At 72.4% G+C, this 230,686-nt stretch carries 194 protein-coding genes, 1 tRNA gene and 5 pseudogenes (1 of these 200 cut by a window edge); 129 read left to right on the top strand and 71 right to left on the bottom strand.

Features of this window, described 5'->3' with window-relative positions; all coding sequences use genetic code 11:
* The 3 genes from AC507J_RS03345 to AC507J_RS03335 all read right to left on the bottom strand — a co-directional run.
* Positions 1–192 carry the beginning of an NUDIX hydrolase gene (locus tag AC507J_RS03345; protein ID WP_496287552.1) on the bottom strand. The gene continues 351 nt to the left of window position 1, outside the view, so the window shows 192 of its 543 coding nt (coding positions 1–192); the start codon lies at positions 190–192; its stop codon lies beyond the left edge, outside the window.
* Positions 193–244: 52 nt separating this feature from the next.
* The gene (locus tag AC507J_RS03340) at positions 245–2,035 is read right to left on the bottom strand and encodes a RelA/SpoT family protein (RefSeq protein WP_496287642.1); all 1,791 of its coding nucleotides are present in this window, start codon (positions 2,033–2,035) and stop codon (positions 245–247) included.
* A 128-nt stretch (positions 2,036–2,163) separates the two neighbouring features.
* Positions 2,164–3,918, bottom strand: a complete 1,755-nt coding sequence (locus tag AC507J_RS03335) for a DEDD exonuclease domain-containing protein (RefSeq protein WP_496287551.1) — start codon at positions 3,916–3,918, stop codon at positions 2,164–2,166.
* 127 nt (positions 3,919–4,045) lie between these two features.
* Between AC507J_RS03335 and AC507J_RS03330 the strand changes: the two genes are divergently transcribed.
* From AC507J_RS03330 to AC507J_RS03320, 3 genes are all read left to right on the top strand, one after another.
* Positions 4,046–5,560, top strand: a complete 1,515-nt coding sequence (locus tag AC507J_RS03330) for an NYN domain-containing protein (RefSeq protein ID WP_496287550.1) — start codon at positions 4,046–4,048, stop codon at positions 5,558–5,560.
* Positions 5,561–5,720: 160 nt separating this feature from the next.
* Positions 5,721–6,977 carry a M48 family metallopeptidase gene (locus tag AC507J_RS03325; RefSeq protein ID WP_496287549.1) on the top strand — a complete coding sequence of 419 codons (1,257 nt, stop codon included), beginning with the start codon at positions 5,721–5,723 and terminating at the stop codon, positions 6,975–6,977.
* Entirely contained in the window at positions 6,977–8,101 is a 1,125-nt protein-coding gene (locus AC507J_RS03320) for a glycosyltransferase family 4 protein (RefSeq protein WP_496287548.1), read from the top strand. Before AC507J_RS03325 ends, AC507J_RS03320 begins: the two co-directional genes overlap by 1 nt.
* A 42-nt stretch (positions 8,102–8,143) precedes the next feature.
* Here the strand turns inward: AC507J_RS03320 and AC507J_RS03315 are convergent, their stop codons facing one another.
* From AC507J_RS03315 to AC507J_RS03295, 5 genes are all read right to left on the bottom strand, one after another.
* On the bottom strand, positions 8,144–9,811 hold the full coding sequence (locus AC507J_RS03315) for a putative bifunctional diguanylate cyclase/phosphodiesterase (RefSeq protein ID WP_496287641.1): 1,668 nt from the start codon (positions 9,809–9,811) through the stop codon (positions 8,144–8,146).
* A gap of 76 nt (positions 9,812–9,887) precedes the next feature.
* On the bottom strand, positions 9,888–10,697 hold the full coding sequence (locus AC507J_RS03310; protein WP_496287547.1) for an SAM-dependent methyltransferase: 810 nt from the start codon (positions 10,695–10,697) through the stop codon (positions 9,888–9,890).
* A 172-nt stretch (positions 10,698–10,869) separates the two neighbouring features.
* A complete protein-coding gene (locus AC507J_RS03305) occupies positions 10,870–11,538 on the bottom strand; it encodes a response regulator transcription factor (protein ID WP_007072219.1) in 669 nt (222 codons plus the stop codon).
* A 7-nt stretch (positions 11,539–11,545) separates the two neighbouring features.
* Positions 11,546–13,243 (bottom strand): sensor histidine kinase, encoded by a 1,698-nt coding sequence (locus AC507J_RS03300; RefSeq protein WP_496287546.1) that lies wholly within the window; start codon positions 13,241–13,243, stop codon positions 11,546–11,548.
* 14 nt (positions 13,244–13,257) lie between these two features.
* Entirely contained in the window at positions 13,258–15,057 is a 1,800-nt protein-coding gene (locus AC507J_RS03295) for an AMP-dependent synthetase/ligase (protein WP_496287545.1), read from the bottom strand.
* A 142-nt stretch (positions 15,058–15,199) separates the two neighbouring features.
* Between AC507J_RS03295 and AC507J_RS03290 the strand changes: the two genes are divergently transcribed.
* The 6 genes and pseudogenes from AC507J_RS03290 to AC507J_RS03265 all read left to right on the top strand — a co-directional run bounded on the left by AC507J_RS03290 (position 15,200) and on the right by AC507J_RS03265 (position 20,294).
* Positions 15,200–15,655 (top strand): SRPBCC family protein, encoded by a 456-nt coding sequence (locus tag AC507J_RS03290; RefSeq protein ID WP_496287544.1) that lies wholly within the window; start codon positions 15,200–15,202, stop codon positions 15,653–15,655.
* Positions 15,656–15,695: 40 nt separating this feature from the next.
* A pseudogene (locus AC507J_RS03285) lies at positions 15,696–16,205 on the top strand (hypothetical protein); the annotation flags it as partial.
* A gap of 104 nt (positions 16,206–16,309) precedes the next feature.
* Positions 16,310–17,257, top strand: a complete 948-nt coding sequence (locus AC507J_RS03280) for an ROK family glucokinase (RefSeq protein ID WP_496287543.1) — start codon at positions 16,310–16,312, stop codon at positions 17,255–17,257.
* Entirely contained in the window at positions 17,258–17,962 is a 705-nt protein-coding gene (locus tag AC507J_RS03275) for an endonuclease/exonuclease/phosphatase family protein (protein ID WP_496287542.1), read from the top strand. It begins immediately after the preceding gene.
* 92 nt (positions 17,963–18,054) lie between these two features.
* Entirely contained in the window at positions 18,055–19,470 is a 1,416-nt protein-coding gene (locus AC507J_RS03270; RefSeq protein ID WP_496287541.1) for a flavin-containing monooxygenase, read from the top strand.
* Positions 19,467–20,294: an alpha/beta hydrolase gene (locus tag AC507J_RS03265; protein ID WP_496287540.1), complete on the top strand. Its 828-nt coding sequence runs from the start codon at positions 19,467–19,469 to the stop codon at positions 20,292–20,294. Before AC507J_RS03270 ends, AC507J_RS03265 begins: the two co-directional genes overlap by 4 nt.
* A 43-nt stretch (positions 20,295–20,337) precedes the next feature.
* On the opposite strand, the gene AC507J_RS03260 is transcribed toward AC507J_RS03265, so the two are convergent.
* The 3 genes from AC507J_RS03260 to AC507J_RS03250 all read right to left on the bottom strand — a co-directional run bounded on the left by AC507J_RS03260 (position 20,338) and on the right by AC507J_RS03250 (position 26,524).
* Entirely contained in the window at positions 20,338–21,753 is a 1,416-nt protein-coding gene (locus tag AC507J_RS03260) for an alpha,alpha-trehalose-phosphate synthase (UDP-forming) (protein WP_496287539.1), read from the bottom strand.
* Between the two features lie 176 nt (positions 21,754–21,929).
* Entirely contained in the window at positions 21,930–22,775 is an 846-nt protein-coding gene (locus tag AC507J_RS03255) for a DUF308 domain-containing protein (RefSeq protein WP_496287538.1), read from the bottom strand.
* Between the two features lie 206 nt (positions 22,776–22,981).
* The gene (locus AC507J_RS03250) at positions 22,982–26,524 is read right to left on the bottom strand and encodes an AAA family ATPase (RefSeq protein WP_496287537.1); all 3,543 of its coding nucleotides are present in this window, start codon (positions 26,522–26,524) and stop codon (positions 22,982–22,984) included.
* 178 nt (positions 26,525–26,702) lie between these two features.
* Here AC507J_RS03250 and AC507J_RS03245 point away from each other — a divergent pair, with 178 nt between their 5' ends.
* Positions 26,703–26,915 (top strand): hypothetical protein, encoded by a 213-nt coding sequence (locus AC507J_RS03245; protein WP_496287536.1) that lies wholly within the window; start codon positions 26,703–26,705, stop codon positions 26,913–26,915.
* Positions 26,916–26,970: 55 nt separating this feature from the next.
* Here the strand turns inward: AC507J_RS03245 and AC507J_RS03240 are convergent, their stop codons facing one another.
* Positions 26,971–27,663, bottom strand: coding sequence for a Crp/Fnr family transcriptional regulator (locus AC507J_RS03240; protein ID WP_496287535.1), 693 nt, complete (start codon positions 27,661–27,663; stop codon positions 26,971–26,973).
* A gap of 261 nt (positions 27,664–27,924) precedes the next feature.
* Between AC507J_RS03240 and AC507J_RS03235 the strand changes: the two genes are divergently transcribed.
* The 6 genes from AC507J_RS03235 (at position 27,925) to AC507J_RS03210 (ending at position 32,105) form a co-directional block, all read left to right on the top strand.
* Complete coding sequence (locus AC507J_RS03235) at positions 27,925–28,422, top strand: polyadenylate-specific 3'-exoribonuclease AS (RefSeq protein WP_496287534.1); 498 nt, start codon at positions 27,925–27,927, stop codon at positions 28,420–28,422.
* A 67-nt stretch (positions 28,423–28,489) separates the two neighbouring features.
* Positions 28,490–28,906: a pyridoxamine 5'-phosphate oxidase family protein gene (locus tag AC507J_RS03230; RefSeq protein WP_496287533.1), complete on the top strand. Its 417-nt coding sequence runs from the start codon at positions 28,490–28,492 to the stop codon at positions 28,904–28,906.
* A gap of 238 nt (positions 28,907–29,144) precedes the next feature.
* Positions 29,145–30,173, top strand: a complete 1,029-nt coding sequence (locus AC507J_RS03225; RefSeq protein ID WP_496287532.1) for a 6-phosphofructokinase — start codon at positions 29,145–29,147, stop codon at positions 30,171–30,173.
* A 133-nt stretch (positions 30,174–30,306) separates the two neighbouring features.
* A complete protein-coding gene (gene proC, locus AC507J_RS03220) occupies positions 30,307–31,125 on the top strand; it encodes a pyrroline-5-carboxylate reductase (protein ID WP_496287531.1) in 819 nt (272 codons plus the stop codon).
* Between the two features lie 26 nt (positions 31,126–31,151).
* Positions 31,152–31,502 carry a DUF2203 domain-containing protein gene (locus AC507J_RS03215; protein WP_496287530.1) on the top strand — a complete coding sequence of 117 codons (351 nt, stop codon included), beginning with the start codon at positions 31,152–31,154 and terminating at the stop codon, positions 31,500–31,502.
* Positions 31,503–31,535: 33 nt separating this feature from the next.
* Positions 31,536–32,105, top strand: coding sequence for a GNAT family N-acetyltransferase (locus tag AC507J_RS03210; RefSeq protein ID WP_496287529.1), 570 nt, complete (start codon positions 31,536–31,538; stop codon positions 32,103–32,105).
* A gap of 7 nt (positions 32,106–32,112) precedes the next feature.
* On the opposite strand, the gene AC507J_RS03205 is transcribed toward AC507J_RS03210, so the two are convergent.
* From AC507J_RS03205 to AC507J_RS03185, 5 genes are all read right to left on the bottom strand, one after another.
* On the bottom strand, positions 32,113–32,913 hold the full coding sequence (locus AC507J_RS03205) for an NADPH-dependent F420 reductase (RefSeq protein ID WP_496287640.1): 801 nt from the start codon (positions 32,911–32,913) through the stop codon (positions 32,113–32,115).
* Positions 32,913–33,404 carry a glutathione peroxidase gene (locus AC507J_RS03200; protein ID WP_496287528.1) on the bottom strand — a complete coding sequence of 164 codons (492 nt, stop codon included), beginning with the start codon at positions 33,402–33,404 and terminating at the stop codon, positions 32,913–32,915. The genes AC507J_RS03205 and AC507J_RS03200 overlap by 1 nt, the downstream gene beginning before the upstream one ends.
* Positions 33,405–33,486: 82 nt before the next feature.
* Complete coding sequence (locus tag AC507J_RS03195) at positions 33,487–34,398, bottom strand: glycine betaine ABC transporter substrate-binding protein (RefSeq protein ID WP_496287527.1); 912 nt, start codon at positions 34,396–34,398, stop codon at positions 33,487–33,489.
* Positions 34,399–34,499: 101 nt separating this feature from the next.
* Positions 34,500–35,387, bottom strand: a complete 888-nt coding sequence (locus AC507J_RS03190; RefSeq protein WP_496287526.1) for an ABC transporter permease — start codon at positions 35,385–35,387, stop codon at positions 34,500–34,502.
* Entirely contained in the window at positions 35,384–36,763 is a 1,380-nt protein-coding gene (locus AC507J_RS03185) for a quaternary amine ABC transporter ATP-binding protein (protein ID WP_496287525.1), read from the bottom strand. Before AC507J_RS03185 ends, AC507J_RS03190 begins: the two co-directional genes overlap by 4 nt.
* A 637-nt stretch (positions 36,764–37,400) precedes the next feature.
* On the opposite strand from AC507J_RS03185, the gene AC507J_RS03180 reads away from it, so the two are divergent.
* The 4 genes from AC507J_RS03180 (at position 37,401) to AC507J_RS03165 (ending at position 42,297) form a co-directional block, all read left to right on the top strand.
* On the top strand, positions 37,401–39,020 hold the full coding sequence (locus tag AC507J_RS03180; RefSeq protein ID WP_496287524.1) for a glycosyl hydrolase family 18 protein: 1,620 nt from the start codon (positions 37,401–37,403) through the stop codon (positions 39,018–39,020).
* A gap of 207 nt (positions 39,021–39,227) precedes the next feature.
* Entirely contained in the window at positions 39,228–39,713 is a 486-nt protein-coding gene (locus AC507J_RS03175) for a hypothetical protein (RefSeq protein ID WP_496287523.1), read from the top strand.
* A gap of 96 nt (positions 39,714–39,809) precedes the next feature.
* On the top strand, positions 39,810–41,216 hold the full coding sequence (locus AC507J_RS03170; protein WP_496287522.1) for a class II 3-deoxy-7-phosphoheptulonate synthase: 1,407 nt from the start codon (positions 39,810–39,812) through the stop codon (positions 41,214–41,216).
* A 49-nt stretch (positions 41,217–41,265) separates the two neighbouring features.
* Positions 41,266–42,297, top strand: a complete 1,032-nt coding sequence (locus tag AC507J_RS03165) for a threonine aldolase family protein (protein WP_496287521.1) — start codon at positions 41,266–41,268, stop codon at positions 42,295–42,297.
* A 139-nt stretch (positions 42,298–42,436) separates the two neighbouring features.
* Here the strand turns inward: AC507J_RS03165 and AC507J_RS03160 are convergent, their stop codons facing one another.
* On the bottom strand, positions 42,437–43,315 hold the full coding sequence (locus tag AC507J_RS03160) for a deoxyribonuclease IV (protein WP_496287520.1): 879 nt from the start codon (positions 43,313–43,315) through the stop codon (positions 42,437–42,439).
* Positions 43,315–45,309 carry a Stk1 family PASTA domain-containing Ser/Thr kinase gene (gene pknB / locus AC507J_RS03155; protein WP_496287519.1) on the bottom strand — a complete coding sequence of 665 codons (1,995 nt, stop codon included), beginning with the start codon at positions 45,307–45,309 and terminating at the stop codon, positions 43,315–43,317. The genes AC507J_RS03160 and pknB overlap by 1 nt, the downstream gene beginning before the upstream one ends.
* A gap of 166 nt (positions 45,310–45,475) precedes the next feature.
* On the opposite strand from pknB, the gene AC507J_RS03150 reads away from it, so the two are divergent.
* Positions 45,476–45,844, top strand: a complete 369-nt coding sequence (locus AC507J_RS03150) for an Rv2175c family DNA-binding protein (RefSeq protein WP_496287518.1) — start codon at positions 45,476–45,478, stop codon at positions 45,842–45,844.
* Positions 45,845–45,914: 70 nt separating this feature from the next.
* On the opposite strand, the gene AC507J_RS03145 is transcribed toward AC507J_RS03150, so the two are convergent.
* On the bottom strand, positions 45,915–46,997 hold the full coding sequence (locus AC507J_RS03145) for a polyprenyl synthetase family protein (RefSeq protein ID WP_496287517.1): 1,083 nt from the start codon (positions 46,995–46,997) through the stop codon (positions 45,915–45,917).
* Between the two features lie 161 nt (positions 46,998–47,158).
* On the opposite strand from AC507J_RS03145, the gene metF reads away from it, so the two are divergent.
* Both metF and AC507J_RS03135 read left to right on the top strand, forming a co-directional pair.
* Entirely contained in the window at positions 47,159–48,076 is a 918-nt protein-coding gene (gene metF, locus AC507J_RS03140; protein ID WP_496287516.1) for a methylenetetrahydrofolate reductase [NAD(P)H], read from the top strand.
* Positions 48,077–48,119: 43 nt separating this feature from the next.
* Positions 48,120–48,809, top strand: coding sequence for a CDP-alcohol phosphatidyltransferase family protein (locus tag AC507J_RS03135; protein WP_496287515.1), 690 nt, complete (start codon positions 48,120–48,122; stop codon positions 48,807–48,809).
* A 68-nt stretch (positions 48,810–48,877) separates the two neighbouring features.
* Here the strand turns inward: AC507J_RS03135 and AC507J_RS03130 are convergent, their stop codons facing one another.
* The 6 genes from AC507J_RS03130 to AC507J_RS03105 are packed head-to-tail and all read right to left on the bottom strand — an operon-like array spanning position 48,878 to position 54,101.
* On the bottom strand, positions 48,878–50,365 hold the full coding sequence (locus tag AC507J_RS03130) for a phytoene desaturase family protein (RefSeq protein WP_496287514.1): 1,488 nt from the start codon (positions 50,363–50,365) through the stop codon (positions 48,878–48,880).
* 11 nt (positions 50,366–50,376) lie between these two features.
* Positions 50,377–51,507, bottom strand: a complete 1,131-nt coding sequence (locus tag AC507J_RS03125) for a glycosyltransferase family 2 protein (protein ID WP_496287513.1) — start codon at positions 51,505–51,507, stop codon at positions 50,377–50,379.
* Positions 51,504–52,319: a carotenoid biosynthesis protein gene (locus AC507J_RS03120; protein WP_496287512.1), complete on the bottom strand. Its 816-nt coding sequence runs from the start codon at positions 52,317–52,319 to the stop codon at positions 51,504–51,506. The genes AC507J_RS03125 and AC507J_RS03120 overlap by 4 nt, the downstream gene beginning before the upstream one ends.
* Complete coding sequence (locus tag AC507J_RS03115) at positions 52,316–52,879, bottom strand: GNAT family N-acetyltransferase (protein WP_496287511.1); 564 nt, start codon at positions 52,877–52,879, stop codon at positions 52,316–52,318. Before AC507J_RS03115 ends, AC507J_RS03120 begins: the two co-directional genes overlap by 4 nt.
* Positions 52,876–53,616 carry a monooxygenase gene (locus tag AC507J_RS03110; RefSeq protein WP_496287510.1) on the bottom strand — a complete coding sequence of 247 codons (741 nt, stop codon included), beginning with the start codon at positions 53,614–53,616 and terminating at the stop codon, positions 52,876–52,878. Before AC507J_RS03110 ends, AC507J_RS03115 begins: the two co-directional genes overlap by 4 nt.
* Entirely contained in the window at positions 53,613–54,101 is a 489-nt protein-coding gene (locus AC507J_RS03105; RefSeq protein ID WP_496287639.1) for a YbaK/EbsC family protein, read from the bottom strand. Before AC507J_RS03105 ends, AC507J_RS03110 begins: the two co-directional genes overlap by 4 nt.
* A gap of 483 nt (positions 54,102–54,584) precedes the next feature.
* On the opposite strand from AC507J_RS03105, the gene AC507J_RS03100 reads away from it, so the two are divergent.
* The 8 genes from AC507J_RS03100 to AC507J_RS03065 all read left to right on the top strand — a co-directional run bounded on the left by AC507J_RS03100 (position 54,585) and on the right by AC507J_RS03065 (position 65,167).
* Complete coding sequence (locus AC507J_RS03100) at positions 54,585–55,034, top strand: SAV_6107 family HEPN domain-containing protein (RefSeq protein WP_496287509.1); 450 nt, start codon at positions 54,585–54,587, stop codon at positions 55,032–55,034.
* A 168-nt stretch (positions 55,035–55,202) separates the two neighbouring features.
* Positions 55,203–55,937 (top strand): DnaE2-dependent mutagenesis accessory factor ImuA', encoded by a 735-nt coding sequence (gene imuA', locus AC507J_RS03095; RefSeq protein ID WP_496287508.1) that lies wholly within the window; start codon positions 55,203–55,205, stop codon positions 55,935–55,937.
* 61 nt (positions 55,938–55,998) lie between these two features.
* On the top strand, positions 55,999–57,807 hold the full coding sequence (locus AC507J_RS03090; RefSeq protein ID WP_496287507.1) for a DNA polymerase Y family protein: 1,809 nt from the start codon (positions 55,999–56,001) through the stop codon (positions 57,805–57,807).
* A gap of 84 nt (positions 57,808–57,891) precedes the next feature.
* Positions 57,892–61,296: an error-prone DNA polymerase gene (locus tag AC507J_RS03085; RefSeq protein ID WP_496287506.1), complete on the top strand. Its 3,405-nt coding sequence runs from the start codon at positions 57,892–57,894 to the stop codon at positions 61,294–61,296.
* Between the two features lie 47 nt (positions 61,297–61,343).
* Entirely contained in the window at positions 61,344–62,111 is a 768-nt protein-coding gene (locus AC507J_RS03080) for a methyltransferase domain-containing protein (protein ID WP_496287505.1), read from the top strand.
* Positions 62,108–63,358 (top strand): alkaline phosphatase family protein, encoded by a 1,251-nt coding sequence (locus AC507J_RS03075; RefSeq protein WP_496287504.1) that lies wholly within the window; start codon positions 62,108–62,110, stop codon positions 63,356–63,358. The genes AC507J_RS03080 and AC507J_RS03075 overlap by 4 nt, the downstream gene beginning before the upstream one ends.
* A 38-nt stretch (positions 63,359–63,396) precedes the next feature.
* Positions 63,397–64,656, top strand: a complete 1,260-nt coding sequence (locus AC507J_RS03070) for a DNA polymerase IV (RefSeq protein ID WP_496287503.1) — start codon at positions 63,397–63,399, stop codon at positions 64,654–64,656.
* 115 nt (positions 64,657–64,771) lie between these two features.
* Entirely contained in the window at positions 64,772–65,167 is a 396-nt protein-coding gene (locus AC507J_RS03065; protein WP_496287502.1) for an SCO2097 family morphological protein, read from the top strand.
* A 66-nt stretch (positions 65,168–65,233) separates the two neighbouring features.
* Here the strand turns inward: AC507J_RS03065 and AC507J_RS03060 are convergent, their stop codons facing one another.
* From AC507J_RS03060 to AC507J_RS03050, 3 genes are read right to left on the bottom strand one after another with little or no spacing between them, the layout of a single operon-like run.
* Positions 65,234–67,708, bottom strand: coding sequence for a transglutaminase TgpA family protein (locus AC507J_RS03060; RefSeq protein WP_496287501.1), 2,475 nt, complete (start codon positions 67,706–67,708; stop codon positions 65,234–65,236).
* A gap of 16 nt (positions 67,709–67,724) precedes the next feature.
* Positions 67,725–69,017, bottom strand: a complete 1,293-nt coding sequence (locus tag AC507J_RS03055) for a DUF58 domain-containing protein (protein WP_496287500.1) — start codon at positions 69,015–69,017, stop codon at positions 67,725–67,727.
* A gap of 1 nt (position 69,018) precedes the next feature.
* Entirely contained in the window at positions 69,019–70,071 is a 1,053-nt protein-coding gene (locus tag AC507J_RS03050; RefSeq protein WP_496287499.1) for an AAA family ATPase, read from the bottom strand.
* A 313-nt stretch (positions 70,072–70,384) separates the two neighbouring features.
* Between AC507J_RS03050 and mbhE the strand changes: the two genes are divergently transcribed.
* The 7 genes and pseudogenes from mbhE (at position 70,385) to leuS (ending at position 79,395) form a co-directional block, all read left to right on the top strand.
* Positions 70,385–73,165 (top strand): hydrogen gas-evolving membrane-bound hydrogenase subunit E, encoded by a 2,781-nt coding sequence (mbhE, locus tag AC507J_RS03045; RefSeq protein ID WP_496287498.1) that lies wholly within the window; start codon positions 70,385–70,387, stop codon positions 73,163–73,165.
* A pseudogene (locus AC507J_RS03040) lies at positions 73,162–73,467 on the top strand (sodium:proton antiporter); the annotation flags it as partial. The gene mbhE and the pseudogene AC507J_RS03040, both read left to right, overlap by 4 nt.
* Before the next feature lie 176 nt (positions 73,468–73,643).
* Positions 73,644–75,110 carry a proton-conducting transporter transmembrane domain-containing protein gene (locus tag AC507J_RS03035; RefSeq protein ID WP_496287497.1) on the top strand — a complete coding sequence of 489 codons (1,467 nt, stop codon included), beginning with the start codon at positions 73,644–73,646 and terminating at the stop codon, positions 75,108–75,110.
* Positions 75,107–75,592 (top strand): Na+/H+ antiporter subunit E, encoded by a 486-nt coding sequence (locus AC507J_RS03030; RefSeq protein WP_496287496.1) that lies wholly within the window; start codon positions 75,107–75,109, stop codon positions 75,590–75,592. The genes AC507J_RS03035 and AC507J_RS03030 overlap by 4 nt, the downstream gene beginning before the upstream one ends.
* Positions 75,589–75,846 carry an MrpF/PhaF family protein gene (locus AC507J_RS03025; RefSeq protein ID WP_496287495.1) on the top strand — a complete coding sequence of 86 codons (258 nt, stop codon included), beginning with the start codon at positions 75,589–75,591 and terminating at the stop codon, positions 75,844–75,846. Before AC507J_RS03030 ends, AC507J_RS03025 begins: the two co-directional genes overlap by 4 nt.
* A pseudogene (gene mnhG, locus AC507J_RS03020) lies at positions 75,843–76,187 on the top strand (monovalent cation/H(+) antiporter subunit G); the annotation flags it as partial. The gene AC507J_RS03025 and the pseudogene mnhG, both read left to right, overlap by 4 nt.
* A gap of 373 nt (positions 76,188–76,560) precedes the next feature.
* Positions 76,561–79,395 (top strand): leucine--tRNA ligase, encoded by a 2,835-nt coding sequence (gene leuS, locus AC507J_RS03015; RefSeq protein WP_496287494.1) that lies wholly within the window; start codon positions 76,561–76,563, stop codon positions 79,393–79,395.
* Positions 79,396–79,554: 159 nt separating this feature from the next.
* Here the strand turns inward: leuS and AC507J_RS03010 are convergent, their stop codons facing one another.
* Together AC507J_RS03010 and AC507J_RS03005 are read right to left on the bottom strand one after the other, a co-directional pair.
* Positions 79,555–80,397, bottom strand: coding sequence for a hypothetical protein (locus tag AC507J_RS03010; protein ID WP_496287493.1), 843 nt, complete (start codon positions 80,395–80,397; stop codon positions 79,555–79,557).
* The gene (locus AC507J_RS03005) at positions 80,394–81,305 is read right to left on the bottom strand and encodes an ABC transporter ATP-binding protein (protein ID WP_496287492.1); all 912 of its coding nucleotides are present in this window, start codon (positions 81,303–81,305) and stop codon (positions 80,394–80,396) included. The genes AC507J_RS03010 and AC507J_RS03005 overlap by 4 nt, the downstream gene beginning before the upstream one ends.
* Before the next feature lie 132 nt (positions 81,306–81,437).
* Here AC507J_RS03005 and AC507J_RS03000 point away from each other — a divergent pair, with 132 nt between their 5' ends.
* Positions 81,438–82,667 carry a sensor histidine kinase gene (locus AC507J_RS03000; RefSeq protein ID WP_496287491.1) on the top strand — a complete coding sequence of 410 codons (1,230 nt, stop codon included), beginning with the start codon at positions 81,438–81,440 and terminating at the stop codon, positions 82,665–82,667.
* Positions 82,664–83,332 carry a response regulator gene (locus AC507J_RS02995; RefSeq protein ID WP_496287490.1) on the top strand — a complete coding sequence of 223 codons (669 nt, stop codon included), beginning with the start codon at positions 82,664–82,666 and terminating at the stop codon, positions 83,330–83,332. The genes AC507J_RS03000 and AC507J_RS02995 overlap by 4 nt, the downstream gene beginning before the upstream one ends.
* A gap of 395 nt (positions 83,333–83,727) precedes the next feature.
* Here AC507J_RS02995 and AC507J_RS02990 read toward each other — a convergent pair whose 3' ends face one another.
* Positions 83,728–83,913: a hypothetical protein gene (locus tag AC507J_RS02990; protein ID WP_496287489.1), complete on the bottom strand. Its 186-nt coding sequence runs from the start codon at positions 83,911–83,913 to the stop codon at positions 83,728–83,730.
* Positions 83,914–84,174: 261 nt separating this feature from the next.
* Here AC507J_RS02990 and AC507J_RS02985 point away from each other — a divergent pair, with 261 nt between their 5' ends.
* A complete protein-coding gene (locus tag AC507J_RS02985; RefSeq protein ID WP_496287488.1) occupies positions 84,175–84,414 on the top strand; it encodes a winged helix-turn-helix domain-containing protein in 240 nt (79 codons plus the stop codon).
* Between the two features lie 103 nt (positions 84,415–84,517).
* Here AC507J_RS02985 and AC507J_RS02980 read toward each other — a convergent pair whose 3' ends face one another.
* From AC507J_RS02980 to AC507J_RS02970, 3 genes are read right to left on the bottom strand one after another with little or no spacing between them, the layout of a single operon-like run.
* Positions 84,518–85,219, bottom strand: coding sequence for a TVP38/TMEM64 family protein (locus AC507J_RS02980; protein WP_496287487.1), 702 nt, complete (start codon positions 85,217–85,219; stop codon positions 84,518–84,520).
* The gene (locus AC507J_RS02975; protein WP_496287486.1) at positions 85,216–85,938 is read right to left on the bottom strand and encodes a type 1 glutamine amidotransferase; all 723 of its coding nucleotides are present in this window, start codon (positions 85,936–85,938) and stop codon (positions 85,216–85,218) included. Before AC507J_RS02975 ends, AC507J_RS02980 begins: the two co-directional genes overlap by 4 nt.
* Positions 85,928–87,175, bottom strand: a complete 1,248-nt coding sequence (locus AC507J_RS02970) for a MurT ligase domain-containing protein (RefSeq protein WP_496287638.1) — start codon at positions 87,173–87,175, stop codon at positions 85,928–85,930. Before AC507J_RS02970 ends, AC507J_RS02975 begins: the two co-directional genes overlap by 11 nt.
* A 356-nt stretch (positions 87,176–87,531) precedes the next feature.
* Between AC507J_RS02970 and mraZ the strand changes: the two genes are divergently transcribed.
* The 24 genes and pseudogenes from mraZ (at position 87,532) to AC507J_RS02850 (ending at position 112,968) form a co-directional block, all read left to right on the top strand.
* Positions 87,532–87,963 (top strand): division/cell wall cluster transcriptional repressor MraZ, encoded by a 432-nt coding sequence (gene mraZ, locus AC507J_RS02965; protein ID WP_117227058.1) that lies wholly within the window; start codon positions 87,532–87,534, stop codon positions 87,961–87,963.
* Between the two features lie 210 nt (positions 87,964–88,173).
* A complete protein-coding gene (gene rsmH, locus AC507J_RS02960; protein ID WP_496287485.1) occupies positions 88,174–89,277 on the top strand; it encodes a 16S rRNA (cytosine(1402)-N(4))-methyltransferase RsmH in 1,104 nt (367 codons plus the stop codon).
* Positions 89,274–89,879: a cell division protein FtsL gene (gene ftsL, locus AC507J_RS02955; protein WP_496287484.1), complete on the top strand. Its 606-nt coding sequence runs from the start codon at positions 89,274–89,276 to the stop codon at positions 89,877–89,879. Before rsmH ends, ftsL begins: the two co-directional genes overlap by 4 nt.
* A 3-nt stretch (positions 89,880–89,882) precedes the next feature.
* Positions 89,883–92,096, top strand: a complete 2,214-nt coding sequence (locus AC507J_RS02950; protein ID WP_496287483.1) for a peptidoglycan D,D-transpeptidase FtsI family protein — start codon at positions 89,883–89,885, stop codon at positions 92,094–92,096.
* A gap of 161 nt (positions 92,097–92,257) precedes the next feature.
* Positions 92,258–93,757: pseudogene (locus AC507J_RS02945) on the top strand (UDP-N-acetylmuramoyl-L-alanyl-D-glutamate--2,6-diaminopimelate ligase); the annotation flags it as partial.
* Positions 93,758–93,924: 167 nt separating this feature from the next.
* Positions 93,925–95,349 (top strand): UDP-N-acetylmuramoyl-tripeptide--D-alanyl-D-alanine ligase, encoded by a 1,425-nt coding sequence (locus tag AC507J_RS02940; protein ID WP_496287482.1) that lies wholly within the window; start codon positions 93,925–93,927, stop codon positions 95,347–95,349.
* Positions 95,346–96,479 (top strand): phospho-N-acetylmuramoyl-pentapeptide-transferase, encoded by a 1,134-nt coding sequence (mraY, locus tag AC507J_RS02935; RefSeq protein WP_496287481.1) that lies wholly within the window; start codon positions 95,346–95,348, stop codon positions 96,477–96,479. The genes AC507J_RS02940 and mraY overlap by 4 nt, the downstream gene beginning before the upstream one ends.
* A 400-nt stretch (positions 96,480–96,879) precedes the next feature.
* The gene (locus AC507J_RS02930) at positions 96,880–98,289 is read left to right on the top strand and encodes an FtsW/RodA/SpoVE family cell cycle protein (protein WP_496287637.1); all 1,410 of its coding nucleotides are present in this window, start codon (positions 96,880–96,882) and stop codon (positions 98,287–98,289) included.
* The gene (murG, locus tag AC507J_RS02925; RefSeq protein WP_496287480.1) at positions 98,289–99,395 is read left to right on the top strand and encodes an undecaprenyldiphospho-muramoylpentapeptide beta-N-acetylglucosaminyltransferase; all 1,107 of its coding nucleotides are present in this window, start codon (positions 98,289–98,291) and stop codon (positions 99,393–99,395) included. Before AC507J_RS02930 ends, murG begins: the two co-directional genes overlap by 1 nt.
* Complete coding sequence (murC, locus tag AC507J_RS02920; protein ID WP_496287479.1) at positions 99,392–100,924, top strand: UDP-N-acetylmuramate--L-alanine ligase; 1,533 nt, start codon at positions 99,392–99,394, stop codon at positions 100,922–100,924. The genes murG and murC overlap by 4 nt, the downstream gene beginning before the upstream one ends.
* The gene (locus tag AC507J_RS02915) at positions 100,921–101,736 is read left to right on the top strand and encodes a cell division protein FtsQ/DivIB (protein WP_496287478.1); all 816 of its coding nucleotides are present in this window, start codon (positions 100,921–100,923) and stop codon (positions 101,734–101,736) included. Before murC ends, AC507J_RS02915 begins: the two co-directional genes overlap by 4 nt.
* A 248-nt stretch (positions 101,737–101,984) precedes the next feature.
* Complete coding sequence (gene ftsZ, locus AC507J_RS02910; RefSeq protein ID WP_496287477.1) at positions 101,985–103,100, top strand: cell division protein FtsZ; 1,116 nt, start codon at positions 101,985–101,987, stop codon at positions 103,098–103,100.
* 9 nt (positions 103,101–103,109) lie between these two features.
* Positions 103,110–103,856, top strand: coding sequence for a YggS family pyridoxal phosphate-dependent enzyme (locus AC507J_RS02905; RefSeq protein WP_496287476.1), 747 nt, complete (start codon positions 103,110–103,112; stop codon positions 103,854–103,856).
* A 197-nt stretch (positions 103,857–104,053) separates the two neighbouring features.
* Entirely contained in the window at positions 104,054–104,761 is a 708-nt protein-coding gene (locus tag AC507J_RS02900; RefSeq protein ID WP_496287475.1) for a cell division protein SepF, read from the top strand.
* A gap of 29 nt (positions 104,762–104,790) precedes the next feature.
* Positions 104,791–105,096, top strand: coding sequence for a YggT family protein (locus AC507J_RS02895; protein WP_111212523.1), 306 nt, complete (start codon positions 104,791–104,793; stop codon positions 105,094–105,096).
* Positions 105,097–105,140: 44 nt separating this feature from the next.
* A complete protein-coding gene (locus tag AC507J_RS02890) occupies positions 105,141–105,941 on the top strand; it encodes a DivIVA domain-containing protein (RefSeq protein WP_341716891.1) in 801 nt (266 codons plus the stop codon).
* A gap of 77 nt (positions 105,942–106,018) precedes the next feature.
* Entirely contained in the window at positions 106,019–106,564 is a 546-nt protein-coding gene (locus tag AC507J_RS02885) for a hypothetical protein (RefSeq protein WP_496287474.1), read from the top strand.
* A gap of 10 nt (positions 106,565–106,574) precedes the next feature.
* Positions 106,575–106,877 carry a DUF167 domain-containing protein gene (locus tag AC507J_RS02880; RefSeq protein WP_496287473.1) on the top strand — a complete coding sequence of 101 codons (303 nt, stop codon included), beginning with the start codon at positions 106,575–106,577 and terminating at the stop codon, positions 106,875–106,877.
* A gap of 327 nt (positions 106,878–107,204) precedes the next feature.
* Positions 107,205–107,624: a TraR/DksA family transcriptional regulator gene (locus tag AC507J_RS02875; protein ID WP_189043518.1), complete on the top strand. Its 420-nt coding sequence runs from the start codon at positions 107,205–107,207 to the stop codon at positions 107,622–107,624.
* A gap of 67 nt (positions 107,625–107,691) precedes the next feature.
* Positions 107,692–108,342, top strand: coding sequence for a signal peptidase II (locus AC507J_RS02870; protein WP_496287472.1), 651 nt, complete (start codon positions 107,692–107,694; stop codon positions 108,340–108,342).
* Positions 108,339–109,283, top strand: a complete 945-nt coding sequence (locus AC507J_RS02865; protein WP_496287471.1) for an RluA family pseudouridine synthase — start codon at positions 108,339–108,341, stop codon at positions 109,281–109,283. The genes AC507J_RS02870 and AC507J_RS02865 overlap by 4 nt, the downstream gene beginning before the upstream one ends.
* Positions 109,284–109,318: 35 nt before the next feature.
* Positions 109,319–110,359, top strand: coding sequence for a hypothetical protein (locus AC507J_RS02860; RefSeq protein ID WP_496287470.1), 1,041 nt, complete (start codon positions 109,319–109,321; stop codon positions 110,357–110,359).
* Between the two features lie 96 nt (positions 110,360–110,455).
* Positions 110,456–111,943 carry a MinD/ParA family ATP-binding protein gene (locus tag AC507J_RS02855; RefSeq protein WP_496287469.1) on the top strand — a complete coding sequence of 496 codons (1,488 nt, stop codon included), beginning with the start codon at positions 110,456–110,458 and terminating at the stop codon, positions 111,941–111,943.
* A 95-nt stretch (positions 111,944–112,038) separates the two neighbouring features.
* Positions 112,039–112,968 (top strand): DUF2567 domain-containing protein, encoded by a 930-nt coding sequence (locus AC507J_RS02850; RefSeq protein ID WP_496287636.1) that lies wholly within the window; start codon positions 112,039–112,041, stop codon positions 112,966–112,968.
* On the opposite strand, the gene AC507J_RS02845 is transcribed toward AC507J_RS02850, so the two are convergent.
* Positions 112,880–113,581, bottom strand: coding sequence for an LON peptidase substrate-binding domain-containing protein (locus AC507J_RS02845; protein WP_496287468.1), 702 nt, complete (start codon positions 113,579–113,581; stop codon positions 112,880–112,882). The two genes, AC507J_RS02850 and AC507J_RS02845, sit on opposite strands and share 89 nt — an antisense overlap.
* Before the next feature lie 107 nt (positions 113,582–113,688).
* Here AC507J_RS02845 and hisD point away from each other — a divergent pair, with 107 nt between their 5' ends.
* From hisD to hisF, 8 genes are read left to right on the top strand one after another with little or no spacing between them, the layout of a single operon-like run.
* Positions 113,689–115,023 (top strand): histidinol dehydrogenase, encoded by a 1,335-nt coding sequence (hisD, locus tag AC507J_RS02840; protein ID WP_496287467.1) that lies wholly within the window; start codon positions 113,689–113,691, stop codon positions 115,021–115,023.
* A gap of 45 nt (positions 115,024–115,068) precedes the next feature.
* A complete protein-coding gene (locus AC507J_RS02835) occupies positions 115,069–116,187 on the top strand; it encodes a histidinol-phosphate transaminase (RefSeq protein ID WP_496287466.1) in 1,119 nt (372 codons plus the stop codon).
* The gene (gene hisB, locus AC507J_RS02830) at positions 116,184–116,795 is read left to right on the top strand and encodes an imidazoleglycerol-phosphate dehydratase HisB (RefSeq protein WP_496287465.1); all 612 of its coding nucleotides are present in this window, start codon (positions 116,184–116,186) and stop codon (positions 116,793–116,795) included. Before AC507J_RS02835 ends, hisB begins: the two co-directional genes overlap by 4 nt.
* Positions 116,795–116,968 carry a CG2302 family histidine operon protein gene (locus AC507J_RS02825; RefSeq protein ID WP_496287464.1) on the top strand — a complete coding sequence of 58 codons (174 nt, stop codon included), beginning with the start codon at positions 116,795–116,797 and terminating at the stop codon, positions 116,966–116,968. The genes hisB and AC507J_RS02825 overlap by 1 nt, the downstream gene beginning before the upstream one ends.
* Positions 116,965–117,618, top strand: a complete 654-nt coding sequence (gene hisH / locus AC507J_RS02820) for an imidazole glycerol phosphate synthase subunit HisH (RefSeq protein WP_496287463.1) — start codon at positions 116,965–116,967, stop codon at positions 117,616–117,618. The genes AC507J_RS02825 and hisH overlap by 4 nt, the downstream gene beginning before the upstream one ends.
* A gap of 30 nt (positions 117,619–117,648) precedes the next feature.
* A complete protein-coding gene (locus tag AC507J_RS02815) occupies positions 117,649–117,969 on the top strand; it encodes a hypothetical protein (protein ID WP_496287462.1) in 321 nt (106 codons plus the stop codon).
* Between the two features lie 18 nt (positions 117,970–117,987).
* Positions 117,988–118,713 (top strand): bifunctional 1-(5-phosphoribosyl)-5-((5-phosphoribosylamino)methylideneamino)imidazole-4-carboxamide isomerase/phosphoribosylanthranilate isomerase PriA, encoded by a 726-nt coding sequence (gene priA / locus AC507J_RS02810; RefSeq protein WP_496287461.1) that lies wholly within the window; start codon positions 117,988–117,990, stop codon positions 118,711–118,713.
* A 28-nt stretch (positions 118,714–118,741) separates the two neighbouring features.
* On the top strand, positions 118,742–119,509 hold the full coding sequence (hisF, locus tag AC507J_RS02805) for an imidazole glycerol phosphate synthase subunit HisF (protein WP_496287460.1): 768 nt from the start codon (positions 118,742–118,744) through the stop codon (positions 119,507–119,509).
* Between the two features lie 9 nt (positions 119,510–119,518).
* Here hisF and AC507J_RS02800 read toward each other — a convergent pair whose 3' ends face one another.
* Positions 119,519–119,980 (bottom strand): hypothetical protein, encoded by a 462-nt coding sequence (locus AC507J_RS02800; protein ID WP_496287459.1) that lies wholly within the window; start codon positions 119,978–119,980, stop codon positions 119,519–119,521.
* Positions 119,981–120,130: 150 nt separating this feature from the next.
* Positions 120,131–120,784, bottom strand: coding sequence for a membrane protein YczE (yczE, locus tag AC507J_RS02795; protein WP_496287458.1), 654 nt, complete (start codon positions 120,782–120,784; stop codon positions 120,131–120,133).
* A gap of 60 nt (positions 120,785–120,844) precedes the next feature.
* Here yczE and yczR point away from each other — a divergent pair, with 60 nt between their 5' ends.
* Positions 120,845–122,302, top strand: a complete 1,458-nt coding sequence (yczR, locus tag AC507J_RS02790) for a MocR-like transcription factor YczR (RefSeq protein ID WP_496287457.1) — start codon at positions 120,845–120,847, stop codon at positions 122,300–122,302.
* Positions 122,303–122,515: 213 nt separating this feature from the next.
* On the opposite strand, the gene AC507J_RS02785 is transcribed toward yczR, so the two are convergent.
* From AC507J_RS02785 to AC507J_RS02775, 3 genes are all read right to left on the bottom strand, one after another.
* The gene (locus tag AC507J_RS02785) at positions 122,516–124,339 is read right to left on the bottom strand and encodes an AMP-dependent synthetase/ligase (protein WP_496287456.1); all 1,824 of its coding nucleotides are present in this window, start codon (positions 124,337–124,339) and stop codon (positions 122,516–122,518) included.
* A 136-nt stretch (positions 124,340–124,475) separates the two neighbouring features.
* Complete coding sequence (locus AC507J_RS02780) at positions 124,476–125,414, bottom strand: terpene synthase family protein (RefSeq protein WP_496287455.1); 939 nt, start codon at positions 125,412–125,414, stop codon at positions 124,476–124,478.
* A 121-nt stretch (positions 125,415–125,535) separates the two neighbouring features.
* Positions 125,536–126,165, bottom strand: coding sequence for a TIGR03085 family metal-binding protein (locus tag AC507J_RS02775; protein ID WP_496287454.1), 630 nt, complete (start codon positions 126,163–126,165; stop codon positions 125,536–125,538).
* 193 nt (positions 126,166–126,358) lie between these two features.
* On the opposite strand from AC507J_RS02775, the gene AC507J_RS02770 reads away from it, so the two are divergent.
* Positions 126,359–128,227, top strand: coding sequence for an ABC transporter ATP-binding protein (locus AC507J_RS02770; RefSeq protein ID WP_496287453.1), 1,869 nt, complete (start codon positions 126,359–126,361; stop codon positions 128,225–128,227).
* Positions 128,228–128,406: 179 nt separating this feature from the next.
* On the top strand, positions 128,407–130,191 hold the full coding sequence (locus tag AC507J_RS02765; protein WP_496287635.1) for an ABC transporter ATP-binding protein: 1,785 nt from the start codon (positions 128,407–128,409) through the stop codon (positions 130,189–130,191).
* 79 nt (positions 130,192–130,270) lie between these two features.
* Here the strand turns inward: AC507J_RS02765 and AC507J_RS02760 are convergent, their stop codons facing one another.
* From AC507J_RS02760 to AC507J_RS02750, 3 genes are all read right to left on the bottom strand, one after another.
* Complete coding sequence (locus AC507J_RS02760) at positions 130,271–130,885, bottom strand: TetR/AcrR family transcriptional regulator (RefSeq protein ID WP_496287452.1); 615 nt, start codon at positions 130,883–130,885, stop codon at positions 130,271–130,273.
* Positions 130,886–130,946: 61 nt separating this feature from the next.
* Complete coding sequence (locus AC507J_RS02755; RefSeq protein ID WP_496287451.1) at positions 130,947–131,702, bottom strand: ABC transporter permease; 756 nt, start codon at positions 131,700–131,702, stop codon at positions 130,947–130,949.
* Positions 131,699–132,454 (bottom strand): ABC transporter ATP-binding protein, encoded by a 756-nt coding sequence (locus AC507J_RS02750; RefSeq protein WP_496287450.1) that lies wholly within the window; start codon positions 132,452–132,454, stop codon positions 131,699–131,701. The genes AC507J_RS02755 and AC507J_RS02750 overlap by 4 nt, the downstream gene beginning before the upstream one ends.
* Positions 132,455–132,563: 109 nt before the next feature.
* Between AC507J_RS02750 and AC507J_RS02745 the strand changes: the two genes are divergently transcribed.
* The 5 genes and pseudogenes from AC507J_RS02745 (at position 132,564) to AC507J_RS02725 (ending at position 136,481) form a co-directional block, all read left to right on the top strand.
* Positions 132,564–132,950, top strand: a complete 387-nt coding sequence (locus tag AC507J_RS02745) for a MerR family transcriptional regulator (protein WP_496287449.1) — start codon at positions 132,564–132,566, stop codon at positions 132,948–132,950.
* Positions 132,951–133,048: 98 nt separating this feature from the next.
* Positions 133,049–133,729, top strand: a pseudogene (locus AC507J_RS02740) (phosphoribosyl-AMP cyclohydrolase); the annotation flags it as partial.
* 186 nt (positions 133,730–133,915) lie between these two features.
* The gene (gene hisI / locus AC507J_RS02735) at positions 133,916–134,344 is read left to right on the top strand and encodes a phosphoribosyl-AMP cyclohydrolase (protein ID WP_496287634.1); all 429 of its coding nucleotides are present in this window, start codon (positions 133,916–133,918) and stop codon (positions 134,342–134,344) included.
* Complete coding sequence (locus AC507J_RS02730) at positions 134,341–135,894, top strand: anthranilate synthase component I (RefSeq protein ID WP_496287448.1); 1,554 nt, start codon at positions 134,341–134,343, stop codon at positions 135,892–135,894. The genes hisI and AC507J_RS02730 overlap by 4 nt, the downstream gene beginning before the upstream one ends.
* Entirely contained in the window at positions 135,891–136,481 is a 591-nt protein-coding gene (locus AC507J_RS02725; protein ID WP_496287447.1) for a Trp biosynthesis-associated membrane protein, read from the top strand. The genes AC507J_RS02730 and AC507J_RS02725 overlap by 4 nt, the downstream gene beginning before the upstream one ends.
* On the opposite strand, the gene AC507J_RS02720 is transcribed toward AC507J_RS02725, so the two are convergent.
* A complete protein-coding gene (locus tag AC507J_RS02720) occupies positions 136,474–136,725 on the bottom strand; it encodes a hypothetical protein (RefSeq protein WP_496287446.1) in 252 nt (83 codons plus the stop codon). The two genes, AC507J_RS02725 and AC507J_RS02720, sit on opposite strands and share 8 nt — an antisense overlap.
* Before the next feature lie 442 nt (positions 136,726–137,167).
* On the opposite strand from AC507J_RS02720, the gene trpC reads away from it, so the two are divergent.
* From trpC to AC507J_RS02695, 5 genes are all read left to right on the top strand, one after another.
* A complete protein-coding gene (trpC, locus tag AC507J_RS02715; RefSeq protein WP_496287633.1) occupies positions 137,168–137,971 on the top strand; it encodes an indole-3-glycerol phosphate synthase TrpC in 804 nt (267 codons plus the stop codon).
* Positions 137,972–138,006: 35 nt separating this feature from the next.
* Positions 138,007–139,242, top strand: a complete 1,236-nt coding sequence (gene trpB / locus AC507J_RS02710; RefSeq protein ID WP_496287445.1) for a tryptophan synthase subunit beta — start codon at positions 138,007–138,009, stop codon at positions 139,240–139,242.
* A 43-nt stretch (positions 139,243–139,285) separates the two neighbouring features.
* On the top strand, positions 139,286–140,089 hold the full coding sequence (trpA, locus tag AC507J_RS02705) for a tryptophan synthase subunit alpha (RefSeq protein WP_496287444.1): 804 nt from the start codon (positions 139,286–139,288) through the stop codon (positions 140,087–140,089).
* 177 nt (positions 140,090–140,266) lie between these two features.
* On the top strand, positions 140,267–141,484 hold the full coding sequence (gene lgt, locus AC507J_RS02700; RefSeq protein ID WP_496287443.1) for a prolipoprotein diacylglyceryl transferase: 1,218 nt from the start codon (positions 140,267–140,269) through the stop codon (positions 141,482–141,484).
* 13 nt (positions 141,485–141,497) lie between these two features.
* The gene (locus tag AC507J_RS02695; protein WP_496287442.1) at positions 141,498–142,682 is read left to right on the top strand and encodes an FAD-dependent oxidoreductase; all 1,185 of its coding nucleotides are present in this window, start codon (positions 141,498–141,500) and stop codon (positions 142,680–142,682) included.
* Positions 142,683–142,692: 10 nt separating this feature from the next.
* On the opposite strand, the gene AC507J_RS02690 is transcribed toward AC507J_RS02695, so the two are convergent.
* Complete coding sequence (locus AC507J_RS02690) at positions 142,693–143,520, bottom strand: GNAT family N-acetyltransferase (protein ID WP_496287441.1); 828 nt, start codon at positions 143,518–143,520, stop codon at positions 142,693–142,695.
* Positions 143,521–143,667: 147 nt separating this feature from the next.
* Between AC507J_RS02690 and gltB the strand changes: the two genes are divergently transcribed.
* The 6 genes from gltB (at position 143,668) to AC507J_RS02660 (ending at position 157,328) form a co-directional block, all read left to right on the top strand.
* Positions 143,668–148,434 (top strand): glutamate synthase large subunit, encoded by a 4,767-nt coding sequence (gltB, locus tag AC507J_RS02685; RefSeq protein ID WP_496287440.1) that lies wholly within the window; start codon positions 143,668–143,670, stop codon positions 148,432–148,434.
* The gene (locus AC507J_RS02680; RefSeq protein ID WP_496287439.1) at positions 148,427–149,926 is read left to right on the top strand and encodes a glutamate synthase subunit beta; all 1,500 of its coding nucleotides are present in this window, start codon (positions 148,427–148,429) and stop codon (positions 149,924–149,926) included. Before gltB ends, AC507J_RS02680 begins: the two co-directional genes overlap by 8 nt.
* A gap of 216 nt (positions 149,927–150,142) precedes the next feature.
* Complete coding sequence (locus AC507J_RS02675; protein WP_496287438.1) at positions 150,143–150,943, top strand: SGNH/GDSL hydrolase family protein; 801 nt, start codon at positions 150,143–150,145, stop codon at positions 150,941–150,943.
* Between the two features lie 144 nt (positions 150,944–151,087).
* Positions 151,088–153,763 carry a type 1 periplasmic-binding domain-containing protein gene (locus AC507J_RS02670; RefSeq protein ID WP_496287437.1) on the top strand — a complete coding sequence of 892 codons (2,676 nt, stop codon included), beginning with the start codon at positions 151,088–151,090 and terminating at the stop codon, positions 153,761–153,763.
* A 107-nt stretch (positions 153,764–153,870) separates the two neighbouring features.
* A complete protein-coding gene (locus AC507J_RS02665; protein WP_496287436.1) occupies positions 153,871–156,423 on the top strand; it encodes an FtsK/SpoIIIE domain-containing protein in 2,553 nt (850 codons plus the stop codon).
* A 2-nt stretch (positions 156,424–156,425) separates the two neighbouring features.
* Positions 156,426–157,328, top strand: a complete 903-nt coding sequence (locus AC507J_RS02660; protein ID WP_496287435.1) for a hypothetical protein — start codon at positions 156,426–156,428, stop codon at positions 157,326–157,328.
* 494 nt (positions 157,329–157,822) lie between these two features.
* Here the strand turns inward: AC507J_RS02660 and AC507J_RS02655 are convergent, their stop codons facing one another.
* On the bottom strand, positions 157,823–158,494 hold the full coding sequence (locus AC507J_RS02655) for a hypothetical protein (RefSeq protein ID WP_496287434.1): 672 nt from the start codon (positions 158,492–158,494) through the stop codon (positions 157,823–157,825).
* Positions 158,491–158,961 carry a hypothetical protein gene (locus tag AC507J_RS02650; protein ID WP_496287433.1) on the bottom strand — a complete coding sequence of 157 codons (471 nt, stop codon included), beginning with the start codon at positions 158,959–158,961 and terminating at the stop codon, positions 158,491–158,493. The genes AC507J_RS02655 and AC507J_RS02650 overlap by 4 nt, the downstream gene beginning before the upstream one ends.
* 265 nt (positions 158,962–159,226) lie before the next feature.
* On the opposite strand from AC507J_RS02650, the gene AC507J_RS02645 reads away from it, so the two are divergent.
* The 7 genes from AC507J_RS02645 to AC507J_RS02615 all read left to right on the top strand — a co-directional run bounded on the left by AC507J_RS02645 (position 159,227) and on the right by AC507J_RS02615 (position 167,771).
* Positions 159,227–159,445, top strand: coding sequence for a GntR family transcriptional regulator (locus tag AC507J_RS02645; RefSeq protein ID WP_496287432.1), 219 nt, complete (start codon positions 159,227–159,229; stop codon positions 159,443–159,445).
* 190 nt (positions 159,446–159,635) lie between these two features.
* Positions 159,636–159,899, top strand: coding sequence for a DUF6244 family protein (locus tag AC507J_RS02640; protein WP_496287431.1), 264 nt, complete (start codon positions 159,636–159,638; stop codon positions 159,897–159,899).
* Positions 159,900–160,224: 325 nt separating this feature from the next.
* A complete protein-coding gene (locus tag AC507J_RS02635; RefSeq protein WP_496287430.1) occupies positions 160,225–160,674 on the top strand; it encodes a hypothetical protein in 450 nt (149 codons plus the stop codon).
* On the top strand, positions 160,671–161,123 hold the full coding sequence (locus AC507J_RS02630) for a hypothetical protein (protein WP_496287429.1): 453 nt from the start codon (positions 160,671–160,673) through the stop codon (positions 161,121–161,123). Before AC507J_RS02635 ends, AC507J_RS02630 begins: the two co-directional genes overlap by 4 nt.
* A 132-nt stretch (positions 161,124–161,255) precedes the next feature.
* Positions 161,256–164,690 (top strand): DEAD/DEAH box helicase family protein, encoded by a 3,435-nt coding sequence (locus AC507J_RS02625; protein WP_496287428.1) that lies wholly within the window; start codon positions 161,256–161,258, stop codon positions 164,688–164,690.
* Positions 164,687–166,183, top strand: a complete 1,497-nt coding sequence (locus tag AC507J_RS02620; protein WP_496287427.1) for a restriction endonuclease subunit S — start codon at positions 164,687–164,689, stop codon at positions 166,181–166,183. The genes AC507J_RS02625 and AC507J_RS02620 overlap by 4 nt, the downstream gene beginning before the upstream one ends.
* A 52-nt stretch (positions 166,184–166,235) precedes the next feature.
* Positions 166,236–167,771, top strand: coding sequence for a type I restriction-modification system subunit M (locus AC507J_RS02615; protein WP_496287426.1), 1,536 nt, complete (start codon positions 166,236–166,238; stop codon positions 167,769–167,771).
* Between the two features lie 417 nt (positions 167,772–168,188).
* Here AC507J_RS02615 and AC507J_RS02610 read toward each other — a convergent pair whose 3' ends face one another.
* Positions 168,189–169,385: a M14 family zinc carboxypeptidase gene (locus tag AC507J_RS02610; protein WP_496287425.1), complete on the bottom strand. Its 1,197-nt coding sequence runs from the start codon at positions 169,383–169,385 to the stop codon at positions 168,189–168,191.
* 306 nt (positions 169,386–169,691) lie between these two features.
* Positions 169,692–170,240 (bottom strand): hypothetical protein, encoded by a 549-nt coding sequence (locus AC507J_RS02605; RefSeq protein WP_496287424.1) that lies wholly within the window; start codon positions 170,238–170,240, stop codon positions 169,692–169,694.
* A 171-nt stretch (positions 170,241–170,411) separates the two neighbouring features.
* Here AC507J_RS02605 and AC507J_RS02600 point away from each other — a divergent pair, with 171 nt between their 5' ends.
* From AC507J_RS02600 to AC507J_RS02575, 6 genes are all read left to right on the top strand, one after another.
* Complete coding sequence (locus AC507J_RS02600) at positions 170,412–171,212, top strand: TerC family protein (RefSeq protein ID WP_496287423.1); 801 nt, start codon at positions 170,412–170,414, stop codon at positions 171,210–171,212.
* Positions 171,213–171,479: 267 nt separating this feature from the next.
* The gene (locus AC507J_RS02595) at positions 171,480–172,451 is read left to right on the top strand and encodes an esterase/lipase family protein (RefSeq protein WP_496287422.1); all 972 of its coding nucleotides are present in this window, start codon (positions 171,480–171,482) and stop codon (positions 172,449–172,451) included.
* A 349-nt stretch (positions 172,452–172,800) separates the two neighbouring features.
* On the top strand, positions 172,801–174,249 hold the full coding sequence (gene pyk, locus AC507J_RS02590) for a pyruvate kinase (protein WP_496287421.1): 1,449 nt from the start codon (positions 172,801–172,803) through the stop codon (positions 174,247–174,249).
* Positions 174,246–175,127, top strand: coding sequence for an acyl-CoA thioesterase (locus tag AC507J_RS02585; protein ID WP_496287420.1), 882 nt, complete (start codon positions 174,246–174,248; stop codon positions 175,125–175,127). Before pyk ends, AC507J_RS02585 begins: the two co-directional genes overlap by 4 nt.
* Positions 175,128–175,211: 84 nt before the next feature.
* Positions 175,212–175,673, top strand: coding sequence for an RrF2 family transcriptional regulator (locus AC507J_RS02580; RefSeq protein WP_496287419.1), 462 nt, complete (start codon positions 175,212–175,214; stop codon positions 175,671–175,673).
* A gap of 246 nt (positions 175,674–175,919) precedes the next feature.
* Positions 175,920–176,918 carry a sulfite exporter TauE/SafE family protein gene (locus AC507J_RS02575; RefSeq protein ID WP_496287418.1) on the top strand — a complete coding sequence of 333 codons (999 nt, stop codon included), beginning with the start codon at positions 175,920–175,922 and terminating at the stop codon, positions 176,916–176,918.
* Positions 176,919–176,925: 7 nt separating this feature from the next.
* On the opposite strand, the gene AC507J_RS02570 is transcribed toward AC507J_RS02575, so the two are convergent.
* Complete coding sequence (locus AC507J_RS02570; RefSeq protein WP_496287417.1) at positions 176,926–178,350, bottom strand: pyridoxal-dependent decarboxylase; 1,425 nt, start codon at positions 178,348–178,350, stop codon at positions 176,926–176,928.
* A gap of 258 nt (positions 178,351–178,608) precedes the next feature.
* Between AC507J_RS02570 and AC507J_RS02565 the strand changes: the two genes are divergently transcribed.
* Positions 178,609–180,873 (top strand): rhamnogalacturonan lyase family protein, encoded by a 2,265-nt coding sequence (locus AC507J_RS02565; RefSeq protein WP_496287416.1) that lies wholly within the window; start codon positions 178,609–178,611, stop codon positions 180,871–180,873.
* Positions 180,874–181,197: 324 nt separating this feature from the next.
* On the opposite strand, the gene AC507J_RS02560 is transcribed toward AC507J_RS02565, so the two are convergent.
* Entirely contained in the window at positions 181,198–182,223 is a 1,026-nt protein-coding gene (locus tag AC507J_RS02560) for an LLM class flavin-dependent oxidoreductase (protein ID WP_496287415.1), read from the bottom strand.
* Between the two features lie 55 nt (positions 182,224–182,278).
* Entirely contained in the window at positions 182,279–182,758 is a 480-nt protein-coding gene (locus AC507J_RS02555; protein WP_496287414.1) for an Lrp/AsnC family transcriptional regulator, read from the bottom strand.
* Between the two features lie 102 nt (positions 182,759–182,860).
* On the opposite strand from AC507J_RS02555, the gene AC507J_RS02550 reads away from it, so the two are divergent.
* A complete protein-coding gene (locus tag AC507J_RS02550) occupies positions 182,861–184,018 on the top strand; it encodes a trans-sulfuration enzyme family protein (RefSeq protein WP_496287413.1) in 1,158 nt (385 codons plus the stop codon).
* A gap of 82 nt (positions 184,019–184,100) precedes the next feature.
* Here the strand turns inward: AC507J_RS02550 and AC507J_RS02545 are convergent, their stop codons facing one another.
* Complete coding sequence (locus AC507J_RS02545) at positions 184,101–184,400, bottom strand: hypothetical protein (RefSeq protein WP_496287412.1); 300 nt, start codon at positions 184,398–184,400, stop codon at positions 184,101–184,103.
* Between the two features lie 47 nt (positions 184,401–184,447).
* Positions 184,448–184,530: transfer RNA gene (locus AC507J_RS02540), tRNA-Leu, on the bottom strand.
* Between the two features lie 81 nt (positions 184,531–184,611).
* Between AC507J_RS02540 and AC507J_RS02535 the strand changes: the two genes are divergently transcribed.
* From AC507J_RS02535 to AC507J_RS02490, 10 genes are all read left to right on the top strand, one after another.
* Complete coding sequence (locus tag AC507J_RS02535; protein WP_496287411.1) at positions 184,612–185,232, top strand: ANTAR domain-containing response regulator; 621 nt, start codon at positions 184,612–184,614, stop codon at positions 185,230–185,232.
* A gap of 49 nt (positions 185,233–185,281) precedes the next feature.
* Positions 185,282–186,439, top strand: a complete 1,158-nt coding sequence (locus tag AC507J_RS02530; protein WP_496287410.1) for a hypothetical protein — start codon at positions 185,282–185,284, stop codon at positions 186,437–186,439.
* Between the two features lie 273 nt (positions 186,440–186,712).
* Positions 186,713–187,879, top strand: a complete 1,167-nt coding sequence (locus AC507J_RS02525) for a branched-chain amino acid ABC transporter substrate-binding protein (protein WP_496287409.1) — start codon at positions 186,713–186,715, stop codon at positions 187,877–187,879.
* Positions 187,880–187,985: 106 nt separating this feature from the next.
* Positions 187,986–188,936: a branched-chain amino acid ABC transporter permease gene (locus tag AC507J_RS02520; protein ID WP_496287632.1), complete on the top strand. Its 951-nt coding sequence runs from the start codon at positions 187,986–187,988 to the stop codon at positions 188,934–188,936.
* On the top strand, positions 188,933–190,042 hold the full coding sequence (locus AC507J_RS02515; RefSeq protein ID WP_496287408.1) for a branched-chain amino acid ABC transporter permease: 1,110 nt from the start codon (positions 188,933–188,935) through the stop codon (positions 190,040–190,042). Before AC507J_RS02520 ends, AC507J_RS02515 begins: the two co-directional genes overlap by 4 nt.
* Positions 190,043–190,046: 4 nt before the next feature.
* Positions 190,047–190,886 (top strand): ABC transporter ATP-binding protein, encoded by an 840-nt coding sequence (locus AC507J_RS02510; protein WP_496287631.1) that lies wholly within the window; start codon positions 190,047–190,049, stop codon positions 190,884–190,886.
* Complete coding sequence (locus tag AC507J_RS02505; protein ID WP_496287407.1) at positions 190,870–191,586, top strand: ABC transporter ATP-binding protein; 717 nt, start codon at positions 190,870–190,872, stop codon at positions 191,584–191,586. Before AC507J_RS02510 ends, AC507J_RS02505 begins: the two co-directional genes overlap by 17 nt.
* A 33-nt stretch (positions 191,587–191,619) precedes the next feature.
* Positions 191,620–192,534 carry an ABC transporter substrate-binding protein gene (locus AC507J_RS02500; RefSeq protein ID WP_496287406.1) on the top strand — a complete coding sequence of 305 codons (915 nt, stop codon included), beginning with the start codon at positions 191,620–191,622 and terminating at the stop codon, positions 192,532–192,534.
* Between the two features lies 1 nt (position 192,535).
* Positions 192,536–193,516: an amino acid ABC transporter permease gene (locus AC507J_RS02495; RefSeq protein ID WP_496287405.1), complete on the top strand. Its 981-nt coding sequence runs from the start codon at positions 192,536–192,538 to the stop codon at positions 193,514–193,516.
* Complete coding sequence (locus tag AC507J_RS02490) at positions 193,513–194,322, top strand: amino acid ABC transporter ATP-binding protein (RefSeq protein ID WP_496287404.1); 810 nt, start codon at positions 193,513–193,515, stop codon at positions 194,320–194,322. Before AC507J_RS02495 ends, AC507J_RS02490 begins: the two co-directional genes overlap by 4 nt.
* Positions 194,323–194,436: 114 nt before the next feature.
* On the opposite strand, the gene AC507J_RS02485 is transcribed toward AC507J_RS02490, so the two are convergent.
* Complete coding sequence (locus tag AC507J_RS02485; protein ID WP_496287403.1) at positions 194,437–197,187, bottom strand: AfsR/SARP family transcriptional regulator; 2,751 nt, start codon at positions 197,185–197,187, stop codon at positions 194,437–194,439.
* A gap of 350 nt (positions 197,188–197,537) precedes the next feature.
* Between AC507J_RS02485 and polA the strand changes: the two genes are divergently transcribed.
* Positions 197,538–200,237 carry a DNA polymerase I gene (gene polA / locus AC507J_RS02480; RefSeq protein ID WP_496287402.1) on the top strand — a complete coding sequence of 900 codons (2,700 nt, stop codon included), beginning with the start codon at positions 197,538–197,540 and terminating at the stop codon, positions 200,235–200,237.
* 18 nt (positions 200,238–200,255) lie between these two features.
* On the opposite strand, the gene AC507J_RS02475 is transcribed toward polA, so the two are convergent.
* Positions 200,256–200,627, bottom strand: a complete 372-nt coding sequence (locus AC507J_RS02475) for a MerR family transcriptional regulator (RefSeq protein WP_496287401.1) — start codon at positions 200,625–200,627, stop codon at positions 200,256–200,258.
* A gap of 182 nt (positions 200,628–200,809) precedes the next feature.
* Positions 200,810–201,559 (bottom strand): SDR family NAD(P)-dependent oxidoreductase, encoded by a 750-nt coding sequence (locus tag AC507J_RS02470; protein WP_496287400.1) that lies wholly within the window; start codon positions 201,557–201,559, stop codon positions 200,810–200,812.
* A gap of 187 nt (positions 201,560–201,746) precedes the next feature.
* Between AC507J_RS02470 and AC507J_RS02465 the strand changes: the two genes are divergently transcribed.
* Positions 201,747–202,631, top strand: a complete 885-nt coding sequence (locus tag AC507J_RS02465) for an NAD(P)-dependent oxidoreductase (RefSeq protein WP_496287399.1) — start codon at positions 201,747–201,749, stop codon at positions 202,629–202,631.
* Between the two features lie 34 nt (positions 202,632–202,665).
* On the opposite strand, the gene AC507J_RS02460 is transcribed toward AC507J_RS02465, so the two are convergent.
* From AC507J_RS02460 to AC507J_RS02450, 3 genes are all read right to left on the bottom strand, one after another.
* Entirely contained in the window at positions 202,666–203,094 is a 429-nt protein-coding gene (locus tag AC507J_RS02460) for a DUF3140 domain-containing protein (protein ID WP_496287398.1), read from the bottom strand.
* Positions 203,081–203,299, bottom strand: coding sequence for a hypervirulence associated TUDOR domain-containing protein (locus tag AC507J_RS02455; protein ID WP_496287397.1), 219 nt, complete (start codon positions 203,297–203,299; stop codon positions 203,081–203,083). Before AC507J_RS02455 ends, AC507J_RS02460 begins: the two co-directional genes overlap by 14 nt.
* Positions 203,300–203,575: 276 nt before the next feature.
* Positions 203,576–204,382: a class I SAM-dependent methyltransferase gene (locus tag AC507J_RS02450; RefSeq protein WP_496287396.1), complete on the bottom strand. Its 807-nt coding sequence runs from the start codon at positions 204,380–204,382 to the stop codon at positions 203,576–203,578.
* A 348-nt stretch (positions 204,383–204,730) separates the two neighbouring features.
* Here AC507J_RS02450 and rpsA point away from each other — a divergent pair, with 348 nt between their 5' ends.
* Both rpsA and coaE read left to right on the top strand, forming a co-directional pair.
* Positions 204,731–206,218 carry a 30S ribosomal protein S1 gene (rpsA, locus tag AC507J_RS02445; RefSeq protein WP_117227135.1) on the top strand — a complete coding sequence of 496 codons (1,488 nt, stop codon included), beginning with the start codon at positions 204,731–204,733 and terminating at the stop codon, positions 206,216–206,218.
* Positions 206,219–206,460: 242 nt separating this feature from the next.
* Positions 206,461–207,642, top strand: a complete 1,182-nt coding sequence (coaE, locus tag AC507J_RS02440; protein ID WP_496287395.1) for a dephospho-CoA kinase — start codon at positions 206,461–206,463, stop codon at positions 207,640–207,642.
* A 10-nt stretch (positions 207,643–207,652) separates the two neighbouring features.
* On the opposite strand, the gene AC507J_RS02435 is transcribed toward coaE, so the two are convergent.
* Positions 207,653–209,515 (bottom strand): hypothetical protein, encoded by a 1,863-nt coding sequence (locus AC507J_RS02435; RefSeq protein ID WP_496287394.1) that lies wholly within the window; start codon positions 209,513–209,515, stop codon positions 207,653–207,655.
* Between the two features lie 320 nt (positions 209,516–209,835).
* Here AC507J_RS02435 and uvrB point away from each other — a divergent pair, with 320 nt between their 5' ends.
* Both uvrB and AC507J_RS02425 read left to right on the top strand, forming a co-directional pair.
* On the top strand, positions 209,836–211,944 hold the full coding sequence (uvrB, locus tag AC507J_RS02430; protein ID WP_496287393.1) for an excinuclease ABC subunit UvrB: 2,109 nt from the start codon (positions 209,836–209,838) through the stop codon (positions 211,942–211,944).
* Between the two features lie 112 nt (positions 211,945–212,056).
* Positions 212,057–212,911: a helix-turn-helix domain-containing protein gene (locus tag AC507J_RS02425; protein ID WP_496287392.1), complete on the top strand. Its 855-nt coding sequence runs from the start codon at positions 212,057–212,059 to the stop codon at positions 212,909–212,911.
* Between the two features lie 138 nt (positions 212,912–213,049).
* Here the strand turns inward: AC507J_RS02425 and AC507J_RS02420 are convergent, their stop codons facing one another.
* Positions 213,050–213,343, bottom strand: coding sequence for an antibiotic biosynthesis monooxygenase family protein (locus AC507J_RS02420; RefSeq protein WP_496287391.1), 294 nt, complete (start codon positions 213,341–213,343; stop codon positions 213,050–213,052).
* A 293-nt stretch (positions 213,344–213,636) separates the two neighbouring features.
* Here AC507J_RS02420 and AC507J_RS02415 point away from each other — a divergent pair, with 293 nt between their 5' ends.
* Positions 213,637–214,635, top strand: a complete 999-nt coding sequence (locus tag AC507J_RS02415; RefSeq protein ID WP_496287390.1) for a TerC family protein — start codon at positions 213,637–213,639, stop codon at positions 214,633–214,635.
* A 45-nt stretch (positions 214,636–214,680) separates the two neighbouring features.
* Here AC507J_RS02415 and AC507J_RS02410 read toward each other — a convergent pair whose 3' ends face one another.
* Both AC507J_RS02410 and typA read right to left on the bottom strand, forming a co-directional pair.
* Positions 214,681–215,526, bottom strand: coding sequence for a serine hydrolase (locus AC507J_RS02410; RefSeq protein WP_496287389.1), 846 nt, complete (start codon positions 215,524–215,526; stop codon positions 214,681–214,683).
* Positions 215,527–215,609: 83 nt separating this feature from the next.
* Positions 215,610–217,478 carry a translational GTPase TypA gene (gene typA / locus AC507J_RS02405; protein ID WP_496287388.1) on the bottom strand — a complete coding sequence of 623 codons (1,869 nt, stop codon included), beginning with the start codon at positions 217,476–217,478 and terminating at the stop codon, positions 215,610–215,612.
* Between the two features lie 144 nt (positions 217,479–217,622).
* Between typA and AC507J_RS02400 the strand changes: the two genes are divergently transcribed.
* Positions 217,623–218,519 carry a transglycosylase SLT domain-containing protein gene (locus AC507J_RS02400; RefSeq protein WP_496287387.1) on the top strand — a complete coding sequence of 299 codons (897 nt, stop codon included), beginning with the start codon at positions 217,623–217,625 and terminating at the stop codon, positions 218,517–218,519.
* Here AC507J_RS02400 and AC507J_RS02395 read toward each other — a convergent pair.
* A complete protein-coding gene (locus AC507J_RS02395) occupies positions 218,513–220,618 on the bottom strand; it encodes an MMPL family transporter (RefSeq protein WP_496287386.1) in 2,106 nt (701 codons plus the stop codon). The two genes, AC507J_RS02400 and AC507J_RS02395, sit on opposite strands and share 7 nt — an antisense overlap.
* A gap of 176 nt (positions 220,619–220,794) precedes the next feature.
* Here AC507J_RS02395 and AC507J_RS02390 point away from each other — a divergent pair, with 176 nt between their 5' ends.
* Entirely contained in the window at positions 220,795–221,352 is a 558-nt protein-coding gene (locus AC507J_RS02390; protein WP_496287385.1) for a MarR family winged helix-turn-helix transcriptional regulator, read from the top strand.
* Positions 221,279–223,030 carry a CocE/NonD family hydrolase gene (locus AC507J_RS02385; RefSeq protein WP_496287384.1) on the top strand — a complete coding sequence of 584 codons (1,752 nt, stop codon included), beginning with the start codon at positions 221,279–221,281 and terminating at the stop codon, positions 223,028–223,030. The genes AC507J_RS02390 and AC507J_RS02385 overlap by 74 nt, the downstream gene beginning before the upstream one ends.
* A gap of 128 nt (positions 223,031–223,158) precedes the next feature.
* Here AC507J_RS02385 and AC507J_RS02380 read toward each other — a convergent pair whose 3' ends face one another.
* Positions 223,159–223,362 carry a cold-shock protein gene (locus AC507J_RS02380; RefSeq protein WP_496287383.1) on the bottom strand — a complete coding sequence of 68 codons (204 nt, stop codon included), beginning with the start codon at positions 223,360–223,362 and terminating at the stop codon, positions 223,159–223,161.
* A gap of 244 nt (positions 223,363–223,606) precedes the next feature.
* Between AC507J_RS02380 and AC507J_RS02375 the strand changes: the two genes are divergently transcribed.
* On the top strand, positions 223,607–224,215 hold the full coding sequence (locus AC507J_RS02375; protein ID WP_496287382.1) for a DedA family protein: 609 nt from the start codon (positions 223,607–223,609) through the stop codon (positions 224,213–224,215).
* 49 nt (positions 224,216–224,264) lie between these two features.
* Here AC507J_RS02375 and AC507J_RS02370 read toward each other — a convergent pair whose 3' ends face one another.
* The 3 genes from AC507J_RS02370 to AC507J_RS02360 all read right to left on the bottom strand — a co-directional run bounded on the left by AC507J_RS02370 (position 224,265) and on the right by AC507J_RS02360 (position 228,228).
* Positions 224,265–226,691: a N,N-dimethylformamidase beta subunit family domain-containing protein gene (locus tag AC507J_RS02370; RefSeq protein ID WP_496287381.1), complete on the bottom strand. Its 2,427-nt coding sequence runs from the start codon at positions 226,689–226,691 to the stop codon at positions 224,265–224,267.
* Between the two features lie 161 nt (positions 226,692–226,852).
* Entirely contained in the window at positions 226,853–227,506 is a 654-nt protein-coding gene (locus AC507J_RS02365) for an MBL fold metallo-hydrolase (RefSeq protein ID WP_496287380.1), read from the bottom strand.
* Between the two features lie 5 nt (positions 227,507–227,511).
* Positions 227,512–228,228 carry a maleylpyruvate isomerase family mycothiol-dependent enzyme gene (locus AC507J_RS02360; RefSeq protein ID WP_496287379.1) on the bottom strand — a complete coding sequence of 239 codons (717 nt, stop codon included), beginning with the start codon at positions 228,226–228,228 and terminating at the stop codon, positions 227,512–227,514.
* Between the two features lie 168 nt (positions 228,229–228,396).
* Between AC507J_RS02360 and rsgA the strand changes: the two genes are divergently transcribed.
* Positions 228,397–229,404 carry a ribosome small subunit-dependent GTPase A gene (gene rsgA, locus AC507J_RS02355; protein ID WP_496287378.1) on the top strand — a complete coding sequence of 336 codons (1,008 nt, stop codon included), beginning with the start codon at positions 228,397–228,399 and terminating at the stop codon, positions 229,402–229,404.
* A 160-nt stretch (positions 229,405–229,564) separates the two neighbouring features.
* Here rsgA and AC507J_RS02350 read toward each other — a convergent pair whose 3' ends face one another.
* On the bottom strand, positions 229,565–230,593 hold the full coding sequence (locus AC507J_RS02350) for a serine hydrolase (protein ID WP_496287377.1): 1,029 nt from the start codon (positions 230,591–230,593) through the stop codon (positions 229,565–229,567).
* Positions 230,594–230,686: the final 93 nt, after the last annotated feature.

The raw sequence follows: 230,686 nt of genomic DNA, 5'->3' as shown, positions 1-230,686 counted from the left end.
ACGACCGGGCGGCTGGCGCAGCAGCAGCAGCCGGCCCGGCCCGGCCGCCTCGCTGTCCCGGAGCAGGGTGACGGCGCCGACGATGTACTTCGGCACGGCCATCCGCACCAGCCGACGCCGCACCGGCAGCGGCAACCGGTAGAAGACCTGGTACGCGACGGCGCGGCCGGTGCGGCGCGGGCGGAGGATCATGGCTCAAGGCTAGTGGTCGCGCGCCCCGGTCGCGGCCGGGGACCACGCCGGATCACTGCCGATGGTCGACCAGGTCGATGAGCTGGCGTACCACGGCGTCCGGTTCGATCACCCGGTCGAAGACCGCGACCAGCAGGGTCTCCAGGTCGGGGTAGCCGAGTTCCTCCGACAGTCGCAGCAGCGGCAGGTCGCTGGCCAGCCCGCGGTTGTGCTGCCGCAGCGCCAGCCCGATGGTGGCCCGGCCGAGCCGGACCTTGTCGCTAATCGAGATGCCCGGTTCACTGTGGTCGGCGAACCACCTGTTGATCTGCATCTGCGCGTGCGGGGACTTGACGAAGCCCAGCCATTCCCGGCGCGGGCCGCGCGGGGCGACCTCGGCGTCGAGGCTGCTCTCCTCGTCGGTCTCGGTGAAGATCTCCACCACGTCGCCCTCGTCCAGCTCGGAGGAGAGCGGGACCAGCCGGCCGTTGATCCGGGCCGCGAGACATCGGTCGCCCCGGTCGGCACCCAGCTCGTACGCCAGGTCGACCGGGGTGGCGCCGGCCGGCAGGACGATCTGCCGGCCCTCGGCGACCACCTGGATCTGCGCCTCGGACAGGTCGCAGCGCAGCGACTGGAGGAACTGCGCCGGGTCGGCGGCGTCCTGCTCCCAGTCCAGCACCCGGCGTAGCCAGTCGAGCTGCCCGGCGCGGACTGCGGCCGCCCCGCCCGAGCGGGGAAAGCGGAAGTCGGCGGCCACGCCGTACTCGGCCGAGCGGTGCATCTCGACGGTGCGGATCAGCACCTCCACCGTGCGGTTGCGCGGCCCGCAGACGCTCGTGTGCAGGGACCGGTAGAGGTTGTTCTTCGGCGAGGCGATGAAGTCCTTGAACCGGCCGGGCACCGGGCGCCAGAGGCCGTGTACCGCGCCGAGCGCCGCGTAACAGTCGGTGGCCGGGCCATCCACCACCACCGTGATCCGGGGCAGGTCGTACGGCACGGTGTGGCCGCCGGCCACCGTGTCCTTCCAGATCGAGTAGAGGTGCCGGGGGCGGGGCGCCACCTCGGCGTCGACCCGGCTGCGGCGCAGCGCCACCCTGGTCTGCGCCACCACGTCGGCGAGGTAGGCGTCCCAGCCCGGGCGGTCGTGCACGTGCCGGGCGATGCGGGCGTGCTCCTCCGGCTCCAGGTGCAGCAGCACCACGTCGTCCAGCTCCCGCTTGAGGGTCTGGATGCCCAGCCGGTCACAGAGCGGTACCAGCACCTCCAGGGTCTTGCGGGCGATCCGCTCCCGGGAGGCCGCCGACCGTACGCCGAGGGTGCGCATGTTGTGCAGCCGGTCGCAGAGCTTGATGATCAGCACCCGGACGTCCTTGCCCGCCGCGATGATCATCTTTCGGATGGTCTCCGCCTCGGCGGCCTGGCCGTAGAACGCCTTGTCGAACTTGGTCACCCCGTCGACCAGGTGGGACACCTCGTGACCGAAATCCTCGGCCAGCGCCTGCAACGTGTAGCGGGTGTCCTCCACCGTGTCGTGCAGCAGCGCCGCGACCAGGGTCGTGGTGTCCATGCCCAGGTCGGCACAGATCTCGGCGACCGCGAGCGGGTGGGTGATGAACGGCTCCCCGCTCTTGCGGAACTGCCCCCGGTGCATGTTCTCCGCGATGGTGTACGCCCGGCGCAGCACCGCGGGATCGGCGCCGGGATGGATGGTCCGGTGCACGCGGACCAGCTGACCGACCGGTTCGTTGTCGGTGGCGGGCCAGGTCAGCAGCGATCGGAGCCGGCGGGTCAGCGGAAGCTCGCCTGGCTGTGTCGGGAGGGCGCCCCCCAGGGCGCCGCCGTGTCCGGCGTCGACGTCCACCCGGGACACCCCCTCACCCTGCTCACCGACCGCCGGAATCCGGCAACCGGGAGCAGACCCTCGAAACGGGCAGGACTGCACTTCCTTAACAGACTAAGTGAGTCGACGTAGTCCGATCGGACACTTGCTCATGAGCGTTCGGACCAGAGTTGGTGGGATCCGGCCTTCTCGGCCTTGGTCAGCAGGTCGCGGAAGCGCGCCGCGCCGGCCACCGGGGAGGCCCATCCGGACGACATCTCGACAAGTCTGGTCTCGGGTCGTTCCAACCAGGACAGGATCCGTTCCGACTCCTCCGGGCTGGCCGCCGGGACCGGACCGTGACCGGGCGACACCGTCTCGGCGGTGGCCCGGATGACGGCGAGCGTCGGTCGAGGGTGGACGCCGGGCGGTGAGACCCCGGCCCCGGCCAGCCGGCCGTGCCGGACCAGCGCCAGCTCCCAGCCGCCGCCGTCGGCCGGTCGGGCGGCGGCCAGCTCGGCGATCCCGGTCAGGGCGGCCAGCCGCTGCATCCGGAGGGCGGCCCGCAGCACCGCGGTCAGCCGGGAGCGGAGCACGGCTGCCTCCTCGTACCGCTGGTCGGCCGAGAGCGCCTCGATCCGGGCGAGCAGGGCGTCCACCACGGGCCGGGGATCGCCGGTGGTGGCGGTGGCGAACGGGGTCACCGCGCGGTCGGCGTACTCCTCGGGGGTGATCCGGTGTTCGCACGGCGCCGGGCAGCGGCCCAGCTCGGCCAGCGCGCAGGCCGGCGTGACCGTGCGCAGCGACAGCCGGTGGGTGCACTGGCGCAGCGGCACCGCGTCGTGGAACCCGGCGGCGGCCAGCTCCGCGGCCCGCCGGGAGGAGAAGGGGCCGAGGTAGGCGCGGTCGGCGGGGGAGATCTCCCGGACCACCGACAACCGGGGGTACGGCCCGTCGGTCAGCTTCAGCCAGACCACCCGCTCCGGGAACTTCGAACGGCGATTGTACGGCGGCGCGTGCGCCCCGATCAGCCGCAGCTCACGCACCTCCGCCTCCAGCGAGTGCGCGCACTCGACCGCCTCGACCCGCTCGGCGGCGGCCAGCATCTCCGAGATCCGGGCGCGCTTCTCCGCCGCGGTGAAGTAGCTGCGTACCCGGGTGGCGATGTCCCGGGAGGTGCCGACGTAGAGCGGCCGGTCGTCGGCGGCCCGGAAGATGTAGACCCCGGGGGAGCGCGGCAGGCCGTCGGCCAGGTGGCGCTTGCGGCGCTGGGTCGGGGTGACGGCCCGGGCGAACTCGATGGCCTCGCCGAGCGTGTCCACCCGGTGGCTGCCGAGCCGCCCGATCAGCCCGTGCAGCACGTCGACGGTGGCCCGGGCGTCGTCCAGCGCCCGGTGGGTCGGGGTGGTGGCGGCGCGGAAGTGCGCGGCGAGGGTGGCCAGCTTGCGGTTGGGCACCTCGTCCCTGAGCAGCACCCGCCGGGCCAGCGCCGCGGTGTCCAGCACCTTCGGATTCGGCCAGCGGTAGCCGTGCCTGGCGCAGGCCGCCTTGAGGAAACCGACATCGTAGGGAGCGTTGTGGGCCACCAGCACGGCGTCGGTGAGGAACTCCAGGAAGCTCGGCAGCACCTCTTCGATCGGCGGCGCCGGCAGCAGCATCGCCTGGGTGATGCCGGTCAGCACGGTGATGAACGGCGGGATCGGCACCCCCGGGTTGACCAGGGTGGCCAGCATCCCCAGCTCCTCGCCGCCGCGCACCTTGACCGCGCCGATCTCGGTGATGCCGCCGCCGTCCGGGGCGCCGCCGGTGGTCTCCAGGTCGACCACGACGAAGGTCGTCGCGTGCAGCGGCAACGCCGGGTCGACACCGTCGGTGGCCGGGTCGAGCCCGGCCAGTGCCGGTTGGCGGTACTCCTGTGCTGCCATCGGCGGCACGGTAACGGTCCGGTGCGACACTCCCGTCCCAACCGTCCCGCGTGTCACCACCGGTCTAGGATGAGAGATCGGCTCACTCACCAGGCGGTGGGCCCGGTCGCGGTGGGAGACTTGCCACATGCCCCTCACCGAGCCGCACGACGACAACCTCCGCCAGGAGGAGCAGGTCGTCCCGGTGCCGGCTGCCGGTGACCGCCCTGATCACGCCACTGCCGCCGATGCCCCGGCGTCCGCCGGGACGCCGGTTCCGAGCCCGCCCGAGTCTGAGCTGAGCCCGCCGGAGTCCGAGCCGGAGCCGAGCCGGTCTGAGTCCGAGTCTGAGTCCGAGCCGGAGCCGAGCCTGCCCGAGCCGGTCCGGCAGCGGATCGTCTCGCTCACCGCCGCCGTCCTGCCCGGCCTGCCCGCCGACGAGGTGCCCGTGCCGCTGCGCCGGGTGGCCAAGTTCGCGCCCAACCGGCGGGCCCGGCTCGGTGCCCCGGCGATCGCCGCCCAGCTCGCCGGCGATCCGCTGTTCCGGCAGCGGGTCACCAGCCGGGTGCTTGCCGACGCCGGTGACCTGGGCGCCGCCGTGGTCGAGGGAACCGCCCCGGCCGCTGCCGACCCGGTCGAGGTGGCGGCCCTGGCCTATCTGGCCCGGCCGCGCGGGTGGCGGAAGTTGATCGACGCCAGCGGCGAGGCGGTGCGCGCCGAGGCGGACAGTGCGGTCGTCGCCGAACTGGTCCGCGCGGCCGAACAGCGGGCCACCCGGGCCGAGCACGACCGGGCGGTGGCCCGGGTGGAGGCCGACAAGCTACGCGACGAACTCGCCCGGGTCCGCGAGGAACTGGGCCAGCTGCGGGAGGAGAACCGGCAGCTGACCCGGACCCTGCGGGAGACGCAGGCCCGCGAGCGCAAGACGGGCGAACTGCTGGCCACCGAGCGGGGCCGGGCCACCCGGGCCGCGGCGGACGCGGACGCCGAGCTGCGCCGGATCCGCGCCCGGCTGGCCGAGGCGGAGGCTGCCGCGGGCGTCGCGCGGGCCAGTGCGAAGGAGGCCCGCTCCGTCGACGACGCGCGGCTCTGGCTGCTCCTGGAGACCATCGGTCAGGCCGCCGTCGGGCTCCGCCGCGAACTGGCGCTGGACCCGGTGGACCGGCTACCCGCCGACTTCGTCGCGGAGACCTCCGCCGACTCCTCGACGGCCACCGTCGCCGGTGCCGCGACCCGGGCCCGGGACACCGACGACCCGGCCCGGCTCGACCAGCTGCTCGCCCTGCCCCGGGCACACCTGGTGGTGGACGGCTACAACGTGACCAAGCGGGGCTTCGGCGAGATGTCACTGGAGCAGCAGCGCAAGCGGTTGATCACCGGGCTCGGTGGCATCGCCGCGCAGACCGGCGACGAGGTCACCGTGGTCTTCGACGGCGCCGAGCGCATCCACGGGCTGCCGCCCGCCCCGCGCGGGGTCCGGGTGCTCTTCTCCCGCAAGGGGGAGACCGCCGACGAGCTGATCCGCCGCCTGGTCCGCGCCGAACCGCCGGGCCGCCCGGTGGTGGTGGTCTCCTCCGACCGCGAGGTCGCCGACGGCGTACGTCGGCACGGCGCGTACCCGTTGGGAGCCGATTCGCTGCTGCGCCGGCTCTCCCGCTCCTGACCGCACCGGGCGTGGACCGGGTGCCGTCCGCCGGGCGGCAGACCCACCGGACGGGAGAACTAGGATGGGCGCGCACGGGCGGGAGGAGTGGCGGCGTGGGGGGTAGGCAGCGCGGGCGCGGCAGGCCGATGCGGATCGGCTACCGGTGCACGGTGGCGCGGTGAGTCCGCGCGGATGGGCGGTGCTCACCCTCGTCGGCCTCGGCGTCGCCGTGGTCGTGGCGGCGCTGGTGCTGATCCCGTGGAGCCGCCCGCCGGCGCCCCGGGCCGACCAACTCGCCGCGCTGCGCGAACTCCCCGCCGACCAGGTGGAGCGGGCCCGGCAGTTCCGTTCCGCGCTGCGTCCCGGCGGTTGGGCGGCCCTCGGCGTCGGGCTGCTGGTGGCGCTGGCGCTGGGGTTGACCCCGCTGGGCAGTCGCCTGATCGAGCTGGCCGGGCGCCCCTTCGGTGACCACTGGATCGCGCAGGCCATCCTCGGCGGGCTCGCCGTGGTGCTGGTCGCCGACCTGGTGACGCTCCCCTTCGCCGCCTGGCGCCACACCGTGCTCACCCGCTACGGGCTGGCCACCAACGGCTGGAGCGGCTGGGCGGCGGACCTGCTCAGGTCGTACGCGGTAAGCGCGGTCATCGGGGCGGTGGCCCTGCTCGGCTTCTACACCGTCGTCCGGCTGGCCCCCCGCTGGTGGTGGGCGTTCGGCGCGGCCGGGGCGGCGACCCTTGTGGTGCTGCTCTCCTTCGTGCTGCCGGTGCTGGTCGAGCCGGTGTTCAACCGGTTCAGCCCGATGGAACCCGGTCCGCTGCGCAGCCAGCTGATGGAGCTGGCCGAGCGGGACGGGGTACCCGTGCGCGACGTGCTTGTCGCCGACGCCTCGCGGCGTACCCGGGCGGTCAACGCGTACGTCTCCGGGTTCGGTCCGACCCGCCGCGTCGTGGTCTACGACAACCTGCTGCGGGAGGCGACGCCGGCCGAGGTGACCGCGGTCGTGGCACACGAACTCGGCCACGCCAAGGACCGGGACGTACCGGTCGGCACGTTCACCGGCGCCCTCGGTGCCGCCGCCGCGGTGGTCGCGCTCTATCTGATCGGCTCCTGGCCGCCGCTGCTGCGGCTGGCCGGGGTCGAATCGGTGGCCCAGCCGCGGGCGTTCGGGCTGCTGCTGGCCCTCGTCACGGTGGCCGGGCTGGTCTTCACCCCGGTGCAGGCGCTGATGTCGCGGCGGGTCGAGGCGCGCGCCGACGAGCACGCGCTGACCCTGACGGGCGACCCGGTCGCCTTCGAGTCGATGCAGCGGCGGCTCGCCACGGTCAACCTCGCCGACCCGGATCCGCCCCGCTGGGAGTACCTCTACTCCGCCTCGCACCCGTCCACCGTCGAGCGGATCGCCGCCGCCCGCGCGTACGCAAGAAGGATCGGTTGATGGGTCGCACGCTGCTGGTCACGAACGACTTCCCACCCCGGCCGGGCGGCATCCAGTCGTTCGTGCACAACCTCGCGGTACGCCAACCGGCCGGGTCGGTGGTGGTCTACGCGTCGAGCTGGTCCGGTGCCGAGAAGTTCGACGCCGACCAGCCCTTCGAGGTGGTCCGGGACCGTACCCGGGTGCTGCTGCCCACGCCGCTGGTGGCCCGCCGTGCCGCCCGGCTGGCCCGCGCGTACGACTGCGACGCGGTCTGGTTCGGCGCGGCGGCCCCGCTCGGCCTGCTCGCCCCCGGACTGCGTCGGCGGGCCGGGGTACGGCGGGCGATCGCCCTCACCCACGGCCATGAGGTGGGGTGGGCGGCGCTACCGGTGGCCCGGGGCGCGCTGCGGCGCATCGGCCGGGGCACCGACGTGGTCACCTACCTGGGGGAGTACACCCGGACCCGGCTGGCGCGGGCGCTGGACGGGGTGACCGAGCTGCGCCGGCTCGCCCCCGGCGTGGACACCGACCTGTACCACCCGGGCGTCGACGGTGCCGCCGTGCGGCACCGGCTGGGGCTCGCCGACCGTCCGGTGGTGGTCTGCGTGTCCCGGCTGGTGCCGCGCAAGGGGCAGGACATGCTGATCCGGGCGATGCCGCTGATCCGTCGCCGGGTGCCCGACGCGGCGCTGCTGGTGGTCGGTGGTGGGCCGTACCGGGCCACGCTGGCCCGGCTGGCCCGGCAGTCCGGGGTGGACCGGGACGTGGTCTTCACCGGCTCGGTGCCGGCGGCGGAGCTACCCGCCCACTACGCGGCCGGCGACGTGTACGCGATGCCCTGCCGGACCCGCAACCGGGGCCTGGACGTCGAGGGGCTCGGCATCGTCTACCTGGAGGCGTCCGCGACCGGCCTGCCGGTGGTGGCCGGCGACTCCGGTGGCGCGCCCGACGCGGTGCGGGAAGGGGAGACCGGATACGTGGTGGACGGCCGTGACCTCGCCGAACTCGCCGACCGGGTGGCCACCCTGCTCGCCGACCGGGATCTGGCCCGGCAGTTCGGCGCGGCCGGCCGCGCCTGGGTGGAGCGGGAGTGGCGCTGGGAGACCCAGGCGCAGCGCCTGGCCGCCCTCCTCACCGGCTGAGCCGACAGCTGTTAGGAGGGGGCCCCTCCTATACACCAGGCGTTAACAGGGGGCCCTTCCTTTCACCCGGGCGAGGATGTTCTCGGCGGGGGCGGGGCGGCCGAAGTGCCAGCCCTGGGCGGCGTCACAGCCGATCGCCCGGAGCCGCTCGGCCTGCCGGTCGGTCTCCACCCCTTCGGCCGTCACGGTCAGGTTCAGCGCGTGGGCAAGCGAGACAAGCGAGGCGAGGATCCGTTCGTCGGCTGCCTCCGGGGCGCGCAGGCCGCGGACGAACTCGCCGGCCACCTTCAGCTCGGTCACCGGCAGGTCCCGCAGGTACGCCAGGTTGCTGTAGCCGGTGCCGAAGTCGTCGATGGCGATGCGGACGCCCAGGTCGGCCAGGGCCCGCAGGGCCCGCACCGGCTCCTCGGCGCCGCTCATCATGGTGCTCTCGGTGATCTCCAGCTGGAGCCGCTCCGGTGGCAGGCCGGTGCGCCGCAGCAGCGCGCGTACCTCCTGCACCAGGCCGGGCCGGCGGACCTGGCGTACCGCCAGGTTGACGCTGACGTACGGGGGCCGATCCGTGGCGGCCGTCCAACCGACCGCCTCCCGGCACGCCTCGGCGAGCACCCAGCCGCCCAGCGGCACGATCAGCCCGGTCTCCTCGGCCAGCCCGATGAAGGTGCCCGGCGGCAACACCCCCAGCTGCGGGTGCCGCCAGCGCACCAGCGCCTCGACCCCGAGCAGCGAGCCGTCGTGCAGCGACGTCAGCGGCTGGTAGTCGAGATAGAACTCGCCGCGTTCCAGGCCGGTGGGGATCGCCGCGCTCAACGCCTGGCGGGCCTGTTCCCGGTCGTCCCGCTCGGCGTCGTAGAGCGCCCAACGGGCGCCACCGGCGGTCTTGGCCCAGTGCAGCGTGCTGCCCGCGGCCCGCATCAGGTCGTCCGGTGAACTGTCGGCGGCCCGGCGTTCCACGATGCCGACGCTCGCGGTGACCGTCACGTCGTGCCCCTCGACCGTCACCGGTTCGGCGAGGGTGGCCAGCGCCGCCTCGGCGACGGCGACCACGTCTCCGGTGCCGGTGGAGCGCTCGACCAGGATCACGAACGCGTCGCCGCCGAGCCGGGCCACCAGGTGCGGCTCCACGGCCCGACTCAGCCGCCGGGCCGCGGAGATCAGCGCCCGGTCGCCGATCTGGTGGCCGTACGCGTCGTTGACCCGTTTGAACCGGTCCAGGTCGAGGAAGCAGAGCCCGACCCGGCGGCCATTGCCGGCCGCAGCGTCCACGGCCGCCGCGAGCCGTTCGCCGAAGAGCGTGCGGTTCGGCAGGCCGGTGAGCGGGTCGTGGGTGGCCTGGTGCCGGAAACGCGCCTCACTGGCGCGTAGCGCCTGCTCCGCCTCGGCCCGGGCGGTCATCGCGGCCCGCCGGATGGCCTCCTGCTCGTCCAGGGTGCGGTCGCGCAGCGCCCGGGCGTACCCGGTGGCGACGGCGGCCAGCAGCCGGGCCAGCCGGTCGGAGATGTCGTCGGTGGCCAGGTCGAGATCGCGGACCAGCCGGAGCTGGATCACCTCCAGGGTGCGACCGAGCGCCTCGGCGGAGGCGATGTGCGCGGCGACGAGTTCGGTGGCGACCCGGTGCCCCACCCGCAGGTCGAGCGGCTCGGTCCGCAGCGTCTCGGCCAGCAGGCCGGTGAGCCGCTGCAACAGCGCCTCCAGCTGGGCCTGGGTCATCGGCAGGTAGCTGGTGCCCCAGAGCGCCTTGGCCCAGGCCCGGGCGAACGCTCCGCTCGACGCGGCGTCCGGGGGCTCAGCCACCGAGGCGCCCGACTCCGCCCAGGAACACCGCCCGCTCGGCGTCCTCGGCACTGTCCGGCGTCTCCGGACGCCACTGCGGCACCCACACCACCCCGGGTTCGACCAGCTCGAAACCGTCGAAAAAGGCGGCCAGCTCGGCCCGGCTGCGCACCCAGAGCGGGCTGTCGGTGCGCCGGTAGACCTGCTCGGCCTCGGCCCGCTCGGCCTCGTCGCGGCCGTCGTGGCTGGCCTGGGAGAGCACCAGGTGGCTGCCCGGGGCCAGCGCGGCGCGCAGGGTACGCAGCACCTCGGCCGGCCGGTCGTCGTCGCCGACGAAGTGCAGCACCGCCACCACCAGGACGGCGACGGGCTGGGAGAAGTCGAGCATCGCGCGGACGTCCGGGTGGGCCAGGATCTGCTCGGGGCGGCGGAAGTCCTCCTGGACGACGGCGGTGCCCTCGTTGCCGGTCAGGATCTCCCGGCTGTGCGCCACGGCTACCGGGTCCACGTCGACGTAGACCACCCGGGAGTCGGGCGCGTGCCGCTGGGCGATCTCGTGGACGTTGCCGACCGTCGGGATGCCCGAACCGATGTCCAGGAACTGCCGGACACCGACGCTGGTCAGGTACTGCACGGCCCGGCGCAGGAATGCGCGGTTGGCCTGGGCCATTAGTGGCGCCTCCGGGACTGCGGCCACCACGGCCTGGGCTGCCGCCCGGTCCACCGCGAAGTTGTGCGAACCGCCGAGGTAGTAGTCGTACATGCGAGCGACGCTGGGCCGCTCGACGTCGATGGTCTCGGGTGCCCAGTCCGGCCGCTGCAATGCTCTCCCACCCCTCCGCACCGTTCGGGGCGTCCGTGCCCCGGCGGGTATTCTGCCCCGCTTCGGCCCGGGAAACCATAGCGCGGGGCCGCGATCGGCTATCCGTACGGGAAGATCCGTGCCCGCGTGGGAGCGGGCACGGATCTTTCGTCGACGGGTACGCCGGCCGGCGTCAGAACTTCGGCGCGTCCGGTGCCTCGAGCAGGCCGAGCCGCAGCGCGGTCATCAGGGCCTGCGCGCGGTTGGCCGCGCCGAGCTTCTCGTAGAGCTTGGAGATGTGCGTCTTGGCGGTCGACTCGCTGACGAAGAGCTGCTTGGCGATGCCGGCCACGCTCATCCCGTCGGCGAGCAGCCGCAGCACCTGACCCTCGCGGGGGGAGAGCTGGGGACCGGAGGGGGCGAGCCGGCGCTTCATCGCCTCGGCCAGGTCGGCGGCGGTGAAGGCGCTGGGCGAGGAGGCTGCGTGCCGGGCGGCGGCGACCACTTCGTCGGCCGGTGCGGTCTTCGGCACGAACGCGCTCGCCCCGGCCTCCAGGGCGCCGAAGAGCTGGTCGTCGCCGGCGTACATGGTGAGCACCACGATGCCCATCGAGGCGCTGGACTTGCGCAGCGCCCGGGTGGCCTCCAGGCCGCTGCCGTCGGGCAGCCGCAGGTCCATGATCACCACGTCCGGCTGCAACGCGCCGGCCTGTCGTACGCCCTCCGCCGCCGTGGCCGCCTCGCCGACGACCTCGAACTGCCGGTCGCGCTCGAAGGCGTGCCGCAGGCCCTTGCGGATCAAGTCGTGATCGTCGACAAGGAGGACCTTGGTACGGGTTGCCGGTGTCGGGCTTGTGGTCATCCTCGGGTTACTCCCCTTCTGCTGCGGCGGCGGCGCTGCCGCGAACGTTATCGCGCCGGGGCGAGGAGCCGACCACCACCGCGACGGTCGTGCCGCTCGGCTGCCGCGGTCTGATCTCCAACCGGCCCCGGATACGTTCCGCTCTCTCGGCCATGATCGCAAGACCATAGTGCCCGTCCGAGCGCTGGTCACCTATGCCATGACCGTCATCCGACACTTCGATCTGAGCGTACGGCGGATCCACCTCGCAGGTGACCCAGAGGTTGGCCGCACCGGCGTGCTTACGCGCGTTGGTGACCGCCTCCTGGGCGATCCGCAGCAGCTCGGCCTCGGTGGCGGCGGGCAGCCGGGCGGTGGACTCGTCAAGCGACAGGTGCACCCGCAGCCCGCCGGAGGCGCCGACGGTGCGGGCGTACTCGGCGATCGCGGCGGCCAGGCCACCGTGCCGGTCCACCTCGCTGCGCAGCTCGAAGAGGCTCAACCGCAGCTCGGTGATCACCCGAGTGACCTCCTGGCGCAGCGTACGCAGCGACTCGGCGGTCTCCTCGGCGTCGTCGTGGACGGTGGCCAGGGCGTTGTCGATCCCGTAGCCGACCATGACCAGCTCCTGGGCTACCCCGTCGTGGATCTCGCGGGCCAACCGCTGCCGTTCCTCGTTGGTGGCCAGCGACCGCACCTCGTCGAAGAGCAGGGCGGCCTCCAGGCGCAGCGCCGCCGGCCCGGTCAGCCCGGTCACCTGGGCCACCACCGGTGGCGGGTACGCCTGTGCGGCGTCCGCCTCCAGCACCACCAGACCGACCGTGCGGACCCCGGCGACCAGCGGCACGATAAGCGCCGACACCCCTCCGCCGGAGTGCGAGCGGGACTGCGAGCGGGCGGCGGTCTGCGGCTGCTGGCTGGCCCAGGCGTCGGCGATTGCCGAGTCCGCGTCGAGCGTGGTCTCCCAGTCGACCCGGTCCGCGCCGATCTGGGCGAGCACCACCAGCCGCCCGCCGCCGCTTGCGGAGAGCACCGCCCCCCGGTCGGTGCGGGCCACCGTGCGCAGCTCCTCAAGCAGGTGCTCGGAGATCCCGCCGGGGTCGAGCGTCGCGCCGGGCAGCTGCCGGGCCACCGTACGCAGCTGGGTCAGCAGCCGGGTCGCCTCGGCGTACGGCTGGGGCTTGGCCTCCTGCCGGACGAGCATCACCCGGTGCAGGGTGCGCGCCGCGGAGAGACCGAGCGCGGCCAGGATCAGCCACTGGGCGCATACCGCGAGGTAGCCCGGCTGGGTCAGCTGCCGTACCCCGGCGACCTCGGTGAACGCCCCGGCGACCAGCAGGGTGCCGGCGACGACCGCGATCAGCACCGCGCCCTCGCGGAAGCGGCGCCGCAGCGCGGTCACGGTCACCGGAACCGCGAGGTAGGGCAGCACCGCGGAGGCGCCCAACCCGCCGATGTGGCCGCCGACGGTGGCGACGGCGGCCACCTGGCTCGCCGCCAGGCCGAGCACGACCACCTCGGCCAACCGGCTGAGCGGGCCGATCAGCCGGTGCTGGGGGGCCAGGCAGGCGGGCAGCCCGGCGATCCCCAGCAGGACGATCCACCACAACTGGACCAGGTCGCGGGTGGCGAGCAGGGTCAGGACGGCGATCAGCGACAGCACGACCACCCGCGCCGCTGCGGCGAGCGGGTGGGGACGGGCCAGGGCGGAGGTGGAGGCGGGCACGTGACGGATGGTAGTCAGCCGCGGTAGATGTCGGCGATTTCCGCCGCGTACGTCTTGTGCACGACCTGCCGTTTCACCTTCATCGACGGGGTCAGCTCGCCGGTGGCCTCGGTGAAGTCGCTCGGCAGGATGCGGAACACCTTGATCGCCTCGGCCTGGGAGACCGACGCGTTGGCCCGGTCGACCGCGCTCTGGATCTCCGCCCGCAGCCCCTCGTGCTCGCGCAGCGTCTCGACGTGGGTGTCGGCCGGCAGGCCGGCCGACTCCAGCCAGGCCGGCAGGGCCTCCTCGTCGAGGGTGACCAGCGCGGCGATGAACGGCTGCCGGTCGCCGACCACGACGCACTGGCTGACCAGCCGGTGCGCCCGGACCTGGTCCTCCAGCACGGCCGGGGCGACGTTCTTGCCGCTGGCCGTCACGATGATCTCCTTCTTCCGCCCGGTGATGGTCAGGTAGCCGTCGTCGTCGAGTGAGCCGAGATCACCGGTGTGGAACCAGCCGTCGGCGCTGATCGCCTCGGCGGTGGCCCCGTCGTTGCGCCAGTACCCCTTGAAGATCAGGTCGCCGGCGATCAGGACCTCGCCGTCGTCGGCGATCCGGATGGTCACGCCGGGCAGCGGCCGGCCGACCGTGCCGATCCGGGTGAACTCCGGCAGGTTCGCCGAGGCGGCGGGGGAGGTCTCGGTGAGCCCGTAGCCCTCGCAGACGGTCACCCCGACACCGCGGAAGAAATGCCCCAGCCGGGCGCCGAGCGGCGCGCCACCGGAGATCGCGTCGCGGCACCGCCCGCCGAGCGCGGCCCGCAGCTTGCCGTAGACCAGCCGGTCGAAGAGCGCGTGCTGGGCGCGCAGGGCCAGGCCCGGCCCGGCAGAGGTCTCCAGCGCCTCGCTGTACGCGATGGCGACCGCCTCGGCCCGGGCGAAGATCTTGCCCTTGCCGGCGGCCTCGGCCTTCTGCTTGGCGCCGTTGTAGACCTTCTCGAAGACCCGCGGCACCGAGAGCACGAAGGTGGGCTTGACCTCCTGCAACTCGGTGAGTAGCTGCTTGGGGTCGGCGCAGTGCGCCATGCTGGCCCGGGCCTGCACCACGCCGATCTGGATGAGCCGGGCGAAGGCGTGCGCCAGCGGCAGGAAGAGCAGGGTCGAGGCGTTCGGCCCGAACAGGTTGGGCAGCACCGGTACCGCGTTGGCGATGTCGGCGTACATGTTGCGGTGGGTCAGCATGCAGCCCTTGGGCCGGCCGGTGGTGCCGCTGGTGTAGATGATGGTGGCGAGGTCCGACGAGCGCAGTCCCGCCCGGCGGCGCGCGATCTCGGCCGGCTCCACCGCCGTGCCGGCGGCCACGATCTCGTCGACCCCGCCCAGGTCGATCTGCCACAGGTTGGCCAGGTCGGGCAGCTGGTCGCGGACGCCGGCCACCAGCGTGGCGTGTGCGGTGCTCTCCACCACGACGGCCACCGCGCCGGAGTCGGCCAGGATCCACGCCGCCTGCTCGGCGCTGGAGGTCTCGTAGATCGGCACGGTGACCGCACCGGCCGCCCAGATGGCGTAGTCGACAAGGGTCCACTCATAGCGGGTCCGGCTCATCAGCGCGACCCGGTCACCTGGCTGCACGCCGGCGGCGACCAGGCCGCGGGCGACCGCCTCCACCTCGTCGCGGAACTGCCGGCAGGTCACGTCCACCCAGCCGCCGGCCGCGTCGCGCCGGATGAACTGCACGGTGTCCGGCGCGGTCTCGGCGTTCTCCCAGACCGGGTCGGTGAGGTTTGCCGATTCGCCGACGGTGACGATCGGTGGGACGGAGAACTCGCGCACCTGCACTCCCTCGTGCTCACTTGGCCGGGCCGCGGCCGCCTCGGGCGGCTCCTGTCGAAACCTACCCGCCCCACCGGGCAGGCGGCACCGCAGGTAGGCGGCGCGGCGCGCGGGCGCCCACCGGACGGGTAGCCTCCCCCACATGGCGGACTCCTCCACCCAGTCGATCATCATCGACGCGGCACCGGACCGGGTCGCGGCGGTCATCTGTGACTTCCCGAGCTACCCCGAGTGGACCGACGCGGTCCGCGCGGCCGAGGTGATCGAGGAGTACGAGGACGGCTATGCCAGCCAGGTCCGGTTCGTCCTGGACGCCGGCGTGCTGGCCGACGAGTACGTGCTCGCGTACTCCTACGCCGAGGACCTGACCCGCATCGAGTGGCACCTGGTGGGGCCCTCGAAGATGCAGAAGGCCCAGCGCGGCTCGTACGACCTGGCGGCCAACGCCGGCGGCGGCACCACCGTGACCTACACGCTTGAGGTGGAGCTGGCGGTCGGAATGCTCGGGATGTTCCGGCGCAAGGCCGAAAAAATGATCATGGATGCCGCGTTGAAGCAGCTCAAGCGCCGGGTAGAAGCACCCGGTGCGGCGCAGTGAGGCGTCCGGCCACCCGGGCGCCACGGTAGAGGAGCCCAGCATGGGTGCAACGGATCCGGGCTCCGCCCGGGAAGAAGCGGAGCGGCTCGTCGCCACGCTGCTGGCCACCGCGCGACTGGCCGCCGCCGGGCCCACCGCCGGGCCGCTCGGCCCGCTCGGCGGGATCGTGACCAGTGTCCTCGGTCACAGCGGTACCGCCGGGCCGCCGGCCGGGGCGACGGAGGCCGGTATCGCCACCGGTACGGCGGAATGCTGCATCTGTCCGGTGTGTCGAGGAATCGCCGCCTTGCGTGACCCGAGTCCCGAATTTGCCGAGCGACTGGCCACCGGTGCGGGCGATCTGGCCGCCGGATTGGCGAGCTTCCTGCGCGCCTTCGCCCCCGCCGAGCCCGCCGCCGAACCGGTAAGCGAGCCCTCGGGTGGCGCCGCAGCGGGTCCGGACACCGACCACGTGTGGCGCGAGGCGACCCGTACCGGGCATGATTCTCAGCCGGCACCGGAGCGGGACGTCTGGTCCGCCGCGACCCGGTCGCCGGAGAGCCCCGTCCCCGCCGGGCAGCAGGGCGCACCAGGCGACGGAGCCTGACCACGGACGACCCGCGGCACCGGCCTTCGTCGGCACGCGGGGTGGCACAGCAGAGGGGAGTGGCAGCGGTGACGCTGACCATCGGAGTCGACGTGGGTGGCACGAAGGTGGCCGGCGGTGTCGTCGACGACACCGGCAAGGTACTCGTGCAGACCCGACGGGACACCCCCGCCGATGACGTGGGCAAGACGCGCGACGTCATCACCGACCTGGTCACCGAGTTGGCCGCCGGGCACGAGATCCAGGCGGTCGGCATCGGCGCGGCGGGCTGGATCGACGCCAGTCGCTCAACGGTGCTCTTCGCGCCCAACCTGGCCTGGCGCGACGAGCCGCTGCGGGCGTACGTCAGCGCGGCCGTCGGGCTACCGGTCGTCGTCGAGAACGACGGCAACGTGGCGGCGTGGGCGGAGTTCCGCTACGGCGCCGCCCGGCACGCCGACGACTCGATGATCATGTTCACCATCGGCACCGGCGTCGGCGGCGGCATCGTGCTCGGCGGCGAACTGGTCCGGGGTGCCCACGGCATCGCCGCCGAACTCGGCCACATGCTCACCGTGCCGGACGGCCACCAGTGCGGCTGCGGCCGGCTCGGCTGTATCGAGCAGTACGCCAGCGGCAGTGCCCTGGTCCGCTTCGCCCGCGCCGCCGCCCGGCAGGAACCGCACCGGGCGACCGCGCTGCTGGGGCTGGCCCAGGGCGACGCCGAGGCGATCACCGGGCCCATGGTGACCGCGGCGGCCAAGGGCGGCGACCCGGTCTCGGCCGAGGCGTTCGCCCAGGTCGGGCGCTGGCTCGGCACCAGCCTGGCGGACATGGCGCAGATCCTGGACCCGCAGATCCTGGTCGTCGGCGGTGGTGTCATCGACGCCGGGGAACTGCTTATGGGTCCCACCCGCCGGTCGTACACCGAGGCGCTCGCCCAGCGCAGCCGGCTGCCGGTGGCCGAGATCCGCCCGGCCGAGCTGGGCAACTCCGCCGGGGTGATCGGCGCGGCCGACCTGGCCCGGCGGATCTAGGTGACCCCACCCGGGGTGCCGTTGCGGGTGCTCTCCTACAACATCCACGGCCAGCGCGACGACACCGCCGCGCTGGCCGAGGCGGTCCGCGCGGTCTCGCCGGACGTGCTCGTCGTCCAGGAGGGACCGCGCCGGTTCCGGTGGCGGGAGAAGTCCGCGGCGCTGGCCGCCTCGTTCGGCCTGGTGGTCGCCGCCGGTGGGCTGCCGTCCCTGGGCAACCTGCTGCTGACCAGCCTGCGGGTCCGGGTGACCGGCAGCCGGTGCCGGCGTTTCCCGCTCACCCCGGGCCGGCACCTGCGCGGCGCCGCGTACGCCGACTGCCTGGTGGACGGCGCAGCCCGGTTCACCGTGGCCGGCTCGCACCTGTCCACCGATCCAACCGAACGGCCCGGCCAGGCCGAGCTGTTCAAACGCGACCTGGAAGCGGCGGACCACCCGGTGATCGCCGCGGCCGACCTGAACGAGGAGCCGGGCGGGCCGTCCTGGTCCGTCGTCGCCCGCGGGCTCACCGACGCGGCGGTGGTGGCGGACCGGGCCGACCGGCTCACCTATTCCTGTGCCGATCCCCGGCGGCGCATCGACGCGTTCTTCGTGGACCCGCGGCTCACGGTCGTCGACTACGACGTGCTGGACACCCCGCTCACCCGCCGGGCCAGCGACCACTTTCCGGTCCTGGTCGACCTGCTGCTGCCCACCGGCGGCTGACGACCCGCCGCCGGCCGGGCTGGACATCCCGCGCCGTTGTCGGAAGGATTTCGCCCGACCCGGCACTTGTGCCGAGACGAAGGAGATCCCCGGTGCCCACCCCCACCGAACCCGGCCGGCCCGAGCCCGATCCGGAGCCGACCACGCTCGCCCACGGCCGCGACGGCCGCCCGGTCTCCGACCGGGGCGACACCGTCTGTGTCATCGGCGCCGGCGCCAGTGGCCTGACCGCGGTGAAGAACCTTGTCGAGCACGGCTTCGGCGTCGACTGCTACGAGCGGGAGACCGGCATCGGCGGCGCCTGGAACTGGCGCCACGACCGCAGCCCGGTGTACGCGAGCACCCACCTGATCTCGTCGCGGCCGTTCACCCAGTTCCCCGACTTCCCGATGCCGGACGACTGGCCGGACTATCCACACCACAGCCAGCTGCTCTCCTATTTCGAGCGCTACGCCGACCACTTCGACCTGCGCCGGCACATCTGGTTCGGCACCGAGGTGGTGCGGGTGGAGCCGGTGGCCGACGACCGCTGGGACGTGACCACCCGCAGCACCGGCGGCTACGGCCCCGAGCGCACCTCCCGGTACGCCGCCGTGCTGATCGCCAACGGGCACAACTGGTCGCCGAAGCTGCCCCGCTACGAGGGGCTGGAGCAGTTCCGGGGCGAGGTCATGCACGCCTCGTCCTACAAGGATCCGGCGCAGCTGCGCGGCAAGCGGGTGCTGGTGGTGGGTGCCGGCAACACCGGCTGCGACATCGCGGTGGAGGCCGCGCAGCAGGCCTCCCGCAGCTGGCACTCCACCCGCCGGGGCTACTGGTACGCCCCGAAGTACGTCTTCGGCCGTCCGGCCGACCAGGTCAACGACACCCTGCTGGCGCTGCGGGTGCCGCTGCGGGTGCGGCAGTGGCTCTACCACCGGACGCTGCGGCTGACCGTCGGCGACCTGACCCGGTTCGGCCTGCCCGAGCCCGACCACCGGGTGTACGAGACCCACCCGATCGCCAACAGTCAGCTGGTCTACTACGTCGGGCACGGCGCGATCACGCCGGTGCCGGACGTGGCCCGGTTCGAGTCCCACTCGGTGGAGCTGACCGACGGCCGGCGGATCGACCCGGAGCTGGTCGTCTTCGCCACCGGCTACCTGCCGCGCTTCGAGTTCCTGGATGCCAAGATCCTCGGCGACGACGAGGGGGTCGGCCGGCCCCGGTTGTGGCTGAACGCCTTCGCGCCGGACCATCCCACCCTCGCGGTGGCCGGTCTGCTCCAGCCCGACTCGGGCCTGTTCGCGCTGGCGCACTGGCAGACCGTGCTCTTCGCCCGGGTGCTGCGGCAGCGCGCCACCCGACCGGAGCGGGCCGCCGCCTTCGCCGCCCGGGTCCGCTCCGGCGCTGGCGAGCGTTACTCGGGGCCGGTCAAGGACTCGACCCGGCACTGGTTCGAGGTCGGCCACGCCGACTACCTGCGCGCGCTGGAGCGTGCGCTGCACGACCTGGAGGGCGCCAAGTGAACGGTGAGCGGGTGCGGGTGGTGCGGGGCTGGGAGTGGGCCCGACCGGTCCGCCCGGTCCGGCGTGAGGTGCTCAGCGTCCGGCCCGAGCTGGACGAGGGCCAGCCGCCGCTGCTCTTCGTACCCGGCTTCGGGCACGGCGCCTGGGCGTACGCGGAGCACTGGCTCGGGCACACGGCCGCCCGGGGCTTCCCGGCGTACGCGGTGAGCCTGCGTGGGCACGGCGGCAGCGAGCCGGCACCGGAGGCGACGCTGCGGGCGTACGCCCACGACGTGGTCCAGGTGGCGGCGGGCCTGCCGCGCCAGGCGGTGCTTGTGGGGCACGGCGCCGGGGCCCTGGTGGTCGCGCACGCCCTGGCCCGCTATCCGGCCCGGGCGGCGGTGCTGGTGGCACCGGTGCTCGGCGGCTGGACGACGTTCGGTGCCGCGTTGCGGCGCAACCCGCTCGGCACCCTGCCTGCGGTGTTCGGTGGCGGGCTGCGGCTCAGCCGCCGGCAGCTGTTCAGCCGCGAGACGCCCGACGCCGACGCGCGGCGACACACCACCCGGCTCGGCCGGGCCGCCCGGCGGGCCCAGTGGCAACTGCTCACCGGCGCCGATCCGGAGCCGGCGGTGGGCCGGCCACCGGTGCTGGTGCTGGGCAGCCCGGACGACCGGGTGCTGCCGTCGGCGGCGCTGACCCGCGCCGCCCGGCGGTACGGCTCGGCGCCGCTGCTCTTCCCCGGCATGGGGCACGACCTGATGCTCGACGCGCGGTGGCAGGAGCCGATCGACGCCATCCTCGACTGGCTGGTCAAGGAACCGGTCCGGGCCGAAGCGCCCTGACCCGGACGACGGCACGGCACGGTGAGCCGCGCTCACCCGGTCGTCAGCCGCCGGTCAACCGGGTGCGCAGCGAGCCGCTCTGGTCCAGGGCGGACAGATAGGAGCGGGCCCAGGCGCGGATGTCGTGCTCCCGCAGGTGCTCGCGCATGGCCCGCATCCGGGTCCGCACGTCGGTCGGTTCGGCGCGCAGCGCGGCGAGCAGCCCCTGCTTGAGCCCCTCCAGGTCGTGCGGATTGACCAGGTACGCCTGCGGGAACTCGGCGGCGGCACCGGCGAACTCGCTGAGCAGCAGCGCGCCGGCGTCGTCCACCCGGGCGGCGACGTACTCCTTGGCGACCAGGTTCATCCCGTCGCGCAGCGGCGTCACCGCCATCACGTCGGCGACCCGGTAGAGGGCGGCCAACTCGGCGCGGTCGAAGGGCTGGGTGAGGTAGTGGATGGCTGGCTCGCCGACCCGGCCGAACTCCCCGTTGATCCGCCCGACCTCCCGCTCGACCCGGTCCCGGAGGATCTGGTACTGGCCGACCCGCTCCCGGCTGGGCACCGCCACCTGCACCAGCACCGTGTCGCGGACCTTTACGTGCCCGCCTTCGAGCAGTTCGCTGTACGCCTTGAGGCGCTGCTCGATGCCCTTGGTGTAGTCCATCCGGTCGACGCTGAGGATCACCTGGTCGGGGCTGCCGAGGTCGTGGCGCAGCCGGCGGGCCCGGTCGAGGACCTCCGTCCGGCCGGCCAACGCGGACATCTCCGCCGTGTCGATGGAGACCGGGAACGCGCCGATGCGCACCATCCGGCCGTCGACGGCGATCCGCCGGTCGGTGGCCGGCAGCCCGAGCACCTTCGTGGCCAGCTGGGCGAAGTTGTGCGCGGCCTGGGCCCGCTGGAAGCCGACCAGGTCCGCGCCGAGCATCCCGCGCAGCAGCTCGGCCCGGCGGGGCAGCTGCATGAAGAGCTCCGGCGGCGGGAACGGCACGTGCAGGAAGAAGCCGATGCGCAGGTCGGGGCGGAGGGCGCGGAGCAGGCCCGGCACCAGTTGCAGGTGGTAGTCCTGTACCCAGACCACCGCGCCGGGCTCGGCCACCGCCGCGGTCGCCTCGGCGAACCGCTGGTTGACCCGCTGGTAGGCGTCCCACCAGCGCCGGTGGTGCTCGGGCTGCTCGACCGCGTCGTGATAGATCGGCCAGAGCGTCGCGTTGGCGAAGCCCTCGTAGTGGTCGCGCAGGTCGTCGCTGGTCAACGGCACGCTGTGCATCCGTACGCCGTCCACGTCGGGCAGCGCGGGTGCGGGACCGGTCCCGCCGGCCCAGCCGACCCAGGTCGCCGGGGTGTGTCTCAGCAGCGGGTGCAGCGCGCTCACCAGCCCGCCCGGGCTGCGGCGCCACTCGCAGGCGCCGTCGAGCGCCACGCTGTCGTCGATGGGCAGGCGGTTGGCCACCACCACGAGGGAACTCTGTCGCATCTCGGGCATTCCGATCAGCAGGGGTGTGACCGCCACGAGGAAGGAACAACCGGGCAGTCGGCGGGGGGATGTGACGTACTGCGGTATTCCTACTGACAGTAAGTTACACCACTGTTACGCCTCACGGTGTGGACGGGTGCCGTCCCGGTATCCGGGCGACTACCCAGCGCGCGGGCTCAGACCACCGCGCCGTCGTCGGGATCGCGCTCCTCGTCGCCGGGGCGCAGCCGCCAGACCAGCGTGACGAAGCCGGCGAGGATGCCGGCGAAGCCGAGCAGCGTCACCACGCCCCGATCCGCCGGCAGCAGGCCGGGGAAGAGGAACAACAGGAAGCCGACAAGCACCGCGAGCACGCCGGCCACCGCGTACCTGGAGACCCGGGGCAGCGGCGGGGGAGGCGGTGGGACGTACCGCTCGTCGGCGTCGGGATCGTCGGGCAGGCTGTTGCCGAAGGTGTCCAGGCCGTCCAGCAGCGACGGTCCGTCACCGTCGCGGGGACCCCGGCTCAGTGAGACACCGGAGATGTCGGCGGCGTACGGCAGGCGGCGCACGTCGGTCGCGGTCGGCCCGGCCGGCTCGTCGGTCGCGGGTCGGGGCGGCGCGGCCGTGCCGCCCCGACCGCCCGGATCCTCCACGTCCTCGGCGGCCGGCCACGGATGGTCGCCCGGGCCGGGCGAGGCGTGGAAGCCGGCGACGATCCGTTCCCACTCGGCGTCGATGTCCGGTTCCTCGCCGGCCCGCCCGGCACCCGTCTCGTCGGCGAGCTGACTGAGGTAGTCGCGGGCGGTGCTCAGATGCGAACGGTCCACGTAGAGCCGGTCGACCGGCCGGGACGGCACGGTGGTGGTCCGGGTGACCGGGTTCAGGTCCGCCGACGGTTGCAGATAGGCGGCGATGCCGCCGGCCGCCAGCACGTCGAGCAGGTGTTCGCCGACCCGCGGGTCCACGTCGCCGGCGACGGCGTACTCGCTCGCGTCGAGCCCGTTGTCCCGCCGTCCCCGGCGGGCCCCACCCGCTGACACCGGACCATCCTCCTCATCGCGCCGCCGGCGCGCGCCCCGCGTCCAGCCCCTGTGGCGCGCCCCCGCACGCCGTGCTCTGAATCGTGACACGTCCGAGGCGGGTTCGGGGAGTGCCTTGTGGCGCGGCGTACGGTGGCGTACCCCTCCCCACCTGGTCAGGGCCGGGCTCTTTGTCCGTTTGTGCGGACCGTGCGCGCCGTTGGTGGTCAGCCGGCGAGCGGGCGGGCTTCGTCAGCGGGCGGGTGGGCCAGGGCGAGCAGGCCGGGCGCGGCGTTGCGGTGGGCGAAGGCGCGTACCTCGGTCAGCAGCGCGTCGGCCTCCGCCGGCAACGGATCACCGACCGAGGCCAGCTCCCGGACCGCGAAGACCAGCGCCAGCATCCGGTCACTGAGGGCGGGAATTCCGGCGTAGAGCTCGGCGGCGGCCAGGAACAGCTCGGCCGCGTGCCGGTGATCGCCGTCGGCGCCGGTCAGCGCGCCGGTCACGATCCGCAGCGCCGCCTCCGACCAGGGCGTGCGGTGGCCGACCCGATCAAGCATGCCGCGTACCCGGGCTGCCGGCTTGCGCCCGGCGAGGGTGGCCGCCCAGCTGGCCGCGGCGATCCACTCGCCGCTGGCCAGCGCCGGTACCGCCGTCCACGCCTCGGCCAACTCGTCGACCAGGGCGGCGGCCTCGTCGGTACGCCCCTGCAGGGCCCGGCACAGCGCGCCCATCGCCAACATCGTCCAGTGCACCCGGTGGAAGCCGCTGCGCCGGGCGGTGTCCAACGCGTCGGCCACGTCGTCGCGCCCCGGGTCGGCCGGCGGCACCGGCTGCCCACGGAGCACCAGCAGCACCGCCCGCAGGCCGCGTACCTGCATGTCCCAGCTGCCGGTCGGGGTGTGCACGAACGCCTCGGCGGCGGCCAGGAAGCGGCCGAAGTCGCCTGCGAACCAGGACCGGACCGCCTCCGCCGAGTAGCTGGTGGTCAGCGACTGCCCGCTGGCGGTCCGGGCCGGGGAGGCCGACAGCAGTGCGTCGAAGCGCCGCGAGTCGCCCTCCTCGCAGACCGCGTACGCGAGGTTCTGGATGGCCCGGGGCAGGGCGAGCAGCTGCCGGCCCCGGGCGAACTCGACGATGTTGTACAGCTCGTCCAGCCCGGACCGGTCGCCGGCCTGATAGCGGGCGGTGGCCGCGGTGATCCGGGCGTTGGTCCCGGTCTCGGTCAGCCCCAGCCGCTCGGCGATCTCGACGGCGGTGTCCGCCGCGGCCACCGCCTCGTCCCGCTCGTAGTTGAGCATGTGCAACCGGCCCAGCTCGGCGTAGGCGTCCGCCTTCTGGGCGCTGTCCGGCAGCGGCTCGAACAGCTGCACGGCGCGGTCCAGGCAGGCCAGCGCGGCCTGCCGGTCGGCCCGCAGCCAGGCCGCCTGGCCGAGCAGCGTCCAGGCCCGCGCGGCGCACGCCTCGTCGCCGTACGCCAGCAGCCGGTCGGCCAGGGCCGGCAACTGCTCCGGCCCGCCGCCGGAGAGGAACGCGTTGCCGTCCCGGTAGAACGAGATCTCCGTGCTGAGCAGCTCCAACTGGAGCCGGCCCACCGGGTCGGAGTCGTCGGCCAGCCCGAGCGCCCGACCGGCGTGCCCGGCGGCGGCGTCCAGCCCGTGCAGCGCGTACGCCCGGCGGGCCGCCCGGTGCAGCGCGGCGCGTGCCGGACCGGCGTAGTGGGTGGTCTCCATGCCCAGCGACCGGGCGATCTCGTGCGCCGCCCAGCGGTGGTGGGCCAGCACCTCGGCCAGGTCGGTGTCCCGGCTCTGCGAGAGCGTGTCCAGCCAGTCGGCCGTCCGCTCGTGCCGGGCCACCCGCTCGGTACGCGGTAGCCGCTGATAGCAGACGTCGCGCACCAGCACGTGCCGGAATCGGTACTCCGGCTGCCCGGCCATCGTGGAGGCGCCCTGTTCGTGGACGAAGTCCCGTTGCTCCAGCCGGCGCAGGGCCCGCTCGACCGACTCCACCGGCTGCCCGACCGCGGCGGCCACCGCGCCGGGCCAGAACTGCATCCCCACCACCGCCGCGGCCAGCAGCACCGCCCGGTCCTTCGCATCGAGCAGGTCGACCCGGTTGGCGATGACCGCGTGCACGCTCTCCGGCATCGGCAGATCCAGGTGCTTCTCCAGCGACCAGGCCCGGCCGGACTGGCGCAGCGCGCCCTGCTCGATCAGCATCCGGACGTACTCGTGGGCGTAGAGCGGATTGCCCCCGGCCACCTCGATCAGCGGGGAGAGCAGGTCGGCGGAGAACGCGGCCTGGCCGAACATGTGCGCGTAGAGGGCGGCGATGCCGGTGTCCCGCAGCGGTGGCAGGGTGATCGTCACCGAGCCGGTGATGGTGCCGGCCCAGCTCGGATCCCGCTCGATCAACTCGGGGCGTGCGGTGCAGAGCAGCAGCAGCGGTACGTCCCGGGCCGCCGCGCCGAGCAGCTCCACGAAGCGCAGCATGGCGTCGTCGGCCCAGTGTAGATCCTCGAAGACCAGCACGGTCGGGCGGCGGGCGGCCAGCGCCAACAGGAACCGCCGCCACGCCGACTCCGCCTCCTCGGCCGGCAGCGGCGGGCCCGGCAGGCCCACAAGTGGACGCAGCGCGTCGGCCACCCGCTCCCGCTCGCCGGGACCGACCAGTTCGGCCACGGCCGTGCTGAGCCGCTGCGCGGCGCTGGTGGCCGGATCGGTGTCCAGGATGCCCGCCTCGGCCTTGACGATGTCGGCCAGCGCGGCGAACGTGACGTTCTCGCCGAACGGCGGGCAACGCCCGGTGCACCAGGTCAGCGGCTCGTCGACCAGCCGCCCGGTGTGCCGGTGCAACTCGCGGATCAGCCGGCTCTTGCCGATCCCGGCCCGACCGAAGACGGTGACCACCTGCGGGCGTCGGTCGCGCAGGCTGCGGTGCAGGGCGTTGACAAGCATGCCCAGCTCGTGCTCGCGGTCGATAAGCGGCGTGGCGTCCGGCTCCCGGTCGGCGGGTTGCTGGCGCACCGCGGCCAGGGCCAGCCAGACCTCGGTCGGCGCGGACCGGCCGCGCAGGGTGACCGGTGGCTGCTCGGCGTAGCGGATGGTGTCCCGGGTCAGCGCGTGGGTGGCGCCGTCGACGAGCACCCCGCCCGGCGGTGCCACGGACTGCAACCGGGAGGCGGTGTTGACCACGTCGCCGGCCACGATCGCCTGTCCGCCGTCGCGGGCGGCGGCCACGTCGACGAGGGCCTCGCCGGTGGCCACGCCGACCCGGAAGCGCAGCCCGTCGGTGCCGGTCGGGGTGAACCGGGTAAGCACCCGTTGCAGCTCCAACCCGGCCCGTACGCAGCGCAGCGCGTCGGTCTCGGTGGCCACCGGCGCGCCGAACAGCGCCATCACCGCGTCGCCGATGTACTTCTCCACCACCCCGCCGTACTGGCCGACCACCCGGCGGGCGGCCGAGAAGAATCCGGTCTGCATGCCCCGGACCAGCTCCGGATCCGCCCGCTCGACGTACGGGGTGAAGTCGATCAGGTCGACGAAGAGCACGCTGACCCGGCGGCGGTCCTCCTGGGCGATGGCCGCCGGTCGTCCGCTGCCCGGCCGGGGCGCGCCGCAGGCGGTGCAGAAGGCCACGTCCGTGGCGAGCGGCCGAAGGCAGTGTGGGCAGACCGAGCCGAGCTCCGCCCCACAGCCACCGCAGAAGCGGTCGCCGTCGGAGGCGGTGCGTCCACAGCGGTCACATCGCGCGGCGATGACACCCTCCACTGGCCGGCCCCTACGCCCACAGGCGCCCGGTCGAGTATCGCGGACCAGCGCTCTGTCGGGTACCGGGCTGTTGGCTTGTGGACACTGCACCAGCCTCCACCGCTCACCCGGGAACGGCTAGATTCAGGCAGCCGATCGTCGAATTGCTGATCAGGGGGACAGTTTTATGGTCTACGTCATGCTCCAGAAGGAGTGGACCGACGGCAACGGGGTCACCCACCTGGCTGGTGACTCCGTCGACGTCGACGCCGCGACCCTCGCCGCGCTCCAGGCCGAGGGCATCGTCAGCGAGCACGCGGGCTCCGACAACGGCGGCGGCGCCAAGGACGGCAGCGAGTGGGTCGGGCCGGGCAGCGCCGAGTGGGTCGGGCCGGGCAGCGTCCAGCCCTGAGCCGGGGCGCATGACGTGGGGCCGGGGCGCGAGCGCCCCGGCCCCACGTTGCTGCTCAGCGGTCGTTCATGCCGGCGCGACGACGCAGCGCCGGCACGTCGGTGACCACGATCCGGCGGCCCTCGGTACGCAGCCAACCCCGGTTGGCGAACGATCCGATCGCCTGGTTGACGCTCTGCCGGGAACCACCGGCCATCTCGGCGAGCTGGCTCTGGTTCAGCTCGATGGTGATCATCGGGGCCTGACTCTCGCCGGCGAGCCGGACCAGCGTCTTGGCCACCCGGCCGGGCAGGTCGAGGAAGACGTGGTCGGCGTTCTGCTCGGTCAGCCGGCGGATGAGCCCACCGAGCGAGCGCATCACCGCGTCGAGGATGCGCGGGTTCGAGTGGACCAGCTCCATGAAGGCCCCGCGGGACAGGGCGAGGGCGGTGCAGTCCTCGATCGCCTCGGCCGACGCGGAGCGGGTGGAGGCGTCCAGCAGGGAGACCTCGCCGAGCACGTCGGGCGGGCGGATCACCGACAGCACCGCCCGCTCGCCGGTCGGCGCGGTGCGGAACACGGCCACCGCGCCGCGGCGCAGCACGATAAGCGATTCGCCCGGGTCGTTCTCCACGAAGAGCAACTGACCCTTGCGGTACGTCCGGGGCACCGCTGCGGCGATCACCCGCTGGCGGACCTCGGGCTCCAGCCCGGCGAACATCTCGACACCCGTGAGCGCGTCGCCCGGCTCCGGCAGGCGCATCTCCACGGCCCCACCCCTCCCCGGTCAAGGACCCAACTCGCGCACCGGGTGAGCCTGGCGGCCCCTGACGAGGTGATCTGACACCCGTGCGGCGTCCGGCAGCGGTACACATCAGATCATGACGCTCCGGTCGCGTGCTGTACACCCCTCAAATCACTTCCGTGACCGCTTCAGCTGCGGATGCTGCCCGGCGAGAGCGGGGAGAGCGCTCCCGGAACATCCGCCCCGCGCGTGCCGGCGTCCCGGGCGTGGGCGAGGATGGCAGGGATGGCCTACCGCTACTTCTACGACTGTGAGTTCATCGAGGACGGCCGGACCGTCGAACTGGTGTCGATCGGCGTCGTCGACGAGTACGGCCGCGAGTTCTACGCGGTCTCCACCGAGTTCGACGCGTCCCGGGCGGTGCCCTGGGTGCGCCGCAACGTGCTGGACAAGCTGCCCTCGCCGGCCGACCGCGCCTGGCGGTCCCGGGAACGCATCCGCGACGAGCTGTACGACTTCCTGGTCGAGCCGATCCGGGAACGCCCCGGCGAGGAACTCGAGCTGTGGGCCTGGTACGCGGCGTACGACCACGTGGCGCTGGCGCAACTCTGGGGCTCGATGCCCACCCTGCCCCGGGAGATACCCCGGTTCACCAAGGAGCTGCGGCAGCTCTGGGACGACCGGGGCCGACCGCGGCTGCCCAACGCCGCCTCGGCCCGGCACGACGCGCTTGTCGACGCCCGGCACAACCTGGCCCGCTGGCGAGCGATGACCGGTTCGTAGGTTTGGCTCGTCCCACCCAGGGCATCGGGTTCGGCCAGACGGGGTGATGCGAGGGAGTGCCGTCGGTATGGATGACGAGGCGATGACCGTCGCGGCGGGCCGGCACCGGGTCACCGAGCTGATCCGGGCTGCCCGGGTCTGCACGCTCACCACCATCGCGCTCGACGGCCGACTCGCCGGCCGGCCGATGCTCCTCCAGGAGACGGAGTACGACGGCGAGCTGTGGTTCCTCGCGCACGCGGGCTCGTCCACGGTCCGGCAGCTGCGGGTCAACCCGGAGGTCGAGATCAGCTTCGGGGTGCCGGCGCAGCGGTGCTGGGCGTCGCTCACCGGCACCGCGCGGGACAGCTACCAGCGGGAGCGGGCCGAGCGGCTCTGGCAGCCGGAACTGGCCCCCTGGTTCCCCGACGGACCGGTCGCGACCGGTCTGACCCTGATCGCCGTACACGTCACCGACGCCCGCTTCTGGGCCTGGCGAGAGTGAAAGGAAGGGCCCCCTGTTAACGCCTGCGGTATAGGAAGGGCCCCCTGTTAACAGCGGCGGCCGGCGCGCTCGGCTACTGGCGGGTAGCGGGGCACGGTGTCGGACACGCGCCGGTGGCGACTACAGTTCGCAGTGACGGCCCGCCCCGGGCCGGCAACGGCGCCGATGGTCTGACCTGACACATATCCTGGGGCTTGATCGGGCTTGACCAGATGCTCCCCAGGAGGATGAGCGAATCATGCGTATCGGCGTGCTCACCGGCGGCGGCGACTGCCCGGGTCTCAACGCGGTCATCCGGGCGGTGGTCCGCAAGGGCGTCGCCAGCTACGGCCATGAGTTCGTGGGGTTCCGGGACGGCTGGAAGGGGCCGCTGGAAGGACTCTCCCGCCCGCTGGGAATCGCGGAGGTCCGCGGCATCCTGCCGCGCGGCGGCACGATCCTCGGCTCCTCCCGGACCAACCCCTTCAAGATCGAGAACGGCGTCGAGCGGATCAAGGAGAACCTGGCCGCGCAGGGCGTCGACGCCCTCATCGCGATCGGTGGTGAGGACACCCTCGGCGTCGCCACCAAGCTGCACGAGCTGGGCGTCAACGTCATCGGCGTGCCGAAGACCATCGACAACGACCTGGGCGCCACCGACTACACCTTCGGCTTCGACACCGCGGTCAACATCGCCATGGAGGCGATCGACCGGCTGCACACCACCGCCGAGAGCCACCACCGCACCCTGGTGGTCGAGGTGATGGGCCGGCACGCCGGCTGGATCGCGCTGCACGCCGGCCTTGCCGGCGGCGCGAACGTGATCCTGCTGCCGGAGCGGCAGTTCGACGTCGAGCAGGTCGCCGGCTACGTCGAGAAGCGCTTCCAGCACCAGTACGCCCCGATCGTCGTGGTCGCCGAGGGGGCCCAGCCGCTGGAGGGCCAGATGGTGCTGCAGAACCAGGAGCTGGACGCCTTCGGCCACGTCCGCCTCGGTGGCATCGGCCAGTGGCTGGCTGAGCAGCTGGAGGCCAAGACCGGCAAGGAGGCCCGCACGGTCGTGCTCGGGCACATCCAGCGCGGTGGCACCCCGACCGCCTTCGACCGGGTGCTCGCCACCCGGCTCGGCCTCCAGGCGATCGACGCTGCGCACGAGGGCGACTGGGGCAAGATGGTCGCGATGCAGAGCACGGACATCGTCCGCGTCCCGCTCGCCGAGGCCACCCGCGAGCTGAAGACCGTCCCGCTGGAGCGCTACGCCGAGGCCGAGGTCTTCTTCGGCAGCTGAGCCACTGCCTCCGCGCCACCCGCCCGGTCCTGCCGGTCCGGGGATCGTCGCCGCCGCCGGAGTTCCGACGATCTCCGGCGGCGACCCGGGCGGGTAGCGCGGTGGGACGGGAACGAGTAGAGGAGTCGGCGGCATGGTGGGCGGCAGACACACGGTCGCGGTGATCGGTGCGGGCAAGATCGGTGAGCTGATGCTCTCCGGGCTGCTCCGCTCGGGCTGGCCGGTGGACCGGCTGCGGGCCACCGCCCGCCGGCCGGCGCGGGCCGAGGAGCTGGCCGCCCGGTACGGCGTACGGGTGGTGGACAATCTCGCTGCGGTCGACGAGGCCGAGGTGCTGGCCGTCGCGGTCAAGCCGCAGGACGCGGCGGTGCTGCTGGACGAGGTCGGCCCCAAGGTGCCCGCTGACAAGCTGGTGATCTCGCTCTGTGCCGGCCTGCCGAGCGCCTTCTTCGGCCGCCGGCTGCCCGAGGGCACCCCGGTGGTGCGGGTGATGACCAACACGCCCGCCCTGGTGGACCAGGCGATGACCGCCATCTCCGCCGGGGCGCACGCCACCGGCGAGCACCTGGCGCTCGCCGAGGAGCTGTTCAAGCCGCTGGGCGCGACGATCCGGGTGCCGGAGAGCCAGCAGGACGCGGTGACCGCGCTCTCCGGCTCCGGCCCGGCCTACTTCTACCTCCTGGTCGAGGCGATGACCGACGCGGGCATCCTGCTCGGCCTGCCCCGCCAGGTGGCGCACGACCTGATCGTGCAGACCGCGATCGGCTCGGCGGTGATGCTGCGCGACTCCGGCGAGCATCCGGTGAAGCTGCGCGAGGCGGTCACCTCGCCCGCCGGCACCACCATCTCCGCCATCCGCGAGCTGGAGAACCACGGCGTACGCGCGGCGCTGCTGGCCGCCCTCGAAGCCGCCCGTGACCGCGCCCGGGAATTGGCCGCCCAGGCGGAGTGAGTCCGGCCCGGTGCCATACTGGCGCGGTGTTCACTCTCGCCCAGGCCCGGCACCTGGTGGCCACCCTGCACCCCCGCATCGACGAGCTGATCCGGGTCCGGGCCGACCTGACCGAGCTACAGACCGACCTGGCCGCCCACGGCCTCAGCGCGCTCGGCGGCCGGCCCGAGGTCAAGGGGCTGGAAGCCCGCCTGCACGCGATCCTCGACGAGCTGCGGCAGCACGGCATCGAGGTCAAGGGCGTGGCCCCGGTGCTGCTCGACTTCCCCGGCGAGCGCGACGGCCGGCAGGTCCTCTGGTGCTGGTTGGAGGGGGACACCGACGTGCGCTGGTACCACCGCGCCGACTGCGGCTTCGCCGGCCGCCGCCCCGTCTGACCTGGGCCGGATCGCTCGAGGAGGGGACCACTGATGTTCGCCGTACCGCTGGCCGACGATGCGCAACTGCGTCCGCTCAATCCGTGGCATGCCGAGGAGTTCCTGGCCAACCTGGATCGGGCGCGGGAGAGCATGACCCCCTGGGTGTCGCCGGCCTTCGTCGCCACCGACCTGGAGCGGGCGCGGCACGTGTTGCAGCGCTACGCCGACCGGTGGGCCCGCGACGACGGCGGGATCTGGGGCATCTGGTCCGACGGCACGCTTGTCGGCGGGGTGCTGCTGGTGTCACTCGACGTCGACACGGGAGTATGCGAGGCGGGCTGCTGGTTGGAGCCGGCCGCCGAGGGGCGCGGGCTGGTGACCCGGGCGGTCGGCCGGCTCATCGACTGGGCGATCGAGGAGCGCGGGCTGCACCGGGTCGAGTGGCGGGTACTCGCCGGCAACGCACGCAGCATCGCGGTGGCCCGTCGGCTCGGCATGCGCCGCGACGGCGTACTGCGTGAGGTTTCTCCGGGCCCGGACGGGCGACGCGACCTCGAGGTCTGGTCGCTGCTCGCACCCGAGTGGCGGGCCCGCCGAGCCGGCGCGGCGCAGGAAGCCTAGCCGCTGGTCAGCCCCGTTCGGCCTCGGCCAGCGCGGCACGCAGCTTGTCGGCGTCGCCGGGGGACTCCCGTTCCCAGTTGGCCGGGTCGGCGGAGTAGATGCTGCCGTAGGCCGGGGTGTCCGGCTGGAACCGCCAGCTGTCGGCGAGGGCGCCGACGTCCACCGCGTCGTAGCCGATCCGGTCGAGGAAGGCGGTGACGACCGCCTTGGCCTCGGCGTCGTCGCCGGCGATCGGCAGCGCGCTGCGGTCCGCCGCGCCGGTGGGCCGGGCCAGGGTGCGCAGGTGCTTGAAGAAGATGTTGTTGAACGCCTTCACCACCCTGGCGCCGGGCAGGTGCCGTTGCAGCAGTTCGCTGCTGGTGACGCTGCCCTCGTCCAGCTCGGGGAACTGGCCGTCGCGCTGCGGGTAGTAGTTGTTGGTGTCGATCACCACCTTGCCGGCCAGCGGCTGCGGCGGCACCGCCCGGTACGCCTTGAGCGGGACGGTGACCACCACCAGGTCGCCGGCGCGGGCCGCCGCCTCGACGGTGCCCGCACTCGCCGCCGGTCCCAACTCGGCGACCAGGTCGGTCAGGGTGTCCGGGCCGCGCGAGTTGCTCAGCACCACCTCGTACCCGGCGGCCACCGCGAGTCGCGCCACGGTGCCTCCGATGTGCCCGCTTCCGATCAATCCCACGACCGACACGCTCGCTCCTTCCGCCGTACGTCGACTCCGCACGTCCGAACCTACCCGCGCCCGCTGCCCCGAGTGGGCATGATGAGGACGCCGCCCGGCTCGACGCCGGCGGCCTGGCGGGCGATCCCTGATCAGGGAGTGGGGACGGTCTTCTCGACGGCGGTGCGCAGCGCGGGGTCGTCGGGGGTGACCGTCGGGGCGAAGCGGGCGGCCACGGTGCCGTCCGGCGCGACCAGGAACTTCTCGAAGTTCCATCGGACGTCACCGGTGTGCCCGTCGGCGTCCGGGGTGTCCACCAGGGCCGCGTAGAGCGGATGACGGTCGGGACCGTTCACCTCGACCTTTTCCGTCATCGGAAAGGTGACCCCGTAGTTGGCCTGGCAGAACTCGCTGATCTCCGCAGCGCCACCGGGCTCCTGGCCGGCGAACTGGTTGCACGGAACGCCGAGGACCACCAGGCCCCGGTCGGCGTACTCGTCCTGCAGGGCCTGCAGGCCGGCGTACTGCGGGGTGAGGCCGCAGCGGGAGGCGACGTTAACCACCAGCAGGGCGCGCCCCCGGTATTGCGGGAGATCAGCCGGGCCGCCGGTGAGCGAGTTGATCTGGGTGTCGAAGACGGACATGGCGCGAGGCTACCCGCCCGGCGCCGGGTCGGTGGCGGGGCCTTGGCGCCCCGCCACCGGCGGCTGACCGCTCAGGGGCAGGTCAGGACGTGGCACCCAGCGACGAGGCGAAGTCCGGGTTGGCCTTGAGCCACTCCTCGACGGCCTTCTCCTCATCGTCGGTGTGCACGTTGAACATCAGGTCCTCGAGCGAGCCGAGCTGCTCGTCGTCCATCTTGAACTTCTTCAGCATCTCGGTGGCCTCAGGGAAGTCCGCGCTGAAGCCCTTGCGGGCCAGAGTGTGGATCTCCTCGACCTGTCCGAGCGTGCCCTTCGGGTCCGCCAGGTCCTTCAGCGGGTACTTCGCGTAGGCCCAGTGCGGGTGCCAGAGGGTCACCACGATCGGCTTCTGGTCCTTGATCGCGCCGTCCAGCGCGGCCAGCATGGCCGGGGTGGACGAGGTGGTGAGCTTCAGCTTGCCGGTCAGGCCGTACTCCGGGATGACCTTGTCCTGGGTGGCGGCGGTCAGGCCGGCGCCGGCCTCGATGCCGATGATCTCGCCGTTGAAGGTGTCCGCCTTCGCGGCCAGGTCCTCCAGCGAGTTGACGTCGCTGACGTACTCCGGCACGGCGATGCTCAGGCTGGCGTTGTCGTACCAGACGCCGATCTTCTCCAGGTCGTCGCCGTACCGCTCCATGTAGTCGGCGTGGGTCTGCGGCAGCCAACTGTCCAGGAAGAGGTCGATGTCACCCGTCGACAGGCCCTGGTAGACGACCCCCGCCTCGACGTTCTTGAGTTCGACGTCGTAGCCCTTCTCCTCCAGCAGATTCTTCCAGAGGTACGAGGCGGCGATGGCCTCGTCCCAGGCCATGTAGCCGATGCTGATCTTTTTGCTGTCACCGGCGGAACCGCCGGTGGAGTCGTCGGAGTCGCCGCAGGCAGCGACTCCGGTCAGCGCCAGGGCGGCGGTGGCCGCCAGCGCGACCCGGCGCAGCGTCTTTCTACTACTCCACATGAGGAGCTTCCTTTCCCTCGTTACTGTGACCGGCGGAACTCGCGGTAGCGAGGCAGGCGCCGGCGTCGGTGACTTTCCCCGCATGGGGTCCGGACTGTGGATCAGGCTTTCTGCATGGCTCGTTGGGCCTTCGCCGACGCGGTCCGTGCGCCGATCGAGTCGGTGAGCCGGTCGAGCACCACCGCCAGGATCACCACTGCGACGCCGCCCTCGAAGCCCGCGCCGACCTGGGCCCGGAAGAGTGCCGTCGTGATCACCTCACCGAGACCGCCGGCACCGACCATCCCGGCGATGACCACCATCGACAGCGCCAGCATGATGACCTGGTTGACGCCGGTCATGATGGTGGGCAGGGCCAGGGGCAGCTTGGTACGCAGCAGGATCTCCCACGGCGAAGCGCCGAATGCCTCGCCGGCCTCGACGACCTCCCGGTCGACCTGGCGCAGGCCCAACTCGGTCAGGCGTACCCCGGGCGGCATGCTGAACACCACGGTGGCCAGCGCGCCGGGCACGACGCCGACGCCGAAGAAGAAGATGGCCGGGATCAGGTAGACGAACGCGGGCATCGTCTGCATCAGGTCCAGCACCGGCCGGACGACTGCCGAGGCACGGCGGCTCTCCGAGATGAAGATGCCCACGGGTATGGCGAGCAGCAGGGCGAGTCCGCTGGCCACCAGGACCAGCGCCAGGGTGCTCATGGTCTGGTTCCAGATCGGCATCCCGGCCACCATGCCGAGTCCGAGCGCGGTGCCCAGGCCGAACTTCCAGCCCCGCAGCCACCAGCCGAGGGCGGCGAAGATCAGCACCATGACGATCGCCGGGGGCGCGGTCAGCAGGCCCACCAGCGGCTCGACCAGCGACTCGACGGTGGCGGCGATGCCGTCGAAGAGGGCGGAGAGGTGCTCCCGCGACCAGTCGACGCCAGCCTGGAACGCGTCGCCGATCCGGACGTACGGCAGCATGTCGTCGATACTGTCGGCGCTGCTCATGCGGATCCTCCCGTCAGGCGGACCGAGGGCTCGGCGACCACCTGGACCGGTGCCTCCGCTGCGGCGGTGCCGCTTCCGGCCGGCGTCGTGTCGGCGGCCTCACCGGCCCGGCTCGGGTCGGCGGTCGATGCCGTGCCGGCCGCGTCGGCGGGCTCGGACGTGGTGGTGGTCTCGGCGGTGTCGGTGCTGAGGCTGCCCAGAGCACTAAGCAGGGTGACCCGCGGAATCACGCCGGCCAGCCGCCCGGCGTCGTCAACCACGGCGACCGGCGCCGGGCTCTCCGCACAGGGCGCGAAGATGTCGGCCACCGGCGTCGTGTCGTCGACCGTACGGACGTACTCGGTCGAAACGATTTCCTGCAGATTCTTCCGGCCTTCCCGGACCGCCCGTGTGACGGCGTCGGCGGTCACGGTGCCCAGGTACCGCTTGTCCCGCCCGGTGACGTAGACCGCCGTGGTCTGGGTCTCGCGCAGCACCCGGGCGGCCACCCGGGGACCGGCGTCCACGTCGACCACGCCGAGCGGCCGCTCCATCACCGACGAGGCGGTGAGGATTCTGGTCCGGTCCACGTCGGCGACGAACTGCGCCACGTAATCGTTGGACGGATCGGTGAGGATCTCCTCGGCGGTGCCGACCTGGACGATCCGACCGTCCCGCATGACCGCGATGCGGTCGCCGAGGCGCATCGCCTCATTCAGGTCGTGGGTGATGAAGACGATCGTCTTGCCGAGTTGGGCCTGTAGTTCGAGCAGTTGGTCCTGGACCTCGCGGCGGATGAGCGGATCGAGCGCGGAGAACGCCTCGTCCATGAGCATGATGTCGGTGCCGGCGGCGAGCGCGCGGGCCAGGCCGACCCGCTGGCGCATGCCACCGGAGAGTTCCTGCGGCAGCTTGTCCGCCCAGGTGTCCAGGCCGACCATCCGCAGTGCCTCCAGGGCCCGCTCCCGACGCTCGGCCTTGGGCAGCCCCGCCACCTCAAGCGCGTAGCCGGCGTTGTCCAGCACCGAGCGGTGCGGTAGCAGCGCGAAGTGCTGGAAGACCATGCTGATCTTCTCGCGGCGCAGCTTCCGCAGCGCGGCGGGCTTGAGTCTGGTGATGTCGACCCCGTCGACCTCCACCGTGCCGTGCGTCGGGGTCAGCAGGCCGTTGAGCATCCGGATCAGGGTGGACTTGCCCGAACCGGACAGCCCCATGACCACGAAGATCTCGCCACGCCGGACCTCGAAGTTCGCGTCGATGACCGCCGCCGTCACCGGCAGCCCGGCCAGCTTCTCGTCCCGGTGGGCACCGTCGCTGAGAAGTTCGACCGCTCTTTCGGCGCGGTTCCCGTAGATTTTGTATAGGGATTTCACTCTGAGTACGGACACGGTCTCCATCCAACGGACATCCGGTGTGACGACCATTCCAGACAACGCACAAGGGGCCGGGGCCCATCGAAATCAGTCATGCCGTCGCGCTTGCCGGGAGTAGCCCTAGTGGGCGGGAACTGAGCGACCCTACCTGACGCTCACCCCCGGCCGGCAAGGCGAAGACCGCGCCGTAGCGCGAGGTCGTGACCACGGAAACCCTTGCTGTGGGTGATTTTGGTCAACATTTGTGCCCGATTGCGCGGCGAATTCGACCGCATATCCGGATGGCCGGAGGGTGCTGTCTTATCGATCGACGGCGGCGGATTTTATGGAACGTACACAGTACCTACATGGAACCTATGTGATACCTACATAGGACCTACAAATCTGTTGCCGGGCCGCGCGCTGCCGCGCCGGTGCCTGCCGCTCCGTGCCCGGATCGCGCTCGCCTGTCGCCTGTCGGCGCGGCGGGCCGGGGCCTCGACGCGGCCGGCGGAGGCGCGCCGTGCACCGGATCCGGCGCACGGGGGCCGGCCAAGCGGTCGCGCGTGGTCGGTGGTGGCCGGTCAGCGGATCGATACATGCGCATCTTGACGAAGTGGTGTCGTGTGAGTAGCGTCTCCTCATCATTTTGGAAAGTTTCCTAACTGTTTGGAGACGCCACATGAAGAGATCGCTCCGCCGGGCCCTCTGGGTCGGCGCCGTGGTCGCGGTGACCGTCGCCACGGTGCCGATGACCTCGGCGTTCGGCGCCGGAAGCGTGACCACCTCGTTCAGCCGGGTGTCGGACTGGGGGACCGGTCACGAGACGAGGGTCACCGTCACCAACGGTTCGAACGCCAGCGTCAGCACCTGGCGCATCGAGTTCGAGCTGCCCTCGGGCACCAGCATCAGCAGCTCCTGGGACGCCGACGTCACCCGCGACGGCAACCGCTACGTGGCGGTCAAGAAGAGCTGGGCCGGTGCGCTGGCCCCGGGCGCCTCCTTCAGTTGGGGCTACAACGGCACCGGTGCGTACCGGGCGCCGCTGAACTGCACAGTCAACGGTGCGGCCTGCGGCGGTGGCACGCCGCCGCCGACCACCACGCCGCCCACCACCACCCCGCCGACCACGGCACCGCCGACGACGCCGCCCCCGACCACGCCGCCCCCGACCACGCCACCGGCGGGTGGGCAGAAGGTGGTCGGCTACTTCGCCCAGTGGGGTGTCTACGCCCGCAACTACCACGTCAAGAACATCCACACCAGCGGCTCCGCCGCCAAGCTGACCCACATCCTGTACGCCTTCGGCAACACCACGGGCGGCCGGTGCACCATCGGTGACAGCTACGCCGACTACGAGAAGGCGTACACCGCGGCGGAGAGCGTCGACGGCGTCGCCGACACCTGGGACCAGCCGCTGCGCGGCAGCTTCAACCAGCTGCGCAAGCTCAAGAAGATGTACCCGCACCTCAAGGTGATCTGGTCCTTCGGCGGTTGGACCTGGTCCGGTGGCTTCACCCAGGCCGCGCAGAACCCCACCGCCTTCGCGGAGAGCTGCTACAACCTGGTCGAGGACCCGCGCTGGGCGGACGTCTTCGACGGCATTGACATCGACTGGGAGTACCCGAACGCCTGCGGCCTGACCTGCGACGCCAGCGGCCCGAACGCGTTCAAGAACGTGGCCGGCGCGCTGCGTAGTCGGTTCGGCTCGGGCAACCTGGTCACCGCCGCGATCACCGCGGACGGCAGCAACGGCGGCAAGATCGACGCCACCGACTACGCCGGTGCCGCGACCCACCTCAACTGGATCATGCCGATGACGTACGACTACTTCGGCGCCTTCAACGCGCAGGGCCCCACCGCCCCGCACTCGCCGCTCTACTCGTACACCGGCATCCCGCAGCAGGGCTTCTGGTCGGACGCGGCCATCCAGAAGCTCAAGAGCAAGGGCATCCCGGCCAACAAGCTGCTGCTCGGCGTCGGCTTCTACGGCCGGGGCTGGACCGGGGTGACCCAGTCCACGCCGGGCGGCACCGCGACCGGGCCGGCGCCCGGCACCTACGAGCAGGGCATCGAGGACTACAAGGTGCTCAAGAACACCTGCCCGGCGACCGGCACCATCGGCGGCACGGCGTACGCGAAGTGCGGCAGCAACTGGTGGAGCTACGACACCCCGTCGACCATCGGCGGCAAGATGACGTACGCGAAGAATCAGGGCCTCGGTGGCGCGTTCTTCTGGGAGCTCTCCGGTGACACCAGCAACGGCGAGCTGATCGGCGCCATCAAGGGCGGTCTCGGCTGAGCCGACGGCCGACGCATCACCCACCCGACGGGGAGGGGCCCGCACCGGCCCCTCCCCGTTCGGCCGGGTTGCCGGGGGAAGCGAAGTGTTAACCGGGGCCCCTTCCTATGCAGAAGGCGATAAGAAGGGGCCCTTCCTTGCACCCGGGCGGGGTGTGACAGACTCGTCCGCTCGGATGGGTCTCGATGTCCGTCGGCGGAGGTGGCGATGCGGGTCAGGTACGGGCGCTCGGCGGCCACTGCCGTCCTGCTCACCACCGTGTCGCTCGCGCTTTCCGGCTGCGGCCTCGTCGGCGGTGGTGCGAACGAGGCGGAGCAGCCGGGGCGGGCGGCGGCCGAGGAGGCCCTGACGAAGTCCCGGGAGCGGGTGCAGGCGTACCTGGACGCGATGGCGGCCAAGGACGTCGCGGCCGGGCGCAGCCAGCTCTGCGCCGCGCTGCACGAGTCGTTCGACGGAGCGGCCACCGGGCCGAACGGCGACTTCGCGGATCACTTCGAGGTGCCGGCCGCGGAGATCCTGGACATCCGCTCCGGGCCGTCCGGGCAGGAGGTGAGCGTCTCGGTCACGGTCGCCGTGGGAAAGCGCAAGGCGGACCGGCCGTTGTTGTTCACGGTCACCCGGGACGGGCTCGACTGGTGCATCTCGGACGAGCGGCCCGGTGGGAACAGCCCCGAGCCCGCCCCGACGCCCTGACCCGCGTCCCCGCCACCCGATCCCGTCGCCGTCCATCTGCCGGAACCCGGCCCCTCGGCGGTCGGTCACCGCGTCGGTCGCCGTACGCTTTCTGTCATGCGCCATGAGTGGCATCAGCTGAGTCATCCGGCGGTGGGCAGCCCGGTGCTGCAAACCAGCCGTCCGACCGTCGACTCCGCCGAGGACGCGGCCCTCGGTCTGGACCGCTGGCGGGAACTGCCCCGTGCCCAGACCCCGCCCTGGGCGGACCAGGCCCAGGTCGCCGAGGTCTGCAAGGTGCTCGACACGGTCCCGTCGGTGGTGGCCCCCTACGAGGTCGACCAGTTGCGCCAGCGCCTCGCGCTGGTCTGCGAGGGTAAGGCCTTCCTGCTCCAGGGCGGCGACTGCGCGGAGACCTTCGCCGACAACACCGAGAGCCACCTGCTGGCAAACGCCCGCACGCTGTTGCAGATGGCGATCGTGCTCACCTACGGCGCGTCGCTGCCGGTGGTCAAGGTGGCCCGGGTCGCCGGGCAGTACACCAAGCCCCGGTCGCTGCCGACCGACGCCCGGGGCCTGCCGGCCTACCGCGGCGACATGATCAACTCGCTGGAGGCCACGCCGGAGGCGCGGGTCGCCGACCCGCAGCGCATGATCCGGGCGTACGCGAACTCGGCCGCCGCGATGAACATGCTCCGCGCCTACCTCGCCGGTGGGTTGGCCGACCTGCACGCGGTGCACGACTGGAACAAGGGTTTCGTGCGCAACTCGCCGGCCGGCGAGCGGTACGAGGCGATCGCCCGGGAGATCGACCGGGCCCTCGCCTTCATCCGGGCCTGCGGGATGACCGACGACGAAGCCCTGCGTACGGTCACCCTCTACTGCTCCCACGAGGCCCTGGCGCTGGAGTACGACCGGGCGCTGACCCGGGTCTCCGGCAACCGGGCGTACGGGCTCTCCGGGCACTTCCTCTGGATCGGCGAGCGGACCCGGCAGATCGACGGGGCGCACATCGACTTCATCTCCCGCATCGCCAACCCGATCGGGGTCAAGCTCGGCCCGACCACCACCCCGGACGAGGCGATCGAGCTGTGCGAGAAGCTGAACCCGGAGAACATCCCCGGCCGGCTCACGTTGATCAGCCGGATGGGCAACCACAAGGTACGCGACGCGTTGCCGCCGATCGTGGCCAAGGTGACCGCCGCCGGGGCGAAGGTGGTGTGGCAGTGCGACCCGATGCACGGCAACACCCACGAGTCGTCCAACGGCTACAAGACCCGCCACTTCGACCGGATCGTCGACGAGGTGCTGGGCTACTTCGAGGTGCACCGGGGCCTGGAGACCCACCCGGGTGGGCTGCACGTCGAGCTGACCGGTGAGGACGTCACCGAGTGCCTGGGCGGCGCCCAGGGCATCGCCGACCTGGACCTGCCGGACCGGTACGAGACCGCCTGCGACCCGCGACTGAACACCCAGCAGTCGCTGGAGCTGGCCTTCCTGGTGGCGGAGATGCTCCGTGGCTGACCCGCGGAGTGAGCCTGCGCGCCGCGAGCCGGTGGCTGAAGGGACGACTGTGGCTGAGGTGATCGCGGACCTGCGTTCGGACACGCTGACCCGGCCCACCGCCGGGATGCGGGAGGCGATGGCCACCGCCGAGGTCGGCGACGACGTCTATGGCGAGGACCCGACGGTCAACGCCCTGGAGCGCGAGGTCGCCGCGCTCTTCGGGCACGAGGCGGCGCTGTTCTGCCCGACCGGGTCGATGGCCAACCAGATCGCCCTGCAACTGCTGGTGCCGCCCGGTGCGGAACTGCTCTGTGACGCCGACGCCCACGTGGTCACGTACGAGATGGGGGCCGCCGCCGCCTACGGCGGGGTCACCTCGCGGACCTGGCCTTCGGTCGGCGCGGACGTCGACCCCGACGTGGTCGCCGGCATGATCCGGCCCGACGGCTACTGGGCGGTGCCCACCCGGGCGATCGCGGTGGAGCAGACCCACAACCGGGGTGGGGGCGGGGTGATCGCCCTCGACACGCTGCGCGAGCTGCGCCGGGTCGCGGACGCCGCGCAGGTGGCGCTGCACTGCGACGGGGCCCGCATCTGGCACGCCCACGTCGCCGACGGGGTGCCGCTGGCCGACTACGGCGCGCTCTTCGACACCCTCTCGGTCTGCCTCTCCAAGGGGCTCGGCGCCCCGGTCGGCTCGCTTGTCGTCGGTGCCGCCGACCAGATGGAGCGGGCCCGGTTGATCCGCAAGCGGCTGGGCGGCGGGATGCGTCAGGCCGGCATCCTGGCCGCCGCCGGGCGGTACGCCCTGGCCCACCACGTCGACCGGCTCGCCGAGGACCACGCGAAGGCGGCCCGGCTGGCTGAGGCGATCGCCCCCTCCGGGCTGCTGGCCGCCCCGGTCCGCACCAACCTGGTCCCGCTGGACCTGACCAAGGCGCCGATGGACGCGCCCGCCCTGGCCGCCGCCGCCCGCGCCGAGGGAGTGCTCATCTCGGTGCTCGGTCCCCGTACCGCCCGGCTGGTCACCCACCTCGACGTCACCGACGCGGCCATCAACCACGCCGCCACCACCCTCACCAACCTCCTCCGCACCTGACCCCACCCTTTTCTCCGCGCGATCTTGCACTTTCGGTCGCCGATATGCCCGGTATGCGGCATGTGCGGCGACGACAAGTGCAAGATCGCGGCAGCGCGGGGGCGCGGCAGCGCGGCAGCGCGGGGGGCGCGGGGGCGGGTTAGGGGTTGGTGGTTAGGCGGCGGAGGGTGGTGATGTCGGCGGCGTGGCCCTCGTGGCGCTCGGTGGGGGTCTCCACCAGGATCGGTACGCCGGCGGTGGCGGGATGGCGCATCAGCTCGGCGAAGGCCGGCTCACCGATGGTGCCCTTGCCGATGTTCTCGTGCCGGTCGCGGGTGGAGCCGCACAGGTCCTTCGAGTCGTTGGCGTGCACCAGCCGTAGCCGGTCCGCACCGACGGTGGCCACCAGGGTGTCCAGCGTCTCGGTCATGCCGCCCTCGGCGGCCAGGTCGTGCCCGGCCGCCCAGGCGTGGCAGGTGTCGAAGCAGACGCCGAGCCAGGGGTGCCGATCCACCGCGTCGAGGTACGGCCCCAACTGCTCCACCCGGCAGGCCAGCGACCGGCCACCACCCGCGCTCGGCTCGACCAGCAGCATCGGCCCACCGGTGGCGGCGGCCGAGTCCAGCAGCGGCAGCAGGGACTCGCGTACCTGCCGCATCGCCGCCTCGGCGTGCCCGGCGTCCACCGCGCTGCCGGCGTGGAAGACCACCCCGCGGGCGCCGATCTCGGCGCCGCGGCGCAGGGCGTGCTCGAGCGTACGCACCGAGTGCTCGACCGTCGCGGCGGTCGGGGAGCCCAGGTTGACCAGCAGCGACGCGTGAATGTAGACCGGCACGCCCCGCTCGGCGCAGCCCTGGCGGAACAGCGCGTCCTGGGCCGGGTTCCCGGCCGGCGTCGCCCACCCCCGGGAGTTGCCGACGTAGACCTGGGCCACCTCGGAGCCGGCCGCGTCGAGGTACGGCAGCGCCGCCTTCGCCAGCCCGCCCGAGGTGGGCGTGTGCGAGCCGACCGGCCGGTGACCGGGATCGGTGCCGGGCATCAGAAGCACCCGACGGTGACCTGGCTGCCCGGGGCGACCTGGGCGTTCTCGGGCGGGTTCTGGAACCGGGCGACCGCGTTCGGGTTGAACTGCACCGTCACCTGGAAGCCCTGACTCTCCAACGCCTGCTTGGCCTGCTGGCACGGCAGGTCGATGACCCGGGGCACGGTCACCAGGGGCGGTCCCTCGCTGACCTCCAGCCGGACCTGGGCACCCTTTTCCACTCCGCTGCCGTCGGCCGGGCTCTGCCCGAGCACCTCGTCGCGGGGCTTGTCGGACTGCTTGTAGGTCGGCTCGACCAGCACCAGGCCGAGTTGTGCGAGCCGGTCGCGGGCCTCGTTGAGGTTCTTGCCGACCAGGTTCGGCACGGTGATCGGGGCCCGTCCCTTGCTGAGGATGACGGTGATCTCCTGGCCCGGCTTGACCTCCTTGCCCGCCTCCGGTTTGGTGGCCACCACCACGCCCTCGGGCAGGCTGTCGTCGTAGCGGGCGCTGCCCTTGACGACCTTCAGCTCGGCGCTGACCAGATCCGCCTCGGCCAGGTCGAACTCCTTGCCCACCACATCGGGCATCGGGAACCGCTCCGGGCCGAGCGACAGGGTCAGGGTGATGGTGCCGCCCCGGACGATCTGGGCGGAGGAGGCCGGGTCCTGGGCCAGTACGCCGTCGCGCGGGACCTCTTCGTCATAGCGTGGGTCGGCGTAGCGCAGGGTGAAGCCGCCCTGCCGCGCCGCCGCCTCCGCCTGGGCCTTGGTCATGCTCACCAGCTCCGGCGCGGCGGTGTAGCGGCCCACCCCGTACCACCAGCCGCCGAGCGCGGCCACCAGGCCGAGCACCACCACGACGGCGGCGACGGCGAAGCGATTGCTTCCCGATTCGCCCATCAGCCGGGCCCGCAGTGCCATCAGCCGGGACCTGAGGTCCGGCTCGCCGCCGCGCTCCGGTGCTGCCCGGCGTCGGCCCCGGGCGGGCGCGCCGCCCTCGGGCAACCGGGCCCAGGACGGCCGCTCGGGCGGGCGGACCGCGGCCACCACCATTGTCGGTTCGGAGACCGGCCCGCTGGGCAGGGCGGGCAGCATGGTGGTGTGGCTGTGCGAACCGGCCAGGCTCTCCCGGGCCGTCTGCACCTCGGCCAGCAGGGTGCCGGCGTCGGCGGGGCGGCCCGCCGGATCCCGCCGGGTGGCCCGGGCGACCAGCTCGTCGAGCACCCGGGGCAGGCCGGGCACCAGCATCGACGGCGCGGGGACGTCCCGGTCGACGTGCTGCCAGGCGATGTCGATCGGCCGGTCGCCGTCGTACGGCACCCGGCCGGTGAGCATCTCGAACAGCACGATGCCCGCCGCATAGACGTCGGTACGGGCGTCGGCGCGCCCCTCGGTGACCAGTTCGGGGGCGACGTACGCCACCGTGGCCATCAGCTGGTTGCCGCTGTCGTGGTCGGTGCTCGCCTCGACGGCCCGGGCCAGCCCGAAGTCGGTGACCTTGACCACACCGTCGACGAGGTTGGCCGGGCCGCCGCTGGGTGCCTCGGCGACGAGCACGTTCTCCGGCTTGACGTCGCGGTGCACCAGTCCGGCCCGGTGGGCGGCGGCGATCGCGGCGAGCATCTGCTCGGTGATCGCGAGCGCCTCGTCCGGGTTGAGTCGGCGTCGTTCAGTAAGCACCTCGCGCAGCGTGCGCCCGCGTACGTACTCCATGACCAGGTACGGCATGCCGGCGTGGTTGCCCTGGTCGTAGACCGCCACCACGTTGGGGTGGGTGAGCCGGGCGATCGTCTTGGCCTCGTCGGTGAACCGGTCGACGAAACCGGTCGGCCCGGTCCGACCAGGCGTGCCCTGCGTGGTGTGAATGATCTTGATCGCCACGGTGCGTTCGAGCCGCTCGTCGGTGGCGGTGTACACGGTCGCCATGCCACCACGGGCCACGCGACCGCGGATGCGGTAGCGCCCGTCGATCAGCGAGCCTGGCAACGTGTCGGCGACCTGTGTGTCCATCGGCAGGGAGTCTATGTGTCGGAAGGGATGAAGGTTGCACAGGATGCTACCGCCGAGTTGGTTCGCGCGGGTCCACCCTGTCCACGACGCGCTCGATCCGCCCTGCTCAGCGCGGCCGTCGGGAGGCTGTTGACCCGGGGGAGGGGTGGCGTGGCAGGGTGGTCGGGTGACCGACTCCCTGCCCACCGAGAGCGCTACGCCCGGCCCCACCGACTGGTTGACCCTGCCGGATGTCGCCGAGCGGCTCGACGTGACGATCAGCAAGGTGCACCAGATGATCCGGGACCGGGAGCTGATCGCGGTGCGTCGCGACGGCGTCCGCCGAGTCCCAGCCGACCTGGTGGCCAACCGGACCGTGGGCAAGCACCTGCCCGGCGTGCTCACCCTGCTGACCGACGCCGGCTACGACGACGAGGCGGCGCTGCGCTGGCTCTACGAGCCGGACGACAGCCTGCCCGGCCGTACCCCCGCTGCCGCCCTCGCCAGCGACCAGGCCCGCGAGGTCAAGCGCCGCGCCCAGGCCCTCGGCTTCTGACCCACCGAGGTCAGTCGGCGGTCTGCCGATGCCAGCCGGCGGCCTATCGAGGTCAGTCGGCCTGCTGAGGTCAGTCGGCGCGGCGGGTGGCCGCGATGGCCAGGTCGACCAGGGCCTGGCGGGCCTCGGTGTCCAGGTCGACCGTGGTCAACGCGGCGAGCGCGGTGTCGGTGAGCGTGACGATCAGCTGCTCGGTGCGGGCCAGCGCGCCGCTGGTGCTGATCACTGCCCGTAGCCGGTCCACCCCGGCCGGGTCCAGCTCCGGGTCGCCCAGACCGGCGCGGAGCAGCGCCCGGCCGGCCTCGTCGGTCGTCTCCATCGCCGCCGCCACCAGGTAGGTCCGCTTACCCTCCCGCAGGTCGTCGCCGGCCGGCTTGCCCGTCTGCGCCGGGTCGCCGAAGACCCCCAGCACGTCGTCGCGCAACTGGAACGCCTCACCCAGCGGCAGGCCGTACGCCGAGTAGGCGATGCGGACGTCGGCGGGCGCGTCGGCGAGTGCCGCGCCGACCAGCAGCGGTCGCTCGACGGTGTACTTCGCCGACTTGTACCGGGCGACCTTGCCGGCCCGCTCCACCGAGGTGTCCCCGGTGACCTGGGTCAGCACGTCGAGGTACTGCCCGACGGTGACCTCGGTGCGCATCTCGTCGAAGTCCGGCCGGGCGCGGGCCACCGTGCGGGGATCGAGCCCGGCCGAGTGCAGCAGTTCGTCGGACCAGACCAGGCACAGGTCGCCCAGCAGGATCGCCGCCGCGTCACCGAAGCCGTCCGGGTCGCCGCCCCAACCGGCCATCCGGTGCCGGGCGGCGAACCGGCGGTGTATCGCCGGCTCGCCCCGGCGGGTGTCCGAGCGGTCCATCAGGTCGTCGTGGATGAGCGCGCTGGCCTGGACGAACTCCAGCGCGGCCAGGGCGGTCACCACCGGGTCGGTGTCCACCCCGCCGGCACCCCGGTAGCCCCAGTAGGCGAAGGCCGGCCGCAGCCGCTTCCCGCCACCGAGCACGAACGCCTCGATCGCCTCGGCGACCGGCACCAGGGCCTCGTCGACATCGGCCATCCAGGCTCGGCGGCCGGCGAGGAAGTCGGAGAGGGCCTGATCGACCCGTCGTCGCAGGCTGGCACGGTCGACCGGGGAGACAGGAGCAGCGTGGGTCACGTCCCGACGCTAATGGGTCCGGTCGCGGCGCGCCGAGCCACCCGTGCCCGGCGCGTCGTGGCACACCTGCTCGTGGCCCGCGTCGCCCGGAAAGTCCGGCGGCTCAACGGCCGGCGTGGGAAGCTGGTGAGATAGTCGGTGTCACCCGCTAGAGTCGGGGCGTGGCGCTCGGTCTTCCGTCGATTCTTCCGAACCCGCACCCGCCGATCGGGGAGCTGGTCCGCACCTGCCAGCCCACCTTCTCCTTCGAGTTCATGCCGCCGAAGAACGAGCCGGGGGAGCGGCAGCTCTGGCAGGCCATCCGCGAGCTGGAGTCGCTGCGACCGTCGTTCGTCTCGATCACCTACGGGGCCGGCGGGTCGACCCGGGACACCACGGTGGCGGTGACCGAGCGGATCGCCACCGAGACCACCCTGTTGCCGTTGGCCCATCTGACCGCGGTCAACCACTCGGTGGCCGAGTTGCGGCACGTGATCGGTCGACTGGCCGGTGCCGGGGTGCGCAACGTGCTCGCGGTGCGGGGCGACCCGCCCGGTGACCCCACCGGCGAATGGGTGCCGCACCCCGAGGGCGTGCAGTACGCCGAGGACCTCGTCCGGCTGGTCCGCCGCTCCGGCGACTTCAGCGTCGGGGTGGCCGCCTTCCCGTACCGGCACCCCCGCTCGCCGGACATCGCCACCGACACCGAGCACTTCGTCCGCAAGTGCCGGGCCGGTGCGGAGTTCGCGATCACCCAGATGTTCTTCGACGCCGACGAATACCTACGCCTGCGTGACCGGGTCGCCGCCGCCGGCTGCGACACCCCGATCCTGGCCGGGGTGATGCCGGTGACCCGGATCGGCACGATCGAGCGCTCGGTGCAGCTTTCCGGCGCGCCCTTCCCGCCGGCGTTGGCGGCCCGGTTCGAGCGGGTGGCCGATGATCCGGAGGCGGTCCGCCGGCTCGGCATCGAGCAGACCAGCGAGATGTGCCAGCGGCTGCTCGACGAGGGGGTTCCGGGCATCCACTTCATCACCTTCAACCGGTCCACCGCGACCCGGGAGATCTGGCAGAACCTCCGGGTGGGCGCCGCGACGTGACATTCGCGGCGCGACACCTCAGCGCCGCCGATCCGGTTGAACCGTGGTGGGCAGACAGCTGAACTGGAACGAGTACGCCACGGCGTGGGCCCGACTGCACGGTGGGTTCGATCCCCGGGCCGCCACTCCGGTGGTACGCGGTTGGCTGCGCTTCTCCTACCATCTCGGTTTCCTGTTGGGGCGGCTGCGGGTCGGCCCGACCGCGGTGACGGTGGTCGGCGTACTGCTCTGCTTCTGCGTACCGCTGTTCGCGGTCCGGCCGGGCGACGGCCCGTTCCTGGCGGCGGCGTTCGTGCTGCTCGCCTCGGTGGCCGACAGCGTTGACGGTGCGGTGGCGGTGGCCACCGGCCGGACCACCCGGCTCGGCTACGTCTACGACTCGCTCGCCGACCGGCTCGGCGAGGCCGCGTGGCTGGTGGCGTTCTGGCTGGTCGGCGCGCCGGGCGCGTTGGTCGCCGCGGCCGGCGCGCTGTCCTGGCTGCACGAGTACGTCCGGGCCCGCGCGGTCGCCGCCGGCATGCGGGAGATCGGCGCGGTCACCGTGGGCGAGCGGCCCACCCGGGTCTGCGTGGCCGTGGCCGGGCTGCTGCTGGCCGGCCTGACCGGGCTGGTCCAGCCGGACCTGGCCGCCGGCACCATCACCATGGCCACCGCGGTCTGGGTGCTGCTTGCCGCCTTCGGGCTCGGGCAGCTGCTCTCTGCGGTACGCCGGGCACTGATCGACGCGGCCTGACGATCTCCGGGTGTTAACAAGGGGCCCTTCCTCTACCTGAGGCGTTAATAAGGTGCCCTTCCTTACACCTACCAGGCGGGGCCGATGGCGTCGGCGACGATCTGCGCGGAGAGGGTGACCATCGGCAGGCCGCCGCCCGGGTGGCTGGAGCCGCCGACCAGCCACAGGCCGTGCGCCGGGCCCCGGTTGGCCGGGCGGAGCAGGCCACCGGCCGTGCCGTAGATGGTGCCGCCCGGCGCGCCGGTCGCGGTGGCCAGGTCGGCCGGGGTGCGGATGTCGCGGAAGAGCAGCCGGTCGCGGACGTCCACGCCCCGCTCGGCAAGCACGTCGAGGATCCGGTCGGCGTACGCCTGGGCCAGCCCCGGCCGGCGCCAGTCGACCGCCCCGGCGGCGGTGCCCTGGCGGGCGGCGTTTACCAGCACGAACCACGCCTCGTGGCCGGTCGGGCGGACCGCCGGGTCGTCGGCCACGGTGACGAAGACCGTCGGGTCGGCGGCCGGCCGGGCGGGTACCCCGCGACCCGGGGCGCCGAAGACCGCGTCGAACTCGGCGTCGTAGTCGCGCGGGAAGAAGACGTTGTGGTGGGCCAGCCCGCTCTCGCCGCGTACGCCGAGCAGCAGGACGAAGCCGGCGAGGCTGCGGTCGGCGAGCCCGGCCAGCCGGCGCGGGTCGGGCAGCAGGTCGCGGTAGACGGTGAGCGCGTCGACGTTTGCCACCACCACGTCGGCGGGGATCGGGGCGTGCTGCCCGGCGACGCGTACCCCGTGCACCCGGCCACCTGCGGCGTCGATCCGGGTGACCGGGGTGCCGGTGCGCAGCACCACCCCCAGGTCCAGGCAGCGCGACAGCAGCGCGTCGGCGAGGGTGCCCAGCCCGCCGCGCAGGTACCAGCCGCCGAAGGCCAGCTCGGCGTAGGGGACCGCGACCAGCGCGGCCGGTGCGCGGCGCGGGTCGGCGCCGGTGTAGGTGGCGTACCGGTCCAGCAGCATCCGCAGCCGCGGGTCGGACAGCTGGGCGCGGCCCAGCCCGCGCAGGCTCTGCCCGGGCCGGATCGCGGCCAGGTCACCCAGCCGCCAGGCCAGCCGGGTCAGGTCCGGAGGCGAGTCGACCCGGCGGCGCAGGATGTCGTGCTCGCTGGCGCGCCACACCCGGCCGGCGCGCCGCCAGAGCCGCTGCCAGTCGGCGGCGGCCCGGTCGCCGAGGGCCGCGCCCACCCGGGCGGTGAACTCCACCGGGTCGGCGCAGGAGTCGAGGACCGGCCCGCCGCCCGGGAAGACGTGCCGCACGATCGGGTCGAGCGGCACCAGGTCGAGGTACTCGTCGAGCTTGGCCCCGGTCGCCTCGAACAGCTCCTGAAAGACCTGGGGCAGGGTGAGCAGGCTGGGGCCGGTGTCGAAGTGGAACGGTCCGGCGTCGGTGACGCGGCTGTGCCGGCCGAGTTTGCCGCCGACCATCTCGGCCCGTTCCAGCACGGTCACCTGATGCCCGGTGACGGCCAGTCGGGCGGCGGTGGCCAGCCCGCCCACCCCGGCGCCGATGACCACGATCCGCGCCATGCCGCGTCCTCCTAGTCGACCGGACGGCCACGCCAGGACAGGCGCCGCCGCTTGCGCAGATGGTACGACCGCAGGGTCAGCCAACCGAGGATCGCGACCGACACGGGGTGGCCCAGCGCGTCGGGCCAGGCCCGCCCGCCGGTGGCCCGGGCGCTGACCACCCGCCCGGCCACCCCCGCCAGGTACGCCAGGCCGGCGATCCCGGCCAGCGTCGGCGCGCCGGCCAGCAGCGCGGTCACGGCGACCAGCGGTGGCGCGGTGTAGAGCAGGAGCAGCAGGGTCACCACAAGCGCGGCGTTTCCCGGATGCCCGAACGAGGCCCAGAGCGACTTGGAGTAGCCGTCGCGCAGCTGCGGCCAGTTCTCGTACATCCGGCAGGAGGCCAGCCGGGAACCATCGGCGAGGGCGATCCGGCCGCCGGCGCGTTTCACCGCCCGGGCCAGCTCGATGTCCTCCAGCACCCGGTCGGCGACCGCCGCGTGCCCGCCGGCCCGCAGGTAGCCCGCCCGCTCCACGACCAGGAACTGCCCGCCGGCTGCGGCCAGCGACGGTCGCGGCGAGCGTTCCATCGCGCGCAGCGGCAGGAAGGTCAGCCACAACCACTGCAACAGCGGCTGCACCAGCCGGTCCGTCGCCGTCCGCACCACGATCCTCGGGTACGGCGACAGCAGGGTCGCCCCGGCGGCGCGCAGCTCGGTGACCGCCGCCGCGACGGCGTACGGGCCGAGCACCACGTCGGCGTCCACGAAGACCAGCACCTCGGCCGACGCCTCGGTGCGGGTGGCCAACTGCCAGCAGGCGTGCGGCTTGCCCAGCCAGCCCGGTGGTGGCGCGACGCCGGTGAGCAGGGTGACCCGGGGATCGCCGCCGGCCACCGCGCGGACCACCTCGGCGGTGCCGTCGGTCGAGCCGTCGTCGAGCACCACGATCCGCAGTCCGGGCACGCCGCGCTGGGCGAGCAGGGCGCGCAGGCACGGGGTGACCCGGGCGGCCTCGTCCCGCAGCGGCAACAGCACCGCCACCCGTTCGGTGGTCTGCACCGGCCGGTCGGTCGGCCGGCGCAGCCACCGGTTCGCGTTGACCAGGGTGTGCCCGGTCAGCACGGCGAGGACGCCGAGCGCGACGAGCGAGATCCCGATCATGCGGTGGCGTCGACCCGGTGCCGGGTCGGGCCGGTGTCGCGGTCGCGGGCCCGGCGGTCCCGCAGCAGCGTGACCGCCAGCGGTACGGCGACCACGCCCATGCCGGCCGCGCCCCAGACCGCCGAGGCGGGCAGGTCGAGGAAGACCGCGTGGGCCAGCACGCTGGAGGCGTACGTCCAGAGGTAGAGCGCGTACATCGGGTGGTCGCCGGAGTCGGTGCCGGCCACGGCGGGCCCGGCGAGCGGACGCAGCGCGGTCATCACCAGCACCGCGAAGAGCAGCCAGCCCAGGTAGTTGCTGACCGGGATGCCGGCCAGGCCGGGTAGCGCCGGCTCGGCGTCCCGCCACACCCAGTGGCCCTCGGCCACCATCTGCGGGTCGAGGAAGAGATCCCAGGTGGCCAGCCCGAGCGTGGCCAGCGCGATCCGCCCCGGCCACCACTTGATGATCCGGGTCGCCACCAGCCAGGCCGGCCAGGCCATCCAGGTCCAGGCCAGCGGGATGATCAGTGGCACCCCGGCCAGCTTCGGGCCGAGTTGGCCGGAGTAGTCGTAGCTGCCGAACGGGAAGCCGGTGGCCACCCCCAGCGCCTCGATGGCGAACCCGCCGCCGGTGGCCACCGCGACCAGCGCCACCGCCGTACGCGCACCCCGGGTCAGCAGCGCGTGGCCGACCGAGAGCAGGTAGCCGAGCACGACGGTGGCCACGGTCAGCCGGGCCCGGGTGGTCCCTTCGGTGAGCGGGTAGCAGATCTGGGCCAGCACGAGCAGGGCCAGCAACGCCCAGGCGTAGCCGCGAGCCAGCCTGGTCATGACCGACCGGCGGGCTCGGGTGCCGGCAGGGGCAGGTCCCGGCCGAGGACTCCGAACGGGCGTTCGTCGCCGGGGAAGCGGAAGTCGCGCAGGATGTCGACGAAGCCGAACCGGCGGTACAGCCGCCAGGCGCGTGAGGTGTGCTCGTCGGCCTCCGGGGTGGAGAGCAGCGTGGTCGTGCCCTCGGCCATGGTGAGCAGGGCGCGCAGCTGGCCGGCGCCCAGGCCGTGCCCCTGGGCCGGTGGCCGGACGTGCAGCTCGACCACTTCGAAGCAGTCGGTCAGCCAGCGTTGCCGGGTGGCCGGATCGAGCGCCCGCCAGACCTGGTCGTGCCACCACTGGCCGGGCCCGCCCAGGTAGCCGTACCCGAAGCCGGCCAGATGACCCTCGCTGGTCAGGCTGGCGACGGCGCGGAAACCGGGCCGGCGGACGTGGGTGGCGATGTAGCCGCGCCGGGCCTCCAGCAGGTCGGCGCGGTAGCCCATGGCCTCGCCGTAGACGGCCACCACGTCGTCCAGCCGGCGCAGGAGGTCGTCCGGGGTCCACCGCACCAGTCTCATGCCCGTCCATCCTTCGCCGGGTCGCCGTCGGCGGCCCATCCCAGTACCGTCCGGTCACCGATCACGTCACGCACCTCGAAGCGGGCGAAGAGTTCCTCCGCGTACCACCGCTCGGTGTCTGTCCGGCTGATCGCGGCCCGGTGCTCCGGGTGACGGTACGCGAACGCCACCAGATCCGCCGGATCACGCCACACGCTCACCGTGCCCTGCCAGCCCAGTGGCGCCTCACCGACGCCGAAGCGGGCCAGCAGGCCGGGCGCGGCGTGCAGGGCGGTGGCGACGGGTGGGACCGCCCGCCAGAAGGTGACCGCCCGGGTCGGGCGCAGTCGGGCCCGGGTCAGGGCCAGCACCGGCCCGCTGGTCCGGCCACCCGTCGGCTCGCCGAACGGTCGCCGGCCGGACCACTCGCCCCGGCTGGTCAGCGGGCGCAGGTCGAGCCGGACGGCCGACCGGGCGAGGCCGGACCAGGCCCGGCCCACAGGTGAGTCGGCGAACCGGGCCGCCGCGGTGGTGGACTCCCACACCGTAAGCGCCGCCCAGCGGGTCGGGTCGGCGTCGCCCGGCCCGAAGCCGGTGCCGGTCCCGGTGCCGAGCAGCTTGCCGAACCGTACGCCGGGCAGGGCGCGCAGCCGGCGCGGATCGCGGGCCATCCGGACCAGCACCCGGGGCAGCGCGGTCCGGGGTACCCGCCACACGTGCAGGGTGACCAGCTCCGGAACGGTCGTCGGCCCGGTCACGCCACGTCGGTCGGTGCGCCGTCGGTGACCCGCAGCAACTCGGCGTACGTGGTGGGGAAGACCGCCTGCGGCACGCCACCGGCGGCCCAGATCTCGTCGTACTTCTCCAGGGCGGTGTCCACAAGCGTGCGCAGGGGCTGCGGGTGGCCCACCGGGGCGACGCCGCCGATCACCTGCCCGGTGTGCTCCTTGACGAACTGCGGGGTGGCCCGGCGCAGCCGGGTGATGCCGAGCCGGCCGGCCAGGCCGGTGGTGTCCACCCGGTGTGCGCCCGAGGTGAGCACCAGCAACGGTGCCCCGTCGGCGTCGAAGACGAGCGAGTTGGCGATGGCGCCCACGTCGACGCCGAGCGCCTCGGCGGCGGCTGCGGCGGTGTGCACCGCGTCGGGCAGCAGGCGGATCGTGGCGGGGGCGCCGGAGCCGTTCCGGGCGTCCGCGCCATCGAGCGCGTCCTGCACCGCCCGTACGTTCGGGTGTGGCTGCATGCCGCCATTCTTCCCGGTACCCGGGCCGCCGGTGCACCCGGCCAGGCGGGCGGCGGTGGTGCGGGCCGCGGCGGAGCGGTGTCGGCGCGCCACACGTTGCATTTTCGGCGGGGGGAGGGTGTACTGTCAGCAGTAGTTAGAACGAGTGTTCGATTGCCTCGAACGTTCGTTCCAACCCCTCGGGAGTGGGTGTTTCGCGGCACCGGCTCCCGACAGGTGCGGTGCCGCGGACCGCACCGGGCCCCGGGCAGTCGCGAGCCCGGGCCCGCTCAGGCAGGACCGTCGTCCGCCGCCCACGACCCCCGGGCGGCGGGCGGCGGACCCGCCGGCACAGCCGGCCGGGTGTGGTGTGGGGAAGCTCCGCACCCGGCCGGCCACCCGCCTGGTGCGTCTTCCTCCGCACCGCCCGTCACGGGTGTCTCGCGCCGCCGGAGTCGCCTTCCGTCGCGCGATCCGCCCGCACCGGCCCACCTGGAGGAGACCATGCCGACCAGTCCGGCCCAGGCGCCGACGGTGCCCGCGCACGTGTTGCCGCACCGCACTCCCGCCCAACTGCTCACGGTGGCCCGGCAGGGTCTCGCCGAGGCCGCCCGGACCCGCCCCGACGGCCTCCGGTACGCCGCCGCCCACCTCGCGGCGCTGCGCGCCGCCGCTGCGGTGCTCGCCGCCCGCGCCCGTCCCGCGCCCACCCGACGCAACCGGATCACCAGCGTCTGGGTCCTGCTCGCCGGTGTCGCCCCCGAACTCGACGAGTGGGCCGGCTTCTTCGCCCTCGGCGCCGGCAAGCGCGCCGCCGCCGAGGCCGGCATACCCCGGGTGGTCACCGCCCGGGAAGCCGACGACCTGCTCCGCGCCGCCGAGGAGTTCGTGACGGTGGTGGAGCAGGCGCTCGGCCTGGCGCACCAGCCGGCGATCGACGGTCTCGTCGCCTGAGTCGCGGCGTCCGGCCACCACGGCGGGACCCAGGGTGGCCGGACGCCGTCCGGCGCAGCAGGTCCTTACTGAACTGATCCAACGAAGAGCACCAACCACGGGACTGATCCAACGAAGAGCACCAACCACGGGCCGGTGCCCGGGGCGACACGACGGGGGTGGATGGCGATGGCGGGCCGCATGGTGGTCGGTTCCGCCGCGCTGGCCGGGCTGGTCCGCCCGGCCAGCGCGCCCGACCCGGCGGGCGGGCACCGGGTGCTGCCTGTGCGCCCCGAGCTGACCGGGCTGCTGCCCGGCCGCGGGCTACGGCGGGGCAGCACCATCGCGGTCGGTGCCGGGCAACTCCGGCACAGCGGCACCACGTCGCTGCTGCTCGCCCTGCTCGCCGAGGCGTCCCGGGCCGGCTCCTGGTGTGCCGTGGTCGGGATGCCGACCTTCGGGGCCGGCGCGGCGGCCGAGGCCGGGATCGCCCTGGACCGGCTCGCCCTGGTACCGCAGCCCGGGCCCGACTGGCCCACCGTGGTCGCCGCGCTCATCGACGGGGTCGACGTGGTGGTCGTCGCCGCACCGGCCACCGTCTCCGCCTCGGTCGCCAGCCGGCTGGCCGCACGGGCCCGGCAGCGCGGCTGCGTGCTCGTGCCGTACGGCCGGTGGGACGGCGCGGACGTGCTGCTCCAGGTGGTCCGTGGGGTGTGGGACGGGCTCGGTGCGGGTCGGGGCCGGCTGCGCCGTCGGGAGGTGACCATCTCGGCCCGGGGCCGGGGCGCCGCCGCCCGCCCCAAGGAGGTCCGGGTGTGGCTCCCCGGCGACGCCCTGACCCGCACCATCCCCATCCCCACCCCCGCCACGGCCATCCCTCCCGGTGAACGTGCGTCGATCATGCACCTGCGGTCGGCGAGATGAGCATTTCGCGCCTTATCTGGCGACCCAAAGTGCAAGATCGCGGTGGGCGGGGGAGGGCGAGGTGAGTGCGGCGACGCGGACCCTGCTGCTCTGGTGTCCGGACTGGCCGGTGCTCGCCGCCGAGATCGTCGACGGGGTGTCCGCCACCGGGCCGGTGGCGGTGCTGCACGCCAACCGGGTGGTCGCCTGCTCCGAGCAGGCCAGGGCCGAGGGGATACGCCGGGGGCTGCGCCGGCGCGAGGCGCAGGGGCGCTGCCCGGGGCTGACCGTCGTCGACCACGATCCCGGGCGGGACGCGCGGGCCTTCGAGCCGGTGGTGGCCGCGGTCGAGGAGGTGGCGGTCGGGGTCGAGGTGATCCGCCCCGGCGCCTGCGCGCTGGCCGCCCGGGGGCCGAGCCGGTACCTCGGCGGTGAGGAGGCGGCGGCCGAACGGATCGTCGAGCAGGTCGCGCAGAGCTGCGCGGTGGAGAGCCAGGTCGGCATCGCCGACGGGACGTTCGCCGCCGGCCTGGCCGCCCGCCAGGGCCGGATCGTGTCGCCCGGCGGGACACCGGAGTTCCTGGCCAGCCAACCCGTGGCGGCGCTCGGCCGACCCGCCCTGGCCGACCTGCTGCGCCGGCTCGGGGTGCGTACGCTCGGCGACTTCGCCGCGCTGCCCGCAGGTGACGTGCTGGCCCGGTTCGGGTTCGACGGGGCGCTGGCCCACCGGCTGGCGGCCGGGCGGGACGACCGCCCGCTCGCGGTCCGGCAACCCCCCGTCGACCTGGCGGTCACCGCCGACCTCGACGAGCCGATCGACCGCGTGGACGTCGCGGCGTTCACGGCCCGGACGCTGGCCGAGCGGCTGCACGAACGGCTCGCCGGGCACGGGTTGGCCTGCACCCGCCTCGGCATCGAGGCGGTCACCGCGCACGGCCAGGAACTGCACCGGGTCTGGCGGCACGACGGCCTGCTCACCGCGGCGGCGATCGCCGACCGGGTCCGTTGGCAACTGGACGGCTGGCTCACAGGTGCCCGCCGGGGCGCACCGGCTCGGCCCACCGCCGGGATCATCCGGCTGCGGCTGGTGCCGGACGGGATGATCGCCCAGGCCGGGCTACAGGCCGGGCTGTGGGGGGAGACCGGCGAGGAGCGCGAGCGGGCGCATCGGGCGCTGAGCCGGGTGCAGGGACTGCTCGGCCCCGAGGCGGTGGTCACCGCCGTGCTCGGCGGTGGACGGTCACCGGCCGACCAGACGCGGCTGGTCCCGTGGGGCGACGAACGGCTGCCCACCCGTCCCGGTCCACCGCCGCTGCCCGGATCCCTCGCACCCTCCGAACCCGCCATCTGGCCCACCGGCTCGGGCGGCGGATCGACAGGCTCCCGTGACAGGCGGGCTGGCCCCGGCGGGGCGGCGGCCTCGGCCCGGCACAACAGCACCACCGGCAGCGCTTCGGGCGGCGGATCGGTCGACTCTGCAAGGCGACGGGTGGGGGCCGGGGTGGCCGTACCGTCCTGGCCGGGGCGGCTGCCGCCGCCCTCGCCGGCGGTGGTGCTGCCCACGCCGCTCAACGCGAGCGTGCTGGACGCCACCGGTGCACCGGTCGTGGTGAGCGCCCGGTTGGCGGTGAGTGCCCCGCCGGCTCGGCTGACCATCGCGTCCCGACCGGCGTCTCTTCCCGGCACGCAGCGGGAGGCAGTCGTCGGGGTCGACTCGGGAGCGTCGGCCGAGATCGTCGGCTGGGCCGGTCCGTGGCCTGTCGACGAGCGGTGGTGGGCTCCCGCCGAGGCCCGTCGAAGGGCCCGCTTCCAGGTCTGCCTGGCCAACGGCACCGCCCTGCTCCTCGCCGTCGAGGCAGGTCGCTGGCGAGTGGAGGCGATCTATGACTGACGTGAATCTTGGTACGAAACGGCCCTCCGAGGGGCCCTCCGAGGGGCCGAAACGTACCAAGATCGTGCCGGACGGGTGCGGACGGTGAGTTTTCACAATCCGCGGCTGCCGTGGTCGGAGTTGGAACGGGTGCTCTCCGGCCGGGCGGCCGGCGGAAAGGGGAGCGGCGGCGGGACGGGCCGTGGCGGCCGGCACCTGCACGTGGTGGATCCGCTCGCGGTCGACGCCGACGGGGGCGACTCGCCGGCGGGCAGCCGGCGACGGGAGCAGTACCGGCCGCCGGAGCTGACCCGCCCCGACGGCGTGGTGCCGTACGCCGAGCTGCACGCGCACACCAACTTCAGCTTCCTGGACGGTGCCAGCCACCCCGAGGAGCTGGTCGAGGAGGCGGTCCGGCTGGGGCTCACCGCGCTCGCCGTCACCGACCACGACGGCTTCTACGGCGTGGTCCGGTTCGCCGAGGCGGCCCGCGCGCTGAACCTGCCGACGATCTTCGGAGCGGAACTCTCGCTCGCCCCGGAAGCATCGGCGGAACGCGGGGCGTCCGGCCGGGGCGGGCACCCGGATCCGCCCGGCAACCACCTGCTGGTGCTGGCGCACGGCCACGAGGGGTACGCCCGGCTGGCCGCCACCATCGCCCGCGCCCAGTTGCGCGGCGGGGAGAAGGGCCGCCCGCGCTACGGCGAGCTGGCGGAGGTCGCCGCCGACCTGCGCGATCACGTGCTGGTGCTGACCGGCTGCCGCAAGGGGCACGTGCCGGCCGCCCTGCTCACCGAGGGGGTCGACGCGGCCGCCCGGGAACTGGACCGGCTAACCGCGCTGTTCGGCGCGGAGACGGTGGCGGTGGAGCTGACCGACCACGGGCATCCGGTCGACGGCGACCGCAACGACGCCCTGGCCGAGTTGGCCGCCGCCGCCGGGCTGCCCACGGTGGCCACGAACAACGTGCACTACGCCGCCCCGGGGCGACGCCGGCTGGCCACCACCCTCGCCGCCGTACGGGCTCGGCGCAGCCTGGACGAGATCGACGGCTGGCTGCCCGCTGCGGGCACCGCCCACCTGCGCTCCGGCGTCGAGATGGCGACCCGGTTCGCCGCCTACCCGGGCGCGGTGGCCCGGGCCGCCGAGTTCGGCGCGGAACTCGCCTTCGACCTGCAACTCGTGGCGCCGCAGCTGCCGGCGTACCCGGTGCCGCCGGGGCACACCGAGATGAGCTGGCTGCGTCACCTCACCGAGGCGGGCGCGCGGGAACGCTACGGTCCGCGTGAGGCGCACCCGCAGGCGTACGCGCAACTCGACCACGAGCTGAACATGATCGAGGAACTGGGTTTCCCCGGCTACTTCCTGGTGGTCTACGACATCGTCGACTTCTGCCGGCGGGCGGACATCTACTGCCAGGGTCGGGGCTCGGCGGCGAACTCGGCGGTCTGCTACGCGCTGCGGATCACAAACGTGGACGCGGTCCGGCACCGGCTGCTGTTCGAGCGGTTCCTGGCGCCCGAGCGCGACGGTCCGCCCGACATCGACGTGGACATCGAGTCGGGTCGCCGGGAGGAGGTCATCCAGCACGTCTACGCCCGCTACGGCCGGGAGCACACCGCCCAGGTGGCCAACGTGATCTCGTACCGGCCTCGTTCGGCGGTGCGGGACGTGGCCAAGGCGTTCGGCTTCTCGCCCGGCCAGCAGGACGCCTGGAGCAAACAGATCGACAGGTGGGGCGAGGTGGCCACGGTGGACGTGCCGGAGATCCCCGAGCAGGTGATCGCGTACGCCAACGAGCTTCAGACATTTCCGAGGCACCTGGGCATCCACTCCGGCGGCATGGTGATCTGCGACCGGCCGGTGATCGAGGTCTGCCCGGTGGAGTGGGGCCGGATGCCCGGCCGCAGCGTGCTCCAGTGGGACAAGGACGACTGCGCCGCCGTCGGGCTGGTCAAGTTCGACCTGCTCGGCCTCGGCATGCTCTCGGCGCTGCACCACGGCTACGACATGATCGGGATGAGCCTCGACCTCGGCGACATGACGCTTGACGATCCCGAGGTCTACGACATGCTCTGCCGGGCCGACTCGGTGGGGGTGTTCCAGGTGGAGAGCCGGGCCCAGATGGCCACCCTGCCCCGGCTCAAACCCCGCGAGTTCTACGACCTGGTGGTCGAGGTGGCGCTGATCCGGCCCGGCCCGATCCAGGGCGGCTCGGTGCACCCGTACATCAGGCGCCGCAACGGCCAGGAGCCGGTGACCTTCCCGCACCCGCTGATGCGTAACGCGCTGGAGAAGACCCTCGGCGTGCCGCTCTTCCAGGAGCAGCTGATGCAGCTCGCCATCGACCTGGCCGGCTTCGACGCGGCCGGGGCCGACCAGCTGCGCCGGGCGATGGGGGCCAAACGGTCGGTGGCGCGGATGGCGCAGATCGCCGACCGGCTCTACGCCGGCATGGCGCAGCGGGGCATCACCGGCGAGCTGGCCGACGACGTCTACCGCAAGCTGACCGCCTTCGCCAGCTACGGCTTCCCGGAGAGCCACGCGATGAGCTTCGCCTACCTGGTCTACGCCAGCTCCTGGCTCAAGCGCTACCATCCCGGGCCGTTCCTGGCCGCCCTGCTCAGCGCCCAGCCGATGGGCTTCTACTCGCCGCAGACCCTGGTCGACGACGCCCGCCGGCACGGGGTGGAGGTACGCCGACCGGATGTCAACGCCAGCGGCGCGAAGCCGGTGCTGGAGTCCACCCCGCAGACCCGGTGGGGCAGCCAGCCGGGGGAGCCACCGCACGCCTGGGGGCTGGGCGGGCCGGCCGTCCGGCTCGGGCTCGCCGGGGTGCGTACCCTCGGCGACGAGGTGGCCGAGCGGATCGAGGCCGAGCGGGCGGCGCACGGGCCGTACCGCGACATGCCGGATCTGGCCCGACGGGCCGGGCTGACCGCCGCGCAGCTGGAGGCGCTGGCCACCGCGGACGCCTTCGCCTGTTTCGGGCTGACCCGGCGGCAGGCGCTCTGGGCGGCCGGTGCGGCGGCGCAGGACCGACCGGGCCGGCTGCCCGGCACGGTGACCGGCGCGAGCGCGCCCACCCTGCCCGGCATGGCGGCGGTGGACCGGCTGGTCGCCGACGTCTGGGCCACCGGGCTCTCTCCGGAGAACCATCCGGCCCGGTTCGTCCGGCCGCGGCTGGACGCCCTCGGTGCGGTGCCGATCGACCGGTTGGGCCGGGTCGAGCCGGGTCGGCGGATCCGGGTCGGCGGGATCGTCACCCACCGGCAGCGCCCGGGGACGGCGGGCGGGGTCACCTTCCTCAACCTGGAGGACGAGACCGGCATGCTCAACGTCACCTGTTCGCCGGGGCTGTGGCAGCGGTACCGCCGGGTGGCCCGCACCAGCGCGGCGCTTGTGGTGCGCGGGCGGTTGCAGCGGCACGAGGGGGTGGTCAACCTGGTCGCCGACCGGCTGGACGCGATCGAGCCGCCGGTCAGTCCCGCCTCCCGCGACTTCCGCTGACCAGCGCTTCCGCAGACCGCCGGTAGGGCCCCCTGCCGGTACGGGCCGTGCTGACTAGGCTCGACCGGGTGGAACAGACCCTGAACCCGTCCGGACCGCCACTGACCCCCCGTACCGCCGTGGTCTGGTCGGTGCTCCGCGCCGAACTGGACCGCCGCCCCGCCGCCGAGCTGACCGTGCTCGACGTGGGCGGCGGCACGGGTGGCTTCGCCGTGCCGCTGGCCCGGGCCGGGCACCGGGTCACCGTGGTCGACGCCAGCCCCGACGCGCTCGCCGCGCTCAGCCGCCGGGCCGCCGAGGCCGGGGTGGCCGAACGGGTACGCGCCGTCCAGGGCGACGGCGACGCGCTCGCCGGGCTGGTCGAGCCGGCCAGCGTCGACCTGGCGCTCTGCCACGCGGTGCTGGAGGTCGTCGACGATCCGACGCCGGTGGCGGCGGCGCTGGCCGGCGCGTTGCGTCCGGGCGGCGCGGCGAGTGTGCTGGTCGCCGGGCGGGCCGCGGCGGTGCTCGGTCGGGCGATGAACGGCCACCTCGACGTGGCCGCGACGCTGGCCGCCGACCCCGAGGGCAGCGCCGGCCCCCGGGACACGCTGCGTCGGCGTTTCGACGCCGAGGGCGCCGCCGCGCTGCTCACCACCGCCGGGCTCACGGTCGAGGAGATCCACGGCGTACGCGTCCTCGCCGACCTGCTCCCGGCGGCCGTGGCGGACGGCCAGCCGGCGGCGCTTGTCGAGTTGGAACGTACGCTCGCCGCCCAGCCGCCCTGGCGGGACGTGGCGGCCCAACTGCACCTGTTCGCCCGCCGTCCGGTATGACCGGCCCGTCCGACGCTCCGCTGCCTGGCACCGGCCAGGCGTCCGACGCTCAGCAGGTGTTAAAAGGGGGCCCTTCCTCTACACCAGGCGTTAAAAAGGGGCCCTTCCTTGCACCGGTGTCGCCGGGGGATGGCGGTGCGGGGCTCGCGGACGTGTTGCCGAGCGCGTGTGCCCTGCTCGGGGTGCCCGGTGCTGCGGATCTGCTCGGGCTCGGCGCCGACCTGGCCGGGGTACGCCGGATCGCGGTGCTGCTGGTCGACGGCCTCGGCTGGTACCAGATCCCGGTCGCCGCGCCGTACGCGCCGACCCTGGCCGGGCTGGCCGCCACCGTGGGCAGGCCGCTCACCTGCGGCTTTCCCTCGACCACGCCGACCAGTCTGGTCACCCTGGGCACCGGTACGGCCTCCGGCGCGCACGGGGTGGTCGGCTTCACCCTGCGGGTGCCCGGCACCGACCGGGTGCTCAGCCACATCGAATGGGCCGACGACCCGTCGCCGCTGCGCTGGCAGCCGGTGACCACCTGGCTGGAGCGGGCCCGGGCCGCGGGGGTGGCGGTGACCGTGGTGAGCCGACCGGAGTTCGGCGGCACCGGCCTGACCCTGGCCGCGAACCGGGGCGGCGACTACCGGGGTGCGGCGGACATCGACGCGCTGGCCGCCACGATGCTTACCGCCCTGGCCGCCGGGTCGGGGCCCACCCTGGTCTCCGGCTACCACCCGGACGTCGACCGGCACGGCCACCTCAGCGGCGTGGACTCGATGCCGTGGCGGGCTGCGGTGACCGAGGTGGACGCGCTGTTGAGCCGGCTGGTGGACGGCCTGCCGTCGGACGCGGCGCTGCTGGTCACCGCCGATCACGGGCAGCTGGACGTGCCGCCCGGGGACCGCTTCGACCTGGACACCGATCCCCGGCTGACCGCCGGGGTGCGGGTCGTCGCGGGCGAGCCCCGGGTGCGTTACCTGCATGTCGCGCCGGGTGCCACCGCCGACGTGGTGCAGAACTGGTCGGGCGTGCTGGGGGCCGCCGCCCGGGTGCTGACCCGCGACGAGGCGGTGGCCACCGGCTGGTTCGGGCCGGTGCCCGAGGAACACCTGCGCCGCATCGGCGACGTCGTGGTGGTCTGCAACGACACGTACGCGGTGCTGGCCAGCCGGTCGGAGAGCCCGGCGGTGTCCCGGCTGGTGGCGCTGCACGGCGCGGACACGGCGGCGGAGATGACCATCCCGCTGCTTGTGGTGCGGGGTTGACCGGTCGCAGTGTCGGTCGCGGGCGCTAACCTGCGCGGGTGGGCCGCAGCCAGTCGATACCCCGGGGCGGTGATCCCCGGTTCGGGCCGGACGCCGACGACACCGGCTGTCCGATCCTGCATGTCGACATGGACGCCTTCTACGCCTCGGTGGAGGTGCGCCACCGGCCGGAGCTGCGCGGCCGGGCCGTCGTGGTCGGCGGGGTCGGCCCGCGCGGCGTGGTCAGCTCGGCCAGCTATGAGGCCCGGCGCTACGGCGTACGCAGCGCGATGCCGACCATGCGGGCCCGCGCCCTCTGCCCGCACGCGGTCTTCCTGCCGCCGGACTTCACCCGCTACTCGACCGCCTCGCGGGCGGTCATGCAGATCTTCCGTGACGTCACGCCGCTGGTCGAGCCGCTCTCCTTGGACGAGGCGTTCCTCGACGTCGCCGGTGCCCGGCGGCTCTTCGGCCCGCCCGCGGCGATCGCCCGCCACATCCGCGAACGGGTCGCCGCCGAGCAGGAGCTGACCTGTTCGGTGGGGGTCGCGCCGACCAAGTTCGTGGCCAAGCTCGGGTCGACCCGAGCCAAACCCGACGGCCTGCTCGTCGTCCCGGCCGCGCGGGTGCTCGACTTCCTCCATCCGCTGCCGGTCTCCGCCCTCTGGGGCGTGGGTGAGCGTTCCGAGCAGGCGCTGCTGCGGCTCGGCCTGCGCACCGTCGGTGACCTCGCGGCGGCGCCGCTCGGCATGCTGCGTACCGCGCTCGGCGAGGCGGCCGCGGCGCATCTGCACGAGCTGGCCGCCGGGCGGGACCCGCGTCGGGTCAGCCCGGAGCAGGTCGAGAAGTCGATCGGCGCGGAGGTCACCTTCGACGTCGACGTGGACGATCCGGCCGAGATCCGGCGCACCCTGCTCGCGCTGGCCGAGAAGGTCGGTGCCCGGTTGCGCGCCGCCGGGCAGGTGGGGCGGACGATCTCCGTCAAGGTGCGGATATCCGACTTTCGGACGTTCACCCGGTCGCGCACCCTGGACGTGCCCACCGATGTCGCCCGGGAGATGTTCGACACGTCCTGGGCCCTCTTCACCGCCCTGCGCCCGGGTGAGCCGATCCGCCTGGTCGGCGTACGGGCCGAGGGGCTCACCGTGGCGGCCGAGACGCCCCGGCAGCTCGCCCTCGGTGCGCCGGAGCGGGGGTGGCGGGAGGCGGAGGCCGCCGCCGACGCCGCGGCTGCCCGTTTCGGGCGGTCCGTCATAGGTCCGGCCAGTCTGCTCACCGGGCGCGATCCGCGACGAAACGAAAATCCGACCCGGCCATAGGTCGTCCCGCTTTCCGACGCGCGAGGGCCCTCGTAGACTTGCGGGTAAGCAGCCGGTTGGCTGCCACGGTCTGTCGGTCCGACCGGACCGACCAACGTGACCGGGGAGGAGTGCCGTGCCGCTCTCGGAGCACGAGCAGCGGCTGTTCGAGCAGATCGAGCGGTCGCTTGCCGAGGACCCCAAGTTCGCCTCGGCCGTGCGCGCCAGCGATCCGCGTTTCCATGCGCGGCGTCGCCTGCTCGTCGCCGCCGGCGTGATCATCGCTGGCCTGGCGTTGTTGGTCTATGGCGCGGTGATCAAGACTCCGCCGCTGGCAGTGGCGGGATTCGTTGTCATGCTGGCCTCGGCCGCCTTCGCGGTGCAGTCGCACCGCCGGGCACAGTCACCCGACCTGCACGTCGTCGGAGGCACGGCGAGTCGTCGCCGGTCCCGGGGCCGGGCCGGACGCCGACCCGGCCTCATCGACCGGCTGGAAGACCGGTGGCGGCAACGCCCGGAGGGCCATCGCTGACGAGACGACCGGGCCGCCGGTGGGAAGTCCCACCGCCGGCCCGGTCGTCGTCTCGGTCGCTCGGCCTCAGCGTCCCGTGCGGTTGGCGATCAGCCGGCGCGGGCTGAACCGTAGCAGCCGGTAGCGCAGCCGCTCACCGGAGTTCACCAACTGTGCCGAGGCGTCCGCCACGGCGGTCCGCCACCGGTGCAGCACCGACGGCGGCAGCACGGCCGCCATCAGCCGGGTCCGCCGGTCGGCCTGACCGGCCAGCGCCTCGCGTACCGTGCGCAGGGCCGTCGGCAGGGGCTCCCCGGTCAACGGGTCCCGCGCGTAGCGGGCCCGCTCCTCAGCCCGGCCGAGCAGGCGTGCCGCGGTGCCGGCCTCGGCGTCGGCGTGCAGCGGCTCACCGGCCAACCGCTCCGCGGTCGCCCGTGGCGTCTCCGTCCGGTCCACCCTGACCCGGTAGTCGACAAGCGTGTCGATCAGTTCCGCCCAGGCCGCGTGCGCGTCCGCCCGGGCCCGATCCGGGTCGGTAGCGACCACCATGACCGGTTGCTCCGTGCCGGTGGCGTCCGCATCCGGCGCGTCGACCGTCCGGAGGACCGGTGCCGGCCGGGCCCGGCGGCGGCGCAGGGCGAGCCGGCGCAGTGCGGGGACGGCGAGCAGGACGAGCAGCGCCAGTACGCCGAGGGCCGTGAACCAGGGCCAGACCGGTGCCGACCCGGCCGAGGTGCCGTCACTGCCGACCGCCGTCGGGTCATCGCCCTCTTCGAACTGGTCCGGTGCGCGGTCCGGGCCGGCCGAGGGTTCGCTCTCGTCCGGGGTGTCCGCCGTGCCGGTCTGCGGCGTCGAGTCCTCCGGGGCGTCGGTGTCCGGTGCCCAGGCCGAGCGGGTCGAGCCGGGCACCCCGTAGCTCGGGGTGGCGTCGAACGGCACCCAGCCGATCTGGTCGAAGTAGACCTCGGTCCAGGCGTGCAGATTCCGGTTGGTCAGGGTGTAGGTGTCACCGCTGCGCCGGTTGCCGTTGGTGAAGCCGAAGGCGACCCGGGCCGGGATGCCCGCGTCCCGGACCATCCAGGCCATCGCCGCGGCGTACTGCTGGCAGAAGCCGGCCTTGTTCTCCAGGAAGTCGAGGATCTGCTCCCCGCTGGTGCCCTCCTCGGTGTTCAGCTGGTAGGTGAAGCCGTTGTCCTCGGAGAAGTAGTCGTAGATGGCCCGCACCTTGTCGTACTCGGTGCGCTTGCCCCGGACCAGCTCCGCCACCAGGTCCTGCACCTCGGCCACCTCGGGCGTGCGGGTCTGCTCCCGGCGGAGCGGCAGGTCGGCCGGGAGCGGCTGGGCCGAGCGCAGCGCCTGCGGGCTGTACGTCGAGCGCACGTAGTCGAAGGAGTACGTCCGGCCCCGGGAGTTCTCCCGGTTCGAGAAGACGACCTGCAGGTTCGGGTCGTAGAACCAGTTGTTGCCGAGGTCGGCGAAGCGGACCGGTTCGGCGTAGACCGGCAGCAGCCGCATGTCCAGGTCGCGGGAGACCTCCACGGTGGCCTGGTGCCGGGTCCGCTCGACCCCGGACGGCGTCCGCCGTCCCGGGTCGGGCAGGTCACCTGTGACCCGCTGGCCGTTGGGGCCCCGGACCCGGAACCCGTCCGCCTGAAGGTCGTCGGCGACCCCGAAGCGCAGGTAGAAGGGCTCCTCCTCGGTGGTGGTGACCTTGACCAGGTCGGTCACCTGGGACTGGTTGAGCCGTCCGCTGAGCGCGGCGAAGAGGTCGACCCGCCCGGGGGAGCCGCCCAGCCCGTTGCCGCCGAGACCGGAACCCGCACCGGGATTCAGGGTGCTCATCAGGCCGGCGGTCATCCCCGGCACGGCCAGCGGCACCAGCACGGCCAGCGCGAGGCCGACCACGGCCAACCGGCGCCCGGTGGCGGCCAGCGGCGACGCCTCCCAGACGTCGACGTCGCGGCCGTCGCCGGTGAACCGCCTGCCGAACCGGCGTACCCGGTCCACGTTGTCGGTGACCAGCAGCCAGAGGAAGCCGGCCGCGCCGATCGCGAACGGCAGCGGCGGGACGCTGTCCACGTAGACCGCCACCGGCACCGAGTAGATGGCCAGCATCGGCAGCCCGGCCAGGGCGGGCCGGCGCAGCCCGACGCAGAGCACGTCCACCAGCACCGCCACCGCGCCCACGCCGAGCACTGTGACGAACAGCAGCGGGTCGGTGTCCGGCACCTGCACGCTGTGGGTGCGCATGTCCTCGCCGGAGCCGGCGATCAGCTCGGCGAAGTGCCCGAAGGTGGCCGGGGTGGGCAGCACGGCCAGCAGTTCCTTACCGCTGGGGAAGAGCCAGGTCAGGGCGAGCGCGAGACCGCCGAGCATGGCCAGGACCTGGGCCCAGACCGGGGTCCGGCCGAGCCGGGCCAGCGCCGCCGCGGCGGCCACCGCGGCCACCGCGATGACGGCCTGGACCAGCCATGTCCAGCGTTCGAAGATGGCCGACAGCGGCGCGGCGGCGAGCAGCGTCGCGGCGGCGGCCACCAGGCCCAGGTTCCGATGGGCGATCATGAGGGGGACCTTCCGTTCATCGCGCGGTGCCCGCCACCGTCTCGGCCATCGCCGCGCGGAGGGCGAAGCCCTGGGAGCCCCGGCCCGCCTGTGGCCAGAGCGCCGCCAGCCGGCCACCGTGGTCGACGCCGATCACCCGCCAGCCGGACTGGAGCAGGGCCAGCGCGGCGGTGTCGTGCGCCTGGTCGGCCTCGGCACGGGCGTGCGCCGGCAGGTTGAGCCAGGCGGAGCTGTCCAGCAGGAAGCAGACGCAGGTGGCGCCGTTGGCCCGCAACCCGGCGAGCAGTTCCGCCTCGGCGGTGCTCAACGACCCGAACAGGCCGATGATCAGGCCGCCGTCGGAGCGCTGCCGGACGTGCTGGATCAGCGTGGTGATCTCGACCCGCTGGTCCAGCCGGACCTCGGCGAGGTGATCGAGCAGCAGCCCGTCACCCTCGCCCGCGTCGACGTCCCCGCCGGAGCCGGTGACCAGGCGCAGCTTGTAGCCGGCCTGGCGCAGGTGGACGGCGACGCTTGCGGCGGCCGAGACGGCCCACTCGAAGCTGGCCGTCGGGCCGTCGCCCCGATGGCCGTACGCCCGGGTGTCCAGCAGCACCGTGGCCCGACTCTCCCAGGGCTGTTCCTCGCGCCGCACCATCAGCTCGCCGGTGCGTGCGGTGGACTTCCAGTGCACCCGGCGCAGGTCGTCGCCGCGCCGGTATTCCCGGGTCGCCGCGTCGTCCTCGCCGTGCACCGCGACCGAGCGGGCCCGGCTCTCGCCGCTGCCGGCGTACTCGCCGGGCAGCCGTACCGAGGGCAGCGGCACCACCTGCGGCACGACCGTGAGCCGGTCGGTGCCGGGGAACGCGCGGCTGAGTTCGCAGAGCCCGAACGGGTCGGTCATCCGGACCACCAGCGGGCCCACCTCGTACCGGCCGCGCACGTCGGCCCGCACGGTGTACGCCACCGAGCTGGCCTGGTGCGCGCCGAGCCGTTCGAGGACCACCCGGGGCCGGCTGCCCAGCGCGTACGGGAGGCGGTCCTCAAGCAGCAGGGTGCCGGTGGGCAGCCGGGACATGTTCTGCAACCGCAGCACCACCCGGGCGCTGGCGCCGACCGGCACCCGGTGCGGGTCAAGCGACCGGTGGCAGGCCAGCTTGTAGCGGCTACGCCCGACGTAGAACGCGGCGAGCAGCGGCAGGACGGCCAGCAGCACCGCCACCCGCAGCAGATCCTTCTCGCCGAGGATGCCGGCGGAGATGGCCGCCGCGATCGCGGCGGCCAGGAAGGAACGGCCGCGGGTGGTCAGCCCGCGTAGCCCGTCACGCACGTCACGGCCTCCGGGGCTCGAACGGCGCCCGGCCGTTGCCGCTCGGCGGGCGGCTGTCGTACGGCGCGCGGTTGCGGTCGTGCGGCAGCGGCAGCCGGTGCACCAGGTCGGCGATGATCGCGTCGGTGGTGCGGCGGGCGAGCTGGGCGTCGGCGGTGGGAATGAGCCGGTGCGCCAGCACCGGGACGGCGAGCACCTGGAGGTCGTCCGGGAGCACGTAGTCGCGCCCGTCGAGGGCGGCCACCGCCCGGGCGGTACGCAGCAGCTGCAACGTGCATCGGGGCGAGGCGCCCAGCCGCAGGTCGGGCGACTCGCGGGTGGCGGTGACCAGGTCGACGGCGTACTGCTTGACCGCGTCGGCGACGTGCACCTGCCGGACGTGGCCGATCAGCCGGCGGACCGTCTCGGCGTCGGAGACCGGGCGCAGCGCCGGCAGCGGGTCCAGCGCGCCGTGGCCGTCGAGCATGGCCAACTCGGCGGTGGGGTCCGGGTAGCCCATCGCGATCCGGGCGGTGAACCGGTCGCGCTGCGCCTCCGGCAGCGGGTATGTCCCCTCCATCTCGATCGGGTTCTGCGTCGCGATCACCATGAACGGGGTCTGCAACTGGTACGTCACCCCGTCGACCGTGACCTGCCGCTCCTCCATGCACTCCAGCAGCGCGGACTGGGTCTTCGGCGAGGCCCGGTTGATCTCGTCACCGACCACCAGGTTGGCGAAGACGGCACCCGGGCGGAACTCGAAGTCGTGTGTCTCCTGGTTGTAGACGCTCACCCCGGTGACGTCGCTTGGCAGCAGGTCGGGAGTGAACTGGATCCGGCGTACCGAACAGTCGATGGACCGCGCGAGGGCCTTGGCCAGCTTGGTCTTGCCGACGCCGGGGACGTCCTCGATGAGCAGGTGACCCTCGGCGAGTAGGACGGCGAGGGCCAGCCGCACGGTGGCGGTCTTGCCCTCGATGACCTGCTCGATGTTGGCCACGATTGCGTCGCTGGCGGCGCGGAACTCGTCGTGCGGCAGCAATCCGCCAACTTCGTCCCAGGTCTGTTGTGTCACGGGCCTCCTCCTCGTCGCCGTCACGGCAGCTCTGAAAAGAGCACCTGGACCCGCCGTTGGGTTCGCGACGTGCGAGCCTCGTCTGCCGCAGCAATCTCACTGGCCTCTCAGGCTAACCATGTTTGTCGCCAACGCCGACCGCCGCAGGTGTTTGACCGGTTACACAGTGATTTGTCATTCACGCAACGCATGTCGACGACTGTGCCGGGTAATGCGACCAGCCAGGCCGCCCTCGGCACAGGAGGAACATGACGGAAAGCCATCTGTCCATCAACCCGGGTACCTGGCTGCTGGCGATCAGTCCGATTCCGCCGTGATCCTCGCGGTCGTCCTCGCCTGGCAGGCCGTGCTGGCCGGTTGCACCCCGCTGCTGACCCGGCGGTTCGGGCGCGACGCCGGTTACCCGTTGGCCGCCGGCTACCTGGTCGGCGCCGGCCTGCTGCTCAGCCAGTTGCCGGTGATCCTCGACGACCGGGAGGTCGCCGTGGCCTGGCGGTGGCTGCCCGCGCTGGAGGTAAGCGCCGCGCTGCGGATGGACGCGCTCGGCCTGGTCTTCGCCCTGCTGGCCCTCGGCGTCGGCGCGCTGATCATGGCCTACTGCCCCCGGTACCTCAGCGCCGACGAGGGCCGGCACGAGCGGGTGTACGCCACCCTGACCCTCTTCGCCGCCGCCATGCTGGGCCTGGTGCTCTCCGACGACCTGCTGGTGCTCTTCGTCTTCTGGGAGCTGACCTCCATCCTGTCCTTCGTCCTGATCGGGCAGGGTGGCCGGCCGGCGGCCACCGGTCCGGCCGTGCAGGCCCTGCTGGTCACCGTCACCGGCGGGCTGGCCCTGCTGGCCGCGATCGTGCTGGTGGCGGTGCACGCCGGCACCACCAGCCTGAACACGATCGTCGACGAGCCGGAGCGGCTCAGCGGCGGGCCGGCCTGGGCGGTCGGTGCGCTGATCCTGGTCGCCGCGTTCACCAAGTCCGCGCAGTTGCCGTTCCACTTCTGGCTGCCCGGCGCGATGGTGGCGATCACGCCGGTGAGCGCGTACCTGCATGCGGCGACGATGGTGAAGGCCGGCATCTACCTGCTGATGCGGTTCTCGGCGGTGTTCGGCGGCACGGTGGCGTGGGACGCCGTGCTGATGGTCGGCGGGCTGCTGACCGCGATCCTGGGTGCGGCGCTGGCGTTGCGGCAGTACGACCTCAAGGCGTTGCTGGCGTACTCCACGGTCAGTCAGCTCGGCCTGCTGGTCGGGGTGATCGGCGCGGGTACCCCGGCCGCCGACGCGGCGGCGATCCTCTACACCGTCGCGCACGCGCTGTTCAAGGCGACGCTCTTCATGCTGGTCGGCATCATCGACCACCAGGCGGGCAGCCGGGACGTGCGGGAGCTGTCCGGGTTGCACCGGGTGATGCCGGTGACGGTCTGGCTCACCGCCCTGGCCGCGATGTCGATGGCCGGCCTGCCGCCGACCATCGGCTTCGTCGGCAAGGAGGCGATCTTTGAGGCGCTCGGCGAGTCGCGCGGGGTGTGGTGGCTGGGCTGGTCCGCCGCCGGGCTCGCGGTGCTCGCCTCGGTGCTCACCTTCGCGTACGCGGCCCGGCTCGTACACGGGATGATCGAGGGACCGACCCGGCAACGCCGGTTGCACGAGCCCTCCTGGTCGTTCCTGGCGCCCGCCGCGCTCGCCGCGGTGGTGGCCACCGCGCTCGGCCCGGCGGTGGCCGTGCTGAGCCCGCTTGTGGAACGGGCCGCCGACGACGCCCGCCCGGAAGGCACCCCGCCCTACCTGGCCTTCTGGCACGGGTTCACCCCGGCGCTGGGCCTGAGCGCGCTCACCGTGCTGCTCGGCACCGTGCTCTTCCTCGGCCGGGTACGGGTGGACCGGTGGCTGCGGGCCGTACCGACCACGCCGCCGCTCGCCGAGTTGCTGGAGCGCGGCCGGCAGCGGCTGCTGCGGGTCGGCGCGCTGGTCGCCCGGCCGGCGCACGCCGTGGGGCCGGCGCCCTACCTGGTTCGGCCGTTGCTGGCCGTGGTGCTGCTCGCGGCGGTCGCCGTGCTGCTGCCGGGGGTGCCGGCCATTCCCGGCGGTGACCTCGCCCGGCCCACCGACTGGCTGCTGCTGGGCCTGCTCGGCGGGACCCTCGCCGGCCTGCTGGTGGTGCGCTCGGCGCTGGCCGCGATTGCGCTCACCGGCGTGGTGGGGCTGCTGTTGACGGCCTGGTTCCTGACCGTCGGCGCCCCGGACGTGGCGTTGACGCTGATGCTTGTGGAGGTGCTCACCGCGGTGGTCGTCATGCTGGCCCTGCGGCAGCAACCGGACCGGCTCGCTCCGATCGGCCGCCGCCGGCCGGTGGTCGGCGCAGCGCTGCTCGCGCTGGCGGCGGGGGTCGCGGCGGCGGTCGGTACGGCGGCGCTCACCGGTCGCGCCGAACCGTCCGAGCCCGGTTCGTGGTACCTCGACCACGCCGAGGAGCTGACCGGCGGCACGAACGTGGTAAACACCATCCTGGTGGACTTCCGCGCCCTGGACACCCTCGGCGAGGCGGTGGTGCTCGCGGTGGTGGCGCTCGGCCTGGTCCAACTCGTCGGCGGGGCCGGGGGCAGCGGCCGGGCGGCGGACGGCGGCCGGGCCACGGTCGGCGGCCGGGTGGAGAGCGACCCGGTGCTGCGGCTGGCCTACCGGATGCTCGCGCCGCTGATGCTTGTCGCCTCGGCCGTGCTGTTCCTGCGCGGCCACTACGAGACCGGCGGTGGCTTCATCGGGGCGCTGCTCGCCGGCACCGCCGTCGGGCTCGGCCAGCTCGCGCATCCCGGTGGCGCTCCGCTGCTGGGCCGGTTGCGCGCGGTGCCGTTGGCGACCGCCGGGCTGCTGACGGCCGTCGCCGCCGGGCTGGTGCCGCTCGCCGCCGGCCGGCCCTTCCTCACCCCGCTCAGTGCCAGCCCACCCGGTCCGGTGCCGTCACTGAGCACCTCGCTCCTGTTCGACCTGGGCATCTATCTGATGGTCCTGGCCCTGGTGGTGGCCGCGGTACGTCGGCTCGGCGTACCGCCCGCCGCCGGGCAGGACGCGCCCCGCAGCGCCGTGCGAGGTGCGTCGTGAGCGCCGCGTTGATGGTCGGCACGCTGGTCGCGGCCGGGGTCTTCCTGCTGCTGCGGCCCGGCCAGCTGCGACTGGTGCTCGGCTTCGTCCTGCTCGGGCACGCGGTAAACGTGGTGCTGCTCGCCGCGGGCGGGCTCCAGCGCCGTACGGCGCCGCTGGCGGAGGTGGGCCCGGAGACGGCGGACCCGCTGCCGCAGGCGTTCGTGCTGACCGCGATCGTGATCACCTTCGGCATCACCGTGCACCTGCTCGGGCTGCTGCGCCGGGGTACGGCGGACCCGGACGCCGACGGCGGTGCCCCCGACCCCGACGGCGACACCGGGACAGGCGACGGCGACACCGGACCGGGTGACGACACCGGGACGGGCGACGGCGACACCGGACCGGGCGACGGCGACACCGGAACAGGGCACGGCGGCCCGGCCGATGACGAGACGCACCGAGCGGCCGACGACGGCGGATCGGGGGTGACCTCCCGATGAACGGCCTCCTGCTGGTGCTTCCGATCGCCGGGCCGCTGCTGGTCGCCGGGCTGCTCCTCGCCCTGCCGGGGCGCACCCGGCTGCACCGGGCCGCGGCCCTGGCCACCACGACGGCGGTGCTGGTGGGTGCGGTGGCCCTGCTGGTCGCCACCGCCGACGGCGCGGTGCCGGTGCTGCGGGTCGGCGGGTGGCCGGCGCCGGTCGCCATCGGCCTGGCGGCCGACGCGTTCAGCGCCCTGCTGGTGGTGGTGGCGACCCTTGTGGTGCTCTGCTGCCTGGTCTCCGCCGCTGGCTCCGGGGACGACCGGCGGCCGTACTTCCTGCCGTTGGTGCTGGTGCTCGCCGCCGGGGCGAACGGTGCCTTCCTCACCACCGACCTGTTCAACCTCTTCGTGCTGATCGAGGTCATGCTGGTGCCCTCGTACGTGCTGCTGAGCCTGACCGGCGGAGCCGGGCGGGGCGGCGCGGGCCGGGTGTACGTGGCGACCAACCTGCTCGGCTCCACCCTGCTGCTGACCGGGGTGGCCCTGGTCTACGGCACCGCCGGCACGGTGGGGCTGGGCGGGCTGGCCGGCGCGGCGCGGGACGACCCGGCGGTGGCGGTCGCCGGTGGCGTGGTGCTGCTCGCGCTGGCGGTCAAGAGCGCGCTGGTCCCGGTGCACGACTGGCTGCCGCGCACCTACCCGGTGGCCTCGCCGGTGGTGGTGGCGCTCTTCTCCGGACTGCTCACCAAGGTCGGTCTCTACGCCGTCATCCGGATCTACGCAGTGGTGTACGGCGGCGACCCGGCCTACCACTGGCTGCTCGGCGCGGTGGCGCTGCTGTCGATGGTGGTCGGGGTGCTCGGCGCGCTCGGCGAGAGTTCGATGCGTCGGATCCTCGCCTTCCACATGGTCAGCCAGATCGGTTACCTGCTGCTCGGCCTGGCGCTGTTCACCGCCGCCAGCCTGGTCGCGACCGTGTACTACCTGGCCCAGTACGTCCTGGTGAAGGCGGCGTTGTTCCTCTGCGCCGCAGCGGTGCGCGTCGCCCGGGGCAGCGACCGGCTGGACGGACCCGGCGGTCTGGCGAACCAGCGGCCGGCGCTCGCCCTGGCCTTCGGCGCGGCGGCGCTGTCGCTGGCCGGCCTGCCGCCCTTCTCCGGCTTCCTGGCCAAGTTCCTGCTGCTGCGGGCCACCGCGGAGGCCGGCGCCTGGCCGGCGATGACCGTGGCGGTCCTGGTCAGCCTGGTCACCCTGCTCTCCATGCTGAAGATCTGGAGCGCGTTGTTCACCGGCGACGAGTCGCCTGCGGAGAAGGTGGGCAACCGGATCGGCCGGTCGCTGGTCGCGCCGCCGCTGGCCCTGGCCGGGCTCTCCCTGGTGGCCGGGCTGGCCGCCCAGCCGCTGCTGGTGGTGGCCGACACCGCAGCCGCCGGGCTGCTCGACCCGGCCGGCTACGTACGGGCGGTGACCGGTCGATGAGTGGGCGGAGCGAGCGCGCCGGGCTCGGGCGGCGGGCGGCGGTGCGTACCGGACGGGTCCTGCGCTTCGTCGGCTGGTTCGCGGTCCGGCTGGTCCAGACGAACCTGACCGTGGCCCGGGAGATCCTGACCCCCGGTTCCGGGCTGCACCCAGCAGTGGTGCGGGTGCCGGTGCGCGCGGAGACCGACAGCGAGATCGCGGCCGTGACGCTTGCGGTGAGCCTGACCCCGGGCACCCTCGTCCTGGCCGTGCACCGCGATCCGGTGGCGTTGTCGGTGCACGGCATGTACGCCGCCGACCCGGTGGCGGTCCGCCGGGACGTCGCCGAACTGGAACGGCGGGTGCTGGCCGCCATCCGCCCCGTCGACCACCCCGACGACGACCTGCCGGACAGCGGCCCGCCCGACGAGGGCCGGCCCGGCGAGAACCGGGACACCGAACCGCCCGATGACGATCCGGACGTGCCGCGGAGGTGGCGATGATCCTGCTCGACGTACTGCTCGTGGTCCTCGCGGGCGCGATGGTGACGGTGGTCTACCGGTTGGTGACCGGCCCGACCGACGCCGACCGGGCCGCCGCCCTGGACCTTGGCTTCTTCGTCTTCCTGGCGGCCGTCGCGCTGCTCGCCGCCCGACTGGACGCGCCGGCCCTGCTCGATCTGGTGCTTACCGGGACGCTTGTGAGCTTCCTGGCCACGGTGGCGATGGCCCGGCTGGTGGACCGGGGCAAGCGATGATCCGCACGACGGCGGCGTACGCCTTGTTGCTGCTCGGTACCGCGCTGATCGCGATCAGCGCGGTCGGGCTGATCCGGCTGCCGGACGTCTACAACCGGATGAACGCCGTCGCCAAGGCGGCCGGCCTCGGGCTGAGCCTCGTGCTGCTCGGCGTCCTGCTGCTGGTGCCTGGTGTGCGTACCACCGTGGTGGTGCTGGTGGCGATCGGCCTGCAACTCTTCACCGCGCCGGTCGGCGGCTACGCGCTGGCCCGGGCCGCGTACCGGGCCGGGGCGCCGCTGGCGCCGATCACCCGCTACGACCAACTCGGCGGCCGGGCCGGCGACGGCGACGGTCGGGCCGGGGATGGCCGGGCCGGGGATGGTCGGGCTGGCGACGGTCGGGCCGGGGATGGTCGGGCTGGCGACGATGCCGGCCGGACCGGCGAGCGCCAGGGGTGAGGAACGGGCGGTGCGCGCCGCGAGCGGGGCAGTGGGCGGCGGCCCCGCCGTCGATGGCGGTACACTGCGGGCATGGCCGGAGTCTTCCTGCTTCTTACCGGGCCGTGCTGATGCGCTGAAGGCGCGACAGCACGGCGGCCCCTCCTGCGTGAGGGGCTTTTTCGTGCCCGCCGCCGGCTGCGGGGTCCGTCGTCGGTTGCGGGGCGGGCCACCGAGGCAGCCACCAGACCAGCCAGCACGGACAGACTCCGCCGAGCGACGCGAGGAGAAGGCCATGACCGAAGCAGCTACCAGCGACACCCCACCATTCCGGTACACCGCCGTGCTGGCCGACGAGATCGAGCGCCGCTGGCAGGACACCTGGGAACGGGAGGGCAGCTTCCACGCGCCGAACCCGACCGGCCCGCTGGCCGACCCGGGCCACCCGCGCTTCGACGCGGAGAAGCTGTACGTGCTGGACATGTTCCCCTACCCGTCCGGGGCCGGGCTGCACGTGGGACACCCGCTGGGCTACATCGGCACCGACTGCTTCGCCCGCTACCAGCGGATGGCCGGGCGCAACGTGCTGCACGCGATGGGCTTCGACGCGTTCGGCCTGCCCGCCGAGCAGTACGCGGTGCAGACCGGTACCCACCCGCGGACCACCACCGAGGCCAACATCGAGCGGTACAAGGCGCAGCTGCGCCGGCTGGGACTGGCCCACGACAAGCGGCGTTCGGTGGCCACCATCGACACCGACTTCTACCGCTGGACCCAGTGGATCTTCCTGCAGATCTTCAACTCCTGGTACGACCGGGAAGCCGGCCGGGCCCGCCCGATCAGCGAGCTGATCGCCGAGTTCACCGCCGGCACCCGGCCCACCCCGGATGGCCGCCCGTGGGCCGAGCTGTCGCCCGCCGAGCGTCGCCAGGTCGTCGACGACCACCGGCTGGCGTACGTCTCGCAGGCGCCGGTCAACTGGTGCCCGGGGCTGGGCACCGTGCTGGCCAACGAGGAGGTCACCGCCGACGGCCGCTCGGAGCGCGGCAACTTCCCGGTCTTCAAGCGCAACCTGAAGCAGTGGATGATGCGGATCACCGCGTACGGCGACCGGCTCCTGGACGACCTGGACAAGCTGGACTGGCCCGAGCCGATCAAGCTGATGCAGCGCAACTGGATCGGCCGCTCCACCGGCGCGCACATCGACTTCCCGACCACGGTCACCCCGATCCGGGTGTTCACGACCCGGCCGGACACCATCTTCGGGGCCACCTACATGGTGCTGGCGCCGGAACACGAGCTGGTCGACGCGCTGGTCCCGGCGGCCTGGCCGGAGGGCACCCGCGAGGCGTGGACCGGCGGGCACGCCAACCCCCGCGCCGCAGTGGAGGCGTACCGCAAGGCGGCTGCGGCCAAGACCGACGTCGAGCGGCAGGCCGAGACCAAGGAGAAGAGCGGCGTCTTCACCGGCGGGTACGCCACCAACCCGGTCACCGGCGCGCAGATCCCGATCTTCATCGCCGACTATGTGCTGGCCGGCTACGGCACCGGCGCGATCATGGCAGTGCCCGCCCAGGACGAGCGGGACTGGGACTTCGCCGAGCTGTTCGAGCTGCCGATCGTGCGTACCGTGCAGCCGCCGGAGGGCTTCGACGGCAAGGCGTACACCGGGGAGGGGCCGGCGGTCAACAGCGCCGCGCCCGAGCGCGGCCTGGACCTGAACGGCCTGGGGGTGGCCGACGCGAAGGCCCGGACCATCGAGTGGCTCCAGGACAACGGCGCCGGCCAGGGCGCGACGACCTACCGGCTGCGGGACTGGCTGTTCAGCCGGCAGCGCTACTGGGGCGAGCCGTTCCCGATCGTGTACGACGCCGACGGTGCCGCCATCGCGCTGCCAGAGGAGATGCTGCCGGTCGAGCTGCCCGAGGTGGACGACTTCTCCCCGCGCACCTTCGACCCGGAGGACGCGAACAGCGACCCGGAGACGCCGCTGTCGCGCCGCCGCGACTGGGTGGAGGTGGAGCTGGACCTGGGTGACGGGCCCAAGCGCTACACCCGGGAGACAAACGTGATGCCGCAGTGGGCCGGCTCCTGCTGGTACGAGCTGCGCTACCTGGATCCGGCCAACGGCGAGCGGTTCGTCGACGCGGAGAACGAGCGCTACTGGATGGGTCCGCGCGCCGAGGGCGACTGCGGTGGCGTGGACCTGTACGTCGGCGGTGCCGAACACGCCGTGCTGCACCTGCTGTACGCCCGGTTCTGGCACAAGGTGCTGTACGACCTGGGCCACGTGTCGAGCTTCGAGCCGTTCCGCAAGCTGTTCAACCAGGGCTACATCCAGGCGTACGCGTACACCGACGCCCGGGGCGCGTACGTGCCGGCCGAGGAGGTCGCTGAGCGCGACGGCGGCTTCTTCCTGGGTGACGTCCAGGTCAACCGCGAGTACGGCAAGATGGGCAAGTCCCTGAAGAACGTGGTCACCCCGGACGAGATGTGCGCGGCGTACGGCGCCGACACGTTCCGGGTTTACGAGATGTCGATGGGCCCGCTGGAGGTGTCCCGCCCGTGGGAGACCCGGGCGGTGGTCGGCTCGTACCGGTTCCTGCAACGGGTCTGGCGGGCCATCGTCGACGAGCAGACCGGGCAGTCGCGGGTCACCGACGACCCGGCCGACGAGGCCACCCGGCGGCTGCTGCACAAGGTGATCGACGGCGTCCGGGGCGACATGGCGGGGATCCGGTTCAATACCGCGATCGCCAAGCTGATCGAGCTGACCAACGCGGTGACCCGGCTGAACCGGACCCCGCGTGAGGTGGCTGAGCCGCTGGTGCTGATGCTGGCCCCGGTCGCCCCGCACATCGCCGAGGAGCTGTGGCGGCGGCTGGGCCACGACACCTCGCTGACCTACGCCGATTTCCCGGTCGCCGACCCGGCCCTGCTGGTCGCCGAGACGGTCACCTACCCGGTGCAGGTCAACGGCAAGGTCCGCGGCCGGATCGAGGTCCCCGCCGACGCCGGCGAGGAGGACGTCCGCGCCCAGGCGCTGGCCGCAGTGGCCACCGTCCTGGCCGGCAAGGACCCCCGCAAGGTAATCGTCATCCCCACCCGCATGGTCTCCATCGTGCTGTAACCCCCACCCACCCCCACCCACCCCCACCCCCCTCCTGCCCCGTTGATCATGAGGTTGGCGGCAGTAGTTGATCTTCAAAGTGCCGCCAACCTCATGATCAACGCTGAGGTGGGGGTGGGGTGGGTGGGTGGGGTGGGTGGGGTGGGGGGTGGGGGGTGGTTAGGGGGTGCGGCGGGAGAGGGCGAGGGTGGTGATCAGGGCGGTCGCGACTGCCCAGGTGGCGTATGTGGTCCAGGCGCCGGCGACGGTGGCGGGGTAGGAACTGTCGAGCCACGCTGGGGGACCGGTCGGCTCGATTAACCGTTGCCAGGCCGGCACCGGCATGGCGTGCCGGAGCAGCGCGCTCCAGCGTTCGTCGTCGTTGACGGCGGTGGGCAGCAGGAGCAGCAGCGTCGCGGCGGTCACGATCGCGGGTGCGGTGTGCCGGATCAGCGCGGCCAGGGCCATGCCGACCAGCGCGCTGAGCGGCACCAGCAGCGCCGACGCGGCGATGCCCCGCAACGCGCCTGGGTCGCTGACCGACATCTCCGCGCCCACGTCGGCGAGGATCGCCTGCGACACCGCGAACGCCGTCGCCGCGCCCAGCACCCCGAGCAGGGTCAGTACGCCGGTCAGCACGGTCAGCTTGGCGGCGGCGACGGCACCGCGCCGGGGCACGGCCGCGAATGTGGTACGCAGCAGCCCGGAGGCGTACTCGCCGCCGATCGCCACCGCACCGACGCCGCTGGCCGCGAGCACGACGAACATCTGCGCCTCGGTCGGGAAGGCGTCCCAGAGCGGGGAACGTACCGCCCGGCGCTCGGCCGGCAGGTCCGGCCAGCCCGCGTGGGTGGCCAGCGCGGCGTGGACGGCGAGGCCGACCATGGCGAGCAGGAGCAGGGCGAAGGCAGCCCAGGTCGAACGGAGCGACCAGAGCTTGATCCATTCGGCGGCGAGCAGGTCGCGGTAGCGCGCCGGGTGGGTCCGGGTGCGCCCGGTGGTGGATGAGATCACCGTGGTCATCGTTTCTCCCCGGCGGTGTATTCGACGTCGGCTGCGGTGAGCGCCATGAAGGCCTCCTCCAGTGCGGCGGTACGGGGGGTCAGCTCGTGCAGCGGGATCCGCAGACCGAGGGCCAGTTCGGCGATCCGCTCGGCGGTCGGGCCGGTCACCGCAAGCGTCCCGTCCGGATCGGGCCGTACGGTTGCGCCCTCGGCGGTCAGCGCCGTCGCCAGCGCCGCCGGTTCGGGGGTACGGACGACCACCTCGGACCGACCGGCCCGGGCGGCGAACTCGGCCAGGGACTCGTCGGCGATCAGCCGCCCCCGGCCGATGACCACGAGTTGGTCGGCGCAGTGCTCCATCTCGCCCATCAGGTGACTGGAGACGAGGACGGTGCGACCCTCGGCGGCGAGCCGCCGGAACAGCCCCCGTACCCAGCGCACCCCCTCCGGGTCCAGCCCGTTGAAGGGCTCGTCGAAGAGCAGCACGGGCGGGTCACCGAGCAGCGCGGCGGCGATGCCGAGGCGCTGCCGCATGCCGAGCGAGAAGCCGCCGATCCGGCGGCCGGCGGCGCGGTCGAGGCCGACCTGGCCCAGCACCTCGTCGACCCGCCCGCGCCCGATGCCGTTGCTGCACGCCAGGCCGGCCAGGTGGGCGCGGGCGCTGCGCCCACCGTGCACGTCGCTGGCATCGAGCAGCGCGCCGGCGTGCCGTAACCCCCGGGGAAGGTCCCGGAACCGGACGCCGCCGACCGTGGCGGTGCCGCTGGTCGGGGTGGTCAGCCCGAGGATCATGCGCAGGGTGGTGGACTTGCCGGCGCCGTTGGGGCCGAGGAAGCCGGTCACGTGGCCCGGCCGGACGGTCAGGGTCAGCCCGTCGACGGCGGCAGTTCGGCCGTACCGCCTGGTCAGGGCTCGGAGTTCGATCATGTCTTCCACGCTGCCCGGCGGCGGGCCGGCCGGCGTCGCCCCGGCGGCCACACCGGGGCGTGCGGTGGTGGCCTGCGGGCGTACGCCCGTGGGCCGATGCCCCCGACGTGCCTGGCTGGATACCGTGTGCCCGTGGAAGCCGCCGCCCCGAGCCGGTCGCGGACCGCCCTGTCGGTGGTCCGGGCGGTGCTGGTCTGGGCCGGGGTGGCCGTCCTGCCACTGCTCTGGTCCCGGGCACCGGTCGTACCGAACAGCGGTGCCGGGCTCGGCGTGATGGGCTGGTGGTTGCCCGAGCGGTACCTGGTGCCGCTGCTGATCGTGGCCCTGCCTGCGGCGTTGCTGCGCCGCCGCCCGCTGACCGGGCTGGGGCTGATGCTGATCGGGGCGACGCTGACCAGCGCCACAGTGCACGGCGGGGACCTGCGATATCTCGGCCAGCTCTTCACCGTGCAGTTCCTCGCCGTTGACGCGGCGCTGGGCGTGGTCGCCGCGAACCGGTCCCGCCGGGTGTCCGGGCTCGCCGCCGCCGTGGTGTTGGTGGCGCAGATCCTGGTGGCCTTCGTCAACAGCGGAGTCGAGCCGGTGAACCAGGCCGGCCTGACCATACTGATGGTGGTGACCGCCTGGGCGCTCGGCAATTCGGCACGGACGCGGCGGGAGCACGCCGCCACCATGCGGGAGCACGCCGCAGCCGAGGCGGTCACCGCGGAACGGCTGCGCATCGCCCGCGAGCTGCACGACATGGTGGCGCACAGCATCGGCGTGATCGCCATCCAGGCGGGCGTGGGGGCCCGGGTGATCGACACCCAGCCGGCGCAGGCCCGGGCCGCGCTGGCCACCATCGAGGCGACCAGCCGGGACACCCTGGCCGAGCTGCGGCGTACCCTCGGCGCCCTGCGTCGCGGTGTGGGGGAGGCGGCGTCGCTGGCCCCGACCCCCGGCCTGGCGGAGCTGGACCGCCTGGTCGCGGCGGCGGCCGACGCCGGGGTCCGGGTCGAGTTGCGCCGGTACGGCGACCGCCCGGTCCCGCCGGAGGTCGGCCTCGCCGCGTTCCGCATCATCCAGGAAGGACTCACCAACGTGGTACGCCACGCGGGCGTCGACGCCTGCCGGGTCACCGTGTCCTGTGCCGACGAGGTCACCGTCGAGGTGATCGACGACGGCCGGGGCGGCACAATCGGCGGCGAGGGACACGGGCTGATCGGCATGCGGGAACGGGCCCTGGCCCTCGGCGGCCAGTTCCGGGCCGGGCCGCGACCCGAGGGCGGCTTCCAGGTGACTGCCCGACTGCCGGTCCGCACGCCGACCGGCAACGATCAGCCTGTTGGCGGGGACCAGCTGGGCGCGGCGGTGCGGCCGTGAGCATCCGCGTGTTGCTCGTCGACGACCAGCCGTTGGTCCGGGCCGGGTTGCGGGTGTTGATCGCCGACGTGCCGGACATCGAGGTGGTCGGTGAGGCCGCCACCGGCGCCGAGGCGGTGCGCCTGACCCGCGAGATCGCGCCCGACGTGGTGCTGATGGATTTGCGGATGCCCGGCACGGACGGCATCCAGGCGACCCGGGCGATCACCGCGGCGGGCGGCCCGACCCGGGTGCTTGTGCTCACCACCTTCGACGACGACGAGCACGTGCACGGTGCCTTGCGCGCCGGGGCGAGCGGCTTCCTGGTCAAGGACATGGCGCTGGACGACATCCTCGCCGCGATCCGGGTGGTCGCCGCCGGAGACGCGCTGCTCGCACCGGGGGTGACCCGCCGGCTGATCGCCGAGTTCGCCCACCGGCCGACCTCGGTACGCCGGTCGCGGTCCCTCACCGGGATCACCGACCGGGAACGGGAGGTGCTCACCCTGGTCGGCCAGGGCCTGTCCAACGCCGAGATCGCCGACCGGCTCTTCATCAGTACGGCGACCGCGAAGGCGCACGTGGCCCGGCTGTTCAGCAAGCTCGGTGTCCGGGACCGGGTGCACCTGGTCATCGCCGCCTACGAGGCCGGCCTGGTCAGCATCACCGGCCCAACGGACCGATAGCCGATCGCGCACGACGCCAGATCCACCCGTGGTAGGTGGGTCGGTCGAGCACCCGGATCACGCGGAACAGGATCGGCCTGGTGAACTGCACGCTGGCCTCCCGACCCACGCGGAGCAGGTCGCCGGCCTTCGGTAGCGGCGCGGTAGGTCTTTTACCCGGTCCCGGGCGCTCGGCCGCGCTCATCGCAGCCAGCCGAGGAACCTGCGGTGCAGCGCACCGGCGGGAGCCCAGCTCAGGTCCTGCGTCGCGGATACCAGATGCGACGCCAAGTAGATCGACAGGGACACCGGAGCGCCGTCGTACTCGGCCAGTAGCTCCCGGCGGCGGATGCGGCAGGGCCACGGTTCATCGCATCCTGCGCAGGTCCAGGTCGGCATGACCGGCCCGTGTGCCGTCATGACGCGTGCTCCGGCCAGTGCCCCCGATTGATCGGCACCCGGTGCCGGACCGGGCAGGGCAGATCGCGTCCGCACCGGCAGTTCACCCGTTTCAGGATGTGGTTCCAGGTCGGCCGATGCCGTCGCGCCAGCGTGCGCGCCACGCCAAGCAGATACTCGTCGTACGTCACGTGCCGGGACATGTCCACTCCCTCGCGTTCGCCACGAGTTGGGGTGCCGGGGCAGTCGTCAACGACCCGAAGGGGGATCACGGGTGCGCGTTGCCGCCTGCCCCAGCGTCCGGGATGTACCCGGAGGGTGAGTCGTCCCTTGTTTGCCGACGAGGGTCGCCTCCGTTTCAACATACGATGCTTAGTATCTAATGAGCAAGACTTGAAACGCCTAGTACTTGATGTCATAAGCGAACGGTGGTCAGATGGTGGTGCCGACGAGGGAGAACCGCCATGTCAGTGACGCCGTACTACGAGCGCATCGCCAGTGAGATTCGTGACCGGATCAAGTCCGGTGATCTCAAGCCGGGCGACAAGTTGCCGTCAATCTCCCAACTCTGCGCCCACTACGGCGTCTCCACCCAGGTCATTCGCTCCGCCATGCTGACCCTTCGGGCGGAGGGCCTGGTCGAGGGTCACCAGGGCCGGGGCGTCTTCGTCAAGGAGCCGGGCATCGACCGCGACTCTGCCTAGAAGAAGGGACGGACTCGGGGCGGGCTTGCGCTGGCACCCACGAGGCTGATGCCTTGGAGCACTCCAGCGCCCGTTGTCGTGCCTCGCGACACGACCCGCGTCCTCAGCCGCCGGTGGCCTTGGGCGGGATGCTGGCGCGGGTTCGTTCGGCGCGCCACCAGCGGGCGATCAGGACCGCGCTGGCGATGAAGCCGAGTGACGCCGGGGCGGCGGCGAACCAGTTGATGGTGCCGGGGGAGGTGACGGCGGCACCGATCGCCGCGTAGCCGAACGTGGTGGGGACGGAGGCGATCACGCTGCCGGCGAGGAACGGCAGCAGCCGGGCACCGGTGGTGCCGTAGCCGTAGCTGACCAGGCCGAAGCCGGAGATGGGCAGCAGTCGTACGGTCATCACGCCGAGCACGCTCTGCCTGGTGAACCAGCCGTCGAGGCGGGCCAGCCGGCCGCGTACCCGTTCGGCGACGAACTCCCGCCCGAGCAGCCGGCCCACGGCGAAGCCGATCGCCGCCGCCAGCAACGCGGCGCCCAGCGCGTACCCGGCACCCGCCAGCGGGCCGAAGATCGCCCCGGCGGCGAGCGTGATGAAGGTACGCGGCACCAGCGCGATCAGCAGCAACGCCCCGCCGAGGATGGCCGCGACCGGGGCGAACGAACCCAACCGGTCGGCCAGTCGCGGCAGCGCCGCCGGGTCCGGATGCGGCCCGACCAGTAGAAACAGCCCGAACCCGGCGAGCAGGAACAGCAGCATTCCGAACCGGAGCGCTGACCGTCTGCCGGAGAGCAGCCGCCGGACGGCGGAGATCATGCCCTGGCGGCAGCCGCCACCGCGGTCCGGCGCTCGGCCCGCAGCCGGTCGGCCCAGGTGTCGTCGAGCGGCGGAAGCTGGTGCGCGCCGGTCGCCCAGCGCAGCAGCAGGTCGGCAAGGGCCGGGTTGCGGGCCAGCGCCGGTCCGTGCGAGTACGTGCCGAGCAGCTTGCCGCGCCACGCCCCCTCGGTGGCGCCGTCGTTGCCCACCCCGGTGGTCACCCGGGCCAGCGGTGCCGCGCCGGGGCCGAGTCGGGTGCGACCACCGTGGTTCTCGAAGCCGGTCAGCGGCGGCAGGCCCAGCCGGGCGTCGATGTCCCCGGCCAGCTCGCCGACGGCACGGCTGGGGCCCCGGTCCGAGCTGATGTCGAGCAGTTCCAGTCCGCGGTACTGGGTGCCCTTGGCAAAGAACGAGGTGCCGAGCAGCTGGTAGCCGGCGCAGACGCCGAACACCACCGAGCCCTGGGCCACCGCCCGGTGCAGCCCGCCGTCGGCGAGTAGCCGTTGCGCGCCGAGCGCCTGCGGCCCGTCCTCGCCGCCGCCGATCAGGTAGATGTCGGCGGTGTTGGGCAGCTGCTGGTCGGAGCGGACCTCCAGCACCTCGACCCGGAAGCCGCGCTGGCGCGCCCGCCGGGCCAGGATCAGCACGTTGCCCCGGTCGCCGTAGGTGGAGAGCAGGTCGGGGTAGATCCAGACGATGCGCAGGCTCTCAGTTGACACGGTCCAACTCCGCTCGGATGTCCTGGAACGCGGTGTAGTTCGCGATGACCTCCAGGCGGCCCGGTGGCACCGCCCGGACGGCCTCGTCGAAGGTGCGTACGTGCTGGAACGGCACGTCGTTGACGTCCAACCGGACCGCCAGGTCGTACGCCCGGTCGCCGGTGATGAGCACTTGGCGACCGCGCAGTGGCGCGAAGTCGACGTCGAAGAGCCAGGAGGTGTCCAGGCCGTCGGGGTCACGGGCGTTGATGGAGAGCAGGGTGGGTGCCTCGTCGGCCATGTCGAACGCCTCCAGCCAGCTGGCCGGATTCTTGGCCAGCAGCAGGCGTACGGTGCGTCCGTCCCGCACCACCTGCGCGTACCGGCCGGCGACCGAGGTGACGTCGGCCAGGCGGGGAACCGCGTCGAACGGGCGTACGCCGAACTCGGCCGCGACCGCCAGTGCGGTGGCCGCGTTGCCGACGTTTACCTTGCCGGGTAGCTGGAGCTTGACCTTGTACCAGGCGCCGGTGGGGTCGAGCACACCCTCGTCGTCCACTGTCCACTGCGGGTCGGGCCGGCGCAGCGGGCAGCCGGTGCACCACCACTGCTCACCGGAGCGCTGGATGGTCGAGCCGCACTCGGGGCAGACCCACGAGTCGTCGTGCCAGCGTTGGCCGGCGGAGAACCAGGTGACGTGCGGTGGGGTGATCCGCTGGTCGTGCGCGGCCGGCGGGGTGGCGGCCCAGACCACCATCGGGTCGTCGGCGTTGGCGACGATGCGGATGTCCGGGTGGCGGACCAGCGCCGCGCGCCAGAGCTGCGCCATCATGGCGACCTCCTTGGCCCGGTCCAGCTGGTCGCGGGAGAGGTTGAGCAGCGCCACCACGTGCGGGTCGGTCGCCTCGATCACCTGCGCCAGGTAGTGCTCGTCGACCTCCAGCACCGCGTACGGCGTGCTGCCGGCCTTGGCCAGCGCGGAGGTGTGCCCGGTGGGCATGTTGGCGCCGAACGAGTTGGTGGCGACCCGGCCGAGTGCGCTGACCGCGGCGGCGGCCAGTCGGGTGGTGGTCGTCTTGCCGTTGGTGCCGGAGATGAGCGCGATGGCCCGACCGGCGGAGAGGTGGGCGAGCAGGTCCGGGTCGATCTTGAGGCCGAGCCACCCACCGATCACCGAGCCGTCGCCACGGCCCGCGGCCCGGGACAGTGCCGCGGCGGTCCGTGACACGGAGGTGGCCACCTTCGCCCGCAGGGGCATCTTCGCGTCCGTCACGCGAGCGAGGTTACCGGACCAGTGGACCGGCCAGATCGCGACCGACGACGATCCGTCCGGTCCGGCTCCCCGTGGCGCTCGGCCCGCCGCCGTCGGCCGACCGGAGTCGATCTATGTCGGATAGCGGACCGCGCCGGGGGCCGGCCCGGCCCCTCCACTCCGCCCCACCCGCGTTGACGTGCGGTTTTGTGGGCGGGCGCGGCGCGAAACGCGGTCGATTCTGGTTGCGGGTGGAGGGAAGTGGAGTAGAGTGGGGCGCATTGGTGAGGCCGGGAGGGCCCACCGGCCCGGGGGGTCAGCGGCGCGCGAACGCCGCTAGAAGGGCGAGGGGGGTTGGGCCGATGTTTCTCGGCACCCACACTCCGCGCCTGGACGACAAGGGCCGGTTGATCCTGCCGGCCAAGTTCCGGGATGAGCTGGCGGGGGGTGTCGTGATCACCAAAGGGCAGGAGCGCTGTCTCTACGTCTTCCCGACGCCTGAGTTCCAGCACATCGCGGAGCAGTTGCGCGCACAGCCGATGACGCACAAGGCCGCCCGGGCCTACAGCCGGGTGTTCTTTGCCAGCGCGCACGACGAAGTCCCAGACAAGCAGGGCCGGGTGACCATCCCGGCGCACCTGCGCTCATACGCGGGGCTCGACCGGGACCTGGTGGTCATCGGCGCGAGCACCCGGGTGGAGATCTGGGACAAGGTCGCCTGGGAGACCTACCTCGCCGAGAGCGAAGACGACTTCGCCGACATCGAGGAAGGGGTGCTGCCAGGCGGTCTGTAGGGCGTGGCGACGCCCCGACGTACTGCGAGATCTCCAGCCGCTTTCGAGTTCCTGGCATCCCTTCCCCGGTGCCAGGCGCACGATCCGACACGGCGGGCCGGTGGGCCCGCCGCCCGGGCGGGAGCGGATGGGGATCTGGCGGTACGACGGCACGGCGTCGCCCGACGAGCAGGACGCGGGAACGAGATCGGGTCAACAGTGGGGGTCGACATGGGGGAGCTACGCGGCACGCATGTGCCGGTGCTGCTTGAGCGGTGTCTCGAGCTGTTGGCCCCCGCGCTGAGCCGGGGCGGGCGCACCGTCCACGTCGACGCGACCCTGGGGCTGGCCGGCCACGCCGAGGCAGTGTTGCAGGCCCACCCGGAGACCATCCTGGTCGGCCTGGACCGGGACACCGAGGCCCTCGCCCACGCGCGGGTACGGCTGGCCCGGTTCGCCGACCGGATCCACCTGGAGCACGCCGTCTACGACGAGTTGCCCGAGGTGCTGGACCGGCTGGGCTATCCCACCGTGGACGGCGTCCTGTTCGACCTGGGTGTCTCCTCGTTGCAGCTCGACGCGCCCGACCGCGGGTTCGCGTACGCGCAGGACGCGCCGCTGGACATGCGGATGGACCAGACCCGGGGGGTGACCGCCGAAGAGGTGGTCAACACGTACGCCCACCCGGATCTGGCCCGGGTGCTTCGGGTGTACGGGGAGGAGAAGTTCGCCGGCCGGATCGCCTCGGCGATCATCCGGGAACGGGAACGCGCCCCGATCACCTCGTCGGCGCGGCTCGCCGAGCTGGTCCGGGAGTCGATTCCGGCACCTGCCCGACGAACAGGCGGACACCCGGCAAAGAGAACGTTTCAGGCTTTACGGATCGAGGTAAACAGGGAACTGGCAGCGCTGGAGACGGCGTTGCCGGCCGCTCTGGACCGGCTTTCCGTCGGCGGTCGCCTGGTGGTCCTCTCCTACCACTCGCTGGAGGATCGGCTCACCAAACAGGCGCTCGCCGACCGGGTCCGGAGCACCGGTCCGGTCGACCTCCCGGTCGAACTGCCCGGGTCAGAACCGACGTTCCGGCTGCTCAGCCGGGGCGCGGAGCTGCCTGGGGAGGAGGAGGTCGCCGCGAACCCGCGCGCCGCTTCGGTGCGGCTGCGGGCCGCGGAACGGATCGACCCACAGGCTCGGCCGCAGGGGCGTACCGACCGCGAACGGTATCGCCGCCGGGTCAACGGGATGCACCAACCGGGGAGGGGATCGGCCGCCGGATCCAGCACGGATCCGCGGCAGATGCCGGGGGACACGGACGAAGAGGGGGAGGGAATATGAGCGAGAAGAAGCGCCGGGACGTCGTCGGCGCGGGGCAGCGCGTACCGCGGTCGGGGGGCCGGATCGCGGCGGAGCGGGCCAGGGGGGCCGGGCCGGACGCCCGCGCCGAGCGGGTGAGCCGGCTGGCGGAGACTCGCGCCCGGGGGGCGCGCGAGTTTCCGACCCAGGGCAGCGCCGCGTTGCGGCCGGTCGAGCGGCCCGCCGCCGCCGAGCCGCAGCGGGCCGAGTCGCCGCGGCTGCGGGTCGCGCCGCCGGCGCCGGTGCGGGTGCCCCGGGCGCCCTTCGCGGCGCTTGTGGTGCTGCTGGTCGTCGGTGGGGTGCTGGGCATCCTGGTGGTCAACACGAAGATCAACGAGAACGCCTTCCGGCTGTTGGAGTTGCAGGAGCAGCAGGCCAAGCTCGACCTGGAGCAGCAGCAGCTGAAGAAGCAGATCGCCGACGCGGAGGCGCCGGGCAACCTGGCGGCTCAGGCCCGCAAGCTGGGGCTGGTCGAGGCCGGCGAGCCCGCGTACATCCGGCTGCCGGACGGCAAGCTGATCGGCGTACCGCAGCCAGCCAGCGGGCAGCCGTCCCTCGCGAGCCAGTCGGGCACGGAGGGGTAGACCGTGTCATCGAGGTCGGAGGAACCGCGCCGGGACGCCACAGGCTCCCGGCGCGGTTCGTCCCGTGGGACGCCCGAGCGGGGCGGCGCGGGAAACCGCAGTGACCAGTCGGGTCTCGGTGGCATCTCCGACGCCCGCTCCTACACGCCGCGCGGTCGTACCCTGCGCGAGGACGGCCCGGCCGCCGCCGGCCGGGCCGAACAGCGCCGCACCCCGCGCAGCAGCCGGTCGCAGGATCCGTTCCGGCCGGCGCTACAGGTCCTCGACGGCGGTCGGTCCGGCGGCAACCGCCAGTCCGGCACGACCCGTCGGGACGGCGGCGCCGGGCGGACCACTGTGGTCCGTACCGTCACCGATCGCTCGCGTCGCGAGGAGCCGACGACCACCGAGCGGCGCGCTGGTGGCGGTGAGTCGCGGCGTAGCGCGGGCGGCCGGCAGCCCCGGCGCGGCGACCGGCCGGCCGCACGCCGGCCCTCCCGCAAGCGGCCCGCACCGCCCAAGCTCGCCGATCCGGGCCGCCGGCTGCGGCTGGGCACCGCGCTGGCGATGGCCGTCTTCGTCGCGATCGGCATCCGGCTGGTCGTGCTCCAGACCGTCGACACCCCGGCGTACGCCGACGGCGGCGTGGCCGACCGGCTGCACACCGTGCAGCTGCCCGCGCCGCGCGGCGCGATCTACGACCGGGACGGTGCCGCCCTGGCGCACAGCGTCGAGGCGCGCTACGTCTACGCCGACCCCACTCAGGTGGAGGACATCGAGGCCACCGCCCAGCGGCTCTCCCCGCTGCTCGGCGTCCCAGCCTCCAAGCTGGCCGAGAAGATGCAACCCCGCAAGCGCAACGGCGTCGACTCGCAGTTCGAGTACCTGGCCCGGGGGGTGGACATCGACCGGGCCCGCGAGATCGCCGCGCTGGACCTGCCCGGCATCCGTACCCAGCGGGACGAGCGGCGCGAGGTGCCCGGCGGCGACCTGGCCGCCAACCTGCTCGGCTTCACAAGTGTCGACATGATCGGCCTGGAAGGGTTGGAGGCCCGCTACGACGACCTGCTGCACGGCGAGGACGGCGAGCGGACGTTCGAGATGGGCCTCGGCGCGCCCATTCCCGGCGGATACAGCCGTACCACCCAGGCCAAGCCGGGCAGCTCGATCGTGCTGACCGTCGACCGTGACCTACAGTTCATGACCCAGCGGATCCTCGCCGAGCAGGCCCGGGCGGCGCAGGCCAGCACCGCTGCGGCGGTGGTGCTGGACGTGCGTACCGGCGAGGTGCTGGCGCAGGCCAGTCACCCGACCTACAACGCGGCGACGCCGCAGGCCAGCGAGCCGACCGACCGGGAGGACGCGGCCACCAGCTTCGTGGTCGACCCGGGCTCGGTGCACAAGGCGATCACGTTCGGGGCGGCCCTCCAGGAGGGGGTGATCACCGAGGACACCTCGTTCCCGGTGGCCAATTCCGTAGTCATGGGCGACACCCCGTTCACCGACACCCACTTCGCGAACGGCCGGCGGATGAGCGTGGCCGGGATGATGGCGTACTCCTCCAACGTCGGCACCATCGAGATCGCCGACAAGCTCGGCCAGGAACGCCTGATCGACTACCAGCGGCGGTTCGGGCTGGGTGAGCCGACCGGGGTGGGCATGCCCGGCGAGGCGAGCGGCCGGCTGCTGCCGCCGGAGGAGTGGAGCGGCTCGTCGTACGGCTCGGTGCCGATCGGGCACAGCGTCGACGCCACCCCGTTGCAGATGGCCGCCGCGTACGCCGCCATCGCCAACGACGGCACGTACGTCCAGCCGCACCTGGTCAAGGAGACCATCGATCCGAAGGGCAAGCGGACCCCGGCCGAGCCACCGGCCACCCGTCCGGTGCTCAGCCCGGAGAACGCCAAGGCGCTGCGGACGCTGTTGGAGGCGGTCACCACCGTGGACAAGGCCACCGGGCTGGCAGCCGCGGTCCCCGGTTACCGGGTCGCCGGCAAGACCGGCACCGGCTGGCGGTTGGTGGACGGCAAGAAGCAGCCCGGCAACGTCGCCTCGTTCATCGGGATGGCACCGGCCGAGAACCCGCAGTACGTGATCGCGGTCTTCGTGCACAGTCCGGGTGGTGGCGGTGGCGAGGTGGCAGCCCCGGCGTTCCGGGAGATGATGACCTTCACCCTGCGTCACTTCAAGGTGCCGCCCTCGACCGAGCCGGCCCCGAAATTCACCGTCTTCCCCTAGCGGACGGTTCCCTCCACCGGCCACGCCGATCGTCGATCGTCGCGTGGCGCTCGTCGTACCCCTTTGCCGAGACGCCTGCGGCCTGCGGTCTGAGTCCCCGGAGACGGAGATTCAGGCGCGCCGTGCAGCCGGGAGCGAGCGACCGGGTAGGGTCTGACGCCGTGCGCGGCAATCCTCGTCCCCGTACCGTGACCGGAATCCGGCTCGGTGACCTGGCCGCCCGGCTCGCCGTGGCGCCTCCAACCAGCGACGACCCGGTGGTGACCGGGGTGACCCACGCCAGCGGCGAGGTCCGCCCCGGCGATCTGTACGCCGCCCTGCCCGGTGCCCGCCGGCACGGCGCGGAGTTCGCCGCCGAGGCGGCGGCGGCTGGCGCGGTCGCCCTGCTGACCGATTCGACCGGTGCGGAGCTGGCCGCCGAGACGGGACTGCCCGTCCTGGTGGTGGCCGATCCGCGTGCGACGCTCGGCCCGCTCGCCTCGGCCGTCTACGGCGACCCGACCGCGGAACTGGTCGTGATCGGGGTGACCGGCACCGCAGGCAAGACCTCCACGGCGTACCTGGTCGAGTCGGGGTTGCGGGCCGCCGGGCACGTCACCGGCCTGATCGGCACCGTGGAGACCCGCCTCGGCGATCTGGTGGTGGAAAGCGTCCGGACCACGCCCGAGGCCACCGACCTGCACGCGATGCTGGCCGCCGCCCGGGAGCGGGGAGTGACCGCGGTGGTCATGGAGGTCTCCAGCCACGCGCTGGCGATGGGCCGGGTCGGTGGGGTTCGGTTCACCGTGGGTGGCTGGACCAACTTCGGCTCCGACCACCTCGACTTCCACGCCGACGCCGCGGACTACTTCGCCGCCAAGGCCCGGTTGTTCGACGGCCGCTGCGCCGTCGAGGTGCTCAACCAGGACGACCCGGCGCTGAAGGCGCTGTTCAAGCCGGAAACGGTCAGCTTCTCGGCGGCCGGCGATCCGGCCGCCACCTGGTGGGCCGGGGACGTCAGCGGTGAGGGGTACGCCCAGCGGTTCACCGCACACGGTCCGGACGGGCTGACGCTGCCAGCTGCGGTGGCGCTGCCCGGTCGGCACAACGTGTCGAACGCGCTGCTCGCCATCGCCGTCCTGGTCGCCGCCGGGATCGATCCGGCGGTCGCGGCCGAGGGGGTGGCCGCCTGCGGCGGGGTGCCCGGCCGGCTGGAGTCGGTGGGCGTGGCTGGCGGGGTGCGCGGGGTGGTCGACTACGCGCACAAGACCGACGCTGTCGTGGCCGTGCTGGCCGCGCTGCGGGAACTCAGCGCCGGCCGGCTGATCTGTGTGATCGGCGCGGGCGGCGACCGGGACCGGGGCAAGCGGCCGTTGATGGGCGCCGCGGCCGCGAAGGGAGCCGACGTGGTGGTGGTGACCGACGACAACCCGCGCACCGAGGAGCCCTCGGCGATTCGCGCCGAGGTGCTCGCCGGGGCGCACGGAGCCGGTGCGCCGGCCCGGATCGTCGAGGTGGCCGGGCGCCGCGCGGCGATCGACGAGGCGGTGCGGTTGGCTGCGCCCGGCGACGTGGTGGCGGTGCTCGGCAAGGGGCACGAGCGCGGCCAGGAGGTCGGTGGCGAGGTGCATCCCTTCGACGACGTGACCGAACTCGCGGACGCGCTGCGGCTCCGCTTCGGCAACCTCAGCCAGAGCGACGACGCCGAGGGCGGCCGGGGCGCCGAGCCCGAAGGCGGCCGGCACGGTGCCCTTGAGAGCGGCCGGCACGGTGCCCTTGAGGGGGGCCGGCACGGTGGGCTTGAGGGCGGCCAGCGCGGCGAGGCCGACGGCGGTCTGGCGGGCGGGCGATGATCCCGCTGAGTCTGGCCGAGGTCGCGTCGGCCGTCGACGGGCGGCTGGTGGCCGCCGACCCCGAGGTGCGCGTCACCGGCAGCGTCGAGTTCGACTCCCGCAAGGTCACCCCGGGTGGGCTCTTCGTCGCCTTCGCCGGGGAGAAGGCGGACGGGCACGACTTCGCCACCGGGGCGGTCGAGGCCGGTGCGGCGGCGGTGCTGGGCACCCGCGAGGTGCCCGGAGTGCCGATGGTCCTGGTCGCCGACGCGCTGACCGCGATGGCCCGGCTGGCCCGCGCCGTGGTGGACCGGCTGCCCGAGCTGACCGTGATCGGGCTGACCGGCTCCTCCGGCAAGACCACCACCAAGGATCTGATCGCCCAGCTCGCCGCGCGGCTCGGCGAGACGGTGGCACCGCCCGGGTCGTTCAACAACGAGCTGGGGCACCCGTACACCGCGTTGCAGGCCGGCCCGACGACGCGCTACCTGGTGCTGGAGAAGGGTGCCCGGGGCATCGGCCACGTGCGGTACCTGTGCGAGGTGGCGCCGCCGCGCATCTCCGTGGTGCTCAACGTCGGCGTGTCCCACATCGGCGAGTTCGGCTCCCAGGAGAACATCGCGCTGGCCAAGGGCGAGCTGGTGGAGGCGCTGCCGGCCGACGGGCTGGCGGTGCTCAACGCCGACGACCCCCGGGTGGACGCCATGGCAGCCCGGACGACAGCCCGGGTGGTCCGCTACGGCGAGGCGGCGCACGCCGACGTGCGGGCCGAGGACGTGACGCTTGACGAGCGGGGGCGGCCCGCGTACACCCTGGTGACGCCGGAGGGCCGCGCGCCGGTGCGACTCGGGCTGACCGGACGGCACCAGGTTTGGAACACCCTGGCCGCCGCGGCGGTGGCCCGGGAACTGGGTATGCCGCTGACCGAGCTGGCCATCGCGCTCGGTGCGCTCGGGCTGGTCTCCACCCGCCGGATGGACGTCTTCGAGCGCGCCGGCGGGGTGACCGTGATCGACGACTCGTACAACGCCAACCCGGCGTCGATGGCGGTGGCGCTGCGGGCGCTGGCCGGCGTCGGCGCCGGACGGCGTACCGTCGCGGTGCTCGGCTACATGGCCGAGCTGGGCGAGTTCGAGGCGCAGGGGCACGCCGAGGTCGGCCGGCTCGCGGCCGAGTTGGGCGTCGACCGGCTGCTCGTGGTCGGCGAGGCGGCGGCGTCGATCCATCACGGGGCGACATCGGTAGGGAACTGGGGAGGAGAATCGGTGCTGCTCACCGATCAGGCGGCGGCCGTCGAGGTGCTGCGCAGCGAACTACGGCCGGGCGACGTCGTCCTGGTGAAGGGGTCCCGGTACCGGACCTGGGAGGTGGCCGACGCGCTGCGTGCCGACGCCGTCGCCGACGAGCCGGCGGAACCGACGGCCGGGGGTGGCGCGGCGTGAGAGCCGTCATCGTGGCCATCGGGGTGGCCTTCCTCGTCTCGCTGTTCTGCACCCCGATCGCGATCCGGGTCTTCACCCGGCTGAAGGCGGGCCAGCCGATCCGGGCCGAGGGCCCGCAGATGCACCAGGGCAAGAAGGGCACCCCGACCATGGGCGGCGTGGTGTTCATCCTCGCCACCGTGATCGCGTACGTCGCCGGCCACCTGGCGCTGACCACGCTGCCGGACGCGCAGATCGCCCAGGTCGAGCCGACCATCACCGCGCTGGTGCTGCTCGGACTGATGGTCTTCTGTGGCGCGGTCGGCTTCATCGACGACTTCCTGAAGGTACGCAAGCGGCACAGCGGTGGCCTTAGCGCGCGCGGCAAGCTGCTCGGCCAGATCCTGGTCGGTGCGGTCTTCGGCGTGATCGCGCTCTGGTTCCCGTCCACCATGACCGACGCCAGCGGCGAGGTGACCAACACCGAGACGGTCGGCAGCACGACGTTGAGCTTCATCCGGGACATCCCGGCGCTGGACGTCACCAAGATCGGCGCGGTGATCATCTTCATCTTCGTGGTGATGGCGGCGACCAACGGGGTGAACCTCACCGACGGGCTCGACGGCCTGGCCACCGGGGCGTCGGTGATGGTGCTCGGTGCGTACGCGGTGATCGCGTTCTGGCAGTACCGGCACTGGTGCGCCGACCCGTCGTACACCGCCAACCCGAACAACTACTGCTACACGGTCCGGGACCCGTTGGAGATCGCGTTGATCGCCGGGGCCGCCGCCGGGGCCTGCGTGGGCTTCCTGTGGTGGAACACCTCGCCGGCCCGGATCTTCATGGGCGACACCGGCGCGCTCGGCCTCGGTGGCCTGATCGCCGGCATGGCGATGTCGACCCGGACGATCCTGCTGCTGCTGATCATCGGCGGCCTCTTCGTGATCATTACGATGTCGGTGGTCATCCAGATCATCTCCTTCAAGACCACAGGCAAACGCGTCTTCCGCATGTCCCCCCTCCAGCACCACTTCGAGCTCGCCGGCTGGAGCGAGGTCAACATCGTGGTGCGGTTCTGGATCATCGCCGGCATCGGCGTGGCCATCGCCCTGGGCCTCTTCTACAGCGACTTCCTCGCCAACATGGGCTGACCCCGCACCCCTCGCGGTTGATCATGAAGTTATTGCCAGCCCCGACCGGCGTGTCGCGGCGATAACTTCATGATCGCCGGGAAAAGGGGGGTGGGGGTGGGGGCAAGTGCGACACGCCGGTCGGGGCGTACCGGGGGTGTCGAGTCGTGGTAGCAGCGATGATGGCGGTGTGGGGGAGGGACGAGCGGGGCCCGGCGCGGCGGGCAAGGGTGGCGGGAAGTTGGCCGCTGCCGGGTCGGGCGGCGCGGTAGGGACCGAGGAGGCGGCGCCGACCGGAGGCTCGGGCGGTAGCCCGCGCTCAGCCGGATCCGGCACCGGCGGCACCCGGACGGCAGAGCCGGGCGCGGGTGGCGCGACGCCGGAGAGTGGCCCGTGGCGCGGGCTGGACGCGGTGGCCGGACTGGCCGCCCTGCGTGGGCTGCTGGCCCGGCCGCTGGCCTCCTACCATCTGCTGCTGGCCAGCACCGGGCTGCTGCTGTTGATCGGCCTGACCATGGTCTTCTCGGCCACCAGCGTGCGCGACTACGCCGAGGGCGGGAACGCCTCGGCGTCCCTGACCAGGCAGGGCATCTTCGCCTTCATCGGCATCGTGGCGTTCTGGGCCTGCCAGCGGCTGCCGGCCCGCACCTACCGGGCACTGGGCCGGCCCGCGCTGGCCGTGGCGGTGGGGGTGCTGGTGCTGTTGAACCTGCTGGTGGCCTACGGGCGGTTGACCGACGGCCCGCCACGCATCGGGCCGCTGGAGGTCGAGCTGCTCGGGCTGTACGTCGGCGGTGTCGGCGTGCAACCCTCCGAGCTGGCCAAGTTCGCGCTGGTGCTGTGGGGGGCGTACGTGCTGGCCCGCAAGGGCGCGGCACTGGGCTGGTGGCGGGAGCTGGCCACGCCGCTGTTCCCGGTGGTGGGCCTGCTGTTCGTCCTGGTCGGCTACAACGACCTGGGCAGCATGCTCTGCCTGGTGGCCCTGGTGGTCGGCCTGCTCTGGGCGGCGGGGGTGCGGCTGCGGATCTTCGCCGCGCTCAGCGCGATCGGCCTGGTCGGCATCGGCCTGCTGGTGGCGGTGGCCTCGCTCGGCGCCGGCTCCGGTGTCCGGGGCGAGGAGAACTACCGGCTGGCTCGACTCACCGTCTTCTTCAATCCGCCGCCGCTGGAGGGGTGCAAGGAGCAACTCTGCTACCAGATGGTGCAGGCCCGGTACGCAATCGTCAACGGCGGATGGTTCGGCACCGGTCTCGGTCAGGGGCGCAGCAAGTGGGCCTGGCTGCCGGCGGCGGAGAACGACTTCATCTTCGCGGTGATCGCCGAGGAGCTGGGGGTGGTCGGCTGCGTGGTGGTGGTCACCCTCTTCGCGGTGCTCGCCTACACCGGGTTGCGGATCGCGCGACGGGTCGACGACCCGTTCCGCCGGCTCGCCGCCGCCGGTGCCACCGCGTGGCTCGTCGGGCAGGCGTTCATCAACATCGGCGGGGTGATCGGGCTGCTGCCGCTGACCGGCGTACCGCTGCCGTTCATCTCGGTGGGTGGCAGCGCCCTGGTCGTCACCCTGGCGGCGGTCGGGATGCTTGCCTCGTTCGCGCGTGCGGAACCCGATGCGGCCCGAGCGCTGCATGCCCGTCCGCCGGCCCGGTGGGTCCGACTAGTGTGGGCACCGTTGCCGCCGCTTCCCGGCCGGCGCCGCCGTGCGGCGCCGCCGTCGGCCGCCCGGGGAACCGTGCCCCAGGCGCGCAAGCGGCGTAGGGACGATCAGGCCGCACCGCGTGGCGCCCGGGACGGCCGGGGTCGCGGCGGGTCGGCGGACGAGAGGAGACGGTGATGGGTCCGCTGCGTTCGGTGGTGCTCGCGGGAGGTGGCACCGGGGGGCACATCTACCCGTTGCTCGCCTTCGCCGACTGCCTGCGCCGACACGACCCCGGCGTCCGGATCACCTGCCTCGGCACACCCAAGGGCCTGGAGAACGAGCTGATCCCGCCGGCCGGCTACGACCTGCGCAACATCCCGGCCTACCAGCTGCCCCGGTCGCTGAACATGAACCTGGTCCGCACCCCGGGCCGGATGTGGACCGCGGCCCGCGCCGCCGGCAAGATCATCGAAGAGGTACGCGCCGACGTGGTGGTCGGCTTCGGCGGGTACGTCTCGGTGCCGGCGTACCTGGCCGCCTGGCGGCGCGAGCTGCCGATCGTCATCCACGAGGTGAACGTGCCGCCGGGCGTGGCCAACCGGCTGGGCATGCGGTTCACCAAGCACGTCGCGGTCGGCTTCCCGCACCAGCCGGCCCAGGCCGAGGCGCTGCGCGACGCGCGGGTGGTGGGCGTCCCGCTGCGGCGCGCCATCGCCGGGCTGGACCGGGCCGCCATGCGCAACGCGGCCCGCGCCCACTTCGGACTCCGTCCCGACCTGCCGGTGCTCTTCGTCGCCGGTGGCTCGCAGGGGGCCCGGTCGATCAACCTCGCTGTCGCCGGTGCGGCCAAGGAACTGGCCCGCAACGGCATCCAGGTGCTGCACGTGATCGGGGCCCGCAACGAGCCGGTGCCGATCCCCACCGACCTGCCGGTGCCGTACGTGACCCTGCCGTACCTGTCCGACATGGACGCCGGCTACGCCGCCGCGGACCTGATGCTCGGCCGGGGCGGGGCGATGACCTGCGCCGAGGTGGCCGCCATCGGCCTGCCGACGATCTACGTGCCGTACCCGCACAGCAACCAGGAGCAGAAGCGCAACGCGTTGCCGGTGGTCGAGGCCGGCGGCGGGCTGCTGGTCGACGACGCCGAGCTGACCCCGGACTGGCTGGAGCGTACGGTGATCCCGCTGGTCCGCGACCCGCAGCGACTGCACGCGATGGGCACCGCCGCGGCGGCCTACGGCCGGCGCGACGGCGACGAGGCGTTGCTCAACTTCGTCTACGAGGCGGTGGCCAAATGAGCGCCTTCAGTCCGGCTGGCACGCTTACCGCCGAGGACCTGGGTCACATCCACCTGATCGGGGTGGGCGGGGTCGGGATGAGCGGCCTGGCCCGGCTCTTCCTCACCCGGGGCCTGCCGGTCTCCGGCAGCGAGCTGCGTGAGTGGCCCTCCCTGGCCGGCCTGCGGGCGCTCGGCGGGACCATCCACATGACCCACGAGCCGGCCAATCTCGACGGGGTGGACACGGTGGTCTACTCCTCGGCCATCCCCGCCGACCACCTGGAGATGGTCGAGGCGCGTCGACGTGGCCTGCGGGTGCTGCACCGCTCGGAGGCGCTCGCCGCCGCGATGACCAACCGCCGCACGCTGGCCGTGGCCGGTACGCACGGCAAGACCACCACCACCTCCATGGTCACCATGGTGCTCCAGCAGGCCGGGACGGATCCGTCCTTCGTGATCGGTGGGGAGATCTCCGAGGTCGGCTCGGGGGCGCATCACGGCACCGGCGAGTACTTCGTGGTCGAGGCGGACGAGAGCGACCGCTCCTTCCTCATTTACCGCCCCTTCGTCTCGATCGTGACCAACATCGAGGCGGACCACCTGAACACCTACGGCGACCTGGCCAACCTGGAGGCCACCTTCGCCGAGTTCGCCAGGCTGACCGATCCGGCGGGCTTCATCATCACCTGCGCCGACGACGCGGGCGGGCGGCGGTTGGCCGCCACCCTGCGGGCCGAGGGCCGCCGCGTGTACACCTATGGCGAGGCCGCCGACGCCGACCTGCGGCTGAGCGAGATGGCCTCCTCGGCGCGCGGGGTGCGCTACCTCGCCCACATCGACGGCCGCTCGCTTGGCGAGTTCCGGCTGCCGGTGCCGGGGCGGCACATGGGGCTCAACAGCGCCTCGGCGGTGCTGGCCGCGTACCTGCTGGAGTTGCCGCGCGAGGCGGCCGAGGCGGCGCTGGCGGCCTTCCCCGGCGTGCGCCGCCGGTTCGAGCGCAAGGGGGTCGCCGACGGGGTGCTTGTGTACGACGAGTACGCCTACCACCCGACCTCGATGACCCTGGCCCTGCGGACGCTGCGTGAGGTGGCCGGCGACGGCCGGCTGATCGTGGTCTTCCAGCCCTACCGGCTCTACCGCACCCGGGACCTGCAGGCCGAACTCGCCGAGGCGCTCGCCCTCGCCGACGAGCTGGTGCTGCTGGAGGTCTTCGGGCCGGGGGAGCAGCGCGCGCCGGGCGAGGGGTCTGCGGCGCTGGTCGAGGCGGTGTCGCTGCCGGCGGAGCGGAAGGTCTTCGTCGACTCGTGGGAGGACGCGCCGGTCGAGGTGGCCCGCCGGGCCCGGCCCGGCGACGTCGTGGTGACCATGGGCGCGCCGCCGATCTCGCTGATGGGTGACGAGCTGCTGGCCGCGCTGGTCGCGCGTACCGCTGACCCGCAGGCGCCGGTCGGCACCGTCGCGGGTGGTCTGGCCGGCGGGTCGACCAGCATCGGCGGTACGGTCCCCGGCACCGTCGGGGTCGACGGCGCGGCGCCTGTGGCGGAATGAGTCCCGGTCCGGCCCGCGGGCGCGGCACCGGCGTCGACGGCGGCGCGGGGCGGCGCGCCACCCGCCGATGGCAGCTGGTCCGCGCCGATCGCGACGCGGTGCCCGCCTCCACCCGACGGTTCATGGCGCGGGCCCGCCGCCGCCGGATGCGTGCGGCGCTGCCCTGGGCGGTGGCCGGCGGGGTGCTGGCCCTGGCCGGGCTGGTGGCCTGGACGCTGCTCGGCACCGGCCTGTTCGGGGTGCGCGAGGTCCGGGTGGAGGGTGCCGAGTTGGTCTCCGCGGTGCAGGTGCGCACGGCGGCGGGGGTGCCGGACGGCGCGCCGCTGGCCCGGGTCGACCTGGCCGACCTGGCCGACCGGATCGGTGCCCTGCCCGAGGTGGAGCGGGTGACGGTGACCCGGGACTGGCCGGACGCGCTGGTCGTCCGGCTCACCGAGCGGACCGGCGTGGCGGTCGTGCCGCGGGCTGAACAGTTTCTCGTGCTGGACGCCGCCGGGGTGGCGTTCCGGACGCTGCCGCAGCGTCCGGAGGGCCTGCCGCTGATCCGGCTGGCCGAACCCGGTCCGGACGACCCGGCCACCCGGGCCGGGTTGGCGGTGCTCGACGCGCTCACCCCGCAGCTGCGTACGGAGTTGGTGGAGGTCGTCGTCGAGAGCCTGGCCCGGATCAGCGTCCGGCTGAACGGTGACCGTACGGTGTTCTGGGGCGACGCGACCCGGGGCGCGGACAAGGCCCGGGTCGCCACCACGCTGCTGGACCAGGAGGCGGCCCGGATCGACGTCAGCGCGCCGGACGTGGTCACCTTCCGGTGAGTGACGGGTCAGCGGGGTGCCGGCTGTGAGGCGTGGCGCTTGCCCGGCGACACGCCGAGCAGGTCCTTGGCTCAGCGCTTTGGTGCGCTTACGTTGCCCGGAAGAGGATCAGTGGTTGACATAACTCTAACCCTCTAGTAGAGGGTGAGGGTTTGCCTCTGGACCCTGCTGGTGACAGCTGCGTCGACCGCCGATCCGGCCACGCCGGAGCCGGGCGGGGAGCCAATCTCGAAGGGAAAGGACCGGAGATGACACCTCCGCACAACTACCTGGCGGTCATCAAGGTCGTCGGCATCGGGGGCGGCGGCGTCAACGCCGTCAACCGGATGATCGAGGTTGGGCTCAAGGGCGTCGAGTTCATCGCGATCAACACGGACGCGCAGGCGTTGCTGATGAGTGACGCCGACGTCAAGCTGGACGTCGGCCGGGAGCTGACCCGGGGACTGGGCGCCGGCGCCAATCCGGACGTCGGAAAGAACGCCGCCGAGGACCACCGCGACGAGATCGAGGAGGTGCTCAAGGGCGCCGACATGGTCTTCGTGACCTGCGGCGAGGGCGGCGGCACCGGCACCGGCGGCGCGCCCGTGGTGGCCAACATCGCCCGCAAGCTGGGTGCGTTGACCATCGGCGTGGTGACCCGGCCGTTCTCCTTCGAGGGCAAGCGCCGCCAGGTGCAGGCCGAGGCCGGCATCGACGAGCTGCGCAACCAGTGCGACACGCTTATCGTCATTCCCAACGACCGGCTGCTGGCGCTTGGTGATCGCAACATCAGCATGATGGACGCGTTCCGCACGGCCGACCAGGTGCTTCTCTCCGGTGTGCAGGGCATCACCGACCTGATCACCACGCCGGGTCTGATCAACCTGGACTTCGCCGACGTCAAGAGCGTGATGAGCGGCGCGGGCAGCGCGTTGATGGGTATCGGCAGCGCGCGCGGGGAGAACCGTGCGGTGGAGGCGGCGGAGGCGGCCATCTCCAGCCCGCTGCTGGAGCAGAGCATGGACGGCGCCCGGGGTGTGCTGCTCTCCATCGCCGGCGGCTCCGATCTGGGCCTGTTCGAGATCAACGACGCCGCCCAGCTGGTCACCGACGCGGCCCACCCGGACGCGAACATCATCTTCGGTGCGGTCATCGACGATGCCCTCGGCGACGAGGTGCGGGTGACCGTCATAGCGGCCGGCTTCGACGGCGGCGCGCCGGCGTACAAGGCCGCCGAGCCGGCCCGCAAGACCAACCAGAACCAGCCCGCGCAGCCGAGCCCGCCGGTCGTGCCGTCACCAGCACCGCCGGTCACGCCGCAGTCGCCGCGTCGGGTGCTCTTCGACGACGTCGACGTGCCCGACTTCCTCAAGAACGGGTCCTGAACACTGCCCATGACCGACAGCTCCGCTCTGGTGCGCCCCGACCGGCGGGCCGAACTCGCCGCCGGGCTGGCGCGCGTACGTACCCGGATCGCCGACGCCTGTGCCGCCGCTGGTCGGGACCGGACCGACGTGACCATGATCGCGGTCACCAAGACCTATCCGGCCTCCGACGTGGTCGCACTGGCGGGCCTGGGCGTGACCGACGTGGGGGAGAACCGTGACCAGGAGGCGGCGGCCAAGGCCGAGCAGGTCGCCGCGGCCGGAGTCACCCCGCGCTGGCACTTCATTGGCCGGCTGCAACGCAACAAGGTGAAGTCGGTGGTCCGGTACGCCGACGTGGTCCAGTCCGTCGACCGGGTCCGGCTGGTCTCCGCCCTGGACGCGGCCGCGACGGCCGCCCGGAACCGACCGTTGGACGTGCTGGTCCAGGTGGGCATCGACGCCGACCCGGCACGGGGCGGGGCGGTGCCGGACTCGGCCGATCCGGACGTCGGCCTCGGCCCGGTCGTCGACGCGGTGGCCGCGGCACCGGGACTACGCCTGGCCGGGCTGATGGCTGTGGCGCCGCTGGGCTGGGAGCCGGCTCGGGCCTTCGGCCGGCTGGCCGCCCTCGCCGAGGCGTTGCGGGCGGACCACCCGCAGGCGACCGCCGTATCGGCGGGCATGAGCGGTGATCTCGAGGTGGCGATCGCGTACGGCGCGACACATGTCCGCGTCGGCAGCGCGTTGCTCGGAATGCGTCCCACGCTGCGGTAGCCTGGCCGCCAGAGAAGCAAATTACATCAGTGTTGTTTGTAGGAACGGTTCTCCCCACGACCAGGGGGGCGTGACGTGCAACGCGAATTGCGCGTCGGGGGATTGCCGTTCCGGTCCGGTGGGCAAGACACGGTCCACTCGCGACAGGCGGCACGGTGGGGGCGTGTCGCCGGACGGCGGACGGGAAGGGCGCGGGGATGGGTGCACTGCGCAAGGCGGGGGTCTGGCTCGGGCTTGTCGAAGAGGATGACGAGCGGGCCTACGACGACGGTGGCTACGACAAGGGTGGCTACCGCGAGTCGCGCTACCGGCAGAGCCGGTACGCCGAGGAGTTCGCCGACGATGAGGAAGAGGCCGAGGAGCCGCCCGCACCGCGTTCCCGGTTGGGGGACCGGGGCCGACTCAGCGAGCGGTCCGGTGGTCGCCTGGGCGAGTCCGAGCGGCTGGAGTCCGAGCGCCCGGAGCGGGTGGAGCGGTCGGAGCGGGCCGAGCGGGCCAGCGTGCGGTCGATCACCCGGTCGAGCGGGGACTCGGGCGGTGCGTTGACCTACCACACCCGGGACAACCTCGCCCTGGCTCCGCAGGCGCAGCCCCGGGAGCGTGCGGTGGTGCACGAGGAGGAGCAGCGGTACCAGATCACCACGCTGCACCCGACCACGTACCGGGAGGCCCGCACCATCGGCGAGCACTTCCGGGACGGCGTGCCCGTGATCATCAACCTCACCGAGATGGACGAGGCGGATGCCCGCCGACTGGTGGACTTCGCCGCCGGGCTGGCGTTCGGGCTGCGGGGTACGATCGAGCGCGTGACCAACCGGGTTTTCCTGCTCTCGCCGGCCAACGTCCAGGTCACCGCGGAGGACAAGGCCAAGATCGCTGAGGGCGGGTTCTTCAGCCTGAGTTGACCCGCCCGACCCGAGGGACGCCGCCTGCCGTGTTGTCGATCTTGCTTCAGGTCCTGTACCTGATCACTTACGTCTTTCTGATCGTTCTGCTGGCCCGGTTCGTGCTCAGCGCGGTCCTCCAGTACGGGCGGCGCTGGCAGCCTGGTCGCGGGGCATCGGCCGGACTGGAATCCGTGTGGAGCGTCACTGATCCCCCGCTCTGGGCGTTGAGGCGTGTGATCCCTCCGCTGCGAATTGGTACCGTGAGCATCGACCTGGCCTCCCTTGTGCTCCTGGTTATCCTGTTCGTGCTGATGAGGTTTGTGTTAGAGCCGGCGATCATCAGGACCGCCTGATGACCGACGCGCTATCGCGGCCGCAACTGACCCGAGGAGTTTCGATGCCGCTGACCCCGGCCGACGTCCACAACGTCGCCTTCAAGAAGCCGCCGATCGGCAAACGGGGCTACGACGAGGAGGAGGTCGACGCCTTCCTGGACGAGGTCGAGCGTGAACTCGCCCGTCTGATCGAGGAGAACAACGAGCTGCGCGCCCAGGTGGAGCGCGGCGGTCGGGGTGCTGCGCCCGCCGGTCCCGGTGGCGACGCCCGACTGGCGGCCGAGCTGAACGACCTCAAGGCGCAGCTCGACCGGACCCAGCGCGACAAGGCCGCCGCCGAGCAGGCCGCCCGCGCCATGCAGGCGGAGCTGGAGCAGGTCCGGACCGCAGGCGGTGCCGTGGTGCCGGGTGGTGACGGCGAGCAGCAGGCGCTGCGGGTGCTGATGATGGCCCAGCGGACGGCGGACGACCACGTCTCCGACGCCCGTCGCGAGGCCGACCAGCTCCTCTCCGAGGCCCGTTCCAAGGCCGAGGAGGTCACCCGCGAGGCCCGGGCCAAGGCCGACGCGCTGGAGCGCGACGCCCGGCAGCGGCACCAGGAGGCCATGGGTGGCCTGGACGCCAAGCGCACGGCGCTGTCCAAGCACATCGAGGAGCTCAAGCAGTTCGAGCGGGAGTACCGCACCCGCCTGAAGGCATACCTGGAGAGCCAGCTGCGCGACCTCGACGGCCGTGGCCAGGGCCTGGAGGCCGAGATGACCCGCGGCGAGGGTGGTCGCTCCGGCGGCAATGGTCTCGCCGCCGCCGGTCTCGCCGGTTCGTTCGGCGGGGGTCGTTCCGGGGCGCTGGAGTCCGGTCGCTGAACCACCGGGTCGGTGACCGTCGTCAGCGCGGCGGCCACCCACCCTGCCTCATCGGTACGACCCGGCGGGGGTGAGTCGTGATAGTCGTCAGTCTCGCGCTCATCCTCGTCGCGGTGGTGCTGCTGGTGTTCGGCCTGGCAGGCGGGTCCAGCCCGCTGCTGGTCGTCTCGATCGGGGCCAGTCTGCTGGCCGCCGTCGCACTGGTCGCCGGTGCCCGCCAGGCAGCGGCCGGCCGGGCCTCGGCAGCGCGCGAGACGAGCGGTCACGAGCCGGGCATCCCGACGCAGCACCTTCCTCCGACGGTGCACACCGGCGATTCCGGGTGGCGGCAACCACCCGGGCCGCCGGTGCCGGACCTGCCGGACCCGGCCGCCGAGGCCGGTTTCGACGACGAGCCCGAGGCCCAGGAGATCAGCCCCGCCGATCTGGCCCAGCTGGCGCTCCGCTCCGACGAGGTCCGGGTGGTCGACGGCCGGCCGCGCTACCACCTCGCGGAGTGCCCGCACCTGATCGGGCGGGAGCACGAGCCGCTGCCGGTCGCCGAGGCGGTCGAACTCGGATTCACCCCGTGCGCGCACTGCGCGCCGGGCACGACCCTGCTCTCCGGCTCCGGCCACCGCTGACCGGGTAGTCGTGGACGAGGCGTTGACCGTCGCCGTCCGGGTGAAACCCGGGGCGTCGCGGGCCCGGGTGGGCGGCCGGTACGACGGCCCGCACGGGGCCGCGCTGGTGATCGCGGTCAACGCACCGGCGGTCGACGGCCGGGCCACCGAGGCGGCCCGGCGCGCCCTGGCCGGTGCGCTCGGCGTCCGGCGGTCGGCGGTGTCGCTGCGCTCCGGTGCGGCCAGCCGCGACAAGCTCTTCCAGGTTGTCGCCGGACCGGAGGTGGCCGGACGGCTGGGCAGGTTGCTCGACGGCACCGATCCGGTCGGTTGACCGATGGCCGCGACCGGCCATCGGGCCGAGGTCCTCCGGCGTCGTCAGCGCCTGCGTCCGGGGTCGGATTCACCCCAGCAAGCTTGCGAAGTACGTCCGGATCAGTCGGTTCGATCTGCTAGCGTCCACTTTGCCCCGCTGCGGCAGTAGTTGGGGCAGATCCGGTGCGGCACGTTGTCGGACGCGTGTACGTTCCGTATCCTTGCCAACCTCCGGAGTGCGCGGCCAGTTCGCCGCGCGCCCGTTTTGTACCTGGGGCGGCCGATGTTGGCGGCCCCTGTCCAGGCGCCGCGGGACACCCGCGGCTCCGTGGCCGAGGGAGCGACGATGGCCAAGCCAGCCGAGACCAGGACCGCAGGCCGTAAGGCGGCGGCGAAGTCCACCCGCAGCGCCGCGGAGACCGAGAAGATCCGAGCCGCCCTGGCGGCCCGGCATGACGAGTTGCGTGCCGAGTACGATCAGACGCTGAGCGAGATCACCGAGCTGCAGCGCGACCGGCTGACCGACTCGGCCGGGGACGACCAGGCCGACACCGGCACCAAGACGTTCGAGCGGGAGCAGGAGATCTCCCTCGCCAACAGCATCCTGGAACGGATCACGCAGGTCGAGCGCGCGTTGGAGCGCCTCGATGAGGGTGGTTACGGCTGGTGCGAGCGGTGCGGCAACCCCATCCCGGTGGAGCGGCTGGCCGCCTTCCCGTCGGCCACCCTCTGCGTGACCTGCAAGCAGCTGGAGGAGCGGCGCTGACGGCACGCTCCCCGGCGCCCGTGCGCGGCGGTACGACCGTACCGCCGCGATCGTCGATGGGGAGCGAATGAGCGCAGCACCGCCCGCCGGATCCGGCAGCGCCGAGTCGGGCACCGCCCCGAGGGCGCGGCGCAAGCCGGTCACGATCCTGCTCAGCCTCGCGGTGTTCGCGCTGGCGGTCGACCTGCTCACCAAGCACCTGGCGCTGGCCGAGTTGAGCGACCGCGAGCCGGTGCGCCTGCTGGGCGGCGCGGTCTACCTCTCGCTGACCCGCAACAGCGGTGCCGCGTGGAGCCTGGGCTCGGACTACACCTTCGTCTTTCCGGTGATCGCGCTCGGTGTGCTGGGCTGGATCGCCTGGATGGCCCGGACGCTGCGGTCGGTGCCCTGGGCGATCTCGCTGGGTCTGGTGGTCGGCGGCGTGACCGGCAACCTGCTCGACCGGATCTTCCGGGCCCCGGGCTGGTTCGTCGGGCACGTGGTCGACATGATCAGCGTCTTCGATCCGTACGGTCGGGTCTTCCCGATCTTCAACGTCGCGGACAGCGCCCTGGTCTGCGGCGTCGTGCTGGCGGTCGCGCTGGAGTTCACCGGCCGCCAGCGCGACGGCAGCCGGCTCGTCTCCGACAAGAAGAAGGAGCCGGGCACCGACGCTGGTCCGGCGGCGGACGGCGCGGCCGAGGAGCCCGTCGACGGCGGACGGCGGGAGCGGGCATGACCGCGACCTTCGCCGCCGGTGGCGACCACCGCAGCCTGCCGGTCCCCGACGGCCTGGACGGGATGCGGCTCGATCAGGCCGTGGCCCGGCTGTTCGGTCTCTCCCGGACGGCCGCCGCCGCCCTCGTCGACTCCGGCGAGGCGCTTGTCGACGGGGCGGTACGGCCCAACTCGCACAAGGTCCGGGCGGGCTCCTGGCTGGAGGTGACCCTGCCGCCGCCGGCCACGGCGCCGGTGGTGGTGCCGCAGGCGGTGCCCGGCCTGCGGGTGGTCTACGCCGATGACGACATCGTGGTGGTCGACAAGCCGGTCGGTGTCGCCGCCCATCCCAGTCCCGGCTGGACCGGCCCGACCGTGATCGGCGGGCTGGCCGCGATCGGGCACACCATCGCCACAAGCGGTGCCGCCGAGCGGCAGGGGGTGGTGCACCGGCTCGACGTGGGCACCACCGGGATCATGGTGGTGGCCAAGAGCGAGCAGGCGTACAGCGTGCTCAAGCGGGCCTTCAAGTACCGCGAGGTGGAGAAGCGGTACCACGCGGTGGTGCAGGGGCACCTGGATCCGCTGCGCGGCACCATCGACGCCCCGATCGACCGGCACCCGCACCACGACTACCGCTGGGCGGTGGTCTCCGGCGGCAAGCCGAGTATCACCCACTACGACACCATCGAGGCGTTCCCCTCCGCGAGCCTGGTCGACGTGCGGCTGGAAACCGGCCGTACCCACCAGATCCGGGTGCACTTCTCCACCCTGCGGCACCCCTGCGTGGGCGACCTGACGTACGGTGCCGATCCCACGCTCGCCGCCCGGCTCAAACTGGATCGGCAATGGTTGCACGCCAGAGAGTTGAGTTTTCAGCACCCCCGTACGGGGGACGAGGTCTGCTTCGTCAGCGACTACCCTGACGATCTGGGACGCGCGCTGGACATCCTCCGCGACTGACGCGCCCCGATCCGATCTGGAGGAGGGGGCCGCCCGTGCGCGCAGGCGAGCTGCTTCGGCAGTTGGACCAGCTGCTGCTGCCCCGCCTCGCCGCCGGGCTGGCCCGGCTCGGCCAGGCTCCGGTGCGTGGCGCGCTGCTCGGCTGGGTGGCGGTCTTCAGCTGCGGTGCGGTGCTCTTCACCGCCGTCTTCGCCACCGGCGGCCCGCCGCTGCCGGACCGGACGGTCGGTGAGGTGACCCGGGTGGGGGTCGCCGACGGCGACTCGATCTCCAGTTACGAGCGCGCGGCAGCGCGTGACCTGGCGGCGTTGGACAGCGCGACCGGGCCGGGCGACGGCACCTACGCCCTGGTCTCGTTGACCGAGTACCGCACCCCGCAGTCGCTCGCCGCGGTGGTCGGCGATCTGCGGGTGGCGGCCGTCGTCGGGCGGGTGCCGCTGCCGGAGCGGCAGACCGAGATCGTCCGCATCCCCGCCCAGCGGCTGCCCGAGGACGTGATGGTCGGCATGACTGAGCTGGCCGAGCGCAAGGAGCGGGAGGCCGCCGACTACCGGTCCCGGGCCACCGCGTTGGGCGGTGGTGGCCCGCCGGAGCGCGAGCTGCGCCAGTTGTACGAGAGCGGCGCGCGGATCGCGGCGCAGGAGGCCGCCGCGTACCGCGCCGGCTGTGCCTGCGTCTACGCGCTTGTGGTGCGGGGTCCGACGACCAAGCTGCGCGGTGTGGCGACCCGGCCCGGCGTGCGGGTGGTCGACCCGGCACCGGAGGTGCGGCGGTTGGAACGCACCGTGTTCACCCCGCCGCTGCCCGAGCAGCGGGACGTGGTCCGGCCGCCGATCGACCGCGACCTCGTACCGGCTCCGTCACCGAGCGTCGACGACGATGCGCCGTCGCCGGATCCGATGCCGGTGGAGCGTACGCCGAGCGCGCCCGGGGAGCGCGCGCCGGTCGAGCCCGAAGTGACGGATTCGTCACCTTCGCCCGCGGCGTCTTCACCCGCATCCTCGCCATCGACCCGGGAGGTGCCGTCCACCTCGGCAGACATCGTCGCGGAGAGCGAGCCGAACCCGACACCGTGACAGATCTGGGCAGATCCGTGTCCGGCCCGGTGTGGCCTGAATAGGGTTTGGTTCGTAGCCTGTCAGACGGAAACCGTAGCGCTGGGGAGGCGAGCCGTGGACGGCAGCGAGACCGGTTGGGGACGACCCGCCGAACCGGCACCGCGGTGGCGGGCGCTGCTCGACCGAGCCCGCTTCGGCGGCCGCGGCCCGGAGCAGGCGGCGACCGAACGGCGCGCCGATGAGGCGGGTTCTGCGGCACCGCCGCCGGCCGAGCCGCTGCCCAGACGCGGGGCGGGGGCCGGTTACTCGGGGCGGGTCCCGCCCGTGGGCCAACCGACCGAACGGCCGTACGGCAGGGAGCCCGCCTATCGGCCCGAGCCGAGCTACCGGGCCGAGCCCGCCCGCCCGGCCCAGACCTACGGTGGACCGCCGCCGGCCTACCCGGCCGAGCCCACCTACCCGGCCGAGCCGACCTACCCGGCGGAGCCGACCTATTCCGCTGAGCCGGCGTACCCGGCCGAGTCGGCGTATCCGGGCAAACCGGCCTACCCGGCGGAACCGGGCTATCCAGTCGTGCCGGAGCAGCGCAGACCGGAGCCGGTGGAGTCCCGGTACACCCTGCTGGACAACGGCTACCGGCACGCGGCGCCGCCGGTGGAGTCCCGGTACGCGCTGCTGGACAACGGCGGGTACCAGCCACCCGCTCCGCCTTCGCCACCGGCACCCGCGCCGGCACCGGCGACCGTGGCGGGCCGCCCGGGGCGCATCGAGTGGCGGGCGCAGAGTGTCGAGAGTGACCTCGAACGGGCCGCCGCCGTGCTCCGCCGGGACCTGGGCACCCCACGGGTGCTCGCCTTCGCCAATCCCAAGGGCGGCGTGCACAAGACCACGGCCACCGTACTGGCCGCGGCCACCGTCGGCAGCGTACGCGGTCGTGGCGTGCTGGCCTGGGATGACAACGAGTTGCGCGGCACCCTCGGGCTGCGCGCCGGCAGCGCCCGGCACGCCCGGACGATCCGGCACCTGGTTGCCGATCTCGTCCAGATCGAGATCCGGGAGGGTCCCGAGCTGCTGGAGATCCTCGACGACTACCTGCGGCACGCCTCCGACGGTTCGTACGACGTGCTGGCCGGCGAGGAGAGTCCCCGGTTCGCCCAGCGACTGGACCAGTTCACCGTGAAGCGGGTGCTGGAACTGCTCCGGCGGACCCACGACGTGATCTGCGTGGACACCGGCAACAACGTGGAGAGCCCGAACTGGCGCACCGTCATGCAGGCGGCCGATCAGCTTGTGGTCACCACCGTGCCGCGCGAGGACGCGGCGTTCAGCGCGGACTGGATGCTGGACCTGCTGCACGAGGAGGGGATGGGCGAGCTGGCCGACAACGCGGTCACCCTGATCTCCTGCCCGACCCCGGGTCGGCTGCCGATCCAGGCCGACCTGGAGCGGCACTTCGCCACCCGTACCCGGGCGGTGGCCGTGGTGCCGTACGACCCGGCCCTGGAGACCGGCTCCTCGATCGAGTACCACCAGCTCCAGGCCGAGACCCGGCAGGCGTGGCTGCGGGCGGCGTCGGCCATGCTGGAGCCGTTCCCCGGCTGAGCCGATCGGGGTGGGCCGGGTTGACTGAGCAGAGCGGGCCGGACGAGGTGGCGACACCGTGCACGGCGCGCGCCGGCAACTGCGAGGATCATCGGGTGAGCCCGGACACCCCCGCCGCCGAACCGCCCGTGCCGGCACCGCTGGCCGACCCGCCGCCACCGACCGCCGCGCCCGGCCGGTCCGCCCGCACAGTGGCGGTGACGCTGCTGGTCCTGGGCCTGTTGGGGGCCCCGCTCGGGCTGCTCTGGGCGGCCCTCGCCCCGGCCACTCCGGTCGTCAAGACCGCCGACGGCGCGGTGTACGGCCAGCCGCAGCCGGAGCAGCCGGTGGCCGCCGACGGCTGGTTCAGCCTGCTCGGCCTGGGCTTCGGGGTGCTTGCCGCGCTCGCCGTGTGGTTCGTGCTGAGTCGGCGTCGGGGGCCGGTCGGGCTGGTCACGGTGGTGGTCGGTACCTTCGCCGCCGCGCTGCTGGCGTGGCAGGTCGGCCGCCGGGTCGGGCTGGGCAGCTACCAGCGGATGTTGGCGACCGCCCCGGACGGCACCGCCTTCACCAAACCGGCCGACCTGCGCGCCGGCGGGATCGAGCTGGTGCTCGGGGTGCTGCCGGTGCCATACGGCAACCTGCTGCTGCCGGCGTTCGGCGCCGCCGTGGCGTACACGCTGCTCGCCGGCTGGTCGCGGTGGCCCTCGCTGCGGCCGGAACCGGAGCTCGGCGCGCCCTGGCCCGGCCCGGTTCCCGGCGCGCCCTGGCCGGGTGCCGAGGGGCCGGTCGGTTCGGGGCCGGCGGCGCCGCTACCAGCTCGGCCGCCGGTCGGTTCGGAGCCGGCCGCATCGTGGCCCGCTCGGCCGACGGTCGGTTCGGAGCCGGCCGCATCGTGGCCCGCTCGGCCGCCGGTCGGTTCGGAGCCGGCCGCATCGTGGCCTGCTCCGCCACCGGTCAGTTCGGGGCCGGCGGCGTCGTGGCCAGCTCCGCCAGCGGCACCGGAACCGCCCGCACCTGGCGCAGCAGAGCCGCCTCGCGGTTGAGCAGGTTCAGCTCGGCGCGCAGCCGGGTCGCGGTGTCGTCGATGGCCAACAGCCGCTGCCGGTCCGCCACGGTCAGCGCCGCGGTCGCCGCCACCAGGTGGGAGAGCACCGTCGGATCCTCCGGCAGTTGCTCGGTCAACTCGCCCGACTCGTCGCGGATCAGGCCGAGGTACTGCCGGAAGACCGCGATCACCCGCGCCGCCAGCTGGCTGGCCGCCTCGTCCGGGCCGCTCGGCTCGGGCAGCCAGTGCACCTGCGCGGTCAGGTACGGCGCCGAGTGGTGGTCGATCTCCGCCACCCGGAACCGGCGCCGGCCCACGGTGACGATGTCGAAGCCACCGTCGGCCAGCTCGGTGACCTGCCGCAGCTCCGCGGTGCAGCCCACCTCGTGCAGCGTCACCTCGGCACTGCCGGGGACGATCCGGCCGGAACCGGGCGCCACCTCCCAGCCGCTGCGGATCGCCACCACGCCGAACTCGCGGGGCGTGCCCTCGGGCAGCTCGACCAGGTGCCGGACCAGGGCCCGATAGCGCTCCTCGAAGATGTGCAGCGGCAGCACCAGCCCGGGAAAGAGCACTGTGGCGAGGGGGAACACCGGCAGCCGTGCGGTCACGTGATCGAGGGTAGCCGCACCCGCGCCACCCGGCGTGTCCCGCCTCACCGTCCCGGCCAGCGGGCGCCGTGGGCCGCCCGGGCGGCCAGCCGCCTAGACTCGCAGGGGTGTTGAACCGCATCGACCTGCGCGGTGGCGCGTCCGACCCGCGCCACCTGCTGCCTCGCGCCCGGCTCGACGTCTCGGCGGCCGTCGAGCAGATCCGACCCATCGTGGCGGCGGTCCGCGAGCATGGCTACCCGGCGGTCCGCGAGGCCAGCGAGCGGTTCGACGGGGTGGCCCCGGAGACGCTGCGGGTGCCCGCCGAGGCGATCGCGGCGGCGGAGGGCACGCTGGATCCGCAGGTCCGCGCCGCGCTGCTGGAGTCGATCTCCCGGGCCCGTAAGGTGCACGCCGACCAGCGGCGTACCGACCACACCACCCAGGTGGTGCCGGGCGGCACGGTCACCGAGCGCTGGGTCCCGGTCGACCGGGTCGGCCTCTACGTCCCCGGCGGCCTGGCGATGTACCCGTCGACCGTGGTGATGAACGTGGTTCCCGCCCAGGCGGCCGGGGTCCGGTCGCTTGTGGTGGCGAGCCCGCCGCAACAGGACAACGGCGGCCTGCCCGACGCGCGGGTGCTGGCCGCCTGCGCGCTGCTCGGCGTCGACGAGGTGTACGCCGTCGGCGGCGCCCAGGCCGTGGCGATGCTGGCGTACGGCTGTGCCACCGACGCCGCCGGCAGCGACCAGTGCGACCCGGTCGACATGATCACCGGCCCGGGCAACGTCTGGGTGACCGCCGCCAAGCGGCTGCTGCGCGGGGTGGTGGGCATCGACGCCGAGGCCGGCCCGACCGAGATTGCCATCCTCGCCGACGACACCGCCGACCCGGTGCACGTCGCCGCCGACCTGATCAGCCAGGCCGAGCACGACCCGCTGGCGGCCAGCGTGCTGGTCACCCCGTCGGTGCGGTTGGCCGACGCGGTCGACCGCGAACTGGCCCGGCAGGTACCGGCGACCAAGCACGCCGACCGGGTCGGCACCGCGCTCGGCGGCGAGCAGAGCGGCATCGTGCTGGTCGACGACCTGGCGGCCGGGCTGCGGGTGGTCGACGCGTACGCGGCGGAGCACCTGGAGATCCAGACGGTCGACGCCCGGGACTGGGCGCTGCGGGTACGCAACGCCGGGGCGATCTTCGTGGGCGCGTACTCGCCGGTGTCGTTGGGGGACTACTGCGCCGGCTCCAACCACGTGCTGCCCACCGGCGGCTGTGCCCGGCACTCGTCCGGGCTCTCGGTGCAGTCCTTCCTGCGCGGCATCCACCTGGTGGAGTACACCGAGGCGGCGTTGCGGGAGGTCGCGCCGCACGTGGTCACCCTGGCCGACGTGGAGGACCTGCCGGCGCACGGCCAGGCGGTCACCGCCCGGTTCCCCGGGAGGCTCCGTGAGCGCGGGGAGTGAGCCGGTTCTGCGAGCCCCGCAGTCGAGAACAACCGAGGTGACGGCATGACCGGCCTGGACGACCTGCCGATCCGGGACGACCTACGGGGACGGTCGCCGTACGGTGCACCGCAACTGGACGTGCCGGTGCGGCTCAACACCAACGAGAACTCCTACCCGGTGCCGGAGCCGGTGGTCGAGGCGATCGGCAAGGCCGTCGCGGCCGAGTTGCGGGACCTCAACCGCTATCCGGACCGGGACGCGCTGGCGCTCCGCGTCGACCTGGCCGACTACCTCGGCCACGGGCTCACCGCCGACGGGGTATGGGCGGCCAACGGCTCCAACGAGATCCAGCAGCAGCTGCTCCAGGCGTTCGGTGGTCCCGGGCGTACCGCGCTCGGTTTCACCCCGGCGTACTCGATGCACCCGCTGCTGGCGCTCGGCACCGGGACCCGCTGGGTGCCGGCCCGGCGCGGCGTCGACTTCGGTCTGACCGCCGACGAGGCGGTGGCCCAGGTCCGCGAGCACCGGCCGGACGTGGTCTTCCTCTGCTCGCCGAACAATCCCACCGGAACGGCGCTCGATCCGGCCGTGATCGCCGCCGTGCTCGACGTGGCGCCCGGGATGGTGGTGGTCGACGAGGCGTACGCCGAGTTCGCCCGTCCGGGCACGATCAGCGCCCTGGCGGTGCTGCCCGGTCACCCGAGGCTGGTGGTGACCCGCACGATGAGCAAGGCCTTCGGGTTCGCCGGCGGACGGCTGGGCTACCTGGCGGCCGACCCGGCCGTGGTGGATGCGGTGCAACTGGTCCGCCTGCCGTACCATCTCTCCGCGCTCACCCAGGCCGCCGCCCGGGCGGCGCTGGCGCACCGCGACACCCTGCTCGGTACGGTCTCCGCGATCATGGAACAGCGCGACCGGATCGTCACCGAGCTGCGCCGCCGTGGCCTGCGGGTGGCCGACAGCGACGCCAACTTCGTGCTCTACGAGGTCGGCGGCGACCAGTCCGTCGCCTGGCGGGCGCTGCTGGAGCAGGGGGTGCTGGTCCGCGACGTCGGCCTGCCCGGTTGGCTGCGGGTGACCGCGGGCGACCCCGCCGAGACCGACGCCTTCCTCGACGCCATGCAGACGATTCAGAGCGCGGGCGCAGTCACCCCGCAGCCGCGACCGAAAGGCACACGATGAGCCGGACCGCCCGGGTGGAGCGGATCACCAAGGAGACCAAGGTCCTGGTCGAGATCGACCTGGACGGCACCGGAGCGGCCGAGATCAGCACCGGGGTCGGCTTCTACGACCACATGCTGCACCAGATCGCCCGGCACGGCGGCTTCGACCTGACCGTGCAGACGGTGGGTGACCTGGAGATCGACGCCCACCACACGATGGAGGACACCGCACTGGCCCTCGGCGCCGCCTTCGACCAGGCACTCGGTGACAAGGCCGGCATCCGCCGGTACGGCTCGGCCACCGTCCCCATGGACGAGGTGCTGGTCCGGGCTGCGGTCGACCTCTCCGGGCGGCCGTACGTGGTGCACGACGAGCCGGCGCTGGCCCCGTACATCGGTCCGGTCTATCCGACAAGCATGACCCGGCACATCTGGGAGTCCTTCGGTCAGGCGGCCCGGATCACCCTGCACGTGGACGTGCTGCGGGCCGCCCGTCCGGGTGGCCACCCGGACGCGCACCACGTGGTGGAGGCGCAGTTCAAGGCGGTCTCCCGGGCCCTGCGGGAGGCCACCGCCGTGGATCCGCGGGCGGCCGGCACGATCCCCAGCACCAAGGGCGCGCTCTGATGGGTGCGGTGCTGCCGACGCTGTTGCTGATCTTCGCCGGGGTCCTGGTGGGCGGCACGCTCTCCCTGCACCGGCAGGGCGCGCCGCGCGGCGCGGTGGTGGTCACCGGGCTGCTGGCCGTGCTTGCCACCGTCGCCGGGGTGCTCTGGCTGCTGCCGGGAGACGGGTCGTGACCGATCGCGCCGGCAACCGCCGCCGGGTCGTGGTGCTCGACTACGGCTCGGGTAACCTGCGCTCGGCCGAACGGGCCCTCGCCGCCGCCGGCGCCGACGTGCTGGTCACCGACGACCTGGCCGCCGCGGCCGACGCCGACGGCCTGGTGGTGCCCGGGGTCGGTGCCTTCGCCGCCTGCATGGCCGGCATCGAGGCGCTCGGTGCCGGGCCGGTGATCGCCGGCCGGGTCGCCGCCGGCCGGCCGGTGCTGGGCATCTGCGTGGGCATGCAGATCCTCTTCGAGTCCGGTGACGAGCACGGGGTGGTCACCAAGGGGCTGGGTCTGCTGCCGGGCAGCGTCACCCGGCTCGCCGCCGCCCGGCTGCCGCACATGGGGTGGAACACCGTGCACCCGCCGGTGGGCTCGGCGCTCTTCGCCGGGCTGCCCGCGGACAGCCGGTTCTACTTCGTCCACTCCTACGCCGTCGGCGACACCGCCGCGCTCGTCGCGGCGGGGGCCCGGGTGACCACCGCCAACCACGAGGCCGATTTCGTCGCCGCGGTGGAACGGGGCCCGCTGTCGGCCGCCCAGTTCCATCCGGAGAAGTCCGCCGAGACCGGTGCCGCGTTGCTGCGTAACTGGCTGGCCAGCGTGCCCGGTGGTGACTGAGCCGGTGGGCGGATCCGGCCGGAGGTCGCGGTGAGCAAGGAACGAGCGCAGCGTCGGGCTGCCCGCGAGGCGGAGGCGGCCAAGCGCCAGGCGGTCCGGGAACGCGCGTTGGCCCGGCGGGCGCGACGCCGGGCCCTGGCCCGCCGGCTGGTGCCGACGCGCCGGGGCCGGACCGGTCGGCTGCCGAGATACTCCCGGGGCGAGCGGGCCACCATCGTGTCGTTGAGCCTGGTGGCGGTCGTCCTGATCTGGCTGCTCGTGCCCGACCTGGCGCTGCGCCTGATGTTGATCATGCTGCTGCTGCTCGTACTGCCGGTGATCGTGGTGATCGCCCTGGACCGCCGTTCCTGATCTGGAAGGACAAGACCCGTGAGCCTCACCCTGTTGCCTGCCGTGGACGTCGTCGACGGCCAGGCCGTCCGGCTCGTCCAGGGCACCGCCGGCAGCGAGACCAGCTACGGCGACCCGCTGGAGGCCGCTCTGGCGTGGCAGCGCGACGGCGCCGAGTGGATCCACCTGGTCGATCTGGACGCCGCGTTCGGCCGGGGCTCCAACGCCGGACTGCTCGCCGAGGTGGTGCGCCGCCTCGACGTGCGGGTGGAACTCTCCGGCGGCATCCGCGACGACGACTCGCTGCGCGCCGCGCTGAGTACCGGCGCCGCCCGGGTGAACATCGGCACCGCCGCGCTGGAAAACCCGGCGTGGTGTGACCGGATCTGCGGCGAGTACGGCGACCGGGTCGCGATCGGGCTGGACGTGCGGGGTCGTACCCTGGCGGCCCGGGGCTGGACCCAGGACGGTGGCGACCTGTACGAGGTGCTGGAGCGGCTGGACAAGGCCGGCGCCTCCCGGTACGTGGTCACCGACATCACCAAGGACGGCACCATGCGCGGGCCGAACCTCGACCTGCTGCGCGAGGTGTGCGGCCGGACCGACGCCCCGGTGATCGCCTCCGGTGGCGTGTCGACGCTTGACGACCTGCGGGCGCTGGCCACCCTGGCACCGATCGGGGTGGAGGGCGTGATCACCGGCAAGGCCCTCTACGCCGGCGCCTTCACCGTCGCCGAGGCCCTGGCCGCCCTGGCCGAGGCGTGAGCGGCGGGCGCGGCGATAGGCTCATGACATGACGGTGGCGGTGCGGGTGATCCCCTGTCTCGACGTGGACGCGGGTCGCGTGGTCAAGGGGGTCAACTTCCTCGACCTGCGGGACGCCGGCGATCCGGTCGAGCTGGCGGCGGCGTACGACCGGGCGGGCGCGGACGAGTTGACCTTCCTCGACGTCACCGCCTCGTCAAGCGACCGGGGCACGATGCTCGACGTGGTCCGGCGTACCGCGGAGTCGGTGTTCATCCCGCTGACCGTCGGCGGGGGCGTCCGGGCCGTGGGCGACGTGGACACCCTGCTGCGGGCCGGTGCCGACAAGGTCGGGGTGAACACCGCGGCGATCGCCCGGCCCGAGCTGATCGCGGAGATCGCGGACCGGTTCGGCCGGCAGGTGCTGGTGCTCTCCCTGGACGTGCGGCGCGCTCCAGCGGGTGCCACTCCCAGCGGCTTCGAGGTCACCACGCATGGCGGCCGGCGCGGCACCGGGCTCGACGCCGTGTGGTGGGCGCGGCGCGGCGCGGAACTGGGTGCCGGGGAGATCCTGCTCAACTCGATGGACGCCGACGGCACCAAGGCCGGCTTCGATCTGGAACTGATCGCCGCGGTGCGCCGGGTGGTCGACGTGCCGGTGGTGGCCAGCGGCGGCGCGGGTGAGGTGGCGCACTTCCCCCCGGCGATCGGCGCGGGCGCGGACGCGGTGCTGGCGGCAAGCGTCTTCCACTTCGGTGAGCTGACCGTCGGCCAGGTCAAGGACGCGTTGCGGGGGGCGGGTCACCCCGTCCGGTGACGGGCCCGGTCAGCCCCGACCGGAGTGGCCCTCGGGCGAGCGCCGGGGCATCGGGATGGACCGGACCAGATACTCCTGCACGGCTGCGGCATGCTCGGCCTCGTCGAGGTGCCACTCCGCGCTGCCCGGTGCGTACCTGCGGGTCAGCACCCCCTGAACGGTGTCGACGGTGGTGGCCAGCCCGGCGCTGGGGCGGGAGCGCCAGAGCCGTTCCCCGTCGGGGGTGATCCGGAACCAGCCGTCGGTGACGTCGACCAGCCCGGCGCCGAGCAGCCGCCGGATCGCCTCCTCGACGTCCTCCCGCTCGGGGATGCTCCGGTCGAGGTGGTCGGCGGTGGAGAGCACGTCGGCCAGACGTACGCCCTCGGGGCGGCGGGTGGTCGGGGACCGGCGGTGCCTGCCGGCGCCGCTGGCGATCACCAACGAGACGAAGATCCATGCGTCGGTACGACGCCAAGTTCTCTCCCCCATGCGGAGATTCTGCCGGGCGATGGGGCTTCAGGAAAATACCGCTCACCCTGTTGCGACGAAACGTTACCGGGTGACTGCGTACAGCTGACGGAAACGGTAGGCGTCGACCTGGTCGGAGGCGATGGTGGCGTCGGGTGGTCCGACCCTCACTCACCTGGCCGGTGTCGGCTCGGTCCGCTCCGGTGTCGGCCGGGCCGGCTCGGGCATGTCGAAGAAGGGCAGGAAGAACTGGGCCAGCGGCCCGATGGCCAGTGCGTAGGCGATCGTGCCGGCGCCGATCGTCCCGCCCAGCAGCGCGCCCACGGTCAGCACGCCGACCTCGATGGCGGTGCGGACCAGGCGCAGCGAGCGGCCCGGCCGGCGGGCGACGAAGCCGGTCATCAGGCCGTCCCGGGGCCCGGGACCGAGCCGGGCGCCGAGGTAGAGCGCGGTGGCCGCGCCGTTGCCCACGATGCCGGCGACCAGCAGGGCGGCCCGCACGGTGAGCGACTCGACGGGGGGCATCAGGGCGAGGGTGGCGTCGACGGCCAGACCGATCACCACGACGTTGGCCAGGGTGCCGAGGCCGGGGCGTTGGCGCAGCGGGATCCAGGCCAGCAGCACCAGGAAGCCGACCGCGATGACCACGGTGCCCATGCTCAGCCCGGTCAACCGGGACAGCCCCTGGTGGAACACGTCCCAGGGGTTCAGGCCGAGTTCGGAGCGGACCATCAGGGCCATGCTGAAGCCGTAGAGCAGCAGCCCGAAGAAGAGTTGGGTCAGGCGTCGGGTTGGGCGGTGTCGAAGGTTGCCAATCAATGCCACGCATGCCACTCTAGATGCCAATTGGCGTCTCGATAGAGAGCCAATATCGGGGGAGTGGCCATGACAAGTCAGGTGCGCGGAGTCCAATTGGCTCGACTGCTCGGGCAGTGGCACGCGCTGCCCGGTCGCCGGCGCAGCCCGGACTACGCGGCACTGGCCGGCGCCGTCCGCGGCCTGCTCGCCGACGGCCGGCTGCCGTTGGGCGTACGCCTGCCGGCCGAACGGGACCTGGCCGAGGCGCTGCAGATCAGCCGGACCACGGTGACCGCCGCCTACCGCGAACTGCGTGACAGCGGGCACCTGGCCAGCCGGCGGGGTGCGGGCAGCTGGACGATGCTGCCGGGGACGCACCGGGTGGCGCCCAACGGGCTCTGGACCCCGATCGACGACCGGGAGATGCTCGACCTCGGGGTGGCCGCCCTGGCCGCCCCGCCCGAACTGCTGCCGGCCGCCCGGGCAGCGGCCGAGGATCTGCCCCGCCACCTCGGCGGCGCGGGATACCACCCGATCGGCATCATCGAGCTGCGGGAGGCGGTCGCCCAGGCGTACACCGCGCGTGGCCTGCCCACCTCTCCGGACCAGATCATGGTCACCAACGGCACCCAGCACGCGCTGGACCTGGTGCTGCGGTTGGGTCTCGCGCCGGGCGGCAGCGTCCTGGTCGAGTCCCCGAGCTATCCCAACGCGCTCGCCGCGCTGGCCGCCCGGCGGGCCCGGATCACCACCCACGGCCTGGCCACCGACCCCACCGGGTGGGACGCCGACCTGCTGCTCGGTTCCCTCCGACAGGTACGCCCACGGCTGGCGTACCTGATCCCCGATTTTCAGAATCCGACCGGCCACCTGATGCCGGCGGAGCTGCGGGAGCGGCTGGTGGCCACCGCGCACGCGGTCGGCACCGACCTGGTGATCGACGAGTCGTTCGTGGACCTGCCGTTGGACGGCACCGAACTGCCGCCGCCGACCGCGAGCTTCGACCGGCACTGCCGGGTGGTCAGCATTGGTGGAATGAGCAAGCCGTACTGGGGTGGGCTGCGGATCGGGTGGATCCGTGCCTCCGCGCCGCAGGTGCAGCGGCTGGCCGCGGCGCGGGTCGGGGTGGACATGGCCAGCCCGGTGCTGGAACAGCTGGTCGCGGTGCACCTGCTGGCCGCCGCCCCGACCATCGTGGCCGCCCGCCGGGCGCAGCTCGCGATGCAGCGCGGCGCGCTGCTCGGCGCGCTGGCCGAGCGGCTGCCGGAGTGGCGGGTCACCGTGCCGCGCGGTGGGGTGACGCTCTGGGCCGAGCTGGACGGGCCGATCTCCAGCGCGCTGGCGCGGGCGGCCGAGGAGGTCGGCGTACGGCTGGCGCCGGGTCCCCGGTTCGGTCTGGACGGCACCCTGGAACGCTTCCTCCGACTGCCTTTCACCCTGCCCTCCGCCGACCTGATCGAGGCGGTCGGGCGGATCGCCGCGGTCCGCTACGACCTGGACCGCGCCGGGGTGCCCCGGTGGCGGGAGCCAAGCGTCATCGCCTGACCGAGCCCGGTTCGGCTGATCCACCGCGATCGTCCGCCGATGGCGGGCAGACTGCCGAGGTGGACGACGCCCGGGGGATGCGGTGGTCGCGCGGCGTGCGACCCAGCGCCCCCGGGTCCCGCGCCACCCGCCTGGAACTCTTCTACGACCTCGTCACGGCCCCGGCCCCGCCCCCGAAGGTCGGGAGCGGGGCCGGGGCCGTGGCGGCGGGCGTCAGATCTCGGCCACCGTACCGGCGTACATCTTGTCGATCTCGGCGGAGAAGTTGCTCTCCACTCCGCGGCGCTTGATCTTCAGCGACGGGGTGATCTCGCCGTCCTCGATGGTCAGGTCGCGGGGCAGGATGGTGACCTTCTTGATGGTCTCCCAGCGGTTGAGCTTGCTGTTCAACTGGGCGACGTGCTCCTCGACCATGGCCTGCGCCTCGGGCGAGGAGACGAGCTCGGCGTACGGGCGGCCCTCCAGCGGGGTGCCGGCGGCCCAGCCGGCGATGGCGTCCGGGTCCAGGGTGACCAGCAGGGTGCAGTAGTTGCGGGCCTGGGCGATGACCACCGCCTGCGAGGTGTACGGGCAGGTGGCCTTGAACATGCCCTCGATGTGTGACGGCGCGATGTACTTGCCGCCGGAGGTCTTGACCAGGTCCTTCTTCCGGTCGGTGATCCGCAGGTAGCCGTCGTCGTCGAGGCTGCCGATGTCACCGGTACGGAAGAAGCCGTCCTCGGTGAACGCGGCGGCGGTCTCCTCCGGCAGGTTGTGGTAGCCGCGCATCACCGGCCGACCCTTGATCAGGATCTCCCCGTCGGCGTCGATGCGGCACTCCAGGTCGCCCATTGCCCGGCCGACGGTGCCGATCCGGATCGCCTCCGGCGGGTTGACGAAGTTGCCGGCGCTGGACTCGGTGAGCCCGTAGCCCTCGGAGATCGGCAGGTTCGCCGCGGCGAAGAAGGTGGCGATGTCGGGGCTGAGCGGGGCGGCACCGGAGACCAGCACCCGCATCCGCCCGCCGAGGCGGGCCTGGAGCTTGCTGAAGACCAGCTTCTCGGCCACCGCGTACTTGAGCTTCAGCCCGCCCGGCACCGGCTTGCCGGCCTGCTCCAGAGCGACCTTCTCCTTGCCCACCCCGACGGCCCAGGCGAAGATCTTGGCCTTGGCGCCACCGGCGTCGTGCGCGGTGGTCACCGACTTGTTGTAGACCTTCTCGAAGACCCGGGGCGCTCCGCACATAAGCGTCGGCCGGACCACCGAGAGGAGTTCGACAAGCTTGTCCACCCGGCCGTCGACGTAGGTGGGCATGCCGACGTGTGTGGTGCCGCAGAGCAGCGTCTTGCCGAACGAGTGGGACAGCGGCAACCAGAGGTACTGGAGGTCGTCCTCGCGCAGCAGCCCCATCGCCTCCTGCGCCACGCCCTCCCAGCACCAGCCGCCGTGCAGCAGCTCGACTCCCTTGGGCCGTCCGGTGGTGCCGGAGGTGTAGATCAGGGTGGCCAGGTGCTCCGGGCCGATGCCGGTCACCAACCGGTCGATCAGCTCCGGGTCCTCGGCGAGCCGGCGGGCGCCCTGCTCCTCCAACTCGGCCAGGGTCAGCTGGGGCACCGCGGCGGCCGGGTCGGCGGCGCCGTCGAAGAGGACCACGTGGGTCAGCGCGGGCAGCTCCGCCCCGGCGATCTTCGCCGCCTGGCCCGGGTCCTCTGCGAACAGCACCTTCGAGCCGGAGTCGGCGAGGATGTAGGTGGCGTCCTGCGGCTCGGTCGTCGGGTAGACCGTGGTGGTGGCGCCGCTGGCGCACATGATGCCGAAATCGGCGAGCACCCACTCCAGCCGGGTGCTGGCCAGGATCGCCACCGGATCCTCCTGACCGACGCCCAGGCCGTGCAGGCCGGCGGCGATCGCCTTGGCCCGTTGGGCGACCTGCGCCCAGGTCAGCCAGACCGGCGAGTCATCAGGCCCGGGGTGGGCGAAGGCGCGGCGGTCGGGGGTCGCCGCCACGCGCTTGAGAAACATGTCAGGAATGGAACGGTACGGTACATCGAGAGCCATCGCTGTAGCCGCCTTCGGGGGTGGAGGCGTGACGGTCGTCACGTCGGAATGCGTTACCGAAGAGTATTGCCTGCATCGGGGCATCGGCTACCCCTGACGATCATCAACGGCCGGCCCGGCCGGGGAGGCGCTCGCCTCAGGCGTACCGCTCCGACGTCCGGGACCAGTCGTAGGTGGCCCGGATCCAGTTCCGCCGGGCCACCAGCGCCGGCCGTACCGCGTCGCCGTGCGTGACCAGGAGATGCTGCTCGGTGCTCAGGTACGCGCCGAGCCGTTCGTTGAAGCGGTCGGCGGCGGCCCGGAGCGCCAGCGACTCGTCGCCGAGTTCCCGGGTCAGCACCGTGATCAGGTTGTGCGCGTCGGGTCGGACCAGGTGCTCCTTGCGGTAGGAGAAGACGTCGTTGCACCAGCAGACCAGGTCGGCGACGAGCGACTCCAGCGTGGCCCAGCCCGGGTCGGCCCGACGGGCGGCCGGCGGAAAGCCGTTCAGGGCCAGGTCGGTGAGGGTGAGGCTGGGGTAGACGGCGCCGGTGTGCCGGCGTAACTGGACGTACTCGGTCATTGAGGGGATCCGGTCGTGCTCCCGATTGGCCGCCTCCCACAGCAGCGCGAGCAGGTACTCACGCATGCCGGCGGCGAAGCGCAGCAGGATGGCCGGCCGGCGGTGGGCCCGGATCCGGCGGCAGAGATCGGCCAGGGCGGGCGCGAGCGGGCCGGCGGCACGGGCCGGCACCGGGAGCCGGCCGTGCTGGTCGTCGAGCACGTCCAGCAGGTCCGCCACGGTGGGTGCCAGGCGGGTCGGGTCGCTGCCCAGGCCGTCCTCGTCGCAGGCGTCGTCCATCACGAACAGCCAGGAGATCAGGTCGGTCAGCAGCCGCAGCCCGTCCAGCGACGCCTGCGGGCAGGCCCGCCCGGCGAGGCCGGCCGCATCCGCCCGGCGCAGCCGGTGCCCGTTACTGATCAGGCCAAGACGCTGCGCCCAGTCCGCACTCTCCCCAGCGACGCGCTCCGTGTCGTCGTGCCGGAGGCTGGAGAAGGGGGGCTCCCGCAGTGCCGCGATCGCAAAGCTTCGCATCGCGCTCCCTGTCGCCCCGCCCCATGCGGAGCAGCGCGGCAAGCGTACGGGAGCGGCGATCGTCCCGGGTGGCCCACTGGATAACGTTTCGGATATATACCCCGACCGTTTCCTAACGGGGTCAGAAGCCCAGCCGGGCGTCGCGGAGCCGGTCCGTGAGCCCCGATTCGCCGGTGAGCTGCACCTGCGTGACCCGCTGCCGACCGGACAGGAAGAGGGCCAGTTCGCCCGGCGGGGCCTCCAGCAGCAGCGAATCACCGCCCCGGCCGGTGAGGATCTCGCCCTGTCCCGGCGCCCGCACCAGCACGCGGGCCGGGAAGCGGCGCAACGCCAGTCGGGCCAGCGTCGAGGAGCGCCGCCACAGCGCCCGGTCCAGCCCGGCGGGCAGCTCCCGGGGGCGCCACCCCTCCTGGGCCCGGCGCACGTCCTCGTGATGGATGAAGAACTCCAGGGTGTTGGCCAGCTCGTCGGTGAGCGGGTTGCTCACCGGGCTCCACACCGGAGGGCGCCGCAGCTGGTCGAGCAGCTCCGCCCAGTCGCCCGCCGCGATCTCGCGCCGGACCCGCTCGCCATAGTCGCGCAGCGGCGGCAGCGCGATGCCCGCTGCGGCGTCCGGTCGCCGCTCCCGTACCAGGAGGTGCGCGGCGAGATCACGGACGGACCACCCCTCGTTGACGGTCGGGGCGTCCGGGCCCAGCGTCGACATCAACTCGACGAGCGCCTCGCGCTCGGAACGGGCGTATCGCGGCATGGCACCGATCGTATGCGCCACCGCGCTGGCCCGCCGAGGTCCGCCCGGGCCGGAGCGACGTAGCCCCGGCCCGGCCGGACGAGGTCGCCCGGTCCGGTCGGGGTGACGGCGGACATATCGTTACGGGTCGGCAGGACCGGCGCGCAGCGGTAAGGATGAGGGAGGATGAGGGCAGCTTACGGCGGGGGAGAATGTGGCGAGCGGTACTAGTCGGGAAGTGCTCGGTCGCGGGCTGGCCGTGCTCTGGCGGGCCATCCGGGAACAGCCGCGGATCTTCGCGGTCGCGGTCGCCGGCAGCGTGCTCTTCGGCCTGATGGTGGTGGCCAGCGCGTTCGTGGTCGGCCGGGTGGTCGGTGAAGTCGTCGTGCCGGCGGTCGCCAGCGGGTCGGTCGGCACGAGCGCGCTCGCCCTGGCGGCCACCGCGTTGTTCGGGATCAGCCTGCTGCGGGTGGTCGGCATTTTCGGCAGGCGGCTCGGCGCGGGTTACATGCAGTACCGACTCCAGGCCGCCTACCGGCGCCGGGTCACTCGCCGCTACCTCGAACTGCCGCTGTCCTGGCATCAGCGCAACGCCACCGGCACCCTGCTCTCCAACGCGAACTCCGACGTGGAGGCGGCCTGGAATCCGATCGCCCCGCTGCCCTTCGCGGTCGGCACGCTGGTGATGCTGGTCGGCGCGGTGGCGGCGCTCTTCGTCACCGACTGGGCACTCGCCCTGGTCGGCCTGGCGGTGTTCCCGGCGCTGTTCGCGCTCAACGTCGCCTACTCCCGCCGGATGGCGCCCCGGCAGGCCCGCGCCCAGCGGTTGCGGGCCGAGGTCAGCGGCATCGCCCACGAGAGCTTCGACGGCGCGTTGGTGGTCAAGACGATGGGCCGGGAGGCCCAGGAGACCGGCCGGTTCGCCGACCGCGCCGGTGAGCTGCGCGACGCGCTGATCTCCGTCGGCCGGCTGCGCGGCATCTTCGACCCGATGCTGGAGACCCTGCCCAGCCTCGGCACCCTCGCGGTGCTTGTGGTCGGCGCGTACCGGCTGCGGCAGGGTGCCATCGACGTGGCCGAGTTGGTCAGCGTCGCCTTCCTCTTCACCGTGCTGGCCTTCCCGGTACGGGCGATCGGCTGGGTGCTGGCCGAGCTGCCGCGCAGCGTCGCGGGCTGGGACCGGATCAGCCGGGTGCTCGACGCCACCGGCGAGATGTCGTACGGCGACACCCGGCTGGACCGCGCCGAACCCGGGCCGGCCACGCTCACCTTCACCGACGTCAATTTCGCCTACGAGCCGGCCGAGGCGCACCTGCCCGGCGCGCAGGTGCTCGGCGAGGTCTCCTTCACCGTCCCGGCCGGCAGGACGGTCGCCCTGGTCGGGCCGACCGGATCCGGCAAGTCCACAGTCGCGGCGCTGGCGGTCCGGCTGGTGGACCCGCGCGCCGGCACGGTCCGCATCGACGGGGTGGACGTCCGGGAACTGGCCGCCGACTCGCTGGCCGCGACCGCCGCGCTGGTGGCCCAGGTGCCGTTCGTCTTCGACGACACCGTCCGGGCCAACGTCTCGCTGGACCGGCCGGGCGTCGACGACGAGGCGGTGTGGGCCGCGCTGCGGTTGGCCGAGGCGGACGGTTTCGTCGCCGCCCTGCCCGACGGGCTGGACACCATGGTCGGTGAGCGGGGCACCTCGCTCTCCGGCGGCCAGCGGCAGCGACTCACCCTGGCCCGGGCCCTGGCCGGGCGCCCCCGGCTGCTGGTGCTCGACGACGCCACAAGCGCGGTCGACCCCCGGGTGGAGGCCGCCATCCTGGCCGCGCTGCGCTCGGCCGGGGCCGGCGGGCCAGGCGCGTCGATCCTGGTGGTGGCCTACCGCCGGGCCACCATCGCGCTCGCCGACGAGGTCATCTACCTGGAGCAGGGCCGGGTGGTGGCGCGTGGCCCGCACACCACCCTGCTGGCCACGGTGCCCGGCTACGCCGACCTGGTCACCGCCTACGAGCAGGCCGAGGTCGACCACGACCGGAAGCGACCGTACGACGAGGTCACCCCGCTCACCTCCGGCCTGGAGGTGGACCGGTGAGCGCGAGGAATGTAGCGCAGCGGAGTCCCGCAGTCGCGAACGAAGGGCGGGTCCGGTGAGCGCGAGGAATGTAGCGCAGCGGAGTCCCGCAGTCGCGAACGAAGGGCGGGTCCGGTGAGCGCGAGGAATGTAGCGCAGCGGAGTCCCGCAGTCGCGAACGAAAGGCGGGACCGGTGAGCGTGGTCGCGGAGGAGACGAAAACGGGGTCGGAGCGGGTCGAGTCGACCTGGCGGACGTTGCGCCGTGGCCTGGCGCTCTCCCCGGAGCTGCGGATCGGCCTGGCCGGCACGCTCGGCCTGGCGCTTGTCTACATGGTCGGCCGGGTTGCCGTGCCGGTGGCGGTGCAGCAGGGCATCGACCGGGGGATCGTCGGCGGGCTGAACTTCGACGCGCTCTTCACCGTCGTGGCGATCACCGCCGGCGTGCTGGTGGTGACCACCGCCTGCGGCTATCTGATGATGCGCCGGCTCTTCACGGTCAGCGAGACCGCGCTGGCCGGGGTGCGGATCCGGGCCTTCCGGCACGTGCACGACCTCTCCATGCTGCATCAGCAGTCCGAGCGGCGCGGCTCGCTGGTCTCCCGGGTCACCAGCGACGTCGACCAGATCACCCAGTTCCTCCAGTGGGGCGGGGTGATCCTGCTGGTCAATCTCGGCCAGTTGGCGGTCACCACCGCGGTGATGCTGGCCTACTCCTGGCAGCTGACGCTTGTGGTCTACGCCGCCTTCGTACCGGCGGTCTTCGTGATCCGACTGCTCCAGCGCCGGCTCGCCGCCGCGTACGGGGTGGTCCGGCAGCGTACCGGCGCGTTGCTGGCGGCGGTCGGGGAGAGCGTGGTGGGCGCGCCGGTGATCCGGGCGTACGGGATCGCCGGGCGCACGGCCCGACGGCTCGACGAGGCGATCGACAGCCAGCGGCAGGCCCAGCAGAAGGCGATCCGGATCAGCATCCTGGGTAGTTCGGTGGGTGAGCTGGCCGCCGGGTTGGCGCTGGCCGGTGTGGTGGTGCTCGGGGTGATCCTCGGCGCCGACCGGACGCTTACCATCGGCGAGGTCACCGCGTTCCTGTTCCTGGTGACGCTCTTCATCCAGCCGGTGCAGATCGCCACCGAGGTGCTCAACGAGGCGCAGAACGCCATCGCCGGCTGGCGTCGGGTGCTTGACGTGCTGGATGTGGCCCCGGACGTGGCCGACCCGGGCGAGCAGGGGCGCGAACTGCCCGCCGGCCCGCTGGACATCCGGTTCGCGCAGGTCAGCTACCACTATCCGGGCGGCCCGACGGTGCTGCACGACGTCAGCCTGGAGATTCCGGCGAAGAGCCGGGTTGCGGTGGTCGGCGAGACCGGCAGCGGCAAGACCACCTTCGCCAAGCTGCTGACCCGGCTGATGGATCCGGCGGCGGGTGCGGTGCTGCTCTCCGGGGTGCCGCTGACCGAGGTCCGTTTCGATTCGTTGCGCTCCCGCGTGGTGATGGTGCCGCAGGACGGTTTCCTCTTCGACGCCACCGTCGCCGACAACGTCCGCTTCGCCCGTCCGGAGTTGACCGACGAGCAGATCACCGCCGCCTTCACCGAGCTGGGGCTGGCGGACTGGCTGGACGGGTTGCCGGCCGGGCTGGCCACCGGGGTGGGTGAGCGCGGCGAGGCGTTGAGCGTGGGGGAGCGACAACTGGTCGCGTTGGCCCGCGCGTACGTGGCCGATCCGGATCTGCTGGTGTTGGACGAGGCGACAAGCGCGGTCGACCCGGCCACCGAGGTACGGCTGCAACGGACCCTGGACGCGGTGACCCGGGGGCGTACCACCCTCGCCATCGCGCACCGGCTCAGCACCGCGCAGAGTGCCGACGAGGTGATCGTGGTGGACCGGGGTCGGGTCGTGCAGCGCGGTCCGCACGAGGAGCTGATCCGCGATCCCGATTCCGTCTACGCCCTGCTCTACGCCTCCTGGCTGGAACAGACCCGCTGAGCTGCAAGGAAGGGCCCCTTGTTAACGCCTGGAGTGGTAAAGGGGCCCCCTTTTAACACGTCGGCGACCTCGGTGCTGATTAACCGTGGCGGGCGGGCGGCTCGGGCAGCGGGGCGGTGAGGTAGCGCTGGATGGTGGGGGCGATCGCGGCGACCAGGGTCTCCGGGTCGGCGGTGGCGACCGGGGCCAGGCGGACGATGTGCCGCATCATCGCCAGGCCGATCAGCTGGCTGGCCACCAGGGACCCGCGCAGCGGCAGTTCCGTCGGGTCGACGTCGAGTTGGTCGAGGATCCGGCGCAGCACCTGGGTGGTCAGGAACTCGCGCAGCAGCCGGGCGGTCCACTCGTTGCTGACCGCGGAGCGCAGCAGGGCCGCTCCGGCGGTGCCGGCCGGTGAGTCCCAGATCGTGAGGAAGGTGCGTACCAGCCGTTCGCCGAGGCCGTCACGGTCACCGTCGAGCACCTTCGGCAGCAGTTCCCGGGGGTCGACCGGCGCCTGCATGGCGGCCAGGAAGAGCTGGTCCTTGCTGCCGAAGTAGTGGTGCACCAGGGCCGGGTCCACGCCGGCGGTGCCGGCGATGCCGCGGATGGTGCTGGCGTCGAAGCCCCGCTCCGCGAAGCTGGTCCGGGCCGCGTCGAGGATCGCCTCACGGGTGCCCGGGTTGCCGGGCCGCCGTCCGGTCCGCCTTGCCAATCGCCCTCCTCGCTCGGTGGCCCGTACCCCGGTTCGGCAGTCGGGGCACGGACCGGACCCCTCAGCCGCTGCGTCGCCGCAGCGTGGCCGCGGCGAGGACCAGCGCCAGCACCGCCGAGCCGGCGACGATCGCCAGGTCACGCCACATCGTCTGGGTCGGCTCGACGTGCGCGCCGACCTCCTGGAGCGCCTCCACGGCGTACGTCAGGGGCAGCACGTCGCTGAGCGCCTGCAACCAGCCGGCCATCTGGTCGCGGGGCACGAAGAGCCCGCAGAGCAGCAGCTGCGGCAGCACCACGACCGGCATGAACTGTACGGCCTGGAACTCGGTGCGGGCGAAGGCGCTACAGAGCAGCCCGAGCGCGACGGCGAGCACCGCGTTCAGCGCCGCGATCACGATCACCAGGCCGCTGCTGCCCGCGGTCTCCAGGCCGAAGACCCAGTACGCCACGGCAGCGGCGACCGTGGCCTGTAGCGCACCGGCCAGCCCGAAGGCGATGCCGTAGCCGAAGAGCAGGTCGGTCTTTGCCAGCGGGGTGGTGAGCAGCCGCTCCAGCGTGCCGCTGGTCCGTTCGCGGAGCATGGCGATGCTGGTCACCAGGAACATGATGATGAACGGGAAGAAGCCGAGCATCACCAGCGCGACCTGGTCGAAGGTGGACGGCTGGCCGGGCGGGGTGGGCTGGTCGGCGTACATGTAGTAGACCAGGGTGAGCAGCACGGTGGGCACGACCAGCAGCAGGGCCACCGTACGCCGGTCGTGGCGCAGCTGGCGCAGGATGCGGCCGACGGTGACGGCGAGGATCCGGGGGTTCACGCCGCCTCCCCGGTGTCGGTGTCGGTGCCCGTGTCGGTGCCGGTCTCGCTCGCCCGGATCAGCCGGAGGAACGCCTCGTCGAGGTCGTCGACGCCGGCGGCGGCGCGCACCGCGGCCGGGGTGTCGTCGGCGATCAGCCGACCCTCGCGGATGAGCAGCAGTCGGTCGCAGCGGGCCGCCTCGTCCATCACGTGGCTCGACACCAGCAGGGTCGTGCCGGCGGCGGCCAGCGCGTGGAACCGGGCCCACAGGTCGGCCCGCAGCACCGGGTCCTGGCCGACGGTCGGCTCGTCGAGCACGACCAGCTCCGGCTCACCGACCAGGGCGCAGGCCAGCGACGCCCGGCTGCGCTGCCCGCCGGAGAGGGTGCCGACCAGTTGCCCGGCCGCCGAGGCCAGCCCGACGTCGGTCACCGCCTGGTCCGCCTCGGCCCGGCCCCGGCCGTGCAGCGCGGCGAAGTAGCGGGCGTTCTCCCGCACGGTCAGGTCGGCGTAGATGCTCGGTGCCTGGGTCAGATAACCCACCCGGTGGCGCAGCTGCGCCGAGCCGGCCGGCGCATCCAGCACGGTGACGGTGCCGGAGCTGATCACCTGGACCCCGACGACCGCCCGCATCAGCGTCGTCTTGCCGCTGCCGCTGGGCCCCAACAGCCCGGTCACCGAGCCGCGTGGTACCGCGGCGTCGATCCCGTGCAGCACCCGCCGGCCGCCCCGGTCCACTACCAGGTTGCGGAGGGCGATCGCGTTCTCCATCGGCATCCCCTCAATATTTCATCACGCGTTGATTTCAACGGTAGATGAAATCTGCCACGGGTGGAAGGGGCCCCGGCGCGGGGTTGACGGCGGCTGGGACCCTGGATGGATGGACATCCGTACGCGGGAGCGGACCTTCGGTGTCGGCGAGGCGGCCGACCAAGTCGGTCTGAGCGCCCACACCCTGCGCTGGTACGAGCAGGAGGGGCTGGTCGCCCCGGTCGGTCGCGACTCGGCCGGCCGGCGCCGCTACACCCAGCAGGACCTCAACTGGCTGCTCCTGCTCACCCGACTGCGCCGCACCGGGATGCCGGTACGCGACATGCGCCGTTACGTCGAACTGGCCCGGCAGGGCGACGGCACCCTCGGTGCCCGCCGGGGGTTGTTCGAGGAGCACCGGGCCCGGGTGTTGCGGCAGATGGCCGAGTTGACGGAGGATCTCAAGGTCCTCGATTTCAAGATCGACGCGTATCGCCGGATGGAAAACGGTCACTGAGGGTCACCCACGTATACCACGGGGAACCGTCGCCGAACCGGACACCAGGTCCGTCAGCGGGCATTGCACGCCGATCGGACGTACGGCACGATGGCGCGGTGGATCACGCTCGGTCACCGGACAGCGGGTTTATCGACGACTGGGCCGCTCGGCTCCGGGCGACCACCGAGCGGGCCGTGGTGGGCATCCTGCTGCGCGGTAGCCACGCCCGCCGGGCCGCCACCGCACACAGTGACCTCGACGTCGACGTGCTGGTCGGCGGCGCACCGTACGCGGCCCGCCGGGCGTACATCGCGGAGCACTCCGGCCGGCTGACCCACGTCTCGGTGGCCGCCCGGGACGTCCGCTCCTGGGTGACCCGGCTGGGCGAGCCGGCCGACTGGGCGTTCGGCCTGCCCGTGACAGCGCCCGCCCGGCTGCTCTGGGCGGATTCGTACTGGCGTGACCGGATCGATCTGCCGGTGCTCTGTCAGCCGGCCGACGAACCACGGCTGGAGGAGTTGATCGCCACCCTCGGCAAGGTGGCGTCGGCACGCGACGCCGACGACTCGCTCGGCATCCGGTTGGCCGCCGCCGACCTGGCCCGGCTCTGCCCGTCGGTACTGCGACTGGCGAACCCCACCATCCGGGTGGTGTCCCGCCGGTCGGCGTTCGCCGCCGCGCTCGACCTGCCGGTCGCGCCGGTCGGCTACCCGGAGGACATGTTGCGCTGCCTCGGGCTGCGGCCCGGCTCGAACGGCGAGCTGTGGGCGGCGGCGGCCCGGCTGGTGGCCGGCACCCTGCCACTGATCCGCCCGTACGCCGCCGAGGTGGCCGAGGTCGCCGGCCCGGACCTCGCCGATGCGCTGCTCGACGGCCGCCTGGAGCGTTACGTCACCCAGTTGGGTCGGCCCGCCGACGGGCTGCCGTCCGCCAGCCGGGAGCCCGCTGGGGTACCCGCCCCGCGTGCGGGACAATGGCTCACTGTGCCCGTACCTGACGCGCCGGTGACCGGCGCCCACCTGGAAGCGCCGGAGCCGACCGGTGGCGGCGACCGGCCCTCCCGGCTCGATCCGGCGATCGCCGCCCGGCTGCGGCGCACCCCCGACGGCCTGGTGGCCGCCGTGGTCCGCCAGCACGACAGCGGCGAGGTGTTGATGGTCGCCTGGATGGACGACGAGGCCCTGCACCGCACCCTTACCACCGGCCGGGCCACCTACTGGTCGCGCAGCCGGCGCGAGTACTGGGTCAAGGGCGCCACCTCCGGCCACCACCAGTACGTCCGCTCGGTGGCGCTCGACTGCGACGGCGACGCCGTGCTGGTGAGCGTCGACCAGGTCGGCGCCGCCTGCCACACCGGGCACCGCACCTGCTTCTTCACCGAGCTTCCGGTGACCGGTGAGGTGACGTCGTGAGCGACGGCGTGGTGAGCCCCGATCCGACGACCTTCGCCGAGCTGGCCGACCGCTGGCGGGTGGTGCCGGTGACCCGGCGGCTGCTCGCCGACGCGGAGACCCCGGTCGGCGTCTACCGCAAGCTGGGCGGCGGCCCCGGGACCTTCCTGTTGGAGTCGGCCGAGCAGGGCGTGGGCTCCTCGGGCCTGTCCTGGTCCCGCTACTCCTTCGTCGGCGTACGCAGCAGCGCCACCCTGGTCGAGCGGGACGGCGCCGCCGCCTGGCTCGGTACGCCGCCGGCCGGGCTGCCGACCACCGGCGACCCGGTCGAGGTGCTCCGCGCGACGGTGGCCGCGCTGGCCGGCCCGCCCGGTGACCCGGACGGCGGGATGCCCCCGCTGACCGGGGGCATGGTCGGTTACCTCGGCTACGACCTGATCCGCCGCTTCGAGCGGTTGCCCGTGCTCACCGAGGACGACCTGCGCCTGCCCGAGCTGGGCATGATGCTCGCCAGCGATCTGGTGGTGCTGGACCACTTCGACGGCTCGGCGATCCTGGTCGCCAACGCCATCCTGCCGCCGCACGACGAGCCGGGCCGGGAGGCGATGGTCGCCGCCGCCTATCACCACGCGGTGGGCCGGCTGGACGCGATGACCACCGCGCTGTCGCGGCCCATCCCGCCGATGGTCGCCACGGTCCGCCGGCCGCCCGCCGGTGTGGTGCGCAGCCGTACGCCCGACGGCGGCTACCCGAAGGCGGTCGAGGCGGCCAAGGAGGCGATCCGGGCCGGCGAGTGCTTCCAGATCGTGCTCGCCCAGCGCTTCGAACGCGACACCGAGGCCGATCCGCTTGACGTGTACCGGGTGTTGCGGACCACCAATCCCAGCCCGTACATGTACCTGCTGCGCTTCGACGGTTTCGACATCGTCGGTTCCTCGCCGGAGGCGCACCTCAAGGTGACCGGCGAGGCCGACGGCGAGCGGCGGGCCCTGCTGCACCCGATCGCCGGCACTCGGCCGCGCGGCGCGACGCCCGAGGCCGACGCCCGGCTTGCCGCCGAACTGCTCGCCGACCCGAAGGAGCGCGCCGAGCACGTGATGCTTGTCGACCTGGGCCGCAACGACCTGGGCCGGGTCTGCCGGCCGGGCACCGTCGAGGTGCCGGAGTTCGCCACCATCGAGCGGTACAGCCACGTCATGCACATTGTCTCGACGGTGGTCGGCACGCTCCGGGAAGACCGCACCGCCTTCGACGCGCTCGCCGCGACGTTTCCGGCGGGCACCCTCTCCGGCGCGCCGAAGGTACGCGCCATGGAGATCATCGAAGAGTTGGAGCCGGTCCGCCGCGGGCTCTACGGCGGCACGGTCGGCTACTTCGGCTTCGGCGGCGACCTGGACATGGCAATCGCCATCCGCACCGCGCTGATCCGCGCCGGGCGGGCGTACGTGCAGGCCGGTGCCGGTGTGGTGGCCGACTCCGACCCGGCCGCGGAGGACCAGGAGACCCGGAACAAGGCAGCCGCGGTGCTGGCGGCCATCGCCGCTGCCGAGACGCTGAGGCCGGCCCGATGAGCGGGACGGCAGACCCGACGACTCCCACCCCCGGTGACGCGCGGCCGGCGGTGGGCCGGCGCGAGTTGGCGTACGCGGTGCTGCTCTGCCTGGCCGGCGCGGGCCTGGCGGCCTGGACGGCGACGCTCGCCTGGGAATCGGGCGAGATCGTCCGGCAGGACCCGATGCTGGGGGTGACCGAGGGCCGCACCGGGGCGCAGTTGCTGCCCTGGCTGTCGGCGCTGGCGCTGGTCGGGCTGGCCGGCGGGGGCGCGGTGCTGGCCACCCGGGGCGGACTGCGTCGGCTGCTGGGTGGGCTGCTGGCGCTGCTCGGGCTGACGCTGGCGGCCGGCGGCGGCTACGGCCTCTTCGCCGACCTCGACGGCCGGACCGTCTGGCAGTGGCCGGCGCTCTGCCTGCTCGGCGGGTTGCTGGCCGCGGCGGGCGGGCTGCTGACCGCGCTGCGCGGCCACCGGTGGCCGGCGATGGGCGCCCGGTACGAGCGGCGCTCGACCCGGGCGACGACCGCGGGTGGCCCGATCGGCGGGCGCGGCACTGTCGACGCGTGGGACGCGCTGGACCGGGGCGAGGATCCGACGGTCAGCTGACCGGCTGGCGGTCCCGGGAGCGGGCCGCGGCGAGTTCGGCCACCAACTGGTCGAGGGCGGCCCGCTGGTCGGCGCGGGCCCGGTCGGCGCAGATGGCCTCCCACGCGTTGCCGCTCGAGGTGCGCATCCGGTCCGGCCCGACCATGGCGCGCTCCAGCGTGTGTACGACGCCGACGGCGAGCGACGCGACGGTACGCGAGATCGTGGTGAGTCCGATGGTCTGGTGCGGCGCGGAGGAGCTCATGGGTCACCCCGGAGAGGATCGGCGTGGTGGTGGGGCAGGCGCGTCGTTGAGTCTGCCCGAGGAAGATGCTGCTCGACTCGCGTTTCGTGGTGATGACTGCCTCGTCAACTCTCCGGCAGGCCACCTGAGCAGGCAAAGGGTCCTTCGTCCTTGAGCAAGCTCACAGCATCGACGCCGGTCGTGCCGGTCGGTCGGCGGGGCGGCTGGACGGAGTCGACATAAGTGGCTGTCGATGGCGCCGTGACGTAGAGTCACAGCGTGTTTGCGCAAGTTGGCCATTATGCCGCAGTCCATTTCGTGAGGAGCGCCATACCCCCGGCGCTAGGTGCCAGGTAGAGCCCCCTAGCATCGGCCCATGACACCCGGAGAGGGGAGTCCGTTGGTGACTGCTGAGCATGCGCACGCGGAGGGGGACGAGGCCGGTACGGCGGCGTCCGTCAGCGTGTTGGACGAGATCCTGGCCGGCGTCCGGGCGGACGTGGCCCGGCGGCAGGAGCAGGTTCCGCTGGAGCGGATCCGCGAACTGGCCGCCGCCGCCCCGCCGCCGCTGGACGCGTACGCGGCCCTGCGCCGGCCGGGCGTGGCCGTCATCGCCGAGGTGAAGCGTTCCTCGCCGTCGAAGGGCAAGTTGGCCGAGATCGCCGACCCGGCCGAGTTGGCCGGCGAGTACGCCGCCGGGGGTGCCCGGGCGATCAGCGTGCTCACCGAGGGGCGCTGGTTCGGCGGGTCGCTGGAGGACCTGGCGACCGTGCGGGCCGCGGTGAACGTCCCGGTGCTGCGCAAGGACTTCGTGGTCTCCAGCTACCAGGTGCACGAGGCCCGGGCACACGGCGCCGACCTGGTGCTGCTGATCGTCGCCGCGCTGGAGCAGAACGTGCTGGTCGGCCTGCTGGAGCGGATCGAGTCGCTGGGCATGACCGCACTGGTCGAGGTGCACGACGAGGAGGAGGCCGACCGGGCCCTGGAGGCCGGTGCGCAGGTGATCGGGGTCAACGCCCGTGATCTGCGTACCCTGGAGGTCGACCGCTCCGTCTTCGAACGGATCGCGCCCGGCCTGCCGAGCAGCGTTGTCAAGATCGCCGAGTCCGGCGTACGCGGCCCGCACGACCTCATCCGGTACGCCTCGGCCGGTGCCGACGCGGTGCTGGTCGGCGAGGGCCTGATCACCCAGAAGAGCCCCCGCGAGGCGGTGGCCGAACTGGTAAACGCGGGCAACCACCCCGCGACGCCCCGCCCGGTGCGCTGACCGCGCCGGTACCCGTCGTACCGAGAGGAGTCGGCATGAGTGCCGACGCGCTGACCGCCCCGACGGCGCAGTTCCCCGACGCAGCCGGTCACTTCGGCCGCTTCGGTGGTCGCTTCGTGCCGGAGGCGCTGGTCGCCGCCCTGAACGAGCTGGACGCCGCGCACCGGGCGGCAATGGCCGACGAGGAGTTCCGGGCCGAGTTCGCCGCCCTGCTCCGCGACTACGCCGGCACCCCGTCGCTGCTGTACGAGGCCCGCCGCTTCTCCGCGCGGGTCGGTGCCCGGGTGCTGCTCAAGCGGGAGGACCTCAACCACACCGGCGCGCACAAGGTGCGCAACGTGCTCGGTCAGGCGCTGCTGACCCGGCGGATGGGCAAGCGGCGGGTGATCGCCGAGACCGGTGCCGGTCAGCACGGCGTCGCCACCGCCACCGCCGCCGCCCTGTTCGACCTCGAGTGCGTGGTCTACATGGGCGAGGTGGACACCGAGCGGCAGGCGCTGAACGTGGCCCGGATGCGGATGCTCGGTGCCACGGTGGTACCGGTCACCACCGGCTCGCGCACGCTCAAGGACGCGATGAACGAGGCGATGCGGGACTGGGTCGCCAACGTCGACGAGACCCACTACCTGATCGGCACGGCCGCCGGCCCGCACCCGTTCCCGCAGCTGGTGCGCGACTTCGTCCGGGGCATCGGCGACGAGGCGCGGGCGCAGTGCCTGGAGCTGACCGGTGCGCTGCCGGACGCGGTCACCGCCTGCGTCGGCGGCGGCTCCAACGCGCTCGGCATCTTTCACGCCTTCACCGACGACCCGCAGGTGCGGCTCTACGGCTTCGAGGCCGGCGGTGAGGGCATGGACACCGGGCGGCACGCGGCCAGCATCACCGGCGGCTCGGCCGGCGTGCTGCACGGCACCCGGACGTACGTGCTCCAGGACGCCGACGGCCAGACCCGGGAGTCGCACTCGATCTCCGCCGGGCTGGACTACCCGGGTGTGGGGCCGGAGCACGCCTGGCTGCACGACACCGGCCGGGCCAGCTACCGGCCGGTCACCGATGCCGAGGCGATGGCGGCGTTCGAGCTGTTGTGCCGCACCGAGGGGATCATCCCCGCGATCGAGAGCGCGCACGCCCTCGCCGGCACCCTGGCCGTCGCCGGAGAACTCGCCGCCGACCTGGGCCGGCAGCCCACCATCGTGGTCAACCTTTCCGGTCGGGGTGACAAGGACGTACACACCGCCGGCGAGTACTTCGGCATCCTCGACAAGGAGTGAGGGCCATGAACGAGCGGGTCGTGCGGCGCGGCGAGGTATCGGCATGAGCCGGATCGGGGTCGCCTTCGACAAGGCCAGGGCGGACGGGCGCGCGGTGTTGATCGGCTGCATGCCGGCCGGCTTCCCCACCGTCGAGGAGAGCATCGCGGCGATGAAGACGATGGTCTCCGCCGGGGTCGACGTGATCGAGGTGGAGATCCCCTACTCCGATCCGGTGATGGACGGCCCGGTGATCCAGCGGGCCAGCGACATCGCCCTGGCCGGTGGCGTACGCACCCGGGACGCGCTGCGGATCATCGAGGAGGTCGCGGCCACCGGTGCCCAGGTGGTCACGATGACCTACTGGAACCCGATCGAGCGGTACGGCGTGGCGGCGTTCGCCCGGGACCTCGCCGCGGCCGGGGGAACCGGGCTGATCACTCCGGATCTGATTCCGGAGGAGGCCGACGAGTGGCTGGCCGCCTCGGACGAGTACGGGCTGGACCGCACCTTCCTGGTCGCACCCTCCTCAACCGACGAGCGGCTGGCGATGACCGTGGCGCACTGCCGGGGCTTTGTCTACGCCACCGCCCTGATGGGGGTGACCGGCGCGCGTACCCAGACCTCGCAGGCCGCGCCCGTGCTGGTGTCCCGGGTCCGGGAGGTCACCGACCTGCCGGTCGGCGTCGGCCTGGGCGTCGGCACGGGTGCGCAGGCCGCCGCCGTGGCCGGCTACGCCGACGGCGTGATCGTGGGCAGCGCCCTGATCCGCTGCCTGCTCGACGCTCCCGACCCCACGGCCGCCCGCACCGCCCTCGCCGCCCTCGCCACCGAACTGGCCGAAGGCGTCCGCACCCCCCGCCCCTGACCCACCACCCAACTTTCCCCGCCGATCATGCACTTCTGGTCGGTGAAACGCCCCTTATGTCATGGTTTAGGGCGACGGAGAGTGCAAGATCGCGAGGGGTGGGTGAGGAGTGGGTGAGGGGTTGGGTGGGTGGGCGGGATAACGGTGGAGGGGGTGGCAGCGGTACCGTGTGCATCCGTGAGTCTCGCCTCGCCGACGTACCTGGCCGCCATCCCCAGCCCGAGTACCGCCGTGTGGCATCTCGGGCCGATCCCCCTCCGGGCGTACGCCCTGTGCATCATCGCCGGCATCGTGGTGGCCTGCTGGGTCACCGAACGACGCCTGCGCCAGCGGGGCGTCGCCCCCGGCGCGGTGCTGGACATCGCCCTCTGGGCGGTGCCGGCCGGCATCATCGGTGCCCGGATCTACCACGTGATCTCCTCTCCGGCGGCGTACTTCGGCACCGGCGGTGACCCGATCAAGGTGTTCTTCATCCACGAGGGTGGACTGGGCATCTGGGGCGCGGTCGCCGGTGGCGCGGTAGGCGCCTGGTTCGCCGCCCGGCAGCTCGGCATCCCGTTCGCGGTGGTCGCCGACGCGCTGGCGCCGGGCCTGCCGCTGGCCCAGGCGATCGGGCGGCTCGGTAACTGGTTCAACAACGAGCTCTACGGCGGCCGGACCGACCTGCCCTGGGGCCTGGAGATCCACCGGATGGACGGTGGGCAGGCGCTGCGCGACGAGGCGGGCCGGCCGATCCTGGAGGAGGGGCTCTACCACCCGACCTTCGCCTACGAGGCGCTCTGGAACGTCGGGGTCGCCGCGCTGGTCTTCTTCCTCGACCGCAAGCTGCGACTCGGCCGGGGCCGGGCGTTCGCGCTCTACGTGATGGGCTACACCGCCGGCCGGTTCTGGATCGAGATGATGCGTACCGACGACGCCAACACCATCCTCGGCGTACGCCTCAACGTCTGGACCGCGGCGCTGGTCTTCCTCGGCGCGTTGATCTACTTCCTGCGGGTCCGCGGGCCGCGCGAGTACCTGATCCCCATCGGCGTGCCGACGGCCACCACCCCGGAGGCCACCTCCGACGTCTCCCAGCTCGACCTGTCGGCGCAGCGGACCGGCACCGAGCCGGTCATGCCGGAGGGCTACCGGGTGGTCAGCGAGGAGCAGTTCCGGCACTGGCAGGCCACCGGCGAGGCGCCGCCCGAGGTCGTCGCGGGCGACTCTGGAACCGCCACCGCCGGAGCGGAGGACTCCGCGCCCGCCACCGCCGGAGCGAAGGACTCCGCGCCTGGGAACTCCGGCACGCCGGGCTCGGCCGCCGAGAGCGGCACCGCTGAGCCGGCCGATGGGTCCGCTGCTGGCGACGCGGTGGAGTCCGCGCCCGGTCGACCCGCCGACCGCGACAGCTGAACGAGGGGGCGGTATGCGTAGCGCGGTGGTGGTCGGCGGCGGCCCCGGCGGCCTGGCGATCTCCGGCGCGCTGGCCCGGTCCGGCTGGCAGGTCACCCTCCTGGAGCGGGCCGACCGGATCCGCCCCGAGCCGACGGCGGTGGTGCTCTGGCCCAACGGGGTCCGCGCCCTGCGCGCCCTGGATCTCGCCGCCGGCCTGGACGCGATCGCCACGCCGTTGCCCGACGGCGGGATCCGGCGTCCCGACGGGCACTGGCTGGTGCAGCCGCGGCAGACCCCGGTCGAGCGGCTGCCGGTCGTGGTGCACCGGGAGGACCTGCACGACGCGCTGATCGCGGGCCTGGGGGAGCGGGTCGAGCTGCGCACCGGGGTGACCGTGCGGACGGTACGCGCGACCCCGGGTGAGCGCCCGGCGGTCGGCGACGGCCGGCACACCTTCGAGGCGGACCTGGTGGTCGCGGCCGACGGTGCCGAGAGCGTGATCCGCAGGCAACTCGCCCCCGAGGCGAGCCTGGTCAGCTCCGGCTGCGCCGCCTGGCGGGCGGTGATCCCCTGGTACCGGGCGCCGGGCCTGCCCGAGTCCGTCGGTGGCGAGATCCTCGGCGCCGGCTACCGGTTCGTGGCCGCCTCGCTCGGTGACCGGGGCTCGTCCGGCGGGTCCAGCCGGGGTGGCATCCACTGGATGGCCACCGCGGCCGGTGCGCCCCGACCCGAGCCGCCCGAGACGCAACTGGCGCTGTTGCGCCGCTGGTACGCCGGCTGGCCCGCACCCGTGGCCGAGCTGCTGGCCGCCACCGATCCGGCCGACCTGGTGCAGCAGGAGATCCGGGAGCTGCGTCCGCTGCCCCGGGCGTACGGCTTTCCGGTCGGTCCGGGTGGCGTGGTGCTGCTCGGCGATGCCGCGCACGCCATGCCGCCGCACCTGGGGCAGGGCACCTGCCTCGCCTTCGAGGACGCCGCGACGCTCGCCGCGCTGCTGCGCGAGTCGACGCTTCCCGACGCGGTGGTGGCGTACGACCGGGTGCGTCGGCCCCGCGCGGCGGTCGTGGTCCGGCAGACCCGCCGGATGTCGGCGGTGCTACAGGCCCGGGGCCGGCTGGCCCTGCGCGCCCGCGACGCGGCCCTCGGCACCATCACTCCCCGTCTGCTCGGCAGCGCCACCACCATCGCCACCCAGTGGCGCCCGCCGGCCAGCTGACCGGGGCGGGTCAGCGGGCGGTGCAGGCGGTCGCCACGCGACGGAAGCCGACCCGCAGGTAGACCCGGGCGATCTCCTCGTCTCCGGCGGCGAGGAAGACCAGGTCGACGCCGGCGGCCAGCAGGGCCCGGGCCAGCGTGGCGGTGACGGCGGTGGCCAGGCCGCGGCGGCGGGCGGCCGGCAGGGTGGCCACGCCGGCGATCTCGGCGGCGGTACCGAGGCGCATCGCCATCGCGCCCGCCAGCGCGCCCTCCTGCGCCGTGCTGACCAGCGCCGACAGTCGTCGTCCGGCGACGATACCGGCCTGTTCCTCGGCCAGCGCGGCCACGTCCAGTTCGGCGAGCGCGGCATCGCGCTCGGTGGGGCCGGCCGGACCCCGGCCGGTGCCGGGCACCGAGAAGCCGACCGCGGCGACCGCCCGGCGGGCCGCCACCGCCGCCGGCAGGTCGGGGTCGGCGGGATCCAGCACCCGGGTCGGTACGCCGCTGACGGCGGCCGGCTCCGGCAGCCGGGCCGGGTCGAGCACCATCAGCGGTGCCTCATGCACCGACAGGCCCGCCGAGCGGGCCACGGCGAGCAGGTCGGGGGTGGTCTCGTGCACCCATTCGAGGGTCTCGGGCAGGCCGAGGGCGCGCTGGCGGGCCCGTACCGCCGACACGTCGGCGAGGGTGGGGGGCCGGGCCGCGTCCCGGCGGGGGCGGGCGTAGAACGGCCATCCGGGGCCGTTGCGGATGAAGAGCACCAAACCGCCGTGATCTTCCGCACGGGCCGCGTCCCGGGGCAGCCCGTCGTAGAAGCGTTCCAACCGGTCGAGCAGGCCGGCGTGCTTGCTATCCACCGCGCGAGACTAACGTTCCCAGAGTCTGGACGGTGTGATCTATCTGCACTGGCCTTGCACACCGCGCCCTAACGTAGACTCAATAGACCGAGTAAGGGCCGACGTCGTCCCGACCGCGATTCAACCTGAGTGACGACAGGAGGCCCGGTGGCCTTTGCGTACCCACACCGCCCCCATCCGGCGCCGGGAACCGGCCAGGTGACCTCCCCGGCCGGCCTCTACGACGGCGCCCACGAGCACGACGCGTGTGGCGTGGCCTTCGTGGCGGACCTGCACGGTCGACGCTCCCACACGGTGGTCGCCAACGGCCTCGGCGCGCTGTGTCGGCTGGACCACCGGGGTGCCCGGGGTGCGGAACCGAACACCGGTGACGGCGCGGGCATCATGATCCAGGTGCCGGACGCGTTCCTGCGCGCCGTGGTGCAGTTCCCGCTGCCGCCGGCCGGCGAGTACGCCACCGGCCTGGTCTTCCTTCCCGACGACGACGCCGCCGAGGCCCGCGCCCGGCAGGTGGTCGAGAAGTACGCCCTGGTCGAGGGTGCCGAGCTGCTCGGCTGGCGGGACGTGCCGGTCGATCCGTCGGATCTCGGCGAAACCGCCCTGGCGGCGATGCCCCGGGTCCGGCAGCTCTTCCTCGCCGCGCGGCGGCTCACCGACACCCCCGCCGGCCCGGCCGGCTCCCCGCTGAGCGGCATCGAGCTGGAACGGGTCGCCTTCTGCGTACGCAAGCAGGCCGAGCGGGAGTCCGCCGAGCGGGGCGTGCCGGCGTACTTCCCCTCGCTCTCCGGTCGCACGATGGTCTACAAGGGCATGCTCACCCCGGACCAGCTGCCCGCGTACTACCCGGACCTGACCGACGAGCGGGTGGTCAGCGCCATCGCCCTGGTGCACTCCCGGTTCTCCACAAACACCTTCCCGTCCTGGCCGCTGGCGCACCCGTACCGCTTCATCGCGCACAACGGTGAGATCAACACCATCCGCGGCAACCGGAACTGGATGCAGGCCCGCGAGGCGCTGCTGCGCACGCCGGAGCTCTCCGGCAACATCCGCCGGGTCTTCCCGATCTGCACCCCGGCCGCCTCCGACTCGGCCAACTTCGACGAGGTCCTGGAGCTGCTGCACCTGGCCGGGCGCAGCCTGCCGCACGCGGTACTGATGATGATCCCGGAGGCCTGGGAGAACGACCCGGACATGGCCGCCGACAAGCGCGCCTTCTACCGGTTCCACGCCAGCCTGATGGAGCCCTGGGACGGCCCCGCCTCGGTCGCCTTCACCGACGGCGAGATCGTCGGCGCGGTGCTCGACCGCAACGGCCTGCGACCGGGCCGCTGGTGGCAGACCGCCGACGGGCTCGTGGTGCTGGGCAGCGAGGCGGGCGTGCTCGACCTCGACCCGGCCAGCGTGGTCGCCAAGGGCCGGCTCCAGCCCGGCAAGATGTTCCTGGTCGACACCACCGCCGGCCGGATCGTGCACGACGACGAGATCAAGACCGAGCTGGCCGCCGCCGAGCCGTACGCCGACTGGCTGCACGCCGGCCTGATCGAGCTGGACGAGCTGCCGCCGCGCGAGCACGTGGTCTACACCCACGACTCGGTACGCCGCCGCCAGCAGACCTTCGGCTACACCGAGGAAGAGCTGAAGATCCTGCTCGCCCCGATGGCCCGCACCGGCGTGGAGCCGATCGGCTCGATGGGCACCGACACCCCGATTGCCCCGCTCTCCACCCGGCCGCGGCTGCTCTACGACTACTTCCACCAGCTCTTCGCCCAGGTCACCAACCCGCCGCTGGACGCCATCCGGGAGGAGTTGGTGACCAGCCTGGCCACGACCATCGGCCCGGAGGGCAACCTGCTCGACCCCGGTCCGGCGAGCTGCCGGCAGATCGTGCTGCCCTACCCGGTGATCGACAACGACGAGCTGGCCAAGATCCTCGACATCGACGAGGACGGTGATCTGCCCGGCTTCAAGGCGGTCCGGGTCTCCGGGCTGTACCGGGTCCGCGACGGCGGCGCCGGCATCAAGGCCCGGCTCACCGAGATCTGCCGGCACGTCTCCGAGGCGATCGAGGATGGCGTACGCATCCTGGTGCTCTCCGACCGCGACTCCAACGCCGACCTGGCACCGATCCCGTCGCTGCTGCTCACCGCGGCGGTGCACCAGCACCTGGTCCGCGAGCAGACCCGCACCCAGGTCGCGTTGATCGTCGAGTCCGGCGACTGCCGCGAGGTGCACCACGCGGCGGTGCTGGTCGGCTACGGCGCGGCGGCGGTCAACCCGTACCTCGCCTTCGAGTCGGTGGAGGACATGATCTCCACGGGCGCGTTGGCCGGGGTCGAGCCGCGCACGGCGATCCGCAACTACGTCAAGGCGCTCGGCAAGGGCGTCCTGAAGATCATGTCCAAGATGGGCATCTCGACCGTGTCGTCGTACTGCGGCGCGCAGGTCTTCGAGGCGGTGGGGCTGCACTCCCGCCTGGTCGAGCGGTACTTCCGGGGCACGCCGAGCACGATCAGCGGGGTCGGCCTGGACGGCATCCACGCCGAGGTGGCCGCCCGGCACGCGCTGGCCTGGCCGGCACCGGGCGCCGACGCCGTCGACCGGCTGCCCGTCGGCGGCGAGTACCAGTGGCGCCGTGAGGGCGAGCTGCACCTGTTCAACCCGGAGACGGTCTTCCTGCTCCAGCACGCCACCCGCAGCCGGCAGTACGACGTGTTCCGCTCCTACACCGCAAAGGTCGACGAGTTGGCCGCGAAGGCCGGTTCACTGCGCGGGCTGTTCCGGCTGCGTACCGGCGTGCGGCCGGCGGTGCCGATCGAGGAGGTCGAGCCGGCCAGCGAGATCGTCAAGCGGTTCGCCACCGGCGCCATGTCGTACGGGTCGATCTCGGCGGAGTCGCACGAGACCCTCGCGATCGCGATGAACCGCCTCGGCGGCAAGTCCAACACCGGTGAGGGCGGCGAGGACGTCGAGCGGCTGCACGACCCGGCGCGCCGCTCCGCGGTCAAGCAGATCGCCAGCGGCCGGTTCGGCGTGACAAGCGAATACCTGGTCAACGCCGACGACCTTCAGATCAAGATGGCCCAGGGCGCCAAGCCCGGCGAGGGCGGGCAGCTGCCCGGCAACAAGGTCTGGCCGTGGATCGCCCGGACCCGGCACGCCACCCCCGGGGTCGGCCTGATCTCGCCGCCGCCGCACCACGACATCTACTCGATCGAGGACCTCGCCCAGCTGGTGCACGACCTCAAGTGCGTCAACCCGGCCGCCCGGGTGCACGTGAAGCTGGTCAGCGAGGTCGGCGTCGGCACCGTCGCCGCCGGGGTCGCCAAGCTCAAGGCCGACGTCATCCTGATCTCCGGCCACGACGGCGGCACCGGCGCCTCCCCGCTGAACTCGCTCAAGCACGCCGGCACCCCGTGGGAGCTGGGGCTGGCCGAGGCGCAGCAGACGCTGCTGCTCAACAAGCTGCGTGACCGGGTCACCGTGCAGGTCGACGGTCAGCTCAAGACCGGCCGGGACGTGATCGTCGCGGCGCTGCTCGGTGCCGAGGAGTTCGGCTTCGCCACCGCCCCGCTTATCGTCTCCGGCTGCGTGATGATGCGCGTCTGCCACCTGGACACCTGCCCGGTCGGCATCGCCACCCAGAACCCGGTGCTGCGCGAGCGGTTCACCGGCAAGCCGGAGTTCGTGGAGAATTTCTTCCTCTTCCTCGCCGAGGAGATCCGCGGCTACCTGGCCGAGCTGGGCCTGCGCAGCATCGACGAGGCGATCGGCAGAACCGAGCTGCTCGACGTCGCACCAGCGATCGAGCACTGGAAGGCCGGCGGGCTCGACCTGCACCGGGTGCTGCACCTGCCCGAGCTGCCGGAGGGCGCGGCCCGCCGGGGCGTCCGGGCCCAGGACCACGGCCTGGACAAGGCCCTGGACAACGAGCTGATCGCCCTGGCCGAGCCGGCCCTGCGCGAGCCGGGCACGGCCGACGGCGAGGCGCGGCCGGCCGACGGCGAGGTGCCGGTCCCGCCGGTACGGGCCGAGGTGGTGATCCGCAACGAGCATCGCAGCGTGGGTGCCATGCTCGGCGGCGCGGTGACCCGCCGGCACGGCGGCGCCGGGCTGCCCGCCGACACCATCGAGTTCACCCTGCGCGGCACCGCCGGGCAGTCCTTCGGCGCGTTCCTGCCGCGCGGGGTCACCCTGCGCCTGCACGGTGACGCCAACGACTACGTCGGCAAGGGGCTCTCCGGCGGGCGGCTGGTGGTCCGGCCGGACGCGGCGGCACCCTTCGTGGCCACCGACGCCGCACCGGGCCGCCGGGCCGAGGACCAGATCATCGCCGGCAACACCATCCTGTACGGCGCCACCGCCGGCGAGGTTTTCCTGCGCGGCCGGGTGGGGGAGCGGTTCGCGGTACGCAACTCCGGCGCGGTGACCGTCGTCGAGGGCGTCGGCGACCACGGCTGCGAGTACATGACCGGCGGCACGGTGGTGGTGCTCGGCCCGACCGGCCGCAACTTCGCCGCTGGGATGTCCGGCGGCACCGCCTTCGTCTGGAACCTCGACCGGCGGCTGGTCAACACCGAGCTGGTCGACCTCTCCGCGCCGAGCGAGTCGGAGCGGGCCCGGCTGCACGAGCTGGTGCAGCGGCACTTCGCGGAGACCGACTCGGCGGTCGCCGAGGCGCTGCTCAAGCGCTGGCCCGAGGCGGTGGAGGAGTTCACCGCCGTGGTACCCCGGGACTACCGCCGGGTGTTGGAGATCATGCAGGCCGCCGAAGCCGCCGGCCAGGACGTCGACGACGCGGTGATGAGCGCACTGGCGGCACCGGCCGCCCCGGCGGCGCGGCCCGCGCCCGTCGACGCGTCCGCGCCGGTCCCGCCCGCCCCGCGGGTGGTCGCCCAGGAGGTGGCTCGTGCCTGACCCGAACGGTTTCCTGCGCTACGGCCGGCAGCTGCCGGCCCGCCGGCCGGTGCCGGTACGCATCAGTGACTGGCGGGAGGTCTACCCGTCAGCCGGTGAGGGGCTGATCCGCGAGCAGGCCACCCGCTGCATGGACTGCGGCATCCCGTTCTGCCACGACGGCTGCCCGCTGGGCAACCGCATCCCGGACTGGAACGACCTGGTCCGCACCGGTAACTGGGACGCGGCCGTGGAGTCGCTGCACGCCACAAACAACTTCCCCGAGTTCACCGGCCGGCTCTGCCCGGCACCCTGCGAGGCCGCCTGCGTACTCGGCATCGCCGGGGGCGATCCGGTGACGATCAAGCAGGTCGAGGTGGAGATCGCCGACGCGGCCGGAGCCCGGGGCCTGACGCCGCGTCCGGCGCCGGCACCCACCGGGCGGTCGGTCGCCGTGGTCGGCTCCGGTCCGGCCGGGCTCGCCGCCGCCCAGCAGCTGGCCCGCGCCGGTCATGCCGTCACGGTGTACGAGCGCGACAACGCCATCGGTGGCCTGCTGCGCTACGGCATCCCCGACTTCAAGCTGGAGAAGCGGCACATCGACGCCCGGCTGGCCCAGCTGGCGGCCGAGGGGGTCGTCTTCCGCGCCGGGGTGGAGGTCGGCGTAGACGTCACCGCCGAGCAGCTGCGCGCCGGGCACGACGCGGTGCTGCTGGCCTGCGGCGCGTTGCAGGGCCGGGACACCGACACCCCCGGCCGGCAGCTGCGCGGCGTGCACCAGGCGATGGCGCACCTGGTGGCGGCCAACCGGGTGGTCGCGGCGGCCGGCCAGGGCCGTCCCGCCCTGGCCACCCTGCCGGACGGTACGCCTATCGACGCGGCCGGCAAGCATGTGGTCATCATCGGCGGCGGCGACACCGCGGCGGACTGCCTCGGCGTGGCGCACCGGCAGGGTGCGGCCGGCGTACACCAACTGGACCTGTACCCGCAGCCGCCGAGGCAGCGCGACGAGGCCCGTGACCCGTGGCCGACCTGGCCGTGGATCCTGCGCGAGTACGCCGCGCACGAGGAGGGCGGCGAGCGGGTCTTCGCGGTGGCGGTGCAGGAGTTCGTCGACGACGGCACCGGCGCGGTCCGGGCGGTACGCATCGCCGAGGTGACCGTCGAGAAGCGGGACGGCCGGCGCATCGTCACGCCGGTGCCGGGCACCGAGCGGGAACTTCTCGCCGACCTGGTGCTGCTGGCGATCGGCTTCGAGGGCACCGAGGAGCAGCCGCTGCTGACCCAGCTCGGCCTGAGCCGCAACCGCCGGGGCGCGATCGACTCCCGGGCCGACTGGCAGACCGACGCCGACGGCGTCTTCGTCGCCGGGGACATGCACCGGGGCGCCTCGCTGATCGTCTGGGCGATCGCCGAGGGGCGGGCCGCCGCCGCCGCGATCCACGCCTACCTCGGCGGCACGGGCACCCTGCCCGCCCCCGTCCAGCCCGCCTCACAACCACTCGCGGTGTAAGGAAGGGCCCCCTTTTAACGCCTCGTGCATAGCAGGGGCCCCTTCTTAACAGTGACTGTTAAGAAGGGGCCCCTGCTAACAGCTGCCGTCGGGTGGCGGCGTCGGGCTGTTCCATCGATCGAGATGTTTCGCTAGGATTACCGATCAGTAACCACCCGTTCCCTGGCCACGCGCGCGGTCATCGGGCTCCACCACCACCCTCTGTGGAGGTCCGTCATGCCACACCGGCCGCTGGCCCGCGCCCTGGCCGCGCTGGTCGCCCTCTGTGCCGCCGCTCTCGGCGCGTTCGCCCTGCCGGGGGCCGCCCAGGCCGCCGCCCCCATCCACTACGTCGCGCTCGGCGACTCGTACTCCTCCGGCGTCGGCGCCGGACCGTACGACCTCTCCACCTGCCTGCGCAGCCAGAAGTCGTACGCGCCACTGTGGGCCGCCGCCAACAACGTGGCCAGTTTCCGCTTCCCCGCCTGCGGCGGCGCGGTCACCGCCGACGTGCTCAACAACCAGCTCAGCTCGCTGAGCACCAGCACCACAATGGTCACCATCACCATCGGCGGCAACGACGCCGGGTTCGCCGACGTGATGACCAGCTGCCGCTTCGGCAGCTCGTCCACCTGCACCAACGCGGTCAACGAGGCGAAGGCGTTCGCGACCGGCACCCTGCCGGCCCGGCTGGACCGCACCTACGCCGCCATCCGGGAACGCGCGCCCAACGCCCGCCTGATCGTGCTCGGCTACCCGCGACTGTTCGAGACCGGCAGCTGTGGGCTGCTGGCGATGAGCAGCGCCAAGCGCACCCTGCTCAACGAGGCCGCCGACGTCCTCGCCGCGGTGACCGCCGAGCGGGCCGCCGCGGCCGGCGCCACCTTCGCCGACACCCGACCCACCTTCGCCGGCCACGGCGTCTGCGGCGCCCAGCCGTGGATCCGGGACGTCACCGGCGTCATCGAGGCGTACCACCCGAACGCCGACGGCTACCGGTACGGCTACCTGCCGGCGCTCAACGCGGTCACCGGCTGACCGGCCGGGCGGCGGGCCGCGCTCCGACCCGGCCCGCCGCCCGCGAGAACGCTCGCCGCTCCGCGAGCGCGTCTACCGACTGTTGTCACCGTTCGGCACACTGGGCAGACCATCGTGCACTGTCCGTGATCGTCGGGGGTGGGGATGAGGGGAACGACCGGCCAGCCGCCGGCTCCGCCGGTACGGGACCGCATCCCGGCCGGTGGGTTGGAACTGCTCGCCCTGCTCACCCGCCTGCTGCGCCGGCCCCGCCGGGGTGACCACCGGCTGCCGGTGATCTGGCTGGTCCGAACGGCCTCGGGGGGCGACCCGATGCCACTGCTGCGCCGGTTCCTCGGTCAGGGGCCACGGCGACGGGTACCGCACGGGGTGCTCGACCTCGCCGCGGCTGGTGCCGGGGTGGAGGTGCCCACGCTGCTGCGGGATCTGCACCGCCAACTCTCCCTGGAGGCCTTCGGCACGGCCCGGCTGCGCTTCCGACACTACCGGCTGGCCGACTGGCTGATGCACCAGAGCTTCGACCTCGACGCCGACGACGGCCGAGCCACGCTGGTCCGCCGGCTGCGCGACCGGCAGGCGGGTGCCACCCGTGGCGAGACGACCCCGACCGGTTCCGACGCGGTGGGCCTGGCCACGCAGGCGCTGCTCTGGTTGGCCCGTCGGGTGGTGCCCGGGGTGGTCTTCCGGGTCGCCGTCTCCGGGCGGGTGCCGTTGATCGGCCCGCAGTACCGGTGGTTCATGCGCCAGCAGTATCTCGCGCCCCGGCAGTCGGTCACCTTCCTCGGCTTCGCCGAGCGGCTCACCGCCGGCTGGCGCGACGGGGAGCAGCCCGACCAGGTCAACAAGCTGCTGCTGCACGCCTTCCTCGAGGATCTGCGGCAGGCGTACCGGCGGCGAATCTGGCGGCCGTCGGACTGGCGGCGCACCGCGTACCCGGTGCTGCTGCTCGACCACGTCGCTCCCGGCAACGTCGGTCACGTCCTGGTCCGACTGCTCAACGACGTACGCAACGAAACCGGCCGCAACGACCCGCTGCTTGTCGTCGCGGCGGCCGGGCAACCCCCGCCGGAGCTGCCCGAACCGTATCCGCTCGACGACGCCGACGAGGCGTGCGACGAGTGGTCCGAGGCGCTGCCCGAGATGCGGCGGCTGCGCCGCGCCGGGGCCTGGCTGGTGGTGTTCCGGCCGGACGACACCGATGCCGGCCCGCCGCCGCGCGGCGGGGTGCGCGCTTTCGCCGCGCCCGACCCGCCCTGGTGGTCGCGGCGCTTCCTGCCGGCGGCCCTCTGTCTGGTCCTGGTCGCCGCCGGTGGTCTCTGGGTCGGCTCGCGGTGGGCACCGGGCTGCCACCCGTCGCCGACCGGCCGGGTGGCCGTGCGGATGGTGGACGGGGAGTGCGTCGGGTACAGCGACAGCGCCGCGCACGTGTTCAACACCGACCGGGGCCAGGACCGGCTCCGCGCCGTCCAGGAGCGGATCTTCGCCCAGAACCGGGAGGCCGAGGCGGTGTGGCAGCGCAGCGACCGGCGCCGGCCGTACCTCACCCTGGTCTACCTCGGCACGCTGACCGGCAACCGGACCCGCGACGACGAGGAGTCGTACGTCTCCGAACGCGAGGAACTGGAGGGCATGGCGGTCGCCCAGCAGGCCCTGCTCCAGGAGTCGGCGAGCGCCGACGGCGCGGCGCTGCTGCGCATCGTGGTGGCCAACGGGGGCCGGCAGATGCGCCACGCAGCCAGGGCCGTGGCCATGCTCGCCGAGTTGGCCCGCGACGATCCGACGGTGCTCGGCGTGGTGGGCATGGTGGACAGTCGGGTCAAGACCGCCGAGGCGCTGCGTGAACTCAACCGGGTCGGGCTGCCGGTGCTCGCACCGACCCTCTCCGCCGACCGGATGGACGCCAACTCCCGGCTCTACCTCCAGATCTCCGCACCCAACGCCGACCAGGTACGGATGGTCGAGGCGTACGCCCGGCAGGTGCTCAAGGTCGACGAGGCGCACGTCTACTACACCACCGGCGAGAACAGCTCGCTCGACGACGACCTCTACGTCAACACCCTGGTGGCAGGGCTGCGGCAACGCTTCGGTGAGCGGATCACCCGGCTGGCCGAGTGGCGTACCGGAATGCGGCTCACCGGCGAGTGCGGCTACCCCGGCATGCTCTTCTACGCCGGCCGGTGGTCGGAGTTCGACGGCTTCCTGCGCGCCCTGCGGGCCTGCGGCAGTGACCCGCCGAAACACCTGGTCACCGACGACTCCGTCAACCGGTACATGGCCAACCCGAGCCTGCGTACCGCCGCTCCCGGCAACATTCCGGTCACTTACGTCTCCAAGGCGGCCCTGGCCACCTGCGCCGCGCTGCGCGACGCCGAACAGCGCCGCGACGACGCCCGGGCCAGCTTCCTGGCGCTGGTGCAGGCGCCCGACCTGCTCGATCCGCCGCGCTGCCGCCCGGAGCATCCGCAGCCGGTCGGCGAGCGGGTCAGCCTCGCCTACGACGCGGCGATGATGATGATCCGGGCGGTGGAGAGCCTTGCCGCCCGGCTGCACCCGCCCACCAGCCCGCGCCGCAGGTGGGCGCCGACGTCGATCAACCCGATCGGGGTGCACGCCGAGGTGCTGCGGCAGAACACCAGCACCGGGCAGCCCGGCGTGGCCGGGCTGATCCGCTACCAGCCCGATTCCGGCGAACCGCTTGACAAACGGATCTCGCTGATGCGGGTGGAACGGGTGCCCGACCTGACGGCCGAGGCGGTGGAGGTGTTCCACTGTGGCAACGCCGACCAGGTCGCCCCGGCCACCTGTGCAGCAGTCGGCTGAGTCGTCGATCAGGGTGCCGGACACGTCGGTTCGGGACTGTGCCGTCGTGGCGGGTGTCCGTTAGGGTTTCTGCGGACCAGGCGGCGCTCGGCGGTGAGGGGCAGAGGTTGGGCAGGCTCGCGTCGGCGTACGGGCATGCGGTCGCCGCTCACCAGGCGGCCCGGGCACACCTCGACGCGGCCCGGGACGCGTTGCGCGTGGCCGGCACCCCTGCCGCCCCGGGCACCGACCCCGAACTGGTCGCGCGGCTGGCCCGGGTGGGTGACGCGCTCGCCACCCCAGTGCCCGGCACCCCGCTGGCCCACCAGCCGGTGCCGGTACGCGTCGGCGCTGCCGTCACCACCGGCGGCGGTTTTCCCGTCCTGCTGCCCCTCGGTGGCGGGCATCACCTGGCGATCGAAGCCGACGGCCGCGACCCGGTGGTGGCGGGGCTGCTGCGGGCGCTGGTGCTGCGGCTGCTGGCCACCGCGCCGCCCGGCGGAGTCCGGGTCGCCGGGCTGGACACCGCGGCCCTCGGCGCCACCTTCGGGCCGCTGCGTCCGCTGCTCGACGCCGGTGTGATCGACGCGCCGGCCACCACCGAAGCGGAGGTCGCCGCCGCGCTCGACGCTGCGGAGGCGCACGCCCGCGCCGCCCGCCAGGCCGACCGCCCGGACCAGGACCTGCTCGTGCTGGTCGCCACCGCCGTCCCGTCGCCCCGGGAGGCGGCCCGCCTCGCCGCACTCACCCACGCCGGCCCGGCGGCGGCGGTCTGCGTCCTGCTCGCCGGCTGGTCACCGGGCAGCCCCACCGAGCCGGCGCCCCGGCTTGGCGCCACCACCATGCTGCGGATGGCCGGCGGCCACGCCCACGTCGGCGACCCGCCCGGTACGCCGTTCAGCACCGACGGCACCGGTCTCGCCGTGCCGGTGCGGCTCGACGGGGACCCGCCGCCGGCCTCGGTCGCGGCCCTCGCGGCGCACCTCGGGCAGGCCGCGCGACGCGGCGGTACGGTCGACTTCGCCGACCTGCTGCCCGGGCAGCGCTGGGCCGACTCGTCCCGCGCCGGGCTGCGTACCGTGGTGGGCCGGGCCGGGCGGGACGCCTTCGCCATGGCCTTCGACGACGCCACCCCGCACTGGCTGGTCGGCGGGCGCACCGGTGCTGGTAAGACCGTCTTCCTGCTCGACGTCCTCTACGGGCTGGCCGCCCGCTACTCCCCGGCGGAATTGCAGCTCTACCTGCTCGACTTCAAGGAGGGGGTGAGCTTCACCGAGTTCGTCTCCACCGGCCGGGATCCGTCCTGGCTGCCGCACGCCCGCGCCGTCGGCATCGAGAGCGACCGCGAGTACGGCGTGGCCGTGCTCCGCGAGCTGCGCCGCGAGTTGAACCGGCGGGCCACCGCGCTGAAGCGGCACGGCGTCACCAAGCTGGCCGACCTGCCCGCCGACACCGCGGTGCCGCGCATCGTCGCGGTGATCGACGAGTTCCAGGTGCTGCTCGCCGGCAACGACCCGATCGCCCGCGAATCGGTGAACCTGCTGGAGGAGTTGGCCCGCAAGGGCCGCTCGTACGGCGTACACCTGGTGTTGGCGAGCCAGAGCACGAGGGGCATCGAGGCGCTCTACGGCCGGGCCGAGGCGGTCTTCGGGCAGTTCGCGCTCCGGGTCGCGCTGCCCGGCGGCGGGGGAGTGCTCGACCAGCTCAACGACGCGGCGGCCACCCTGCCGGTCGGTTCGGGTGTGGTCAACACCGCCGCCGGCGCACCCGGCGCGAACACCGTGGTCCGCTTCCCGGACGCCTCCGCCGCCGCCGGTGAGCTGACCCGGCTGCGGCACGAGCTGTGGCAGGCCCGCCCGGCCGGGTCCCGGCCGCCGTCGGTGTTCCGGGGGTACGACACGGCCCGCGTCGAAGAGGACAGCACCTTCACCGGGCTGCGGCCCGGCGGTAGGCGTCCCCTCGCCCTGGTCGGCCGGACGGTCGACGTGGACGGCACCACCGCACTCTTCATCATGGACACCGCACCCGGCCGGCACCTGGCCGTGGTGGGCACCTCCGCCGTCGGCGCCGAGGTGCTGCGCGCCGCCACGCTGAGCCTGGCCCGGCAGCACGCCCCGGGCGAGGCGGCCTTCCTGCTCGCCCCCCTGGTCGCCGCCGCCGACTCGGCCGCCGACGACACCGCCACCGAGCTGGCCGCCGCCGGTCACCTGGTGGAGCGCCTCGACACCGTCGCCCTGCGCGCCAACATCGGCTTGCTCGCCGCCACGGCCGGGCGGGCTGCCGCCACAGAGGCGTCGGGGCGTACCTATCTGGTGGTCTTCGGCATGGACGCCGCCGCCGGGCTGCTCGCCGAGACCGATCCGGCGACGTTCCGGTCCGGCCACGACGAGCTGCGTACCCTGCTGCGTCAGGGGCCCGGTCACGGGGTGCACCTGCTCGGCTGGTGGCGCGGCCTGCGCCGGCTCGCCGACGACCTCGGCGGCACCCAGAACCGCGACGACGTCGCCTGCCTGGTCGCGTTGAACGTGCCCGGCGCCGACCTCGGCCTGCACCTGGGCGTGCACGACCTGGCGTACACCCCCCGGGCCGACCGGGCGCTGCTTGTCGACCGGCACGACCAGCGGGTCAAACTGATCGTGCCGTTCGCCCGCGACGGGCACACCTCCGACGGGCAGGAGTGAGCGTGTCCACTTTCGACGAGTACGCCGCGCTGGCCCGGCACCTGGCCACCCAGCAGCGCGCCGGTGAACAGGACACCGCCGCCGAGGCACAACGCCGACGCGAACTGGCCGCCACCGTGGAGTACCTGGACCGGCGGCTCGACGCCCAGGGCCAGCGCCTCGACCACCTGGGCCGCACGATCGGCATCGCCCCCGGCACCCCCGCCCCGATGCCCCCGGGCCCGCCGCCCGGCTCACCGGTCTCCGGGCCGCCGGTGTCAGGGCCGCCGGTGTCAGGGCCACCAGTCTCGGGGCCGCCGGTTTCTGGCCCGCCGGGTGCTGGGGATGGCCCGGGACCGGGGACGGGGTCGACCGGCGGCGCAGCCGCCGCGCCGGGGCGGCCGGAAGTCGGGGCGTACGTCCAGCCGGGTGTCGGGGAAGCGGACCGGGCGTTGCCGGTGGCGGTGAGTGCGACGGGGGCTGGGGTGCCGGCCCAGCGCGCCGGGCAGGTCGACCCGGCGACGGAGCTGGAGTTGGCGCGGCGCTGGGCCGACGAGGCCGACCGGCACGCGCAGCAGGCGGAACTGTTCGCCCAGCAGCCGGCGCTGCTACCGGCCTGGTCGCCGATGGCCCGCGCGGTCGCCGTCTACCTCGGCTTCGCCGCCGCCTCGGTACTGCTCATGCTGGTCATGGTCTTCGCCTCCGGGGTGGGCGTGGTCGACGGCTTCACCCTCTACGCCTGGATGTGTGCGGGCCTGCCCGCTGCCTCGTTCATCGGCGGCTGGCTGGTGCTCAACCGCTGGGGTCGGCCCGCCGTAGGCGCCGCCACCCCGCCCCGCTACCCGGTGCTGGGTTTCCTGATCTGTTTCCTGGCCGTCCCGCTGGCCTACTGCGGCTACCTCCTCCTCTTCCGCACCCTCCGCTGAGGCCGTCACCGAGGGGGTCGCCTCGCTGGACTGTGCCGTAGCCTCGTCCGTCCGGCAGGCAGTGGCCTCGGCGGTGGGCGAGGCGGCGGCCTTTGCGGCGGCCTCGGCGGCGGTGAGGAAGAGGTCCAACTCGTCGGCAGTGAAACCCTCGTCCTCCAGCAGGGCGAGCAGCAGTACGGTGCCGGCCGCCACGGCGTCGGTGCCGCGTGGCGGTGCCGGTCGCTCGCCCAACGCGGCACCGATAAGCGCCTCCGCCAGCTTCGGGTCCACGTCGACGCCGGTCAGGTCGTACCGTTCCCGGGCCGAGGCGACGAACCGGATCAGTGGTGCCCGTTCCTGCCCCGCCACGAATCGCCGCCGCGCGGCGACCAGCAGCGCCCCGGCCAGCAGATCGGCGTACCGCCGCCACTGCACGTCGGTGAACCGGCGTAGCCGCCGGTCGTGACCGCCCAACCGGCCCTCGAGCAGGCAGCGCAGCGCGGTGGTCGGATCGTTCAGCATGCTCGTCTCCGTAGCATCCGTCTTTTCGTGTGGGCTCTCGCTCGGGCGCTGCGCAGGGCGATCGCCGCACCTCGGGCGGTGTTGTCGACAGTGGTGTCCGTGGCGAACGGCAGCGTTGGTGCGGGCTCCGTATGGCCGTGCAGGGCCGCCACCCAGCGGTCGATGGCCCGCTGACCGACCGCCAGCCGGACGGCCACCAGGTCGAGGCGGTGCACGGCCAGCCCGAAGCGCCGTGCCGCGTTCAACGGGACGATGGGTCGGGCCCGGCCATCGACGCCGGCCGCCGGGTGGCTGACCTTTGGTCGGTGGGCTCGGCGGATGCCGTCCTCGGCGGCGGCCAGCCACCAGCGGGTACGGGCCGCTCCGGCGGCGGCCCGGTCCGCGTCGTTGCGGGCCGTCCGGAGACCGGCCAGCAGGTCACCAGCGGCACCGGAGACGGCCCGAGCCTCGCCGAGCCCGGCATGGAGCAGGCCCAACGCCCGCCAACACTCGGTCACCGCGTCCTGCCAGGGCAACCGGCGACCTGGCGGCCCCGCGCCGTGTAGCAGCGACCCGGCCCGATCAGCCGCCACAATCGTCGCCGACCAGGCGTCCCGCAGCCCGTCGAGCGCGCCGTCGTGACCCGGCAACGTCGGCACCTGCCGGTGCAGTTCGTCGGCGGTCATCGAGGCGGCCGAACGACGGCCGCTTTGACCAGTTGGGCGAAGTACACCTCGGAGCACGGGTAGTCCTCACCGCATCCGCAGATCGTCCGCGACACCGCGCGGGGCATGTGGGCGACCAGGATGTCGTCGGCGTCCTCCAGGTCCTGCGCGGAGGCGAGCGGGACCTCGTCTGCCGCGCGAGCATGCGCACAGCAGTAGCCGGATGCTTCAGGATCGTCGGCCGGTGGCTGATTCCGGAGCGCCGGGTGCCGGTCGTTCGGTCTCCTTTTCGCGCCGGATTTCCTGCCGGCGTTGCGGGCCTTGCCGGGGTTGATTGGTGTGCTGCAGTCCGCTCGCTGGTTCGCGTCGGGGCGCTGTCGAGCTGAGAGCGTCGACGGATCGCCGGTCGGCGTGCCGTCGACCGGCGAGGGCGGGGTTTCGTCGGCTGGGGTCGATGGTTCCTGCTCGTCGTCGGGTTCGTGGCGCACGTGAATGTCTCCCGTCCGTCGTGTGGGGCCGGTGCCGGAGGCCGTGGCCGGTTGCGGCGGTCCACGGCACGCCCGGCCGACCGGGGGGATCGACCGACCGGGCGCTCTGTGCGGTGGGAACGACCAGTCCCGTGGGTGCTGACCAGGGGACCTAGTCGGGAGACAGCCTTACATGTGCGCCAATGCAAAGCAAGGCTTCACTGGTCATTTCTTGCCATGTAAAGCTTGACCGTGATCGAATGGCGGTGCTGACCAGGGAGACTGAATGCCCGCCAAACCCAAGTGGGAGCGGCTTGCCGATCATCTGAGATCCCAGATCGAGTCGGGCGAGTTGCCACCCGGAGCCAAGTTGCCATCTACCGCTGAGCTGTGCCAGCAGCACGAAGTCTCGGCGATCACCGTCCGGCAAGCGATCTTCAAGCTGCGCAACGAGGGCTTGGTCGAAGGCGTCCAGGGCGTCGGCGTCTTCGTTGCCGAGCGGTAGGTTTCGCGCCCTATGGCGGATGCTGGCTCGGCTAGGAGATCTTGGTGCTTTTGCCCCTATGGGGGCTTTTCGCGCCAAGATCTATGGCTTATGGCGGTCGCGGACGTGACGGGCGCTCAGTAGGCTGCCGGGTGGTCGCTGCCCGTGCGGGGGTGGGGACTGCGCGTGCGGATGAATTGGGGGAGGGCGCGTGAGCGCAGCGGAAATGATCGCCAGGTTGGCGGCAGCCGCTCAGAAGTTGGAAGAGGCGAAGGCGAAGACGGCCGCCGCTGCCCAGGACGCGGCCGAGGCGCGCCAACTCGTCGCGGGCGCGTTGCAGGGTGCCGCCGCCGGCCCGCTGATCAGCATGATCGATTCTTATCGGCAGGCACTCGCGCAGGCCGCTCAGGGCAGTGAGCCCGCCAAGCAGCAGGTCCAGGAAACGATCACCAAGGTTCGCGCGCTGGGAAACTGACAGCGGGTGCTGGTAGCGCAACCCACCAGCCACCCATGATCAGGCCGGCAGCGCCCAACCAGGTCGCCGCACCTTCTCGGCGGCCAGAACGCAAACGTCGTCGCGAGCGGCGCGACCATGAGACTCCTCCAACCGAGCCTCGCGGTGGTATCAGCTCGGAGGCGATCGGATGGTGGACCTCCGCATCCGCAGCGGGCTACGCGACTTTCCAGGAGTTCTTGCCCGCTGTGCCGAAAACTATCGTCGGCACGGTGCTCGCGGTGGCTGGGGCAAGCGGAGCGTTCAAAGCATGGCGAGAAAATCGCCGCCAACGGAGGGGCTAGCAGTGAAGATTGACGACAAGGTGGAGAAGCGGGTGCGGGCGGTCCTCGACGCTCTTGTTCATCGTGACCCCGACCGCCTCGACCGTGCTATGTCCAATATCGCGGCGGGCCGGCAGTTGCAGGCAGCACTAGAGTTGTCCGTGGCGATCTGCGGTTTCGTTCTCTTTGACACACACGACGGAGCACCGGAAGCTGTTGACATTGATGAGATCGCGGGTGACCTGGAGTCGCAGGAGCGTTGGCTGGAGGTGGAGAAGGCCGAGGTCGTCGCGTTCCTGACGGCCCTGGTCGATCGTCGCCCCCTAGGCGAGGTCCTGCCGCGAGACTCGGCCGTCGTACTGCCGTTTGTGGTAGCAGCCAACCTCTTGGCTACCAGCAGTGCCCCTGAAGAGGGGGAGTGGTGGTTCAACTATCTGGACAAGGTGGAGGCGGCGATTGAGGCGGCGGGGTGAGCGCCGCCGTGCGGGACGGTGGGGTGCTGGACGGGTTCCACGTCGGGTGGGTGCCGGAGGGGACCGGGGACGCGGTCTCGGACTTCGCCAGCGAGTGGGAGGACGTCCAGTTCGCCACCCGGGTGTGGGAGCGGCAGACGGCCGATGGTTACCGGGTCGACCTGCGGGTGCATGTGCTGCGCGGGGAACGGCTGATCGATCTTGATGCGCTGCGTACCTTCCTCGCCGAGTATCACGAGCGCGACCTCGCGCAGTGGCACCTGACCGACTTCCCGCACGACGCTGGTCCGGGCCTGCTGGGCGAGGCTCAGGCGTTCTGGCTTCCGGCGCCAGGGGTCGCGGTGAATGTCCTTGTCGATCCGGAGCTGTTCGACGCGGTGACCCTCCAGACGGTCGCCCGCGCCGTCACGCCACAGCGAGAAAGTGAACGAATGTCGGATACGCGATAGGCAAGTCTTCCCGGTGTCCAAGGCGATCATTCGCCCGTATCCTGACGTGTTCATCGGGGCCTATGGACGTGGGGAAGCGTGGATCCTCGACAGGTACGACGCTTGGCGGAACGGTCGGCCAACTTCGGGTTTTTGAAAGATCATCCGCTGCTGGTCTGGTACGGCGCTGGCGCTGAGCTACTGGTCTATGTCGACGCGCAAGCGGCGATGTTCAAGATCCGTGCGTTCGGTGACGAGTTGGCCAAAGATCTGCTGCGGCGCACCGGGCTGCCGCCACGCAGCGACTTCTTCCACCGGGTGGAGGCGCTGCACGCGGACGGGACGCTGACCCGCGAGATCCACAGTGCCTTCCACAGCCTGCGGGACCAGGGCAACAAGGCGGTGCACGACCATCTCGCCGAGGTACGCGCCGCGCTGGAGATGCTGCGTACCTGCTTCGAGTTGGGCCTGTGGTTCCACCGGGCGGTTACCGGTGACCGCGCGCCGATCGGGTTCGTGCCACCCACGCCGCCGCAGCAGCAGGTACCGCGCAGCGTCGCCGACGCCCTTCAGGCCGAGCTGGAGCGCTACCGGCAGGAGTTGACCGAGACGAAGCTGCTGCTCACCGGGGCGCAGTCGGTCGAGCTGGCCCGAGCCGATGCCGAACGTGCCGCCGACCAGGCGGTGCGGGCCTCCGCCGCCGGCCGCGCCGAAGCTGCGGAGCTGGTCAGCAGCCTGGAGCGGGCGGCACATGCCGAGCAGGAGCGCCGCGACGCCAGCCGGCCCGGCAAGGTCTCGGCGGCCCGGCGCGAGGAGTTCATCGCCCGTGCCCGCCGCGCCTCCCGTGAGCCGCTCAACGAGGCACAGACCCGCGTCGAGATCGACAGGCAGCTCGGCGACGCCGGCTGGCAGGTCCAGAACGAGAACCAGATCAATCTGTACGCGGGCCTCGGCGTCGCGGTCCGCGAGGTGACCCTGGCCAACGGTCGCGCCGATTATCTGCTCTACGTCGATCAGAGGCTGGTAGGGGTCATCGAGGCCAAGCGCGAAGGCACCGCCCCGCGTGGTGTGGAGGCGCAACTCGACAGGTACCGGCGTGGGCTGACCCCCGAGCAGAAGCTGAGCGCCTGGCGGCGGGACGCGCCGCTGCCCTTCGGCTACGTCGCCACCGGCACCCAGACCGCGTTCGTGAACGGGCTCGACCCGCATCCGCGTACCCGGGAGATTTTTGCCTTCCACCGGCCGGAGACGGTGGCGCGGTGGATGCGGGAGGCCGACGACGACCCGGCCGCGCCGACGCTTCGGGCCCGGCTGCGACGGATGCCGGAGCTGGACCCGTCGGGCCTGCGGCCGGCGCAGGTGGACGCGATCGTCGGGCTGGAACGCGCGCTGGCCGACGACCACCCCCGTTCTCTGATCCAGATGGCCACCGGTGCGGGCAAAACGTTCACCGCGGTCACCGCGAGCCACCGGTTGCTCAAGCATGCCCGCGCCAGCCGGATCCTCTTCCTCGTCGACCGCAACAACCTGGGCCGGCAGACCCTCCAGGAGTACGCGGGCTACCAGACTCCCGGCGACGGGCGGAAGTTCACCGAGCTGTACAACGTAGACCGGCTTTCCGGTGCCGGGCTGCTCGACTCGTCGGTCGTGGTCATCTCCACGATCCAACGGCTCTACGCGGCGCTGCGCGGCGAGAACCTGCCCGACCCGGACACCGACGACCAGGCGTACGACGACTATGAGCTGGACGCTCCGGCGGAGGTCGGCTATCAGCCGCGCCTGCCGCCGGAGACGTTCGACCTGATCATCGTGGACGAGTGTCACCGCTCGATCTACGGTCGCTGGCGGGCGGTGATCGAGTATTTTGACGCGTTCGTGGTCGGTCTGACCGCCACCCCGGTCGCCCAGACCCTCGGCTTCTTCCAGCAGCGCATCGTGTCGTCGTACACCTACGAGGAGGCCGTGGCCGACGGCGTCAATGTGGGTTTCGACGTGTACCGGATCAAGACGCAGATCACCGAGGCGGGACACGTCATCGACGCCGGGACGGTGGTGCCGCTGCGCGATCGGCGTACCCGCGCCGAGCGCTACCAGGAACTGGAGGACGATTTCCGGTACGGCGGCAGCGAGGTCGGCCGGTCGGTGATCTCCAAGGGGCAGTTGCGGCTGGTGCTGGAGACCTTCCGCGACCGGCTGTTCACCGAGATCTTCCCGGGCCGCAACACGGTGCCCAAGACGCTGATCTTCGCGCGGGACGACAACCACGCCGAGGAGATCGTCACCATGGTCCGGCAGGTCTTCGGGCGCGGCAACGACTTCGCCGCGAAGATCACGTACGCGTCCCGCCGGGACGGCACCAACCCGGACACCCTGCTCCAGGCGTTCCGCAACAGCCCGGAGCTGCGCATCGCGGTGACCGTCGACATGATCGCCACCGGCACCGACGTACGCCCCCTGGAGTGCGTCTTCTTCCTCCGGCCGGTGCGCAGCGCCACCTACTTCGAGCAGATGAAGGGGCGCGGCGCGCGCACCATCGACCCGGCCGAGTTCCAGGCCGTCACCCCCGACGCCCAGGTCAAAGAACGGTTCGTCATCGTCGACGCGGTTGGTGTCACCGAAGCCGAGCTGGACGAGGCGGTGCCGCTGCACCGCCACTCCGAGAAACAGATCTCCCTGCGTGACCTGCTGCGCAAGGCCGGCACGCTCACCGCCAACCCGGACGAGGTGGCCACCCTGTCGGCCCGGCTGTCCCGGCTCAACCAGCAGATCACCGACGCCGAACGCGCCGAACTCGCCGAGCTGGCCGGACAGCCACTCACCAGCATCGCCCGGGGCCTGGTCGACGCCGTCGCCCCCGAACAGCTCAACCCCGCCAAGGCCGCCGGCCCCGCCGCCGTACGCGACCTGCTGGCTGGTGCGCTGCGCCCGCTCGCCGCCAACCCGGAGCTGCGCGAACGCATCCTCGCCATCCGGCGGGCACACGACATCACCATCGACGAGGTGAACGTCGACACGCTGCTGTCGGCGCGCGGCGTGCCCGCCGAAGAGTTGGCGCAGGGCATGGTCAAGGACTGGCACGCCTACCTCGAAGAGCACCGCGCGGAGATCACCGCCCTTCAGGTCTTCTTCGAGGGACGCGGCCGAATCGGGTACGCCGACCTGGCCGACCTCGCCCGGCGCATCGCCCGCCCGCCGCAAGCCTGGACGGCAGAATCGCTCTGGAAGGCGTACGTCCTGCTCGGCCGCACCGCCGACGCGCCCGGCACCCGCGGCGTCACCGACCTGGTCAGCCTGATCCGGTACGAACTGGGGCTGGATGCCGAGCTGCGCCCGTACCGCAGCGTGATCGAGGAACGCTTCCGAGGGTGGTTGCTGCGCCAGGAACAGGCGGGAGCTACCTTCACTGCCGACCAGGTGTGGTGGCTGGAGAGGATCAAAGACGTGATAGCAACAAGCGTGGAGATCACCCCCGACGACCTCGACGGCGCCCCCTTCACCGAACGCGGCGGCATCGACGGCTACGCCACCACCTTCGGCCCCCGCGCCGAACCCCTCCTCACCGAACTGAACCAGGAACTCACCGCATGACGCATCCGTTCGAGATCCCGCCATCTTGGACGTGGACAACCCTTGGCGAAATCGCCGAGGTCGTCGGTGGAGTCACGAAGGACAGCAAGCGGCAAAACGATCCAAGCTTCGTCGAGGTGCCCTACCTCCGAGTCGCCAACGTCCAGCGTGGCTACCTGGATCTTGCCAACGTTGCCACTATCCGCGTCCCTGAACAAAAGGCAGAGTCCCTGCGGCTCCAGCACGGGGATGTTCTCCTCAACGAGGGAGGGGACCGCGACAAGCTTGGGCGAGGTTGGATCTGGGAGGACCAGATCCCAGGATGCATCCACCAAAACCACGTCTTCCGTGCCCGAGTCATCGGCGGCGTCCTAGAACCCAAGCTCCTCGCGCTGTTCGCCAACAGCTTCGGGCAAAAGTGGTTCCAGAAAAACGGCCTACAGAGCGTCAACCTGGCATCCATCAGCCTCACGACGATGAAGCGATTTCCTGTCCCGGTGCCGCCCCTCACCGAGCAGCAGCGCATCGTCGTCTTTCTTGATGAACTGCAATCGAGATTCGATACTGGGTTATGTGAACTGATTGAGATCGCTCGGCGTGTTGATCGCTTTCGCGACCAGATCATGTATCTCGCTGGTGTTGGTCGTCTATCGAGCGAAGTGCCAGGGAGCGTAGCGCCATTTCCTGAGCCGGTAGGTGTCATTGATGGGGACCTGCCGGAGATCCCGGGCACGTGGCGGTGGGAGCGGCTGGGGGAGGTTGCCGATGTCGTTGGTGGTGTCACAAAGGATGCCAAGCGGCAGTCGGATCCCGATTTCGTGGAGGTTCCCTATCTGCGGGTGGCGAACGTGCAGCGGGGACGTCTAAACCTTGCTGACGTGACGCGGATTCGGGTGCCTCCCAAAAAGGCCGAGCAGTTGCGGCTGATGCCCGGGGATGTGCTGCTCAACGAGGGTGGAGACCGGGACAAGTTGGGCCGAGGCTGGGTCTGGGAGGGGCAGGTACCCGATTGCATCCACCAGAACCATGTCTTCCGCGCTCGGATCAGAGATGAGGTGCTGCACCCGAAGTTGTTGGCGTGGCATGCGAACGGATTCGGGCGGCGCTGGTTCGAGGTGAACGGTCTGCAGAGCGTAAACCTGGCGTCTATTAGCCTCGGCAAGATGCGGCAGTTTCCTGTGCCTGTTCCTCCTCGCGAGGAGCAGGAATCGCTGGTGCAGGCGGCCGAGATGTACCTCTCCATGTTGGATGGCATGGAGAGAGCGGTAGCGGCTGCTCGGCAGAAAGCGATACACCTACGGGCGTCGTTGTTGGCGGAGGCGTTTGCGGGGCGGTTGGTGCCGCAGGATCCGGATGATGAGCCGGCGTCGGATTTGTTGGCGCGGATTCGGGCTGATCGGGAGGCTGCGTTGCCGATGCAGAAGGCGCGCTCTCGGCGTACCAAGAAAGACTTGCCGGCACCGCCGACCAGGGTGACCGGCGACGACTACCAGCAGGAGGCGCTTCCACTGTGAGCGCGAGGAGTGAGCGAAGCGAGCCCCGCAGTCGTGAACGAAGGATGGCATTGTGAGCACTGTGGATTCGCGCCGGCTGGTGCAGAAGCTCTGGAACTACTGCGACGTGCTGCGCGACGACGGCGTGTCAACGATCGATTATGTGGAGCAGTTGACGTTCCTGCTGTTCCTGAAGATGGCTGACGAGCGGGCGCGGCGGTCGATGCGACCGGAGCAGATCGTGCCGGACGAGTTGAGTTGGCAGACGCTGCTGGACGCCGAGGGCGACGCGCTGGAGGTGCAGTACCGGCACATCCTGACCGGGCTGGCCAAGGAGGGCGGCACGCTCGGCACGATCTTCCGCAAGGCGCAGAACAAGATCCAGGATCCGGCGAAGCTCAAGCGGCTGATCGTCGACCTGATCGGCAAGGAGAACTGGTCGGGGACGGGTGTCGACGTCAAGGGCGACGCATATGAAGAGCTGCTGGCCCGGGGCGCGGAGGACACCAAGTCGGGGGCCGGGCAATACTTCACACCCCGCGCGTTGACCGCCGCGATGGTCGACTGCACGCTGCCCACGCCGGACGACACGATCACCGATCCGGCCTGTGGCACCGGTGGGTTCCTGCTGGCCGCGTTCGAGCACATCCAACGGCAGCACGGCAGCAGCCTCACCCCGGACCAGCGCCGTCGTCTCGCCGCTGGCGCGATCACAGGCACCGAGTTGGTCGAGGGCACCGCCCGGCTGGCCGCCATGAACATGCTGCTGCACGGCATCGGCACCCCCGGCGGCGAGTCGCTGATCACCATCGGCGATGCTCTGGGCAAGCCGCCGGCCCACCGGTACACCCTGGTCCTGGCCAACCCGCCGTTCGGCCGCAGCTCCACGATCCGGTCGGTGACCGAGACCGGCAAGGCGTCCCGCGAGGAGCGGGAGATCGAGCGCACCGACTTCTGGGCCGCCACCGCCAACAAGCAGCTCAACTTCGTCCAGCACATCGCGTCGTTGCTGGAGATCGACGGCCGGGCCGCCGTTGTCCTGCCGGACAACGTGCTCTTCGAGGGCGGGGCGGGGGAGACCATCCGCCGCCGACTGCTCAAGCAGTATGACCTGCACACCCTGCTGCGCCTGCCCACCGGCATCTTCTATGCCGGCGGCGTCAAGGCCAACGTGCTCTTCTTCGAGCGCAAACGTGCCCGCGAGCAGCCGTGGACCCAAAAACTCTGGGTGTACGACTTCCGCACCAACCAGCATTTCACCCTCAAGCAGAACCCGCTGCGCCGTGAACACCTCCAGGATTTCGTGGACTGCTACCTGCCTGGCAAGGACCGGTCGGAGCGGGTCGAGACCGAACGCTTCAAGGCGTTCACCTACGACGAGCTGATCGCCCGCGACAAGGTCAACCTCGACATCACCTGGCTGCGGGACGCCTCCCTGGAGGACGCCGACGCGCTGCTGCCACCCGAGGTGATCGCGCAGGAGATCGTGGACGACCTCCAGGCGGCACTCCGCGAATTCGCCGCCATCGCCGACGCGCTGTCATCCCGCGCCGAGTCCGCCCAGCCTTCTCGTCAGCAACCGGCCGAGGAAACGGCGCGCGATGTGTGATTCACCGTCACGTGTCCCGGTTGCCGCGAATCCGGCGCTCGGTGGCACTTCCGCGTCGCCAGACCCTCGACTACCTAGAGGCACGAGTTGCCGCAACTCGCGCCCTCCCGCGGCTCTGATGCCCCAAGATGCCGCAGCCTGTGGAGCCGGCCGGTCCGGATGCCCCGGGATGCCGCATCCTGGCGACCTCCCACGGACCCGGAGACAGCGACATGCGGCAACCCGTGGCCTGCCCACCACCGCAGCCCACCACCCGCAGCTCAGAGCATCGCCGCAACAGCCGGCCACAGCCCGCCACCGAGAAATATGCGTCGCCCCGGCCCTTTCGAGGCCGGGACGACGTCAGCTCCCACAATTTTCAGTACGCGGCACAGACGTCAGCTAGCCAACACCGACGTCAGTTTCGCGGCATAGCACTCAGCTGCGCGGGACGTTCATCCGCTCGGGGATGAGCTCGTACCGCTCCGGGTCGATGGTGTTCAGCGTCCCGTCGGTGATCGAGTTGATGATGCCGAAGAGGCCGTCCTCGACCTGCTTGGTCAGCATCCCGTGCTGCTTCTGGCCCCACGACTGCGTCTGCCCACGGGTCTCGAACAGAATCGTCGCGCTGCCGCGAAGTGCGAACGAACCCAGCGCGGTACCGGGCAGGTTCGTGTTCTGCGGGTAGAGCGTCACCTTGCTCTGGGGGGAGTTTCCGGACTGGAGGGCGTCGAATACCGCGACGTTCACCCGACGCGACGCGTCGTAGTCGAAATTGGGCCAGTTACCGTGCTGGGCGGGGTTGGTGATGAAGCGCCCGGAAATGGAGAGCGTGGTGAAGTCGTCCATTCCCACGCCGGTGTAGCAGGCGGCCTGGTTGTGCAGGTCGGCGAAGACGTCGACCTTACCGAACTCCTGCTCCAGCGCGCGGTACACGTCCCGGGCGGTCTGTGCCTCCGGCGTGATGTACCAACCGGTGGAGGCGCTGTTCCCCGGGAAGTCGCCAGGCTGCGGAACGTAATCGAGGTTGGGGTTGAAGTCCCGGTTCACGTCGAAGCCGCCGACCCGGGTGTTGTAATTCCACGCCGTCCGCGAACCGGCGAGCTGCGGGAAATCAGCGACGACATCGGCCCAGGTTCGGGCGTTCTGCCGAGTGACCAATTCGCCGCCGTCGGGGTTGAGCTTCGGCACGGCGACAATCGTGACCGCCTTGCGGATCTCCTCGGACCGCTTCGAGTTGTTGCCCAGCGTACGGAGGGCGTCGAGCAGGGCGGCCGTGCCGTGCATCTCGTTGCCGTGGATCTGGCTCTGGACCATTACCACGGTGTCGCCCTCGCCGACCCGAGCCGTCCAGATCTCGCGACCCTGGTTCGAATAGCCGGCGACGTCGACACTGACGTTTCCGTTGCTGGAATGTTCGATCTGCTGGAGACTCCGGCGGAGTTCCTCGTGGCTGATGAAGCCCTGGACCGACTTGTTGCCGGTTTCGTTTCCGCAGTGCGACTCGAGCGGCTGGGCGGCTGCCGGCCCGGTGAGTGAAACCGCTACCCCGGGGATACCGATGCAGAGCGCGGCCGCGAGGGCGATGTGCCGCCTGACCCTACTCGGTGTTGCTGTCGGCATGGCTGGACGCATGAAAGGACCTCCACAGTGATCGGGTAGATCTAGCTCGTCACCTAAGCACAGGTACCGTCCGGCTAGCAATGGATCAGCGTTGAATTTCCCCAGTCTGCCCGGCCGTTGTTCAGATTCGGTGACAACGTCAATCTCAAGATTTAGGCAATTGTCGACGGCAAAGGCGCCATGACCCGCCAGCGCGTTCTACGATGCCGCATCCGGCGGTGGCGGCCGACCTGATTACCGATTTAAAGTGGGGGATAAATGCCCACGGAGCGAGCCATTATCGGACCATGATCGCCAACGGCCCGATTCGTCGGCCGGTCAGCGGGTGCGGGCGAGGGCTTCGACCTCTGCGAAGGTCGCCACCCGGTCACACTCCTCGGGGGTGAGCTTGTTGATCAACGCCTTGGCCGCCTGGGCCTGTCTCGTGCTGGGCAGGCGACCGGCGACGAGGTCGGGCAGGAGCAGTTCGTAGCCGACCCGCGCCCGCGGGCTGTACCGGCTGCGGTTGCGGGCGACCGCGAAGGAGACGCGGATGGCGTGCTCGTTGCCGGGCGGCACGTTCGGCCGGTCCGTCTCTCGGGCGGCGAAGCGGACCTCGTGGTGGTACGTGCACCGCCTACAGGTGGCCGGTCCTCTGGTCAGGGTGGCGCCGCACTCCGTACAGGTCAGGCGGTCGAGGGCGGCATCGACGACCCGCCAGTCGTGCTCCTCGGGGTAGTCGACCACGAGCCAGCCGAGTGCCGTCTCGTCCGCGCTCCCGCCGGCGATGTCCAACTCGCTGAGCAGGCGTGCCCAGGCCAGGTCGAGTTCGGCTTCGAGTTGGTCGATGGTTGCGGCCAGCGCCGAGTTTCGCCACGAGTCAGCCACGGCGTTGATGATGCTCCAGCAGCGGACCGCGCGATACCGGTTTGTTACCGACCCCGCAATGGGGGAGCGCTGGGGTTGCGGCCGGGCCTCCGGGACGGTACGCCATGCGTACGCAGACCGACCGATGGCTCCGGGTGCCCACCCGGCGGCGGTCTGGAAGTCGAGGATGGCATGGAATTCTTGACCAGTCCCGAGCTGTGGATCGCGTTCGCGACCCTGCTCCTGCTGGAGATCGTGTTGGGCATCGACAACGTCGTGTTCATCTCGATCCTGTCCGGTCGGTTACCCGAGCATCAGCAGGCTCGGGCTCGCACGATCGGCATCTCGCTCGCCCTGATCACCCGCCTGTTGCTGTTGGCCTCGCTGTCCTGGATCATCGGCCTGACCGCACCCTTGTTCACCGCGCTCGGTCAGGAGATCTCCGGGCGGGATCTGATCCTCCTGCTCGGCGGATTGTTCCTGGTCGGCAAGGCGACGTACGAGATTCACGAGCACCTGGAGGGGGCCGACCACGGCCGGTCGGCCAAGAAGACCGTCTCGTTCGGTGTGGTCATCGCACAGATCCTGGTGCTGGACGTGGTCTTCTCGCTCGACTCGGTGATCACCGCGGTCGGCATGGTCGACGAACTCGCCATCATGGTGGCCGCCGTGGTCATCGCGATGATCATCATGTTGGTCTCGGCCGGCGCGGTAAGCAACTTCGTCAACCAGCACCCGACGGTCAAGATGTTGGCCCTGTCGTTCCTGCTGCTGATCGGCGCGAGCCTGATTGCGGAGAGCTTCGACCAGCACATCCCGAAGGGCTACGTGTACGGGCCGATCGCCTTCTCGATCTTCGTGGAGTTCCTCAACCTGCGGGTCCGGGCCCGTCAGCGTCGCCAGGAGGCGAAGCCGGTGCAGCTGCACCCGACGTACGTGAAGAACGCTGCGGCGCGCCCGGAGCCCGAGCCGGAGGCGACCCCGACGGCCTGACCCGCGCGTAGTCCGGTCGCCGGCCCGATCCACGCTGGGCGGGCCGCCGGGCGGTCCCAGCCGACGCCGCACGTACCCACGCGGGTGCGTGCGGCGTCGGCCGTTTGTGGTGGTCCCGGCGTGCGGGTGGCTGGTGGGACTGGCGCTACTCGCGCGTAACTTTTCATTGACGTTGCCAGATTGTTGCCTGCATTATCAACTCACGGTCGATCGGACACATCCACCTCCACCCCGGCAATCCCGGGTTCCCGCATGGGAGGTGCAGCGATGCTGCTCCGAAAGGCTGTCCCCGTCCTCACCCTCACCCTCGCCGCCGCCCTGCTCGCCCCGGCCACCGCCACCGCGGCCCCCGGCGCGGCCCGCTCCGGCACCGAAACCGCCACCGAAACCGCCACCACCACTCCGGCCAGCGTCACTCCGGCCAGCGTCACCCCGAAGGCTGGCACCGGCCAGGCCGCCACCCCGAAGGCCGGCACCGGCCGGACCGCCACCGCGAAGGCTGGCACCGGCCAGGCCGCCACCCCGAAGGCCGGCGCTGCCGAGACCTCCGCCGCCGATGCCGGGCTGCGGGCGCTCGCCAGCGCCAACCCGGTGATCGTCGTCGGCGGGCTCAGCGGCATCGCCGCCGTGTACGAGCCGCTCGCCGCCCGGCTACGCGCCGACGGCTACCGGGTCTGGATCTATCAACTGCCCAACCTCGGGCTCGGCGACATCGCCGCCTCCGCCGGCAGCCTGCGCGGCTTCGTCGGGCAGGTCCGCGCCAGCACCGGCGCGAGCCGGATCGACCTGGTCGCGCACTCCGAGGGCGGCCTGGTCAGCCGCTACTACATCAAGAATCTCGGCGGCGGCGACGCGGTCGGTCGCTACATCAGCCTGGGTACGCCGCAGTACGGCACGTACGTCGCGAACATCGTGGCCTTCCTCGGCCTGGGCAGTTGCGCAGGCGTCGTCGCCTGCCAGCAGATGACGATCGGCTCGTCGTTCCTGGCCGCGCTCAACGCCGGTGACGACACCCCGGGCGCGGTGCGCTGGACCACGGTGCGCACCTGGCAGGACGAACTGGTCCGGCCGGTGGACAACGCCATGCTGGCCGACGGTGCCACAAACGTGCTGATCCAGGCCAAGTGCCCGCTCCGGGTGGTCGGCCACCTGGCCCTCGTGGTCGACGGCACCACCTACTCCGTGATCCGCCAGGCCCTGCGCGACCAAACCATCAACCCCAACTGCCTGGCCCTCTGACCCACTCCACCGCGTCCCCTGGCCGCCAACTTCGTCGATCTTGCACTTCTTGTCCGGTCAAATGCCGCATATCCTGGCGTTTTGCCGACCGAAAGTGCAAGATCGGCGGGGTTGGTGGGGTGGCGGTGGGTTCTTGGGGGGTTGCTGAGGGTTATCGGGCGGGAGCGGTTCGGCGCGGACTGGCCCGGGGGGCGTACCATTCCGGCGCGCGGTCGCTGTCGCCCGCGATCGACCGTCCGGCGCGGTTCCGCTCGCCGGAGCGCGCGCGTACGCCGTGCGCCGTTGGACAATTGTTCCGCTTTGCGCAAGGGGTCGGCCCGTGGTCCGACCCGGAGGAGAGACTAGCCTGATGGGCGTGACACGCCGCGCGAAGATCGTCTGCACTCTTGGCCCCGCCACCTCGTCGCCCGAGCGCATCCGTGGGCTCGTCGAGGCCGGCATGAACGTGGCGAGGCTCAACTTCAGCCACGGCAGCCACGCCGACCACGAGGCGGTGTACCACCTCGTGCGGGAGGCCGCCGAGGCGGCCGGCCAGCCGGTGGCGATCCTGGCCGACCTCCAGGGGCCGAAGATCCGGCTGGGTCGGTTCGCCGACGGCCCGCACGAGTGGCGCACCGGTGACTCCGTGGTGATCACCGGCGACGACATCATGGGCACCAAGGACCGGGTCTCGTGCACCTACCGGAAGCTGCCGCAGGAGGTCAAGCCGGGCGACCGGCTGCTGATCGACGACGGCCGGGTGGCCGTCGAGGTCACCGACGTCACCGGCAACGACATCCGGGTGCTGGTCACCGAGGGCGGGCCGGTCAGCAACAACAAGGGCGTGTCGCTGCCCAACGTGGCGGTCAGCGTGCCGGCCCTGTCGGATAAGGACGCCGCGGACCTGCGCTTCGCGCTCAACCTCGGTGTCGACCTGATCGCGCTCTCCTTCGTCCGCTCCGCCGACGACATCAAGCTGGCCCACTCGATCATGAGCGAGGTCGGTGTGCACCGGCCGGTGCTGGCCAAGGTCGAGAAGCCGGAGGCGGTGGACCACCTCGAGGCGATCGTGCTGGCCTTCGACGGGGTCATGGTCGCCCGCGGCGACCTCGGCGTAGAGCTGCCGCTGGACGAGGTGCCGCTGGTGCAGAAGCGCGCCGTGCAGCTCTGCCGGGAGAACGCCAAGCCGGTCATCGTGGCCACCCAGATGCTCGACTCGATGATCGAGAATTCCCGGCCGACCCGGGCCGAGGCGTCCGACGTCGCCAACGCCGTGCTCGACGGCGCCGACGCGGTGATGCTCTCCGGCGAGACCAGCGTGGGCAAGTACCCGGTGCTCACCGTCAGCACCATGGCCAAGATCGTCAAGACCACCGAGGCCGGCTCGATCGCCGTGCCCCGACTCCAGCACGATCCGCGTACGCACGGCGGCGCGCTCACCGTCGCGGCGTCCTCGATCGCCCGGGCCATCGGCGCCAAGGCGCTTGTCGCGTTCTCGCAGACCGGTGACACCGTGCGGCGGCTGAGCCGGCTGCACTGCGACCTGCCGCTGCTGGCCTTCACCCCGGTGCCCGAGGTGCACTCCCAGCTTGCGCTCTGCTGGGGCGTGGAGACCTTCCTGATGCCGTTCGTGCAGCACACCGACGACATGTTCCGCCAGGTCGACCAGGCCCTGCTCGGGCTGAACCGGGCCACCCCCGGCGACTACGTGGTGATCGTTGCGGGCAGCCCGCCCGGCACCCCCGGCTCGACCAACACGCTTCGGGTGCATCAGCTCGGCTCGCTTGTCGACGCGGCGTCTGCGCGGGCGCTTCAGTGACCATCGAGCCTGTCGTCGGCCAGGCCGCCGTCGACCAGCTGCTGGAGGTGCTCGACCTCGCGTCGACCGGCACCATGTCGTTCCGGGGGATGAGCCCGCCGGTCGGCCCGCAGCGGGTGTACGGCGGCCAGGTCGCCGGTCAGGCTCTGGTCGCCGCCGGTCGGACCGTCGACCCCGAGCGGGTGGTCCACTCGCTGCACGGCTACTTCGTGCGCGGCGGGGACCCGGCCGAGCCGATCGAGTACGAGGTGGAGAACATCCGCGACGGCCGGTCCTTCTCGGTACGCCGCTCGGTCGCGCTCCAGCACGACAAGCCGATCTTCTTCATGTCCGCCTCGTTCCAGCGGCCCGAGGAGGGGCTGGATCACCAGGCCCCGGTCCCGCCGGACGTGCCCGGGCCGGATGCGGTTCCCACCATGTCCGACCGGCTCGCCCGCTATCCGGAGCGGCTGGGCATCTGGGGGCAGATTCCCCGCCCCATCGACGTCCGCTACATCGGCGAGCCCGGCTGGGTACGTCCCGGCGACCGGCCGGCCGATCCGCACCAGCGGGTCTGGATGCGCATCGACGGAAAGCTCCCCGATGACCCACTGCTGCACGCCTGCGCGTTGACCTACGCCTCCGACCTGACCCTGCTCGACTCGGTGCTCTCCACGCACGGCGAGGTGTGGGGGCCGGGCGGGGTGGTCGGCGCCAGCCTGGATCACGCACTCTGGTTCCACCGGCCGTTCCGTGCCGACGAGTGGTTCCTCTACGACTGCTGGAGCCCGTCCGCCTCGGGTGCCCGGGGTCTGGCCGCCGGCCGGCTGTTCACCGTCGAGGGGCGGCACATCGCCAGCGCCGTGCAGGAGGGGCTGCTGCGCCGCGTGGGGGAGTGACCTCGAAGACCCGCATACACGAGCGGGTCGATTGGTCAAGGGGTGATCGTCCGGCCGGATCGTCAGGCCGTTAACCTGTCCGGCATGCGCCTCTCCGCCCGGGTCGACTACGCCCTCCGAGCGGTCACCGAGTTGGCCTCGGTGACCGGCGCGGGTCGTGGTCGTCCGGTGACCGCCGACCAGATCGCCCGCGCTCAGGAGATCCCGCCGAAGTTCCTGGAGAGCATTCTGCTGCAACTGCGCCGGGGCGGCGTGGTGCAGGCCCAGCGCGGTCCTGAGGGCGGCTACTGGCTGGCCCGCCCGGCCGAGGAGATCTCCCTGGCCGAGGTGATCCGGGTGATCGACGGACCGCTGGCCCACATCCGGGGGCAGCGTCCCGAACAGCTCGGCTACACGGGGGCGGCCCGCGCGCTCCAGGACGTCTGGATCGCGCTGCGGGCCAGCGAACGGCAGATCCTCGAACTGGTCACCGTGGCCGACGTGGCGCAGGGCAGCCTGCCCGAGCCGGTCACCAAGCTGGCCGCCGACCCAAACGCCTGGACCTGACGCAGCACCACCCACTTCGCTCTCGTCCCGACGCCTGGACCTGGCCCGCCACCTCACCGGGCTGCCGTCCCGACGCCTGGACCTGATCCGCCATCCCACTGCGCTGTCGTCCCGACGCCTGGACCTGACGCAGCACCACCCCACTGCGCTGTCGTCCCACTGACCGGTCAGGGGTTGACCGGAGGCCCTCCCGTGCCGCATTGTCGACCAAGTCGATAGGAGATGCCGAAAAGATGGGAGGCGTCCGTGCGTAAGCTGCTGGTGATCGCACTGGTCGGGCTCGCCGCGCAACTGGTCGACGGCGCGCTCGGCATGGCCTACGGGCTGACCTCCACGACGCTGCTGCTGCTGGCCGGCGTCGCACCGGCCGCCGCATCCGCCTCGGTGCACCTGGCCGAGATCGGCACCACGCTCGCCTCCGGGGCGGCACACTGGCGGTTCGGCAACGTCGACTGGCGGGTGGTGCGCCGCATCGCACTGCCCGGCGCGATCGGCGCCTTCGCCGGTGCCACCTTCCTCAGCGCGCTCTCCACCGAGGCGGCCGCCCCGTGGATGGCCGCGATCCTGTTCACCCTCGGCGCGTACCTGCTCGTCCGCTTCTCCCGGCCGCTGCGCCGTAACCCGGCCGCCGGCCGGCTGCGCGGGCGTTTCCTCGGCCCACTCGGGCTGGTCGCCGGCTTCGTCGACGCCACCGGCGGCGGCGGTTGGGGTCCGGTCGCCACGCCGGCCCTGCTGGTCAGCGGGCGGCTGGAGCCACGCAAGGTGATCGGCTCGGTGGACACCTCTGAGTTCGTGGTCGCCAGCGCGGCCAGCCTTGGCTTCGTGATCGGCCTCGGCACCGAGGGTTTCCTGCTGCCGATCGTGTTCGCCCTGCTCGCCGGTGGCCTGATCGCCGCCCCGATCGCGGCGTGGCTGGTCCGGATCATCCCGGCCCAACTGCTCGGCGCGGCCGTCGGCGGTGTGATCGTGCTGACCAACGCCCGGGTCCTGATGCGCGCCGCCGATGTGGACGGCACCCTGCCGGTGCTGGTCTACCTGCTGTTGGCTGCGGGCTGGGTCGCCGCGCTGGTGCTGGCGGTCCGGCTGTTGCGGCGCACCCGCCGGGAGCGCGCCCTCGCCGAGGCGGCGGCACCGACGGGCGGACCGGACGGCATCGAGGTGGCGGCGCGCACGGACGAACCGGCCGGCGCCGAGGCCACGGTCGACCCCGATCGGGCCCGCGCCCTCTCCGGCGTCGACCGCTGAGGCCGGTTCAGGCGGGTGGCGCGAGCGCCGTGGCGGCGTCGGTGAGCAGTTGCCAGGCCTCGTCCACGTGCGCCTCGGTGCTCTGCGGCGCGCCGACCGCGAGACGCAGCGTGTAACGGCCGGCCACCCGGGTGTGCGTCAGGAACACCCGGCCGGTCGCGTTCACCGCCGCCAGCAATTCTTCGTTCGGCCCGTCGGGGTCGCGCAACCGGAAACAGACAAGCGCGTACGGGTGCGGGCCGACCAACTCGAAGCGGTCGTCGGCGCGTACCCGGTCGGCGAAGCGGGCGGCAAGCGCCACCGTCCGGCGGATGTGCTCACGCAGCCCCTCGACGCCGTACCAGCGCAACACGAACCAGAGCTTCAGGGCCCGGAACCGCCGGCCCAGCGGCACCTGCCAGTCCCGGTAGTCGATCACCGCACCGGACTCGGTGGCCGCGTTGCGCAGGTACTCCGGCAACACGGTCAGCGCCTCGATCAACTCGTCGGCGTCGGCGACCCAGAACGCGTCGCAGTCGAAGCCGGTCAGCAGCCACTTGTGCGGGTCGAAACAGTAGGAGTCGGCGTACTCCAAGCCGGCGTGCCCGAACCGCAGCTCCGGGCAGACCGCCGCCGCGCCCGCGTACGCGGCGTCGACGTGCAGGAACACCCCGTACTCGGCGCAGACGGGCCCGATCGAGGGCAACGGGTCCACCGCCGTGGTGGAGGTGGTGCCCACGGTCGCCACCACCAGAGCGGGCACCACCCCGGCCGCCAGGTCCGCCTCGATCGCGGCGCGCAGCGCCGTCACCGACATGGCCCGGCTCTCCGGGTCCACCTCGATCAGCCGTACCCCCTCGCTGCCGAGCCCGGCGATCCGGGCTGCCTTCTCGATTGACGAGTGCGCCTCGGTGGAGGCGTACACCCGGTAGCGGCGGTCGACGCCCACCTCGCGCCACCGCCCGCCGGCGGCCCGGTGCAGGGCGACCAGGGTGGCCACCAGCGTGGCCGAGGAGGCCGAGTCCTGGATGACGCCTCCGCCGGGACCGGCGGAGCGGAACCGCTCCGGCAGGTCCAGCGCCTCTGCCAGCCAGTCCAGCATGACCGTCTCCAGCTCGGTGCAGGCCGGGCCGGTGGCCCAGAGCATGCCCTGCACGCCCAGGCCGGCACTGACCAGGTCGCCCAGCACGCTGGGGCCGGAGGTGTTGGCCGGGAAGTAGCCGAAGAAGCCGGGGTGCTGCCAGTGCGTGAGCCCCGGCGCGACCAGCTTGTCCAGGTCGGCGAGGACCGCCTCGACCGGCTCGCCCCGGGTCGGCGGCCCGGCCGGCAGGCCGGCGGCCACCGTGCCGGGCGGGTCCTGGGAGGTGACCTGGCGCTCGGGCAGCGTGGCCCAGTAGTCGGCGATCCAGTCGACCACCGCGTACCCGGCCTGGCGGAACTCCTCTGGAGTCATGTGTGCAGCCACTCTGCGAGTTGATCAAAGGGACCGGGGCAAGGGCAAGCTGATCAGGTCGATTGTGTGCAGAAAGCGCTTGCCCTAGCATCGCAGATACGCGGGAGCGTACTCACGGGCATCGATTTATTGAGATCTTTTCCGTCAGCGCGGCACCCCACCGGCTTCGGGCACGGCCGGCGGAGTACGGTCCCGTCGGCTTCGGGCACGGCCGGTGGACCCTCGGCTGCCGCGCGTCCGACCTCCACCGGAGGAACCATGCTTCGCACCGCCCCCCGGGCGGCCCTGCTCGCCGCGGCTACCGCCACCGCTGTCGCTGCCGCCGGCGCGCTGACCACCCTGACCGCCTCGGCCGCCGCCGCTGGATGTCGCGTCGACTACCGCGTCACCAACCAGTGGACCGGCGGCTTCGGCGCCGACGTCACCGTCACCAACCTCGGCGACCCGGTAAACGGCTGGACGTTGACCTGGTCGTACGCCGGCGGGCAGCAGGTCACCCAGGCCTGGAACGCCACCGTCACCCAGTCCGGCGCCCAGGTGAGCGCCCGCAACGTCGACTACAACGCCGCCATCGGCACCAACGCCAGCGTCAACTTCGGCTTCAACGGCTCCTGGACCGGCAGCAACCCGGCACCGGCCAGCTTCGCCCTGAACGGCACCAGCTGCACCGGCGCCACCACCCCGACCACCCCACCGCCGTCCACCACCCCACCGCCGTCACCCACCACCCCACCGCCGTCACCCACCACGCCACCGCCCACCACGCCACCGGCCGGCGCCATGCAGGCGGAAAACCTGGACCGCGGACTGATAAGCGTCCGCTCCGGCTCGGCGAACCTGGTCTCCTGGCGGCTGCTCGGCACCGAGACCAGCGGCGTGTCGTTCAACCTCTACCGGGGGACGACCAGGGTGAACGCCAGCCCGATCACCGGCGCCACAAACTACCTCGACAGCGGTGCCCCGGCGGGCGCGGCATACACCGTACGGGCCGTGGTCGGCGGCACCGAACAGGCCGCCTCCGCACCGGCGCTCCAGTTCCCGGCCGGCTACCTGGACGTGCCGTTGCAGATTCCGCCGGGCGGCACCACACCCAGCGGCGAGGCCTACACCTACAGCGCCAACGACGCCAGCGTCGGCGACCTCGACGGCGACGGCCGGTACGAGTTCGTGCTCAAGTGGGACCCGTCCAACTCCAAGGACAACTCCCAGTCCGGCTACACCGGCAACGTCTACGTCGACGCGTACACCCTCACCGGCACCCGGCTGTGGCGCATCGACCTCGGCCGCAACATCCGGGCCGGCGCCCACTACACCCAGTTCCAGGTGTACGACTACGACGGCGACGGGCGCGCCGAGGTGGCCATGAAAACCGCCGACGGCACCCGTTCCGGCACCGGCCAGGTGATCGGCAACGCCAGCGCCGACCACCGCAACTCCAGCGGCTACGTGCTCGCCGGACCGGAATACCTGACCATGTTCGACGGCCGCACCGGTGCCGCGCTCTCCACCGTCAACTACGACCCGCCGCGCGGCACCGTCTCCTCCTGGGGCGACTCGTACGGCAACCGGGTCGACCGCTTCCTCGCCGGCACCGCGTACCTGGACGGCCAGCGACCCTCACTGATCATGGCGCGCGGCTACTACACCCGCGCGGTCATCGCCGCCTGGGACTTCCGCAACGGCACCCTCACCAAGCGGTGGACCTTCGACTCCAACACCAGCGGTAACGGTGCCGCCGCCGGGCAGGGCAACCACAGCCTCTCGGTGGCCGACGTCGACGGCGACGGCCGGCAGGAAATCGTCTACGGCGCCGCCACAATCGACGACAACGGCCGACTGCTCTGGTCCACCGGCCTCGGCCACGGCGACGCCGGCCACGTCGGCGACCTCGACCCGACCCGCCCCGGACTGGAATACTTCAAGGTCAGCGAGGAAGCCAGCCGACCCAGCTCCTGGTTCGCCGACGCCCGCACCGGCCAGCTCCTCTGGTCCACCGCAGCCGGCGGCGACAACGGCCGGGGCGTCTCCGCCGACATCTGGGCCGGCAGCCCCGGCGCCGAATCCTGGTCGGCCGCGGTAAGCGGCCTGGCCAACACCCGAGGCCAGAACATCGGCCGCAAGCCCTCCTCGACCAACTTCCTCATCTGGTGGGACGGCGACCCGGTCCGCGAACTGCTCGACGCCACCCGGATCGACAAGTACGGCACCAGCAGCGACACCCGGCTGCTCACCGCCAGCGGCGTCTCGTCAAACAACGGCACCAAGGCGACCCCGAACCTCTCCGCCGACCTGCTCGGCGACTGGCGGGAAGAGGTGGTCTGGCGCACCACCGACAGCCGGGCGCTGCGGATCTACAGCACCCCGACGGCGACCAACCTGCGGCTGCACACCCTGATGCATGACCCGCAGTACCGAGTCGCCATCGCCTGGCAGAACACCGCCTACAACCAGCCCCCGCACCCGAGCTTCTTCCTCGGCGACGGCATGGCCACCCCACCCGCACCCCGCATCTACCTGCGTTGACCCGCCGGTGAGCAGAAGGTAGGAAAAACGGAACAGGCACCGGGCCGCAATCGCGGAATCCGCTCAATTGCGGCCCGGTGCCCCACACCGCGGCACCCCCGACCCGTCCCGACCGGGGAGTGCCGTACCACCACCGGAACCAACATTAGGCACCCTCCGCGTCGCGAGGGTGACGCTGTCATGAAGCTCATGTTTCATGGTCCCGAACCGCTGTGACCTGGGCCACCGTGCAACGGTCGCCGCCTCAGCCGTAACCGGCTCCGCCGCCACAGCCGTCGCCGACTCCGCCGCCTCAGCCGTCACCGGCTCCGGCGGCCGGCCACGTCAGCCGCCCAACCCCGCCGCCCGGCCACGCAGCCCCCCGGCGACCTCCTCGGCGATCAACTCGAACGAGCGCACCCGGTCGGCCACGTCGTACACCATCGTGGTCAGCATCAACTCGTCCGCACCGGTACGCGCCAACAGCTCACCCAACTGGCGGCGCACCGTCTCCGGCGAACCCGTCGCCTGACCGGCACGGCGCTGCGCCACGAACTCCCGCTCCAGATCCGTGTACGGATACGCCGCCGCCTCCTCCGGCGTGGCGAGCGGCTCCGGACGCCCGGCACGCAACCGCAGGAACGACAACCCGGCCGGCCCCGCCAGCCACTCCGCGCGCTCGTCGGAATCCGCACAGACCGCATTGACCGCAACCATCGCGTACGGCTCCCGCAGCCACCGCGACGGCCGGAAACTCTGCCGGTACAACGCCAACGCAGGCAACGTGTTCTCCGCGCTGAAATGGTGCGCGAACGAGAACGGCAACCCCAACGCCCCGGCCAACTGCGCGCTGAACCCGCTGGAACCCAGCAACCAGACCGCCGGCCGCTGGCCACGCCCCGGAGTGGCCGTGATCGGCCCACCCGAGTCGTCGGCAAAGTAGTCAATCAGATCGGCCAGCTCCCGCGGGAAACCCTCGGCCGACAGCCCCTCCATGGTCCGGCGCAACGCCAACGCGGTCACCCGATCGGTGCCCGGCGCCCGGCCGATGCCCAGGTCGATGCGGCCCGGATGCAGCGCCTCCAACGTCCCGAACTGCTCGGCGACCACCAGCGGAGCATGATTGGGCAGCATCACCCCACCCGAGCCGAGCCGGATCCGTTCGGTCCGCGCGGCCAGATGCGCGATCAGCACGGCCGGCGCCGACGACGCGATGGCCGGCATGTTGTGGTGCTCGGCCACCCAGAACCGGTGGTAACCCAACTCGTCGGTGCGCCGGGCCAACTCGGTGGTGTGCCGCAGCGCCTCACCGGCGGAAGCGCCAGCCGCGACGGGGGCAAGGTCGAGAACAGAGAGCGGTACGTCGATCACACGCCTGGCCAACCCGCCCCATGCCGGATTTGTTCCCACTCCGGTGCCGGTGTGATCAGCCCATCCCGCGCGCCTGCTCGAAAATCAGACTGGTCTGGGTGTGCTGCACCGCAGGATCCACCGCCAGATGATCCAGGACGAAGTCCCGCAACGCCTCCGCCGAGGCGGCCCGCACATGCAGCACGTAGTCCTCGGCACCGGCCACGTGGAACACCGACACCACCCCGGGCAACCGCACCGACCGCGCCCGGAACGCATCCACCGCCGCCCGGGCATGCTCGGTCAGCCGCACCGACACCAGCGCCTGCAACGGCAGCCCCACCGCCGCCGGATCCACCTCGGCATGGAACCCACGGATCGCACCGCTCTCCCGCAGCGCCCGGGTACGCGCCAGACAGGTCGACGGGGCCACCCCCACCCGCTCGGCGAGGGCATTGTTCGGCAGCCGCCCGTCGGCGGACAACTCGGCCAGGATCGCGCGGTCGGTGTCGTCGAGGGCCGCGAACGGCCGTACATCGTTCGATGCGAGGGGCATTCGGCCATCCTCCACCGAACCACTTCAACACGGAAGGCGTTTTCCACGAATGATGTTCGGAGGTATTGCCCTTGACCAGCGGCTTGTTCGATCCTGTCCGGCATGGTGACCGTGGACACCCGAGCCGTGCACGCCGGCCGCGACGACCTCGCGGCCCTCGGCGTCCACGTGCCGCCGATCGACCTGTCGACCACCAACCCGCTACCGTCGGTCGACGCCGGCGGCAACGCGTACGAGACCCTGGCCACCGGCAACCCGGCACCCGCCGGCACCAGCGCCGTCTACCAGCGGCTCTGGAACCCCACAGTGGCCCGCTTCGAAACCGCCCTCGCCGAACTCGAAGACACCACCGAGGCGGTCGCCTTCGCCAGCGGCATGGCCGCCCTCACCGCCGCCCTGCTCGCCGCCACCCGCACCGGCAAACGACACCTGGTCGCCGTCCGCCCCCTCTACGGCGGCACCGACCACGTACTCGCCACCGGACTGCTCGGCACCGAGGTCAGCTGGGCCCGCCCCGAGGAGGTCACCGCCGCCATCCGCCCCGACACCGCCCTGGTGATCGCCGAGACCCCGGCCAACCCCACCCTCGACCTGATCGACATCGCCGCGCTGGCCGACGCCGCCGGGCCGGTGCCACTGCTCGTCGACAACACCGTCGCCACCTCGGTGCTCCAGCAACCCACCCGGCACGGCGCCCGGCTCGTCCTGCACAGCGCCACCAAGAGCATCGGCGGCCACGGCGACGTCCTCGCCGGAGTGCTGGCCTGCGACGCCGAATGGGCCGTCCAACTACGACAGGTCCGCGCCCTCACCGGCGCGATCCTGCACCCGCTCGGCGCGTACCTGCTGCACCGCGGCCTGCAAACCCTGCCGCTGCGGGTACGCGCCCAGCAGGCCGGCGCGGAGAAGCTCGCCGCCTGGCTCAGCGACCACCCGGCGGTGATCCGGGTACACCACCCCGGCGTCGACGACCCGGCCGGGCTCGTCGGCCGGCAGATGTCCGGCCCCGGCAGCCTGCTCGCCTTCGAGGTACGCGGCGGCGCACCCGCCGCGGCGGCGGTGGCCGGCGCCTGCCGGCTGATCACCCACGCCGTCTCCCTCGGCGGCGTCGACACCCTCATCCAGCACCCGGCATCGCTTACCCACCGCCCGGTCGAACGGCACGCCAAGCCCGTCGACGGACTGCTGCGACTCTCGGTCGGCCTGGAGGACCCGGAGGACCTCCGCGCCGACCTGGCCCAGGCGCTCGCCACGAGCTGACGCGAACTCGCCGGCCGGATGGGCCCGGACGCCGGCCCGACGCCCGAGGCGCTGGCTGACCCCGGCCCGCCCGATCGGGACCTCAGCCGGCGGTCCGCGGCCAGGCGTCGGAACAGTAGATGCGGAGAACCGGCACCCGAGCGCTGGTGACGAGATGGCCGTCACCCAGGTAAAGACCGAGAAGGTAGGCGTAGGCCGCCGGGTCGGCCGGACGGTCCTGGTCCGGCCGGCAGCGGAAGCAGCGCGCGGCGCTGCTGGGCATGGCGGGTTCGGGCCGGTCGACGCACCAGTGCCAGACCGTGGTGTAGGGCAGCGACAGGATGCGGGCCACCGAGCGGATGTTGTGACCCTGGGCGCGAAGTGCGCGGACACGTGCCCGCATTTCGGGAGGATGCGCCTCAGCATCATCGAACACGTGTATGACGGAAGTGCCGGGAGCGGGATTCGAACCCGCAAGCCCTCTCGGGCAGAAGTGTTTGAGACTTCCGTGTATGCCGTTCCACCATCCCGGCGAGTGGGGCTTACTGTACCCGACTACTCTCGTGCGAGAGCATGGGTGGTAGCCGTGCCGGAAACGATGGTGGGAGTGGCTCGTGGCCGAGACGCAGACGGATGCCGCGCGCAGGCGGGTGTTGATCGCCGAGGACGAGGCGCTGATCCGGCTGGACCTGGCCGAGATGCTGGCCGAAGAGGGCTACGAGGTGGTCGGGGAGGCCGGCGACGGCGAAACCGCCGTCCGGTTGGCCGAGGAGTTGAAGCCCGATCTGGTCATCCTCGACATCAAGATGCCGATCATGGATGGGCTGGCCGCCGCCGAGCGGATCGCCGGTGCCCGGATCGCTCCGGTAATCATCTTGACCGCGTTCAGCCAGCGTGACCTGGTGGAGCGGGCTCGGGCGGCGGGTGCGATGGCGTACCTGGTCAAGCCCTTCCAGAAGAGCGACCTGGTGCCGGCGGTGGAGATCGCGCTGTCCCGCTACTCGGAGATCGCCGCGCTGGAGGCCGAGGTCGCCGGGCTGACCGATCGGCTGGAGGTCCGCAAGACCGTCGAGCGGGCCAAGGGCGCGCTGATGACCACGTACAACATGACAGAGCCGCAGGCGTTCAAGTGGATCCAGCGGACGGCGATGGACCACCGGATGACCATGAAGGAGGTCTCCGAGCGGATTCTCGCCGAGACCGCTGGTGGCGAGGTGACCCAGCCGGCTCCCTGAGCGACCGTCGGGTCCGCCGGAAGCGGTAGGCGTCGATAATATCGACGTCGTGTCGATCCGGCGGCTGATCCCGGTCGTTGTGTGCCTGGCGGTGGTGTTGGCCGGTTGCACCGGACCGGGCGGGCCCGCAGCTGCGGTGCCGCTGCGCCTGGCCTGGCAGTCCACGGTGCTGCCCGCGCCGTCCGGTGGTACTGACCGGAGCATGGTGCGCGACGCGGTGATCTGTGCCGGGCGCTGGTACGCCGTCGGCGGGGTCGCCGACGCGGCCGGCCGGACCGGTCCGGCGGCCTGGGTCAGCCTGGACGGTCGAGAGTGGACGGTGCTGCGGACCGTACCGTCGAGTTTTTACGGTCGCCGGCAGGTGCTCTACGCGGTGGCCTGTCGGGGCGGGCGGGTGGTGGCGCTGGGCGCGGCGAGTGGGGGCGCGCACGGGAATCCTCGTACGGCCACCTGGTCGCAGGGGCCGGATGGTGTGTTCCGCGAGGTGGTTGCACCGGTGGGGTTGTTCGGCGGGGAGCGGGCGGTGCGCGTTTCCCGGTTGGCGGCCGGGCCGGGTGGGTGGCTGCTGGTGGGGACCCGGGTGGCCGGGGCGGCGGTCTGGACCGCCCCGGACGGGGAGCGTTTCACGCTGCACGAGGGGCTGCCGGAGTTGGCGAGCGACGGTCGGGGACGCACGCTCGCGTACGACGCGGTGGCCGTGCCGTCGGGGTGGTTGGTGGTGGGGGTGGTGCTTGGGGCCGGTGTGTCGCCGGTGGCCTGGACCTCGCCGGATGCGCGGGTGTGGCGGCGGCTGGTGTTGCCGGGGGCGGAGGGGCGTGGTCAGGCGCAGCGGGTGATCGGCATGGCGGGCGGTGCGGTGCTGGCGGTCGGTCCGGTGCTCGGTGGTTTCGGGGTGTGGCGGTGGGCGGGGGCGGAGGGGCGCTGGGTGGGTTCCTTCGGTGGGGTCGGTGCGGGTGCGCCTTCGGTGCGGTCGTTGGCGGCCAGCGGTGATCGGGTGGTGGTGGTGACGGCCGATGCCGGGGGTCACCGGCTGTGGTTCTCCCCGGACGCTGGAGATTCGTGGCGGTCTGTCGCGTTGCCGGTGCAGGTGTCGCCCGGCGGCGATTCGGGGCTGGTGGTGACCGTCCATGAAGATCAATTGGTGCTGCTGGCCGACCCCGGGAACGGGTCCCGTGCCTGGTGGGGGGAGTTGTGGGCGGGGTCGTGACGGATTCGGTGGGCGGCGTGGCCTGGCGGCGACGAAACAAAGGTGAAAAGTTCTCGTAACCGTTGCTTCGCCGGCGGCTTCTTACAGCGATCGCCCCCTATCCGCCACGGCGTGTAACGGTTCGGTCAACGGCCCCTCCCGGGACTTACGCCACCGCTACACCGTGGGATAACGTCCGGCCCCAGACCGCGACGACGGTCTGGTTCGTCCGCCCTCGCAAGGGCCAATAGGCAGCGGGTGGTTCGGACCATGGGACGGAGGAGGGTTCGGGCCGTGAGGCAGAAGCTCGTACGTTTGGTCGGTGGAGTGGCGATTGCCGCTCTCGCCTTGGGTGGCGCGACCGCCTGCAAGTCTGACAGTGGATCCGAAGAGGCCAGCGGTGACGGCTGCGGCAGCAAGATCGCGTTCTTCGGTGCGCTCACCGGCCCGGCCGCGGCGCTCGGCATCAACGAGAACAACGGCGTGAAGCTCGCCGTCGACCAGTACAACAAGGAGAACGCCGACTGCCAGGTGACCCTGGTGCCGCTGGACTCCCAGGGTAACCCGGAGCAGGCCCCGGCGCTGGCGCAGCAGGCGATCGACGACACCCAGCTGCTCGGCATCGTCGGCCCGGCGTTCTCGGGTGAGTCCGAGGCCGCCAACCCGCTCTTCGCCGAGGCCGGCCTGGTGCACGTCACCCCGTCCGCGACCCGCCCGAACCTGGCCGACCAGGGGTGGAACACCTTCTTCCGGACGGTCGGCAACGACCTCTACCAGGGCCCGGCGGCCGCCTGGTACATCGAGAACGAGCTGAAGGCCGAGAAGGTCTACGTCATCGACGACCAGTCCGCCTACGGCGCTGGCCTGGCCGACGAGGTCAAGAAGACCCTCGGCGCCAAGGTCGTCGGCAGTGACAAGGTCCAGGGCGACGGCAAGCAGAACGACTTCTCGGCGACCGTCACCAAGGTCAAGTCCTCCGGTGCCACCGCGGTCTACTACGGCGGCTACTACCAGGAGGCCGGCCTGATCCGTAAGCAGCTCACCGCTGCCGGGGTCACCGCCACCCTGGTCGCCGGCGACGGCTCCAACGACGCCGCCTACATCGAGGGCGCCGGCGCGGCCGCCGCCGAGGGCAGCATCCTGACCTGCCCCTGCATGCCGGCCAGCGAGACCGGTGGCACCTTCGAGGAGGACTACAAGGCGCTGCACGGGGTCGACCCGGGTACCTACAGCGACACCGCGTACGACGCCGCGAAGATCCTGCTCGAGGGCATCAAGGCCGGTAACACCGACCGTGCCAAGCTGCTGGAGTTCGTGAAGGGCTACACCGGCCAGGGCGTCGCGGCCAACTACAAGTTCACCGAGAACGGTGACCTCGACCCGGAGTCGGTGCGGGTGTTCGCCTACGTGGTGCAGGGCGGCAAGATCGTGCCGGCCAAGGAGATTCCGAAGTCCTGGTAACGACACCGGTTGCTGCTAGATCGGTCGAGTGGTGATCGTGGGTGCGGCCGGGAGCTGACTCCCGGCCGCACCCCCATGTTTCTTCATCCTGTACGGAGTGCCTTCCTTGGACTTCAACGCCCTGTTCTCCGATTTCGGGGGATACACGATAACCGGGCTGACAGTGGGCGCCATCTATGCCCTTGTCGCGCTGGGTTACACGCTGGTCTACGGCGTGCTGAGACTCATCAACTTCGCTCACTCCGAGGTCTTTATCGCGGGCGCGTTCGCTGCCATCTGGGGCTGGGCCGCACTCGGGCTGGACCGTGACTCGGTGGTCAGCGGCTTCGGCTCGATCATGCTCTATCTGCTGGTCGGTGCCCTGATCGCGGCGGTGGCCTCGGCCGGCACCGCGACGGTGATCGAGCGGGTGGCGTACCGGCCGCTGCGCAAGCGCAACGCTCCGCCGCTGGCCTTCCTGATCACCGCGATCGGTGCGTCGATCGCGATCGCCGAGGCGTTCGGCATCTACACCCGCCGGCTTCCGGTCGGTGCTCCCACAGTGGTCAAGAACGACGTGCTGTTCACCATCTTCGGTGCGGAAGTCACCGTGGTGCAGTTGCTGATCATCGGGTCGGCGCTGGCGATGATGGTCGCGCTCGACCTGTTCATCAACCGCAGCCGGATCGGCCGGGGTATCCGGGCGGTCGCCCAGGACCAGAACACCGCGGCGCTGATGGGGATCAACAAGGACCGGATCATCCTGGTGGTCTTCGTCATCGGCGGGGTGATGGCCGGGGTCGCCGGCATGCTCTACGACATCCGGATCGGCACGTTGACCTACAGCGTCGGCTTCCTGCTCGGGCTGAAGGCGTTCACCGCGGCCGTGCTCGGCGGCATCGGTAACCTGCGCGGCGCGCTGATCGGCGGGCTGCTGCTCGGCCTGGTCGAGAACTACGCCTCCGCCCTGTTCGGGGCGAACTGGAAGGACCTGGTCGCCTTCGTGGTGCTGGTCGTGCTGCTGATGTTCCGGCCGACCGGTCTGCTGGGCGAGTCGTTGGGGAGGGCCCGCGCATGACAAGCGTGAGGGAATGGATCGATTCGGGCCGCCACGCGGTCTCCGAGCGGTGGCACAACGCGCCACGCTGGATGCGCTGGGCCGTCATCGCGGCGGTCATCGTCTTCTTCTACGCGCTGCCGAACCGGGAGTTCTACCAGTGGCTCGGGCCGATCCCGACCACCGGTTCGAACTTCGGGCAGGTGCTCTTCACCATCTCCATCTACGTGCTGCTGGCGGTCGGCCTGAACATCGTGGTCGGCTTCGCCGGCCTGCTCGACCTGGGCTACTTCGGCTTCTTCGCGGTCGGTGCGTACACGGTGGCGGTGCTGACCTCGCCGAGCAGTGACCTCAAGACGCTCTGGCCGTGGCTGCTGGCCCTGCCGGTGGCGCTGGTGCTCACCATGATCTCCGGGGTGATGCTGGGTACGCCGACGCTGCGGTTGCGCGGCGACTACCTGGCCATCGTGACGCTCGGCTTCGCCGAGATGATCCGGGTCGCGGCGACCAGCTCGGAGTTCCTCAAGGGGCAGCGGGGCTTCAACCAGATTCCGCACCCGCCGGGCAACTACTCCGACGGCAAGCCGATCTTCGGCGTGCTGGACCCGCGGCCGTACTACTGGCTGGTCCTCACGCTGATCATCCTGGTGGTCATCGGCGTGCGGAACCTGAACCGCAGCCGGGTCGGCCGGGCCTGGATCTCGATCCGGGAGGACGAGGACGCGGCGCAGCTGATGGGTGTGCCGACGTTCAAGTTCAAGCTCTGGGCGTTCGCCTCGGGTGCGTTCATCGGTGGCCTGGCCGGGGCGCTCTTCGCCGGCAAGCAGAACTTCGTCAGCTCGCAGAACCTGGAGCTGCTGAACTCGATCATCATCCTGGCCGCGGTCATCCTCGGCGGTTCGGGCAACATCGTCGGCGCGATCGTCGGCGGTGGCCTGGTGGCGTACATGATCGAGCGGTTCCGCGGCATCGAGTTCTTCGGCATCGAGCTGTACGAGTACCGGTTCATGTTCTTCGGCCTGGTGCTGGTGATCATGATGATCTTCCGGCCGCAGGGTCTGATACCGAACCGACGACGAGCGGCGGAGTTCAAGGATCGTCGCAAGGAGGTGATCGTCGGTGGGTGAGACCGTGCAGAAGCCGACCGTTCCCGAGCAGGCCGGCGCGCCGGCGGTGGAGTCCACCGCCGCCGCCCGGGAGCCGCTGCTGGAGGTCGACCACGTCACGCTGCGCTTCGGTGGCGTGGTGGCCCTCAACGACGTGGACTTCACCCTCTACAAGGGTGAGATCCTGGGGCTGATCGGCCCCAACGGTGCCGGCAAGACCACCTGCTTCAACGCGATGACCGGGATCTACCAGCCCTCCGAGGGCGAGATCCGGTTCCGCGGCGAGCGGATCACCGGCAAGAAGAAGCACCACATCACCAAGATGGGCATGGCGCGGACGTTCCAGAACATCCGCCTCTTCCCGGAGATGACGGCGCTGGAGAACATCCAGGTGGGTGCCGACGCGCACCACAAGACCAGCGTGCTCTCCGCGCTGTTCCGGCTGCCCCGGCACCAGCGGGAGGAGCGCGACGGGCTGGAGAAGGCCCGGCGGCTGCTGGACTTCGTCGGCATCTCCGGCCGGATGCACGACGCCGCGCGCAATCTGTCGTACGGCGAGCAGCGCCGGCTGGAGATCGCCCGGGCGCTGGCCACCGACCCGGTGCTGCTCTGCCTGGACGAGCCGGCCGCCGGCTTCAACCCGGCGGAGAAGGAGGAGCTGCTCCAGCTCATCCGCAAGATCCGGGACCAGGGCGTCACCGTGCTGCTCATCGAGCACGACATGCGGCTGGTCATGGGGGTCACCGACCGGATCGTGGTGCTGGAGTTCGGAAAGAAGATCGCTGAAGGGCTCCCCGCCGAGGTGCGCGAGGACCACCGGGTGATCGCGGCCTACCTGGGGGTGCCGGATGACGACGTTGCTTGAGATCGAAGACGTCAGTCTGCTCTACGGGCGGATCAAGGCGCTGCACGGCATCAGCCTGACCGTGAACGAGGGCGAGATCGTGGCCCTGATCGGGGCCAACGGTGCCGGCAAGTCGACCACCATGCGGGCCATCTCCGGCATCCGTCCGGTGGCCTCGGGCAGCATCCGGTTCGCCGGTGAGGACATCACCAAGCTCCGGGCCGACCTGCGGGTGCGCCGTGGGCTCTGCCAGGCGCCCGAGGGTCGGGGCATCTTCCCCGGCATGACGGTGCTGGAGAACCTGGACATGGGTGCCTACACCCGGCGGGACCGCCCCGAGGTGGCCAAGGACCTGGCCCGGGTGCTGGAGCTGTTCCCCCGGCTGGCGGAGCGGCGCAAGCAGGTCGGTGGCACGCTCTCCGGCGGTGAGCAGCAGATGCTGGCCGTCGGCCGGGCGATGATGAGCCGGCCGAAGCTGCTGCTGCTCGACGAGCCGTCGATGGGGCTGGCGCCGATGCTGATCCAGCAGATCTTCAGCATCATCACGGAGATCAACGAGCAGGGCACCACGATCCTGCTGGTGGAGCAGAACGCGCAGCAGGCCCTCGCCCGGGCGCACCGCGCGTACGTGCTGGAGACGGGCCGGATCGTCAAGGAGGGCACCGGCGCGGAGCTGCTGCACGACCCGGCGGTCAAGGAGGCCTACCTCGGCGTGGCCTGACCAGCCGTCACCCCTCTCAGCAAGGAGTACCACATGTTGTTCAACTTCAACGGTCGCCGTCGGGCCGTGCTCGGCGTGACCGGTGCGGCGCTGCTCACCCTCTCCCTGGCCGCCTGCGGCGAGCAGGACAGCACCGACCAGCCGGGCGCCGGTGCCACCGTCACCGCGGCTGCCGATGCGGACCTGGCCGCCAAGGTGCCCGACACGATCAAGTCCGACGGCGTGATCAAGGTCGGCACCGACGCGACGTACGCCCCGGCGGAGTTTCTCGACACCGACGGCAGCACGGTGATCGGCTTCGACATCGAGCTGTTCAACGCGGTGGCGCAGAAGCTCGGCCTGAAGGCGGAGTACGAGTCGGCCCCGTTCGACGCGATCCTGCCGGGGGTGGACTCCGGCAAGTACGAGGTCGGTGTCTCCTCGTTCACCATCAACGCCGAGCGGTTGCAGACCGTCAACATGGTGAGCTACTTCTCCGCGGGCACGCAGTGGGCCACCAAGGCCGGTAACCCGGCTCAGGTGGACCCGGACAACGCCTGCGGCAAGAAGATCGCCGTACAGGTCGGCACCGTCCAGCTCGACGACATCCAGGCCCGGTCGAAGAAGTGCACCGGCGCCGGTCAGCCGGAGATCAGCATCGACCAGTACCAGGCGCAGAGCGACGCGACGGCCGCAGTGGTCAGCGGCAAGAACGACGCCATGCTGGCCGACTCGCCGGTCGGCGCGTACGCGGTGCAGCAGAGCAACGGCCAGCTGGAGGTGCTCGGCGACATCTACGAGTCGGCGCCGTACGGCTACGCGGTGAAGAAGGACCAGACCGCGTTCGCGGAGGTGCTCCAGGAGGCCGTGCAGGCGGTCATCGCCGACGGCAGCTACGAGGCGGCGCTGAAGAAGTGGGGCGTCGAGGGCGGTGCCATCACCTCCCCGGCACTGAACCCGACCAGCTGACATGTCGATCGACACCGATACACCCGAGCGGGCACGGCCGGAACCCATCCAGGCCGTGCCCGTGCGGCATCCCGGGCGGTGGGTCGCCGTCGCCGTGATCGGGGTGCTGGTCGCCATGTTCGTGCACCTGCTGGTGACGAATCAGGCGTTCAACTGGTCGTTCATGGTGAACGAGATGTTCCGCCCGCCGATCATGGCCGGCGTGCGCGGAAGCATCGCGCTGCTCGTGACCGCCATGCTGATCGGTATCGTGCTGGGCGTCGTCATCGCGATCATGCGGCTGTCGGGGAACCCGGTCCTGCGTGCCGTCGCCTGGGCGTACACCTGGTTCTTCCGGGCGGTGCCCCGGTTGGTGCTGGCGATCCTCTTCGGCAACCTGGGCATCCTCTGGGCCCGGATCGAGTTCGGGTTGCCCTTCGACCGGCAGATCGGCGCGCTCTTCGGGGTGCAGGACTTCGAGGCGAGGCTTTTCGGCTTCTCGGCGGTGGACATCCTCACCGGCTTCGTCGCCGGCATGCTGGCGCTGGGCCTCTCCGAGGCCGCCTACATGGCGGAGATCATCCGAGCCGGCATCCAGTCGGTGGACGAGGGACAGACCGAGGCTGCCCAGGCACTGGGCATGACCCGCGCCCAGATCCTGCGCCGCATCGTGTTGCCGCAGGCCATGCGGGTCGTCGTCCCGCCGACCGGCAACGAGACGATCGCCATGCTGAAGGACACCTCGCTGGTGGCCTTCGTGCCGGTCTCCGCCGAGCTGTTCTTCCAGCTCCGGGCGGTCGGTAGCCGGACCTTCCAGGTCTTCCCGATGCTGGTCGCGGCGACCATCTGGTATCTGCTGTTGACAAGCGTGCTGCTGGTCGGCCAGCACTACCTGGAGCGGCACTTCGCCAAGGGCACCGGTCGGGCCGGGCAGGCGAAGGCCCGGCTGCGGGGCATGGCGGTCGGTGGCGGCGGTGCCGCCGGAGGGGCAGGGGGCGTATGACGCAGGTGAGCGTGCCGGCCCAGGCCGGCGTGCCGGCCACGGAGTCGGGTCCCATGGTCCGGGCCGAGCAGGTGCACAAGTCGTTCGGCTCCATCGAGGTGCTCAAGGGCATCGACCTGGAGGTGCGCGCCGGTGAGGTGTGCTGCCTGCTCGGGCCCTCCGGCTCGGGCAAGTCGACGTTCCTGCGCTGCATCAACCACCTGGAGAAGATCAACGCTGGTCGGATCTGGGTGGACGGCGAGCTGATCGGCTACCGCGAGCGCGGCGGCAAGCTGCACGAGATGCGGGAGAAGGAGGTGGCCGCGCAGCGCCGCTCGATCGGCATGGTGTTCCAGCGGTTCAACCTCTTCCCGCACAAGACCGCCCTGGAGAACGTCACCGAGGCGCCGCTGCTGGTGCGCCGGGAGAAGCGGGCCGAGGCGCGGGACCGGGCGGTGGCGCTGCTGGAGCGGGTCGGGCTCGGTGACAAGCTGGGCAACTACCCGAGCCAGCTCTCCGGCGGGCAGCAGCAGCGGGTGGCGATCGCCCGGGCGCTGGCCATGCGGCCGAAGCTGATGCTCTTCGACGAGCCGACAAGCGCGCTCGACCCGGAGTTGGTGGGCGAGGTGTTGGACGTGATGAAGGACCTGGCCCGCGACGGCATGACGATGATCGTGGTGACCCACGAGATCGGCTTCGCCCGCGAGGTCGGCGACTCGCTCGTCTTCATGGACGACGGCGTGGTGGTCGAGTCCGGCAACCCGCGCGAGGTGATCGCCGACCCGAAACACGAGCGCACCAAGGCGTTCCTGGCCAAGGTGCTCTGAGCCGCGCGGTACCCGGTGCGCCGGTCACGGGCCGCACCGGGGTGCCGCGGGTCGGTTTCCGGCCGCACCGGGTACCGCGGGTCGGTTCAGGCCGCGCCGGGTCTGCGGGTCGGTTCAGGTCGCGTCGTCGCCGGCGAGGCCCGCCACGTACCGGGCCAGCGCGTCGGTGCTGCGATGCCCCTTCGAGCGGTACGTCCGCAGCGCGTCGCGCAGCTCGCCCAGCCCGGCCGGCAGGTCGCCGAGGTCGATCCGGGCCCGCCCGGACTGCTCCCGCGCCTCCGCCTCGATCAGCAGGTCACCGGCCGTCTGCGCCTGCGCGACGGCCCGTTCGGCGTACGACAGGGCGTCGCGCGGCGTGCCCGCCTCCCGGTGGGTACGGGCCAGCCCGACCAGGATCTCCGCCACGTCGCGTGCCCCGCACCCGGCCTCCGCCAGCTCCAGCGCGGCGGTGTAGTGGGCGACGGCCTGCGCGTACCGGCCGGTCAGCAGGTGCGCCTCGCCGAGGTTGCTGCGCACCAGGGCGCGCAGGTGGGTGGCCTCGGTGAGGGTCCGGCTCTGCCGTTCGGCCTCGGTGAGCCGGCGGATCGCCTCCTCGGGCCGGCCGGCGTTGTTCTCGATGGCGGCGAGGTTCAGCAGTGCGGTGGCGGCACCGAGCCGGTCGCCCGACGCCTGCCGGAGCTGGTACGCCCGGCCGCAGCTGCGGGCCGCCTCGTCGTGCCGGTTGAGCAGGCTGAGCGGGATGGCCAGCCGACCGGCGATCATCGCCTCGCCGCCGACGTCGCCGGCCAGCCGGGCCGCCTCGCCGGCCAGCGTGTACAGCTGCACCCACCGGTCCCGGTGCTGCCGGCGGAACAGCCAGCCGTACATCGCGGCGGCGATCTGCCAGGCCAGCCGGGGATGCCGGGCGGCGGCCGACTCGACCGCCGCGACCAGGTTGTCGGCCTCGGCGTCCAGCCAGGCCAGGGCGGCTGCCGGGGTGGTGAAGGTGAGGCCCGGGTCGGGCGAGTCGAAGTTGGGTCGCTCCGCCGGACGCAGCGTGCGGTCCGCCTCGTTCGTGGCGTCCCGGTACCAGCTCAGGGCGCGCAGCAGGGCGGCATCGGCCTCCTCGGGCCGGATGGCGGCCTGTTCCGCGGCGAAGAGCCGGACCAGGTCGTGCAGCTGGTGGCGGTCCTCGGCGACCGCCTGCACCAGGTGGGCTGCCGTCAGTTTGTCGAGCAGCCGGCGGGCGACCTCGACCGGCACACCGGCCAGCGCGGCGGCGGCCCGGGTGGCGGGCCGCTGGCCGGGGTGCACGCCGAGGTGCCGGAACATCGTCCGGGCCGGGTCCGGCAGCGCCCGCACGGAGACGCCGAGCGCCGCCCGGACCGACACGTCCTCGGTGGCGAGCAGACCCAGCCGGGAGCCCTCGCCGGCCAGGCGGTCGGCCAGTTCCGCCGCGCCGCTCTCGGCCAGCCGGGCGGAGGCGATCCGCAGGGCCAGCGGCAGCCGGTCGCAGAGCGCGGCGACGCGGCGCAGCGGGGCGCGCTCCGCCGGCCCGGCGGACCGGGCGAGCAGTTCGGCCGCCTCCTGCTCGGTCATCGGCTGCATCGACAGCCGGCCGATGCCGTGCGAGGCCACCAGCCCGTCGAGCCGGTACCGGCTGGTGACGAGCAGCAGGTGCTCGCCGCTGCCGGGCAGCAGCGGCCGGACCTGGGCGGAGGAGGCGGCGTTGTCCAGCACCACCACCATGCCCGCCCGGTGCGCCAGCTCCGTCCGGTAGCGGGCCGCCCGTTCCTCCGGGTCGGCCGGCACGGCCTCGCCCGGTACGCCGAGCGCGCGCAGGAACCGCTCCAGCACCGCCTCCGCCGGCAGTGGCGGGTCGTCGTCGTTGCCCCGCAGGTCGGCGTAGAGCGCTCCGGTGACGTCGGGTCGCCGAAAATGGGTGTGGGCCCAGCGCAGCGCCAGCGCGGTCTTGCCGACTCCCGGCGGCCCGACCAGGGCGACAGTCCGCGTCCCGGTTGCCACCAGTTCGTCGAGCTGGTCCAGCTGCTGTCGCCGGCCCACGAAGCCGGCCGGCGCGGCCGGCAGCTGGGCGGGGCCGGGTGGTGCGTCGGCCGCCCCGACCGCCGCCGGGGGCAGTGACCGCAGCAGCTCCAGGTGCAGGCGCCGCAGCTCGGGGTCCGGGTCGCTGCCCAGCTCCGCGGCGAGCCAGCGGCGGTGCCGTTCGTACGCGCGCAGCGCCTCTCCGGCGCGTCCGGCGGCGACGTACGCCCGCATCAGCAGCGCGGTGAACCGTTCCCGGCTGGGATGCTGGGCGGCCAGCGGCGCCACCGCGTCCACCACCGAGGTGCCGTCGGTCCCGGCGTGGAGTTCCGCCTCGTAGCACTGTTCCAGGGCGGTGAGCCGGGCCTCTTCGAGCGCCTGCACCTCGGGGGGTGCCGGGCGGTGTGGCAACCAGCCGCCGAATGCCGGCCCGCGCCACAGGCCGACGGCCTCGCGCAGCATGTCGCGCCGCCGCGGCCAGTCGAGACCCGCCGGCTCGGCACGGGCGCGGGCGAGTAGTTGGCGGAACCGGTGCGCGTCCACGGCCGCCGGGTCGAGCACCAGGCGGTAGCCGTCCCCGGCGGTCAGGATCGCGATTCGGTCCGCGCCGAGTCCGGCGTCGGCCAGGGCGGCCCGCAGCTCGGAGATCCGCGAGTGGATCATCGAGCGGGCGGTCCGGGGAGCACGGCCCTGCCAGAGCGCCTCGACCAGGTCGTCGCTGGGCACGACGGTGTCGGGCCGGAGCGCCAGCAGGCCCAGTAGCAGGCGGTGCATCCGGCGACCGGGAACGATCGACGTGTCACCGTGGCCGATCTCGATGGGACCGAGCAGGCGGAGCTCCAACGGCGTCCCCGAAGTGGCTAGGCAGGGTGGCGGAGCCGACAGCCTAGTACGCCGGATCTTGCCCAGGGGAGCAGGCGGGCGCGGACCGGTTCGGGTGGGGCCGGCCCGCGCCCTGGTGCCACAGCGCCCGGCGGAACCTGACGGGCGGCCCACGGTCGGTGGTCCGCCCGCCCCCGAATTGGATCCGCCATGCCCGGGCACGCGCCGGGCGTCGGTGCCGGCATCCCAGCCTCGCCGCCGCGCCTTCCCGTTTCCTTCCCGCACGCCCGCCACCAGGTACGGCGGATCGCGGTTCGGGTGGGTGCGCCCGTATCGCGGAGTTGTCGGCGGTACGGACTAGAGTCGCCACCGTGACAGCTACGACGCCGCGCCTGCTCCTCGTCGACGGACACTCCCTGGCATACCGGGCCTTCTTCGCCCTGCCGGTGGAGAACTTCTCCACCACGACGGGCCAGCCGACCAACGCGGTGTACGGCTTCACCTCGATGCTGATCAACGTGCTGCGTGACGAGCGGCCCACCCACATCGTGGTCGCCTTCGACGTGTCCCGGCGCTCCTTCCGCACCGAGAAGTACGCCGAGTACAAGGCCGGCCGCAGCGAGACCCCGACCGACTTCAAGGGGCAGGTCAGCCTGGTCAAGGAGGTCCTCGCCGCGCTGCGGGTGCCGGTGGTGGAGAAGGAGGGCTACGAGGCCGACGACATCATCGCCACCCTGGCCTGCCAGGCCCGCGACGCGGGCCTGCCGGTGCTGATCTGCACCGGTGACCGGGACGCCTTCCAGCTCGTCGACGAGCAGATCACCGTGCTCTACCCCCGCAAGGGCGTCTCCGACCTGGCCCGGATGGATCCGGCCGCGATCGAGGCGAAGTACGGCGTGGCCCCCGAGCGCTACCGCGACCTGGCCGCGCTTGTCGGTGAGACCAGCGACAACCTGCCCGGCGTCCCCGGTGTGGGGCCGAAGACCGCCGCCAAGTGGATCAACACGTACGGCGGGGTGGAGGGCATCATCGCCCGCGCCGACGAGATCAAGGGCAAGGCCGGCGACAGCCTGCGCGAGCGGCTCGCCGACGTGATCCGCAACTACGAGATCAACTGCCTGGTCGTCGACCTGGAGCTGCCGGTCCGCCCCGACGACGCCCGCTGGCCGGGGTGGGACCGCGAGGCCGTGCACCAGGTCTTCGACACCCTCCAGTTCCGCATCCTGCGGGACCGCCTCTACCAGTACCTGGACGCGGTCGAGCCGGAGGCGGAGGCGGGCTTCGAGCTGGCCGGCGAGCTGCTCACCGCACCCGGTGCGCTGGCCGGTTGGCTGACCACGCAGGCACCGGCGGGCACTCCGGTCGGGGTGGCGGTCAAGCTCGACACCGGCCCCAACCGGCGGCACACCGCAAGCGTCACCGGCCTGGCGCTGGCCACCGCCGACGGCGCGGCGGCCTGGTTCGACCCGAGCGCGCTCGACGCGGCCGACGAGGCGGCCCTGGCCGGCTGGCTGGCCGACGAGGCCCGGCCCAAGGTGCTGCACGACAGCAAGCCGGCCGTGCTCGCCTTCGCCGCGCACGGCTGGGCCCTGGCCGGCATCGCCCGGGACACCCAGATCGCGGCCTACCTGGCCCGCCCCGACCAGCGTTCCTACGACCTGACCGACCTGGCGCTGCGCTACCTGCACCGCGAGCTGCGGGTCGACGCGCCGGACAACGGCCAGCTGACGCTCGACGGGCTCGGCGGTGACGGCGAGGCCGAGCAGAACCTCATGCTGTACGCCCGGGCCACCCTCGACCTGGCGGAGGCGATCGACGCGGAGCTGTCCCGCGACGGCGAGCAGTCCGCCCGGCTGATGGCCGGGGTGGAGCTACCGCTGATGCGGGTCCTCGCCGACCTGGAACGCACCGGCATCGCCGCCGACACCGACTACCTCACCGAGCTGGAGGCGCATTTCGCCGCCGAGGTGAAGGCCGCGGCGCAGGGGGCGTACGAGGTGATCGGCCGGGAGTTCAACCTCGGCTCGCCCAAGCAGTTGCAGGAGATCCTCTTCGGCGAGCTGAACCTGCCCAAGACCAAGCGGATCAAGACGGGCTACACCACCGACGCGGACGCGTTGCAGTGGCTCTACGCGCAGACCGAGCATCCGCTCCTGCACCACCTGCTGCGCCACCGGGACGTGGCCCGGCTCAAGTCGACAGTCGACGGGCTGCTCAAGTCCGTCTCCGACGACGGGCGCATCCACACCACCTTCAACCAGACGGTGGCCGCCACCGGTCGGCTCTCCTCCACCGAGCCGAACCTGCAGAACATCCCGATCCGCACCGAGGAGGGGCGGCGCATCCGCCGGGCCTTCGTGGTGGGAGAGGGCTACGAGTGCCTGCTCACCGCCGACTACAGCCAGATCGAGATGCGGATCATGGCGCACCTGTCGGCCGACGACGCGCTGATCGAGGCGTTCAACTCCGGGCGCGACTTCCACGCCGCCACCGCCTCGTCGGTGTTCGGGGTGCCGGTGGCCGAGGTCACCCCGGACCAGCGGCGCAAGATCAAGGCGATGAACTACGGCCTGGCGTACGGGCTGAGCGCGTTCGGCCTCTCCCAGCAGCTCGGCATCAGCGCCGAGGAGGCGCGCGGGCTGATGGAGGTCTACTTCGCCGGCTTCGGCGGTGTGCGCGACTACCTCAACGAGGTGGTCGCCCGGGCCCGCCAGGACGGCTACACCTCCACCATCCTGGGCCGCCGTCGCTACCTGCCCGACCTGGTCAGCGACAACCGGCAGCGCCGGGAGATGGCCGAGCGGATGGCGCTCAACGCCCCGATCCAGGGCTCCGCGGCGGACATCATCAAGGTCGCCATGCTGCACGTCGACACCGCGCTGCGCGACGCCGGGCTGCGGTCCCGGATGCTGCTCCAGGTGCACGACGAGTTGGTCTTCGAGGTGGCGCCGGGGGAGCGGACGGCGTTGGAGGAGCTGGTCCGGCGGGAGATGGGTGGGGCGTACCCGCTCTCCGTGCCGCTGGAGGTGTCGGTCGGCGACGGCCCCGACTGGAACAGCGCCGACCACTGACCCACCCGGGTTGGTGGGTCAGTGACGGTCACCCGCGAGGGGTTGTCCGATGTTTTCGAGGGCGGCAGCGAGGCGGTCGCGGATGGTGTGCTGCTGGGCGAGGCGGGCGTCGATGGCGGCGAGCCGGGCCTGCGCCACCCGGATGCCGCCCGGTGACGGTGGGGCCGTGGTCATGTCGCCGTCCAGGCAGGGCAGAAAGAAGCCGACGTCCTGGAGGGTCAGCCCGGCGGCGAGCAGATGCCGGATGTTGCGGACCCGGGTGACGGTGTTCGGGTCGTAGCACCGATAGCCGTTGGCGGCCCGGCGGGACGCGATCAGGCCGTGCTGCTCGTAGTGGCGCAGCGCCCGGGGTGTGCTGCCGGTGGCCCTGGCCAGTTCCCCGATCCGCATACCGCCCGCACCCGTTCCTTTCGTGCCAGCACGCCGAGACCGGTCCCTGGCATCGAAGGCCCGTGCCGTCACCGTCGAGTTGTCCCCTCGGCACCGGCGGCCCGTGCCGGTGCCGCCGGTCGCTCGCCGCGTGGGTCGGTCAGCCGATGACCGCCCCACCGTCGACTCGCCGCGTGGGTCGGTCAGCCGATGACCGCCCCACCGTCGACCGGCAGCACCACCCCGGTGACGAAGTTCGCCGCCGGGTCGCAGAGTTGCCGGATGGCCCACGCTACGTCGTCGGGGCGCCCGATGCGGCCAAGGGGTGTGTGGTCGAGCTGCCACCGGCGCAGCGCCGAACGCTGGTCCGGGGAGAGGCCCAGGTGGTCGACGATGGGCGTGTCGATCGCGCCGGGCGCGACCGCGACCACCCGGATGCCGAGCGGTGCCAGCTCCACCGCCCAACTGCGGGTCAGCGAGTCGAGGGCGGCCTTGCCGGCGGCGTACATCGCGGAGCCCGGCCAGCCCCGCTGACCCACCGCCGTGGTGACGTTGACGATCACGCCACGGCTCGCGGTGAGCGCGCCGAGCGCGGCGTGGGCCAACCGGACCGGGGCAAGCACGTTCGTGGCGAACTGGGCGTGGGCGTGCGCCTCGTCGAAGTCGGCGAGCGGGCCACCGCCGGCGGTTCCGGCGTTGTTGACAAGCACGTCCAGGTGGCCGTACCGGTCCAGGGCGGCGTCGACCACCCGGCGGGGCGCGTCGGCGGCGGTCACGTCGACGGCCAACGGGGTGATCAGCGGGTGACCGGTCGCGGTCTCGGCCAGCGGCGCGCTGCGGCGGCCGACCGCCAGGACATGGGTGTCGTCGGCGCTGAGGGCCCGGGCGACGGCTCGCCCGATACCGGTGCCGGCACCGGTGACGACAACGACTCTGCGGTGCACATCGTTCATGCCGACGATCGTTTAACCCTGCCGTCAGCGGCAGGGTCAAGCCGGTCGGGCCCGACGTTCCCGCCGTGCCGCTGGAGGGCCTTGCGCGACGGGTCGCCGGGCGGCGGCAGCTTGCCCTTGACCGGTCAGCGACAACCGGCAGCGCCGGGAGATGGCCGACCCGCGGGCTTGACCTCAAGCGAGGTTCATGGTTGACGATCGCGGCATGGTTGAGGTCGAAGAGTCAGCTCCCAGGGTCACCGTGGTCGGCACGGGGGCCATCGGAAGTGCGGTGGTACGTCGACTGCTTGGCGGTGGACGCGACGTCACGGTGTGGAACCGCACCGAGAATCGGGCGTCGGTCCTGGTGGCGGCGGGGGCGCGGGCAGCGACATCTGTTCGGGACGCGGTGGCTGCCAGCCCGCTCAGCCTGCTGACTCTCAAGAACTACGAGGCGGTGCAGCAGTGCCTCGCCCATCTCGACCTGGACCTGTCCGGAAAAACGATCGTCGGGATGTACACGGGCACCGCCAACGAGGCGCGGCTCATCGCTTACCGAATCGTCAGTCTGGGTGGCCGGTACCTCGACGCGGGGATCCAGGTCGAACCCGAGGCGATCGGCACCGATGCGGCAACCATCCTGTACGGCGGCTCGCGGCACGCGTTCGAGCAACATCAGGCGACCCTTGAACTACTCAGCAGGCCACGCTTTGCGGGAGAACAGCCGGAGGCGGCTGCGGTGTGGGACCTCGCCCTCTTCGGGGTGTGGTACGACGCCCAGCTCGGTCTCCTGCGAGCCCTGGACGCAGCTCGGGAGGCCGGCATCGACCTGGCTGATTTCTCCCGCACGGCGGGCACTCAGCTCGGCCACGTCGTCACCGCGGTTTCCGCGACCGTCGCGGAACTGCGGCAGGACAGCTACCCGCCCGGCCCCGCCGATCTCACCGAGCACCTGACGGTCATCCGTCACCTCATCGAACTGCGGGCCGGCCGCCGCCTCGGCGACGGTGGGCTGCCAGCGGTGGCGGCGAGAATCGAAGCGCTCATCGCAGACGGCCGCGCAGGTGAGGGCCTGACTGCCACGGTCGGATAGCGGTTTCGGCTGCTCTTCCGGTGACTACGTGACATCACGCCGGGCGGGCCCGGCGGGACTTCGGTGGGGCGCCGTGCCGCTGGAGGGCCTTGCGGGACGGGCCGCCGGGTGGCGGCAGCTTGCCCTTGACCGGGTCGTGGCCCCAGTTCATCAGGGAGTACCGCCACCGGGTCGAGCGGACATCGCCGCTCGGCCGCTGCGCCATGTGCCGCCGGACGTACCCGACGACCTTGCGCATGTGCTTGTAGTCGGCCTCGGTGAGCTGGTCGCGCTTGCGTCGCAGCAGGTCGATGATCTTGCGGCCGGACTCGTGCCCGACCGACTCGCCGCCCTTGCTGCCCTTGCGCCAGCCGACGTGCTTGGACTCCTCGGTCTCCAACCAGGTGGAGAGCTCACCGGGCTTCATGTTCACCGCCTCGGTGAACTCCCGGTAGGTCTGGTCGGGATCGTCACGGCTGCTCACGGCGCAACACCTCCGGCCGGTGGGCGACGTCCCTGCCCGAGTCGTCGTTGCGGATCCGGTACTGCGGCTCCTCCGGCGAGGCGTTCACCGCGTGTCCGCGTACGTGGGTGCGCTCGGTCAGCTTCTCCTTGACGACTCCGTACGCCCGGCCGCTGTGGCTGGCCCAGGAGACGTGGTCGCCGGTGCGGAACTCCTTGTCGGCCATGCGCCGGGTTACCCCGGGTCCCCGGGCGGAAACGACAGGGGCGGGACGGGTGCTACGGGGTGATGTCGCCGATCGACAGCTTGATCTCGAAGGGCTCGCCCGGCTTGGCAAACCGGTCGACCCGTCGGGTGCCGGGCGAGACCACCTCGACGGCCAGGATCACATCCGCCGGCCGCAGCCGGGTTCGACGCGGGGGGCGTCGTCCGGCAGGGCGGGCAGATCAGCGGCGAGCCTGCCGCCGCTCACGGTGGCCCGGGTCGCATCAGCGGTGCGGGCTCAGCCGGCGGGTTTCTCGGTGACGAAGATGGCGGTGCCGGGAAAGAGCCGCCCGCGCAGCGGGCTCCACTGCCCCCAGATTCCCTCGTGCCCCTCGGGCCACTCCGGTTCCACCAGGTCCACCAGCCGGAAGCCGGCGCCGACCAGCTCGCGGACCCGGTCGCCGAGGGTGCGGTGCTGCTCCACGTAGCTGGCCACGCCGCGTTCGTCCTGCTCCACGTAGGGGCGGGTGTCGAAGTACGAGTGCACGGCGGTCAGCCCGCCCTCACCCGGGTCGTCGAGGAAGATCCAGCGCATCGGGTGGGTGACCGAGAAGACCCAGCGGCCGCCGGGGCGCAGCACCCGGTGCACCTCGCGCATCAGCGCCGCCGAGTCGTCGACGAAGGGCACCGCGCCGAACGCCGTGCAGGCGATGTCGAAGCTGGCGTCGTGGAACGGCAGCGCCAGCGCGTCGGCCTGCGCGAGCGGTACGCGTACGCCGCTGCGCTCGGCGGCTCGGGCGGCGTGCCGCAACATGCCGGCGGAGAGGTCCACGGCGACCGGCCGGGCGCCCTCGGTGGCCAGCCAGCGGGCGCACGACGCGGCACCGCAGCCGACCTCCAGCACCCGGCGTCCGGCCACCTCGCCGAGCAACCGGGCGTCGGCCTCGCGCAGCCCCTCCGGGCACCAGACGAAGTCCACGTCGCCCAGGAAGTGCCCGTGCTCGTCCTGGTACGCGTCGGCGTCCGCGTCCCACCAGCGGCGGTTGGCGCGGCGCGCCTCGGCGTCGCCGACCCGGCGTCGGGTCACCCGGTTGTCGTCGTCCATCAGCTCACGCTAGGCCCCGTCGGGACCCGGGCCGGCGGCAGCCCGGGGTCGGGGCCGGCGGCAGCCCGGGGTCGGGTGTGCCCGCTGGGGCGAAATCTCCGCTTTCGCGGGTGGTGCGGCGATCAGCAGCCGGGAGGGCTTGCACGCTGTGGTAATGCAGCGGGTAGGGTAGACGATGCGCTCGCGGATCGTGTGCCTCGGCAGGGAGCAGGTGCGCGGTCGACGGAGTCACATCAAGATCTCGTTCAGCGATTTCCAGGTGGGCCCGCCGACGGATCCGTTGGCGCGCACAGGTCACCGCGACACCAGCCTGCTGTGACACACCATCCGACCGGAGCAACCGCCCACATGACGAGCAGCATCGAGGCCCCCTCGAGCGCCACCAAGGTCACCGTCGACGACCTCGGCTCTGAGGAGGCTTTCCTCGCCGCGATCGACGAGACCATCAAGTACTTCAACGACGGCGACATTGTCGAAGGCACCGTCGTCAAGGTCGACCGGGACGAGGTCCTGCTCGACATCGGCTACAAGACCGAGGGTGTCATCCCCTCTCGGGAGTTGTCGATCAAGCACGACGTGGACCCGGCAGAGGTCGTCTCGGTGGGTGACCACATCGAGGCCCTGGTCCTCCAGAAGGAGGACAAGGAGGGGCGGCTGATCCTCTCCAAGAAGCGGGCGCAGTACGAGCGGGCCTGGGGCACGATCGAGAAGATCAAGGACGAGGACGGCGTCGTCCGCGGCTCGGTCATCGAGGTGGTCAAGGGTGGCCTCATCCTCGACATCGGGCTGCGCGGCTTCCTGCCCGCCTCCCTGGTCGAGATGCGGCGGGTGCGCGACCTGCAGCCCTACGTGGGCCGCGAGCTCGAAGCCAAGATCATCGAGCTGGACAAGAACCGCAACAACGTGGTGCTGTCCCGCCGGGCCTGGCTCGAGCAGACCCAGTCCGAGGTGCGCACCGAGTTCCTCAACAAGCTCCAGAAGGGGCAGGTCCGCAAGGGCGTCGTCTCCTCGATCGTCAACTTCGGCGCGTTCGTCGACCTCGGCGGCGTGGACGGTCTGGTGCACGTCTCCGAGCTGTCCTGGAAGCACATCGACCACCCGTCCGAGGTCGTCGAGGTGGGCCAGGAGGTCGAGGTCGAGGTCCTGGACGTCGACCTGGACCGCGAGCGGGTCTCGCTGTCGCTGAAGGCGACCCAGGAGGACCCGTGGCGTCAGTTCGCCCGCACCCACGCGATCCAGCAGATCGTGCCGGGTAAGGTCACCAAGCTGGTGCCGTTCGGTGCGTTCGTCCGGGTGGACGACGGCATCGAGGGTCTGGTCCACATCTCCGAGCTGGCCGAGCGCCACGTGGAGATCCCGGAGCAGGTCGTCCAGGTCGGCTCCGAGGTGATGGTCAAGGTCATCGACATCGACCTGGAGCGCCGCCGGATCTCGCTGTCGCTGAAGCAGGCCAACGAGGGCTTCGTCGAGGGCGAGGAGCACTTCGACCCGACCCTCTACGGCATGGCCGCGACCTACGACAACGAGGGCAACTACATCTACCCGGAGGGCTTCGACCCGGAGACGGGCGAGTGGCTCGAGGGGTACGACAAGCAGCGCGAGACCTGGGAGAACCAGTACGCCGAGGCGCGGCAGCGCTGGGAGGCGCACCAGAAGCAGGTGCAGACCTCTCGGGCCGCCGAGGCCGAGGCCGCTGCCAACCCGCAGCCCGCCCCGACCGGCACCACCACCTCGACCAGCGCGGCCCCCAGCCGCCAGGCCGAGGAGCCTGCGGGCACGCTGGCCACCGACGAGGCGCTCGCCGCACTGCGGGAGAAGCTCGCCGGCGGCAAGTGACCCCGGTCCGGCCCGCGCCTGACCTGGCGCCGCGCCCCGGACCTGTCGCCTGACAACGAGGGCCCCGCCCCGACCCGGACCACTCCCGGGCCGAGGCGGGGCCCTCCGCCTTCCCTCCCGACTGCCCCGTTGATCATGAGGTTGGCGGCACTAGTTGATCTTCAAAGTGCCGCCAACCTCATGATCAACGCAGGGGTGGGGTGGGGTTTGGCGGGGCGGGGATGATCGGGTTGACTGGTGGTGTGCTGAGGGTGGGGTTGACCGGCGGGATCGGGTCGGGAAAGAGCGCCGTGGCGCGGCGGCTGGTCGAGCGCGGGGCGGTGCTCGTCGACGCCGACCAGGTTGCACGGGAAGTGGTCGCTACCGGCACCGAGGGGCTGGCCGAGGTGGTGGCCGCCTTCTCCGACCGGGTGCTCGACGCCGAGGGCGCCCTGGACCGGGCCGCCCTCGGTGAACTGGTCTTCGCCGACGAGGCGGCCCGCCGCCGGCTGGAGGCCATCGTGCACACCCGGGTCCGGGCCCGTACGGCGCAACTGGTCGCCGCGGCGCCGCCGGACGCGGTGGTGGTCAACGACGTGCCGCTGCTGGTCGAGGTGGGGCTGGCAGCCACGTACCACCTGGTCGTGGTGGTGCAGACGGCGGTGGCGACCCGGCTGGAACGACTGGCCCGGGACCGGGGAATGAGTCGTGTGCAGGCCGAACGACGGATCGCCGCCCAGGCCGACGACGCCCGCCGCGCCTCGATGGCGGACGTGCTGCTCACCAACGACGGGACGCTCGCGCAACTGCACGCGGCCGTCGACGCGCTCTGGTCCGATCGGCTGGTGCCCTACGAAGAGAACGTGCGGCACCGGCGGGCGGTCCGGACCTCCCGGGTGGAGCTGGTCGAGCCGGACCCGACCTGGCCGCAGCAGTACGCGCGGCTCGCCGCCCGGATCCGGCACGCGATCGCCCCCGCCGACCTGCGGATCGACCACATCGGTTCGACCGCGATGACCGGACTGCCCGCCAAGGACGTCATCGACATCCAGCTCAGCGTGCCGTCGCTGGCCGACGCCGACGGGCCATTGGCCGAGCGGCTCGCCGACGCCGGCTTCCCCCGGTTGCCGGGGCACTGGTGGGACAGCCCGCGACCGGCCGGCAGCGGCCGGTGGGAGAAGCGGCTGCACGGCAGCGCCGACCCGGCCCGCCCGGTCCACCTGCACCTGCGGGTGACCGGCTCACCGGGCTGGCGGTACGCGTTGCTGATGCGCGATCACCTGCGGGCGGATCCGGATCGGCGGGCCGCGTACCTGATGTTGAAGCGGGAGCTGGCCGCCGCCGCACCGGACAGCGGCGCGTACGCCACCGCGAAGGACCCGTGGTTCGACGAGGAACAGCTGCGGGCCGAGCAGTGGGCGGCGGCGACGGGCTGGCGTCCCTGAGCCGGACAGCTCAGCGCCGGCCGGCCGGCACGGTGAGCCGGGGTACCCGGCCGGGGGTCAGATCGAGCTGAGCCCAGACGCCGCCGCGGGTCGGCAGCTCCAGCCGGCGCAGCAGCCCGGTGCGCTCGACCCAGTAGCGCACCCGGCCCCTGGCCGTCTCGACCTCCAGCACGTCGACCACGCGGCCGGCGAGGTTGTCCCCGCGGATCCGTCGTACGCTGCCCGCCGGCCCGCTGCCGCGGGCGATTCGCATCGCCGCGTCCAGCAGCGGTGCCAGGGCTTCGGTGCGGTGCGGGCCGGTGCGCCAGCCGGTGCGCGGGGTCGGCAGCGGCGGGGGCTCGGTCCTGCCGCCGGCCGCGGACTGCTCGATGCGGGCCAGCCCGCTCCGGTCCCGCCACAGCAGGATCCGCCGGTCCGCGTCGAGGTCGGTGACGCCGACGTACGCCGTTGCCGAGGTCCAGCTCAACCACCCCGCACCGCGCAGGTTCGTGCCGGCGGCTGCGGGAACGGTCACGGTGATGGTGGCGCCACCGGCGGCCCGCAGCCGGGCGGGAAGCCGGCGCCAGCGGTCCCGCTCGACCGGAGTGAGGGCGCGGGGCAGGCCGGCCCGGCCGCCCAGCGCGTCGACGGGCCGCAGCGTGGGCCGGTCGGCGCGGTTCAACTGCACGTGTACCGGCCCGACCTCGGGAAGTCGGGCTTCCAGCCGGTGCAGTCGCCCGTCCGGGGCCAGCCAGTAGCGCGTCGCTCCGTCACCGAGTGGCCGTGCCGTGCCCGGTGCCCTGGCGCCTTCGGGACCGGTGCCGGGTGGCGGGGTGCCGTCGGTGCCAGGTGGCGGGGTGCCGTCGGGGTCGGTACCGAGTGGCAGCGCCGTGCCCGACAGGATGTCGACCGTCTCTCCGTTGATCCGGTCCCGGCCCACCCAGCGGCCGGTCAGCCCGTCGACCGGGTCCGGCCGGTCGCTGGCCAGGGCGAAGACGAGGTCCAGCACCGGGTCGAGCCGCCGGTCGGCGGGAAGTCGCCAGCCGTCGACCGGCGGGACCAGCGGTGGCATGGCGGGCGACGGCATCGCCGCCGGGTCGGGGCGGAGCACCAGCACGGTGGGGGTGGCCTGGGCCAGGCCGCGTAGCTGGCCGGCACCGGGCCCGGTCACGTCCAGGTAGACCAGCTGCCGGGCCCAGTCGACCCAGCCGAGCAGGTCGATCCGGGCGGTCCCGTCGCCGACCGTGAGGCGCAGCCCGGCGCGCAGGTCCCGCTGGTTGGTGACCCGCATGGCGGCCAGCCGGTCCCGCTCGCCCGTGGTCATCTCCCGGGTGGCCGCCGGTGCCCAGTTGATCAGTGTGACCACCAGCATGATCGCGGAGAGCACCGCGGTCAGGGCGAGTCCGGCCAGGGTGAGGCGGTGCCGCCGGACGGCTCGCCGGCGCGTCTCGTCGGCCTCGTCGCGGGCACCGGCGAGCTCCTCGTCGTCGGTGGGATCGGCCACGGCCGGGTCGAGCAGGCCGGGCGACACCCGGGCGCGGCGCAGCCCGGGTCGGCTGCCGGGCTGACCCGGCACCGGCTCGGCGAGACCGAGGGCCACGGGTGGCACGATGCCGGCGCGGTGTCGTCGTGTCCCGGCCCGATGCCGTCGTCCGGCGTGGTCGGCGGGTGCGTCGGGCGGGTGACCGGCCCGGGTGGGGCGGGTGGTCGGCTTGTCCGACGGGTCGGCGGGTGTGCCGGGCGGGCGGCCGGCCCGGGTGGGGCGGGTGGTCGGCTTGTCCGACGGGTCGGCGGGCGCGTCGGGCGGGCGACCGGCCCGGGGAGGGCGAGCGGCCGGGTCCTGCGGCGGGTCGGTGTGGTGGCTGCCGGGCACCGGTCGTGAGGTGTTCTCCACGGGAGGATGAACGGTCGGGCCGGGCTCGGGTGACGATCTGGCGGCGCTCGCGGAGACATGGCGGCGCTCGCGGCGGCCGGTCAGCGCGTTCGGCGCGACCACGCCAGGTGCGCACGCCGGGCGTGCCCGGGTGCTGCGACCCTCGGTGCCGGCGCCGGTGTGGCCTGTGCGGCTCGCCACCGGACCGGTCGGCCGCCGCGAGCGGCCTACGGGAAAAGGGTAGCCGGGTGAGCAGGCCCACACAATGCGAATATCGAAGCCGATCAGGTGCCGGGCGTAGTCGGCCCGGAGTGTCGGACCTGCGGCGTACCGTTGGGCTCATGGCGCTCGACATTCCCCGGCTCGATGGTCGTTTCCAGGTCGTCAGCGATTTCCAGCCGGCCGGCGACCAGCCGGCGGCGATCGACGACCTGGAGCGGCGGGTGCGCCGCGGCGACCGGCACACGGTGCTGCTCGGCGCGACCGGCACCGGCAAGAGCGCCACCACCGCCTGGCTGATCGAGCGGCTGCAACGACCCACGCTGGTGCTGGCGCCCAACAAGACGCTCTGTGCGCAGCTCGCGAAGGAGTTCAGCGAGCTGCTGCCGGACAACGCGGTGGAGTACTTCGTCTCCTACTACGACTACTACCAGCCCGAGGCGTACATCCCGCAGACCGACACCTACATCGAGAAGGATTCCTCGATCAACGAGGAGGTCGAGCGGCTGCGGCACTCGGCGACCATGTCGCTGCTCACCCGCCGCGACGTGGTGGTGGTCGCCACGGTCAGCGCGATCTACGGGCTGGGCACCCCGGAGGAATATCTCGACCGCGCGGTGCGGGTCGCCGTCGGCCAGGAACTGGACCGCGACCAGTTGCTGCGCCGGCTTGTCGACATCCAGTACACCCGCAACGACATGGCCTTCCAGCGGGGCACGTTCCGGGTCCGTGGCGACACGCTGGAGATCATCCCGGCGTACGAGGAGTTGGCCGTCCGGATCGAGCTCTTCGGCGACGAGGTGGAGAAGCTCTACTACCTCAACCCGCTCACCGGTGACGTGGTCCGCGAGGTGGATCATCTGCTGATCTTCCCGGCGACGCACTACGCGGCCGGCCCGGAGCGGATGGAGCGGGCGACCCGCGACATCGAGACCGAGTTGGCCGAGCGCCTGGCCGAGTTGGAGCGGCAGGGCAAGCTGCTGGAGGCGCAGCGGCTGCGGATGCGCACCACCTACGACCTCGAGATGATGCGGCAGGTCGGCTTCTGTTCCGGCATCGAGAACTACTCGATGCACATCGACGGCCGGCTGCCCGGAAGCCCGCCGCACTGCCTGCTCGACTACTTCCCCGACGACTTCCTCACCGTGGTCGACGAGTCGCACGTGACCATTCCCCAGATCGGCGGCATGTACGAGGGTGACGCCTCCCGCAAGCGGATGCTTATCGACCACGGCTTCCGGCTGCCCAGCGCCGCCGACAACCGGCCGCTGCGGTTCGACGAGTTCCTGGAGCGGGTCGGCCAGATGGTGTTCCTGTCGGCCACGCCCGGCCGCTGGGAGCTGGAGCACGCGCAGGGCGAGTTCGTTGAGCAGGTGATCCGCCCGACCGGCCTGGTCGACCCGGAGGTCGTGGTAAAGCCCACCAAGGGGCAGATCGACGACCTGATGCACGAGATCAAACTGCGTACCGAGCGCGACGAGCGGGTGCTGGTCACCACGCTTACCAAGAAGATGGCCGAGGACCTGTCGGACTACCTCCTGGAGAACGGCATCCGGGTGCGCTACCTGCACTCGGAGGTCGACACGTTGCGTCGGGTGGAGCTGCTGCGCGAGCTGCGCCGGGGCGACTACGACGTGCTGGTCGGCATCAACCTGCTCCGCGAGGGTCTCGACCTGCCCGAGGTCTCCCTGGTGGCGATCCTGGACGCGGACAAGGAGGGCTTCCTGCGCAGCGGCCGGTCGTTGATCCAGACCATCGGCCGCGCGGCCCGTAACGTCTCCGGCCAGGTGCACATGTACGCCGACAAGATCACGCCGTCGATGGCGGACGCGATCGACGAGACCAACCGGCGGCGGGCCAAGCAGATCGCGCACAACGAGGCACACGGCATCAGTCCGGAGCCGCTGCGCAAGAAGATCCACGACATTCTGGACGACATCTACCGCGAGGCAGAGGACACCGAGGCGACCCGGGTCGGTGGCGCGGTGCGGCAGCTGTCCCGGGGGAAGGCGCCGGTCAAGGAGACCCGTAGCCGGGCCCGTTCCGGTGCCGGCACCCCGGCCCGGGAGGGCATGGCGCGGGCCGAGTTGGCGCAGCTCATCCAGGAACTCAGCGACCAGATGCTGGCCGCCGCGCGGGAGTTGCAGTTCGAGTTGGCGGCCCGGATCCGGGACGAGGTCGCCGAGCTGAAGAAGGAGCTGCGCGGGATGGACGCCGCAGGCGTGAAGTGAGCGCTGGGCCGGTCGCCCCGTCCACTTCGCACACTGAGGGAATAGCGCTATGCGAGCGTCCTATTGCGCTGGGTGATGGCCCTGCGTACTCTCCCTCGTTGGGGAGGCGGGGATGCCGTTACCAACGAGTCCGGTCATTCGACGTGCACGACTCGGAGCCGAGCTGCGCCAGCTCCGGCGGCGGGAGGCGCTGACGCTGGAGCAGGTCTGCGATCGGCTCGGCTGGGCGTCGACTTCCAAGCTGTCTCGCATCGAGCTGGGGCAGAGCCGGCCTGACCTGGCCGACGTGCTCGATCTGTTGGACATCTACCAGGTGCCGCCGCCGCAGCGGGACGCGCTTATCGTCATCGCCCGGGACGCGGCGATCAGCCGGGGCTGGTGGAAGTCGCTTGGGGAGATGGGCGAGCGACAGCGCACGTACGCCGAACTGGAGGCCGGCGCGGCGGGCATCGTCGAGTACCAGCCGGCCCTGGTGCCCGGCCTGTTGCAGACCCCGGCGTACGCCCGGTTGCGCATTGCCGCCGGCCAGCTCATCGATCCAGGGGTGGACGTCGAGGCCGATCTGCGGGCCCGCGCCGCTCGGCACGCGGTGCTGCGCCGGGTCGAACCACCCGACTACACGGCGCTGATTTCGCAGCTGGCCTGCGAACCCGGCGGTGATCCGGTGGAGGTCTGGCGTGAGCAGTTGCAGCATCTGCTGGCCCTGGCCGAGTTGCCGCACGTGACGATCCGGCTGCTGCCGGCCGGGGCCGGGCGGCGGCCGGTGCCGTTGACGCCGTTCTCCTGCTACTCGTTTCCCGACCCGGCGGATCCCCGGACGGTGATGCTGGAGGCGCTGACCACGGACGTGCGGCTCACCACCGCGACCGACGTCCAGCGGTACCAGCGGATGACCGATTGCCTGCTGGAGGCGGCGTTACCGGTGGAGGAGACGGCGCGGGTGCTGACCCGCCGACTCGAGGCGTGACGGCCCGCCTTTACCGGCCCCGGAGCGGTCTGCGCGGTGAGTGGCGGCTGGCGAGTCGGCCTCGGGCCCGCCGCCCCCGTAGCCGTCGGGACCGAGGTCGACACGAGGCGCAGGATAGGCCGAGGGTGTGACAGAAACTCAGACCGGTACGTCGATGAAGTGCTCGACCCGGGGCGGGGCGGCGAAGTGCGGACCGATCAGCTCCCGCCACCGCACGAACCGGTCGGTGGCCCGGAAGTTCTGCTCGTGGGCCTCGACCGAGTCCCACTCCACCAGCAGCACGAAGCGGGAGGGCGACTCGATGCCCCGGGTCATCCGCACCGACCGGCAGCCGGGGGTGCTGGCGAGCACCTTGTGCCCCTCGGCGTACGCGGCGGCGAAGGCGTCCTCGCTGCCGGGAACGATGTCGATGAGCGCGACCTCAAGCACCATGCCGGTCAGCCTGCCACGCCGGAGAGTGCCTCGCCGACATCGGGCCGGGCTTCCCACCCACCGGACCGGACCAGCTCCTCGACCGGCCGGGCGTGCACAGCGGGCGGGGGTCGAGATCGGAGGGTCCCGGCCGGGGCCCGGCAATGCACCTAGCCTCCTAGGAAGCGAACCGGAAGTGAGCGGTGCGGAAGTGAGCGAACCGGAAGTGAGCGGTCGGGATCCGGGCGGGTACGCCCCGGCGTCGGGGGCGTACCGTGTGCCGGTTGCCGGGAGCATGTCGGAGGAATGAGACTGTGAACGTGTCCGGACTGGTGTGGGCGGCCACCCTCGTCGCGCTGAGTGCGGTGCTCCTGGTCGACCTGCTGATCATCGGGCGCCGGCCGCACGAGCCGAGTGTGCGGGAGTCGAGTCTCTGGGTCGCCTTCTACGTGGGGCTGGCGCTGCTCTTCGGTGCCGGGCTCTGGCTCACCGCGGGCGGAAGTGTCGCCGGGCAGTTCTACACCGGCTGGCTGACCGAGTACAGCCTCTCGGTCGACAACCTCTTCGTCTTCATGATCATTATGGCCCGCTTCGCGGTGCCCCGGGCGTACCAGCAGAAGGTGCTGCTCATCGGCATCGTGCTCGCGCTGGTCATGCGGGGCGGCTTCATCGCCGCCGGTGCGGCGCTGATCAACCAGTTCACCTGGGTCTTCTACATCTTCGGCGCCTTCCTGATCTACACCGCGATCAACCTGGCCCGGCAGGGCGAGTCGGCCGAGGATGAGTTCCAGGAGAACGTGCTCATCCGGTGGAGCCGACGGGCACTGCCGATCTCCCGCGGCTACGACGGTGCCCGGTTGACCGTGCGGCAGAACGGCCGACGGGTGTTCACGCCGATGCTCATCGTCATGATCGCCATCGGGACCACCGACCTGATCTTCGCCCTCGACTCGATCCCGGCGATCTTCGGCATCACCCATGAGCCGTACCTCGTCTTCACCGCCAACGTCTTCGCCCTGATGGGGCTGCGACAGCTGTACTTCCTGCTCGGCGGCCTGCTGGACCGGCTGATCTTCCTGAGCTACGGCCTGGCGGTGGTGCTCGGCTTCATCGGGGTCAAGCTGATCCTCGAGGCGCTGGCGGAGAACAATCTGCCCTTCCTCAACGGTGGCGAGCCGATTGGCTGGGCGCCGCACCTTCCGATCTGGTTGTCCCTGCTGGTCATCGTGGTCACCCTGGGCGTCGCCACCGTCGCCAGCCTGGTCAAGTCGTCCCGGGACCGGCGGCGCGAACTCGCCGGGGCGCGTCGCTGAGCCAGCCGAGGGCCCGGAGATGTTCGAGGCGTACCGGTTCGCGGGTCAGCGGCCCGGCAGAGCGGGCGTGAGGTCATGGCGGGCGCGCCAGACCCGGGCGGAGATGCCGGCCAGCAGCCGGCGGGCCGCCCGGTCGGCCCGGTCGCTGCGCTGGTCCTCGCCGAGTGGCCGGCTGGTGCAGACGACGAGCAGGTAGGCGGGGGCGTCGTCGGGAAAGATCACGGCGGCGCCGTGCCGTACCCCACGCACCCAGCCGTTCTTGTGGGCCAGCCGGATGCCGTCGGGTAGCCCCTCGGCGAGATCCTGGCGGATCTGCTGGGCGCAGAGCACGTCGAGCATCGCGGTGCAGCCCACGGGGGAGGCGAGCGGTCCGGGGACGGTGCTGCCGCTGGCGATGGCGTCGAGCAGGGCGGCCAGGTCGGCGGCGGTGATCAGGTTGGTGATGCCCGCCTCGCGGGCGGCGAAGTCCTCGATGCCGCGGCCGGTGACGCTGTGCCTAGCACCGACCCGGGCCCAGACGTCGGCCACGGCGGCCAGCCCGACGTGTTCGATGACCAGGTTGGCGGCGAGGTTGCTGGACATCACGATCATTCGCTCGGCGAGCCAACGCAGCGGAACCCGGTCGCCGAGCCGGTCCCAGACCGCGCCGTCGTTGTCCTGCTGGCGGGCGCAGGAGTACGCGGGCGCGTCCGGCCGGGCCGAGGTGAACCTGTTGCGCACCTCGACCGGGGTGTCCAGGTCGAGACGGCCGGCCTCGGCGGCGCGGTACAGCGCCGCGAGCACGGCAACCTTCATCGTGCTGGCCGCGTAGTGGGTGGCCTCGGCGTGCCGGATCCAGGTGGGCGGGGCGGCGAGCCGACCCGCGTACACCGAGATCGTGCCCGACACCATGCCTTGAGTATGGAAGGAAGGGCCCCTACCAGCGCCTGACGCGTACCGAAAGAGGGCCCTTCCAACCGGAGATAAGAGCAGGCTCAGCCGGCGTGCTTGCGGCGGGCGGCGGCGCGGGCCCGCTGGGTCTGGTCGAGGGTCACCTTGCGGATGCGTACGGCGGCCGGGGTGACCTCGACGCACTCGTCCTCGCGGCAGAACTCCAGGGCCTGCTCCAGGGAGAGCTTGCGCGGCGGAATCAGCTTCTCGGTCTCCTCGGCGGTGGAGGAGCGCATGTTTGTGAGCTTCTTCTCCTTGGTGATGTTGACGTCCATGTCGTCGGAGCGGGAGTTCTCCCCGACGATCATGCCCTCGTACACCTCGGTGCCGGGCTCGACGAAGAGCGTGCCGCGCTCCTGGAGGTTCATCATGGCGAACGCGGTCGCGGCGCCGGACCGGTCGGCGACCAGCGAGCCGTTGTTGCGGGTACGCAGCTCGCCGAACCACGGCTCGTACGACTCGAAGACGTGGTGCAGGATGCCGGTGCCCCGGGTCTCGGTGAGGAACTCGGTGCGGAAACCGATCAGGCCGCGCGCCGGCACCAGCCACTCCATCCGGATCCAGCCGGTGCCGTGGTTGACCAGCTGCTCCATCCGACCCTTGCGGGTGGCCAGCAGCTGGGTGATCGCGCCGAGGTACTCGTCCGGCGCGTCGATCGTGAGCCGCTCCACCGGCTCGCAGGTCTTGCCGTCGATCTCGCGGGTCACCACCTGCGGCTTGCCGACGGTGAGTTCGTACTGTTCCCGGCGCATCTGCTCGACCAGGATGGCCAGCGCCAGCTCGCCGCGGCCCTGCACCTCCCAGGCGTCCGGTCGCTCGGTGGGCAGCACCCGCAGCGAGACGTTGCCGATCAGTTCCTTGTCCAGCCGGTCCTTGACCATCCGGGCGGTGACCTTGGCGCCCTTGACCCGGCCGACCAGCGGCGAGTTGTTGGTGCCGATGGTCATCGAGATGGCCGGCTCGTCGACGGTGATCAGTGGCAGCGGCTCGGGGTGCTCCGCGTCGGCGAGCGTCTCACCGATCATGATCTCGGGGATGCCGGCGACGGCGATGATGTCGCCCGGCCCGGCCGAGTCGGCTGGCTTGCGCTCCAGCCCCTCGGTCATCAGCAACTCGGAGATGCGGACCCGCTGGGTGCTGCCGTCGGTGCGGCACCAGGCCACGGTCTGGCCCTTGGCAATGGTGCCCTGCCGGACCCGGCACAGCGCGAGCCGGCCGAGGAAGGGGGAGGCGTCGAGGTTTGTGACGTGGGCCTGGAGCGGGGCCTGCTCGTCGTACGCGGGCGGCGGGATGGTGTCCAGCAGGGTGCGGAACAGCGGTTCGAGGCTCTGGCTGTCGTCGGGCACCGACCCGTCGGCGGGCTGGGTCAGCGAGGCGATGCCGTCGCGGGCGCAGGCGTAGACGATCGGGAAGTCGATCTGCTCCTCGTCGGCGTCCAGGTCGAGGAAGAGTTCGTACGTGTCGTCGACGACCTCCTTGATCCGGGCGTCGGGGCGGTCCACCTTGTTGATCACCAGGATGATCGGCAGTCGGGCCTTGAGGGCCTTGCGGAGCACGAACCGGGTCTGCGGCAGCGGGCCCTCGCTGGCGTCGACCAGCAGCACCACCCCGTCGACCATGGTGAGCCCGCGCTCCACCTCGCCACCGAAGTCGGCGTGGCCGGGAGTGTCGATGATGTTGATGGTGACCGGGTCGGAGCCGTCCGCCGGCAGGTAACGCACGCCGGTGTTCTTGGCCAGGATGGTGATGCCCTTTTCCCGTTCGAGGTCCATCGAGTCCATCACCCGCTCGGTCACCTCGCCCCGGGCGCCGTAGGCGCCGGCCTGCCGCAACATGGCGTCGACCAGGGTGGTCTTGCCGTGGTCGACGTGAGCGATGATGGCGACGTTGCGAAGGTCGGTGCGCAGCTGCATGACTCCATCCTCCCGCCTGGGTGGTTGCCGCGCGGCGTCGGGGGTCACCCTGGGTGCCGGGCGGGGCCGGATCGCGTGGGGCAACGGGCGACGGGTGCCGGCTGTTAGGGTGCGGCGGGTTCGTCACTGCCGAAGGGGGTCGACATGGGGCGAAACATCACCCGGCTGGGCGTCGCGTTCGTCGCCGGGGTGCTGCTGTTGACCGGCGGCGCCTGCGCCCGCACGGACGCCCCGGCGGGGGAGTTGCCGGCCCCGGTCGCGCTGCCGGAGGAGCTGCCCGCGGAGGTGACGCCGAGCGGGTCGCCGCTGCCGGATGACGTCACGGCCACCCCGGCGGCGGTGGAGTCGATGGGTGCCGCGCCCAGGGCGAGCGCCAGTGTCTCGCCGTCGGCGAAGCCGACCCCGAAGCCCAAGCCCAAGCGCAGCGCGCCCGCGCCGCGCAAGGTGCCGAAGCCGCCGACGGAGACGAACACGCCACCGCAGCCGCCGAAGCCGCCGGCGGACGACTGCAAGCCCAGCTACAAGGGCGAGCAGGCCAGCCGGTCGCAGGTCAAGGCCGCGCTGACCAAGGCCGCCGGGCGGACGTACTGGCCGACCTCGGCACCGGACATCAGCATCCGGCTGGACCTGATCAAGGCGACCGCCTGGCAGGAGAGCGGCTGGCAGTCCAACATCGTCGCCTGCGACGAGGGCATCGGCCTGATGCAGGTGATGCCGGACACCGCGACCTGGATGAACCAGCGGTTCGGGCAGAGCTACGACGTGTGGGACTACCAGGACAACGCCTACCTCGGTGCCACCTACCTGGCGTGGCTCACCAAGTACATAGGTGACATGTACTTCGACGCCGACTACCGGCTCGACCCGGAGCTCTGCACCCCGGGGCAGCTGGACTCCTGCCTGCTCAACGCGGTCATCGCCGCGTACAACTTCGGGCACGGGGCGGTGGCCACGCCGGGGAAGCCGATCACGATCCCCAACCCGAACTACGTACGCAACGTGCGCGCGCTGATGACCGAGTGCGTCTGCCTGGGCTACTGACCAGTCGGCTGCTCCACCTGACTGGCCGGCTTGATCCGGCCCGGCCACCAGAACCGCTCGCCGAGCAGGAACGTCAGGGCGGGCACGACGACGGTACGCACGAGCAGGGTGTCCAGCAGGACGCCGAGGCAGACGATGATCCCGATCTGGGTCAGCGTGATCAGCGGAAGCACACCGAGCAGGGCGAAGACCGCGGCGAGCAGGATGCCGGCGCTTGTGATGACCCCGCCGGTGACCCGCAGTGCGGAGAGCATGCCGTCGCGGGTGCCGACCCTGCGGGCGTCCTCGCGGGCCCGAGTGACCAGGAAGATGTTGTAGTCGACGCCGAGCGCGACGAGGAAGACGAAGGCGAGCAGCGGCACGCTGCTGTCCAGCGCCGGGAACCCGAGCACGTGGTCGAAGAGCAGCCAGGCGCCGCCGAGGCTGGCGAAGTACGACGCCACGACGGTGCCGACGAGCAGCACCGGGGCGACCAGGCCGCGCAGCAGCAGGACCAGGACGGCGCCGACGAGCAGCAGGATGAGCGGCAGGATGAGGCGCAGGTCTCGGGCGTCGGCCTCGGCCGAGTCGTAGGCGCCGGCGACGGTGCCGCCGACGACGGCGCCGCTGAGGTCGTTGACGCCCGCCGAGGCGGGTGGGGCGGAGTCGGGGACGGCGGCGACGGCCGCCCGCAGCTCGGTGAGCGCCCGGTCGGAGGCGGCCGTGCCCGGCTCGGCGTCGAGGACGACGTCCACCTGTGCGATGGTCGGCCCGGCCGCGCCGGGGCGGGCGGAGGCGACCCCGGGCACGGCGGTGACGGCCTCGGTGACCTCGGGTACGGCCTCGGGGTTGGTCAGCACCGCGACCGACTGGGTGCTACCGGCGGGGAAGGCGCGGGCGAGGGTCTGCGCACCGGCCACCGCCTCCGGCTGGACCCGGAACTGCTCGGTCTCCGACAGCCCGGTGCGGCTGCCCAGTCCGCCGAGGGCGAGGCCGCCCAGCAGCAGGGTGGCCAGCACCGCGACGGGTACCGGGCGGCGGACCACGGCGGCGCCGAGCCGGCCCCAGATCCGGCCTTCCCGGCCGGTGCTGCCGACGTGCGGCACGAACGGCCAGAACAGGCCGCGCCCGAGCAGCACCAGCGCGGCGGGGAGCACCAGCAGGGCCGAGGCCATCGCCAGCAGGATGCCGGTGGCGCAGGCGACGGCGAGGGCCCGGTTGAGTTCCCGCTCGCTGAGCAGCAGGGTGAGCACCCCGAGCATGACGGTGCCGCCGCTGGCCAGGATCGGTTCTGCGGTACGCCGCAGGGCGGCGCGCATCGCGGTGAAGCGGTTCTCCTCGCGGCGTAGCTCCTCCCGGTAGCGGGCGATCAGTAGCAGCGCGTAGTTGGTGGCGGCACCGAAGACCAGCACGCTTGCGATGCCGGTGACGGCGCCGCCGGGGAAGTTGATGCCGAACGCCGGGATTACCGTGTCGAGGGCGCGCAGGGTGAGCTGTTCGGTGGCGGCCACGATGGCCAGGGGGACCATCCACAGCAGCGGGCTGCGGTAGGTGACGAGCAGCAGCACCGCCACCACGGCGGCGGTGAAGGCGAGCAGGGTGACGTCGGCACCCTCGAAGACCTTGGTCAGGTCGGCGGTGAAGGCGGGCGCCCCGGTCACCTCGACGGTGAACTCGGCAGGCAGGTCGGTCAGTGCCGTGCGCAACTCGGCCACCTGGTCGGTGACCTCCTGCTGCCCGCCGCCGGTCGCCAGCGGCACGGCGACCAGGGCCACCGTGCCGTCGGGGGAGAACTGCGGTGGGGCGACCTGACCGCCGGCGGCGAGCGGGGCCAGGGTGCGGGTGCCGCCGGTGACGGCCTCCCGGTCGGCGTCGGTGAGGGGTGCGCCGTCGTCGCGGCTGACCACCACGATGGCGGGCTGGACGTCGCTGCCGGGCAGTTGCTCCTGGAGTCGCTCGACCTGTGTCGACTGCCACTGCTCGGAGAGGCCGGTGGCGGAGACAGGCGCCGGATTGTCGGGTACGGGCAGCAGGAAGACGGCCACACCGAACGCGATCGCCGCGACGAGGGTGAGCAACGCGGCCAGGCGGCTGCCGACGACGCGGGTGAGCGCGGACATCCAGGCACCATCCGATCTTGTGCGAGAGATATCTAGACCTTCGAGAGTTTCGCTTATCAAGAGAGATCTCGCAACAGCTCTCCGGCAGTGAGAATCTCGACGGTCGAGAGATTCGGTCGGCTCGGCTATGCTGCCCTCGGGCGCGGAAGGAACGGCGGGACGTGGCAGCTCACGGCATGTATCGGCGACGTGACACGCGGCGGGAGTGGTTGATCGCAGAGATCGCCGCTGAGCTGCGGCGGTACGGTGTGGACGCCCAGCACGTCGGGCACGCCTTCGCCGGGCGGCACGGCCTCAACGCCACCGACCTCCAAGCGTTGATCGTCGTGATGGACGCCGAACTCGTCGGCGCGCCGATCACCCCGGGTCGGCTCGGCGAACAGCTCAATCTCTCCTCCGGTTCGGTCACCGCGCTCATCGACCGCCTGGAGCGGGGCGGGCACATCCGCCGTGACCGGGACACCAGCGACCGGCGCAAGGTGTTGCTGCACTACGCCGACCGGGGTGCCGCCCTGGCCATGGACTTCTTCCGGCCACTGGGGGAGCGCACCGATCAGGTGATGGCCGGCTTCCGGGACGACGAACTCGAGGTGGTGCACCGGTTCATGACGGCGATGGGCACCTCGCTGCGGGAGCACCGCGACGGGCTGCGGGAGCACCATGACAGGTCGCGGGACACCCGGGACCGGCCGCGGACCGCCGGCGACGAGCCGGCCCGGCGCCCGACCGGCTGAGCGCGCCGTGCTGGATCGACTCGCGTCCCACCTCGCCGCCGCCGCGCTGCGGCTACCGCCGGCCCGCACCCGCGGCATCACCCTCCGCCGGGACCTGCCGGTCCGGGCCCGCGACGGAGTGATCCTGCGCACCGACCACTACGCCCCCGACCTGGCGGGCGCGCCCACCGTGCTGATCCGCACTCCGTACGGCCGGGGCGGGCCGATGCGGCTGCTCGGCCGGCTCGCCGCCGAACAGGGATTCCACGTCGTCATCCAGTCCTGCCGGGGGACCGGCGGCTCAGGCGGTTCGTTCGACCCGTTCGTGCACGAGCGCGACGACGGGCTGGACACCCTCGACTGGCTGCGCCGGCAGCGCTGGTGGGGCGGCGCGTTCGGCATGTTCGGCGCCAGTTACCAGGGCTTCGTGCAGTGGGCCCTGGCGGCCGAGGCGGGCGAGGAACTGCGGGCGATGGTGGCGGTGATCACCGCCTCGGCGATGCGCGACTCCACCTACGACGGCGAGTCGTTCGCCCTGGACACCGTGCTGACCTGGACGGAACTGCTCCAGGCACAGACCGTGCCCTGGCTGGCCCGGCAGTGGGAACTCAAGCGGGGGCAGCCCCGGCTGGCCGCCGCGCTGTCCCACCTGCCGCTGATCGAGGCGGACCGGGTGGCCACCGGGGTCACCGTGCCGTTCTTCCAGGAGTGGCTGGAGCAGCACACCCCGCAGTCCGACTACTGGCGACGCCGGGTCTTCGACGACCGGCTGCACCTGGTGCGGGCGCAGGTGGCGATGGTCAGTGGCTGGCACGACCTCTTCCTGCCGGCACAGTTGCGCGACTACGCCGCGCTGCGCGCCAGCGGCGCCCGGCCCCGGCTGACCATCGGTCCGTGGACCCACGGCAGCCCGGGACTGTTGGTGGCCGCCCTGCGGGAGGGGCTGCGCTGGCTCGACACCCATCTGCGCCCGGACGGCACCGGCGCGGGCGTGGGCGATGCACCGGTACAGGTGCACGTCGGCGGTGCCGGCGGGGGCTGGCGCGACCTGCCGGAGTGGCCGCCGCCGGCCCGGGACGTCCGCTGGCACCTGCACCCCGGTGGGGCGCTGCGCACCTCGACGGCCGTGCCGTCGTCGCCGGACGGGTTCTGGTACGACCCGGCCGACCCGACTCCCTCGCTGGGCGGGCCGCTGCTGGTGGCCCAGCGGGCCGGACCGGTCGACAACCGTCCGGTGGAGGCCCGTCCGGACGTGCTGACCTGGACCAGTGACCCGCTCGACCGTGCGGTCGAGGTGGTCGGGCCGGTCCGCGCCGAGATCCACCTACGCAGTGAGTTGCCGTACCTCGACGTTTTCGTGCGGCTCTGCGACGTGGACCGTCGAGGCCGTTCCTGGAACGTCTGCGACGGACTGATCCGGCTCGACCCGCTGCGCTTTTCCGCCGACGCGTCGGGCGCCGTGGTGGCACCGGTGCAGCTCTGGCCTACCGCGCACCGGTTCGCGCCCGGTCACCGGTTACGACTACAGGTCTCCGGCGGCGCTCACCCCAGGTACGCCCGTAACCCCGGCACGGGCGAGCCGCTCGGTGCGGCGGTCACCTTGCGGGGCGGGTATCGCGAGATCCTGCACGATCCGGAGCATCCGTCCGCGCTGGTCCTGCCGGTGGTGCGCCCGGCCGACCGGCCGGGCGCACACTGAGCACGGCCGGCCGCCCTATCCGGGGCGGCCGGCTGCGGCGTTGTCGGGCCGGCGCCGATGGTGCGGGCGGCGGCACTGGTGCGGGCCTGCGGCGGACGGTCGATGACCGGCCGCCGCCGTGGCACCGGTCACAGCGGGCGGACGTTGTCCGCCTGCGGTCCCTTCTGCCCCTGGGTCACCTCGAACTCGACCTTCTGGCCCTCGGCCAGCTCCCGGTAGCCGCTCGACGCGATGGCCGAGTAATGGACGAAGACGTCAGGACCTCCGCCGTCCTGCTCGATGAAACCGAAGCCCTTTTCCGAGTTGAACCACTTCACGGTGCCGGTTGCCATACGTTCTCTCTCCTTGTTCCGCGGGCGCTCGCCGGATCTCTGCCGGTGATCGCCCAATACCTTCCCGACAGTAACCGGTGGAAAGGGAATTTGCTGGCCGAAGCGCCTCAGGGGAGGACGGCGTGGTGACGTGGCCGGTGGACCAGCCCGCGCCAGCGGACCGGACCGGACCAGCGCGACCCCGAGAAACCTCAGGTGGAATCCCGGTGTCGGGCCTGCGGGGACAGGCCCTAGCGTACGAGGTATGGCAGAACAACTGGCCCAGATCGGAGAGCTACCGGTGGCGCTGTTGATGGCGGTGCTCGGGGTGGTCATGCTCTTCGACGCGGTGCCGCTGTTCGGTGTTCTCGTCCCGGGTGACGTGGCGGTGCTCGCGGCGGTGGCGGTCGGCACCCCCGGCACCGGGCTGGCGGCCTTCGTCTCCGTGGTCACCGGTTGCCTCGCCGGTTGGTCCCTGAGCTTCCTCGTCGGCCGCAGGTGGGGCGACCGGCTCCGGCACAGCCGGTTCGGCGGCTGGGTCGGCGAGGCCCGGTGGGTGGCCGCGGAAGGCATCCTGCGTCGAGATGGAGGGCGACTGGTGCTGGTCGCCCCCTTCCTGCCGGTGTTCAACGCACTGCTGCCCCTGGCGGCGGGTGGTCTGCACATGTCGTACCGGCGCTTCCTCGGCTTCGCCGCGCTCGGTGCGGGCGCGTGGGCCGGCCTCTACCTGCTGGTGGGTACCGCGTCGCGGTCGCTGGCCGGGCTGTTGCCGGGCGGGGCGAGCCCGCTGCTGGTCACCATGGTCGGTGGCCTGCTGCTGGCCGCCCTGGTGCTGCTCGCCGCCCGGCGTCGGCTGCGTGACGTCACCGGCTGAGGACCCGACCCGCCGGTCCCCAGCCGGCTCCAGCCGGTACGGATCACGGTCAGGCCCACCAGTCGACCTGGGTGGGCGCGGTCAGCCCGGACATCAGCGTCGCGGCGGTCACGTTCATGTCGGCGAGGATGTTGATGGTCGCCTGCCGGATGACGTCCGAGGTGTTGTCGCCGCCGACCTGGTAGGTGTTCGCCGAGTCGAGCCCCAACGCCCAGTTGATCGTTCCCGTGCCGAACGTCAGGCTGCCGTTCCCACCGGGATGCACCACCAGCCGGTGCGTCGCGGTGCCGGCCAGGTCGTACTCGTCGCCCGGCCCGGTCAACAGCAGTCCGGACGGGATCGAGTACGTCACGTGCGAGCAGTAGACGGCGTCCGGGTGTGGTGACGCCAGGTGGACCGCTCCGGGGGAACTCGTCCCGGCCGGGCCGTACGTGTCCCACTCGAAGCCGAGGATCTGCGCCGGGGACGTCCACGTCTGGCCGGCGGTGAGCGACGCCACGTCGGTGTGCCGCCACAGCGGGGTGGTCGAGTAGCCGCCGTTGCGCGGCACGACCAGCGGCCTGAGGTCGGGGCCGTTGACCACGAAGATGGTGCCGGTCAGGGCGTTCTCCGGGGCGGCGCCCCCCTTGCCGGCACCGTCCGGGTCACGCCAGGTGCCGGTCCACTGTGGCCGGCTCACCGATTCGCGCGACGCGATCGTGGACTTGTAGCACTCCCAGGTACGCGGCCGGCCCGAGCTGTCCGGGGCGTGGCCGACGGCGCGCCAGAACACCTCGTTGCCGGCGCAGAAGAACAAACTGGTGCCGCCGGCCTTGGCCGCCTCCCAACCGGCCCGCATGGTGTCGGACCAGTATTCGTTGTGGCCCATCGCCAGCGCCGCCGAGACGGTGCCGAGCAGCGCCCCGGTCGGGTCGCCGGCCGCGTCGAGGCAGGCGTAGTACTTGGCGTCGATGCCGTTGCGTTCCAGGAACCGCAGCATCGGGTACTCGCCGGTGAAGAAGTTCGACCAGTGCACCGCCCCGTAGTCGCGGCCCGGGTCGGTGGCGCCCCGGTTGACGATCGGCCGGTTGTACGACACATACCGGGCGCAGTCGGGGTGGTACTGGTTGACGGCGGTGCCGTAGTACAGGCTGTTGCCCGCGTACTGGTTGGCGCCGAGGCCACCGAACGCGTTGTAGGCGACCCAGGTGGAGTCCGCCGGCAGCACCATCAGGTCCGCCGTCCGGGCGTCGTCGCGCAGCACGAACATCACGTGACTCGCGCCGCCGCCGGTGCGGTCGAGCCGGAGCAGATAGACACCGGAGGGCGCCCAGGCGGGCGGGGTCCAGGTCAGTGTGGTCGACCAGGTGCCGCAGTCCAGCGAGGGCCGGCTCGTCACCGGGTCACAGTCGCCCGGCGACGGCTGGGCCTGGCTGGCCGCCAGCTGCCCGGCGCTCGGGGTAAGGGTGGCGTAGCGGCGCGCCCCGTCGCCGCCGTACCAGCCGAGCCGGTAGACCTGTGCCGACCAGCCGGCCGCGTCGCTCTGCCCGATCTTGAAACGTACCGTCTCGGTGCGGTTGAAGCTGAACCCGTCGGCGAACCCCTGCAGGGTGCTCACCCCGCCGAGGACGCCGAACGGGAGATCCCAGGTCGAGCGGCTCGTACCCGGCAGGGCGTTCTCCGCAGCGACCGGATTCGCTCCCCGCGACACCCTGAGGTCCAGCTGGCCGGTTTTGCCGCTGCTCGTGGTCACCGACGCGCGCACCACGGCCACCCCGGATCCCGACGGGGCGGTGTAGGTCGGCGTCGCCGTGCTGGCGCCGGTGAGCGAGCCGCCACCGGACTGCACCGACCACGAGTAGGAGGTGATCGTCTCGCCGGCGGCGAGATTGGTGGCGGCCACGTCCAGGCCCACAGTCGAGCCGGACCGGACAGGCCGGTCCGCGCCGACCAACGCGATGGTGCCGTCGGGCGTGCTGGGGACGCTGGCGACCGTGAGGGTCAGGTCCACGAAGTAGCTGGTCGCGTTGTAGGTCAGGCCGGGATAGCTGTCGGTCAGTGAGTAGCGGCCGTTGCCGATGCCGGCCGGGTCGGCGCTCGTCGCCGGGGCGAACAGGTTCCCGTTGGTCCGGGCGGTGGTGAAGAAGAAGTGCGTGTACGGGTAGGCGACCTCGACCGTGGCGGAGAGGTACACGGCGGCGACCAGCCACCGGCCGGCCGAGACCGGCAGCGGATCGACCGTGACGCTGTTCCAGGTGCCCCAGGTGGGTGTGGCGAAGGTCGCCCGGCGCAGCACCTGCTGCGTGGCGTTGTCGTAGAGCACCCACTGGACCGTCAGCTGGCCGGCGGGTGCGGGCTGCGGAAACAACCAGCGGCCGCCGGTGATCTCGCCGTCGGCGGTGACCTGGACCAGGGTGCCGAGCGTCAACTGATTGCGGGACTCTGTCCAGTGTGGATTGGCGGCGGTCAGAGTGTCGAAGAGGGACTGGGACGGCACGGGCCACCTCCCGGAGAGGGTTAGAGGTGACACCCGAGCTTACCGTTGAAGCCCTTTGCTGAGCTGCGGTTTCGCCCACCATGCGGAACCCGTCGGGTACCGGACAGCGGCCGGCCCGACCCCGCATGACCGGGTCGGGCCGGAGCTGGGAAACGTCGCGGCTACCAGCCGCGCGCCCGCCACTCGGGCAGCTGCGGGCGCTCCGCGCCGAGCGTCGAGTCTCGACCGTGCCCCGGGTAGAACCAGGTCTCGTCCGGTAGCCGGTCGAAGAGCTTCTGCTCGACGTCGTCGATCAGCGCGGCGAACCGCTCCGGATCCTGGTCGGTGTTGCCCACTCCACCCGGGAAAAGGCTGTCGCCGGTGAAAAGATGCGGGGTGCCCTCCGGGTCGCGGTAGAGCAGCGCCACCGAGCCCGGCGTGTGTCCCTTGAGGTGGATGACCTCCAGGGCGCTGTCGCCGACCGACACGGTGTCGCCCTCGACAAGCGTCTGCGTCTCGATCGGCAGGCCGGCCGCGTCGTCGGCATGCACAAGCGCGCGGGCCCCGGTCTTAGCCACCACCTCGGCCAGCGCCACCCAGTGATCCATGTGCTGATGCGTGGTGACCACCGTGCGCAGCCCGTCCTCGCCGATCAGTTCCAGCAGCCGGGGCGCCTCGTTCGCCGCGTCGATGAGCAACTGCTCACCGGTGGACTGGCAACGCAGCAGGTACGCGTTGTTGTCCATCGGGCCGACCGAGAGCTTGGTGATGGTCAGCCGGTCCAGTTCGCGTACCGCCGGGGGACCGCCGGAAGTGACGTCTCCGCTGTAGGGCATAGGTCCTAGATCCATTCGGGTGGGCGGGGCAGCTGGCCGTCGGGGGTGACGGTCAGGTTGGTGCCGGTGCTGCGGCCGGTCAGCCAGCCGGCCAGTTCGGCCGCCGTGCCGGCGACGACGGGGGCCTGCTCCCGGTCGCCGATCACCAGTTCATGGCGGCTGCCGTCGAAGCGCAGCACCATCGCCGGGGCGTCGTCGCGGCCGGCGAAGGCGGTGGCCACCTCGTGCAGCAGTCGGTGACCGAACTCGGCCGACCAGTCCGCCGGCCGGTATCCGGCGGCCAGGTCGACGTGGTGGACCTCCAGTTCCCGCAACCGTCCCCAGACCAGCAGAGCGGCCGGCCAGGGCCCGCGCCGGGTCTCGACCGTGGCCGACCAGGCCTGCGGGGGCATCGCGGCGACCGCCTCGGTGAACCGGTCCGCGCTGCGCCGCAGGTCGTCGAGCTGCTCCTCGGGCGGGCGGGGCGCCCCGGCGGCGATGTCGGCGTCCCGGGACTCGGCACTGGCGTACATCGGCATCGGCTCACCGGTGCGGGCCGAGGTGAGCAGGTTGACGAAGGCGTCGGCGTTGCGGGCCAGGTGGGCGAGGACGTGACCGCGGGACCAGCCCGGCAGCAGCGACGGCGCCGCCAGGCCGGTGGCGTCGAAACGAGCCGCCGTACGCAGCAGGCGAGCGGTGGCATCGTCCACGTCACCGGTCAACAGGAGGGGGTCCATGGTCACGTTTCGACCCTATCCTCCCGGTCGGGTCGCGTCGCCGGGGAATTCGCTTCCGGTGGAGCGCCGGCGCGGCCTACCGTCGGGTTGTTCGCGGCACCGGAGCGGGGGAGGTGGTGGTCATGCCGGTCACCGCACGCACGTCCTGCCCGCACCGATCCTGAACGAGGAGCAATGGCCATCAACCTGACCGCCCTGGGTTGGGACACCGACCGGGCGGCGTACCTGCGTCGTACCCGTACCGACCACCGTCCGGGCCGCGTCGCCCGGGTCGACCGCGGCGTCTGCACCGTGCTCACCGAGCACGGGCCGGTCCGTGCATCCTCGGGTGGGGCGGTGCTGGTCGCCGCGGCCGGGGACGCCACCCGGCTGCCCGGCGTCGGCGACTGGGTGCTGCTCGGCACCTGGCCCGACGCGCGGGTGACGGTGGAGGCGGTGCTGCCCCGGCGTACCGCCCTGATCCGCCGCACCGCCGGCAAGGACACCAGCGGTCAACTGCTGGCCGCCAACCTGGACGCCGCCGCGGTGGTGGAGCCGGTGCACCCCGCGCCGGACGCCGGCCGCATCGAGCGGCTGCTCTCGCTGGTCCATGAGTCAGGCGCCCGGCCGCTTGTCGTGCTAACCAAGACCGACCTGGCGGCAGATCCGGCGGCGGTGGCCCGCCAGCTCAGGGCCGTCGCGCCGGGGGTGCCGGTGCTGCCGGTCAGCGCCGAACACGGCACCGGGCTGGACCCGCTGCGCGCCGAGGTGGTCCCGGGTCGGACCCTCGGCCTGCTCGGACCCTCGGGCGCGGGCAAGTCGAGCCTGGTCAACGCGCTCGCCGGCACGCCGGTGATGCCCACCCAGTCGATCCGCCGGGTGGACGGCAAGGGCCGGCACACCACCACCTGGCGGGCGTTGGTGCCGCTGCCCGGCGGTGGCGCGGTGCTCGACACCCCGGGCGTACGGGCGGTCGGCCTGCTTGACGGCGCGGCCGGCCTGGACCGGGCCTTCGGCGACATCGCCGACCTCGCCGTCGACTGCCGGTACGGCGACTGCGGCCACGAGGCCGAGCCCGGCTGCGCCGTGCGGGCGGCGCTCGAATCCGGCGTCCTCTCCATCCGCCGTTGGGAGAGCTGGCGCCGGCTGCACCGCGAGATAGCCCACGAAACCCGCCGCCGCACCCCCCACCCCCGCCGCTAACCCCACCCCCACCCCCACCCCCACCCCACCACCGCGCCGATCTTGCAGTTTCGGTCGCCGATACGCCCCATATGGCAGCGTTTGTGCCGACGAGAAGTGCATGATCGACGCGGCAGCGGGTGGAGGCGCGGAGGCGCGGAGCGCGTGGGCGTGACGGGGATCAGCCGCCGTTGACCGGGCGGAACTGCTCGACGGTGTGGCGGGCGCGGGCGACGCGGTTCGTGACCGGGGCGATGGCGTCGAACATGGTCCGGCCGAGCACGGCATGGGCCCGTACGGCCGGATGGGTGCCACCGTAGTTGTCCAGGTCACCGAGGGCGTCGGCGAAGAACGCGTAGGTAAGCGTCGGCGCGCCGGCCGCGTCGAACATGATGCCGACCTCGTGCCGGGCGGCGCCCCGCGAGTCGTAGTCCGCGCCGTACTTGGTGGCGACCCGGCTGCGCTCGGCAGAGGACATGTCGCGGCGGATCCCGTCGTGGTAGCCGTTGATCCAGCGCAGGATGCCGAGCAGGAAGTTGCACGACCGGGCGGAGAGCAGGGTCTTGTTCGCCAGCCGCCAGAGCAGGTCGTGGGTCTCCCGTGGGGTGGTCACACCCAGGTAGAACCGGTTCGGGTTGGCCACCGGCTCCACCCGGGTGTGGGTGAAGCCCTTGGCCGCGAGGATCTGGTTGATCTCCAGCGCCGGCACCACCCGGCCGCACATCCGCACCGCCGTGTTGTCGGAGACGAGCAGCATCGCGGTGAGGAAGTTCGCCACCGTGACCTCGTCGCCCCAGACGGTCTGGAGGAAGTAGATGCCGGTACCACCGAGGATGATGTCGGCGGTCAGGTCGAGCCGCTGGTCGAGCCGCAGCTCGCCACGGTCGATCTTGTCCATGACGGCCATCGCGACCGCCAGCTTCTGCACGCTGTAGCCGTAGGTCACCCGGTCGGCGTCGTCATCCACCACGACGGCGAGCGCACCGGCGGCGTCGACCATCGCGACGTGCGAATGCCACGAGCCACCGGCCCGCGCCTTCTGGTCCCGGTACACCCGCCGGATGAGGTCCGCCGACGGCGCAGGGCCGGCTCCGGACGGCGATGCCGTGCTGGCCCCCGATGCCGCCGTGGCGCTGCGCGGTGTCGCCACCAGCGCCGCCGTTGCCGCCCCGATCCCGATCGCGGCTCGACGACTCACCTGCTTGGCCATTCGCCACTCCCCTGTCTCGCGGTCCGACCGGCGGACGCCGGCACCGGACACACGGTGCCATACCATGCGATCTCGCGCAGTCCCGTGTCAGCG

The organism is Micromonospora sp. PRAS1, assembly GCF_059553435.1.
The sequence above is the reverse complement of the archived record's forward strand: the minus strand, read 5'-3'. Positions and strand labels throughout refer to the sequence as shown.

Excerpts from the sequence above, each read along its gene's own strand:
- AC507J_RS03200 (WP_496287528.1), bottom strand. The coding sequence starts at position 33,404 with ATGTCCGTCTTCGACACCCAGATCAACTCGCTCACCGGCGGCCCGGCT.
- AC507J_RS03075 (WP_496287504.1), top strand. The coding sequence starts at position 62,108 with ATGACCGGCCCGTCCGACGCTCCGCTGCCTGGCACCGGCCAGGCGTCC.
- AC507J_RS03160 (WP_496287520.1), bottom strand. The coding sequence starts at position 43,315 with ATGCCCGGCACCGATCCCGGTCACCGGCCGGTCGGCTCGCACACGCCC.
- leuS (WP_496287494.1), top strand. The coding sequence starts at position 76,561 with ATGACCGAAGCAGCTACCAGCGACACCCCACCATTCCGGTACACCGCC.
- typA (WP_496287388.1), bottom strand. The coding sequence starts at position 217,478 with ATGCAGCTGCGCACCGACCTTCGCAACGTCGCCATCATCGCTCACGTC.
- AC507J_RS02450 (WP_496287396.1), bottom strand. The coding sequence starts at position 204,382 with ATGGACGACGACAACCGGGTGACCCGACGCCGGGTCGGCGACGCCGAG.
- AC507J_RS03060 (WP_496287501.1), bottom strand. The coding sequence starts at position 67,708 with ATGATCGCCCATCGGAACCTGGGCCTGGTGGCCGCCGCCGCGACGCTG.
- AC507J_RS03180 (WP_496287524.1), top strand. The coding sequence starts at position 37,401 with ATGAAGAGATCGCTCCGCCGGGCCCTCTGGGTCGGCGCCGTGGTCGCG.
- AC507J_RS02865 (WP_496287471.1), top strand. The coding sequence starts at position 108,339 with ATGACCGCGACCTTCGCCGCCGGTGGCGACCACCGCAGCCTGCCGGTC.
- AC507J_RS03320 (WP_496287548.1), top strand. The coding sequence starts at position 6,977 with ATGGGTCGCACGCTGCTGGTCACGAACGACTTCCCACCCCGGCCGGGC.
- AC507J_RS03120 (WP_496287512.1), bottom strand. The coding sequence starts at position 52,319 with ATGACCAGGCTGGCTCGCGGCTACGCCTGGGCGTTGCTGGCCCTGCTC.
- rpsA (WP_117227135.1), top strand. The coding sequence starts at position 204,731 with ATGACGAGCAGCATCGAGGCCCCCTCGAGCGCCACCAAGGTCACCGTC.
- AC507J_RS02780 (WP_496287455.1), bottom strand. The coding sequence starts at position 125,414 with ATGCGAAGCTTTGCGATCGCGGCACTGCGGGAGCCCCCCTTCTCCAGC.
- AC507J_RS02745 (WP_496287449.1), top strand. The coding sequence starts at position 132,564 with ATGGACATCCGTACGCGGGAGCGGACCTTCGGTGTCGGCGAGGCGGCC.
- AC507J_RS03260 (WP_496287539.1), bottom strand. The coding sequence starts at position 21,753 with ATGCGACAGAGTTCCCTCGTGGTGGTGGCCAACCGCCTGCCCATCGAC.
- AC507J_RS02970 (WP_496287638.1), bottom strand. The coding sequence starts at position 87,175 with ATGCCCCTGCGGGCGAAGGTGGCCACCTCCGTGTCACGGACCGCCGCG.
- AC507J_RS02570 (WP_496287417.1), bottom strand. The coding sequence starts at position 178,350 with ATGACTCCAGAGGAGTTCCGCCAGGCCGGGTACGCGGTGGTCGACTGG.
- AC507J_RS03225 (WP_496287532.1), top strand. The coding sequence starts at position 29,145 with ATGCGTATCGGCGTGCTCACCGGCGGCGGCGACTGCCCGGGTCTCAAC.
- AC507J_RS02490 (WP_496287404.1), top strand. The coding sequence starts at position 193,513 with ATGACGCAGGTGAGCGTGCCGGCCCAGGCCGGCGTGCCGGCCACGGAG.
- AC507J_RS02385 (WP_496287384.1), top strand. The coding sequence starts at position 221,279 with ATGACAGGTCGCGGGACACCCGGGACCGGCCGCGGACCGCCGGCGACG.
- AC507J_RS02620 (WP_496287427.1), top strand. The coding sequence starts at position 164,687 with ATGACGCATCCGTTCGAGATCCCGCCATCTTGGACGTGGACAACCCTT.
- murG (WP_496287480.1), top strand. The coding sequence starts at position 98,289 with ATGGGTCCGCTGCGTTCGGTGGTGCTCGCGGGAGGTGGCACCGGGGGG.
- AC507J_RS02390 (WP_496287385.1), top strand. The coding sequence starts at position 220,795 with ATGTATCGGCGACGTGACACGCGGCGGGAGTGGTTGATCGCAGAGATC.
- AC507J_RS03115 (WP_496287511.1), bottom strand. The coding sequence starts at position 52,879 with ATGAGACTGGTGCGGTGGACCCCGGACGACCTCCTGCGCCGGCTGGAC.
- AC507J_RS02425 (WP_496287392.1), top strand. The coding sequence starts at position 212,057 with ATGCCGTTACCAACGAGTCCGGTCATTCGACGTGCACGACTCGGAGCC.
- AC507J_RS03035 (WP_496287497.1), top strand. The coding sequence starts at position 73,644 with ATGAACGGCCTCCTGCTGGTGCTTCCGATCGCCGGGCCGCTGCTGGTC.
- AC507J_RS02515 (WP_496287408.1), top strand. The coding sequence starts at position 188,933 with ATGACAAGCGTGAGGGAATGGATCGATTCGGGCCGCCACGCGGTCTCC.
- AC507J_RS03130 (WP_496287514.1), bottom strand. The coding sequence starts at position 50,365 with ATGGCGCGGATCGTGGTCATCGGCGCCGGGGTGGGCGGGCTGGCCACC.
- AC507J_RS02825 (WP_496287464.1), top strand. The coding sequence starts at position 116,795 with ATGGGTGCGGTGCTGCCGACGCTGTTGCTGATCTTCGCCGGGGTCCTG.
- AC507J_RS02495 (WP_496287405.1), top strand. The coding sequence starts at position 192,536 with ATGTCGATCGACACCGATACACCCGAGCGGGCACGGCCGGAACCCATC.
- uvrB (WP_496287393.1), top strand. The coding sequence starts at position 209,836 with ATGGCGCTCGACATTCCCCGGCTCGATGGTCGTTTCCAGGTCGTCAGC.
- AC507J_RS02725 (WP_496287447.1), top strand. The coding sequence starts at position 135,891 with ATGAGCGGGACGGCAGACCCGACGACTCCCACCCCCGGTGACGCGCGG.
- AC507J_RS02545 (WP_496287412.1), bottom strand. The coding sequence starts at position 184,400 with ATGCGGGCACGTGTCCGCGCACTTCGCGCCCAGGGTCACAACATCCGC.
- AC507J_RS03330 (WP_496287550.1), top strand. The coding sequence starts at position 4,046 with ATGCCCCTCACCGAGCCGCACGACGACAACCTCCGCCAGGAGGAGCAG.
- AC507J_RS03235 (WP_496287534.1), top strand. The coding sequence starts at position 27,925 with ATGGCCTACCGCTACTTCTACGACTGTGAGTTCATCGAGGACGGCCGG.
- AC507J_RS03230 (WP_496287533.1), top strand. The coding sequence starts at position 28,490 with ATGGATGACGAGGCGATGACCGTCGCGGCGGGCCGGCACCGGGTCACC.
- AC507J_RS03170 (WP_496287522.1), top strand. The coding sequence starts at position 39,810 with ATGCGCCATGAGTGGCATCAGCTGAGTCATCCGGCGGTGGGCAGCCCG.
- AC507J_RS03245 (WP_496287536.1), top strand. The coding sequence starts at position 26,703 with ATGCTCCAGAAGGAGTGGACCGACGGCAACGGGGTCACCCACCTGGCT.
- pyk (WP_496287421.1), top strand. The coding sequence starts at position 172,801 with ATGGGCGTGACACGCCGCGCGAAGATCGTCTGCACTCTTGGCCCCGCC.
- murC (WP_496287479.1), top strand. The coding sequence starts at position 99,392 with ATGAGCGCCTTCAGTCCGGCTGGCACGCTTACCGCCGAGGACCTGGGT.
- mraZ (WP_117227058.1), top strand. The coding sequence starts at position 87,532 with ATGTTTCTCGGCACCCACACTCCGCGCCTGGACGACAAGGGCCGGTTG.
- AC507J_RS02720 (WP_496287446.1), bottom strand. The coding sequence starts at position 136,725 with ATGAGCTCCTCCGCGCCGCACCAGACCATCGGACTCACCACGATCTCG.
- AC507J_RS02670 (WP_496287437.1), top strand. The coding sequence starts at position 151,088 with ATGAGGGGAACGACCGGCCAGCCGCCGGCTCCGCCGGTACGGGACCGC.
- AC507J_RS03335 (WP_496287551.1), bottom strand. The coding sequence starts at position 3,918 with ATGGCAGCACAGGAGTACCGCCAACCGGCACTGGCCGGGCTCGACCCG.
- AC507J_RS03100 (WP_496287509.1), top strand. The coding sequence starts at position 54,585 with ATGCCGACCAGTCCGGCCCAGGCGCCGACGGTGCCCGCGCACGTGTTG.
- AC507J_RS02580 (WP_496287419.1), top strand. The coding sequence starts at position 175,212 with ATGCGCCTCTCCGCCCGGGTCGACTACGCCCTCCGAGCGGTCACCGAG.
- AC507J_RS03305 (WP_007072219.1), bottom strand. The coding sequence starts at position 11,538 with ATGACCACAAGCCCGACACCGGCAACCCGTACCAAGGTCCTCCTTGTC.
- AC507J_RS03025 (WP_496287495.1), top strand. The coding sequence starts at position 75,589 with ATGATCCTGCTCGACGTACTGCTCGTGGTCCTCGCGGGCGCGATGGTG.
- AC507J_RS02550 (WP_496287413.1), top strand. The coding sequence starts at position 182,861 with ATGGTGACCGTGGACACCCGAGCCGTGCACGCCGGCCGCGACGACCTC.
- imuA' (WP_496287508.1), top strand. The coding sequence starts at position 55,203 with ATGGCGGGCCGCATGGTGGTCGGTTCCGCCGCGCTGGCCGGGCTGGTC.
- rsmH (WP_496287485.1), top strand. The coding sequence starts at position 88,174 with ATGGGGGAGCTACGCGGCACGCATGTGCCGGTGCTGCTTGAGCGGTGT.
- AC507J_RS02645 (WP_496287432.1), top strand. The coding sequence starts at position 159,227 with ATGCCCGCCAAACCCAAGTGGGAGCGGCTTGCCGATCATCTGAGATCC.
- AC507J_RS03210 (WP_496287529.1), top strand. The coding sequence starts at position 31,536 with ATGTTCGCCGTACCGCTGGCCGACGATGCGCAACTGCGTCCGCTCAAT.
- AC507J_RS02785 (WP_496287456.1), bottom strand. The coding sequence starts at position 124,339 with ATGGCTCTCGATGTACCGTACCGTTCCATTCCTGACATGTTTCTCAAG.
- AC507J_RS02455 (WP_496287397.1), bottom strand. The coding sequence starts at position 203,299 with ATGGCCGACAAGGAGTTCCGCACCGGCGACCACGTCTCCTGGGCCAGC.
- AC507J_RS02980 (WP_496287487.1), bottom strand. The coding sequence starts at position 85,219 with ATGATCTCCGCCGTCCGGCGGCTGCTCTCCGGCAGACGGTCAGCGCTC.
- ftsL (WP_496287484.1), top strand. The coding sequence starts at position 89,274 with ATGAGCGAGAAGAAGCGCCGGGACGTCGTCGGCGCGGGGCAGCGCGTA.
- AC507J_RS02470 (WP_496287400.1), bottom strand. The coding sequence starts at position 201,559 with ATGAACGATGTGCACCGCAGAGTCGTTGTCGTCACCGGTGCCGGCACC.
- AC507J_RS02985 (WP_496287488.1), top strand. The coding sequence starts at position 84,175 with ATGTCAGTGACGCCGTACTACGAGCGCATCGCCAGTGAGATTCGTGAC.
- AC507J_RS02595 (WP_496287422.1), top strand. The coding sequence starts at position 171,480 with ATGCTGCTCCGAAAGGCTGTCCCCGTCCTCACCCTCACCCTCGCCGCC.
- rsgA (WP_496287378.1), top strand. The coding sequence starts at position 228,397 with ATGGCCATCAACCTGACCGCCCTGGGTTGGGACACCGACCGGGCGGCG.
- AC507J_RS02375 (WP_496287382.1), top strand. The coding sequence starts at position 223,607 with ATGGCAGAACAACTGGCCCAGATCGGAGAGCTACCGGTGGCGCTGTTG.
- AC507J_RS02380 (WP_496287383.1), bottom strand. The coding sequence starts at position 223,362 with ATGGCAACCGGCACCGTGAAGTGGTTCAACTCGGAAAAGGGCTTCGGT.
- ftsZ (WP_496287477.1), top strand. The coding sequence starts at position 101,985 with ATGACACCTCCGCACAACTACCTGGCGGTCATCAAGGTCGTCGGCATC.
- AC507J_RS02600 (WP_496287423.1), top strand. The coding sequence starts at position 170,412 with ATGGAATTCTTGACCAGTCCCGAGCTGTGGATCGCGTTCGCGACCCTG.
- AC507J_RS03190 (WP_496287526.1), bottom strand. The coding sequence starts at position 35,387 with ATGAGCAGCGCCGACAGTATCGACGACATGCTGCCGTACGTCCGGATC.
- AC507J_RS02990 (WP_496287489.1), bottom strand. The coding sequence starts at position 83,913 with ATGTCCCGGCACGTGACGTACGACGAGTATCTGCTTGGCGTGGCGCGC.
- AC507J_RS02750 (WP_496287450.1), bottom strand. The coding sequence starts at position 132,454 with ATGGAGAACGCGATCGCCCTCCGCAACCTGGTAGTGGACCGGGGCGGC.
- AC507J_RS02875 (WP_189043518.1), top strand. The coding sequence starts at position 107,205 with ATGGCCAAGCCAGCCGAGACCAGGACCGCAGGCCGTAAGGCGGCGGCG.
- hisF (WP_496287460.1), top strand. The coding sequence starts at position 118,742 with ATGACGGTGGCGGTGCGGGTGATCCCCTGTCTCGACGTGGACGCGGGT.
- AC507J_RS03125 (WP_496287513.1), bottom strand. The coding sequence starts at position 51,507 with ATGATCGGGATCTCGCTCGTCGCGCTCGGCGTCCTCGCCGTGCTGACC.
- pknB (WP_496287519.1), bottom strand. The coding sequence starts at position 45,309 with ATGGACACACAGGTCGCCGACACGTTGCCAGGCTCGCTGATCGACGGG.
- AC507J_RS03005 (WP_496287492.1), bottom strand. The coding sequence starts at position 81,305 with ATGATCGAACTCCGAGCCCTGACCAGGCGGTACGGCCGAACTGCCGCC.
- AC507J_RS03195 (WP_496287527.1), bottom strand. The coding sequence starts at position 34,398 with ATGTGGAGTAGTAGAAAGACGCTGCGCCGGGTCGCGCTGGCGGCCACC.
- AC507J_RS03185 (WP_496287525.1), bottom strand. The coding sequence starts at position 36,763 with ATGGAGACCGTGTCCGTACTCAGAGTGAAATCCCTATACAAAATCTAC.
- AC507J_RS03030 (WP_496287496.1), top strand. The coding sequence starts at position 75,107 with ATGAGTGGGCGGAGCGAGCGCGCCGGGCTCGGGCGGCGGGCGGCGGTG.
- trpB (WP_496287445.1), top strand. The coding sequence starts at position 138,007 with ATGAGTGCCGACGCGCTGACCGCCCCGACGGCGCAGTTCCCCGACGCA.
- proC (WP_496287531.1), top strand. The coding sequence starts at position 30,307 with ATGGTGGGCGGCAGACACACGGTCGCGGTGATCGGTGCGGGCAAGATC.
- AC507J_RS03010 (WP_496287493.1), bottom strand. The coding sequence starts at position 80,397 with ATGACCACGGTGATCTCATCCACCACCGGGCGCACCCGGACCCACCCG.
- AC507J_RS02395 (WP_496287386.1), bottom strand. The coding sequence starts at position 220,618 with ATGTCCGCGCTCACCCGCGTCGTCGGCAGCCGCCTGGCCGCGTTGCTC.
- hisB (WP_496287465.1), top strand. The coding sequence starts at position 116,184 with ATGAGCCGGACCGCCCGGGTGGAGCGGATCACCAAGGAGACCAAGGTC.
- AC507J_RS02500 (WP_496287406.1), top strand. The coding sequence starts at position 191,620 with ATGTTGTTCAACTTCAACGGTCGCCGTCGGGCCGTGCTCGGCGTGACC.
- AC507J_RS03175 (WP_496287523.1), top strand. The coding sequence starts at position 39,228 with ATGCGGGTCAGGTACGGGCGCTCGGCGGCCACTGCCGTCCTGCTCACC.
- AC507J_RS02915 (WP_496287478.1), top strand. The coding sequence starts at position 100,921 with ATGAGTCCCGGTCCGGCCCGCGGGCGCGGCACCGGCGTCGACGGCGGC.
- AC507J_RS03315 (WP_496287641.1), bottom strand. The coding sequence starts at position 9,811 with ATGACCCAGGCCCAGCTGGAGGCGCTGTTGCAGCGGCTCACCGGCCTG.
- AC507J_RS02940 (WP_496287482.1), top strand. The coding sequence starts at position 93,925 with ATGATCCCGCTGAGTCTGGCCGAGGTCGCGTCGGCCGTCGACGGGCGG.
- trpA (WP_496287444.1), top strand. The coding sequence starts at position 139,286 with ATGAGCCGGATCGGGGTCGCCTTCGACAAGGCCAGGGCGGACGGGCGC.
- AC507J_RS02565 (WP_496287416.1), top strand. The coding sequence starts at position 178,609 with ATGCTTCGCACCGCCCCCCGGGCGGCCCTGCTCGCCGCGGCTACCGCC.
- AC507J_RS02800 (WP_496287459.1), bottom strand. The coding sequence starts at position 119,980 with ATGGGGGAGAGAACTTGGCGTCGTACCGACGCATGGATCTTCGTCTCG.
- AC507J_RS02775 (WP_496287454.1), bottom strand. The coding sequence starts at position 126,165 with ATGCCGCGATACGCCCGTTCCGAGCGCGAGGCGCTCGTCGAGTTGATG.
- AC507J_RS03290 (WP_496287544.1), top strand. The coding sequence starts at position 15,200 with ATGGCGGACTCCTCCACCCAGTCGATCATCATCGACGCGGCACCGGAC.
- AC507J_RS02365 (WP_496287380.1), bottom strand. The coding sequence starts at position 227,506 with ATGCCCTACAGCGGAGACGTCACTTCCGGCGGTCCCCCGGCGGTACGC.
- AC507J_RS02835 (WP_496287466.1), top strand. The coding sequence starts at position 115,069 with ATGACCGGCCTGGACGACCTGCCGATCCGGGACGACCTACGGGGACGG.
- AC507J_RS02905 (WP_496287476.1), top strand. The coding sequence starts at position 103,110 with ATGACCGACAGCTCCGCTCTGGTGCGCCCCGACCGGCGGGCCGAACTC.
- AC507J_RS02410 (WP_496287389.1), bottom strand. The coding sequence starts at position 215,526 with ATGGTGTCGGGCACGATCTCGGTGTACGCGGGTCGGCTCGCCGCCCCG.
- AC507J_RS02400 (WP_496287387.1), top strand. The coding sequence starts at position 217,623 with ATGGGGCGAAACATCACCCGGCTGGGCGTCGCGTTCGTCGCCGGGGTG.
- AC507J_RS02890 (WP_341716891.1), top strand. The coding sequence starts at position 105,141 with ATGCCGCTGACCCCGGCCGACGTCCACAACGTCGCCTTCAAGAAGCCG.
- AC507J_RS02695 (WP_496287442.1), top strand. The coding sequence starts at position 141,498 with ATGCGTAGCGCGGTGGTGGTCGGCGGCGGCCCCGGCGGCCTGGCGATC.
- AC507J_RS02465 (WP_496287399.1), top strand. The coding sequence starts at position 201,747 with ATGGTTGACGATCGCGGCATGGTTGAGGTCGAAGAGTCAGCTCCCAGG.
- AC507J_RS02555 (WP_496287414.1), bottom strand. The coding sequence starts at position 182,758 with ATGCCCCTCGCATCGAACGATGTACGGCCGTTCGCGGCCCTCGACGAC.
- AC507J_RS02420 (WP_496287391.1), bottom strand. The coding sequence starts at position 213,343 with ATGGTGCTTGAGGTCGCGCTCATCGACATCGTTCCCGGCAGCGAGGAC.
- AC507J_RS03105 (WP_496287639.1), bottom strand. The coding sequence starts at position 54,101 with ATGCAGCCACACCCGAACGTACGGGCGGTGCAGGACGCGCTCGATGGC.
- AC507J_RS02475 (WP_496287401.1), bottom strand. The coding sequence starts at position 200,627 with ATGCGGATCGGGGAACTGGCCAGGGCCACCGGCAGCACACCCCGGGCG.
- AC507J_RS02655 (WP_496287434.1), bottom strand. The coding sequence starts at position 158,494 with ATGACCGCCGACGAACTGCACCGGCAGGTGCCGACGTTGCCGGGTCAC.
- AC507J_RS02610 (WP_496287425.1), bottom strand. The coding sequence starts at position 169,385 with ATGCGTCCAGCCATGCCGACAGCAACACCGAGTAGGGTCAGGCGGCAC.
- AC507J_RS02870 (WP_496287472.1), top strand. The coding sequence starts at position 107,692 with ATGAGCGCAGCACCGCCCGCCGGATCCGGCAGCGCCGAGTCGGGCACC.
- AC507J_RS02505 (WP_496287407.1), top strand. The coding sequence starts at position 190,870 with ATGACGACGTTGCTTGAGATCGAAGACGTCAGTCTGCTCTACGGGCGG.
- AC507J_RS02900 (WP_496287475.1), top strand. The coding sequence starts at position 104,054 with ATGGGTGCACTGCGCAAGGCGGGGGTCTGGCTCGGGCTTGTCGAAGAG.
- yczR (WP_496287457.1), top strand. The coding sequence starts at position 120,845 with ATGACAAGTCAGGTGCGCGGAGTCCAATTGGCTCGACTGCTCGGGCAG.
- AC507J_RS02350 (WP_496287377.1), bottom strand. The coding sequence starts at position 230,593 with ATGGCCAAGCAGGTGAGTCGTCGAGCCGCGATCGGGATCGGGGCGGCA.
- AC507J_RS02675 (WP_496287438.1), top strand. The coding sequence starts at position 150,143 with ATGCCACACCGGCCGCTGGCCCGCGCCCTGGCCGCGCTGGTCGCCCTC.